This window comes from Methylobacterium sp. 092160098-2, assembly GCF_028920805.1.
In the GTDB taxonomy this organism is placed as follows: domain Bacteria; phylum Pseudomonadota; class Alphaproteobacteria; order Rhizobiales; family Beijerinckiaceae; genus Methylobacterium; species Methylobacterium fujisawaense.
On the sequence record NZ_JAQPZJ010000001.1, the window covers coordinates 4147501 to 4371888 of the forward strand.

Sequence of the window (224388 nt, forward strand, 5' to 3'; positions counted from 1 at the left end):
CCTTCATCTATGCCGAACCGGGCGACCCGTATTCGCCCCAGGCGGTGGCGGCGATCCGCCGGTCGGTGGCGCGGATCGAGGGCATCGGCGGCGTACGCGTCCGCGAGGGCACGGCGCTCGACGCCGACGGAAACCTGCCGCTGTTCGTCGAGGTCACCGAACGCGAGCGCAACCTCGTGGGTGTCTCGGCACGCTATTCCACCGTCGACGGGCCGGGCGTGCGGGCCTACTACGCCAATCGCAACCTGTTCGGTGGCGGCGAGTCCTTCCGGGTGGACGCCGACATCTACTATCTGGGCCTCGGCAACGACCCCTTCGCCAACCAGCGCAAGGTTGCGGGAATCGGCACGAACGGCCTCGGCGGACGGCTCTCGGCGACCTACGTCCAGCCGGCCCTGTGGGGCACACGCAACGATCTGCTGGCCAACGCCTTCGTCACGCGTGAGGTGCAGCAGAGCTATCTCGTGGATGGCGGCGGTGTCTCTGGGGCGATCCGCCACCGCTTCTCGGACACGTTCTCGGCGCAGATCGGGCTCGACGCCCAGGCGGGCCGGTCGAAGGATGCCCTCGGTACCGTCAATTACCGGCTGATCGGCGTCCCCGCCTCGGTGACCTACGATTCCACCGACAGCCTCCTCGACCCGACGCGGGGCATTCGGGCGATCGCGTCGCTGGCGGTCTATCCCGGCGCGATCTCGTCGCCCGGCATCGTCGTGGCCAAGGCGCAGGGCTCGACCTACTACGCCCTGGACGACGAAGCCCGCATGATCCTGGCCGGCCGCATCGGCTTCGGCTCGGTCTCCGGGGCGCCGCTGGGAGAAATCCCGGACAATTTCCGGTTCTTCGCCGGCGGAGGCGGCTCCGTGCGCGGCTATCCGTATCGGACCCTCGGGCCGATCGGCCCCTACAACCTCCCGATCGGCGGCCGCAGCCTGCTCGAGGCTTCCCTCGAGGCGCGCATCAAGGTCACGGACACGATCGGCGTGGTGCCGTTCTTCGACGCGGGCACCGCCTTCGCCTCCGCGACGCCGGATTTCGATGAGAAGATCCGCAAATCCGTGGGCATCGGCCTGCGCTACTACACCGGTATCGGCCCGATCCGCGCGGATCTCGCCTTTCCGCTCGATCCCTATAAGGGCGGGCACGTGCGGCCGGCCGTCCTGTATCTCAGCCTGGGACAGGCGTTCTGAATGGCTCTTCGGACCGGACTCACGCGACGCCGCGCCACGCCGAACCGCGGCGGCGGCCGGTGGCTTGGCCTCGTCCTGGTCTGCCTGATTCTGGCGCTGCCCTGGGCCGTCACGCTGACCTCCGCCGAAGAGGGGGACAAGTCCGTGCTCGGCGGACTCCTGTCGCGGGCGCTCTCGACGCCCTCGTCCCGGGTCGCGATCGGCGCCATCGACGGCGCCCTGTCCTCCGACGCCACCATCCGGGACGTGGCGATCAGCGACCGCGACGGCGTCTGGCTGAAACTCGACCGGGCCCGCATCGTCTGGCGCCGGCTCGCCCTTCTGTCGGGACGCCTGGAGGTCGACAGCCTCGAGATCGGGCATCTCGACGTGCTGCGGCGACCGATCCCCGGTCCACCGCCGCCTGAAGCGAAGCCCGATGGCCGGCTGCTCCCGGACCTGCCCGTCAAGGTCGAGATCAAGGGCTTCAAGCTGGCCGAGCTGACGCTGGGCGAGGCGGTGGCCGGGCAGCCGGCGCGGCTGTCCGCGGAGGGCCGGGCGAAGCTCGGCGCCGCCAGCGAAGGGCTCGACCTCCAGGCCAGGGCCCTGCGCCTCGACGCGCCGGGCCGCTTCCTGCTGTCGCTGCTGTTCGTGCCGAACGGCGAGCGGCTCGAGCTGAAGGCGAACCTCGTGGAGCCGGCGGGCGGCCTGCTCTCGAAGGCGGCCAACCTGCCCGGCACGCCGCCAATCGACTTCGAACTCGATGGAACCGGGACGTTGGACGCCTGGGGGGCCAAGCTCGACTTCACGGCCGGACCCGACATCGGTGCCAAGGGCGGTGCGAAGATCTCCCGGATCGGGGCCGAGCGGCGCCTCGCCCTGGATCTCGCGGCACGGATCGAGGGCCTGATGCCGGGCCCGGCGGCCGCGATCTTCGCCGGCACCACCAAGCTCGACGGCGGCATCGCCTTCGCGGATAGCGGCGCCTTCCGGATCGACCGGCTGGAACTGACCTCCCGCACGGCGCGTCTGGCCGCTGGCGGCAGCCTGACCCGCGACCGGGTCGCCGACCTGACGCTCCAGGCCCGCGCCCTGCCCACGGAGGGCGACGTCACCCGCGCCGGCGAGGCCGAGATCGGCAAGCTCGTCTTCGACGGCAGCCTGAAGGGACCGCTCGCGGCACCGACGGTCCGGGGCCGCCTCGACGCGGCTGCCCTGCGCGGCCGCGATTCCGGCCTGGACCGGATCGAGGCCAGCCTCGGGATCGACCCGCAGGGCGACCCATCGGCGCAGCGTTTCGCCATCACGGCGGACGGCCGGGTCGACGGATTGAAGCTCGCCGATCCGGCCCTGCGCCGGGCGATCGGCAGCCGGGCCAACGTGACGCTCCGCGCCTCGGCCGGCGCAGACGGCGTGGTCGATATCGCGGCGCTCCGGCTCGACTCCGACACGGCGCGGGCGGCCTATGTCGGTCGCGTCGGCCAGAACACCCTGACGGGCACCGTAGACGCGGCCCTGCCGGACCTCTCGGTGTTCTCGGGTCTCGCGGGCCAGGGCCTTGCGGGCAGCCTCGACGCCAAGGCGCGGCTGAGCGGCGATCCGGCGCGCAAGGCCATCGCGGCCGACCTCGCCGTGACCACGAGCGGCCTCGTCACCGGGATCCAGGCCGCCGACCGCACCCTCGGCCGCGCACCGACCCTTCAGGGGCGCGTCTCCCAGACCTTCGACGGCTACGGCTTCGACCATCTGCGCCTGGAGGGGGCCGGCGTCGCCGCGACCCTGCAGGGCGAGGCGACGGCGTCCCGGGCGGATGTCACCGGGCGGCTCGATCTCAGGAGCCTCGCGGATCTCGACGGACGCCTCACCGGCAAGGCCAGCATCGATGCGCGCCTGACCGGATCCCTGGAACATCCGGATGTGACCGCGGCTCTGACGGCGCCGTCCGCCACCGCGGCGGGAAAGCCGATCCGGGACCTGCGCGCCGAGGCGGTCCTGCGGGACGCGCTCCTCGCCCCGGACGGAACGGTCCGACTCAGCGGCGACGTCGCCGGCAAGGCGCTCACGGGCGGTGCCCACCTCGCGCGCGTCGGCGGCGATTGGGTCCTCGACCGGCTCGGTCTGGATCTCGGCTCTGTCGCCGTCGCGGGCCACGCCATGGTCGCGGCCGACACGTGGCTGTCGGCCGGCGCGCTCACCGTGCGGGCCAGCGATCTGGCGGACATCGCGCCCCTGGTCCCGGAGCCGGTCGCGGGCCGACTCGACGCCGCGCTGACCCTCGCCCGTGACGGCGGCCGCCAGGATGCAGCCATCCGCGCCACCGGGGCCGCGCTCCGATACGGGGAGACCAGCCTCGCGCGTCTCGATGCGGATCTCTCGGGCCGCGACCTGCGCGCGCATCCCGTTCTCGAAGGACGGCTCGAAGCCGACCGGCTTGTGGCCGCCGGCCAGCAGGTCGACACGATCCGGCTCCTCGCCAACGGCAGCCCCGCCTTCAGCGACGTGACCCTGACCGCCCGGTCGCGCGGCTTCAATCTCGATGGCGCCGCGCGGGTCGTTCCGGCCGAGGACACGCGGATCGAGATCCAGCGTCTGTCGGCCGCCCGGGGCGGCGATCGCTTCGCCCTCACCGGGCCGGCGGCGATCACGCTTCGGGACGGTGGCGCCGTGATCGACGGCCTGTCCATCGCGGCGGGCGCGGGTCGCATCACGGCCGCGGGCCGTGTCGGGCAGGCTCTCGACCTGCGGGTGGCGATCCGGTCGCTACCCCTGTCGCTCGCCCGGATCGCCGCGCCGAGCCTCGCCCTTTCGGGGACCCTGGACGGCGAAGCCGATCTCCACGGGCCTGTCACGCGCCCCGAGGGACGCTACGCGATCAGCGTCGCGAAGCTCGTCGCCCCGCAGACGCGGCAGGCCGGACTTCCGGCGATCGACGCCACCGCCAAGGGCACCCTGTCGGATGGGCAGGCGAGCCTGGACGGTCGAGTGACGGCAGGGCGCGGCGTCGCCCTGACGGTCTCGGGATCGCTGCCCGTGGAGGCAGGGGGGCCGTTGGACCTGCGCGCACGCGGGACCCTGGACGCATCCCTCGCCAATTCCCTGCTCAGCGTCGGCGGCCAGAGCGTCACCGGCAAGGTTGCCATCGACGGCGGCGTCACCGGTACGCTGGCGGCGCCGCGGGCGCAGGGCGCGGCGGTGCTGACCGGCGGCAGCTTCACCGATCCGCTGAACGGCCTCCGCTTCACCGGGATCGAGGGACGCGTCACCGGTCGCGGCGACAGCGTCGTGGTCGAGCGCCTGACCGCGAGCGCCCGCAACGGCGGCCGGGTCTCGGTCACCGGCCGCGTCTCCCTCGCGCCCGACTTCCCGGGCAGTTTCCATGTCGTTGCCGACAAGGCCGAACTCGTGTCGAGCCCCTTGATGACGGCCGTGTCGAGCGTCGACGTCACGCTGGCGGGTCCGCTGGCGCGGACACCGCGGATCGCCGGTCGCGTGGATGTCGTGTCGATCGATGTCGCGGTCCCGGATCGGCTCCCGGCCACCATCCGGCCGCTGCCGGGGGTCCGCCACGTCAACACGCCGCCGGAGCTGCGCGCGCGCCTGGCGCAGCGGGCAGAGAGGAAGGCCGCGGCACGTCCCGGGCGGCGGTCCGGAAAGCCGGCCGTGCCGTTCGACGCCACCCTCGACGTGACGATCGATGCGCCGAGCCGCATCTTCGTGCGCGGGCGGGGCATCGACGCGGAACTCGGCGGCGCGCTGCGTGTCACCGGAACCTCCGCGTCGCCCAACGCGAACGGCGCCTTCTCGCTGCGGCGCGGTCAGTTCGAACTTGTCGGCCAGCGCCTGGATTTCAGCCGCGGCCGGCTGACCTTCGCGGGCAGCCTGACCACGCCGGAACTCGATTTCGTCGCCGAGACCAAGGCCACCGACGTGACCGCCCGCATCGCGGTCTCCGGCTTCGCGGACGCACCGCAATTCTCCCTGACCTCGGATCCAGCCCTGCCGCAGGACGAGATCCTGTCGCGGATCCTGTTCAAGAAGGCGTCGGCCGGCCTGTCGCCGTTCCAGGCCCTGCAGCTCGCCCAGGCGGTCGCCCAGCTCTCCGGGGGCGCCGCGGGGCCCGACATGTTCGAGCAGGCCCGCAAGAGCCTCGGCCTCGACAGCCTCGACGTTTCCACCGGCGCGAGCGGCGGGCCGGCGATCGGCGCCTCGCGCTACATCTCGGATCGGGTCAGCGTCGGCGTGAAGGCCGGGGCGAAGCCTGCCGACACGGCCGTCGGCGTCGATTTCGACGTCACCCGCCGGATCAAGCTGAAGGGCGAGGCCGGGAGCGACGGCCGCACCAGCCTCGGCGTCGGCGCCGAGTACGAGTGGTAGCCGGCCCGATCCACAGGACCGGCTTGCGCGTCTTCAGCAAGGCTACGGGATCGACACGCCCGGTCAATGGTTTAGGTTCGGCACAGGCGGCCGCCAGGGCCGCCGATCGGGCGGGAAACACGACGGACGATGGACGAGCTTTTCGAGACGGATGACGATCCGCCGGTTCCGGAGGGCGGCCTTCTCCGCAAGCTCCCGATCATCAACAGGCGGGGCCTCCATGCCCGCGCATCCGCGAAGTTCGTCCAGACCGTTGAACGCTACGACGCCGCCGTGACGGTGACCCGGGCGGGGGAGACCGTGGGCGGACGCTCCATCATGGGCCTGCTGACGCTGGGGGCCGCCATGGGCACACGCATCGCCGTCACGGCCGTGGGCCCGGATGCGGAAGACTGTCTCGACGCCATCGAGGCCCTGCTCGCCAACCGCTTCGGCGAAGACGAGTAGCGGCTAGGCCGTCGATCGGCCCGGCCACGCGCAAAGGTCGGAGACGGGGCATCGGGGGCAGGCAGGCTTCCGGGCGGTGCAGATGTCGCGCCCGTGTCGGAACAGCCAGACATGGGCATTGTCCTTGAAGCCCTCCGGCACGCTCCGGGCGAGGCCGTCGGCCACCGCGTCGACCGTCGGGCCCGGGGCCAGAGGGATCCGGTTCGAGACCCGGAAGACATGGGTGTCGACCGCGATCACCGGCTCGTGGAAGGCGAAGTTCGCCGTCACCTCCGCGCTCTTGCGGCCGATCCCCGGGAGGCGGCACATCTCCGCGGCGCTGCGCGGGACGCCGCCGCCGTAATCCGCCACCAAGGCCGCCGACAGCTTGACGATGTTGCGCGCCTTGGATGGCCCGAGCCCGACCGGCCGGATGATCTCGACGATCCGGGCTTCCCCGAGCGCCACCATGCCGGCGGGATCGCGGACCTCGGCGAACAATGCCTCTGCGACCCGCGAAACGGTCGGTCCGGTGGACTGGGCCGAGAGCAGCACGGTCACGAGCAGGCGGAACGGGTCGGTGCGGTCGAATCCGGCCTTCGGATCCGGATCCCTGTCCGCGAGACGCGCGAGGACCGCGGCCACCGTGGCGGCGTCTCCCGCCTGACCGGCTTCAGACGCCGGTCCCGCGGCGGCCTTTCGGCGCGGAGCGGATCGAATGCCATGGGTCAGGTCGCGGGTCATGGGCGCCAGCTAGGGTTCGGACGCCTCCCGCGACAGGCTCCCTGCGCGCGGCGGATTGACCGCTCAGGCCCGGGCCCGCCGCCAGGGTACCGCATTGGAGCCGGCGCAGAGGTGGAGCGTTCCGGACACGACTGCGCCGGCCCGGCGCCGGAACTCGACCTGCAGCGCGCCGCGACGGGCGAACAGCCGGGTGACCACCCGGACCAGCGATGCCTCGGCCGGGTCGGCGATGATCGGCCGCGCAGCCGTCCGGGCGTCGAGGGCGAGGAAGGTCTCGACCGCATCGCGGACGGCGGCTGGTTCGGTCACGGCCAGCATCTCGGACTCCGCGGGCTCCCAGCCTGCCGGGCGGATGCCGATCAGGTTCCCGGCCGGAACCGAACGCGGTCGCGCCGGACGGCTCGCCGCCAGGATGGGACGCGGCGGTCCCGGATCCTGCACGGGCGCGGACTCACCGACCAGGCGGAGCGGGCGGCGCAGCGCCCCGAGCCGTTCCCGCAAGGCCCGGTCCACGGCCTCGGCGGCTGCGTGCTCCACCAGGGCTGCGGCGTCAGGCTCCGCGGGCTGCCAGGGCCGGGCCCGGCCGCCCCAGACCGAATGGGGCATCGCCAGCGGGACGACCCCGCGCAGCGTCTCGCGGCCGTCGCGCGCATCCCGGCTCCAGGCCAGGGCGACGGCGACGGAACGCGCCGCCGGACGATGCTGGGCCAGCGGCAGGAGATGATCCGGGTCGCGCAGCGGATCGCTGACGGCATTGCGCACCAGCATGGCCCGCCAGGCGGCGACCGCCGCCGCATCCACGGCACCGGGCCGCTGGAGATCGACCCGCCACGTCTCGGCCTGCGGACCGGCTCCGGCATCCGGAATTGCCGTGTCGTCCGCCCGCTCGGACAGGCCGCCCTGTATCACGGTGAAGCGTCGCACCATCGCGTGTCCTGCCTGTCGACGATCCGTCCCGATCCGGGACGATCCGGCGCCTCAGGGGCGCCATTCGGCTCGATGGCTTCAAGGATGGTGCCGCCCGCCGGCGTCAGGGGCCGGGGATCGCCAGGGGGTTGTTGGTGAGCGCCGCGGCGTCCGGCGCGTCGATCCGGGGACGGCCTAGGAAGGCGTCCCAGAGCTGGCGCACGAAGGCGGGATCGAGATCGCGCAGGATCAGCACGAGCCGCGAGGTGTGGTCTGGATCAGGCCAAGCCGGCAGCGTGATCGGCGCGTGGAACACGTGCTGGACGCCGTGGACGACGAGCGGGCGCTCGGGATCGTCGGCGAGGGCGACGATGCCCTTGAGCCGCAGCAGCTTCGGACCGTGGCCGGAGCGCAGGAGGTCCATGAACATCTCGAAGGCGGGGCGCGGCACGGGCGCCGGGCTGGTCAGGCAGATCGCCTGGATCGCGGCGTCGTGGCGGTTCACGTCGGCGTGGTGGCGATCCTGCGCCAGCGCCGCGTCGCCGAGCCAGGCACGCACGTCGGCCGCCTTGCCGTCGAGACCGAACAGACCCCCGAGGAGCGCCTCCGCGGGGGCGTCCGGCGCGACGATCGGGGCGGCCGGGTTGAGCGCCGCCAAGCGTGCGCGGATGCCCGACAGGTCGCCCGCGAGATCGGTCTTGGTCAGCACGATCCGATCGGCGACCGCGGCCTGCCGCAGGGCCTCCGGATGGGCGTCGAGGGTCTCGGCGCCGGTCAGCGCATCCACCAGGGTCACCACGGCCTGGAGGCGGTATCGGAGCACCAGATAGGGATGGTAGATCAAGGCGTGGAGGATCGGTGCCGGATCGGCGAGGCCCGTCGTCTCGATCACCACGCGCCGGAACGGCCGTATCCGGCCGTTGTCGCGCTTGCGCAGCAGATCCTCGAGGGTGGCGATCAGGTCGCCCCGCACCGTGCAGCACAGGCAGCCGGCGCCGAGAAGGATCATGTCCTCGTCGACGGTCTCGATGAGCAGGTGATCCAGGCCGATCTCGCCGAACTCGTTGACGATCACCACCGTGTCGGCGAGCGCGGGATCGCGCAGCAGCCGGTTCAGCAGGGTGGTCTTTCCGGCACCGAGGAAGCCGGTGAGCACGGTCAGCGGGATGGGCTCCGGGCGACGCGGGTCCGGAGCGGGCACGATGGTGTCTGACATAGGCGGCGAAGTGGGGTGCGTCGGGCTCCGCGGCAACGCGGCGCCACGCCGGACACCCGCGATGGCCTACTCGTCCGCCGCGGCCTTCTTGGCGGCCGGCTTCCTGGCCGGCGCCTTGGCCGCCGCCTTGGCATCGGGCTTGGCATCGGGCTTGGTCTCGCCCTTGGTCGACCCGGACCTGTGGGCGGCGGCCTTCGGCGCGGACTTGGTCAGGCCCTTGCCGGGCTTGGCCTCGGGCATCCCGGGCGTCTCGTCGGCCGTGTAGGCGCTCGCGTTCCGCGGCACGCCGTGACCCGGCTTCGCGGCGACCTTCGGGGCCGTCTTGGCGGCGGCCTTCGCGGCCTGGGCGCGTTCGAGCCGGGCCGCCTGGGCCTGCTTGGCTGCCTCAAGGGCCGCCGCGCGCTTGGCCTTGGCGGCCTCGAGCTTGGCGGCGCGGGTGTTGGCGGCGGCGGCCTTCTGCTCGGCCTCCTGCGCGTCGAGGATGTTCTGGCCTTCCGCCGGGTTGCGGCCGATCCAGACGGCGATCGGCTGAAGCGGCGCCCGCGGCGGCAGGGAGCGGGCCCGCAGGGCAGGATTGGAGAAGGCGGCCAGCGCCAGCGCCGGCGAATTCGCCGCCGAGCCGCCGATCAGTTGCGCGGCGGAACCGGGAGCGCTCAGTGCGCCGGCCCCGTCCTCGATGGCCGGCGGCTTCTTGCCGCCGCAGATGAAGGGGCGCATGTCCGGCGGCGCGGACAAGGCCGAGGCCGGGAGCGCGTCGAGGGTCGGGCTCGTCCAGCCGGCGCTCTGGCCGAAGGCGTAGTCGAACAGGTCGGCGGCCTTCACGTCGCGCTCGCGCGGGCTCGGCTGCCCCATCACGATGGTGACGATCCGCCGACCGTTGCGCGTGGCGGTCGCCACCACGTTGAAGCCGCCCGAGCAGATGAAGCCGGTCTTCATGCCATCCGTGCCGGGATAGCGTCCGAGCAGCCCGTTGTGGTTCGCCATCACGGCGCGGCCGAACTGGATCGCCGAGATCGAGAACAGGTCGTGGGAATCCGGGAAATCGCGGATCAGAGACCGGGCGAGAACCGCCATGTCGCGGGCGGAGGTCCATTGCCGCGGATCGGGCAAGCCGTTGGGATTGTACCAGCGGCTGTCATGCATGCCGATCCGCTGGGCAGTCTCGTTCATCAGTGCGGCGAAGTTGTCGACGGTGCCGCCGAGCGACTCGCCGATCGCGTAGGCGACGTCGTTCGCCGACTTGACCATGATGATCTTCAGGGCGTTGTCGAGGGTGAGCTGTGTCCCCGGCTTGAAGCCCATCTTCGAGGGCGGCTCGGCGGCGGCGGCGGCCGAGATGGTGATCATCGAGTCGAGCGAGACCTTGCCCTGCCGCACGAGATCCAGGGCGACGTAGGTGGTCATCAGCTTGGTGATCGAGGCCGGATACCAGGGATCGGTCGGCGCCTGCGCGTAGATCACCTTGCCGGAATCCACGTCCGCCACGAGGATCGGCACCGTCACGGCATTCGCGGCGCCGATCCCGATCAGGCCCGCCCCGAGCAGACCCGTCAGCGCCGCAAACCCGACGGTGACGCGTCGGTAGAGAGAAGAGGACATTCGAGCCCGACTCATCAGAGGATCGCCTGGTCGACGCCGCGGGGCGTCGGTTTTCCGGCCGGCCAGCCGGAGAGCGGCGCAACCCGGCCGGCCGAAAGCGGTCGCCGGACTGCATCTCGGCATGAACGAGTCCACCATGGCAAGAGCAAGGCGAGATCGCACCGCGCGTCTGCTCGGCGCGGTTGTCGGTGGCCCACCGGACAGGCACGGCTTATGTGCAGTCAGAGCGCGGAGCGGACCGCGCGCGGACGTGACTGGGACAGTTGTGGCTTACGCGGTCAAGGAGATTTTCCACACACTTCAGGGTGAGGGCGCCCAGGCCGGCCGCGCCGCCGTGTTCTGCCGCTTCGCCGGCTGCAACCTGTGGTCCGGTCGCGAAGCCGACCGCGCGTCAGCGGCCTGCCGATTCTGCGACACGGATTTCATCGGGATGGACGGGGAGGGCGGCGGCCGCTTCACGGATGCGGCGGCGCTCGCCGACGCGATCGCCGCCACCTGGGCGGGAGGCGCCGAGAACCGCTACGTCGTCTTCACCGGCGGCGAGCCGCTGCTCCAGCTCGACACGCCCCTGATCGAGGCCGTCCACGCGGCCGGGTTCGAGATCGCGATCGAAACCAATGGGACTTTGCCCGCGCCGCCCGGTATCGACTGGATCTGCGTCAGCCCCAAGGGAAGCAACGCCCTGGTGCAGACCTCCGGCCATGAACTGAAGCTTGTCTATCCGCAGGCGGACGCCGATCCGGCGGCTTTCGTCGGGCTCGCATTCCAGCACCGCTTCCTCCAGCCCATGGACGGGCCGGACCGCGCCGCCAGCACGGAGGCGGCGATCGCCTATTGCCGCCGCGATGCCCGCTGGCGGCTGTCGCTGCAAACCCACAAGATCATCGGCATTCCCTGACAAGATCAGCGCAAGACGGGGGACGCCGCTCGACAGTGCTCCTCCCATCGCGCGGAGAATCGGAAACGATCAGCCCTGTGTTTCAGCTGCGGAACAGGGCCGTTGAGCGCCGATGGATCTTTCTCACAGCCGCGGATCATCTCCGCGCCAGCGCGGAATGCGCACGCTTCCGAATGCCACGGGATCTGGCCGGTCGATCCCGATCCGCATGTGACGAACCTGTCCGGCCGTCAGCTTTGGCATTTCCGGGGCGGGGTACCGGTGGCGGCCGAGATAAACGGAATCCGCATCGCCGCGGATGACGCGCGGATCGCCCAGATCGGCATCCGGCGGGACACCCAAGCCCGCCCCTATCCAGCGCATTTCACCCACGCACCGGCAACCGGCGAGATCCTGCGCAACCCCGCAACCGCCGAGGAGCCGGCCACGCTCGAGATCGACCGCGGCAGCTTGACCGAGCTTCCTCTGCCGAGCGGCGTGCCAGTGCTGCTCCGGGCCGGGCGCCCGGCCGCGCTCCACCTGTTTCAGGAAAACCTGGGCGCCTTGGACACCTGGGACGGCCGGACGTTCCTGCCCCTCGGCCGTCTGCCCGCCGCTGCACCGCGAACCACGCCGACGGCGTCTCCCGCGGGGATCGCCTACACCACCGCCGACGCGCTGGTCTCGGCAGGACTTCCGCAACTCGGTCTCCGCCTCGCCTCCGGCGAAGTCGGCCTACCGCGCCTGCGCTTTCTCTCCGCTCCAGGCTGGGACGGGATCGACCTCCTCGCCCTGGCCGAACGGGACGGGCGGCTCATCCTGTGCCGCAGCACGGTCGGCTCGGATGCCCTCGCCCTGCTGGACCTCGACAGATCCGCGTCCGGAAGCCGGTTCTCAGGTCCCTGGAAAAACCGCCTGGGCGACATGTTCTGGACTGGACCCGACGGGTTCGTCGCGTTCCGGGCGGGCGGCGCAGGCGCGGCTTTCGTTGCTTGGCCGGACGGCTTCGCGCCGATCACCGCGCAAGCGCCGTGGCGCGATCGGGCCGACCAGCACCACCAGCTCGGCATCCTGGAGGGTCGCTACCACCTCGCCGCAGTGACGCCGGACCGGACGCTCCGCCCCCTCGACGGGCCGCGCCTCGCCGCCGGACCCGTCGCCTACTGGGGCGCGGACCGCTTCGACCTGCCCTGGCAGCCGCCGGCCGAGACGCTCACGCTCGGAGCGCACGCGGGCGCTCTCCTCGTTCCGCTGCTGGCCTTGCCCCGCGATACCGTGCTTCTCGCCCTGGACATCGACGCTCCGCGCGCCGGATTCCTCCAGAGCGCCGCTCTCCGCGAACCGGTGATCGGCCACGTCCTGCACCACGCCCACGGGGTTGGCCTTCACCGCCTTCCGATCACCCTGGAGGTGGCGTCACGCGGCGACGCCGACGCGCTCCTGCACGACAACGCGCTGTACCTCTGGACCCGGTCCGGGCGCAGCTGCCACGCGCTGCGGCTTCAGACGGCCTGAGGTCGCTTCTGACCCGCGCGGCGCTCGCGCTGCTCGTCCTCTGGTCGCCCCCGGTCCAGGCCGCCGCCCATCAGCTCGTGCTCATTCAGGATTCCGGATGGATGGAGCCGTTCCTGAGCGCCGAGGGCTCGCAATTCCGGCCCTTCGTTGAGGCACTGGCGGCCGCCATCCGCGTGCCGGAGGGCACGATCGCGATCGGGACCTTCGACCAGGACGGTCAGGTTCCCGGGCGCACGTCGCCGCGCATCCTGCACAAGATGCGCAAATAGGCGCCGCCGGGCTCGGGCCGCACCGCCGTGACGGCCCTGTTCTCGCTGAACTACTCGGCGCTGAGTCGAGCCGTGCTCGCCACACGCGGGAGTCTGGACTTCGAGGAAGCCGCCGCTCAGGCCGGCCTCGACAAGGTCGCGGCCTTCTTCGGGGTCGCCCGGGGCGAGGCCGAGCGCCACCTCCCGACCGTCGATCCGGCGGCCTTCGCGACCGACGCCCTGCTGCGCCTTCTGGATCGGACGCCGCCGGCCCCGCCGGAGGAGACGGCGATGCGGTTCTATCTCTATCGCGACGCGGTGACGGGGCCGTTCCCGCTCTCCGCGCTCGTCGGCATGGCGCGTTCGGGCGCCCTGCGGGCGGACACGCCGATCCATCCGCTCGGGGGAGCGTGGATGCCGGCCGGCGGCCAGCCCGAGCTGGCGCCGCTCTTCGTGCCGGCGCCGCCGGACCTGTGACGTCCCGCTCAGCCGGCCATGGCCCTCCGCTGGGCGCGCGCCGCTCGGACCGCCAGGCGGGCGAACCGTCCGTCGACGTGCGACGGGTCGGGATCCTGCCCGGCCAGGATCGTGCGGCGCAGGGCGACCAGCGCGGGATCGCCCCAGGCGTCGAGCACCAGCGCGAACGCCGCGTGGCGTCCGGCATCGAACGGGATCGGCCGACCGGGCCGGTCCCAGGCCGGATGCGCCGGATGGAGCGCGCCGCAGGGCACCCAGCCCTGCGGGATCGGCGCGGTGGCCGCATGGGTCCGTCCGAGCCGCAGCAGCTGCGGCAGGACGTGGCTCTGCGGTCCGGACCCCGCTTCGGCCGGATCGGGCCCCGGGGCGAAGACCTCGATGCGCCCGCAGCGCGTGATGAAGACCCGGTCCGGGTGCGCCGCGAGCGACCGCAGGATTCCCGCATCGCCGGACGCCAGGAGCGGCCGGCCCGCCAGCGCCTGAAGCCTACCGATGCCTTCGGGATCGGCCACCCGCAGGCACGCATCCACGGCGCGCAGGCCGAGGCCGAGGTCGAACAGGGACGCGGCGCGGTCCTGCGGCCGGATTGCCGCCGCATCGGGCCCCATCTCGGTCAGTACGGTGCGCCCACCCATGGCACAGGCCGCTTCGGGGAGGCAGAGCGCGATCGCTTGGCTCCAGCCGTCGTTGAAACCGGTCTCGTAGGCGAACGGCCTGAGCTCCGGCGGCACCACGAGGGCGAGGGCGCCCCGGGCCGTGACGATGCCGATCCCCCCATTCTCGAGGGGCCGGGCCGCCTCGTCAGGGTCCCGCGCGAAGACGGCGCCGGCTCCGTAGCTGCCGAGGCTCCACGTGCAGGCCGGATCGGCCATTTGGGCCCGCAGCAGGGTCTCCACCGCGGATGCCGGTCCGGTCGTCATCGGCTCCTCGCACGCACGCCACAGCAGCGGGCACGCCTTGACACGGACGGCGAATGACCGGAAGTCGCGGGGCATCACCGAGGTTGTGGTCGGCAAGGCGGGCGCGCGGCCCCGAACGACCGATGCGGAGACGTCCGCTGGACCTCGCGACGGGATCCGCAAGAAGGGCGCTGGCATGGACGTCATCGAGACCGAGATCCCGGACGTGAAGCGCATCGCGGTGAAGCGCTTCGGCGATACGCGGGGCTGGTTTTCCGAGACGCTCCGGGCCGACGCCCTGGCGCGGGTCGGCATCACGACGCCGTTCGTACAGGACAACCAGTCCTTCTCGGCGCCGCAGGGCACGATCCGCGGGCTGCACTTCCAGATCGCGCCCCGGGCCCAGGCCAAGCTGATCCGCGTGCTCCAGGGCGCGATCCTCGACGTCGCGGTCGACATCCGCAGCGGGTCGCCGACCTACGGAAAATACGTCGCCGTCACCCTCGACGCCGAGACGGGCGATCAGCTCTACATCCCGCACGGCTTCGCCCACGGCTTCTGCACCCTGACCCCCGACGTCATGGTCGCCTACAAGGTCGACGAATACTACAGCCCCGAGCACGACCGGGCGCTCGCCTGGAACGATCCCGAAGTCGGGATCCCGTGGCCGGTCTCGGGCGAGGCGGCCATCTTGTCCGACAAGGATCGCCGCGCCCCGCGCCTCGCCGATCTCGGACAAGTCTTCTGAGCCGCGCGGCCCGGCCGCAATTTCGTCACGCCGGCCAGTCTTACGCTGCCCGGCTATTCCGTTTCCGACCTATCCGAAGAGGTGACACGCCATGCGCATCCTGGTGACCGGAGGCTGCGGCTTCATCGGCTCGGCGCTGGTGCTGCACCTCGTCAACGATCTCGGCCACGACGTCTGCACCCTCGACGCGATGACCTATGCGGCCAACCCGGTCTCGCTGGCGCCGCTCGCCGACAACCCGCGCCATCGCCTGGTCGAGGCCGACATCTGCGACCGCGCCGCCGTGCAGAAGGCCTTCGCCGACTTCAAGCCGCAGGCGGTGATGCATCTGGCCGCCGAGAGCCACGTCGACCGCTCGATCACCGATCCGGGCGCCTTCGTGCGCACCAACGTCATCGGCACGCAGACCATGCTGGATGGGGCGCGGGGCTATTACGAAGCCCTGCCGGAGGCGGACAAAAAGAGCTTCCGGTTCCTCCACGTCTCCACCGACGAGGTCTACGGCTCGCTGCCGCCGGACGCGTTCTTCACCGAGGAGAGCCGCTACGATCCGCGCTCGCCCTACTCGGCCTCGAAGGCGGCCTCCGACCACCTCGCCCGCGCCTGGCACGAGACCTACGGCCTGCCGGTGCTGGTGACCAACTGCTCGAACAATTACGGGCCGCGGCACTTCCCCGAGAAGCTGATCCCGCTGATGATCCTGAACGCCCTGGAGGGGAAGAAGCTGCCGGTCTACGGCGACGGCCTGAACGAGCGCGACTGGATCCACGTGGAGGATCACGCCAAGGGCCTCGTCGCCGTGCTGGAGCGCGGCCGGATCGGCGAGACCTACCTGCTCGGCGGCCGGGCGGTGCGCAACAACCTCGCGGTGGTGAAGGCGCTGTGCGCGGCCTTCGACCGGCTGCGTCCGCAGAACGCCCCGCACGAGCAGCTGATCAGCTTCGTGGCCGACCGCCCGGGCCATGACCGGCGCTACGCCATCGACTGCACCAAGGCCGAGGCCGAACTCGGCTGGCGCCCGCAGAAGACCTTCGAGCAGGCGCTTGAGGAGACCGTCGCTTGGTACCTCGCCAACGAGGGCTGGTGGCGCCCGATCCGCGAGGGCCGGTACAAGGGCGAGCGCCTGGGACTGAACGGCTGATGGACATCCTCGTCCTCGGCGGCGCGGGCCAGGTCGGCACCGAGCTGCAGGCCCTGTCCTGGCCGGACGGCGTCCGCGTGCACGCACCGGGCCGCGCGGATCTCGACATCACCGACGCGGACGCCGTCGCGGCGGCGCTCGCCGCGCGCGACTACCGGGCGGTGATCAACACCGCCGCCTACACGGCCGTCGACAAGGCCGAGTCCGATGTGGTCGCGGCGTGGCGCCTCAACGCGCTCGCGCCGGCGATCCTGGCGGCCGCCACGACGTCGCGATCCATCCCGCTCGTCCACGTCTCGACCGACTACGTCTTCGCCGGCACGAAGCCCGACGGGACCTACGCGCCCGACGCACCGATCGACCCGCAGAGCGTCTACGGCGCCAGCAAGGCCGCCGGCGAGCTGGCGGTGCGCACCGGCAATCCGCGCCACGCCGTCGTCCGCACCGCCTGGGTGGTGAGCCCGCACAGGGGCAACTTCGTCAAGACGATGCTGCGACTCGCGGCCGAGCGCGATGCCCTGACCGTCGTCGACGACCAGCACGGCTGCCCGACCTCGGCCGCCGACCTCGCCGCCGCCCTCGCGACGATCGCGCAGCGCATGGCCGGGGATGCGGACGCTCCCACCGGCACATTCCACTGCGTGAACGCCGGCGACACCACATGGTGCGGCTTCGCCGAGGCGATCGTGGCGGGCTCGGCCCGCCGCGGCGGCCGCTCGGTGCCGGTCAAGGGCATCCCGACTTCCGCCTATCCGACACCGGCCCGGAGGCCGGCCAATTCGCGCCTGTCCACCGACAGCCTCACGGCCGCTTACGGCATCGCGCCGCGGGCCTGGCAGGCGGCACTCGACGATATCCTGGACCGGCTCGTCGGGCCGGTTTCAGAGGGAGTTTCCAAGCCATGAAGGGCATCGTTCTGGCCGGCGGATCCGGCACGCGCCTGCACCCGGCCACGCTGTCGATCAACAAGCAGCTCCTGCCGGTCTACGACAAGCCGATGATCTACTACCCGGTCTCGGTGCTGATGCTGGCCGGCATCCGCGAGATCCTGATCATCTCGTCGCCGGAGCACCTCGACAATTACAAGCGGCTGTTCGGCACCGGCGAACAGTTCGGGCTGAAATTCTCCTACGCGCTGCAGCCGCGGCCGGAAGGCCTCGCCCAGGCCTTCGTCATCGGGCGCGACTTCGTAGGCGACGACGACGTGGCGCTGATCCTCGGCGACAACCTGTTCTTCGGCGCCGGCATGGGCGAACTCCTGGATCGCGCCGCCGCGCGCAAGCAGGGCGCGACCGTCTTCGCCTACCACGTCGACAACCCGCAGGCTTACGGCGTGGTCAACCTCGACAAGGCGGGCCGCCCGACCAAGATCGTCGAGAAGCCGCAGAACCCGGAATCCACCTGGGCGGTGACCGGCCTGTACTTCTACGACAATCAGGTGCTCGACATCGCCGCCGACGTGAAGCCCTCGGCCCGCGGCGAGCTGGAGATCACCAGCGTCAACGAGGCCTACCTGCAACGCGGGCAACTGCACGTGGAGCGCATGTCGCGCGGCTATGCGTGGCTCGACACCGGGACCCACGACAGCCTGCTGGAGGCGAGCGAGTTCGTCCGCACCCTGCAGCACCGCCAGGGCCTGCAGGTCGCCTGCCTGGAAGAGATCGCCTACCTCCAGCACTTCATCTCCCGCGACCAGCTCGTGGCCCGGGGCGAGATGTTCGCCAAGACCGCCTACGGGCAGAACCTGCTGCGCCTCGCCCGCGAGAGCGAGGACGACCTGCGGCTGCGTCGCGGCAAGTAGCCGGAGTGCCCTCGGTCGGACGCGCCTCCTATTTCGGAGCGCATCCGATGCAGATGCCCCGCATGATCCGATCGTTCTGCGCCTCGTTCGGCGTGAGCGTGCGCCGGTCGTCGGGCGTCGCCGCGCCGGCCCCCCGGCTCGGCGGCATCACACGGCCGAGGGAGGAGGTGTTCGGCGCGGTCGCCGTCGAGGCGGGACCGCCGCCGGTGCCGGTCTGAGCCTGCGCCGCCGCGGCGCTGGCCGCCAGGATTGGCAGGAAGATCGCGAGGCCGAGGGTGGTGAGCGGTCGGGTCATCTGTCTGGAACTCCGTGCCGGGCCATAACGCGGGTGTGACCATCCGGTTCGACCCCACGGGCCGATCCCTACCTTTGTTCGCCTTTGCAGAACCGATGCGGCGCCGTATCAGGAGCCGCGTTCCCGCAGCCGACATTCTGAAGCGTCGAAACCCGGAGCCGCCGCGACGATGCGGGACCCCAACGCGATCGACTTCTGGCGCGGCTTCGCCCTGATCACGATCTTCATCAACCACATCCCCGGCAACACCTTCGAGCGCTACACCTTTTCGCAATACGGCATCTCGGACGCGGCCGAGCTGTTCGTGTTCCTCGCGGGCTGGTCGATCGGCATCGCCACACGGGGTCGCGACGGCAACCCCGAGCCGCCCGGACGGAGCGTGGTGCGGCTGCTGGCCCGCACCGTCGAGGTCTACCGGGCGCAGCTCACCGTCATGCTGCTGGCGCTGGCGATCATCGCGGGCGCGGCGCTGCTGCTCGACAACCCGCTCATCCTCGAATGGCACAATGCCGGCGGCTTCTTTGCGGACCCGATCCAATCGGTCTGCGGCATGGCGCTGCTGACCTACCAGCTCGGCTACTTCAACATCCTTCCGCTCTACGTGCTGCTGATCGGTATCGCGCCCGTCTTCGTGCTCGTCGGGCGCGTCAGCCTGCTCGCGGCCCTGGCGCTCTCCGTGGGCGTGTATCTCGCCAGCCTCATCTTCGGCTGGAACCTTCCGTCCTGGCCGGGGGAAGGGGACTGGTTCTTCGATCCGTTCTGCTGGCAGCTTCTGCTCGTACTCGGCTTCGTGCTTCAGGGCTGGAACCTGCGCTCCGATATCCTGCGCCGCTGGGCGCGACGCCTGTTTCCGATGGGCGTCGTCATCGTTCTCCTGGGGATCCTGCTCGCGGTGACGGAGATCCGCCCGGATCCGATGCTCGTTCCGGAGCCGCGCCTGCTCTTCACGTTCGAGAAGACCTACCTCACACCGGCCCGGCTGCTTCATTTCTTGGGGGTATTGTTAGCGTTTGCGCCCCTTTACAGGGTACTCGCCCCCCGAATCGGTCGCATTGTCGGTTATCTAACTCAGATGGGCCGGAACTCGCTGGCTGTCTTCTCGATGGGTTCGATCCTGAGCCTGATCGGGCAGCTCGTGCGTTTCCAGACTGGCGGCGGCGTGCCGATCGATATGCTGGTCGCCGGCTCGGGCCTCGTCGGGCTGGGGTTTACGGCATGGTTCGTCGAATGGCGCAGCCGCAGCAGATCGTCGCGACCGCGGGCATGATGCGGGCGGGGTATCCTGTGCGCCCATCCCGGGCCGTCCGGACCGGTGCCGCCGGCGGGCTCGCCCCGGCGCTGGCCACCTGGGTCCTGACGGCCAGCCTGTGGGGCATTCCGGTCGGATCGGCCGCGGCGGAGCAGCCCACCATTCCAGCGCCGGGTGATCCAACCCTCTCCCTGGAGTGCCGGGTTCCCGGCGCACAATTGTACACCGTGGCCCAGCTGGGCGCCGTCAAGGCGGCACTGGCGGAGAACCGCCCGCTCAAGATCCTGGCGATCGGCGGCAGCGCGGCGCCCGGGGCGTCCGCCTCCTATCCGGCCAAGCTCGAAGCCGCCCTGGAGCACGCTCTGCCGAAGGTCGACGTGACGATCGACCATCGCGGCCTTCCGGGCGAGATCGCCTCCGGGGCCGCCGAGCGCCTGAGGACCATGGTGGCCGAGGCCGAGCCCGACCTCGTGGTCTGGCAGGTCGGCACACACGATGCCATCGCCCGCGTCGACGTGGACGCCTTCGCGAGCGCGCTGGCCGAGGCCGTCGGCTGGATCCGCTCTCACGAAATCGACGTGGTGCTGGTCGACCCGATCTATACCGCAAGCATGGCGGCCGACGTCGACTACAACCGGATCGTCGAGGCGGTCCGCACCGTCGCGACCCAGCAGGGCGTGCCGCTCGTGCGACGCTACGAGGCGCTGCATTACCTGTCGAGCCGCACGGACAAGGGCGAGGGGCACATGCTCGGCCGCCAGTTTCGGCTTAACGATCTCGGGTTGCGGTGCATGGCCGAGCATGTCGCCCTGACGATCGCAACCTCCCTGATGCGGACCGAGACGCCGAAGGAACCCAAGGCGGCCCCGGCCCAGCCGCCCTTAACCGAGCCGCAACGCGCCCCGGGCTAGACCGGACGGCCAGAGATCGGCCTCCCGCCGAGTTCAGGACGGGCGCGGAGCGCGTAGTGTCAGCCACGGCTCTCCCTCTCCGCGCGTTCCGGCACCTCCGGGCTCTGAAGATCGGTCCCCAGCGGGCGGCCCTCACGGTCTTCGCGATCCGCGTGGGGGCAGCCGGCTTCGCCTACGGCGCGCAGGTGCTCGCGGCCCGGATGATGGGCTGGGACGCCTACGGGATCTTCGCCTCGGTCTGGGTCTGGACCGCGATGCTCGGCCATACCCTGACCCTTGGCCTGTCGCAGGGCGCCTGCCGCTTCGTGCCGGGCGATCAGGCGCAGGGCGATCTCGACCTCGCGCGGGGCTATATCCGGGCCGGCGCCCTGGTGACCGGCGGTGCGGCCCTCGCCATCGCGGGGCTCGGTGCGGCCCTGCTGATGCTCGAACCGGACCTGTTCGCCCCGGCCTACTGGGCCCCGATCGCGGTCGCGCTCGGCGTGATGCCGCTCTTCGCGCTCCAGGATTACCTCGAGGGCGTGGCCCGCAGCCAGAACTGGGTCGGGCTCGCCATCGCGCCGCCCTACCTCCTGCGCCAGACCCTGATGATGGGTTGCATGATCGCGGCGATCCTGCTCGGCGCGCCGCCCCGCGCCGAGGTGGCGATGGCCTGCATGCTGATCGCCGCCGCCGGCGCCACGGGCCTGCAGGCCGCCCTGCTCGCCGCGCGGCTTCGGCGGAGTCTGCCGGCCGGGCCGCACCGCTACCGGTGGCGGGCTTGGCTGGGGACGAGCCTGCCGATCGCCGCCATCGACCTCGCCAATGCCGGCTTCACCTTCGTCGACGTCATCGTGCTCGGCGCCCTGGTGGGCCCGGCGGAGGTCGGGGTCTACTTCGCGGCGACGCGGATCCAGCAATTCGTCGTGTTCGTCCACTACGCCGTCAGCGCGGCGACGCTCCAGCGCTACAGCGCCGCCCAGGCACAGGCCAACCGCTTCCTGCTCGCCGAGCTGGTCCGCCGCCAGGGCCGCATGACGGCAGCCGCGACGCTCGTGGTCGGCGGCGCGATCCTGGCCGTCAGCCCCCTGCTGCTCGCCATGTTCGGCCCGGGACTCGGCGCCAGCGTGCCGATCCTGTGCATCCTGATCGCCGGCAGCGTCGGAGCGAGCCTGTTCGGGCCGGGGGAGGATCTGCTCACCATGCTGGGCGGCGAGCGGCTCTGTGCCGGCATCACCGTGGGGAGCCTCGTCGTCGCCGCAGGTCTGTGCCTCGCCCTGGTCCCGGCCTTCGGGACGCTCGGCGCCGCCATGGCGGTGGCGCTCGCGACCATGGGCCGGGCCGCCCTTCTGGCCCGGGCCGCCGGGCGGATCCACGGGCTGCCGACCCCGGTCTGGGCCGCCGGGATGGCCCGATGACCGCGGCGCCCCCCCTCCGCGCGCCTTCCGACGTCGCGTTCGCGCTGACCGACGCACCGGATCCCGTCGCCTGGGATGCGCTGGTCGCAGCGAGCACCGCCCCGCATCCGCATTTCGCACGGCACGTGATCGATGCCCATCGGGCCGCAGGACTCCTGTCGGCCGCTCTGCGCTATGTCACGGTCCGCCAGGGAGACCGGCTCGTGGCGCTGCTGCCGTATGCGCCGACCCGCGACCTGTGCGGCCTCGGCAGCCGGATCCTGCGGCCGTTCCTCTCCCCCTACGTGACCGCCACCGCGCCGCTGATCGCCGACGGCCCGGACCGGACGGCCCATGCGCGGGCGCTGGTGGCCGGCCTCGAGGCGGCTTCCGGCGGCCGGGCGTGGCGCTGGCCTCTGCTGCCGACCGGAGAAGGCGCCGTGCCGGACATGCTGGCGGAAATGCGCCGGCGCGGCTGGGCGATCGGCACGGTGGCGGCCTTCGACCGGCCGGTCATGGACCGGCGCGCCGACCAAGCGGCGTTCCTCGCCGATCATCCCAACCGGGCGCGCTTCAAGGATCTGCGTCGCCGGGCGCGCCGTCTGGCGGAGACCGGCGCCGTCGCCCATGTGAGCGCCGCGGACGGACCGGACCTCGCCCGCCTCGTTGCGGCATTTCTCGACCTGGAGCGCGTCGGCTGGAAGGGAAAGGCCGGCACCGCCATGGCCTGCCGCCCGGAGAGCGCCGCGCTCGCCGGCGCCCTGTTCACGGCGACACCGGGCCCGGTCGGCGTCCGGGCCGATGCGCTGACCCTCGACGGGCGGCCGATTGCCGTCAGCCTGGCCCTCGTCACCGGCGGCACCGCGACCCTGCTGAAGACCGCCTACGACGAAGGCCTGCGCAGCCTCGCCCCGGGCCTCCTGCTGGAAGCCGAGATCGTGCGGGCCTGCCACGAGACCCGCTTCGCCGAACGCCTCGACTCGGCGACGTTGGACGGTTCGGCTCTGGAAAGCCTCTACCGCGACCGGACCCCGATCGCCGAGATCATCGCCGTCCCGCCCGGTCGGCAGGTGATTCCCCTGGAGCGGCGCCTCCGGCTCGCCCGATTCGAGCGGGACGCGCGCGCCGCCGCCAAGCGGGCGCTGCGGCGGCGCTAGATCGGCGCGGCGCAGGTCGCACCCACGGGCGCCCTGCGGAGATTTGCGAGCGCGATCTCCGGTCATCCGCCCCGGGAAGGCCGGTGACGGCGCCCGTGCTCCGCGCGCAGGCCGGCCCGGCGGCGTGTCCGAGCCAGGGCGCCAGGGCGAACTGCGCGTTGCCCGCGACCGCATCGCTCGTATTCTCCACGTCCGGTCCGCCGCACGGACCACCTGCCGGGCCACCACCGGACCGGCCCTGGGGTTTGGCGCCGGGTAGCCATGCCGCGGGAGGACCGGCAGCCGGGCCGCTCGGAACCGCGGCCCGGTCGCGTCGGGCGATCAGCGCAGAGGGGGCATCATGGACGACTGGAAAGCGGGGCTCCGGGCGGAACTGCGGGCGATCGACATCGCCACCGGCGACGCGGCTTCGGCGCAGCTGCCGGACCTGCTGCGACGCCTGAGCCGACATCAAGCCGGGCTGGGTCGCAACCCTGTCCTGTCCCTCTATCGCCAATGGCGCATCCGGAGCTTGGCGCGGGCCGTGGCGGATGCGCGCTGGCACGTGGAACAGGGGCGCCGCGCGCGCCTCGGCGGTCTCGATCCGCGGTCGTGAGAGGGTGCGGTCAGGCCGCGGCGGATCGGCCGGCCGCGCCGCGACCCGACCGCGGCGTCTCACTCAGGGTCTTCAACCCGGGGCCGGCCGCCGCGAGGGGGACCGGCGGATCCAAACGGTCGGCCGGCACGGCCGGCAGGCGCACGAGGACGATCGTGCCCACCGTTTCCTCGGAACGGATCCGAAGCGAACCGCCATGCAGCTCGACCATCGAGCGGGTGATGGCGAGGCCCAAACCCGATCCCTTGTGGCTGCGGGTCATCTGCGTCTCGACCTGGGTGAAGGGCCGGCCGAGCCGGTCGAGATCGGAGCGCGGAATGCCGATGCCGTTGTCCTCGATGTACAGATGCGTGCACGCCCCGGCACGGCGCGCGCGCACCGCGACGCGCCCGCCGGCGGGCGTGAACTTCACGGCGTTCTGCAGGAGGTTGGCGAGGATCTGCCGGATCGCCTGCGGATCGGCCAGCAGGTCCAGCCCGGACGTCACGTCGACGCTGACGGTGATCGCCTTCTCGCGGGCGGCCGGCTCGACCGGGGCGAGCGCAGCCGTGATGGCGGCCTCCGCCGAGATCGCCTTCGGGATCAGCCGCACCCGCCGGGCCTCGAGGCGGGCCATGTCGAGGATGTCGTCGATCATGGACAGCAGATGCGAGCCGCTCTCGCGGATGTCGCGGCAATATTCGGTGTAGCGCGGGGTGCCGAGCGGGCCGAGCACGGCATTCTCCATCACGTCGGCAAAGCCGATGATGGCGTTGAGCGGCGTGCGCAGTTCGTGGCTCATATTGGCCAGGAATTCTGCCTTGGCCTGGTTCGCGGCCTCGGCGACCGCCTTCTGGTCGAGATAGCGCTCGGCGAGGTCGGCGAGCTGCTGGGTCTGAAGCTCGAGGGTGCGGCGGGACCGCTTGAGGTCCTTCACGGTCTCGATCAGTTCGCGCTCGGACGCGAGGAGCTGCTCCTGATTGCGCTTCAGGCTGGTGATATCGGTCCCAACCGAGACGTAGCCCCCATCCTTGGTGCGCCGTTCGCTGATCTGCAGCCAGCGGCCATCGGTGAGTTCGGCCTCGAAGGTCCGGGCCGCCATGCTGGTCAACGCCATGCCCGCCTCGGGTGATTCCCGACGGACCTGAGGCAGCACGCCGCGACCCATCACGTCCGTGTAGCTTCGCCCGGCCTGCGCATCCTCCGGGCTCAGGGCGTGGAGGTGGCGGAACTTGGAATTGCACAGGACCAGCCGATTGCCGGTATCCCAGAGCACGAACGCCTCCGAGATCGCCTCGACGGCGTCGCGCAGGCGCATGTCGGCCGCCGCGTTGGTCTCTTCGAGGGCCCGCTGTTCGCTGATGTCGGTGGCGATGCCGACGAGGTGGCGGCCACCATCGGCGGCGTCGGCCACGACCTCGGCCCGGGCACGCAGCCAGACATAGGCCCCGTCGGCGCCGCGCATCCGGAAGGCGTGGTCGATATGCGTCTGGTTGGCGGCGAGCCCCCGGGCGAGGCTGTACAGGTCGCCATCATCGGGATGGACCAAGCCGTTGACGTCGCCGAACGAGAGATACTCGTTTTGTCTCCGGTAGCCGAGCAGCGTGTACATCGAGTCGGACCAGTAGATCCGGCCCCGGGCGATGTCCCAGTCCCACAGCCCACAGGCACCCCGGCGCAGGGCGGTCTCGAGGCGACCGCGGATCTGCTCGCGGGCGCGGTCGGCCCGGGCCGCCTGACGGGTCTGCAGCCCGTAGGCCAGTCCGACGCCGACGATCACGAGGGCGGCAGCGGCGATCAGGACGATCTGGTCGCGGGTGCGGGCGCTCCAGCCACGCAGCAGCGGCTCGATGGGCTGCAGCACCGCCACCTGGCCCGCGCCGCCCGGGAGGCTGTGCATGGCGGCGAGCACGCTCTCGCCCCCGGGGAGCTCGAGGGCCATGGCGCCGGCGCGCTCGCCGAGGCCGGAGAGCGGCTCGCTGTCGCCGAGGACGGCGGCGAGCGTCGTCCGGTCGGCGGGCAGCGGCGGATGGGCGGCGAGAATGCGGGTGTCGGGGCGGACCACCAGCAGGCGGCGGCCGGGATGCCGTTCGCTCTCCGGCATCAGCGCCCGCAGGTCCTCCGCGACGGTACCGGTCGGGTCCACCGCCCGGGCGGCCAGACGGGCGAAGCCTTCGACCTCGGCCCGGGCACCGGCCAGGATCTCGGCCCGCTGGCCCTGGATGTGAAGGGCCGCGAGCCCGACGAGGCAGGCCAGGAACACCGCCAGCGTCCCCGGCACGGCGTAGCGCAGCAAGCGTTCGGCTTGGCCGAGCCGCGGATCCCGGGTCCGCATCGGCCAGGAGATCGTGAGATTCGAATCCGCACGCGCGGAGAAGGAAGCGGAAGCCGCCTCCGGCATGGCCGAACCTCACCCGTGGGAACAGCGATCCGGTACGGGCGCCCGGCCCCCGAAGGCCCCCCGAATCTGAGTGAATACAATCACCTCGGGGGGCCGTTTGTCCACGGGTTTTTTACCATAACGACTTGACGCCCGTCGGGTGTTGCGCGGCCGCCAGAGAATCAATTTCTACCGCAGGTTCAGACGCTTAGCCGTCTCCAAGGGTGCGGGCGAGGATGTCGGCCGTGTCCCGGGAAAGGCCGGGGATCGCCTTGATCCCATTCAGCATTTCGACCGCTTTGGCGCCGCGTGATTTTTCCAGCCGACGCCATGATCCGAAGGCCGTGAGGAGCCGCGCGGCAACCTGTGGGTTGGTCGAATCAAGCGCCGCGACCGTATCGGCCACGCGGGCGAAGCCCGACCCGTCCGGCCGGGCGAACTGGGTCGGGTTGCCGAACGCGAAGCTTCCGATCAGCGCCCGGACGCGGTTCGGATTGGTCATGGTGAAGGCAGGGTGCTCCTGGAGCCGGGCGATCCGGTCGAGCGTGCCGGGTTCCGGGATCTGGGCCTGGATGGCAAACCACTTGTCGAGAACGAGGGGTTCGTCGGCGTAGCGCGTTGCGAACTCCGCGAGGGCAACCTCGCGGGTCTCGCCCGGAACCAGCGCCAGGGTGCCGAGGGCGGCGAGCCGGTCGGTCATGTTGGTCGCCTCGGCCAGGCGCTCGGCGGCGCGGGCCGCGCCGGTCCGGGGATCCCCGGCGGCGATCAGGTCGAGGGCGGCGTTGCGGAGCGACCGGCGCCCCGCCGAGGCGGCGTCGGGGCTGTAAGGGACACCCGCGTCCGGCACGAGCGCCGCGTCGATCGCTTCGAGCCGCGGCCGCAGGACCTGGCCGAGACGGGTCCGCAGATCGGAACGCCCCCGGTGGATGGCGTCGGGATCGACCTCGGCCGGGACGGCGTCGGCGGCCTCGCCTTCGCTCGGCAGTGCCAGGACCAGCGCCGCGAAGGCCGGGTCGGCCAGGGCCTCGCCGTCGAGGAAACGGCCGAGCGCCGCCGCGAAGGCCTCGGTCCGGTCAGGGTCCGGGTTGAGGATCAGCCGCAGCGCCACGTCCTGCGCGGCCTGCCAGCGATTGAAGGGGTCGCTGTCCTGCGCCAGGAGCCGCATCCGCTGCGCATCCGTCAGGCCGAGATCGAGCTTCACCGGCGCGGAGAAGTCGCGCAGGAGCGACGGGACCGGCTCCTCGGCGACGGCGTCGAACACGATCGCGGCCTCCGGGCGGTCGAGCACGTAGACGCCGTCCCGCACATCCGGGCAGGTGGCGGCGGTTAGTGGCCCCGTGGCCCCCACGAGGCCGAGGGCCACGGGGATGACCAGGGGTGTCTCGTCGGAGTCGGCCGTGCCGGGCAGGCTCTGAGCGAACCGGAGGGTGTAACGCGCGGCGGCCGGATCGTAGACGGCCGTGACGGCGAGGCGGGGCGTACCGGGGCGCTCGTACCAGCGGGCGAACGCATCGAGGTCGCGCCCCGTCACGGCCGCGAAGGCCGCGAGGAAATCCTCCACGGTGGCGGCGCGCCCGTCGTTGTCGGCGAAGTAGCGGTCCATGCCGGCCCGGAAGGCCTCGGGACCGATCAGGGTCCGCAGCATCCGGACGATCTCGGCGCCCTTGTCGTAGACGGTCGCCGTGTAGAAGTTGTTGATCTCGGCATAGGCCCGCGGCCGCACCGGATGCCGCAGCGGCCCGGCATCCTCGGGGAACTGACGCGCCCGCAGCGAGCGCACCTCGGCGATGCGATGCACCGGCCTGGAGCGCATGTCGGAGGAGAATTCCTGGTCGCGGAAGACCGTGAGACCCTCCTTCAGGCAGAGCTGGAACCAGTCCCGGCAGGTGACGCGGTTGCCGGACCAGTTGTGGAAGTACTCGTGGGCAATGATCGCCTCGATGGCGGCGTAATCGCCATCGGTGGCGGTCTCGGGGCTGGCCAGCACGTACTTATCGTTGAAGATGTTGAGGCCCTTGTTCTCCATGGCGCCCATGTTGAAGTCGGACACCGCGACGACGTTGAACACGTCGAGGTCGTAGGCGCGGCCGAAGGCCGTCTCGTCCCAGGCCATGGAGCGGATGACGGCGTCCAGGGCGTAGCCCGCCCGATCCTCCTTGCCGGGCTCGACGTAGACCGCGCAGCTGACGGTGCGGCCCTCCATCGTGGTGAAGGGGGTCTCGACCTTCCCGAGCCGGCCGCCCACGAGGGCGAACAGGTAGGCGGGCTTGGGGTGCGGATCGTGCCAGAGGGCGTAATGGCGGCCGGGCCCGGCATCGCCGGCCTCGGCGGGATTGCCGTTGCCGAGCAGGACGGGCGCCTCGGTCCGGTCGGCCTCGATGCGCGTGGTGTAGACCGCCAGCACGTCGGGACGATCGAGGAAGTAGGTGATCCGCCGGAAGCCGTCCGCCTCGCACTGGGTGCAGTAGACCCCGTTCGAGCGGTAGAGCCCCATCAGCTTGGTGTTGGCGGTCGGATCCACCTCCGTGACGAGGCGCAGCGCGAAGGGCCGCGGAGGCGGATCGCGGAGGATGAAGCCGGACGGCGTCGCCGCGTAGGCGTCGGGCGCCAGCGGCGCCCCGTCGAGTTCGGCCGAGACCAGCCGGAGATCGTCGCCGTCGAGGGTGAGCGGAGCCGCCGGCACACCGGCCGGGTTCGGCCGCAGCGTCAAGGTCGCGTCGATGCGGGTCGCGTGCGGGTCGAGACGGATGTCGAGGTCGACCCGATCGATCAGGTAGTCGCTGGGCCGGTATTCCTCGAGGCGGATCAGCGGCGGCGTCTCGGTGCGCATTCGGCTCACTCCGGGTGCGGGATGGGCCCGTTCTGGTCCCTCGGCGCGCGCGGCGCAACGATCGGAGCCGCCGAAACGGCCCCGGAGAGACGGCGCGCCGTCGGGACAGCCTTCGCGCGTCAAACCGATCCGATCACCGCGCCGCATCGCCCGGCGCTGGCGGCCGGCCGCGGCAACGGACGCGTCCGCGGTCGTCTTTTGGCGGTAGCCTCCCTCGCGCCGGACGCCGGATCGTCACGGGACGCAGGAGCGCCAGGGTCGATTTATGGCCCGTCCGGCGCGCGCGGCCTTCTCACCGCCGGGCCGGCCGCTAGCTAGCGGTGGCGATCAGCCGGAGGCGGGACGCGCGTCCCGAACAGGACGCACGATCGACCTCCGACCAGCCACAGGATAGGTCCGATGGAATACCTGCACACCATGGTCCGGGTCGCCGACCTCGACCGGGCCCTCGCCTTCTACGTCGACACGTTCGGCCTGAAGGAGGTCCGCCGCGTCGAGAACGAGAAGGGGCGCTTCACCCTCGTGTTCCTGGCCGCCCCCGGCGACGTCGAGCGGGCCACGGCCACACGATCCCCGCTCATCGAGCTGACCTACAATTGGGATCCGGAAACCTACTCAGGCGGGCGCAACTTCGGCCATCTCGCCTATCAGGTGGACGACATCTACGCCTTCTGCGCGCGGCTGCAGGAGAAGGGCGTGACCATCAACCGCCCGCCGCGCGACGGCTACATGGCCTTCGTGAAGTCGCCGGACGGCATCTCCATCGAGATCCTCCAGAAGGGCGGCGCCAAAGCGCCGCAGGAGCCGTGGACGTCCATGGAGAACACCGGCACCTGGTAGCGCGGGTCGACTCCCTTGACCCGGACGGCCCCGCGGGCGCATCTGCCCGCGGATCAGCCGGCCGGGCGGCCGCTCCGGACGCGCGAGCGTCCGGGGAGGAAAGTCCGGGCTCCATGGAGAGACGGTGCCGGATAACATCCGGCGGGGGCGACCCCAGGGACAGTGCCACAGAAAGCAGACCGCCCCGGATCCGTCCGGGGTCAGGGTGAAAGGGTGCGGTAAGAGCGCACCGCGGACGCGGCAACGCGGACGGCACGGCAAACCCCACCGGGAGCAAGACCGAATAGGGGCGGCGCGCCCTTCGCGAGAAGGGCAGGCCGGCTCTCCAGGCCAGTCGCCCGGGTTGGTTGCTCGAGGCGGTCGGCAACGACCGTCCCAGAGGAATGGCCGCCACGTCGGCGCGCGCGAGCGCTCCGGCCCTACAGAACCCGGCTTATAGGCCGGCTGATCCACATCCCGATAAGCCCTGCGTCCTCAACGCCTTATCGGCCCGGCGCCGCGCCCGCGCCGCAGCACGCCGCGCCGAAGATTCCGGTGCGGAAAAAACCTTCGGTTAACCTTGCCGGGTTCAGATCGTTCGGCGCGGCAGCGCCAAGCTTGTGCGTTGACGATCCTCCGAGGCCCATGATACCCGGCATCCTCCCGTCAACGGCGTGTATCGGATCGCCGGGCGCAACCTGCCTTCCTGCAGGTCCCGTCCGTGCGCGGCGTTTTGCGCGCTCCGCATCCGGTGCCGTTCCCGTCACGCGCGCCGCGCTCGCGCGGCCCGGCACAGGGCACCATGAGACGCACGAGCCGCTTCCGCGTCCGGATCTCCGGACCGCGCCGATCCTCCGCCGGTTCTCGCAACCCGCGTCGCGCCCCGTCGGCGAGGCGCCCGTGAGCCGGCGCCGTCCTTCTCCCGAGAGCTCGCCCCGCCACAGCGGCGCCGTCGCGCCGTCGGAACCGCACGTGCCGGTCCTCCTCGATGAAGTCGTCGAGGCGCTCGGCACCGCGGGCGGGATCGCGGTCGACGGCACGTTCGGTGCCGGCGGCTATACCCGCGCCCTCCTGGCGGCGGATCCGGACCTGCAGGTCGTCGCGATCGATCGGGACCCCACGGCGATCGCAGCCGGGCAGGCGCTCGTCGCGGAATCCGGGGGGCGCCTGCGCCTCCTGCCCGGCCGCTTCGGCGCGCTCGACACCCTCCTGGCGGAGACGGGTCTCGCGCAGGTCGACCGGGTGGTCCTCGATATCGGCGTCTCCTCGATGCAGCTCGACGTGCCGGAACGGGGCTTCTCGTTCCGGAGCGACGGGCCCCTCGACATGCGCATGGGCTGCGACGGGCCGAGCGCCGCGGACCTCGTGAACGAGGCCGACGAGACCGTGCTCGCCGACATCCTCTATCATTACGGCGAGGAGCGTCGCTCGCGCGCGGTGGCACGGACCATCTTCGAGGCGCGCCGCCGCGGCCGGATCGAGACCACGGCGCAGCTCGCGGAGCTGGTCGCCAGCGTCGTGCGCGTCGAGCCCGGCAGCCACATTCACCCGGCGACGCGGACGTTCCAGGGCCTGCGCATCGCCGTGAACGACGAACTCGGCGAATTGGTGCGGGCGCTGCACGCCGCCGAGCGCGTGCTCAGGCCGGGCGGCCGGCTCGCCGTCGTGACGTTCCATTCGCTCGAGGACCGGATCGTCAAGCAGTTCTTCGCCGCGCGGAGCGGCCGCTCCGCGCAGGGCTCTCGCCATCTCCCGGGAGCCCCGGTCGAGACCGTCCGCAGCTTCCGTCTCGTCACCAAGGGCCCGGTCCTGCCGGGCGAGGCCGAGACCGCCCGCAACCCGCGCGCCCGGTCCGCCAAGCTGCGGGCTGCGGAGCGTACCGAATCCGACATTCCCGAACCGCTGGCGGCCCTGACCGCCCTGGCGAGCCTGCCGGATGCGGCCCGCGGAGGCCATCGCCGATGATCCGCCTGCTGAACCTGCTGGCGGTGGCCGGCCTCGTCGCCTCGGCGATCTACGCCTACTCGATCAAGTACGACACGCTCTACCAGGGCGGTCAGGTCTCCAAGCTCCAGACGGCCCTGCACAAGGAACGGCAGGCGATCGCCGTGCTGCGTGCCGAGTGGCAGCTTCTGACCCGGCCCGACCGCCTCCAGGCGGCCGTCGACAAACATCTGGCTCTGGAGCCGATCGGCACCAGCCACTTGGCGCGCCTCTCGGACCTGCCCGCCCGACAGGAGCGCGGAGACGAGATCGGCCGCCTGCTCGCCGCCACGGCGACCCCCAAAGACAAGGGCACGATCGAGCCGCGAACGACCGGCGCGATCACCCGCACCGTCACCACGACCCGCACCCCGCCGACGGCTTCGAGGTAATCCCCCGTGTCCGATGACGCCGCCCAGACCCTAGAGCCGACGGTCGAGCCCGCCGTGTCGGACCACGAGGCCGCGCTTCTCGAGGCTGCCGCGCTGGCGCATGCCGCGGGCGCGCCGCGCCCTGTCGAGGAGGAGGCGCGCGAGCCGGTGCCGCCGTCGGAGCGCGCAAAGCTGCTCCTGCGGAGCATGTTCCGGCTGGCCATCGAGCGCTCGCACATGCGCGTCGCCCTGGTCGGCCTGGTCTTCGTGGGCGTGTTCGGGACGATCTCCGCCAAGCTCCTGATGATGGCGATCTTCGGGGATCCGCCCAGCCAGGAGCACCGGGTCGCGGCCGCATCCTCGACCGCCTTCCGGCCCGACATCATCGACCGGAACGGCGAGATCCTGGCCACCGACATCCGCACGGTCTCGGTCTTCGCCGAACCCGGGAACATCTACGACAAGGACGAGGCGGTGGAACTCCTCACCGCGGTCCTGCCGGAACTCAACGCCTCCGAGCTGCGCGCCAAGCTCACCCAGCGCAAGGACAAGAAGGGCGCCGGCTTCGTCTGGGTGAAGCGCGAGCTGACCCCGAAGCAGCAGGCCGAGGTCCACCGGCTCGGCATCCCGGGCATCGGCTTCCTGCCCGACCACAAGCGCGTCTACCCGAACGGCGTCGCGGCCGCCCACATCCTGGGCGCGACGAACCTCGACGGCATCGGCATCGCCGGCATGGAGAAGTACATCGACTCCACCGGCCTGCAGGCCCTCAACAGCTTCGGGCTGATCAACAAGCAGGCCGACCTGAAGCCGGTGCAGCTGTCGATCGACCTGCGCGCGCAGTTCGCCGTCCGCGACGAGCTGGCCTGGGGCATCGACCACTTCAAGGCCAAGGCCGGCGCCTCCATGATCCTCGACGTGAAGACCGGCGAGGTCATCGCGCTCGTGTCCATGCCCGATTTCGACCCGAACGATCCCAAGGATGCGCTCTCGCCGGATCGCATCAACCGCATGAATGTCGGCGTCTACGAGATGGGCTCGACCTTCAAGGCGATGACGCTCGCCATGGCGCTCGATTCCGGAAAGTACAACGTCAACTCGACCTTCGACACCCGGGGCGGCGTGCTGAACTGGGGCCGCCAGAAGATCCACGAGTACCACGGCACCAACCGCGTCATCACCATGCCGGAGGTGTTCACCCACTCCTCCAACATCGGCTCCGCCAAGATGGCGCTCGGCGTCGGCGTGCCCGGTCACAAGGCCTTCCTGAAGAAGATGGGCCTGCTCGACCGGCTGCGGACCGAGCTGCCCGAGAGCGCGGCGCCGATCGTTCCGTCCCGCTGGACCGAGATCAACACCATCACCATCGCGTTCGGCCACGGCATCGCGGTGGCGCCGATCCAGGCGGCGGCAGCGGTGGCGGCCATCGCCAACGGCGGCGACCTGATCACCCCGACCTTCCTCAAGGCGAACCCCGACGACAAGGCGCGATCCACCCACGTCCTGTCGGGCCAGACCTCCGAGGCGATGCGCTACATCATGCGGCTCAACGCCTCCGAGGGCTCGGCCAAGAAGGCCGCGGTCCCGTACTACTTCGTCGGCGGCAAGACCGGCACGGCCGAGAAGGTGATCGGCGGACGCTACATTCACAACCGCCTGTTCACGACCTTCATGGCGGCGGCGCCGATGAACGACCCGAAGTACCTGTTCGTCACGATCATGGACGAGCCGCAGGGCCTGCCGGAATCCGGCGGCTATGCCACCGCGGCCTGGAATTCCGGCGTGGTCACCGGCAAGGTGATCGAGCGCGTGGCGCCGATCCTCGGCCTGCCGCCGCAATTCGAGCCGCCGGTGAGGCCGTTCCCGCAGATGGTCAAGCTCAACGCCTACCACGTCAACCAGCTCGGCGGCCCATGAGGGTGGATTCATGAGTGCGCGGCTCGCCGACCTCTTCCCCGAGGCCACCGGCCCGGCCGCGGACCTGACCGTATCGGACCTCACGGCCGACAGCCGGCAGGTCGCCACCGGCACGGTGTTCGTGGCGGTGCCGGGCACGAAGGCCGATGGCCGGCGCTTCGCCGCGCAGGCCGCCCAGCGCCGCGCCGCCGCGGTGGCCGGGGAGGGGGCCCGCCCCGCCGACCTGCCGGACGCGGTCGCCTGGATCCCGGTCGCCGACGCGCGCCGGTCGCTCGCTCTCGCCGCGGCCCGCCTCGCCGGCGCGCAGCCCGGGACCGTGGTGGCCGTCACCGGCACCGCCGGCAAGAGCTCGGTGGCCGACTTCGTGCGCCAGATCCTGGCCCGCCTCGGACGCGACGCCGCGAGCCTCGGCACCGTCGGAATCGTCACGAACCGCGGCGCGCAGTACGGATCCCTGACCACCCCGGACCCGGTGACGCTGCACCGGACGCTGGCGCGTCTCGCCGCCGAGGGCGTCACCGACCTCGCCATGGAGGCCTCCTCCCACGGGATCGAGCAGCGCCGGCTCGACGGCGTGCGCCTCGACGCGGCGGGCTTCACCAATCTCGGGCGGGACCATCTCGACTACCACGCGAGCATCGAGGAATACCTCGCGGCCAAGCTGCGCCTGTTCACAGACCTGCTGCCGCCGGGCTGCCCGGCCATCGTCAATGCCGACGGCGCCTATGCCGAGCGGGTGATCGCCGCGGCCGAAGGCGCAGGACGTCCGGTCCGCACGGTCGGGCGGGGCGGCCGGGATCTGCACGTCGAATCCGTCCGGACCGAGGGGTTCGCGCAGGCCGCCCGGGTCCTGTTCGCCGGCCGGGCCCGGGATCTGCGCCTGCCGCTCGTCGGCGAGTTCCAGGTGGAGAACGCCCTGGTGGCGGCCGGCCTCGCCCTCGCCACACCGGCGGGCGCCGCCGATCCCGACGGCGTCTTCGCCGCGCTCGACCATCTCACCGGCGTCCCCGGCCGCATGGAGCGGATCGGCGAGGCGCGGGGCGGGCTCTGCCTCGTCGACTACGCCCACAAGCCGGAGGCCCTGGAGAGCGTGCTCGCCGCGCTCCGCCCGTTCGCGTCGGGCCGGCTGATCGTGGTCTTCGGCTGCGGCGGCGACCGCGACCGGGGCAAGCGGCCGCTGATGGGCGCCATCGCGAAGCGGCTCGCCGACGTCGTCATCGTCACGGACGACAACCCGCGCACCGAGGATCCCGCCACCATCCGCCGGGCGATCCTGGACGCCGCTCCGGGCGCAGAGGAGATCGGCGACCGCTCCGAGGCGATTCACAGCGCCGTCGGCCGGCTCGGACCGGGCGATGTCCTGGTCGTGGCCGGCAAGGGCCATGAAACCGGCCAGATCGTGGGGGATCGCACGCTGCCGTTCTCGGACCATGCGGTCCTGCGTGCCGCGATTGCCGCGGCGGCCTGAGGACGACGGGGGAATCGACGATGACCGCACTCTGGACGCGGGAGGAGCTGGAATCCGCGACGGGCGGCCGACTGATCGGCCCCGAGCGCGCCATCGGCGGCGCCTCGATCGACACCCGCACGCTCCAGCCCGGCGACCTGTTCTTCGCGATCCGCGGCGATGCACGCGACGGCCACGACTTCGTTCCCGACGCCCTGGACCGCGGGGCCGGCGCCGCGGTGGTGAGCGCGTCCCGCCTCGGGGACCTCGCGTCCCACGGTCCCGTCCTGACGGTGCCCGAAGCGGGCGCCGACCCGGTACTCACCGCGATGGTGCGTCTCGGCGCCGCCGCCCGCGCCCGGACAGGCGCGCAGGTCGTGGCCGTCACCGGCTCGGTCGGCAAGACCGGGACCAAGGAGGCGCTGCGCCACGTCCTGGCCGAGCAGGGGGAGACCCACGCCTCGGCGGCCTCCTACAACAATCATTGGGGCGTGCCCCTGACCCTGGCGCGGATGCCGCGCTCCACGCGCTACGGCGTGTTCGAGATCGGCATGAACCACGGCGGCGAGATCGTGCCGCTGACCGCCCAGGTCCGCCCCGACATCGCGCTCATCACCACCATCGCGCCCGCCCATATCGAACATTTCGCCTCGCTCGCCGCCATCGCGGACGCCAAGGGCGAGATCTTCTCCGGGCTCCAGCCCGGCGGCGTGGCGATCGTCAACCGCGACGTTCCGCATTTCGACCGGCTCGCGGCCCACGCGCAGGCCTCCCGGGCGGGACGGGTCGTCACCTTCGGCGAGCACCCGGATTCCGACGTGCGCGCCCTGAAGATCGTGCTCCGCCCCGACCTGTCGGTGATCGACGCGGCGGTGATGGGCCAGCCCGTCACCTACAAGCTCGGCACGGCCGGACGGCACGCGGCGCTGAATTCGCTCGGCGTCATGGCGGTGGTCCACAGCCTCGGGGCCGACCTCGCCCGCGCCGCCCTGTCTCTGGGCAGCCTGACGCCGCCGGCGGGCCGCGGCGAGCGCACCGCCCTCGAGATCGGTGGCGGCACCGCCTACCTCGTGGACGAGAGCTACAATGCCAACCCCGTCGCGGTCCGCGCGGCGTTGGCGACGCTCGCCGGGATCGAGACCGGACCCCGCGGACGCCGGATCGCGGTGCTGGGCGACATGCTGGAACTCGGCGCCGCCGCGGCCGACCTGCACCGCGGCCTCGCGGAGGCGATCGAGGCGGCACGGATCGACCTCGTCTTCACGGCCGGTCCGCTGATGCGCCACCTGTTCGAGGCCCTGCCGGTGAGCCGCCGCGGCGCCGTGACCGACACCGCCGCCGACCTGCTCGAGCCGCTCGCCCGGAATCTCAGATCCGGCGACGTCGTCATGGTAAAGGGATCGAACGGCAGCCGCATGGGCCGGATTGTCGAGGCGCTGAAAGCCCGCTACGCGGTCGATCCGACCCGGCGGACCCAGGCCGTCCCGTGACCGGCACGTCCGCGCGTTCGGCGCAGCCGGCGCCGCTCCCCGAAACCTGAGCCTGAACAAGGGGGCCGAGCGCCCGGATGCTGTACCTTCTCTCGGACCTGAGCAGCGCCTTCACGCCGCTCAACGTGTTCCGCTACATCACCTTCCGCACCGGCGGCGCGCTGTTCACCGCGGGCCTGTTCGTGTTCTGGTTCGGCCCCTGGATCATCTCGCTGCTGCGGATCCGCCAGGGCAAGGGTCAGCCGATCCGCGAGGACGGGCCGCAGACCCATCTGCTGACCAAGCGCGGCACGCCGACCATGGGCGGCCTGATGATCCTGGCCGGCGCCGTCGTGGCGATCCTGCTCTGGGCCAACCCGCGCAACCACTATGTCTGGGTGACGCTGACCGTCACGCTCGGCTTCGGTGCGATCGGCTTCTACGACGATTACCTCAAGGTCACGAAGCAGTCGCACAAGGGGTTCTCGGGCAAGTTCCGCCTCGCCCTGGAGGCCGTGATCGCCATGGCGGCCTGCTTCACCGTCGCGGTCTATTCCCCCGCCGCCCTCCAGAACCAGCTCGCCTTCCCGGTGTTCAAGGACGCCCTCCTCAATCTCGGCTGGTTCTACCCGCTGTTCGGCGCCTTCGTGATCGTCGGAGCGGGCAATTCCGTGAACATGACCGACGGCCTCGATGGCCTGGCGATCGTGCCGGTGATGATCGCCTGCGGCACCTTCGGGTTCATCGCCTATCTCGTCGGCAACTCGTTCACCGCCAGCTATCTGCAGGTGAACTACGTCCGCGACACGGGCGAACTGGCCGTGGTCTGCGGCGCGGTGATCGGTGCCGGTCTCGGCTTCCTCTGGTTCAACGCGCCGCCGGCCCAGATCTTCATGGGTGACACCGGCTCCCTGGCGCTGGGCGGCCTGCTGGGCTCCATCGCGGTGGCGACGAAGCACGAGATCGTCCTGGCCATCGTCGGCGGGCTGTTTGTCCTGGAGATGATGTCGGTGATCATCCAGGTTGCCTCGTTCAAGCTCACGGGCAAGCGCGTCTTCCGCATGGCGCCGATCCACCACCATTTCGAGCAAAAGGGCTGGAAGGAGCCGCAGGTGGTGATCCGCTTCTGGATCATCGCGGTGATCCTGGCGATGGCCGGTCTGGCGACGCTGAAGCTGCGCTGAAAAACTGTGCTAGAGGGGCGATGAAAGTGGGCGATCCCACGCTCGCCCTCATCCTGAGGTGCTGCGCAGCAGCCTCGAAGGAGCCCTCCAGCCGGCCACGCGATCCCTGGAGCCCTTCGAGACCTCCGCCGCGCGCCGGCACGACGGGATGAGACGGCGGGCGGGATCGGCCGGGTTCGGCTGCCGCATCCAGAGTTCCGCATGACCCCCGTCACCGTCTTCCAGGAAAAGACCGTCGCCCTGTTCGGACTCGGCGGCTCCGGACTTGCCACGGCCCTGGCGTTGAAGGCCGGCGGCGCGGGGGTGCAGGCCTGGGACGACAATGCCGACAGCCTCGCGCGGGCGCGGGAGGCCGGGATCGAGACGCGGGACCTGCGCGAGGCCGACTGGTCCGGCTTCGCCGCCCTCGTGCTCAGCCCGGGCGTGCCGCTGACCCATCCCGAGCCGCACTGGAGCGTCAGGCTCGCCCGGGACGCGGGCGTCGCGATCATCGGCGACATCGAGCTGTTCTGCCGGGAGCGGCGGGCCCAGGCGGCGGGGGCGCCGTTCGTGGCGATCACCGGGACCAACGGCAAGTCGACCACCACGGCGCTGATCGCCCATGTCCTCGCCCAGGCGGGCCGCGACGTTCAGATGGGCGGCAATATCGGCACCGCGATCCTGTCGCTGGAGCCCCCCGCGGCGGACCGCGTCCACGTGATCGAGATGTCGTCGTTCCAGATCGACCTGACGCCGAGCCTCGACCCGAGCGTCGGCGTGCTGATGAACATCACCCCCGACCATCTCGACCGCCACGGCACCATGGAGCAGTACGCGGCCATCAAGGAGCGTCTGATCCAGGGCGCCGGCCTCGCGGTGGTCGGCATCGACGACGCGCCGAGCCGGGCGATCGCCGACCGGCGCGGCGCCGACCTCGTGCGCGTCCACGTGCCCCACGGCGACGTGCTGTGCACCGACGCGCTGACGGTGCGCGAGGGGATCGTCCGCGACGTCGACGGCACGGCGCTCGCGGACGTCAACGGGATCGGCTCCCTCCGGGGGGCACATAACTGGCAGAATGCAGGCGTTGCGGTGGCGGTGGCGCGGGCCCTCGGCCTGTCGCCGGAGCAGATCCAGGCGGGTCTGACGTCCTTTCCGGGTCTGCCGCACCGGATGGAGGAGGTGGGACGGCGCGGCCACGTCCTGTTCGTCAACGATTCCAAGGCGACCAACGCCGATTCCACCGAGAAGGCGCTCACCGCCTTCCGGGACATCCACTGGATCCTCGGCGGCAAGGCCAAGGAGGGCGGCATCTTCCCGCTGGTGCCGTATTTCGAGCGGGTCGCCCACGCCTACCTGATTGGCGCCGCCTCGGATGCCTTCGCGGCGACCCTGGAGGGCGCAGTGCCCTACACCCGCTGCGAGACCCTCGAGAACGCCGTCCCGAAGGCTGCCGAGAACGCCGCCGCCTCGGGCGCGCCGGAGCCGGTGGTGCTGCTGTCGCCGGCCTGCGCGTCCTACGACCAGTTCCGGAACTTCGAGATCCGCGGCAACCGCTTCCGCGAGCTGGTCCAGGCGCTGCCCTGAGGGTGCGCCGCTCTCAGCGCGCGAGAACCTTGGCGGCGTCGCGGGTGGTGCCGACCGCCTGCGAGACGTTGGCCACGGACTGGACGATCGCCCCGATATTGCCGGTGATCGCCGTGACGGCGCCCGCGGCGCTCTGCATGTTCTCGGCGAGGTCCCGGGTCACGGTGCTCTGCTCCTCGATGGCGGCCGCGGTGGCCACCACGGTCTCGCGCATCACCGAGACCGAGGATCCGATCGAACTGAGCGCCTGCACGACCTCCTGCGAGACGCGCTGCACGCTGGCGATCTCGCCGTTGATCTGGCCGGTGGCGCGCGCCGCCTGATCGGCCAGCGCCTTGACCTCCGAGGCCACGACCGCGAAGCCGCGGCCCGCCGCCCCCGCCCGGGCGGCCTCGATGGTGGCGTTCAGCGCCAGCAGGTTGATCTGGCCGGCGATATCCCGGATCAGGCCGACGATGCCGGTCATCGCGGTGGCGGTCTCGGCGAGGCGCTTGGTGTGGCCATCCGCGTCCTGGACGCAGGCATAGGCGGTGTCGGTGGCGCCCTGGGAGCGCACGATGCTTTGGGACATCTCCGCCACCGACGCCGCGAGTTCCTCGGCCGCGGCCGCGACGGTCTGGACGTTGCCGGAGGTGGAATCCGCCGCCGACGAGGCCAGCGCGGCCGCCTTCGTCGAATGCGTCACCGCCTGCTCGATCTCGCCGAAATTCTGGTCGATGAGCGTCCGGAGATTGGCGAGCAGCCGGACCTGATCGCTGATGTCGGTGGCGAACTTCACCACCTTGTAGGGGCGTCCGGCGGCATCGAGGATCGGGTTGTAGGAGGCCTGGATCCAGACCTCGCGGCCGTCCTTGCCGATCCGCCGGAACTGGGCGGCCTGATAGGTTCCGTTCCGCAGGGCCGCCCAGAAGGCCCGGTACCCCTCGCTCTCGCGGTGGGCGGGGTCCACGAACAGGCTGTGATGCTGCCCGATCACCTCGTCGCGGGTGTAGCCCATCGCGGTCAGGAAATTGTCGTTGACCGCCGTCACCGTGCCGTCGAGATCGAAGGCGATGACCGCCTGCACCTTGTCGATCGCGGCGATCTGGCCGGCGCGGTCGGCCTCCTCGGTCCGCTGCTGCGTGATGTCGGTGGCGAACTTCACCACCTTGTAGGGGCGGCCGCGGACGTCGAGCATCGGATTGTACGAGGCCTGGATCCAGATCGGCCGGCCGCCGCGGCCGACCCGCTGAAATTGACCGGATTCGAATGCGCCGGACCGAAGGCGTTCCCAGAAGGCCCGGTAGTCCGGCGCGTCCCGCTGGGCCGGATCCATGAACAGGCTGTGGTGCTGCCCGACGATCTCGGGCAGCGTGTACCCGACGACGTCGAGGAAATTGCGGTTCGCCGAGAGGATCCGCCCGGCCAGATCGAACTCGATCACGCCCTGAACCCGGTCGAGGGCCGCGAGCTTGGCATGCGCTTCACGGACGTTCAGGGCAGAAAACATGGCGCGTCGGCTTCCTCTGGGCGGGCCAGGCGCGGCGCGCCTCGACCCGCCGGGGGTACACCTGAAAGTTGCAATGGGAAGATTAACATAGGGTGTCTTTATACCAGTATAAAACCGGTCGAATACAGCACTCCACCGCAGGCCGGTTTCGCGGCGGCCGAAAGCCCACGCGGCGACCATAAGGCTCCGTTTACCATTCCTGCACAGGATCAGGCCCGACCCGCGCGGATCGGCATCCGCGCGGCCTGGAGTCGTTGCCCGGCATGATGTCACGCGCGGAACGCACGCCCCTGACGGACTGGTGGTGGACCGTGGACCGCGGTCTGCTCGCGGCCCTGTTCGCGCTGATGATCGCGGGTCTGGTCTTCCTGATGGGCGGCGGCCCCCCGGTGGCCGAACGCATCGGCCTCCCGACCTTCTACTTCCTCAACCGGCAGGCGATGTACCTCGCGCCGACCATCCTGCTGATCTGCGCGGTGTCGTTCCTGTCGCTGCGCGGCATCCGGCGGCTCGCGCTGGTCACCTGGGTCTGCGGCGTCGTCCTGTGCCTGCTCGCCGGCAAGTTCGGGCCCGAGATCAAGGGCGCGCACCGCTGGATCCAGTTCGGCTCCTTCGGCCTGCAGCCCTCGGAATTCGTGAAGCCCGCCTTCGTGGTCGTCGCCGCCTGGGCCTTCTCGGAAGGCGCCCAGCGCCGCGACATGCCGGGCGGGATCCTCGCCCTGCTGCTGCTGCCGATCACCATCGTGCCGCTGCTGCTCCAGCCCGATTTCGGCCAGACCATGCTGATTACCATGGTGTGGTGCGCGCTGTTCTTCGTGGCCGGCCTCCACCTGATCTGGGTGGCCGTCCTCGGCGTGCTGGGCCTCGGAGGCGTGTTCGCTGCCTATCTGTTCTTCCATCACGTGCGTGAGCGCTTCAACAAGTTCCTCGACCGGGATTCCGGCGGCGGCTTCCAGGATTTCTGGTCGCGGGAATCCTTCCGCTCGGGCGGCTGGTTCGGCACCGGACCGGGGGAGGGCGTGGCCAAGCGCCACCTGCCCGACGCCCATACCGACTTCATCTTCTCGGTCACCGGCGAGGAGTTCGGCGTGATCGTCTGCCTGTGCCTCGTGGCCCTGTTCGCCTTCATCGTCCTGCGCGGCCTCAAGCTCGCCCGCCGCACCGACGACACCTTCTCGCGGCTGGCGATCACCGGCCTGACCACGCTGTTCGGCCTCCAGGCCTGCATCAACATGGCGGTGAACACCCAGCTGATGCCCGCCAAGGGCATGACGCTGCCCTTCGTCTCCTACGGCGGCTCCTCACTGATCTCGCTGGCGCTCGGCACCGGCTTCCTCGTCGCCCTGACCCGCAAGCGCCCCCGCACCGTGATGCTCAGCCAGAAGCCCCCCGGCACCGCGCCGGCCACCGTCGCAGGAGTGATGCGGTGACGGTCTTCACCCCCACGATCCTGCTCTGCGCGGGCGGCACCGGCGGACACCTGTTCCCGGCCGAGAGCCTCGCCCACGCGCTGCGCGCCCGCGGCATCCGGGTGGCCCTCGCCACCGACGCCCGGGTCGATTCTATCGCGTCCGAGTTCCCGGCCTCCGAGGTCGTCACCATCGCCTCGGCGACGCCGTCCGGCCGCTCGCCGCTGAAGCGGGCCGGCGCCGTGCTGACGCTCGGCCGCGGCTTCGGCGTGGCCGCCAAGGAGATCCGACGGATCAACCCGGCCGCCATCGTGGGCTTCGGGGGCTATCCGACCGTCCCGCCGGTGCTGGCCGGCCAGATCCTGCGCGTGCCGACGATCCTGCACGAGCAGAATGCCGTGATGGGCCGGGCCAACGCCTTCCTGGCGCGGGGCGCCCGCACCATCGCCACCGGCTTCAAGGACGTGCGCGGCGTGCCCGAGAAGGCCAAAGCTCCGCGGATCCACACCGGCAACCCGCTTCGCCCGGCGGTGATCGAGGCGGCGAAGATCCCGTATCCCCCCTTCGGTCCGGATGACGCCCTGCGACTCCTGGTGTTCGGCGGCAGCCAGGGCGCCCGCGTGATGGGCGAGGTCGTACCCGAGGCGATCGCCCGTCTGCCCGAAGCGCTGCGCGCCCGGCTGCACCTCGTCCAGCAGGTCCGGCCCGAGGACCTGACGGCGGTGCAGAACCGCTACCTCGCCATGGGTCTCGCGGGGATCGAGGCGGCGCCGTTCTTCAAGGACCTGCCGGCCCGCATGGCCGCGAGCCACCTCGTGGTCTCGCGCTCGGGGGCCTCGACGGTCTCCGAACTGGCGGCGATCGGCCGCCCGGCGATCCTAATCCCGCTGCCCGGCTCGCTGGATCAGGACCAGGCTGCCAACGCCGCGACCCTCGACGCGATCGGCGCGGCGCTGGCGGTGAAACAGTCGGATTTCACGCCCGAGCGCCTCGCCGCGGACCTCACGGCCTGCTTCGAGACGCCGGCAAAATTGACCGCAGCGGCCGATGCGGCCAGAAGCGCGGGCATCCATGACGCCGCCGAGAGGCTGGCCGAGGTCGTCGTCGAGACGGCCGCCCGCACCTGATCCTCCCGGGATTCCGCACCGGCGATCCCGACACCAGACGGTTCGACCCATGAAGCTGCCCGACAAGCTCGGACCCATCCACTTCATCGGCATCGGCGGTATCGGCATGTCCGGCATCGCCGAGGTGATGCACAACCTCGGCTACACGGTGCAGGGGTCGGACGCCTCGGACAACACCAATGTCCGCCGTCTCGCCGAGAAGGGCATGCGCACCTTCGTGGGCCACGACGCCCAGAACGTCGAGGAGGCGGCCCTGGTCGTCGTCTCCACGGCGATCCAGCGCGACAATCCCGAGCTGCAAGCCGCCCGGGAGCGCCGTCTGCCGGTGGTGCGCCGGGCCGAGATGCTGGCGGAGCTGATGCGCTTCAAGTCCTGCGTGGCCATCGCGGGCACGCACGGCAAGACCACGACCACGTCGCTGGTCGCGACGCTGCTGCTGGCCGGCAACCTCGACCCGACGGTGATCAACGGCGGCATCATCAACGCCTTCGGCACCAATGCCCGCATGGGCGAGGGCGACTGGATGGTGGTGGAGGCCGACGAGTCCGACGGCACCTTCCTGAAGCTGCCGGCGGACGTCGCCATCGTCACCAACATCGACCCCGAGCATCTCGATCATTTCGGCTCGTTCGATGCCGTGAAGGACGCGTTCCGGCGGTTCATCGACAACATCCCGTTCTACGGCTTCGCGGTGATGTGCATCGACCATCCGGTGGTGCAGGATCTCGTCGGCCATATCGAGGACCGGCGGATCATCACCTACGGCGAGAACCCGCAGGCGGACGTGCGCCTGATCGACGTGGACCTGCGCGGCGGCCAGAGCCGCTTCCGGGTGATGATCCGCGACCGCCGCCCCGGCTACCGGATGGAGATGGAGGACCTGGTCCTGCCGATGCCGGGCAAGCACAACGCGCTCAACGCCACCGCGGCGCTCGCCGTGGCGCACGAGCTCGGCGTGAAGCCCGACGCGATCCGCCAAGCGCTCGCCGGCTTCGGCGGCGTCAAGCGGCGCTTCACCCGCACCGGCGAGTGGAACGGCGCGACGATCTTCGACGATTACGGACACCATCCGGTGGAGATCAAGGCGGTGCTCAAGGCCGCGCGCGCCTCGACCGAGCACGGCGTGATCGCCGTGGTGCAGCCACACCGCTATACCCGGCTGCAATCGCTCTTCGACGATTTCTGCACCTGCTTCAACGATGCCGACACGGTGATCGTGGCGCCGGTCTACGCGGCCGGCGAGACGCCGATCGAGGGCTTCGACCGCGACAGCCTCGTAGCGGGCCTGCGCTCCCGCGGCCACCGCGACGCCCGGGCGCTGGAGCGGCCTGAGGAACTTTCGGGGATCATCGCAGAGCTCGCCAAGCCGGGCGACTACGTGGTGTGCCTCGGGGCCGGTACGATCACCCAATGGGCCTACGCGCTGCCGGGCGAATTGGCCGCGCGGGGACGGTAAGGGGATGCGCGGGGCCGATCCGGAACCGGCCCGTTTCCGGCGATGCCTGCGCGGATCACAGACCGAGGCCGAGCGCCGCCTCCGGTGTCGCTTGCGGGACCGGCGTCTCGGCGGGGCCGAGGTCGTCCGGCAGGAATCGATCAGGCGCTCTGTCGCGGAGTTCGACTGCCGAACGTCACGCCTGATTGGCGAGCGGAATGGCGACCACCACGCGGACAGCGACCATGGCGTTCGGGCCCCGTGGCTGACCGCACAGGGCTCTCGCGTCCTGGGGTTCTGGAACGTCGGGATCGTGAACACCGTCGCCGGCGTCCGAGACACGATCTTGTCCGTGCCGCCCCCCTCTCACCGCTTGCCGCGAGAGGGTCGCGACGACCCCGTCGTCGGCACGGAACGCCCGAAGGGCGAAGGTGAGGGGGCGGCTTCAGTCAAGCCACAGCTGGAGCCGCCCCCTCACCCTCGGCTGCCGCCCCGATGCGACGACACGGTCGTCGCATCCCTCTCCCCGCAGGCGGGGAGCGGGGAGATCCAAAGATGACCGCATCCCTCCACGACCGTATCCGCGCCGCCGCGCCCGATCTCCGCGGGCGTCTGCTCGCCGACCAGCCGCTGGCCGACCTCACCTGGTTCCGGGTCGGCGGCCCCGCCGAGGTCCTGTTCACCCCGGCCGACGAGGAGGATCTCGCGCGCCTCCTCGCCACCCTGGACCCCGACGTGCCGGTCACGGTTATCGGTCTCGGCTCGAACCTGATCGTCCGCGACGGCGGGGTGCCGGGCGTGGTGGTCCGGCTCGGCGGCAAGGCGTTCGGCAGCGTCGCGATCGACGGCGACACGCTGGCCGTGGGCACCGCGGTTCCCGACATGCGCCTCGCCAAGGCGGCCGCCGAGGCCGGTCTCGACGGGCTCGCCTTCTACCGCGGCATCCCGGGCTCGATCGGCGGCGCGCTGCGCATGAATGCCGGCGCGCATGGCGGCGAGACCACCGACGTGCTGGTGGAGGCGCGCGGAATCGACCGCCGGGGCGCATTGCGCACCTTCAGCCACGCCGACATGGGCTTCTCCTACCGGCATTCGGATGCCCCGGAGGACGTCATCTTCACGAGCGCCCTGTTCCGGGGCAAGCCCGGCGACCGGGCCGCCATCGAGGCGGAGATGGAGCGGGTCACGGCCGCCCGTGAGGCCGCCCAGCCGATCCGCGAGCGCACCGGCGGCTCGACCTTCGCCAATCCCGAGGGCGGCAAGGCGTGGCAGCTCATCGACGCCGCCGGTTGCCGGGGCCTGACCCGGGGGGGCGCCCAGGTCAGCGAGATGCACTGCAATTTCCTGATCAACACCGGCCATGCGACCGCCGCCGATATCGAGGGACTCGGCGAGGAAGTCCGTCGCCGGGTGCGCGAGACGAGCGGCGTCGAGCTGCGCTGGGAGATCCGGCGGATCGGCGCGGCGGCCGCCCCCCGGTGAGCGCGGTGTTCCCGCCTCGCCGATGCGGCCGGGATACGGTGCTCGTCTGCCACCGGTGACCGTCCGGTCCCTGCAGAGTCTGTTTGAAGCCGACCTATTCGAGGTGCCCTGATGTCCAAGCACGTCGCCGTCCTGCTGGGCGGCACCTCCGCCGAGCGCGAAGTCTCGCTCAGTTCCGGCAAGGCCTGCGCCGACGCGCTCGAGGGCGAGGGCTACCGGGTCACCCGGGTCGATGTCGGTCCCGATATCGCCTCCGTGCTGACGGCGCTCAAGCCGGACGTGGCCTTCAACGCGCTGCACGGCCCGGACGGGGAGGACGGCACGATCCAGGGTCTCCTGGAGATCCTCAGGATCCCCTACACCCATTCCGGCGTCCTCGCCTCGGCGCTCGCGATGAACAAGGAGCAGGCCAAGACCGTCATGCGCGCGGCCGGCGTCGACGTGCCGGAAGGCCGGATCGTTAACCGTCGTGAGGCCGCCAGGACACACCCCCTGCCGCCACCCTATGTGGTGAAACCCATCGCCGAGGGCTCCTCGGTGGGTGTGATCATCGTGCGCGACGGGCGCTCGCACCCCCCCCAGATCCTCGCCTCCGAGGAGTGGACGTTCGGCGAGCAAGTCCTTGTAGAACCTTACATAGCCGGCCGCGAGCTCACCTGCGGGGTGATGGGCGACAGGGCCCTCGGCGTGATCGAGGTGAAGGCCGCGACGGGGGATTGGTACGACTACGACGCTAAATACGCCCCGGGGGGGTCGGTGCACGTGCTCCCGGCCGAACTTAAACCAAATGTTTACCAGCGTGTCCAAGAACTGTCGTTAACGGCGCATCAAGCACTGGGCTGTCGGGGCGTCAGCCGTGCCGACCTTCGCTACGACGACACACCGGGTGGAACCGGTCTGCTCGTCGTGCTGGAGGTCAACACGCAACCCGGCATGACCCAGACGAGCCTTGTGCCGGAGATGGCGGCCCATGCGGGCCTGAGTTTCGGTGAGCTCGTCCGATGGATGGTGGAGGACGCTTCCCTGAATCGCTGAGCGGCGACGCCGCCGGCCGGACCGGTCCCGCGCGCCTCGCTGGCGCGATCCTGGGCCGGCTCGCCGGCCGCGTCTCGCCTCGGTCGCTCTCGGTCCGCCGGGCCCGCTCGGGTCAGCGCCTGAGCGAGCGCCTGCCGCGCGGCGTCGGCGTGGTAGCGGTCTCCGTGTCCGCCGCCGCCATGGCGCTCGCCGGTTTCGTGGCGAGTGGCCGCTACGACGCCTTCGTGGCGGAGCAAGGCCGTCCCCTCGACATCGCGGCGCGCGTCGCCGGCTTCGGCGTCGAGCGCGTCACCATCTCGGGCATCTCCCGGATGTACGAGCGCGAGGTGCTGGCCGCCGCCGGCATCGACTGGCGCTCCTCGGTTCCCTTCCTCGACGTCAACGAGGTCCGCGAGCGGCTGCTGCGCGTGCCGCTGATCGCCCAGGCCTCCGTCCGGAAGATCTATCCCAACGAGATCGCCATCACCCAGGTGGAGCGCGAGCCCGCGGCCCTCTGGCAGAAGAACGGCGAGATCAGCGTGATCGCCGCCGACGGCACCGTCATCGACGCCATGCGGGACGACCGCTATGCCAGCCTCCCCCTGGTGGTCGGCGACGACGCCAACACCAAGCTTCCGGAATATCTCGCCCTCATCGCCGCCGCCGGACCGCTCGCCGAGCGGATCAAGGCCGGCACCTACGTGTCCGGTCGGCGCTGGACCCTCAAGTTCGACGGCATCGACGTGCGCCTGCCCGAAGCCGATCCGGCCGCGGCGCTCGCCCGCCTCGTCCGGTTCGAGCGCGAGGCCGGCCTGCTTGAGAAGGACATCATCGCGGTGGACCTGCGCATGCCGGACCGCCTCGTGGTGCGCCTGACCGAGGAGGCCGCCGCCGCCCGTGCGGAAGCCCAGAAGGCGAAGAAGAAGGGCGCGGCCAGCTGATGCCCTTCCTGTCGATCTCCGCCCGTCCCGCCTCCCGCGTCCGGTAGCGTCAATGCACAGCCAACACGGCCTCACGCCGCGCTTGAAGCCGCTCTCCGCCCGGCGCTCGACCACCCTCTCGGTGCTCGATATCGGCACGAGCAAGGTGGTCTGCCTCATCGCCGAGCTGCAGCCCGCCGAGGCGCTCACCACGCTGCGCGGGCGCACCCACCTCGCGCGCATCATCGGCATCGGCCACCAGCGCTCGCTCGGCCTGAAGGGCGGCGCCATCGTCGACCTCGCCGCCGCCGAGGGCGCGATCCGTCAGGCGGTCCACGCCGCCGAGCGGATGGCCAAGGTCGAGGTCCAGTCGGTCATCGTCAACATGTCGGGCGGCCGGCTCGCCTCTCAGCATTTCCAGGCGCGGGTGAACGTCCGCTCCGGCACCGTCACGGGCAGCGACGTCGAGCGGGTGCTCGAGACCGCGAGCGCCCACGGCGTCAGCCCCGGCCGGGCCGTGCTGCACGCCCTGCCCACCGGCTACGCCCTGGACGGGCAGGGCGCCGTCATCGACCCGTCGGGCATGATCGGCGAGGCGCTCAGCGTCGACCTGCACGTGGTCACCAGCGAGCTGGCCGCCGCCCGCAACGTCATGCTGGCGGTGGAGCATTGCCACCTCGGCGTCGAGGCGGTGATCGCCACGCCCTACGCGGCCGGACTCTCCGCGCTCGTGGACGACGAGGCTGAGATGGGCGTCTGCGTCGTCGACATGGGCGGCGGCACCACCAGCGTCGGCGTGTTCTCCGGCGGGCACCTTGTCCACGTGGACGCCCTGGCGGTCGGCGGCCACCACGTCACCATGGACATCGCCCGCGGCCTCTCCACCCGGATGGCCGCGGCCGAGCGGCTGAAGACCCTCTACGGCTCGGCCCTGTCCACGCCTTCCGACGACCGCGACATGATCGCGGTGCACGGGGTCGGCGAGGACGAGGGCGAGGCCCCGGCCCACATCCCGCGCTCGCAGCTCGTGCGGATCATCAAGCCGCGGGTCGAGGAGGTGGTCGAGCTGGTCCGCGACCGCCTGCGGGACGCGGGCTTCGCGGCCCAGGCCGGACGGCGCGTGGTCCTCACCGGCGGCGCCAGCCAGCTCGTCGGCCTGCCCGAGGTCGCCCGCCGCGTCCTCCAGGGTCAGGTGCGAATCGGACGGCCCCTCGGGATCCGGGGTCTGCCGGAAGCCGCAAAGGGCCCGGCCTTCTCGGCGGCGGTCGGCCTGCTGGTCTACCCGCAGGTGGCGCATGCCGAGCATTTCGAGCCGCGCGGGCACGGCGCCTTCGCGGCGACCGGAACCGACAACTACCTGAACCGGGTCGGCCGCTGGCTCCGGGACAGCTTCTAGGGTTTCGCATCCGCCCCCGCGGACGGGCGGATCGAAGAGTATCCGGCGCCCAGGCGTCGCACGGAAAGCACAGTTAGCGAGAGGCTCGACACCATGGCCATCACCCTCCAGGCGCCGGACATCCGGGAACTCAAGCCCCGCATCACCGTCTTCGGCGTCGGCGGCGCCGGCGGCAACGCCGTCAACAACATGATCGAGTCGGGCCTGCTCGGCTGCGAATTCGTCGTGGCCAACACGGACGCCCAGGCGCTCACCTCCTCGAAGGCCGAGCGGGTGATCCAGATGGGCCTGGGTGTGACGCAGGGCCTCGGGGCCGGCTCGCACCCGGAGGTCGGCTCGGCCGCCGCCGACGAAGTGATCGACGAGATCCGTGACCAGCTCTCGGGCGCCCACATGTGCTTCATCACCGCCGGCATGGGCGGCGGCACCGGCACCGGCGCCGCTCCGGTCATCGCCCGTGCGGCCCGCGACATGGGCATCCTGACGGTCGGCGTCGTGACCAAGCCGTTCCAGTTCGAGGGCATGCGCCGCATGCGCACCGCCGAATCCGGCATCCAGGAGCTGCAGGCCGCGGTCGACACCCTGATCGTGATCCCGAACCAGAACCTGTTCCGGGTCGCCAACGAGAAGACCACCTTCGCGGACGCCTTCGCGATGGCCGACCAGGTGCTCTACTCCGGCGTCGCCTGCATCACCGACCTGATGGTGAAGGAAGGCCTCATCAACCTCGACTTCGCCGACGTCCGCGCGATCATGCGTGGCATGGGCAAGGCCATGATGGGCACCGGCGAGGCGTCCGGCGAGAAGCGCGCCAACCGCGCCGCCGAGGCGGCCATTGCCAATCCGCTCCTCGACGACGTCTCCATGAAGGGGGCCCGCGGCCTGCTGATCTCGATCACGGGCGGCTCGGACCTGACCCTGTACGAGCTCGACGAGGCCGCGACCCGCATCCGCGAGGAAGTCGACCAGGACGCCAACATCATCCTGGGCGCCACCTTCGACGAGAGCCTCGACGGCATCATCCGCGTGTCGGTGGTCGCCACCGGCATCGAGCCGCTGCTGATCTCGGCGAACTCGCCCAACAACCCGGCCATCGCCGAGACCGAGCAGCGCATCGCCGAGGTTGCCGAGCGCCTGCGGGCCGAGGCCCGCTCTCGCGCCGCCTCGCCGGTGCCGAGCATCCGCACCGAGTCGGCCGCGCCGGCCCCCGTGCCGCAGCCCAGCACGGAGATGCGGGCCGAGCCGCGGATCGAGAGCCGCATGGAGAGCGCCGCGCCGGTGACCCGCGACGACGTCGTGCTCGCCCCGGCCCAGGCGCGCGCCGCGGCACCGTTCGTCCCGGCTCCCGCACCGCAGCGGGCCGAGCCGGCACCGGCCATCGAGGCTGGCCCGTTCGTGCCGCCGCGTCCCGCCGCCCCGACGGGCACGCCGCTCGCCCGCGCTCCGCGCATGCCGCAGATCCACGAGCTGCCGCCGATCGCCCAGACCCAGATCATGGCGAACCGCGCGGCCGAGGAGGCCGCTCCGGAATCCAAGCGGACCTCGCTGCTGCGCCGGCTCGCCACCGTGGGCTTCGGCGGCCGCCGCGAGGACATGGAGGGCGCCCCGGCGGCCCGGCCGGCCTCTCCCGCCGCCCCGCAGCCGCATTTGGCCCAGCCGCACATGGCCCAGCCGCACATGGCCCAACCGCACATGGCCCAGTCCCACGTGCCGCCGGCCCCCCGTGCCCCGGCCGCGCCCGCGGTGCCGCAATACCGCCCGGCCCAGGGCAACCTCGACGCGCAGGGCCGGGTCTCCGCGCAGCCCCGGATGATGGACGACGATCAGCTCGAGATCCCCGCCTTCCTGCGCCGTCAGGCGAACTGACAGGCCGAGATCTCGGACACGGCAGGGGGCCGGCGGGAAACCGCCGGCCCCTTCGCGCTGCAACAAAGCAACTCGTGGTTGTTACGGCCTGAAACAGGCCCCATCGCGTGGGCATGCGGCGTCTCGCGAGGCCGGGACCGTGGTGCATCCGCGCCACAGAACGGCCGCCGGTTAGCCATGCGTTAACCAAGCTTTAAGCCTTTGGTGGACCAGCGTTTTGCGGCAACGAGCCGGTAAGCGTGTCTGTAACAGACCGTAAGAATCCGTGATTTGGCTGCCCTGTGCGGTGCAGCTATAGAAACCATGTGATCGAGACGACACGCATCGGGACACAACCTGATCGCGTGGGCTAGGGCATCAAGCAGCGGACGGATCAGTCGGTTTTCTCTTCACCCCCGGTCGGGGTGTCGGGATCTGGTCGCGCCCGGGGGCTAAGGAATGCGAACGCACAAACAGACGACCCTCAAAGGGCCGGCGACTCTCTCGGGCATCGGAGTTCACTCCGGCAATCCCGCCGAGATCACGATCCGGCCCGCTCCGGCCAATCATGGCATCGCCTTCCTCCGCACCGGCACCACTCACGGCAACGACCGCCTGATCAAGGCACACCACGCCCTCGTCTCTGCCACGGAACTCTGCACCGTTCTGGGTGACGTCGAGACGGGCGCAGTCGCCACCGTCGAGCACCTGATGTCCGCCCTGTTCGGCCTGGGCGTCGACAACGCCCTGATCGAGATCGACGGCCCGGAGATGCCGATCCTCGACGGATCCGCGCTCCCCTTCGTCCAGGCGATCGACCAAGTGGGGATCGCCACCTGCGACACCCCCCGGCGCTGGCTCAAGATCCTCCGCCACGTCCGCATCGAGACCGGCATGTCCTTCGCGGAGCTGCGTCCGATCGATCGCGGCTTCCGCCTCGATGTCGAGATCGATTTCGAGAGCCCGGTGATCGGCCGCTCCCGCAAGGCGATGGACCTCTCGCCCGCCACCTATCGCCGCGAGATCGCCGGCGCTCGCACCTTCGGGATGATGCGGGACGTGGAGCGCTACTGGAAAGCGGGCTTCGCCCTCGGCGCCTCGCTGGAGAACACCGTGGCGGTCGGCGAGACCGCGGTGGTCAACCCCGAGGGGCTGCGCTTCCAGGACGAATTCGTCCGCCACAAGATCCTCGACGCGATCGGCGACCTGGCGCTGGCCGGGCTGCCGATCCAGGGCGCGTACCGCTCCTATTGCGGCGGCCACCGGATGAATGTCGGCGTGCTCTCGGCCCTCTTCGCCGACCGGGCGAACTACGCCATCGTCGAGGCGCAGGGCTCGCGCCGCGAGACCGTTTTGTCCGAACTCGGCGTCGGCCTCGGCATCGCCGCCTTCGCGGGCGACCTCTAGAAAGCGCCTGTGGCCGGTGGGACACAGCCGGCAACCGATCCTGGCTGCCGCAGCCTTGCCGCTTTCGTGCCCGAATCGAACGGCACGGTTTAACGGTCCGTGAACGGCGGGCACGGCCCGGGGCGGGCCGGATCCACCCACGCGATGGCATGACGGCGCGAGACGGCGCCGGTTCCGGGAAAGAGCGCCAGATGCCTGTCACCATTCGTCATCGCCGGGGAGCGGCCTTCGCGGCGCCCCTCGTGGCCATCCTCGGCCTGGGCCTCGGCGGCTGCGACTTCGACCCGACCAGCATCTTCGCTGAGAAGTACAAACCCGAAGTCGTCCCGGACGTCCCGGCCGACAAGCTGTACAGCGATGGCTTGGCCAAGCTCGAGGACAGCGACTACGAGGGCGCAGTCAAGAAATTCGACAATCTGGACAAGCAGTATCAGTATTCCGAGTGGTCTCGGAAGGCACTGCTGATGACGGCCTACGCCAACTACGAAGGCCAGAAATACGACGACGCCATCAGCGCCTCGAAGCGTTACCTGCAGCGGCATCCGGCCAGCAAGGACGCCGCCTACGCGCAGTACCTGATGGCGATGTCGAACTATAAGCAGATCCCGGACGTCACCCGCGATCAGGACCGGTCCGAGAAGGCGCTCGTCGCCCTCCAGGAACTGGTACAGAAGTATCCGACATCGGAATACGCTGCCGACGCGAAGGCGAAGATCCAGATCACCCGCGATCAGCTCGCCGGCAAGGAGATGGAGATCGGCCGCTTCTACCTCGAGAAGCGGAATTTCCCGGCGGCGATCAACCGCTTCCGCGACGTGGTCGCCAAGTACCAGACCACCCGCCACGCCGAGGAGGCGCTCGAGCGCCTGACCGAGGCCTACTGGGCGCTGGGCATCACCCAGGAGGCGCAGAATGCCGCCGCGGTGCTCGGACACAACTTCCCGGAAAGCCCCTGGTACAAGGACGCCCACGCGCTCCTGGCTCAGGGCGGCCTCGAGCCCCGCGAGGAGAAGTCCTCGTTCCTCTCGAAGATCTACCGCACGGTCACCGGCAAGACCGCCTCGGCCGAGTAGGCATCGGAGCCCGCGACCGGGCCGTCCCGCGCACAGATCGAGGCCCGGAGCCGCCGCTCCGGGCCTTTCCCGTTGCGGCGCCCCCTTGCGTGGTGCGACGCATTTTTGGGGTGAATCCGCGCCGCAGCGGCCTTATGTGTGCGGTCCCGTCCTGAGGAATCCCCGTCGCCGCATGCTGGCGCAGCTCGCGATTCGCGACATCGTCCTGATCGACAGGCTCGAACTGAATTTTCGATCGGGACTCAGCGTCCTGACCGGAGAGACGGGCGCGGGCAAATCGATCCTGCTCGACGCCTTCGCCCTGGCCCTCGGCGGTCGTGGCGACGGCCGCCTGGTGCGTCACGGCGAGGCGCAGGGCGTGGTCACGGCGGTCTTCGACCTGCCCGTCGACCATCCCGCGCGCCGGATCGCGGAGGAGGCCGAGATCGACACCGAGGGCGACCTGATCCTGCGCCGGACCCAGATGGCGGACGGCCGGACCCGCGCCTTCGTCAACGACCAGCCGGTGGGCGTGCAGGTCCTGCGGGCGATCGGCGCGGCCCTTGTGGAGATCCACGGGCAGCACGACGACCGGGCGCTCGCCGACCCCGCCTCGCACCGTGCGATCCTGGACGCCTTCGGCGGGCTTCAGCCCCAGCTCGCCAAGGTCGGCACCGCCGCTCGGGCCGTCCGGACGGCTCGGACCGAACTCGCCGAGCACCGCGCCCGGGTCGAGACGGCCCGCAAGGAGGCCGACTTCCTGCGCCATTCCGTGGAGGAACTCGCCGAACTCGCGCCGCTTCCGGGGGAGGAGGCGCAGCTCGCCGAGCGCCGCACCATCATGCAGCAATCCGAGAAGGTGGCGCGCGAACTCAACGAGGCGCTGGAGGCGGTCGGCGGACCCCATTCCGGCGTGCCGCATCTCTCGGCCGCCCTGCGCAAGCTGGAGCGCCGCGCCGCGCAGCTGCCGGCCCTCGTCGACCCGTGCGTGAACGCCCTCGACGCCGCGATGGTCGCCCTCGACGAAGCCCGGGCGGTCCTCGATGCGGCGGTGGCCGAGACGGAGTTCGATCCCCGCGACCTGGAGCGCGTGGAGGAGCGGCTCTTCGCCCTGCGCGCCGCGTCGCGCAAGTACGACGTGCCCGCCGACGACCTCGCCGCCCTGGCGGAGCGCTACGCCAACGACGTCGCGGCCATCGATGCCGGCGAGGCGGCGCTGTCCGGCCTCGAGGAGGGGCTCGCGACGGCGGAGGCCGCCTACGCCGAGGCTGCCGAGAAGCTCAGCGCCGGGCGCCGCCGGGCGGCCAAGCAGCTCGACGCCGCCGTGAAGGCCGAGCTGCCGCCCCTCAAGCTGGAGCGGGCCCGGTTCATCACCGAGATCGTCACGGATCCGGATTCCCGCGATGCCGCCGGCACCGACCGCGTCGAGTTCTGGGCCCAGACAAACCCGGGGACCAAGCCCGGTCCGATGATGAAGGTCGCCTCGGGTGGCGAGCTGTCGCGCTTCATGCTGGCGCTCAAGGTGGTGCTGGCCGATAAGGGCTCCGCTCCGACCCTCATCTTCGACGAGATCGATACCGGGGTCGGCGGCGCGGTGGCGGACGCCATCGGGCTGCGCCTCGCCCGGCTGGCGGCCACCGTGCAGGTGGTCGCGGTGACCCATGCCCCCCAGGTTGCCGCGCGCGCCGAGACGCATTTCCTGATCGCCAAGGCGCCCGTGAAGGGGGCCGGCCGCGTCGCCACCCGCGTGTCGAGCCTGCCGGTCGCCGAGCGCCGGGAGGAGATCGCCCGGATGCTGGCGGGCGCCACCGTCACCGACGAAGCCCGGGCGGCAGCCGCGCGCCTGCTTCAGGGCGCCGAGGCGTAGCCCGGCGACAGCCTTAACCGTTGGTTGAGCTTAACGATGCGTTAACTATTCGACTTGAAAGTGCCGTCATCCCGGTACCGCGGAAGGCATGGGCGGTCGATGGGCGGGAGGGAGCCATGAAGCCGGCTATCGTCGAGTCCGATGGGCATCTGCCTGCGGGACAGTCGCTGAAGCGGGCGCTCGACACGCGCCAGCTCGGCCTCAACCTTCGCACGGTCTACGAAGGCAGCGTCGACACGCAGCCGATCACCGACACGCACGTCGAGCTGCTTCTGCGACTGCGCCAGAAGGAGCGGGAGCTGCGCCGGGCGATCTGATCCGGCCCCGCGCCGCTACCAGCGGCGCGCCCCCGGCCGTCGACGATACTCGGCGGCACGAATCAACGTCAGCACCCGGTCGAGGTTGACCAGCAGCTCGGCCTCCTCGCGCCGCGCTGCGGCCGCCAGCTCCGGATCGGTGGAGAATTTCTGGCGCGCCTGCGCCAGCGTGAGGGCACGCTCCACGGCCTCCCGCTCCGCATGCAGGGCCGACCAGACCGGGTCGGCATCCGCCCCCGTATCGACCTCCTCGCCGCCCACGATCCGACGTCCTCCCGCTGTAACTGCCGCTGCCACTACCGCTGCAGCTGGCATTGCCCCGGCATTGCCGCTGCCCATGCGGGTTATGAACGCGCGAGAACCACGAACCGTGCCGTCGGGCCCACGGCGCGATGTCATCCCGGTGTCATCTGCCTGTCGTATGCGCCCCTCCATCGGGCGGCCGGCGCTGGGTCTCTTCGGAAGATCGGCCGCAGAGCTCTGCCGCGGGCATGGGCTTGCCGGCAGGGCAGCGCAGGCTCTTGCCCGACGGCAACGGAGAATCCCTTGAGACCCTTCGCTTACGCGCTCGCCGTCGGCCTCGCGACGGTTCAGCTGGCGTCCGCGGCGCTCGCCGCCGATATCACCGGCGCCGGGGCTACGTTCCCCTTCCCGGTCTACTCCAAGTGGGCCGAGGCCTATCGCAAGGAGACCGGCTCGGGCCTCAACTACCAGTCGATCGGCTCCGGGGGCGGCATCAAGCAGATCCAGGCGAAGACGGTCGATTTCGGCGCCACCGACGCGCCCCTCAAGCCCGAGCAGCTCGCCAAGGACGGTCTCGTCCAGTTCCCGACCGTGATGGGCGGCGTCGTGCCGGTGGTGAACATCCCCGGGATCGAGCCGGGCAAGCTCAAGCTCACCGGCGACGTGCTGGCCGACATCTATGCCGGCAAGATCGCCAAGTGGAGCGATCCGCGGATCGCGAAACTCAATGACGGGCTGAAGCTCCCCGACTCCAACATCACCCCGGTCTACCGCTCCGACGCGTCGGGCACGACCAACATCTTCACCACCTACCTGTCCCAGGTCTCCGAGCCCTGGAAGAAGGAATACGGCGCCGCCACGACGATCTCCTGGCCGGTGGGGCAGGGTGGCAAGGGCAACGAGGGCGTGACCGCCACGGTGAAGCAGGTCCCGAACGCGATCGGCTACGTCGAGTCGGCCTACGCCAAGCAGAACAAGCTTTCCTACGCCCTGCTGCAGAACAAGGCCGGCAAGTATCCGCAGCCCGACGACAAGGCGTTCCAGGCCGCGGCGGCGAGCGCCGACTGGAAGGCGACCCCGGGCTTCGGCATCTCCCTGACCAACCAGCCGGGCGAGGCGGCGTGGCCGATCACGGCGGCGACCTTCATCCTGGTCCACAAGGACGCCGTCGATCCGGCCAAGTCCGCCGATGTGCTCAAGTTCTTCAACTGGGCCTACAAGAACGGCGACAAGCTTGCCGTCGACCTCGACTATGTCCCGCTGCCGGACAACGTCGTCGAGCTGATCCACCAGGAGTGGAAGGACGTGAAGGGCAAGGACGGTAAGCCCGTCTTCAACATGTGAGCGTGGCCGGGAGGAGGTGGGAACCTCCTCCCTCGCTTCTCGGAACGCCCCGCGCTACCACGCCCTCTTCGCAGAGAACAGCGGATGCCCGCTTTGACAGAATCGATCGCCCTCGGCCGAACCCGTTCCGCGACGGCGCGGAAGGCGCCGAGCCGGAGCCTCGACACCCTGTTCCGGACCTCCTCGTATGCCGCAGCGCTGCTGGTGCTGCTCGTCCTCGCCGGCATCCTGGGCTCGATCCTCTACGGCGGTTGGCCCGCCTTCCGCGAATTCGGCTTCGGATTCCTGACCTCCAGCGCCTGGAACGTCGGGACCGAGCAGTACGGCGCCCTGGTGGCGGTGATCGGGACCGTCGCCTCCGCCTTCCTGGCGCTCCTGATCGGCGTCCCCGTCTCCCTCGGGATCGCGGTCTACCTCACCCAGCTCTGCCCGGGCTGGGCCCGCAAGCCGGTCGCCATGACGATCGAGCTGCTCGCCGCCGTGCCCAGCATCATCTACGGCATGTGGGGCCTGTTCGTGTTCGCGCCGCTCTTCGCGCGCTACATCCAGATCCCGGTCTCGAACCTCGTCGAGGGCATGCCGATCGTCGGCACGCTGTTCTACGCCCGGGTGCCCTCGGGCGTCGGCGTCTTCACCGCCGGGATCATCCTGGCGATCATGATCGTGCCGTTCATCGCCTCGATCGCCCGCGACATGCTCGACCAGATCCCGACCGTGCTGCGCGAGAGCGCCTACGGCATCGGCTGCACCACCTGGGAGGTGGTGCGCCACGTGCTGGTGCCGCAGGCCTCGGTCTCGATCATCGGGGCGATCATGCTCGGCCTCGGCCGGGCGCTGGGCGAGACGATGGCGGTGACCTTCGTGGTCGGCAACGCCAACCGCCTCTCGGCCTCGATCTTCGATCCGAGCTCGACCATCGCGTCGCGCATTGCCAACGAGTTCAACGAAGCCGACGGCCTCCAGCTCAACGCCCTGATGGCTCTGGGCTGCATCCTGTTCGTGATCACCTTCGTGGTGCTCATCATCGCCCGGCTGCTGACGCGCCGCGTCCAGGCCGCCTGAGGAGCACGCGCGATGGACGCCTCCCCTACGATGACCGCGGCGCCCCGGCGCCGCTCCGGCCGGGTCCGTCAGGGCCGGCGCATCGCCGACCGCACGCTGCGGGTTGCCTGCACCGGGGCGACGCTGGTGGGTGCCCTGGTCCTGGGCTCGATCTTGGTGATGCTGATCGTTCAGGGCGTGCGCGGCTTCACGCCGACCCTGTTCACCAACCCGACGCCGGGCCCCGGATCCGAGGGCGGCGGCATCGCCAACGCCATTCTGGGCAGCCTCGTCCTGACCGGGATCGGCATCGTGATCGCGACGCCGGTCGGCGTCATGGCCGGGACCTTCCTGGCCGAGTACGGGCGCGGCTCGAAGCTCGCAGCCCTGATCCGCTTCCTCAACGACATCCTGCTCTCGGCGCCGTCGATCCTGATCGGCCTGTTCGTCTACACCCTGATGGTGCGGCCGATGGGCACCTATTCGGGCTGGGCCGGCGGCGTCGCGCTCGCGATCATCGCCGTTCCGGTGATCGTCCGCACCACCGAGGACATGCTGCGGCTCGTCCCCGGAACCCTGCGGGAGGCCGGCGCGGCGCTCGGGGCGCCGCCCTCGACGGTGATCATCAACGTCACGTGGCGGGCGGCCTCGGCCGGCATCGTCACCGGGATCATCCTGGCCCTGGCGCGCATCGCCGGCGAGACGGCGCCATTGCTGTTCACCGCCCTCAACAACAATTCCTGGTTCTCGGCCAACCTGATGGGCGGCGTCGCGAACCTGCCGGTGATGATCTACCAGTTCGCCCTGTCGCCCTATCCGAACTGGCAGGGCCTCGCCTGGGCAGGCGCGCTTCTGATCACCGCCACCATCCTGGTGCTGTCGATCATTGCCCGCCTTGTGATCAAGCCGCAGACCTCGCGCTGAGACCCTTCGAGGACACGACGATGAACGCCGCCTCCGCGATCCCCACGGTCGAGCTGAACCGCAACCGCGCCGACGAGGGCGGTCCCGTGCGGATCGCCGTGAAGCGCCTGAACTTCTACTACGGCAGCTTCCACGGGTTGAAGGACGTCAACCTCAACTTCCACGACCGGCAGGTCACGGCGCTGATCGGGCCCTCGGGCTGCGGCAAGTCCACCCTGCTGCGCTGCTTCAACCGGATCTACAGCCTCTATCCGGAGCAGCGGGCCGAGGGCGAGATCCTCCTGGACGGCGAGAACATCCTCAGCCCCTCCATCGACCTGAACGAGCTGCGCTCGCGCATCGGCATGGTGTTCCAGAAGCCGACGCCGTTCCCGATGTCGATCTATGACAACGTCGCCTTCGGCCTGCGCCTCTACGAGAAGCTGCCGAAATCCGAACTCGACGGCCGGATCGAGGCCTCCCTGCGCAAGGCCGCCCTCTGGGACGAGGTGAAGGACAAGCTCAAGCAGCAGGGCACGGGCCTGTCGGGCGGCCAGCAGCAGCGCCTGTGCATCGCCCGCACGGTGGCGCAGCGCCCGGAGGTGATCCTGTTCGACGAGCCGACCTCGGCCCTCGACCCGATCTCCACCGGCCGCATCGAGGAGCTGATCGAGCAGTTGCGCGACGAGTTCACCATCGTGATCGTCACCCACAACATGCAGCAGGCGGCGCGCATCTCGCAGTTCACCGCCTTCATGTATCTGGGCCAGCTGATCGAGTTCGGTCCGACCAACCGGATGTTCATGAACCCGACGGAACGCCGCACCCAGGACTACATCACCGGCCGGTTCGGCTAGTCTGCCTGGACGCTCCGGTCTCGGGGAAGGCCGTCCGGTCGCCGCATCCGCGGAGGGCCGGCGGGTCCCCGAGGGCCTCCCCGGAGCGCCGCCCCCGGGACCCATCGAAGGATTCGCCATGCCCGGCCATATCGTCACCTCCTACGACACCGACCTGGAGAACCTGCGTCGCTCGATCTCGGAGATGGGCGGCGTGGCCGAGAAGATGACCGCGGAGGCGACGGACGCCCTCGTGCGCCGGGACGACACGCTCGCCCAGGCGGTGATCGTCGCCGACAAGCGCCTCGACGCCCTGCAGCGGGACATCGAGGAGCGCGCCGTGCTGTTGATCGCCCGGCGTCAGCCCCTGGCGATCGATCTGCGTGAGACGATCTCGGCGATCCGCGTCTCCGGCGACCTCGAGCGGATCGGCGACCTCGCCAAGAACGTCGCCAAGCGGGTGGTGGCGATCTCCGATCAGGCGCCGGCCCAGAAGATCGTTCTCGGCGTGCGCCACATGAGCGACCTCGCGGAGGGCCAGCTCAAGGACGTTCTCGACGCCTATGCGAGCCGCGACGTCCAGGCAGCCCACGATGTCTGGGAGCGGGACGGCGAGATCGACGCCCTGTACAATTCGCTGTTCCGCGAGCTCCTGACCTACATGATGGAGGATCCGCGCAACATCTCGTTCTGCACGCATCTTCTGTTCTGCGCCAAGAACGTCGAGCGGATCGGCGACCACACCACCAACATCGCCGAGACGATCCATTATCTCGCCACGGGCGAGGCCCTGGCGGGCGACCGGCCGAAGAACGATGCGTCGAACTATGCGACCGTGGACGGGGTGCCGGCTCCGTAAGCGGGCCGCCCCCGGTCCAGGCGTCGGCCTGCGCGCGCTCCTGTGGGGCGCCGCCGGAGAATCGGAGCGTGCGGGTTGAGGCTGAGCGGCGCCTCCTGCACCCTCTGCCTGCCCGCCAACTCCAAGGAGAGTCGGCGCGCCTGCAGGCCGTATGGCGCCGCTTCGTGAACGGATCTTCGAACGTGAGCATGCAAGTCCTGATCGTCGAGGACGAGGAGGCGCTGACCACGCTGCTGCGCTACAATCTGGAAGCCGAGGGCTTTCTGGTGGATTCCGCGGCTCGGGGCGACGACGCGGAGCTGCTCCTGGCGGAGCGGATCCCCGATCTCGTCCTGCTCGACTGGATGCTGCCCGGCCTGTCGGGCATCGAGCTGTGCCGGCGGATCCGGGCGCGCCGGGAGACCGAGCGGCTGCCCGTGATCATGCTCACTGCCCGGGGCGAGGAGGGCGACCGGATCCGCGGTCTCGGGACGGGCGCCGACGACTACATCGTCAAGCCGTTCTCCGTCCCGGAACTGCTTGCCCGGATCCGCGCGCTGCTCCGCCGGGCCAAGCCCGCCCATGTCTCGGACCGGCTGGCGGCGGGCGACCTCGAACTCGACCGCACCGGCCATCGCGTCCGCCGCGGCGGCGAGGAGCTGCATCTCGGCCCCACAGAGTTCCGTCTGCTGGAATTCCTGATGCTGGCGCCGGGCCGTGTCTTCTCCCGCGAGCAGCTCCTCGACGGGGTCTGGGGACACGACGTCTACATCGACGAGCGCACGGTCGACGTCCATGTCGGGCGGCTGCGCAAGGCACTGAACGGCCCGCGCCAAGCCGACCCGATCCGTACGGTCCGCGGCTCGGGCTACGCCTTCGACGAGACGTTCTCGCTCGACGCTTGAGAGGGGCGCGAAGCGTTCCGGGACAAAGGGTTCCGGGCCGGAGGCCGGTCGGCCGCGCCGCCCGCCCGCTTGCAGCGAAGGGAGCCAGGGACGTTCGAGGCCGGCGGATGCTGCGAGGCCCGGCGGCCCCCCGGGCCTCGCGCAGATTCAGCGGGTCAGCGCCGCGCTCCGGCCGGACGCGACCGGCACGGCGTCGAGCGCCGCCAGAACCGTCCCCTCGGTGAGGATCTGCGGAAGCACCTGAGGCGCTCCGGTTCCGGTATAGAGGAGGTAGAGCGGCACGCCGCTGCGCCCGTGCTTCTCCAGCAGACGGGTGATCTCGGGATTCTGGTTGGTCCAGTCGCCCTTCATGTAGGTCACGCCGCGCTCGGCCATCGCGGCCCGCACGGCCTTGGTGTTGAGCGAGGTCGCCTCGTTCACCGCGCAGGTGATGCACCACGCGGCGGTCATGTCCACGAAGACGGGGCGGTGCGCGTCCACCAGGGCGTCGAGACGCGCTTGAGTGAAGGGCTCGACCCCGTCGGCGGCGGCCTGCGCCGACGGCGCGGCGCGGTCCCGCGGAAGGGTCACGGCGAGGGCCGACACGGCGATTAGCGCGAGGGCCGCAGCGACCCGCGCGACCCGGCCCGCCCCGGGCGCGGCGGCGCGGCCGTGTTCCCAGGCCCAGGCGGCGAAGCCCACCAGGACGAGGCCGATCAGCGCCGCCAGCAGCCCACGCGGATCGACCTGCTGCGCCAGAACCCAGATCAGCCAGGCCACGGTGGCGTAGACCGGGAAGGCCAGGACCTGTTTGAGGGTCTCCATCCAGGCGCCCGGCCGCGGCAGCGCCCGCAGGGCCGGCGGCCAGAGGGTCAGCACCAGGAAGGGCAGGGCGAGGCCGAGGCCGAGGCTCGCGAAGACGGCGAGCGCGACACCGGCACTCTGCGTCAGCGCGAAGCCCACCGCCGAGCCCATGAACGGCGCCGTGCAGGGGGTCGCCACCAGGGTCGCCAGCACACCCGTGAAGAACGAGCCGCTCAGGCCGGCACGCCGGGTCAGGCCGTCTCCGAGGCCGGCGAGCCGGCCGCCGACATGGACCACTCCGGACAGGCTCAGGCCCATAGCGAACAGCAGATAGGCGAGGGCTGCGACCATGGCGGGCGATTGCAGCTGGAAGCCCCAGCCGATCGCGGCCCCACCGCCCTTCAGGGCGATCAGCAGGGATGCGAGGCCGAGGAAGCTCGCCAGCACGCCGGCCGTGTAGGCGAGGCCGTGCAGCCGCAGCCGCGCCGGGCCCTCGCCGGCATGCCGCACGAGGCTCAGCACCTTGATGGACAGCACCGGGAAGACGCAGGGCATCAGGTTGAGGATCAGGCCGCCCAAAAAGGCGAAGGCCGCGGCGGTCGCGAGGGTCAGCGCGTCGAACTCGGCGGCGGCCGGCGGGGCTCCGGCCGGATTCGGCGCGCTCGACGCGGCCGCGACGGCAGGAAGCACCGGCTCGTCACCATACGCGAAGGCGAGGCGGCGGGTGCCGTCCGTACCGACCTCGTCGATCGTCAGGACGCCGGGCAGGGCGGCGGGCAAAGGATCGGTCGGGCTGCTGCGCGCGATGGTCAGATGCAGACCGGTCTCGTCGACGGTCATCACCTGCGCGGCGGCGTTGTCGATCGCCGTCTCGGCATAGGGGAAATAGGCGGCGTTCCGGATGGATTCGGGTTTCAGGCCGGTCGCGGCGAAATCGAGCTGCAGCGTGTCGCCCTGGCTCGACAGGCGCAGGGGCCAGAGCGCCGGCGCGGGCAGGGCAGCCCGGGCGCGCGCGAACAGCGCGGCGTTGGCCGGGTCCGGCTCGGCCTTGCCCACCGGCAGGGTGAGGGCGAGATCGGCCGAACCGGGGACGCACTCGGTCTCGCAGACGAGATAGGTCAGCTTCGCCTGAATCTGAACGGGATTGGCCGGGTCGAGGCTCGGCGGCGGCGTCACGGGCACGAGGAGCGTGACTTCACCCTCGTAGCCGTAATTCATGAGGGTCGCGATCGGGATGCGCTCCGGCGCCGGCCACCGGATCGCGCTGGCGTTGAAGCCGGCCGGCAGGGTCCAGGTCACCTCCGGAGGCAGTCCGGAATCGCCCGGGTTGCGCCAGTAGACGTGCCAGCCGGGCTTGATCTGCATCCGCACCGCCAGCGTGAACGGCTGTGCGCCGGCGACCGCGGCGGGCTCGGCCACGAGGCTCGCCCGCACGAGGTCGGCCGGCGTGCGGAAGCCCTGCGGGACCCCTTGGGCTGCGGCGGCCGAGAGGCTCGCGGCGAAGGCCAGGATCAGAATGGCGAGGCGGCGGATCATGCTGTCCCTTCGCGCGCAGGGCCGGCGCGGTTTCACGCACGGTATATCCGGGCCAGCGCGGTCGTTTCGATGGCGGTGGGTCTTACCACGGGCCGTGCCCGGGATCCCACGCCGATCGCTCAGTCCGCGAGCGGCACGGTCGCACGCTCCAGCCAGTCGCGCGTCCCGGCATCGACCCGGGGCGCCAGGGTCTCGCGCACCCGGGCGTGATAGGCATCGATCCAGGCGCGCTCTTCCGGTTCGAGCAGGTCCGGCTGGATCAGCCGCCGATCATAGGGGGCGAGCGTCAGGGTCTCGAAGCCCAACATCGGGCGCTCGCCGCCCGCGATCGTGCGGGGCTCGACCAGCACGAGGTTCTCGATCCGGATGCCGTAGGCGCCGCGGGCGTAATAGCCCGGCTCGTTCGACAGGATCATGCCGGGCTCCAGCGCCACCGTGCCGGTCTTGGCGATCCGCTGCGGTCCCTCGTGCACCGACAGGAAGGCGCCAACGCCGTGGCCGGTGCCGTGATCGAAGTCGAGCCCCGCCTGCCAGAGCGGCGCCCGGGCGAAGGCGTCGATCTGGGCGCCGGTCGTACCGACAGGAAACACCGCCCGGGCAATCGCGACATGGCCCTTCAGCACCCGGGTGTAACGGTCGCGCATCTCGGCGCTCGGCGTGCCCACCGCGACCGTGCGGGTGATGTCGGTGGTGCCGTCCGGATACTGCGCACCGGAATCGATCAGGAACAACTCGCCGGTCCGGACCGTCCGGTCGGTGGCGCGGCTCACCCGGTAATGGACGATCGCGCCGTTCGGCCCGGATCCCGAGATCGTCGGGAACGAGACCTCGCGCAGATCGCCGCCCGCCGCGCGGAAATCCTCAAGGGCCTCGACGGCGGCGATCTCGGTGAGGCCCCCGGCCGCGGCCGCACCGTCGAGCCAGGCAAGAAACCGCACGACACTCGCCCCGTCGCGGACATGGGCGGCACGCGCACCGGCAATCTCGGCGGCGTTCTTGACCGCCTTCATGCCGGTGATCGGATCCTTGCCGACATCGGCAGTGCCGCCGGCAGCCTCGATCTTTTCCTTCAGGGCGACGGCGCCGGTCGCCGCGTCGAGGCGGACACGCACGCCGGCGAGGGATCCCAGCCCGTCGTCCAGTTCCGCCCGGGGCAGGATCTCGGCGATCGGGGCCAGCACCGCGCGCAGCGCCGGATCGACCTCGGGCGAGACCAGGAACAGCCGCGCCAACCCCTCGCGCGGCAGGATGGCATAGCCGAGGGCCAGGGGCGTGTGACCGACATCGGAGCCACGCAGGTTGAAGGCCCAGGCGAGATTGTGCGGATCCGAGATGACCAGGGCATCGCAGCCGCCCTCGGCGAGGGCCGCCCGGATCCGGGCGATTTTGTCGGTGCAGGCCTCGCCGCACAGGGCATCCGGATGGAGCACCACCGGTCCGGCGGGGGCCCTCGGGCGGCCCGCCCAGACGGCGTCGACGAGGTTCGGCACGGCCCGCACGGTGCCGCCGGCCCGGGTGGCGGCCCGCTCCAGGCGTGCGAGACCGTCGGGTGTATGCAGCCAGGGATCGTAGCCCAGAACCTGATCCCTCTTGAGGTGGACGCCGATCCAGGCTTCCGGCGTCGACTCGGCCAGCGGCACCACAGTGAGGATGCCGGTATCGACCTGTTCGGGCGCCTGCAGGGTGTAGCGGCCGTCGACGACCAGCGCGGCGGATTCCATCAGGATCACGGCCGTCCCTGCAGAGCCGGTGAAGCCGGTGAGCCAAGCCAAGCGTTCGGCGTCGGCCGGAACGTATTCGGACTGGTGCTCGTCCGCCCGGGGCACGACGAAACCGTCGATCCCGTTCTCACGGAGAGCGGCCCGCAAGGCCTCGATCCGCTCGGCGCCCTTCCGGTGGCTCGGGTCGTCGAAGCTCTGGAAGCGCTGACGCGGCTGGGGCGGACGGGGCTCAGTCATGAGGCGAGCCTAGCGCCCGCCGCTCCCACGCCGCAACACCCCGTCCTCAGAGGAGGCGCCCGGGTGCGGTGCCTAAAAGATCGCTAACAATCTTATCACGCCGCCGGATTTGGCCTATTCCTCAGACATGCCACGCCGCGTCTACTACCGGATCAGCGACAGACCCGATGGCCGCTTCGACGCCATCGTGACGATCGAACCCGACACGGTGGTTCGCCGGGACGGATTCGATTCGCTCGCCGAACTCGAGGAATGGGTGGACGGTCTGCGCGTGCTGATGGCGGCGCTCGGCGCTCCCGTGTCGCGGGCAGACGGGGCGGAAACAGCAGCCGAAACCGCCCCCACGTCGGATCGTTCGACGCCGTCGGGCCGGCTCCGCACCGCGCGCTGATCAGCGCTTCGTGACCGGCAGGTCCGGCATGCGCTCGATGGGCGCGCCGTCATAACCTTCGAACCACGCAAGGCGTGCGGGCGAATTCGCCGGATAGGGGCAGGCGTCCTTGGGACGGCCCTGGGCCCGGGCGCGGGCGCCCTCGGCGATGGGGTCCGCGGGCGGATCATGGAGCGACGTCTGGCTCATGGCCAATCAACGCGCCGGCGCGCCGCCGGTTCGGGGCGCCTCAGGGCCGTGGGCGGCGGGCGGCGCCGCCGCGCATCAGGACCAGGGCGACCCATCCCTCGATCATGCCGCGGCGGACGAGGGAGAAGCCCTGGAGGCGGTAGGCCGAGAGGACGCCGGGCACGTCGCGCGCGATCAGGCCGGACAGGACCAGAACGCCCTCGGAGGCGACCACGCGCGTCAGCGTCGGCGCGAGGAGCCGCAGGGGCCGGGCCAGAATGTTGGCGAAGACGAGATCGAAATGGCGCGGCCGGTCGGCGAGGCGGTGGCGCACCCCCGGCCCCTCGTAGAGCTTGAGATAGGGCCCGAGCCCGTTGGCCCGGGCGTTCTCGCGGGCCGTGCGCACGGCCTCCGCGTCGAGGTCGCCGGCCACGACGGGTTGCCGCAGGGCCTTGGCGGCCGCGAAGGCGAGGATCCCGGTTCCCGTACCGACATCGAGGACATGGGCCGGGCGCCGGCGCTTCAGCTCCGAGACCAGCGCGCGCAGACAGCCCAGGGTGGTCCCATGGTGGCCGGTACCGAAGGCGAGGGCCGCCTCGATCTCGATGGGCAGATCGTTGCCCCGCACGGCGTCGCGGTCATGCGAGCCGTGGACGAGGAAGCGTCCCGCCCGGACCGGCTTCAGCCCCTCGAGCGACGCGCGAACCCAATCCTGCTGCTCGATGGTGCGAAACTCGGCCGCATCCGCCGCATCGCCGATGACGGGCCGGATCAGGTCCCGGACGTAATCCTCGTCGGGCGCGTCGGCGAAATAGGCTTCGAGGCGCCACGTGCGGCCGTCCTCGTCCTCGAAGGCGGCGACGGCCGTGTCCATGGGATCGAACATCTCACCCAGGAGGTCGGTCATCGCCCGGGCCGACCGTTCATCGGTCAGCAGGCGCAGGACGTGAGACGGGCGGTGGGGCGGCAGGCCTTCGAGCATGATGCCGGGCTGTAACGCCGGGGCGCGCCGCAGCCCAGGGGCTGGCGCGAAAAAATACGGTCCCCGCCGGCGCAGGGAGGCCCGGGAGACGCGGCCGACGCGCGGCCGACGCGCGGTCCCGCCCTTTGTTGCCGGACAGACACAAGGGTCAATACTTGTGATCTCAGCGATCTAAATCAGTGTCCAGGGGCATCGCGCGTGCTTAAACAATCTCGGCTTCCCCAAGGCCAGACCCTCGACTCAGGCGCGCCGCACTTCGTGGAGCGGCGCGCCGGTTTTGACAGACGATCGTGCTGCCATGACATCGCCTCTCCTTATCAGCGTCGCCTTCGCGGTTGTGACCACGGCCGCGGCCACGCTGTGGGCGCTGCTGGTTGCGGACGGCATGAGCGGCGCGCCGGAGAGTCAGCCGGTGGAAGGCCGCGACATCCGGACCTGGTGAGCCCCGCCTTTCGATTCGTGCGCGCGACTGCCCAGGGATGCGGCACGATGGTCGCGCGTTAATCACATGATCCACCGGGGCCGTGGAACCAGCCGCTTCGGGCGGCGTTTTTGCCGGCTTTTTACGTGAATCACGATTGAGCAGGGTGCGTACAGCGTGACCAAGTCCCGGCGTTCCGGCCCGCGTGGGCCCGTGGTCGTCACCGGCACGGCCGTGCAGTCCCGACCGCGTGAGCGGATCTTCGGGGGCCCCGCACCGGACGGGCCCCTCCCGGGCCACCTCCTGGTTCTGCTGAGCCGCCTGCACCGCGCCGAGGCCGAGCCCAAGGACCGCCGCGACGCCAATCTGGGGTGATCCGAGGAGGGCGTCCTTCCCGGCGTGACCGCCGGCCTTGGCCGGCGGCCGCCACGTCCCTATGATCCTCGTCGTTCCCCGCCGGATATAGCGGGTCGCGACCGGGGAGACCCCATCCATGCGCCTGACCCGACGGATCTTGGCCACGCTGGCCCTCGCAACGCTGGCGCTCGCCCCCGCGGATCGGGCGGCGCGGGCGGAGGAGCCCGTCGTGGTGTTCGCGGCCGCCAGCCTCAAGAACGCCCTCGACGACGCTTCGGCCGCCTGGACCAGGGCGACGGGCAAGACCGCGCGGGTCTCCTATGCGGGCTCGAACGCCCTCGCCAAGCAGATCGAGGCGGGGGCGCCGGCGGACCTGTTCATCTCGGCCGACCTCGCCTGGATGGACTACGTGGACCGGGCCGGGCTCCTGAAGACCGGATCGCGGATCGATTTCCTGCGCAATGCCCTGGTGCTGATCGCGCCGGGTCCGAAGAACGGCGCCGCGGCCCCGCAGATCGCCCTGGCGCCGGACCTCGGCACCACGCTGACGCGGATTCTCGGCGGCGGCCGGCTGGCCATGGCGACGATCGACGCCGTCCCGGCCGGCAAGTACGGCAAGGCGGCCCTGGAGAAGCTCGGCGCCTGGGACGCCGTGAAGGGGCAGGTGGCGCAGGCGGAGAACGTGCGCGCCGCCCTGCTGCTCGTCGCGCGGGGCGAGGCGCCCCTCGGCATCGTCTATGCCACCGACGCCGCCGCGGACCCGAGCGTCCACGTGCTGGCGACCTTCCCGGCCGACAGCCACCCGCCGATCATCTATCCGGCGGCCGTGACCAAGGTTTCGCGCAACCCGGATGCCGGAGCCCTGCTCGGCTACCTGCGCGGCCCGGAGGCCCGGGGCTTCTTCGAGCGCCAGGGCTTCACGGTGGTTGCGCAGCCCGGCGCCAGCCAGTAGCGGCGCGCCGGCCCCGTGTTCGGTCTGACCCCGGAGGAGTGGACCGCCGTCGGCCTGAGCCTTCGGGTGGCGACGGTGGCGACGCTTGCGAGCCTCGTGCCCGGCCTCGCCGTGGCGTGGCTGCTGGCGCGGCGCCGCTTTCCCGGCCGCGCCCTGCTCGACGGGCTGGTCCACCTGCCGCTGATCCTCCCCCCGGTGGTCACCGGCTACCTGCTGCTGCTGGCCTTCGGCCGGCGCGGTCTGCTCGGCGCCCCCCTCGCCGAGATCGGCGTGGTGCTGTCCTTCCGCTGGACCGGAGCGGCGCTCGCCTGCGCGGTGATGGGGTTCCCGCTCATGGTGCGGGCGATGCGGCTGTCGATCGAGGCGGTCGACCGGCGGCTGGAGCAGGCGGCCGGGACGCTGGGGGCGAATCCCTTCGCGGTGTTCCTGACCATCACGCTGCCGCTCAGCCTGCCCGGCTGCCTCGCGGGGGCCGTGCTGGCCTTCGCCAAGGCGATGGGCGAGTTCGGCGCGACCATCACGTTCGTGTCGAACATCCCCGGCGAGACCCAGACGCTGCCGTCGGCGATCTACACGCTGACGCAGGTGCCCGGCGGGGAGGGGCCTGCCCTGCGCCTCACCCTGATCTCGATCGCGCTGTCGGTCTCGGCCCTTCTGATCTCGGAAGTCCTCGCCACGCGGGCCGGTCGACGGCTGGGGGCGGGCTGAATGGCCGCCGCCGCCAAGGGGGAGACCCGCTCAGGCATAGGCGTAGGGGCCGCCCTGCTGCAGCGCCCTCTGATAGGCCGGGCGGGTATGGATGCGTGCGAGCCAATCCGTGACCTGCGGGCCCGTTCCCGTGCCGCGCGCCGCGAAAGCCTCCAGCGGGAAGCTCATCAGGATGTCGGCCGCGGAGAAATCGGTGCCGCAGAAATACGGCCGGTCCGCGAGCTCCGCCTCCCAGAAGGCTGCATGCCGGCGCAGATCCGGATCGACGAAGCCCCGCAGCACCGTGTCGGCGATCCGGCGCACGAGGGGCCGCAGCAGCCAAGGGCTGCTCGGCGCCAGCCGACCGAAGACCAGCTTCAGCAGCAGCGGCGGCATCGCCGACCCTTCGGCGTAATGCGACCAGTAGACGTAGCGCCGCCGCGCCTCCGTCCCCGGTTCGGGCACGAGCCTCGCGCCGGCCAGCTCCGTGAGATAAGCGACGATGGCGCCGGTCTCGGCGACCACCGTCTCGCCGTCGGTGATCACCGGCGCCTTGCCGAGCGGGTGCACGGCCACGAGCTCGGGGGGCGCGCGCAGGGTCCGGGGATCGCGGGCATAGCGCGTCACGCGATAGGGCAGGCCGAGTTCCTCCAGCAGCCAGAGCACGCGCTGCGACCGGCTGTTCTCGAGGTGATGGACCGTAATCATCGCGGGCGAGTCCGGGCCGGCGCCGGAACGCGCCGCGGCCCCTGTTACCCGAGTCCCGCCGCGTGAGCATCCAGGTCGACGTCCAGATCCGGCTCGGCGCCTTCGCGCTCGAGGCCGCCTTCGAGGCCGGGCCGGGGCTCACCGCCCTGTTCGGGCGCTCGGGCTCGGGGAAGACCACGTTGATCGACCTGATCGCCGGCCTCGCCCGCCCGGATCGGGGCCGGATCACGGTCGGGGGGGCCCCATGGGTCGATACCGCGGCGGGACTGATCCTGCCGCCGCATCGGCGACAGGTCGGCGTGGTGTTCCAGGATGCGCGGCTGTTCCCGCATCTCAGCGTCCGGACCAACCTCGGCTACGGCCGCATCTTCGCCCGGCACCGTGCCGACCCGGTGGCCTTCGCGGCGGTGACGGGCATGCTCGGGATCGACCATCTCCTCGACCGGCGGCCTGCCGGGCTCTCGGGGGGTGAGCGCCAGCGGGTGGCGATCGGCCGGGCCCTCCTGGCCAGACCGCGCCTCCTGCTGATGGACGAGCCCCTCGCGGCCCTGGACGAGGCCCGCAAGGCCGAGATCCTCCCCTATATCGAGCGCCTGCGCGACGAGGCCGGCATCCCGATCTTCTACGTCAGCCACGCAGTGTCCGAGGTGGCACGGCTCGCCACCACGGTGATCGTGCTGGAATCCGGGCGCGTGGCCGCCGCCGGCCCCGCGGAAACGATCCTGCGCCGGGCCGATCTCGTCCCGATCCACGAGTCCGAAGCCGGCGCGCTGCTCGACATGGTCGTCGAGGCCATCGATGACGCCACCGGGCTCACGCGTCTGACGGGCGCCGCCGGGCGCCTGCTGGTGCCGGGGCTGTCGCGCCCGCCCGGAACGCGGCTGCGCGTCCGGATTCCCGCCCGCGACGTGCTCGTCGCCACAGAGCGCCCTCGCGGGCTCAGCGCCCGCAACGTGCTGGCGGGCCGGATCTGCGGGCTCGCCCCGGCGGGAGCCGAGACGGCGGTGGAGATCGATTGCAACGGCGCGCGCCTCGTGGCGCGCGTCACCGCCGCTGCCGTCCGCGAACTCGGGCTGGTGCCGGGGCGCGACGTTCATGCCATTATCAAGAGCGCGGCCTTCGATCCCGCCGGCATCGGTCTGCTGCGGCCGCCGACGGCCATCTGAGGCCGCCCCGGCGCGACGGCGTCGGCGCCGCACGCGGTGGCGCAGCGCGGTCCCCCCTGCCGGCGCCGCACCGGAGCGGCTGTTTTCGCCCAAAGGTTGTATAATCGACGATTAAAACAACCATTGGTTAGAAGATCGGCGCCACCATAGGTCGTGCAGTCATCGGGCTGCGCGACCCGTGGAGGGCGATGCGATGGACTTGCGGCGCTTGCGCCGGCGTGGCGCGCCGAAGGGGTGGACCTGCCGGCGGGGCAGCTCCGCGGTGGAGTTCGCCCTCGTGGCGCCCATGCTGCTCCTGCTGTTCGCCGGGATCGCGGTGTTCGGGATCTGTCTCGGCGCGGCCCACAACCTCCGCCAGATCGCCGCGGAGGCGGCACGCGCCTCCGTGGCGGGCGTCACCGATTCCGAGCGCGCCAGCCTCGCCCAGAAAATGGTGAACCAGAGCCTGAACGCCGGCGCGATGTTCCGGCCGGGCAGCATCGTCGTGCAGGTCGGGCCGGATCCCAGCGACGCCACGGTGTACACGGTCACCGTCACCCTCGACGCCACGACGCTGGGCATCAACGTCTTTTCCCGCCTGCTGCCGATGCTGCCGAGCGTGCTGCGCAGCACCGTCAGCGTTCGAAAGGGCGGCCTGTGACCGGGCCGCGCGCAGGCCGGGCACGGCGCTTCCGGGCGGCCCGGGGCGGCAACGTCGCGATCCTGGTCGCCCTCGGCAGCGCGATGCTGATGGGAGCGGGCGCGGTCGGGATCGACCTCGGCATGGTCTTCCAGGCGCGGCGCAAGGCACAGGGGGCGGTGGACATCGCCGCCATGCTGGCGGCCGTCGATCCGGCCCAGGCGGACACGGCGGCGCGGCGCTCCCTCGGCGACAACGGCTACGCCACGGCGACCGCCACGGTCAGCCCGGGCAGCTACGACGCCAGCGCGCCGGGAACCGCGCCCGGCAGCCGGTTCAAGGCCGGCGGCAGCCCGGCCAACGCCGTGCGGGTCGGTCTCTCGACTTCGGTCCCTGTGACCTTCGGCCGGGCGATCGGCCTTCCGGCCGCGGTGCCGCTGCGGGTCACGGGCACCGCGGCGAGCGCGCAGTTCGCCGCCTTCACGATCGGTTCCGGCACCCTGCAACTCCAGGGCGGCATCGCCAACGCCCTGCTCGGCGCGCTTCTGGGCGCCAAGCTGTCGCTCAGCGTCAGCGACTACGACGCCCTGGCGAGCGCCCGCGTGGACGGCCTGCGGGTGCTCGACGCGCTCGGGGCGAGCCTCAACATGCAGGCGGCGAACTACACCGACATCGTCCAGGCGCAGGCCAGCGTCGGGCAGATGTTGATGGCGCTCCGGGTCGCCGCGCAGGACAATGGCAGCGTCGTCTCGGCCCTCTCGGGAATCCTCAACGCCCTGCCGAATGCCGGCAACCTCATCGCGATCGGCCAGGTGGACGGGCTGGGCGATGCCGCGGCGCTGGCGCCGCCCCGGGGCTTCGCCGGCCCCTCCCTCAACGTGCTGAACCTTCTGGGTGCCGCGGCCGCGCTGGCGAACGGCCAGAACCAGGTGGCGGTCGATCTCGGGGCGACCATTCCGGGCCTGCTCGCGACTCGCTTGACCCTGGCGATCGGCGAGCGCAAGCGCAGCTCGGGCTGGGTCCGCCCGGGCAGCCCGAACGCCACCGTGCAGACCGCGCAGACCCGGCTGCTGATCGAGGCCACGGTCACGGCGCCCCTCGGACTCGGGAGCCTCACCCTGCCGGTCTACGCCGAGGTGGCGCCCGCCCAGGCGACCCTGCGGTCGCTCACCTGCGCGGGGCCCAGCGGACGTCAGGTCACCCTCGACGCGCAGACCGGGCTGGCGACCCTCGCGATCGCCGGCGTGCCGCGCACGGCGATCAACGGCGGCAGCACAGGTCCGGACCTCTCGCAACCGGCCCCCCTGATCGCCCTGCCGCTGATCACCGTCTCCGGCCGCGCGCTGGTGACACTGGGTACGGGCGCGCAGACCCTGACCTTCTCGGAGGCGGACATCGCCAACCACACCGTGCGCTCGGTCGCGTCGGGCAACCTGACCCAGTCGCTGACTGGCAGCCTGCTGCGCAACCTCACGCTGAACATCAACGGGATCGGCGTGGCTCCGCTGCTCCAGTCGGCCCTGACGACGACCCTGGGCGCCGTGGCGCCCGCGATCGACCTCGTGCTCGACAACGTGCTGCGCAGCCTCGGCCTGCGCCTCGGCTACGCCGATCTCGATGTCGACGGCACCCTCTGCAGCCAGGCCGTTCTGGTGCAGTGAGCCGGGCCGGCCCGGCTCAGTGGCCGCGACCGCGCGCACCGGTCGTGGAAGCCTTGGCGATGTGCCGGCCCAGGTGCAGCAGCAGCATGTCGACGAGGAGCTGAAGCTCGGTATCCGCCACCCCTTCCAGGGCGTCGCGGCATTCGAGGGCCCGATCCACCGCCTGCGTGAGCGCGTCCGCGGGCTCCGCCGCCGCAGCCGCGGGCGGCGACGCATCGGTCACGTCGATGATGATACCGTGTCCGAGGCGCCGGCTCGACGCGCCCGCCGGAATGCGACCGCGATCGAGGATCCGGCGGACCTGGCCGGAGGGCGACAGCGTCCGGTACTCGGCCACGAACAGGCCGCCGCGCGCGCGCACCGCCTTGAACTGCCGCACCACGGCCGGCCGGTCCTCGGGATGAACGCAGGCCTTGGCGACCGAGAGCGGGAGCGGACGCCCGGCGAGCCCGGAATCCCCGGCCAGAACGTCGGCGGCGCCGGCATCGAGGATGCACCGCTCGTCCCGCGGCGACCAGGACCACGCACCGATGATCCCGGACGCGTTCAGCGCGGCCGCGAGATCGACGGGCCGAGGACGGGGATCTTGGATCGCGTCGGCAATCATGGGCGATCTCCGATTCCGGCGTGCCGCATGCACGCATTCGCCGGAGACATACAACCTTTGATAGAATTAATGAGCAGTTAACTCAACCCATAGCGAGGCATCTATCCCGGTACGCGACTGAGCCTCCATCACGATTCTCTTTTTCCGGCAGCGGGTCCACTTCGTTGCGCTCGCCTAACGACCCGCCCAAGTTGCAATCCCGGCAGCACGTCACCCGAGTTGCGTGAGCAGCGTGAACGCGCCGAAAATCAGAACCGCTCCCACCGAGGCGGCGAGCAGGATCAGCGCCGCGCGGGATTCCCGTATCTCCGGTGACATGGCGCCCTCCCATCACGGCCCGTGTTGGTTCGCGGGCTGGTTGCGTCAAGAATCGCACCGATCGGTCGGTCTGTCGACGGTCGCCTGCGCCCAGACCCATCATCGCCCGCCATCCGGACAGCTCCGGACGGCGGGGGCCGCCGGGCGTCAGGCGGCGGTGCGCCGCTCCACCATCCGGGCGAGGAAGGCGCTGCCGATCGGGATGATCGAGTCGTCGAAGTTGTAGCCGGCATTGTGCAGGCCGGGACCCGGATTGGCGCCGAGCCAGACATAGGCGCCGGGCACCGCCATGGTCATGTCGGCGAAGTCCTCGCTGCCCATCTTCGGCACGACATTCGCCTCGACCATGTCGGCGCCCAGCAGCTCGGTGGCGACCTCCGTGGCGGCGGCCGCCTGCTCGGGGGCGTTCTCCAACACGGAGAACACGTCCTGCAGGTCGACCGTGACCTCGGCGCCGTAGGCCGCGCCGAAGCCCGCCGCCAGCTCGCGCATGCGGGCGCCGGCGAGGGCCCGGATCTCCTTGTCGAAGGTGCGGATCGTGCCGGCGAGATGGGCCGTCTCCGGGATGACGTTGTAGGCGGAGCCCGCCTCGATCCGGGTGATCGACAGCACGATGGATTTCAGCGGATCGGCGTTGCGCGACACGATCGACTGCAAGGCCTGGGCGAGGCCGGTGGCGATGATGATCGGATCGACGCCCCGGTGCGGCTGGGCCGCGTGGATGCCCTTGCCGCGGATGTGGATGTCGAAGAAGTCCGCCGCCGCCATGATCGGCCCCGGCCGCAGCTTGATCATGCCGTGGCCGCCGCCCGGCTGGTTGTGCAGGCCGTAGATCTCGTCGCAGGGGAAGCGCTCGAACAGCCCGTCCTTCAGCATGGCCCGGGCGCCGCCGCGGCCCTCCTCGGCCGGTTGGAACACGAACACCGCGGTGCCGTCGAAGTCGCGGGTCTCGGCGAGGTAGCGCGCCGCGCCCAGCAGCATCGTGGTGTGGCCGTCATGGCCGCAGGCGTGCATCTTGCCGGCATAGGTCGAGCGATAGGGGAGGTTGGTCTCCTCCTCGATGGGCAGGGCGTCCATGTCGGCGCGCAGGCCGATCCGGCGGCCGTTGTCGGTGCGGCCCTTGAGCAGTCCCACCACGCCGGTGCCGCCAACGCCGCGATGCACCTCGCAGCCGAAGGTCTCGAGGAGGTCGGCGACGATGCCGGCGGTGCGCACCTCCTCGAAGCCGAGCTCCGGATGGGCGTGCAGGTCGCGGCGCAGGGCCGTCAGCTCGTCGGCATAGGTCTGGATGCGGTCGATCGGGCTCATGTCTTACGGACTCTCGGGGGCTGACGTCTTGGAGGGCGAGGTTTCGGAAGGCGCAGCGCCGTCGCAGGCACCGCCCTCGTCCGTGCGCCGGAACGGCGTCAACGTGTCGAGGACGTCCACCGCCTCGGCGACGTGGGCGCGCTCCCGCTGCAAGTAATCGGCCACCGCGCGGCGCAGGGCCGGGTCGGCGATGTCGTGGGCCGAATGCATCAGGACCGGCCGGTAGCCGCGGGCGAGCTTGTGCTCGCCCTGGGCGCCCGCCTCGACCCGCTTCAGGCCTCGGGCAATCGCGAAGTCGATCGCCTGATAGTAGCAGATCTCGAAATGCAGGAAGGGGTGGTCCTCGATGCAGCCCCAGTTGCGCCCGTAGAGCGCCGTGTCGCCGATGAGGTTGATGGCCCCGGCGATGTAGGTGCCCGCGCGCTTGGCCATCACGAGGAGCACCCGGTCGGCCATGCGCTCGGACAGGAGCGAGAAGAAGCGGCGGTTGAGGTAGGGCCGTCCCCATTTCCGGGAGCCCGTGTCCATGTAGAAGGCGTAGAACGCGTCCCAATGGGCCTCGGTGATGTCCGCGCCGGTGAGGTGCTCCACGGTGATCCCGGGCGCGAGGGCGTCGCGGCGCTCCTTGCGGATGGTCTTGCGCTTGCGCGAGGCGAGGGCGGCCAGGAAGTCGTCGAAGGTGGCGTAGCCGTCGTTCTGCCAGTGGAACTGCTGGTCGGTGCGCTGCAGGAAGCCGGCGGCGCCGGCCCGCTCCCACTCGGCCTCGCGCATGAAGGTGACGTGGATCGAGGAGGCCTTGGTCTCGCTCCGCAGCGCCCGCAGGCCCGCGACGAGGCCGGCGGTGGCCTCGTCGGGATCGGCGCCCGGCGCGATCAGGAAGCGGGGGCCGGTCACCGGCGTGAACGGCACGCTGACTTGCAGCTTCGGGTAGTAGGCGCCGCCGGCCCGCTCATAGGCGTCGGCCCAGCCGTGATCGAACACGTACTCGCCCTGGCTGTGGGATTTCAGGTAGCAGGGCGCCACGCCGAGGCGCTCGCCGTCGCGCTCGACCGAGATGTGGAGCGGCAGCCAGCCGGTCCTGCGGGAGACGCAGCCCGAATCCTCCAGCGCCGACAGGAAGGCGTGCGACAGGAAGGGATTGTGGGTCTCGTCGCCCGCCGCCAGCGTCTCGGCCGAGAAGGCGCAGGCATCCCAATCCGCGGCGCCGATCTCCTTCAATCCGGGAAGCGCCCGCACGGTGAGTGCGGCGGTCTCCGGCGTCGGCCCGGGTGCTTGCTTCATGGGCCGGAATCTAGCCTGTGCCCCGCAGGGAGCAAGCGGGCGGATGCGCACGGCAGCCATGGCTGCCTTGTCAGATGGCCGCCGCCGTCACCCGCTGCGCGCGCCGGACCCGCCGTCGCGCGCTTCCTCGACGGCTTGCTCGACGGCGTGCGCGACGGCGCGGAAACGGGCCTGAGACCCGAACGGGACGCCGCCGTCGCGGCCCGCGCTCACTCCCCGAGCCGGCCCACGCAGGACACGTCCTCCGGCTTGCAGTCGAGATATCCCTTCAGGATCTTGGTCCGCGCGTCGGTCAGGCCCTTCAGGCAGCCGTTGTATTCCATCGCGTAGGCCGAGCCCCCGTCGAAACCCATGGTCTCGAGGAAGCAGGTCGCGTCCCGGTACGACAGCCAGGCCTTCTGGGCGCCCCGCAGGGCGTCCTTCGTCTTCGGACCGACCTTCTTCATCAACTGCCCATAGACGGCGTTCAACGCCGTATCGGCGGTCCGGTAATCGGCACCCGCGCAGGCGTTGAGATCCGCCTGGGTCGTGCCCTCGCACGGGTCGGCCGCAGCGGCGGGCACCGGGGAGAGCAGGGTCGCGGCGAGGGCGAGCCCGCCGCAGAGCCGCACGAACCGTGTGCGCGATTCACTCGAAACGGTCATGGCGGTCTTCGTCGTGACGAATCGGACGGGCCTTAGGAAAATTTACGGGACGAATCCCTCGAACACCATCTGGTCCGCGTGTGCGGCGGCCCGGGCGCGCTGCTCCTCGGTCCGGACCGTCCAGGTCATCACCGGGACCCGTCCGAGCAGCCGGCAGAGATAGGTCGGCGCGCAGGGCAGGTCGTCCACCCGCCAGGACAGGAAGTCGGGCCGGGTCTCGGCGAAGTGCAGCAGGTCGGAGAGCGACCGGCGGAGCGAGGGCGTCAGCGCCGCGTAGACGGGATCGTCCTGCGTCGTCTCCGCCACGATGCCCCGCGGGATCGTGGCAGGGCAGAGATCGCGCAGGGCCGCGACCACCTGCGGGTCGAAGGATTTCAGCGCCACCGGCCCGGCATAGGCCGCGGCGACCTCGGCGGTGCGGGTCGCAAGCCGCAGGTCGCCGTCGTAGCGGGACTTCACCTCGATCACCACCGGCACGACCCCGGCCACCGCCGCCAGGAAGGCCGACAGCGTCGGGATCGTCTCCGCGGACCCGGCGACTTTGAGCGTCCCGAGTTCGGCGGCCGACCGTTCGGCCACCGCCTCGCGCGCCGTCGTGAGGCGGCCGAGGGCGGCGTCGTGGAACACCATCGCCTCGCCGTCGGCACTCAACTGGACGTCGCACTCGATGGCGAAGCCGCCCGCGACCGCCGCCCGGGCCGCCGCCAGCGTGTTCTCCGGCCGGCCCGCCGCCCGGTCGTGCAGGCCGCGATGGGCGATCGGCCGCACGGTGAGCCAGTCGGGGGCGCCCACCGTCAGCGGACCTCGAACATCGCCTCGACCTCGACGGCGGCGTCGAGGGGCAGTTCCGCGACGCCGACGGTGGAGCGGGCGTGGCGCCCGCGGTCGCCGAGCAGCTCGACCATCAGGTCGGAGGCGCCGTTCATCACCCCGGCCACCGCCGAGAAGCCCGGCGCCGCGTTGATGAAGCCGCCGAGCCGCACGCATTGCACCACCGCGTGGTCGAGGTCGCCGACCGCGGCCTCGAGCTGGGCGAGGACGTTGAGGGCGCACAGGCGGGCGGCCGCCTTGCCGGCCTCCGCCGAGACCCCGCCGCCGACCTTGCCCTTGTGCTCGGCCGCGATGGCGCCGTCCGCGCCGAAGCAGACCTGGCCGGAGATCACCACGAGGTTGCCGGTGCGCACGAACGGCACGTAGTTGGCGACGGGCGCGGCCGCCTTGGGCAGGGTCAGGCCCAGCGCCTCCAGGCGTTCCTTGATCGAGCTCATCGGGTTCTCCCTGGTTCCTGCGAATCCGCGGGAGCAGGAGCACGGCCGCGCCCCGCGGCGCAAGGGCCGCGCGCCGCGAAGGCTCGGATCGCGGCCTCGATGACCGGCCGCGGCGGCGGCCGTCCAGCCTCCTTTTCGCGGGCTCGCGATTCGCCGACGGCGCACGGCAAAGCCGCGGATTTGTCCCAGAGATCAGCTCTGTCCGTGCTCCGTGCAGGCCTGCCCGGCGGGCCCACCTGACATTGAAACGTTGACAGGAGCCGGCTCTTTCATAGTAATCGCGCGCGTGCCGCCCAGGACTGAGGCGGCACTTTCATTTGGAGCCGGCTCAACGCTGGCTCCCGGATCCTGCATGAAACGGAGATGGGACCCGTGACGTCAGCCCTTCTGCCGACCTACGTCCGCGCGCCGCTCGCCTTCGAGCGCGGCGAGGGCGCCTGGCTCGTGACGGAGGGCGGCGAGCGATACCTCGATTTCGGCGCCGGCATCGCGGTGAACGGCCTCGGCCACGCCCATCCGCACCTCGTCGGCGCGCTCACCGAGCAGGCGGGCAAGATCTGGCACACCTCGAACCTGTTCCAGATCCCCGGCGGCGAACGCCTCGGGCAGCGGCTCGTCGATGCGACCTTCGCGGACGTGGTGTTCTTCTGCAACTCGGGCGCGGAAGCCAACGAGGCGGCGATCAAGATCGCCCGCAAGTACCACGCGGCCGACGGCCATCCGGAGCGGTACCGGATCGTCACCTTCGCGGGCGCCTTCCACGGGCGGACGCTGGCGACCCTCGCGGCCGGCGGACAGCAGAAGTACATTGAGGGGTTCGGGCCGAAGGTCGAGGGGTTCGATCAGGTCCCGGCCGGCGACTGGGCGGCGCTGGAGGCGGTGATCGGGCTGGAGACGGCGGCACTGATGATCGAGCCGATCCAGGGCGAGGGCGGCGTGCGGGTGATTCCCCACGCGGACCTGCGCCGGCTGCGCGAGATCTGCGACGCGAAGGGCCTGCTTCTGATCATGGACGAGGTCCAGACCGGCGTCGGCCGCACCGGCCGGCTGTTCGCCCATGAATGGTCCGGCATCACGCCGGACATCATGAGCGCGGCCAAGGGCATCGGCGGCGGCTTTCCCCTCGGCGCCTGCCTCGCCACCCGCGAGGCGGCCCGCGGCATGACCGCCGGCACGCACGGCACCACCTTCGGCGGCAACCCCCTCGCCATGGCGGTGGGCAACGCCGTGCTGGACGTCGTGCTGGAGGAGGGCTTCCTCGATCGCGTCGCCCGCTCCGGCCTGCTGCTCAAGCAGAAGCTCGCGGCTTTGCGCGATCGCCATCCGCACGTCATCGAGGAGATCCGCGGCGAGGGGCTGATGCTCGGCCTCAAGCTCGGCGTGCCGAACACGGATTTCGCCGCCGCCGCGCGGGACGCGCACCTGCTGGTGATCCCGGCGGGCGACAACATCGTCCGCCTGCTGCCGCCGCTGACCATCGGCGAGACCGAGATCGACGAGGCGGTCCGGCGCCTGGACGCGGCGGCGTCCAGCTTCGAGGCCGTGCGCGGCGCGGCCGAGTAGGACCGATCCGAGAGTTTCAGAACACCGCCCTCCGGATGCCGGGGGGCGGCCCGAAGCATTTCCGGGCGCGGTCGATCCCGCCGCGCCTGACGGAGATGCCCCTGCCAGGAGGTAGAGTGCGGTTCATGATCAGGTGATCGTTGAGCAGACTCTAGTTATTGTGACGCGATGAAAGCCCAGATTGACGGCCGGGCACAGGCCCCGGCCAGGCACCTGAACGGTGCCGGCCCTCGTCATTTCCTCGATCTGAAGGACTTTTCCGGAGCAGAGCTGCGCCGGGTCCTCGATGCCAGCGCCGCCATCAAGGGGCGCCGTCGGAAGGGCGAACTGGCCGCGGAGCGCCCCCTCACGGGCAAGACCCTGGCAATGGTGTTCGACCGGCCCTCGACCCGCACCCGCGTGTCCTTCGACGTGGCGATGCGCGAGCTCGGCGGCGAGACCTTGATGCTCACCGGCTCGGAGATGCAGCTCGGGCGCGGCGAGACCATCGGCGACACCGCGCAGGTGCTGTCCCGCTTCGTCGACGCGATCATGATCCGCATCCTCGACCACGGTCAGATGCTGGAACTGGCCGAGTACGCCACCGTCCCGGTGATCAACGCCCTGACCAAGGTCTCGCACCCCTGCCAGATCATGGCCGACGTGCTGACCTTCGAGGAGCATTGCGGACCGATCAAGGGCCGCAAAGTGGCCTGGTCCGGCGATGCCAACAATGTGCTGGCGAGCTGGGTCCATGCGGCCGCGCGGTTCGACTTCACGCTCAACATCGCGAGCCCGCCCGAGCTGGCCCCGCCCCCCGCGCTCCTCGCCTGGGCGCAGCAGGAGGGCGCCGACATCCACGTCACCACCGACGCCTTCGCGGCGGTGGAGGGCGTCGATGCCGTGGTCACCGATTGCTGGGTGTCGATGGGCGACGACGACGAGGCCCACCGGCACAACCTGCTCAGCCCCTATCAGGTCAACGCCAAGCTGATGGCGGCGGCGAATCCGGACGCGATCTTCATGCACTGTCTCCCGGCCCATCGCGGCGAGGAAGTGACGGCCGACGTGATGGACGGCCCGCGCTCCGTGGTGTTCGACGAGGCCGAGAATCGCCTGCACGCGCAGAAGGGCATCCTGGCCTGGTGCCTGGGCGCGAACGGGCTCTGATCCGGTCGATGTCACCGGCCTCGCGCTGGCGGGGTCGGTGCACCATATGGGCGTGAGCGGTCGGCCGGTGCCGTCCGCCTCCCCATCATGGCTGCCGTCAGGCGGCATCCCGGCGACGGACGGCGCGCAGCGCGGCGGCTCCGACTCCGGGCCGGTCGGGGTGAGGGATCCGATCGCTCCGCCAAGGTCATCGCCTCACGCCGCCCGGTCCGCCGGGAGGACGGATCCACGCCTCGCCGGCACGACATGCCGGACGCATCGATCGGAGAGGGCATGACCTCAGGAACCCAGTCGCATTCCCCGTCTCATTCCCCGTCGCAGCCCGAGAATGCCGGCAACGGCCAGGCAGGGGCGGACGATGCCGTGCTGCCCTTCGCCGTCGAGGCGCTGGACGTGCGCGGACGCGTCGTGCGGCTCGGTCCCGCCGTGGATACGATCCTGCGCCGCCACGGCTATCCGGACCCGGTGGCACGCCTCCTCGGCGAGGCGGCGGCGCTGACGGTGCTGCTCGGCTCCTCCCTCAAGTTCGAGGGCCGGTTCCAGCTCCAGACCAAGACCGACGGTCCGGTCGCGATGATCGTGGTCGATTTCGAGGCCCCGGACCGGCTGCGCGCCACCGCGCGGTTCGACCCGGCGCGCGTGGCCGCCCTCGGCACCGGCCCGCTCGCGGATTCCGACCTGATCGGCACCGGCCATCTGGCCATGACCATCGACCAGGGCACGGCCGCCAGCCGCTACCAGGGCGTCGTGGCCCTCGAGGGCCAGAGCCTGGAGGAGGCCGCGTATCAGTACTTCCGGCAGTCGGAACAGATCCCCACGCAGGTGCGCCTTGCCGTGGCCGAGGTCGTGGAGGAGGGGGCCGGACGCTGGCGGGCCGGCGGGCTGCTCGTGCAGTTCCTGCCGCAGTCGGTGGACCGGGCGCGCCTCGCCGATCTGCCGCCGGGCGACATCCCGGAGGGGCACAGGCATCTCTCGGGCGAGGCACCGGAGGACGATGCCTGGGTCGAGGCCCGCTCGCTGGTCGCCACGATCGAGGATCACGAACTCGTCGATCCGCATGTCTCAAGCGAGCGGCTGCTCTACAGGCTGTTTCACCAGCGCGGGGTGCGGGTGTTCGACCGCCAGCCGGTCCGGGAGACCTGCCGCTGCTCGCGTGAGCGCGTGATGGGCATGATCCGCTCGTTCTCCCCGCAGGAGCGCCACGACATGGTGGCCGATGACGGACGCATCGTCATCACCTGCGAGTTCTGCTCCCGGCGCTACGATCTCGATCCCCAGGAGGTCGAGGCGGAGGTTGCCGGACAGCCGACCCAGTAGAGCGCCGATCGGCGCAAGCACGGGTCCGCAGACCCGTGCTTATGGCCAAGCTTTTCCGCGCGAAACGCACGAAGATCGGTATTCGTTGCGTGAATTTTTGGATCCTCCAGTCTGAACCGTTTCGCGACCTTCGACGTTGCGTGGCAGATTCAACATTGGAGGTTTCGCCATGCGGAAGATGTCGATTGGTTTGGCTGCGCTGCTGATCAGCACCTCGGCCTATGCCCAGCAGGGTGGCGCCGAGATGGGCGGGCGTGGCGGTCAGGGGGCTGCCGAGTCCAGCATGAAGGCCGGCGGCGGCGAGCGCGGCGGGATGCAGGGTGGCGCGCAGGGCGACATGAAGGCCGGCCGCCAGGCGGGCTCCGAGCGCGGGGCCGCCGAGACGGGCCGGTCCGCGCAGGGCCGTGAGGCCGGCGGCGAGGGTCGCATGGCCCAGGACAAGGATCGGGCCGGTGCCGAGCGTGGCGGTCGGGATGGCGACCGCGCCGAGCGGAATGAGCGCGGCGATCGCACCGGCGACCGCGCCGAGCGCGGCGACCGGCACGGTGATCGACATGGCGACCGTCATGGCGAGCGGCGTGGCGACCGTGCTGATTTCCGCGGTCGGACGGATGTGAGCCGTACCGATGTCCGGTCCGAGCGCTTCGAAGGCGGCTTCCGCCGTGAGGGGCGCTACGTGTTCATCGGTGGCCGCCGCGTCGTGTACGGCTCCCCCGAGTATCGGCGCCTGATCGTCACCGAGAACCGTGGCCCGCGCGTCCGCTATGTCGTCATTCGCGGCCAGCGCGTCCTCTACGGTTCGCCCGAGTACCGTCGTCTCGTCAGCATCCGCGAGACCGGACCCCGCGCGCGATACGTCGTCGTCCGCGGCCAGCGCGTCCTCTACGGTTCGCCCGAGTACCGTCGCCTCGTCTCGGTCCAGGAGGATCGCTTCGTGACAATCCGCGGTCAGCGGGTGCGCTACGGCTCCGCGGAATATCGCCGTCTCAGCGGCGGCGGCGCGGTCAGCGCGAGCTTCCGCTCCGAGCAGCGGGCCGGCGCGCGCTTCGACAACCGCGGCGGCCGGGACGGCATCCGCGACGTCTCGCGGACCGAGGGTCGCAACGACAACCGGACGGACCGCAACGACCGCGGCCAGGATCGCGGCATGGATCGGGCCGCCGGTCGGGACGGCAAGATGGACGGCAAGACGGGCGGCAAGACGGACGGCATGCGCAACAGCGACATGCGCGGCGGCCAGCAGGACGGCATCCGCAACGCGTCGGATCGCGGCGGCCAGGCGGGCGGCATGAAGTCCGGCGCCGAAGGCGGCCGGATGGGCGGCGCCGAGCGTGGCGGCATGAACGGCGGCAAGGCCGGCATGGACGGCGCGCAGGGTGCGGGCCGGTCGGGCGGTCAGGCGGGTGCCGGCCGCAACTGACGGCGACGATCAGGGGGAGGAGCCGTGGCGCTCCTCCCCCCTTCTGTCTCGGTCGAGGGCCTGATGCCCCGTCTCAGGACGCGGAGCGAGGCCGGTCGGTGAACATCCGCCGTCCGGCCTCGCGAGCCCGGACGTGCGGGATTGACTCGGCGACAATGCTCGACGGCGTCGCGGCTGATGCGAGGGGCTGCCTCGTCCCCGGCCCTCCGGCCGAACGGTCTCACGCCTTCAGGACGGGCTCCGCGATGTCGCCGCCCCCGCCGCGGGCCCTGAGATATTCGGGCTGGAACAGGCACATCCGCACGGCGTCGCGGTAGCGCCCGTTCACGAAGAACTCGTCCTTGAGCACGCCCTCGGGATGGAAGCCGCAGCGCTCGTAGATCCGCACGGCCCGGGCATTGTCCCGGTCGACGTGCAGGTAGAGCTTGTGGATGTTGAGCACGCTGAAGGCGTAATCCATGGCGATCCGGGTGGCCTGCCACGCGTAGCCGCGCCCCTGGAAGCTCGGATGGATCGCGATCTGGAACTCGCAGCGCCGGTGCAGGTGGTTGATCTCGACCAGCTCGATCAGTCCGGCCGGTTCTCCGCTCGGATCGGCGACGATGAAACGGCGCTCGGTCTGATTGTGGATGTTGCGCTCGTAGAGCTGCTGGAGTTCGGCGAAGGACTCGTAGGCCTCCTCGAACCAGTAGCGCATGATGCTGTCGTTGTTGTTGAGCTGGTGGACGAAACGCAGGTCCTCCCGCTCCAGCGGTCGCAGCTTGATGGTGATTCCGCTCATCGCGTTCATGACGCACACGCCTCGATCAGGTTGCGCAGGAACCGCTCACCCTGGCCGAGGGCGTCGAGGGTGATGAACTCGTCGGGCTGGTGCGCCTGGGCGATGTCGCCGGGGCCGCAGACCACCGTCGGGAGGCCCGCCGCCTGGAACCGTCCGGCCTCGGTGGCGTAGGGGACGGCGACGGTATGGTTGCGTCCGGCGAGACGCAGGCAGAGCCGCTCGGCCTCCGAGCCCGGCTCGGGGGCCAAGCCCGGGATGTCCACCTCCTCAAGGGTCTCGATCCGCCCATACGCGCCGTAGCGGTTCAGGCGCTCGCGGGTGACCCGATCGACCTCCTGGGCGAAGAGGCGCGGAATTTCGGCCGGGTCGAGATCCGGGAGGCCGCGATACTCCCAGAGGAAGCGGCACTCCTTGGCCAGGATGTTCCGGGCGGTCCCGCCTTGGATCGTCCCCACATGGACCGTGGTCGAGGCCGGGTCGAACCGCCCGGACGGGTCGCCGCGCTCGATCATCAGATCGGCGATCCGGTTGAGGCCGGCCACGAGATCGCAGGCGGCCGAGACGGCGTTCGCCCCGAGGGCGGGACGGGCCGAATGGGCCTCATGGCCGTGAACCGTGGTGAGGCAGGTGACGATGCTCTTGTGGGCGTCTGCCACCTCCATGCCGGTGGGCTCGCCGACGATCACCGCGGCGGGCCGCGGCAGGTCGGCGCCGAACCGCGCGATCCCGTCCATGGATCCGAGACAGGTCGTCTCCTCATCGTAGGAGAGCAGGATGTGGATCGGCCGCTTCAGGCCGGCGGCGAGCATGTCGGGCACCAGGGCCAGGGCCAGCGCGTCGAAACCCTTCATGTCGACCGCGCCCCGCCCGTAGGCCCGGCCGTCGGCAAGGCGCAGCGTGAACGGGTCGCTGGTCCAGGCCTGCCCCGTCACCGGCACCACGTCGGTATGTCCGGACAGGACGACGCCGCCATCGACCATCGGCCCGATCGTGGCGAGGACGGCCGCCTTGTCGCCCCCAGGGTTCGGCAGATGCAGATACGGGACGTTCCAGCCGCCCAGATAATCGCAGACGGCCTCGATCAGCGGGAGGTTGGACTTGTCGCTCTCCGTGTCGAAGGACACGAGGCGGGCGAGCATGTCGAGCGGGCTGAGCCGCTCGCCGGTCGCGGACATGGATTCCTCCGGGGCGAGGCCCCGGGCCGGGACCTCAGTGCAGGCTGCGGCGGACGTGCGGGCTGTCGAGGGAGAAGGCGGGGATCTCGGCCTCGAAGCTCTCGCCGGCCACCGTCGCCATGGTGTAGCTGCCGGCCATCAACCCGTCGGGCGTGTTGAGGGGACAGCCGCTGGTGTAGCAGAAGGACTCGCCCGGCTCCAGCACGGGCTGCTTCCCGACCACGCCGGTGCCGCGCACCTCCTGGCAGGCGCCGTGGCCGTCGATGATGCGCCAATGCCGCGAGCGCAGCTGAACCTGCTCGCTGCCGTTGTTCACGATCTCGACCGTGTAGGCGAAGAAGTAACGGCTCTCATTCGGCGAGGATTCCTCCTCGACGAAGCGAGATTGCACGGTCACACTAATTCCCCGCGTCTCGGCCTTGTACATCGCCCTATTTGGCCCTTCTTCGGACTGTGCGATTCGCAGAAGCCGAAAGGAACGCGCTTCCTGGCCGGTCGTAGTAGGCGGCGGAATCGCCGTCAATTGCGGCGGACTACCTCGCGTCGTCCCGATCCCGGCCCCGGGCCGGGCGCCGCGACCGGCCGGGTCGCGGCGCCGACATGACGCGGCCCTCGGAAGCGGTTAAGCCCGCGTTAGCGGGTCCCGGCCGACAACGCTCGCCGACGCGGACCTGCCGGGCGCGCGAAGGAGTCATGGGCGCGATGAACGCGGGCGCAGCCACGGGAGCCGCCGATTCGGGCGCGGATGGCCGGTCCGGCATTCTGCCGGCCCAGGCGATCGCCGCCCTGGCCAGGGCGGGCGGGATCCGCGCCGCGACGCCCTTCGCGCCCGACCAGATCCAGCCCGCGAGCCTCGACCTGCGCCTGGGTGCCAAGGCCTACCGGGTGCGGACGAGCTTCCTGCCGGGCTCCGGCCGGACGGTCCAGGCCTGCGTCGACCGGCTGTCGCTGCACGCCGTCGACCTGCGACCGGGTGCCGTCCTGGAGACGGGCTGCGTCTACATCGCCGAGCTGCAGGAGAGCCTCGCCTTGCCGGGCGATCTCGCGGCGGCGGCCAACCCCAAAAGTTCGACCGGGCGCATCGACGTCTTCACCCGGGTCATCACCGACCGGGGCGAGGCCTTCGATCAGGTGGAGCCCGGCTATGACGGGCCGCTCTACGCGGAGATCTCGCCGCGCACCTTCCCGGTCCTCGTGCGGACCGGCTCGCGCCTGTCGCAGATCCGCTTCCGCCGCGGGGCGCCACGGCTGACCGAGGCCGAGCTCGGCCTGCTCCATGCCCGCTCGGCGCTGGTCGACGTGGGCAGTCCGTCCCTTCAGGGCGGTGTGGCGGTCTCGGTGGACCTCTCCGGCTTCGACGGCCTCGTCGGCTATCGGGCGAAGCGCCATACCGGCCTCGTGGACGTGGACGCCCCCGGCCGTCATCGCGCCGCGGATTTCTGGGAGCCCCTGGCGGCCGACGGATCGGGCAGCCTGATCCTCGATCCCGGGCAATTCTACATCCTGGCCTCCAAGGAAGCGGTCCAGGTGCCGCCGGACCATGCCGCCGAGATGGTGCCGTTCGATCCGCTGGTGGGCGAGTTCCGGGTCCACTACGCCGGCTTCTTCGATCCGGGCTTCGGCTATGCCGGAGCCGGCGGGGAGGGGGCGCGGGCCGTCCTGGAAGTCCGCTCCCGCGACGTGCCGTTCCTGCTGGAGGACGGGCAGATCGTCGGCCGCCTCGTCTACGAGCGCATGCTCGACCTCCCGGAGACGCTCTACGGGGCGGGGGCGGGGTCGAACTACCAGGCCCAGGGCCTCAAGCTCTCGAAGCACTTCGCGTTGTAATCCGGCCCGGAGCCGTCGACGGGAGCATCGTTGGCATGGACGCGGTGGACCGGAAGATCCTGGACCTCCTCCAGCAGGACGCGACCCTCCCGGTGGCCGAACTCGCCGAGCAGGTCGGGATCAGCGCGGCCCCCTGCTGGCGCCGGGTGAAGAAGCTGGAGGCCTCCGGCGTGATCCGGCGCCGGGTCGCCCTGGTGGATCGCCGCAAGGTCAACGTCCCCACCACGGTGTTCGTGGCCGTGAAGGCGCCCCGTCACGCCGCCGACTGGTCCGACGCGTTCCGGCGGGTCGTCGCCGGCTTCCCGGAGATCGTCGAGGCGTGGCGCCTGACCGGCGAGATCGACTACCTTTTGCGGATCGTGGTGCCGGACATCGAGGCCTACGACGCGGTCTACCAGCGCCTCATCGCCAAGCTCGACTTCTCGAACCTGTCCTCCTCCATCGCCATGGAGGAGATGAAGTACACGACCGCGGTCCCGACGATCTACGTGGCGTGACGCGGTCGCTCCGCGGCGCGACTCAGCCCGCCGCGACCGCGTAGGTCCGGTGGATCGACGAATCCTGCGCCCGGTGGTCGTAGCCGTAGACGTGGATCGAGACGGCCGCGTCCGGCCCGTCATTGGCGATCCGGTGCAGGTTCGGTCCCGACGGCATCATGCAGGCGACGAAGCCGGGCTCGCGGACGACGTCCTGCGTCGCCACCGCGTGGGTCTCGCTGATCGGGCGGTACCACGTTTCCCGCAGCCGGCCGCGCAGCAGGCCGAAGCAGCACGAGCAGTGATGGTCGTGGACCGGCGTCGCCGCGCCCGGCGCCCACACCATCGCCCAGACGCTGATCGCCTCGGTGCCGAACAGCAGATTGCGGCTCAGGCCCGGACCGCGGCCGACCAGCCGCGACGGGTCGAGGAGATCCGGCTGGGTCAGGATGCGGACCAGCGTGGCCCGGGCCGCGGCCAGATAGGCCTCCGGCGAGCGGCCCGCGGAACGGGCGAGGCTCGCCATCATCGCCTCGACATCGGTCGGGATGGTCGTCTGCGGCATCGGCGGGTCTCCTTCGGCGCCCTTCACGCGGCGCCCTTCACGCGGCGCCCTTCACGAGGCTGCGCGAAGCGTACCGCAGGCCTGACGGCGCGGGGTTGCGTTCTTGACCGCGATGTCGCCCGAGCGAGCAATGGGATTGCGCCACGCGGCGATCGGACGAAATCCCGTTGCGCGCCCTCCGCTATCCCGGCGAAGCCGATGCCGTCGTGACGGAACTGGGCGTGCCGTCGGCGAACGTCCGGCCGTCCCGACGCCATAGCTGTCCGGGGATCGGTTCCTGCCGGGAAAAGGCGGCGGATGAGCCCGCGATGCCGCCGGCGAGAACCTCCGAGGGTGTCAGCCGGCCGCGGCCTCGTCGAGCAGCCACGCCACGGCGCCCGTGCTGGTCACACGGCCGGCGGGCAGGCTCTCGCCCGCGGCGAGCCGGGCGAGGGGCGCCCGCTTGCCGGCGCCGGTGACCAGAAACAGCACGTGCCGCGAGGAGGCGAGCGCCGGCAGCGTCAGGCTGATCCGCGGGACGAACGGCTCCAGGCCGGCCTCGGGCACGGGGACGACGAGCCGCCGGGCCTCGTCGGCGGCAGGCGTGCCGGGAAACAGCGAGGCGGTGTGCCCGTCCTCGCCGAGGCCGAGCAGAACGAGATCGAACAGCGGCCGCGCCGGATCGAGGCGCTCGGCGCCGTAGAAGTCGAGAAGCGTCCGCTCATAGGCGCGGGCGCCCGCGTCCGGGCCTGCGTCGGACGGGATGAAGTGGAGGTGCGTCGGCGGGATCGGGGCACCGTGCCCGAACGCCTCCCGGACCATCCGGACATTGCTGCGCGGATCGTCCCACGGCACCGCGCGATCATCCCCGAAGAACCAGTGGATTCGCGCCCAGGGGAGTCGGGTCGCGTAGTCCGGCCCCGAGAGCAGGCCGTACAGCACCTTGGGCGTCGAACCGCCCGAGAGGCAGATCGCGATCCGCTCGGACCGGCTCTCGCCGCAGGCCTCGATGAGCCGCTCGGCCGCCGCGCGGGCGACCGCCTCCGGATCCTTCAGGATGTGGCTTCCGACGGGAAGGCTCATGGGTGACGGCCCTGCGGCTCCGGGGGTCGGACGGGTCGGTCTGCGGGCGGCCTGAGGCGGCCGGCTCAGCCCTTCGGCTCCTGGTGGCCGCCGAAGCCCTTGCGCATCGCCGAGAGCAGCTTGTCGGCGTAGCTCGCGTGCTCCCGGGAGCGGAAGCGGCGGTAGAGGGCGGCGGAGAGCACCGTCGCCGGGACGCCTTCCTCGACGGCGGCGTTGATGGTCCAGCGGCCCTCGCCCGAATCCTCCACGTAGCCGGAGAAGTCGGTGAGCTGCTCGTCGCCCGCCAGCGCCTGGGCGGTCAGGTCGAGGAGCCACGACGAGACGACGCTGCCGCGCCGCCAGACCTCGGCGATGTCGCCCATGTTCAGGTCGAAGCGGCGCTCGGCCGGCAGCTCCTGGGCATTGGCGTGGCGGAGGATGTCGAACCCCTCGGCATAGGCCTGCATCAGCCCGTACTCGATGCCGTTATGGACCATCTTGACGAAGTGGCCGGCACCGGTCGGCCCGGCATGGATGTAGCCCTGCTCGGCACGCGAGTCGCGCCCCTCGCGGTTCGGCGTCTTGGGGATGTCACCGACGCCCGGCGCCAGGGTCTTGAAGATCGGGTCGAGGCGGTCGACGGTCTCCGTGTCGCCGCCGATCATCATGCAGTAGCCGCGCTCCAGGCCCCAGACGCCGCCCGAGGTGCCGACATCCACGTAGTGCAGGCCCTTCTCCTTCAGAGCGAGCCCACGGCGGACATCGTCACCGTAGAAGGAATTGCCGCCGTCGATGACGCAGTCGCCCGCCTGCATCAGGCCCGACAGCGTCTGGACCGCCTGCTCGGTGATCGCGCCGGCCGGCAACATCACCCAGGCCGCGCGCGGCACCTCCAGCTTGGAGACCAGATCCTCCAGGCTCGATGCGCCGACCGCGCCGGCCTCCACCAGCGCCGCGACGGCCTCCGGGTTCTGGTCGAACACCACGGCCGTGTGTCCGTCGCGCAGGAGACGCCGGACGATGTTGCCGCCCATCCGGCCGAGGCCGATCATGCCGAGTTGCATTGCCGTCATCTCCTCGGGGGTTTTCCTCCCCCGTGCGGGGAGGGGTCAGGGGTGGGGGTGGTGCAGACGGGACCGCTGAGCCTCATCGGGAATCGCCCCCACCTCCGGCGCCTACGCCACGGCAGCCTTGAGGGCCGCCGCGATGCGCTTCAGCCCGGCCTCGAGGTCGCCCTTGATGTGGACCCGCAGCGCCCGCCGGCCCCGCTCGGCCAGCACGGCGAAATCACCCCGCGCCTGCGCGGCCACGACGGTGGCGAAGCCGAGGGAGCGGCCCGGGATCGGCAGGTCCTGCGACGGATCCGCGGTGATCTGCAGGAACACGCCGGTATCCGGGCCGCCCTTGTAGGCCTGACCGGTGGAGTGCAGGAACCGGGGCCCGAACTCCAGGCAGGTCGCCACCTTGCGGGTGTCGCGCACGGCGATCCGTGCCTCCTGGAGGATACCGGCGGCCTCGGCGTTGCGCGGCACGTAGGCGAGCAGCCCGAGGTAATCGCCGTCCTTCAGCCGGGCGATCTGCGCCTTGAGCGCAGGCTCCAGGCCGTCGGTCGCCTGCTTCAACCCGTCCGCGTTCTGCGGGTCGGCGTAGAGGGCGATCGCATCATCCGAGAAGAGCGGCGTCTCCGCGGGGAGGGCGCCGCTCGCCTCGGCTTCGGCGAACAGCTTCTTGGTCTCGACCTTGCTGGCCTCGACGTCGGGCTGGTCGAACGGGTTGATGCCGATCACCGCGCCGGCCACGGCGGTGGCCATCTCCAGCCGGTAGAATTCCTGCGGCAGCTGCTCGACCGAATCGAGGGTGATGCGGGCGATCGGGTGGCCGTCCCGCTCCAGCGCCCGCAGGGCCTCGTCCTGCGCCGCCTCGGCGTTGCCGTCGAGGCGGAGATAGATGAAGAATCGGTCGTGCCCGTAGACCGCCGGAACGCCCACCGGCTCGCCGTCCACGGGAACCAAGCCCTTGCCCTGCTTGCCGGTCGATTCCGCGATCAGCTGTTCGGCCCAGGCGCCGAAGCTCGCGATCGCCGGGGAGGCGACGATCGTCACCTTGTCGCGGCCGGCCAGCGCCGCCGCGCCCATGGCGGTCCCGAGCAGCACGCCCGGGTTCTGGGCCGGAGGCACCGCCGGGCCGCAGGAACGGACCATGATGCGCGCCGTCTCCAGAAGCGCCTTGACGTCGAGGCCCATGGCGGCCGCCGGCACGAGGCCGAAGGCCGAGAGCACCGAGTAGCGCCCGCCGATCTGCTTCACGCCGTAGAAGATGCGCTTGAACCCGTCCGCCTTCGCGGCCCGCTCCATGTCGGAGCCGGGGTCGGTGACGGCCACGAAGTGGTCGCCGGCCCGGTCGCCGAGCACGTCCTTGGCGCGGGCCAGGAAGTAGTCGCGGAAGACGTTGGGCTCCAGCGTCGAGCCGGATTTCGACGCGACGATGAACAGCGTCTTCGCCAGATCGATGCTCGCCTCCAGGGCGCGCACCTGATCCGGGTGGGTCGAGTCGAGGATCTGAAGCTTCGGGAAGCCTTCGCGCTGACCGTAGGTCAGGCTCAGAACCTCCGGGCCGAGGCTCGATCCGCCCATGCCCAACACGACGACGTCGGTGAAGCCTTCCGCCTTCACCCAGTCCGAGAAAGCCGCGTAGTCGGCGGCCTTCTCCAGTTCCTCCTCGACGATGTGCAGCCAGCCGAGCCAGTTCGCCTCGTCATGGCCGGACCAGACCGAGGCGTCACCCGCCCAGAGCCGACGGATCGAGCCGCTCGCGCGCCAGGATTCGACGGTCTTCTTGGCCTCGGCCGCGAGGGTGTCGTCCATGACGAGGCTCTGGCCGTCCAGCCGATGCCCCAGGAGCGCGGTGCGCTTGCCCGCCACGGCGCCGAGCAGGTTGTCGGCGGCGTCGATGAAGAGCTGCACGCCCTCCTTCACCAGCTGCTCGGCGACGGCCTCGATGTCGATGCCGGACCGCGCGAGCTTGGCCATCACGGCCTCGGCGCCGGGCACGTCCTCCTCGATCGTCGCCCGCACCACGCCGTGGTCGCGGAACGCGTCCATGGTGGCGGGCGGCATGGTGTTGACGGTGTTCGGCCCGATCAGCTCCTCGACGTAGAGGACGTCCGAATAGGCCTTGTTCTTCGTGCCGGTGGAGGCCCAGAGCAGGCGCTGCGCCTTGGCGCCCTTCTCGGCCAGGGCCGTCCACTTGGACTCCGCGAAGATCCGCTTGTAGCGCTGGTAGGCGAGCTTGGCGTTGGCGATCGCCACCTTCCCCTTCAGCTGCTCCAGGGCGAATTTCTCGTCGGGATCGTTGGCCTCGGCGATCTTCTCGTCGAGGCGCTTGTCGACCAGGACGTCGATGCGGCTGATGAAGAAGCTCGCCACGCTGGCGACCTTCGAGACGTCGTGGCCGGCCTTCGCGCGCTCGTCCAGCCCGTCGATGAAGGCGCGGGCCACGGCCTCGTAGGCCTCCTGCGAGAACAGGAGGGTGACGTTGATCGAGATGCCCTCGCTGGTGAGCTGCCGGATCGCCGGGATACCCTCCGGTGTGGCCGGCACCTTCACCATCAGGTTGTCGCGGGCGACCGCTTTGTGCAGGCGCCGGGCTTCGGCCAGCGTCTCCTCGGTGTCGAGGGCGAGGTAGGGCGAGACCTCCAGGCTGACATAGCCGTCGGCCCCGTCGCTCGCCTCGTAGACCGGGCGGAGCACGTCGGCGGCCGCCTGGATGTCGGCGATGGCGAGACCCTCGTAGAGGTCGATGACGCGGCTGTCCCCGGTCACCTGAACGGCCTTCAGGCTGTCGTCGTACTCGTCCGAGTGCCCGATCGCCTTCTCGAAGATCGACGGGTTGGAGGTGACGCCGCGCAGGCCGTCGCGCTCGACGAGCTGCTTCAGTTCGCCTTTCTGGATGAAGCCGCGGGCCACGAAGTCGAGCCAGACCGCCTGATCCTGTTCGTCGTGCAGGGCCTTGAGCGCGTTCATGTCGGTTCCTCGTCTCGCGTGCCGCTACTTGCCGGGCGCTCTCCCTCCCCCCTCTGCGGGGGAGGGTGGCCCTCGCGTCAGCGAGGGTCGGGAGAGGGGGACCCGGGTTCAGGGAAGGACGCGGCCTTCATATAAGGACGGCACCGTCCTGTGCACCGTCGCTCCCCTCTCCCGACCCCCTTCGGGGCCTCCCTCCCCCCGCAGAGGGGGGAGGGAGGCGTCGCGCATCAGCTGTTACCGCTTATGCTTGGCCATCTGCGCCTTCGCGGCCTCCAGGACCTTGTCGGGGGTGAAGCCGAATTTGGTCTGGAGATCCTTGATCGGCGCCGAGGCGCCGAAGGTGTGCATGCCGATGATCGCGCCCTCGGAGCCGGCGTAGCGGTCCCAGCCGATGACACTGCCCTGCTCGACGGCCACCCGTGCCTTGACGGCGGGCGGCAGCACCGAGTCGCGGTAGGCCTGATCCTGCCGCTCGAACAGGTCCCAGGACGGCATCGACACCACCCGGGCCTTCACGCCCTCGGCCTTCAGCGCCTCGTAGGCGCCGACGCAGAGCTGCACCTCGGAACCCGAGCCCAGCAGGATGACGTCGGGCGTGCCGTCGCAATCGGCGAGCACGTAGCCGCCCTTGGCGGTGCCGGAGGCCGCGCCGTACCGGGTCCGGTCGAGGGTCGGCAGCGGCTGGCGGGAGAGCGCGAGCACGGCCGGCTGGTTCCTCAGCGAGAAGATCACCCGGTAGGCCTCGGCCACTTCGTTGGCATCGGCCGGGCGCAGGGTCACGAGGCCCGGGATGCAGCGCAGCGACAGCAGCTGCTCGACGGGCTGGTGGGTCGGCCCGTCCTCGCCCACGCCGATCGAATCGTGCGTGAAGATGTGGAAGACCGGCAGCTCCATCAGGGCGGCGAGACGGATCGGCGGGCGCATGTAGTCGGCGAAGACCAGGAAGGTCGCGCCGTAGGCCCGCAGACCCGACAGGCCGAGGCCGTTCACGATCGAGCCCATGGCGTGTTCGCGGACGCCGAAATGCAGGTTGCGGCCGCCCGGCGAGAACGGGCCGAACGAGCCCGCGCCCTCGAAGGTCAGGTTCGACTTGTTGGACGGCGCCAGATCCGCCGAGCCGCCGAGCAGGAACGGCACGTGCTGGGCGATGGCGTTCAGCACCTTGCCGGAGGATTCCCGGGTGGCGAGGCCCTTGGCGTCGGCCTCGAAGACCGGAATGTCCTTGTCCCAGCCGTGCGGCAGGCGGCCTTCCAGGAAGGCGTTCAGGTCCTCGGCGTGGGCGGCATCCGCCGCCTTGGCCTGGCTCAGCAGGCCCTGCCACGCGTCGTAGAGGCCGGCGCCGCGCTTGCCGATCCCATCGCGGAAATTCTCGCGGACGCCGTCCGGGACGAGAAACTGCGCGTCCTCCGGCCAGCCGTAGGCGCGCTTGGCCCCCTTGACCTCGTCTTCGCCCAGCGCGTCCGAGTGGGCCTTGGACGTGCCCTGCTTCTTCGGCGCCCCGTAGCCGATCACCGACTTGACGATGATCAGGGTCGGCCGGTCGTTGGTGGCGAGGAAAGTCTCGATCGAGCCGGCGAGCGCGTGCACGTCGTTGGCGTCCGCAACGCGCAGAACCTGCCAGCCGTAAGCGAGGAACCGGGTGGCCACCTCCTCGCCGAAGGCCAGCTCGGTGTGGCCCTCGATGGTGATGGTGTTGTCGTCGTAGATCCAGCAGAGGTTCGCGAGCCGGAGGTGGCCGGCGAGGGACGCAGCCTCCGAGGCCACGCCCTCCATCAGGTCGCCGTCCGAGCACATCGCGTAGACGTTGTAGTCGAAGAGCGGCAGGTTCGGCCTGTTCAGGTGCTGGCCGAGGAAGCGGCTGCCCATGGCCATGCCGACCGAGTTGGCCACACCCTGGCCGAGCGGGCCGGTGGTGGTCTCGACGCCGGTGGTGAAGTGGTACTCGGGATGGCCCGGGGTCCGGCTGTCCAGCTGGCGGAACTTCTTGATGTCGTCCAGCGACACCGCCGGCGCGTTGCCGCCGTCGCTCTGCGCGACGCCCGCGAGATGCAGCAGCCCGTAGAGCAGCATCGAGGCGTGGCCGCAGGACAGCACGAAGCGGTCGCGGTTCGGCCAGTGCGGATGGGCCGGATCGTAGCGCAGGTAGCGGTTCCACAGGGTGTAGGCGACCGGCGCCAGCGCCATGGGCGCACCGGCATGGCCGGAATTGGCCTTCTGCACCGCGTCGATCGCGAGCGTCCGGATCGTGTTGATGCTGAGCGTATCGATCTCAGCGAGGTCCGCCTTGGCGGGAGTGTCAGCACCGCTCATGATGTCGCGTCTTCCAGTTCGCCTCGCGCGGTCCGTTTCGCGGCTTCGCGCTGCCGTAGGACGGCGGGAGGGGCTCCGTTGGCCTTACCACCCTGCCGATCCGCCGGCCCTTCGCCGCGCGTATAGCTGAGCAGCGTGTTGACGAGCGCGACGTGCGTGAACGCCTGAGGGAAGTTACCCACAAGACGCTTGGCTTGCACGTCGTATTCCTCGCTGACCAGGCCGAGATCGGTGCAGATGCCGATCAGGCGCTCGATCAGCACCCCCGCTTCGTCGCGGCGCCCCAGGCCGATGAGGTTGTCGGCGTACCAGAAGGTGCAGGGCAGGAAAGCCCCCTCGCTGCCCGTCAGGCCGTCGGTCGTATGGCCCTCGGTCTCGTAGCGGAGGATGAACCCGTCCCGCATCAGCCCCTTGCCGATCGCCTCGACGGTGCCGATCACCCGGGGGTCGTCCTGCGGCAGGAAGCCGGTATGGGCGATGAGCAGCAGGCTCGCGTCCAGTGCCTTCGAGCCATAGGACTGGACGAAGCTGTTGAGCGCGGGGTCGAAGCCCTTGGCGCAGACCTCGGCGTGGATCTCGTCCTTGATGGCGCGCCAGCGCTTGGCATGTTCCTCGGTGGCGCCCGATTCGTGCATCTCGTGCATGCGCAGGGCCCGGTCGAACGCCACCCAGGCCATGACCTTGGAATGGGTGAAGTGGCGCCGCCCGCCGCGCACCTCCCAGATCCCCTCGTCGGGCTCGCGCCATGCCTGTTCCAGGTGGCCGAGGATCGCGAGGCCGACCCGCAGGCCGTCCTGGCTCACCGGCAATCCGCGGGCGTGAGCCTGATAGAGCGCGTCGAACAGCTCGCCGTAGACGTCGATCTGGAACTGGCTGGCGGCGGCGTTGCCGATTCGCACGGGCCTCGAATTCTCGTAGCCCGGCAGCCAGTCGAGCTCGATCTCGGGCAAAAGCCGCTCGCCGCCGATCCCGTAGAGGATGTGCGCCTGCTCGGGATTGCCGGCCACGGCCCGAAGCAGCCAGCCCAGCCAGTCCCGGGCCTCGTCGATATAGCCCGCATCCATCAGGGCGATCAGGGTCAGGGTCGAGTCGCGCAGCCAGCAGAACCGGTAATCCCAGTTGCGGATCCCGCCGAGCCCCTCCGGTAGGGACGCCGTGGGCGCCGCCACGATGCCGCCGGTGGGTTCGTAGATCAGCGCCTTGAGGGTCAGCAGGGAGCGCTGGAGCATCCGGTCCCAGGGGGCACCGCCCGCGCAGCGGCACGCCCAATCCCGCCAGTGCTGATCCGTGGCTTCGAGAACCTTGCGAGGCTCGATCGGAGGCGGATCGTCCTCGTGCGAGGCCCCGTAGCTCAGGACGAACCGGTGCTGGTCGCCGGCATGGACCGTGAACTCGGCCACGGTGGTCTGCGCCTCCGATCCCTTGAGATGGACGTCGGAGCGCAGCACGACTTTGTGCGGTCCCGAGACGGCGCGCAGGTCGCCCAGCTCGGAGCGCGACACCCAGGGCACGGCCGAGCCGTAATCGAACCGGACCGCCATCTCCATCCGCATGGCGACCCGCCCGTGCACGCCCTCGACGAGGCGCACGAGATGCGATCCGTCGCCGACGGGCATGAAGTCCGTGACCAGGACCTCGCCGAGCCGCGTGGTGTGCCGCGTCTCCAGGACGAGGCTGCCCGGGCGGTAGGACCACCGGGTCTCGACGTGCTCCGCCTCGGGGAAGATCTTCCAGAAGCCGTGCGCCTCGGTGCCCAGCAGGCTGGTGAACAGGGCGGCCGCGTCGAAGCGCGGCCAGCACAACCAATCGACGCTGCCCTGCCGGCTGATCAGCGCGGCGCTGCGGCAATCCCCGACGAGCGCGTAATCCTCGATGCGTGCAGCCATCCGGCCCCGGCTCCGGTCCGCGGACGGAAGCTCGGTCCATCCGCTGCGACGCACCTAGGACGTCCGTCCACGAGATCCAGAGGTTTGGGGCCGGCCCGCGGATGCGGTCAGCGCAGGCAGTCGGCCACCGCCAGGGCCACCGAGCCCTGAACCGACGCCGCACCTTTGCGCACGAAGTCCGCGGCATCGCCGACCGCCCGGGCCGCAGGGACCAGCGTCTCGACCACCGAGGTGGCGAAGGGCAGGGCCCGCCCAGGGAGCAGCGCATCCTCGGCCGGTTCGGCGGCTTCCGCGCGTCCGGGCGCCATGGGATCGATCGGGCTGCGGGGCGGCTCGGGGCAGCGCCGGCCCGGGCAGGGACGCCGACCCGCCACCGCCACATGGGACGTCGCCCGCGCCGTCGTCGCCGGACGGACGGGCAGGGCCCCCGTCCGCGAGATCGCAGCGTCCAGAGGGTACAGCTCGGCGAACGCGATCGCGGCCGGCGGCCGGATCGGCGACGCCACCGCGGCGACCGGTGCGAAATCCGTGGGTCCGAGAGCGGGGGATCCGCCCGCTCGGGCACCGGGGGGCACCGGATTGGACGACGGGCAGTAGAGCGAGGCCACACCCAGGAGCGCCACGACGGCCAGCGTCGGCAGGAAGGGCATGGACACGCGGCCATTCGCGGCGTCCGTCAGGGCGGGCTGATCTGGCCTGCGCATCCGAATCACCGATCTCCCTGACCACCGTGAGGCGAAGAGAATGCGGCCAGCATTGCGGCGGAAGCTGGACCGTTTCTTTGCGCGGCGGTTACCGGCATCGTACATTGGGATTGCGCGGATGCGTCCGCGGCGGGCCCCGACGCGGGCACGGGCCTTGCTTAGGTCGCGGCGGCCCGAGCCGGGCCGTCCTCCAGAAGAAGACCCGCCCCGTCCCGGGCCAAGATGACCGAATCCAATCTCACCGTCGCCGTGATCGATCCGAGCCGCGCCCGCGCGGCCATTCTGGAGGAGGGCCTGCGCGCCGCCGGAATCGGGCGTGTGGTGGTGATTCCCGATACCGCCGACCTCATGGAACGCGTGGCCGCGCTGAAGCCCGACGTGGTGGTGATCCATCTGGAGAGCCCGAGCCGGGACATCCTGGAGCAGATGTCGGGCGTTTCCCGGCAGGTCGAGCGGCCGGTGGCGATGTTCGTCGACCGCTCGGATTCGACCATGATGCAGGCCGCCGTCGATGCCGGGATCTCCGCCTACGTGGTGGACGGGCTGCGGGCGGAACGGATCAAGTCGATCCTCGACATCGCGATCCTGCGCTTCAACGCCTTCGCGCGCCTCCAGCGCGAGCTGACGGAGGCGCGCAGCGAACTCGCCGACCGCAAGCTGATCGAGCGGGCGAAGGGCATCCTGATGACCATGAAGGGCCTGTCCGAGGACGAGGCGTACAAGCAGCTGCGCCGCAAGGCCATGAACGAGAAGCGCAAGATCGTCGACATCGCCCGGGCGATCGTCACCACCGCGGACCTGCTCGGATGAGGCTCCAGCTCGGCTACGTCCCGCTCTGCGATGCGGCCCCCCTGATCGCGGCCCATGAACTGGGCTTCGCCCGGGCCGAGGGGCTCGACCTCGACCTCACCGCCGAGCCCTCCTGGGCGACCCTGCGCGACCGGCTGGCGCTGGGGCACCTCGACGGCGCGCACATGCTGGCGCCGCTGGCGTTGGCGAGCCGGCTCGCCTTGTCCGGGCCGCCCTCCGACCTGATCGTGCCGCTCCAGCTCAGCACCGACGGCAATGCCCTCACGCTGTCCCGCACCCTCTGGGCGGCGATGGCCCCCGACAGCGAGGCCCTGCCGAATGTCGCCCGCGCCTTCGCGGGCGTCGCGGAGATGCGGCACCGCGCCGGAGACCCGCTCACCCTCGGCACCGTGCATCCCTTCTCGTGCCACAGCTACCAGCTACGGCTGTTCGCCGAAGCCGGGAGCCTCGACCCTGCCGCGTTCCGGACGGTCGTGGTCCCCCCGCAACATTGCGTGGAGGCCCTGGCCCGCGGCCTGGTCGACGGATTCTGCGCCGGCGCACCCTGGAACGACGTGGCGGCCGAGGCCGGGCATGGGCGCATCGCCGTCCACGGCAGCGCCCTCGCGCCGAACGCGACCGAGAAGGTCCTGGCCGTCTCCGCACGGCTCGACGGCGCGATCCTGCCGCTGGTGCGGGCGGTCGCCCGGGCGGGACGCTGGTGCGCGGATCCGGAGAACCGGACCGAGCTGATCCATCGCCTCGCACGCCGGACCTATCTGAATCTCGATCCGGCGTTGGTCGCGCGGACCTTTTCCGACGGTCCGGACGTCATGGCCGGGACGGGTGCGCGTCTCCGCTTCGGCGCGGCGATCGAGGAGCCGCGCGCGGCGCAGGCCCGCTGGGTGCTGGAGCAGATGCGCGCCGCGCAGCAGATCCCCGGGCCTTTCGACATCCCGGCGGCGATCACGACCGTCTACAGACCCGACCTTTACCGGCAAGCGGTCGCCGACATCTGAGGCCCGCGACACTTCGCGCCATTCGTCATCGACCCGCAACGCCGGCGCGAACGGCCGCGGAACGTCGGGCGGGCTCGCCCGTTGTGCCTACGCCATGCCTGGATGTCGCAAACTCGAAACTGGATCGTTGATGTCGCATCCGCGCGGGCGGGTCGAACTTCGACGCTACGTATGCCGGGGCGGCCGTGTCCCCCGCGCCTGCAACGACAACCGGCGGGCCGGTGCGCGCCACGCTTGGTATTGGGTGTTGGCGGCCGGCGCGATGCCGACTCTGGGCCTCCTGGCGATGCTGTCGCAGCTCCTTTAGCCTCCACATCAATTGGACTGGTTATCGTCCAGCGAGAGTGGGAGCCGAGTGCCCGCGCTGTCCGAAAGGACAGAATTCGACATTCGTTACAGGTAGAATGTCGTTCAAATACGGAAGTTGTTCACATATAAGTTCGGTATTTCGTCGTCGAAGTATTCTCGACCGACTTTTGCTCGCTCTCCAATTTGCCCGTGTCGTGATCTCGCGACGGTAAGCGCCGAGCCGACCCTCCGTCAGTCCGGAAGTCATCCTTAACCCTCCGCAGCTTGCCCCACCGCGCCGCTGGCGCGTGATCGCTTTTGCGACGGGCCGCACAGATTTTGTGCAGCGCCGATGGGCCGCCCCTGGGGCACCTCCGATCTGCAGGCCTCGCCCCGGCGGCAGCGTCCACGCGCGCCGTGCGGCGCATTTCGATTGGCACGGAACCTGCGAGGCGAGCCGCGTCCGTCAACGGCGACGGACAGCGCCGTCAGCGAGGCCGCTGATCCGGTTCTCCTGAGGCTGAAGCCTGCCGGGAGACGACCGGCAGCGGCTTTTTCGTGGGCGGTCCGCCAACGACCCTGCAATCGAGGTTCCAGACACGATCGAGCGATGGCGACATCCCCTAAGGACACACGCGGACACGACGCGCGCGCCGAGAGCGGCCTGCCGCGCGAGAGATTGGTCGTCGTCGGCAACGGCATGGCCTCCCTGCGCTTCCTGGAGCGGCTCACGGAGATCGCACCCGGCCGTTACGACATCACCTGCATCGGCGCCGAGCCGACGGTCGCCTACAACCGGGTCCTGCTCTCCTCGCTGCTCGGCGGCGAGGTCGACGAGGCGGCCTGCGCCTTCCGCGGCCTCGCCTGGTACGCGGATCACGGCATCCGCCTGATCACCGGCGCGCCGGCGACCCGGATCGACCGGGAGAACGGGTGCGTCCGCGTGGGCGAGACCCACGTCCTGCCCTTCGACAGGCTGGTCCTCGCGGTCGGCTCCCTGCCGATCCGCCTGCCGAAGCCAGGCATGGATCTCCCCGGCGTCATCACCTTCCGCGACCTCGCCGACGTGGCGGCGATCCGGAAGGCCGCCGTGCAGCACGCCCGGGCGATCGTCATCGGCGGCGGCCTTCTCGGCCTGGAGGCGGCGGTCGGGCTCGCGCGCCTCGGCGTCGAGACCACGCTGCTCCACGTCATGGACCGGCTGATGGAGCGCCAGCTCGACCACCATGCCGCCGCGCTCGTGAAGCGTGCCATGGAGGCGCGGGGGGTTCGGGTGATCCTCAAGGCGGATACCGCCCGTCTCGGAGGAGACGGCCGCGTCGAGCGCCTCGTCCTGGCGGACGGCACCGCGCTCCCGGCCGACCTCGTGGTGATGTCGGTGGGCGTGCGCCCCTCGGTGGCGCTGGCGCAGGACGCGGGACTGGCGGTCGGCCGGGGCATCACGGTCGACGACCGGATGACCACCTCGGACCCGCGGATTTTCGCGCTCGGCGAGTGCGCCGAGCACCGCGGCCAGATCTACGGCCTGGTCGAGCCCGCCTACGAGCACGCCGAGACGCTCGCCCGCCACCTCGTCGGTGAGCCGGCCGAGTACCGGGGCACGGCCCTGTCCACGAGCCTGAAGGTGTCGGGCCTGCCGGTCTTCTCGGCCGGGATCGTGGACACGCCCGACGATGCGGAGGCGATCGTGCTCTCCGACCCCGGCGCCGGCCTCTACCGCAAGCTTCTGGTGCGCGATGGAAAGCTGATCGGCGCGGTGTTCGTCGGCGACATCGCCGAACAGGGCGCCTGCAAGGGCCTGATCCGCTCCGGCGACCCGATCGAGAACGTGGACGACTTGATGTTCGGGCGCCCCGTGCCCGAGCCGCTGGCTGCTTGAGGAGGCGCGGATGTCCGAGACCACCACCCAGAGCGCCGCAGGCGCGTTCGAGGCCGAGCAGAAGCGCTATCTCGAGGGCTTCGCCTCCGGCATCGCCGCCGTCCGCATGACCGGCGGCCTCGCCGCGGGCGGGGCCGGGGCGGCCGCGCCGCCCGCCGAGCCCACGGGCCCGGACGCGATCCACATCAAGGCGCAGGACAAGACCGTCAAGGCGGGCGGCAAGCTCTGCGACCAGGAGAAGTGGAAGCGCGCCGAGAACCCGTTCGACGGCCACAACCGCCTGATCCAGGAGGCCGCCGCCGGCAAGCAGCCGAAGCCCGAGGACAATTTCCGCTGGCGCTACCACGGCCTGTTCTGGGTCGCGCCGAACCAGGTCTCGTACATGTGCCGGCTGCGGATCCCCAACGGGATCCTGCACCATTGGCAGTTCGCGGGCGTCGCCGACCTCGCCGACGAGCATGGCGGCGGCTACGTCCACGTCACCACCCGGGCGAACCTCCAGGTGCGGGAGATCGGCCCCGAGCATGCCCAGCCCTTCCTCGACGGGCTCACCGATATCGGCCTCACGGCCCGGGGGGCGGGCGCCGACAACATCCGCAACGTCACCGGTTCGTCGACCGCCGGCATCGACGCCCAGGAGCTGCTGGACACGCGCCCGCTCGCCAAGTCCTGGCACAACTGGATCCTGAACGACCGCTCCCTCTACGGCCTGCCGCGCAAGTTCAACGTCGCCTTCGACGGCAGCGGCGTGATGCCGACCCTGGAGGAGACCAACGACATCGGCTTCCAGGCGGTGGAGGTTCTCGACGGCGCTTCGGTGCCTCCGGGGATCTACATGCGCCTCGTGCTCGGCGGCATCTCGGGCCACCGCGACCTCGCCCGCGACACCGGCATCGTCCTGAAGCCGGAAGACTGCAACGCGGTCGCCGACGCGATCATCCGGGTGTTCATCGAGAACGGCGACCGGACGAACCGCAACAAGAGCCGGATGAAGTACGTCCTCGACGCCTGGGGCTTCGACAAGTACCTCGCCGCCGTCGAGGACAAGCTCGGCCGCAAGCTCGACCGGGTCGCGCCCGAGCACGTGGCGCCGCGTAAAGCCACCGACCGCTACGCCCATGTGGGCGTCCACGCCCAGAAGCAGCCCGGCCTCAACTGGGTCGGCGTGGTCCTGCCGGTCGGCAAGATGACGAGCGATCAGGTGCGGGCGCTCGCCAAGATCGCCGCGGAGTGCGGGGACGGCCAGATCCGCCTCACCGTCTGGCAGAACTTCATTTTTTCCGGTGTTCCGGACGCGAAGGTCGCCGAGGTGGAAGCCCGCGTGGACGCGCTCGGCCTCACCACCAAGGCCGCCGGCATCCGCTCCGGCCTCGTGGCCTGCACGGGCGCCAAAGGCTGCAAGTTCGCGGCCTCCGACACCAAGGGCCACGCGCTGATCATCGCCGACCATGTCGAGAAGGCCGTGCCGAACCTCGACGTGCCGGTGAACGTCCACCTCACCGGCTGCCACCACAGCTGCGCCCAGCACTACATCGGCGATATCGGGCTGATCGGCGCCAAGGTCGTCGTCTCGGAGGAGGGCGACACCGTCGAAGGTTACGACGTCGTGGTCGGCGGCGGCTTCGCCGAGAACCCGAAGATCGGCACCGAGATCTGGCAGGCCGTGAAGGCCGAGGATGCGCCCTCCCGCGTCGAGGCGCTGCTGCGCGCCTACCTCGCCCTCCGCCAGGGCCCCGAGGAGAGCTTCCAGGCCTTCACCAGCCGCACCGGCGCGGAGGCGCTCCGCGACGCCGCCGAGGACCAGCCCGCCCTGAAGGCCGCCGCATGACCCAGCACGTCTCGCCCCCCCTCGTCCTGATCCCCGAGACCGCGCCCTTCAACGAGGACCAGCGCGCTTGGCTCTCGGGCTACTTCGCGGCCCTGCTCGGCCCCGCCGTCGCGGGCGCCACGGCGCTCGCGCCCGGCGAAGGCCCCGCGACCGGGCCGAAACTGGCCGACAACGACGACGCCCCCTGGCACGACCCGTCGATGCCGCTCGGCGACCGGATGGAGATGGCCAAGGATCGGCCCGAGCCGCAGAAGCTGATGGCCGCCATGGCCCAGCAGGATTGCGGCCAGTGCGGCTACAACTGCGCCGACTACGCCAACGCGATCTTCCTGAAGAACGAGGCGCGCCTGAACCTTTGCCAGCCCGGCGGCAAAGAGACCCTGCGCATGCTCAAGAAGCTGGACGAGGAGTTCGGCGCCGCCGGGGGCGCCCCGGCCGCGCCGAAGGCGGACGATGACGCCCCGAAGGCCGCCGCCGACCTCGGGCCGCTCGGCTTCTGCCGCGAGAACCCGGTCGAGGCGCTGTTTCTGTCCCGCCGCCGCCTCAACGATCCGGGCGGCGAGAAGGAGACGTGGCACATCGAGATCGGGCTGGACGGTACGCCGATCCAGTACGAGGTCGGCGATTCGCTGGGCCTGTTCCCCGCCAACGCCCCGGCGCTGGTCGACGCGGTGATCGCGGAGCTCGGCGCCCGGCCCGAGCGGGTGATCGGCGAGAAAACCCTGCGTGAGCACCTGCTGATCAACTACGCACTGGGTGCCGCGCCGGACAACCTCTACCAGCTCCTGTCGCTCCTCACCTCGGGGCCAGCCCGCAAGAAGGCGCAGGCGCTGGCCTCCGGCGAGGATCCGGACGGCGATGCCGCCTATCTCGACGTCCTCGGCGCCCTGCACAAGTTCCCGGGCGCGCGGCCCGACGCCGAGGTCTTCCTGGAGGCCTTGGACGAGCTGCAGCCGCGGCTCTATTCGATCTCGTCCTCGCCCAAGATGGATGTCGGCCGCGTGTCTCTGACGGTGGACGCGGTGCGCTACAACCACCGCTCGCGGCTGCGGCTCGGCGTCGCCTCGACCCATCTCGGCGAGCGCCTGCCCGAGCAGACCAAGGTGAAGGTCTATCTTCAGAAGGCGCATGGCTTCGGGCTGCCGGCCGATCTGTCGAAGGACGTGATCATGTGCGGCCCCGGCACCGGCATCGCGCCGTTCCGGGCGTTCCTGCGGGAACGCGCCGCCACGCAGGCGCCGGGCCGCAACTGGCTGTTCTACGGTCACCAGCGCCAAGCCAGCGACTTCTTCTACAAGGACGAGCTGACCCAGCTGAAGGACGACAAGGTGCTCACCCGCCTGTCCCTGGCTTGGTCCCGGGACGGCAAGGAGAAGACCTACGTCCAGGACCGGATGCGCGAGAACGGCTCCGAGCTGTGGAAGTGGCTCGAGGGCGGCGCGCATTTCTACGTCTGCGGCGACGCCAAGCGCATGGCCAAGGACGTCGAGCGGGCGATCATCGACGTGGCCGCGCAGCACGGAGGCAAGAGCCCCGAGGATGCGGTGGCGTATCTCGCGGCGCTCAAGAAGGCCGGGCGCTATCAGGCCGACGTGTACTGAGCAGCCCAACCCTCCACCCCCCTCTGCGGGGGAGGGTGCCCCGCGGATGCGGGGCGGGAGAGGGGAGCGACGGTGCAGAAGAGGGCTGTGGCCTTCATGAAGGCTGCACCCCTTCCGGACGCGTCGCTCCCCTCTCCCGACCCCCTTCGGGGGCCACCCTCCCCCGCAGAGGGGGGAGGGAGACGCGGCGCGAACCTTCGAGGACTTCAGCCATGACCCAGCCCGTGGCGGCGCCGACGGTGCGGACCACCTGCCCCTATTGCGGGGTCGGGTGCGGCGTGCTCGCGAGTCCGGACGGGCAGGGCGGCGCCACGATCGCGGGCGACACCGACCACCCGGCCAATTTCGGGCGCCTGTGCTCGAAGGGCTCGGCGCTGGGCGAGACCCTGTCGCTGGAGAACCGCCTGCTTCACCCGCAGGTCGACGGCGCGCAGGTCTCGTGGGATGCGGCCCTCGACACGGTCGCGGGCAAGCTCCGCGCGGTGGCCGAGGAGCACGGCCCGGACGCGATCGCCTTCTACCTGTCGGGCCAGCTGCTCACCGAAGATTATTACGTCGCCAACAAGCTCGCGAAGGGCTTCATCGGCACGCCGCACGTGGACACCAATTCCCGGCTGTGCATGTCGAGCGCGGTGGCGGCCCATCGCAGGGCCTTCGGCTCCGACACGGTGCCGGGCTGCTACGAGGATCTCGACGAGGCCGACCTGATCGTGCTGGTCGGCTCCAACACCGCGTGGTGCCACCCGATCCTGTTCCGCCGCATGGCCGACGCCAAGGCGCGCCGCGGGACCAAGTTCGTGGTCATCGACCCCCGCCGGACCCAGACCGCGGAGGAATCCGACCTGTTCCTCGGCATCCGGCCGGGCACCGACACCGCGCTGTTCTCGGGCCTGCTGGTCTACCTGTCCGACAACGGCTTCCGCGATCGCGCTTTCATCGATTCCCATACGGCCGGCCTCGACGGCGCCCTCGACCGCGCCCGCCAGATCGCGCCGGACGTCGCGGCGGTCGCCGCCGTCACCGGCGCGCCGGAGGCCGACATCGCGGCCTTCTACGCCCTGTTCGCCGGCACCCGCCGGGTGGTCACGGCCTTCTCGCAGGGGGTGAACCAGTCGGCGCAGGGCACCGACAAGGGCAACAGCATCATCAACTGCCACCTCGTCACCGGCCGCATCGGCGAGACCGGGATGGGGCCGTTCTCCCTGACCGGCCAGCCCAACGCCATGGGCGGGCGCGAGGTCGGGGGGCTGGCCAACATGCTGGCGGCCCACATGCACTTCACCCCCGAGGAGGTGGACCGGGTGCGCCGCTACTGGGGCGCCCCGCGGATCATCACCGGCGAGGGCATGAAGGCGGTGGCGCTGTTCGAGGCGATCGCCCGGGGCAAGATCAAGGCGCTGTGGGTGATGGGCACCAACCCGCTGGTCTCGATGCCGCGGGCCGACGCCATCCGCGAGTCTCTCGCCGGCCTCGACCTCTACGTGGTGTCCGAGGCGGTGGCGGATTCCGACACCGCCCGGGGCTGCGGCAGGACCACGGTGCTGCTGCCCGCCCAGGCCTGGGGCGAGAAGGACGGCACGGTCACCAATTCCGAGCGGCGGATCTCCCGCCAGCGCCGCTTCCTCGCGAGCCCCGGCGAGGCGCGGCCGGACTGGGCGGCGCTGGCCGATGTCGGCCGCCGCCTCGGGCACGGAAAGGCCTTCGCGTTCGACTCCGCCGCCGCGATCTTCCGCGAGCATGCCGGGCTCTCGGCCTACGAGAACAACGGCACCCGCGACTTCGACCTCGGCGCGCTCGCGGACATCAGCGACGCCGCCTACGACGTGACCCTGCCGGTGCAGTGGCCCATCCCGAAGCGCTCCGGCTTCCGGGGCGCCCCGCAGGGCAAGGCCAGGCTGTTCGGCGACGGCCGGTTCTACACCTTCGACCGGCGCGCCCGCTTCGTCGCGGTGCAGCCGCCGGCCCTCGCGCTCGCGGCCTCGCCGACGTTCCCGCTCATGCTCAACACCGGCCGGGTCCGCGACCACTGGCACACGATGACGCGCACCGGGAAGAGCCAGCGCCTCTCGGCGCACCGGGCCGTCCCGTTCGTCGAAATCCACCCGGACGACGCGGCGGCCCACGGCCTCGCGGAGGGCGACATCGCCCGGCTCACGACCGAGCACGGCGCGGCCGAGCTGGAGGTGACAGTCACCGACACGGTGGTGCCGGGCAATCTGTTCATGCCGATGCACTGGGGCGGCGCCTTCGCGTCGCAGGCCCGGGTCGGCGCGCTGGTGCGCGGCATGACCGACCCGGTCTCGGGCCAGCCCGAACTCAAGGCGACCCCGGCGGCCATCGCGTCCGTCGGCTACCGCGCCCGCGGCTTCCTGCTGACGCGCCGGCAGGTGGCGATGCCCGAGGGCTGGTGGTGGGCGCGCGCCGCGATCACCGGCGGCTGGGGCGCGCAGTTCGCCACCGCCGACAGCTCCCGGGCGGTGGCGCTGATGGTGCGCGGCCTGATCCAGAGCGAGGCCCTGTCGGGCTGCGAACTGGCGGAATATGCCGATCACACCCGCAACCGCTACCGCTGCGCGGTCTATGACGGCGACCGCCTCGTCGCCTGCCTCGCCTACGCGCCCGCGGGGGAGCGGCCGGACTGGGAGGCCGCCAAGGCCCTGTTCGCCACCGAGGTGCCCGACGCCGCCGAGCGACGGGCGCTGCTCTCGGGCCGCGCGGCCACGGCCTCGGCGGGGCCCGTGGTCTGCGCCTGCCACGGCGTCGGCGCCGACGTCATCGCCACCACCATCGCCGGGGGCGCCGCCTCGGTGGAGGCGGTGGGCGCCGCCTGCAAGGCCGGCACGAATTGCGGCTCGTGCATACCGGAGATCCGCAAGATGCTGGCCGGGCAGACCGCATGCGCCGCGTGATTTTCTGATACACTTGCCGGCGAGGACAGACCGACCCGTCCAACCGGACCCCCTCATCCTGGGGGGGTGGACAGGAGAGGCCGGTTCGAGACGATTCAGGACAGGCCCGTGACCGAGACCCCCCTGCGCGCAGCCCGCGCCCCCCGCGAGACCAAGGCCGCCGGCCTGGAGCCGCTGGCGGTGCTGCCCGTCTTCGTGCCCCTGCGCGGCAAGCGGGTGGTTCTGGCCGGATCCTCCGGCGGGGCGCCGTGGAAGGTGAAGGTCCTGGCGGCGGCCGGCGCCCATGTGGACGTCTACGCCCCCGATCCCGGCGAGGAGCTGCGCGCGGTCCCGGGCGAGATCGTCGATGGGCACGTCACGCTGCACGAGCGCGCCTGGACGCCGGACGACCTCTGGGGCGCGGCCTTCTGCATCGGCGCCCTGGAGGACGAGGCCGAGTGCGTCGCCTTCGTGGTGGCGGCCCGCGGAGCCGGGGCGATCGTCAACGCGGTCGACCGCCCGCATCTCTGCGACGTGAAGTTCGGCGCCATCGTCAACCGCTCGCCGCTGGTCGTGGGCATCTCGACGGAGGGCGCCGCCCCGGTCTTCGGCCAGACCGTGCGCGCCCGGATCGAGGCGATGCTGCCCCGGGGCTTCGCCCGCTGGGTCGGCGCCGCCCGCGACTGGCGGGACGGCGTCACGGCGCGCTTCCACGGCTTCGCGGAGCGCCGTGCCTTCTGGGAGCGCTTCACCGACCGGGCCTTCGCGGAGCCGGACCGCGCCCCCTCCGACACGGATCTCGCGGAGTTGCTCGGCGAGACGGAAGCCGCCCCGAAGGGCGGAGCGGTGACCCTGGTCGGGGCCGGCCCCGGCGACGCGGAGCTTCTGACCCTCAAGGCGCTGCGGGCGCTCCGCAACGCCGACGTGATCCTCTACGACGACCTCGTCGCCCCGGAGATCCTCGACTATGCCCGCCGCGAGGCGCGCACCATGCTGGTGGGCAAGACCGGCCACGGCCCGTCCTGCCGCCAGGACGACATCAACGCGCTGATGGTCCAGCTCGCCCGCTCGGGCAAGCAGGTGGTGCGGCTGAAATCCGGCGACCCGCTGGTCTTCGGCCGGGCCGGCGAGGAGATCGAGGCCTGCCGGGCCGCCGGCATCCCGGTCACCGTGGTCCCCGGGGTCTCTGCCGCGCAGGGTGCAGCGGCGGCGCTCGGCGTGTCCCTGACCCATCGGGACGCCGCGCGCCGGCTCCAGTTCGTCACCGGCCACGACCGCCGCGGGGCGCTGCCGGACGACCTGAACTGGGGGGCGCTCGCGGATCCGAGCGTCACCACGGTGATTTACATGCCCAAGCGGACCCTGCGGGCGCTGCTGGCGCGCGCGGTGGAGGAAGGTCTGGCGCCGTCGACGCCGGCGCTGCTCGTGTTCAACGCGACGCGCCCGAACCAGCAGGCCCTGCGGGGCACGGCCGCCGACCTCGCCGACCGGGTGGAGGCGGCGGGGCTCGAAGGGCCGGCGCTGCTGATGGTCGGTACGGCCTTCTCGGAGATGCGGAGCGCCGTGACGGAAGACGGGGCGCAGAGCCGGATGGTCGTCTGACCGCACGGATCCCGCGTGCCCCGCGCGGCTTGCGACGATCTGAAACGGTTGCCCTGCCTGGGAAACGGCCCGCCCGGACCCAGAACTGCCCGTGGGCCCAGGCCTTGGGCAGAAACGGAGGGTGGAATGACACGGTCATGGATCAGCGCCGCGGCGGCGCTGGCGATGCTCGGCGGTTTCGGGCCGGCTTCGGCGGCCGACCACGCCGGGCTGGTGGTGGTTCCGGATGGCGCCTCCGCCACCTACGAGCCCGGCCCGCCCAACCTGCCCAGAGGGACCCAGATCAGCCGGATCGCGGGCGATCCGTCGAAGCCCGGCGCCTTCGTGCTGCGGGTGAAGGTGCCGGCCAATACGGTGATCGCGCCGCACACCCATTCCAAGCCCGAGACGCTGACGATCCTCTCGGGTTCGATCCATCACGCGCACGGGCGGACCCTGGACAAGACCAAGGGTTCGGTGCTGAAGGCCGGCGGCTTCGTCTACCTGCCGGAGGACATGCCGCATTCGTTGTGGACCACCGACGAGCCGGTCGAACTGCAGGTCAACGGCTCCGGGCCGTTCGGGCTGAACTACATCAACCCCGCCGACGATCCGAGCCGGGACGCCGGCAAGCCCGGCTAGAAACGGGCGGGGGGCTCAGGTCTCGCCCGCCACGAACGCGCGCATCAGGTAGTGCGCGATCGCCATGGGCGGCGGGGCCTGGATCCCCTCGGGATGCGTCCCGTCGAGCATCGCCGCGACCGCGTCCCGGTCGAACCAGCGGGCATCCTCCAGCTCGTTCGGATCGGTCACGATGGCCGCGTCGAGGGCCTCGGCGGCGCAGCCAAGCATCAGTGAGGACGGGAACGGCCAGGGCTGCGACGTCCGGTAGGTAACGGCGCCGACGCGGATCCGCGTCTCCTCGAACACCTCGCGGCGGACCGCGTCCTCGATCGTCTCGCCGGGCTCCAGGAAGCCCGCGAGGCACGAGAACATGCCCGGCTTGAAATGCGGTCCCCGGCCGAGCAGGCAGGTGTCGCCCCGGCGCACGAGCATGATCACCACCGGATCGACCCGGGGGAAGTGGTGGGCGTCGCAACCCGGGCATTCGCGCCGGAAGCCGCCGGCCTTCGCCACCGTGGCGGTGCCGCACTTGGCGCAGAAGCCGTGGCGGGCGTGCCAGTCGAGCATCGACTTGGCCACGGCCAGCAGGCCGAGCTCCTCGGCCTCCACGGCGGATTCGGTGGCGATCGACCGCAGGTCGAGGGTGCGGACCGGCGCCTCGGCGAACCGCTCGGCCGCCTCGGCGGGGGCTGCGGCGGCGAAGACGGGCTGCCCGTCCCGGTGCCCGAGGAAGATGCGCGTCCCGCCGTCGAGGCCCGCCGCCTCCGCGGGGGCGATCAGCGCGGTCGATCCGCGCAGCACGATCCGGTCGCCGCAGATCAGGACGAGGCGCGCGTCCGGCGCGTCGAAGGCGGGCACCGCCTCCTCGGGCTGCTCGGACGAGTGGCGGTCGAGGCGGTTGCGGACGAATCCGAGGGTGTCGCGGGGATCGGTCATGCCAGGGTCAGGCCGCGGAGAACAGGGCGCCGGCGCGCTCGATGAGCTGGGCGCGGGCGTGGGGTGGATAGGGCTTGCGGGTCTCGAACCCCCAGACCGGACCCGGCCAGGCCGGATCCGACCGGAATCGGCCGATGACGTGGACGTGGAGCTGCGCCACCACGTTGCCGAGGGCGCCGACATTCACCTTGTCGGGCTTCGACAGGGCCTGCATCACCCCCGTGGCGAGACGGATCTCCTGCCAGAGCGCGGCGGCATCGGCCTCGGAGAGATCGGTGATCTCGCAGAGGTCCGGGCGGCGCGGCACCAGGATCAGCCATGGGAACCGGGCATCGTCCATCAGCAGCACGCGGCACAGGGCGAGGTCGCCCACCTCCGCCGTGTCGGCGGAGAGGCGCGGGTCGAGGGTGAAGGCGGGCTCGGTCATCGGGACACGATGTAGCGCAGCTTCCGCATCGGCGCGCGGGTTTGGTGCGCCGCCGATGATGCGGCGCGGGTCTCGTCCGCCTCAGAGCCCCGGCACGACGCCCTGGCGGCCGACCGCGATCGTGCCGGCCACGAGGCCGCCCTCCGGGTGGGAGCGGGCGAAGATCGTCACGGCGGCGCCGGGCTGGAGCATGGCTTTCTCGCCCGGGGCGAACTGCGTCACCGGCGCACCGTCTGGGATCGCGAAGGACGCCTGCCCGTCCTTGTAGGCGAGCGTCACGCGCATCGGCGGCCCCCTCTGCAGGTCGGCGACCCAGCCGGCCGTCAGGCTCGCGCCCTGCGCCGTGTCCCAGGGCTGGCTGCCCGCCTCGAAGCCGCGCTCGGAGGGCGAGTACAGGGTCACCGCGGTCGCCTGCCGCGGCTCGGGGCCGGCCTCGCCGATGACGCTGACGTAGCTCTCGGGTTTGATGTTGCGGAGGCTCGCGGCATTGACCGCGTAGATCCGGGTGCGCGGGACCATCCGCACGGTGAGGGTGCCGCCGCTGGCGCGGCGGATCTCCAGGCGCTCCGAGTCGGCCCGAACCACCGTGCCGCGGAACCGGACCGTCGTCGGCTCCGCCCGGGCGGCGCCGACGGCTGAGATCGCCAGAAGGCCGGCGAGGAAGAGGCGTCTCACGGGGCTCGTCACGGGACTCCTTTCGCGGCGTCGCACCATCCGGACGCGGGAGCCGAACGCCACGGGCCGGCGCCGGTTCCCGGCGCGGTCCCGGTTGCCGCCGGCCCGGTCCGCGCAGCGGTCAATGGGCCATCAGCACCGGCATGTCGGCATGGGCCAGGACATGGCTGGTGACGCCGCCGAAGATCATCTGGCGCAGGCGGCTCTGGGTGTAGGCGCCCTTGATCAGCAGGTCGCAACCGAAGGCCTTGGACTCCGCCAGGAAGGTCTCGCCGGGCACCCGCCGGCCGGCCGGCAGCGCCCGGTGCGACGCGTCCACGCCCTCGCAGGCCAGTGCCTGGGCGAGATCCTGGGCGGTCGGGCCCGGCACCATGCCGCCCTCGACGCTGAGCACCAGCACCCGCTCGGCCCGCCGCAGGAACGGCATCGCGAAGGCCACCGCCCGGGCGGTCTCGGTGGAGCCGTTCCAGGCGATGACCACCGCGTCGCCGAGGCTCGCCGGGGCGCTGGGTGGGGCCAGAAGGATCGGCCGGCCGCTCTCGAACAGGGCCGTCTCGAAGGTGGTCATGCGCGGGGCATTGTCGGTCGTGCCCGGACGCCCGACCACGGTGGCCGAGAAGAGCCGTGCATACTGGCCGAGGAACGCGTCGCCGGTGGGGACGTCCTGCCGCCAGCGGTAGCGCGGGCCGGCATCCGGCACGCGATCCGGAATGCACAGGCCGTCGCGGGCATGCCGCGGGATGCCGGCACCGTCCATGAAGGCGATGAAACGGCTGCCCGCCTCTTCGGCCTCGGCCCGGTCGGCCTCCTCGTCGCGCAGCCACGTCATGCCGCCGACCATGTCGACGGGGACGTACTCGGCGAGGGCCGGGCGCAGGGACACGCCCTCGATCAGGCTGCCGAAGCGCGTCGCCGCCAGCCGGGTGGTCTCGAAGACGGAGGGCAGGGCGTCGTGCATCGCGACGGGTACGAGCAGGGTCTTCATGGTGGCAATCTCCCCGGTCTCGAGAGGCTAATCCGCCCGGCCGCCCGGTGGAACCGGGGCCAGCGCGGCGCGCACACGGTTTTGCGGCCCGCGCGGATCGAGGCGCGCCCGCAGGATCCGGGTCAGCGGCGCCTCGACGAGGCGGTGGACCACGAGCGCGGCCGCCACGCTGCCGGCGAGCATCAGGACCATGCTGCCCCAGGGCTGCACGGCCGGCGCCAGCCCGAGCCGGAGCAGCCCCTCGCGCACGAGGCGCAGCGCGAAGGGATGCACGAGATAAAGGGCGTAGGAGGCGTCGCCCAGCCCGGCGAGCCCGCGCACCGGGACGGGAAGGCGCGCGACCTGGGCGGCATCGCGCGTCGGTCCGAGGGCGGCCGCCACCAGCAGGGCGGCCGGGCCGCCGACGAGGAGGGGCCGCAGAAATCCGTCGGCCCCGCCTTGGCCGGCGAGCACGCGCGCGGCCAGGACGAGCCCGACGCCGCCCAGAACCGTGAGACCGACCCGCAGGGGCAGGCCCGGCCGGTAACCCCCGCGGTAGGCGAGGGCGAGACCGGCGCCGGCGACGAATTCGAGCACGATCGGATCCGTCCAGAAGCGGAGCGGCACCGGAAGATCGGGCACGAGGGCTCCGACAGCCACGAGGAGCACAAGGCCCCCGCACAGCCAGGCGACGGCGCCGCGCCGGCCGAAGCCGAGCCCTGCCGCGAAGACTGCGTAGAAGAAGGCCTCGTAGTTCAGGGTCCAGCCGAGGCCATAGAGCGGTTGGACGGTGCCGTCGGGCCGGGCCACCGGCCAGAACAGGAAGCTCGCCACGAGGGCTGCGGGATCGCCGAGGAGGGCCGCCGCGTCGCCGAGCAGATCCGGCCGGGCCAGCGCGAGGGCGAGGAAGACGAGGCTCACCAGCCAGTAGAGCGGGACCACCCGGGCGATCCGATGGGCGAGGAAGCGGGCCCGCCCCCCCGGCCTGCCGGCCAGCCGGATCCCGGTATGGACGATGACGAATCCGGAGATCACGAAGAACAGATCGACCCCGCCCCACCAGGGCAGGAGCGTTTCCGGGGCGGGCGCGTGGCCGAAGCCGCGCTCCGCCAGCAGCCCCGCCTCGTGCCGCGCATGATGCCAGACGACCATCAGGGCGGCGGCGGCGCGCAGGACCTGGAGCAGGACGAAGATCACCGGGCGACCATGCCTCGCCCCGCGCCCCGCCAGCAGGGCGCGCATGCGGTTCCGCCGCGGCTGCAGCCGAGGTCGGAGGCGGGCCGGACGGCGATCGGTCCGGCGGCCGAGTCTGCGGACCGGCGGCTCACCCCGCGGACCGCCGCCCTTCGGCCACCGCCCCATCCGGGGCGAAAACGGCAGGAACCATAAGCCCATAACCTCGTTGACCGACCAATTCGCGAACCCGCCTGCGCCCGATCCTTCGTGCTGCGCATGCGACCTGCCAGAGTTCGCGTATCCATTTCGAACAGAGGTCCCGATGCTGAAGAACTATGCTGCCGCGTCCGCGCTTGTCCTGGCGCTGTCGACCCCGGCCCTGGCTCAGAGCGCCAACGACTTCCGCCTCCAGTCGATGCAGGCGAACGCCTTCGAAATCCAGTCCTCGCAGATCGCCCTGTCCAAGTCGCGCAACCCGAAGGTCCGCTCCTACGCCCAGGAGGTCCTCCGCGACCACCGGGCCGCCAACGTCGCCCTGGCGGGCGGCCAGATGAACGGCGTGGCCGGCGATCCGGGCGTCGGCGGCCTGATCACGGCGCCGATCGCGGTGGCGGGCAGCGCCGTGGGCGCCGGCGTCGGCGCGGCGACCGGCGTGGTCGGCGGCACCCTCGCGGGCGGACCGGTCGGCGGCCTCGAGGGCGCCGGCGCCGGTGCGGCGCGCGGCGCCGCCGCGGGCGGTCAGATCGGGCGCGGCGACATGATGGCCACGGGCGCCTCGACGATGGTGGCGCCGAGCCCCGAGCAGCAGGCGATGCTGGCCGAGCTGTCGTCGACCCCGGCCGGCCCGCGCTTCGACCGCGTCTATGCCAGCCAGCAGCTCCAGGCGCATCAGATGACCATCGCGATGACGCAGGCCTACGCCCAGAGCGGCCCGAACCCGGCCCTACGCAACTACGCCCAGCAGGCCCTTCCGGCCCTGCAGATGCACTACAACCAGGCTCAGCGCCTCCCCGGCGCGATGTAAGGGTCATCGTCAGGGACGGCCCGGCTTCCGCCGGGCCAGACCTCCGGCGGCGGGTGCGAGCCCGCCGCCGTTTTCATGTCCGGCCCCTCTGCCCCGACCACCGGCTAACCCGCGGGCGCGCCGCGTTCACGGGCCGGCACGTTGCGCCATTCGTTTCCGCCACGGACGGGCCGCGCAGAGGCAATGCCGAGATCCGCGCGCCGACCGGAGCCCCAAACGAAAACGGCCGGTGCGCGATGCGCAGCCGGCCGTTGCCGCAAAGTTACCGATCGGAGCCGGTCAGCCGACCCCGTTCTTCGGCGCGCGTCGCGCTCAATCGCACGCGATGGCGGCGACCGAGCGAACGGTCTGGCCCGTCGTGTCGATCGGCGGCTTGAACACGCCGGTCTCCGGGTCGCGCACCAGCAGGGAGCCGCTCGCCACGCCGAAATGCGCGCCGTGGATCTCCAGACGGCCGTCGTCGACCCGCTCCTTCACGAACGGGAAGGTCAGCAGGTTCTCCATGCTCTGGACGACCACCGCATGCTCCAGCTTGGTCAGGTAGTCCGGCGCGCCGGGATCGCCGGCCTTGTCTTCGGCCTGACCCACGAGCGAGACCCACTTGCCGATGAAGTCGCCGGGAGAGAGCGGCTTGGCCTTGTTGGCGTAGGCCTTGATGCCGCCGCAGGTGGCGTGGCCGAGAATGACGATGTGCTTCACCTCCAGAGCCTGGACGGCGAATTCCAGCGCCGCCGAGGTGCCGTGGTACTGACCGTCCGGCTGGTAGACCGGCACGAGGTTCGCGACGTTGCGGATCGTGAACAGCTCGCCCGGCCCGGCGTTGAAGATCGCGCTGGGCGACACCCGGCTGTCACAGCAGCTGATGACCAGGATCTCCGGGTTCTGTGTGGAGGCGAGCTGCGCGAAGCGCCGGCGCTCGGTCGGGAAGCGGTCGAGGAGGAAGGACCGGTAGCCTTCGGTCAGGTAGACGGGGAACATAAAGGCGTCTCCAGTTAGACAATCCCGCGACGGCAGGAAGTGAACTCAAAGTTCTCGCCAGGCAAGAACGCGTGGGTGGGCCGGAATAGTCCCGTTCGCGAGATCCGCGGCGAGATCGGCGAGACCGGCCGGCTCGAAGTGCTCGCCGCTGGCGCGCAATTCGTCGATCGGCCACCAGCGTGTCCCGATCAGCGGGTTGTCCTCGGTCTCGGCGAGGCGGCTCGTATCGACCCGGTCGTCGGGCAGGCGGACGAGGAAGTAGCGCTCGCGGGCGTCCCGCGCCTGCCGGAACAGGTGGAACGGGCCGTCGCAGGCGGCGACCTGCGGGCCGATGGCGACATCGCCGCGGCCGATCTCCTCCTCGAGCTCCCGGCGACAGGCGGTGACGTGGTCCTCGCCGGGCTCCAGGCCGCCCCCCGGCATGAACCAGAACCGCAGGGGCGCGCCGTCCGGCCCTTTGGCATGGACCGACGTGTAGGCGATGAGCAGGATCCGATCCTGCGGATCGAGCACGATCGCGCGGGCGATGTGGCGGACGGGCAGGGGGTTCGCGGCGCTCATGCAGCGAGAGCTAGAGCGGGCGCGGTGAACGGACACCGCCTGTGCGCGAGGCTGCGTGCAAAACAGCACGTTGGGTCGCGCACGGCGCCGGTTGCGATCCCTGGCGGACGGCCGCTCAGGACGGCGCGCGCAAAGCCGGGGCCCAGATCACCACGGGAAGCCCGAACGCGTCCCGCTCCGGCGGATCCGGCAGCGGCACGGCGCATCCGAGGCGGATGTCGCGGGCGACCACCAGGGCGGCCAGCGCATCCAGATGGTCGTCCTCCGGAATGCCCTTCGCCCGGGCCTCGATCAGCGCGCCCGGCAGGCCCGCCGCCGCGAGGAGCGCCCGGCGCAGGTCGAGCCCCTCCCGGGCGCGCCGGCCCTTCTTGGGCAGGCCGAGCGGCCGGCCGCCGTTGAGGGTGTGGAAGGCCACCTCGGGATGGACCTCGTGGACCCGCGCCCGCACCTCCGGCCGCTCCCGCAGGAGCGTGTCGACCGCGCGGACGGCGCGGAAGATGTTGTAACCCTGGATCGAGGGCGCGAAGGGCGGGTCGCTCGCCTCGCGCGAGGCGGCCTTCGCGGCTTCATAGTCGGGGGCGTAGACCGCGCTCCGCGGCGGCATCGGAAACACCGATGCCCGCGCCGGCCCGAGCCGGGCGCGGGCCGCCCGGTCGGCGGCACGTCCGCCGCCGATGATCCGGTCCGGCAGGCCGATCGGCACGTCGATCCCGACGATGCAGGGCCGCTCCGGGGCGTCGAGCAGCGCGGCGACGTCGGGGAACAGGGCAGAGCGGTGCCGGTCGGGATCGTCGAGGTCGAGGAGCGCGCCCGCCCAGGCTCCGCGGCAGCCGTCCAAACCCGCGATCCAGCGTGCCATGCCGTTCCTTCCTCGCGCGACGCGCGGCGGGCGTTCTTGCCGGGATGCGCAGGGAAAGCTATCCGCGTCGCCGAGGGCGCCGCCGGCCCGGGAGAAGCGTGATGAGCGAGATCCGTCCCCGTCGCAGCGTGCTGGCGATGCCGGGCTCCAACGCCCGGGCGCTGGAAAAGGCGCGGTCGCTCCCCGCCGACGTCATCCTGATCGACCTTGAGGACGGCACGGCCCCGGAGGTCAAGGCGGCCGCCCGTGCCCAGGTCGCCGCAGCGGTCACGGCGCGCGGCTTCGGCGCCCGCGAGGTGGTGGTGCGCATCAACGCGCCCGAGACCGAGGACGGCGAGGCCGATCTCGTGGCGCTCGCTGCGGCCGCACCGGATGCCATTCTGGTGCCCAAGGTGCGCACCTCCGACACGCTGATCGCGGTCGGATCCCGGCTGCGCCGGCTCGGCGCGCCCCTGGCGACGCGGGTCTGGGCGATGATCGAGACGCCGATGGCGGTGGTGAACGCCGCCGAGATCGCGGGCGCGGCCCGGGACGTGGACGGGCGGCTCGCCGCCCTGGTGATCGGCCCGAACGACCTGCTGAAGGCGTCCCGGATCCGGCCCCCGGGGCGGGCCGCCCTGATGCCCTGGCTGATGACCGTGCTGGCCGCCGCCCGGGCCTACGAGATCGAGGCGATCGACGGCGTCTTCACCGACCTCGCCGACGCGGCCGGATTCGAGGCGGAGTGCGTCCAGGGGCGCGACCTCGGCTTCGACGGCAAGATGCTGATCCATCCGAGCCAGATCGGCCCGGCCAACGCGGCCTTCGGCCCGGATGCCGCGGAGATCGCGCAGGCGCGGTCGTTGATGGACGTCTTCGACGCGCCGGAGAACCGGGCGCGCGGGGTCATCGCGGTGGATGGGAAGATGGTCGAGCGCCTCCATGTCGAGGCCGCCCGGCGGACCCTCGCCATGGCCGAGGCGATCGCGCGTCTCGGCGCGTGAGCGACCGGCCGGAGATCGGCCTGCGGCTGCTCGATCCGCGGCTGCCGGGCTGGGGCTTCCCGCGCTGGGGCTCGCCGGCCGCGGCCGGCCTCGACCTGCACGCCTGCCTCGACGCGCCGCTGGTGCTCCCGCCCCAGGGCAAGCCGGCGCTGATCCCGGCGGGGTTCAGCGTCCTGATCCGCAATCCCGATTGGTGCGGCCTGATCTTCCCGCGCTCGGGGCGCGGGCACCGCGAGGGTCTGGTGCTGGGCAACGGCACCGGCGTCATCGACGCGGATTACGAGGGGCCGCTGATGGTTTCCGCCTGGAACCGCGACGAATCCGAGCCGGTCCGGATCGAGCCGGGCGAGCGGATCGCCCAGCTGGTCTTCACGCGGATCACCCGGCCGGTCCTGACCGTGCTGGGTGGCGAGCCCGGCCCCGGCTCCGAGCGGGGGTCGGGCGGGTTCGGGTCGAGCGGGCGGTAGGCGCCCTCAGTCGAGCGTCTTGCCGAGTCGCCCCGCCAGATCCTGGATGAACTGGAAGGCGGTCCGGCCCGAGCGGGAGCCGCGGGTGGTGGCCCATTCAAGGCATTCGGCGCGCAGCTGCTCCGGCGGCACGGCGAGGCCATAGCGCTCGGCATAGGCGCGGATCATCGCCAGGTACTCGTCCTGGCTGCACTTGTGGAAGCCGAGCCAGAGGCCGAACCGGTCCGAGAGCGAGACCTTCTCCTCGACCGCCTCGCCGGGGTTGATCGCCGTGGAGCGCTCGTTCTCCACCATGTCGCGGGCGAGCAGGTGCCGGCGGTTCGAGGTGGCGTAGAACAGCACGTTGTTCGGCCGCCCCTCGATGCCGCCATCGAGCGCGGTCTTGAGCGACTTGTACGAAGTGTCGTCGGCGTCGAAGGAGAGGTCGTCGCAATAGACCAGCCAGCGATGCGGGTCCGGCCGAAGCAGGGCCATCAGGTCCGGCAGGGCCTCGATGTCCTCGCGGTGGATCTCCACGAGCTTCATCGGCCGGCTGCCGGCGGGCCTGCGGGCGTTGATCTCGGCATGGGCCGCCTTGACCAGCGACGACTTGCCCATGCCGCGGGCGCCCCACAGCAGGGCATTGTTGGCCGGCAGGCCGCGGGCGAAGCGCTCGGTGTTCTCCACCAGGGTGTCGCGCGCCCGGTCGATGCCGGTGAGCAGGCCCATCTCCACCCGCGCCACCTGCGCCACCGGGGTCAGCCGGCGCTCGGGGCCCCACAGGAAGGCGTCCGCGGCATCGGGATCGAAGGCCGGCGGGGCGGCGGGCGCGGCCCGCTCCAGCGCGGTGGCGATGCGCTCCAGGAGCGGCATCAGGGTATCCAGGGTCGCGGGGCTCGTCATCGGATCGGGGGGTTCGCGTACGGGTCGGTCAGGCGGCCGGTTCTACGGGGAAGATCCGGGGAAATCATCCGTATCCGGATGCATGGCCCGGGCCTTCCGAACGGGAACCCGGATCGGGCGTTGATCATCGCGGCAGCACGGGTGCCGTAACGGCCGGGGGGCATGATGGACGCGGGACCGACGATCCGGATCACCCAGGTCGCCGATTACGTCTTCACGGTGGATTTCGGCGCGGCCCTGCCGGCGCTTCTCACCGACGAGGCGCCTCCGATCGGCGGCGGGACCGGGCCGTTCCCCGAGCAGCTGCTGATCTCCGGCGTCGCGAACTGCCTCTGCGCCAGCCTGGTCTTCGCCCTGGGGAAATTCCGCCAGGAGGCGCGGGGCGTGGCCGCCGAGGCGTCCTGCCGGCTGGAGCGCAACCCTGCCGGGCGGCTCCGCGTCACCGCGATCGACGTGCGGATCCGCCTCGGCGCGGCGGCGGCCGACATGCCGCGGATCGACCGGGTGCTGGAGCAATTCGAGCGGTTCTGCACCGTCTCGGAGAGCGTGAAGGCCGGGATCCCGGTCGCCGTGTCGGTGGCCGATTGCGACGGCACGCGCCTGAAATGACCGGCGCCTCGGGGAAAGATCGGCCGCCCGGCGCATTGCCTAGCACCAACCGGCCGCCGGAGCCGGACGAGGAGACGCCATGTCGGATCAGACGCGAGAACCCGCCCGCGCCCCCGAGGACCTTGCCGCCCTGTTCAACCAGCGCGCCAATGCCGGCGATGTCGAGGGCCTCGTCGCCCTCTACGAGCCCGAGGCGGTGCTGGCCGCCGGCCGGGTCGTCGCCACGGGCCATGCCGAGATCCGGAGCTTCTACGCCGACCTGCTGGCGCGCAAATCCGACTTCCCGGCCCCGGAGACGCTGCCGCCCCTGCGCAACGGCCCCCTCGCCCTGACCTTCGCGCGGCTGCCGAACGGCGCCCTGTCGGTGGAGGCCGCCCGGGAGCAGGCGGACGGGACGTGGCTCTGGGCGATCGACCAGCTCAAGATCGCGCCGCCGAAGAGCTGACCGTCGGCCCGGACGCGCCCCCGCGCTTGTCCCACCGGACGCGATGCGGCAAAGCGGAGCCCGCGCGCTCGACGCTGCGCAGAAGACCCGAGCCGACTCGATGCACGACATCCGCGCCATCCGGGAGAACCCGGACGCCTTCGACAGCGACCTCGCCCGCCGGGGCCTCGCGCCGCTCTCGGCCGCGCTGATCGCGCTGGACGAGGCGCGGAAGGCGTCGGTCTCGGCCGCGCAGGCCAACCAGGAGCGGCGCAACGCCCTGGCCAAGGAGATCGGCGGCGCCAAGAAGGCCAAGGACGAGGACCGCGCCGCCGCCCTGATGGCGGAGGTCGCGGCCCTGAAGGGCGCCGAGCCGGAACTGAAGGCCGCGCAGGACGCGGCCGACAAGGCGCTGGCGGACAAGCTCGCCGCGATCCCGAACCGGCCGAAACCCGACGTGCCCGAGGGTGCCGACGAGCACGGCAACGTCCTCTACCGCAGCCACGCCGCGACCCGCGAGCGGCTTACCGAGGGCCGCGAGCATTTCGAACTCGGCGAGGCCGCCGGCCTGATGGATTTCGAGGCGGCGGCCAAGCTGTCCGGCGCGCGCTTCGTGGTGCTGAAAGGTCAGCTCGCCCGGCTGGAGCGGGCGCTCGGCCAGTTCATGCTCGACCTGCACACCCAGGAGCACGGCTACCTGGAGGTGGCGCCGCCGGTTCTGGTGCGCGACGCCGCCATGTTCGGCACCGCGCAGCTGCCGAAGTTCGAGGACGATCAGTTCTCGGTGTTCAAGGGGCTGGACGCCGTGAAGACGCTGGACTCCGCGGCGGACCCGGCCTCCGGCAACACCGAGAAGTTCTGGCTCGTCCCCACCGCCGAGGTGCCGCTGACGAACCTCGTCCGCGAGTCGATCCTCCGCGAGGAGGAGCTGCCCCTGCGCTTCACCGCGCTGACGCCCTGTTTCCGGGCCGAGGCCGGGTCGGCGGGGCGCGACACCCGCGGCATGCTGCGCCAGCACCAGTTCAACAAGGTCGAGCTGGTCTCGATCACCACGCCGGAGGAATCCGCCACCGAGCACGAACGGATGCTCACCTGCGCCGAGGCGGTTCTGAAGAAGCTGGATCTGCCCTACCGGGTCATGACCCTCTGCACCGGCGACATGGGCTTCGCCTCCCAGAAGACCTACGACATCGAGGTCTGGGTGCCGGGCCAGCGCACCCACCGCGAGATCTCGTCGTGCTCGGTCTGCGGCGACTTCCAGGCCCGGCGGATGAACGCCCGCTACCGGGGCAAGGACGGCAAGCCGGCCTACGTCCACACCCTCAACGGCTCGGGCGTGGCGGTCGGCCGCGCGCTCATCGCCGTGATGGAGAATTACCAGAACCCGGACGGGAGCATCACGATCCCGTCGGTGCTCCACCCCTACATGGGCGGGCTCAACCGGATCGAGGGCACCCGCTGATGCGCATCCTGGTCACCAACGACGACGGCATCCACGCGCCGGGGCTCAGTACCCTGGAGGAGATCGCCCGCGAGCTGTCGGACGACGTCTGGGTGGTGGCGCCGGAGAGCGACCAGTCCGGCGTGTCGCACTCGCTGTCGCTCAACGACCCGCTGCGCCTGCGGCAAGTCTCGGAGCAGCGTTTCGCCGTGAAGGGGACGCCGTCGGACTGCGTGATCCTGGGCGTGCGCCACATCCTGGGCGACCACGGGCCGGACCTCGTCCTGTCGGGGGTCAACCGCGGCCAGAACGTCGCCGAGGACGTGACCTATTCGGGCACGATCGCGGCCGCCATGGAGGGGACGATCCTCGGCATCCGCTCGATCGCGCTCAGCCAAGCCTACGGGGTGGGCGGACGCGGCGCCCTCAAGTGGGACTGTGCCCGGACGCACGGGGCGAAGGTCGTCCGGAAGATCCTGGAGACCGGGATCGAGCCCGGCATCCTGGTCAACGTGAATTTTCCGGATTGCGAGCCGGCCGACGTGCAGGGCATCGCGGTGGCCGCGCAGGGCTTCCGCAATCAGGCGCTGCTGTCCATCGACGCCCGGGTCGACGGGCGCGGCAACCCGTATTTCTGGCTGGCCTTCGCCAAGGCCCGGTTCGAGCCGGGCCACGGTTCGGATCTGAAAGCCATCGCCGAGAAGCGGATCTCGGTGACGCCCCTGCGCCTCGATCTCACGGACGAGCCGACGCTGACGCGCTTCGCGCAGGCCTTCGCCGAGTGATCGATCTGGGCAGCCTGGAAGAGGCTGCCGGCAACGCGGCCTTCGTCATGGCGCTCCGGGGCCGGGGCCTGCGGGACACCGCGGTGCTGCGGGCCATGGAACAGGTGCCCCGGGACACCTTCGCGCCGCCGCAGCATCGGGAGCATGCGCGGCGGGACATCGCCCTGCCGCTGTCCTGCGGCGCGTCGATGACGGCCCCCTCCACCGTGGCCCTGATGCTGGCGCTGCTTCGGCTCGAGCCGGGCCAGCGCGTCCTGGAGATCGGCACGGGCTCGGGCTACGTGACCGCCCTGCTCGCCCAGCTCGGGGCCGGGGCGGTGCTCAGCCTGGAACGCTACACCTCCCTGGCCGGGGCGGCGACGCGGCGGCTCGCGGCCCTGTCCGAGGTGCATGTCGTCCGGGCGGACGGGCTGGCCCCGGACCTGCCGGACGGGGGGTTCGACCGGATCCTGGTCCACGGCAGCGTCGCGGCGATCCCGCAGCACTGGCGCGCGGCCCTCGAACCCGGCGGACGGCTGGTGACGGGCCTCAGGGGCGAGGGCGGCTGCCGGGTCGCGGTGCTGCCGACGCCGGAGGCCGAGCCGGAACCGGGGGCGCCGGTGCGGCTGACGGCGCTGATGCCGGGACTGGCGCGGGTTCTCTGACGCCGAGCCGACGGGGCACGCGCCGCGAAGCGACCGAGGGCCGGGCGACATTTGCGAGCGCAGCGCCGCTGGATTGCCCCCTCGCGAGGACGGTGGAGCGACCCTCAGCCCACCCGCCGCGCCGCCCGCCACAGGCGCCACAGCCGGCGCCAGCGCGGCAGTTCGACGGGCGTGTTGAGCGGGTCGTAGGAGGCCCGCTCCATGGCGGCGAGGTAGGGTTCCACCAGGGCCGTGGGCAGGAAGGCGGCGCCCGCCGAGGGCGCGATGGTCGGACGCGCCGCCTCGAAGGCCTTGAGGTGCTGCCGGGCGAGGTCGCGCAGGTCGGCACAGGCCCGGCGCAGGCCCGGACCGCCGCGGCCCGTGACGATGTCCTCGCGGGTGACGCCGTAGCGGCCGAGGATGTCCGCCGGCAGGTAGACCTGCCCCGAGCGGGCGTGCCAGGGCAGGGCACGCAGGAGTCCGGTGATCCCGTAGGCAACCCCGGCATGGCCGGCCGCCCCCGCGCCGCCCGGCTCTGTGCCGTTGCCGATCACGAGGCTCGCCAGCCGGAACAGGGCCGAGGCGGTCTCGCCGCAATAGCCCTCCAGGTCGTTCACCCGAGGCATCGGGTCCTCGTAGAGATCGAACACCCGTGCGTCGATCAGGTCGACGAAGGGCTGGCGACCGAGGCGGTTGACCCGGATCGCCTCCTCCAGGGCCGCCGCCACCGGATTGGCGCGCACGTCGCCCCGGGCCTCCCCTTGGAGGGCGTCGCGCCACCATTGCAGGCGGATCTCGCCGGCCAGGGGGTTCGAGGCCGCCTCGCGCACCCGCGCGATGGTCAGGCTGAAGGCGTAGAGGGCGAAGAGGTGCGGACGGGCGGCGGCCGGGGCGAACAGGGTGGCGTAGTAGCGGTCCGGATCGCCGGTCCGCACGAGATCCTCGCAATGGGATTGCGCGAAGGCGAGCCCGGTCTCGGTGGTCCTGCCCTCGACCTCCGGCATCAGGCCACCGCGATCAGCGCGGCCGCGACCTTGCGGTTCTCGGCCACCAGGATGTTGTAGGTCCGGGCCGCGGCCCCGGTCTGCATCACGTCGAGGCCGACGCCGAAATCCTTGAGCCAGCCCCGCAAGGCGGGGTCGATGGCGGCGATGTCGAGGCCAGTGCCGACGAGCAGCAACTCGATCCCCTCCGATTCCGCCTGGACCGGTCGCAGGGCCGTCCGGTCGATCGCCCTCGGCTCCGTCACCTCCCAGGCCCGAACCCCCGAGGGCAGCAGCAGGATCGAGCCGCGATGCGACATCCCGGCGAAGCGGAAGCCGCCATTGCCGTAGGTGTCGATGATGTGGCGACCCGGCACGAAGCCGGAGTCGAAGGTCTTCGGACTTGGCTGATCGGCCATCTCGGAAAAAGGACTACTCCGCCGGTTGCGGGACGCCGGACCGCTCGGACGCGGCGCGGGCGCCCGAGAGCATCAGGCCCAGATAGATCAACACCGGAGTCGAGATGAAGATCGCCGAGTAGGTGCAGATCAGGACGCCGCAGAGCATCACCACGGCGAAGCCCTTGATCGCCTCGCCGCCGAACAGGACCAGCGCCAGCAGCGACAGGGAGGACGAGATCGACGTCATCACCGTGCGCGACATGGTCGAGTTGATCGACAGGTTCAGCAGGTCGACGGTGGGGATGGTCTTGTACCGCCGCATCAGCTCGCGGGTCCGGTCGAACACCACGACCGTCTCGTTGAGCGAGTAGCCCACGATGGTCAGGATCGCCGCGATCGAGGTCATGTTGAACTCGATCCGGGTGATGATGAACACGCCCACCGTCAGCACGATGTCGTGGAGCGTGCCGACGATGGCGCCGAGCGCCAGCTCCCGCTCGAACCGGAACCAGAGGTAGAGCAGCACCGCCACGACGGAGAGCACGACGCCCAGCGTGCCGGACTGCACGAGTTCGCCGGAGACGCGCGGGCCGACGGTCTCGGTGCGGCGGAACTCGTAATCCTTGTCGAAGGCGGCGTGCGCCTTGTTCATCACCGCGGTCTGGCCCTGCTCGCCGGGCTGGAGCGGCAGGCGGACCAGCACGGTACCCTGGTTGCCCAGTTCCTGCACCTCCGGCTCGCCGAAGCCGAAGCCCGCCGCCGTATGGCGGATCGCCGCGACGTCGGCGGTGCCGGATTTCGCCTGCAATTCGACCAGGGTCCCGCCCTTGAAGTCGATGCCGAAGTTCAGCCCGATCGTCAGGAACAGCGCCACCGTGACGAGCGACAGCACCGCCGAGAGCGGGAAGGTGAAGCGCCGGAATCGCATGAAGTCGAAATGCGATTCATCGGGCCAGAGGCGGAGCAGGCGCATGGAAACGGACCTAACGTTTGGGAGATCTCAGCACCGGTCCGCTCGTCCCACCCTCACCCTCGACCTGAGGCGCCGGAGCGAAGCGGAGGCCTCGAAGGAGGGCTCCAGGGATCGCAGCGCCGTCTGCAGGGCCCCTTCGAGGCCCGCTGACGCGGGCACCTCAGGATGAGGTGATGGTCTGGAGCGGCCTTCTTCCGCCGGTGATGCGTCTCCCGAAAGTGAACTCGTTCAGAACGGCAGGGTCTTCGGCCGGAAGGTCTTGTACCACACCGCGATCATCATCCGGGTCAGCGTCACCGCGGTGATGACCGTCGTCAGGATGCCGAGGATGAAGACCACGGCGAAGCCCTTCACCGGGCCCGAGCCGAGGAAGAACAGGATCAGGGCGGCGATCGCCATGGTCGAGTTCGAGTCGATGATGGTGGCGAAGGCCCGGTCGAAGCCCGCCTGCAGCGCCGAGATCAGCGAGCGGCCGGCATGGCTCTCCTCGCGCATGCGCTCGTAGATCAGGACGTTCGAATCCACCGCGGTGCCGATGGTGAGCACGATGCCGGCGATGCCCGGCAGCGTCATGGTCGCCTCCAGCACCGACATCAGGCCCAGGATCAGCCCGACGTGGACGATCAGCGCGATGTTGGCGATGAAGCCGAACGTCCCGTAGGTCGCGAACATGAAGGCCACAACGAGGCCCGCCGCCACCAGGGTCGCGAGCTTGCCGGCCTCGATGGAGTCGCGGCCGAGGCCCGGGCCGACGACGCGGCGCTCGACCACGGTGAACTTGGCCGGCAGCGCGCCGGCCCGGAGCAGGACCGCCAGGTCGTTGGCCTGCTGGACGGTGAAGTTGCCGGTGATCTGGCCCGAACCGCCGGTGATCGCCGAGCGGATCACGGGGGCGGAGACGACCTCGTTGTCGAGCACGATCGCCATGCGCCGACCGATATTCTCCGAGGTCGCCTGCCCGAACCGCTGCGCGCCGCGCAGGTTGAACTTGAAGCTCACCATCGGCTCGTGGGACTGCTGGTCGAAGGCGGGCTGCGCGTCGGTCAGCTCGCCGCCATCGGCCATGACCCGGCGCTCCACCGGGACCTTGGCGCCCTTCTCGTCCTTGGAGGGCAGCATGTCGACGTCGCCCGAGGGACTGTCGGCGAGCATGCGGAACTCGAGCTTGGCGGTCGAGCCGAGGAGCTTTTCCAGCCGCTCGGGATTCTGCTCGCCCGGCACCTGGATCAGAATGCGGTCGGCGCCCTGCTGCTGGATCGACGGCTCGGTGGTGCCGGTGGAGTCGAGGCGGCGCCGGATGACCTCGATGCCCTGGCTCACGGCCCGGCGGGTCCGGTCGGTGATGCCGGCATCGGTCAGCATGAGGCGGATCACGCCGCCCGGCTGCTCGGAGATGTCGAGGGTGCGGGCCGCCGTCTGGCCTATCGAGGTGGTGATCGGCTGCGACAGTTCCTGAAGCTTCGGCAGGACCTTGGCCCGGGCGGCGGCGTCGTCGATCTTCACCTGGACGCCGCGCGGCAGGAGGCCGATGCCGCCGTCGGCGCGGACATTCTCCTGCTGGAGCACGCGGCGCACGTCGTCGCGCAGGGCCTTGGCCTGGGAGGCGACCAGCTCGTTCTGGTCGACCTCAAGCAGGAGCTGCGAGCCGCCCTGCAGGTCGAGGCCGAGCACGATGGCGCGGGTCGGCACGATCCAGCTCGGGAACCACGTGGGCAGGCTGGCGACGAAGCCCTTGCGCTGCTCGGGCGAGAAGAAGCTCGGCACGGCGAGCATCAGCCCCACCAGGATCAAGCCCAGTGTCGCGATGATCTTCGCACGGGAGAAGCGCAGCATCGGCCGTCTTTTTCTCTTTTGGGCCGGCGCACGACGCCGGCCGGTTCAACCGGGAACTCAGGCGGCTTTCACCGTGCCCTTGGCGCGGACCTCGGAGATCATCGACCGGACCACCCGAACGCGCACGTTCGGGGCGATCTCGACCTCGATCTCGGGCTGGTCGTCCGACGCCTTGGTCACGCGTCCGACGAGGCCGCCGTTGGTGACGACCGTATCGTCCCGGCGCACGGACTTCAGCAGCGCCTGGTGGTCCTTGACCCGCTTCTGCTGCGGCCGCAGGATCAGGAAGTACATGATCACGAAGATCAGAACGAACGGGACCACCTGAAAGGCGATCTCCGCTCCGCCAGCGGCCGCACCGGCCCCTTGCGCGAAGGCGGGGGTGATCAACGAGCGTCTCCTGCGAATGGCATGCAGGTCTGCCGCCGGATGAGGCGCCCGCAGACCTGTCGAAAAGCGCGCGGACTATAGCCAGGGGCTACCCGAAAGCAACGCCGAAGCGACAGGCCGATGCGGCGCGCTCACAGCAGGGCGCGGATCGCCGCCGCGAACGCCTCCGGCGCCTCCTGGGGAAAGTTGTGCCCGACCCCCGCGACGATCTCACGCCGGTACGGTCCCGTGAAGTGGCGGGCGTCCGTGTCGGTGGCGGGCGGCGGCCCGACGCCGTCATCGGCCCCGAGCAGCACGATCGTCGGCACGGCGATCGCCGGCTGGGCGGCGAGCCGCGCCTCGATCTCCACCAGCGCCGGATCGCTCGGCACGAGCCCGAAGCGGTGGCGGTAGGAATGCACCACCACGTCGACGAAGTCGGGATTGTCGAAGGCGCGGGCGGTCTGCGCGAAGGTCTCCGCGTCGAACGCCCAGGTCGGCGACCAGAGCCGCCAGAGCAGGCGGCAGAAGGCGTCCCGGTTCTCGGCGAGGCCGGCGCGGCCGCGCTCGCCGTGGAGGTAGTACTGGTACCAGAGACGGTGCTCGGTCTCCGGCGCGACCGGCCGCCCGGCGACCGGGATGTTCTGGATGTTGTAGCCGACGCCGCAGCTCACGAGGCCCCGGACCCGGTCCGGCCAGAGCGCCGCCACCACGCAGGCGGCCCGGCCGCCCCAATCGTAGCCGGCGAGCACGGCGCGTCCGATGCCGAGGGCGTCGAGGAAGGCGAGCAGGTCGGCTCCGAGGGCCGCCTGCTCGCCCGAGCGCGGCGTGGCGGGGTCCAGGAACCGGGTCGGGCCGTAGCCGCGCAGGTACGGGACGAGGCAGCGCACCCCGTCGGCGGCGAGCCGCAGGGCCGCCGCCTCGCAGGCCTGGATATCGTAGGGGAAGCCGTGGAGCAGCACGGCGGGCGGCCCGTCCGGCGGACCGAACTCCCGATAGGCGATGTCCAGCACGCCGGCCCGCACGCGTTCCATGAACGACTCCCCCTCGCCACGGGGCGATCCTAACGGGTTCGTCGCGCAATTGCCGCACGCGCTTGCCGCCGCCGCGTCGCGCCCGACTTCTCCTGCGACGAAGAAGCGCGACGGTGGAGAACGATGGGACTGCTCGACGGTGCGAAGAACCTGATCGGCGACGTGGTCGCGGCGGCCGACCGGGCCTTTGAGGAGACCGGTAGCGGCAAGCTCGCCCTGGCGCTCGCGAAATTCTATCCCGGCGGCCTCGCGGCCTTCCTCGACCGCCTGAGGGAGACCGGACACGGCGCGGCCGTCGATTCGTGGCTCTCGCCGGGCACGCGGCAGCCGGTTCCGGCCTCCGCGCTGGCGGCCTGCCTGCCGGAGGCGGTGACCGAGCGGCTCGCCTACGATCTCGGCGTGCCGGACGCGCGCGTTCCCACCGTGCTCGCGGAGTTCCTGCCCGCCGCCGTCGCCGATCAGAGCGAGAACGGGAGCCTGAAGCCCCAGCCGAATTTCAGCACGCAGGTCCGCTGATCATCGGGGCCTCATGGGGCCGCGCATTTCATCAGAGGCGGGGCGGTCGCGCAGCTCAGATGGCAGCTCTGCTTCGCGAAGCAGAACCACGAGAGCGCGCCGCTCTTCAGGCAGGATCCGCCGCAATGCCGGTACGTGCCGTAGAGCGGCCGAACGAAGACGGCATCGGCGAGGGGGCGCGCCTCCGACGACCGCGCCGTCTCCGCGGCCGGCAGCGCCACCGCCGCACCGGCCGCGACCACGAGCACGAAAGACGGTGCCAGGACTCTCATTCGCGTCGACCGTGGAACCGTGTCCGGGCCAACATACCGGGCCAAAGTCCGGGTCCTGTCGACTAAATTGCGGTTCACGCGGGCCGGGGGCAGCCGCCGGCCTCTCCCGCTTTCCGGACGACGCCCTAGACTCCCGTCGACCGATCCTTCGACGCGAGGCCCACATGAGTCTGCTCAATTCCCTCGGCGGCTCGCTGGGGCAGATCGCCCTCAAGGCGTTGCCGGGCGTGATCCAGCAGGTCCTGCCCGGCGGGCTCAACGCCCTGCTCGATCAGCTCCGGCGATCCGGCTACGAGAGCCAGGTCAATTCCTGGCTCGGCCGCGGGCCCAACGAGCCGATCACCGCCGACGACCTGCGCAAGGTCCTCGACAACGATCAGGTGCGCCAGATGGCGGGAAAGCTCGGAATCCCGATGGACGAGCTGTTCCCGACCCTCGCGCAGGCCCTTCCCGAGACCGTGGACCACCACAGCCCCGACGGGACCCTGCAGGTGCCCAAGGCCTAGGCGGCCACGGCGCGGGCGCGGGGAAGGCCGGCGCGGCGCGGCCGGACCGGCGGTCCGCAACGCGAAACGGCGGCCCCGTCCGGGACCGCCGCCGCGTGCCGCCGTCTTGCCGGTCGGCTCAGTTGCTGGCGAGCTGTGACATGGGATCCACGGGCGCGCCGCCCTTGCGGATCTCGAAATGGAGCTGCGGCGAGGTCACGTTGCCCGACGCGCCGGACTTCGCGATGGTCTGACCGCGCTTGACCTTCTCGCCGGGCTTCACGTCGATCTCGCCGTTATGGGCGTAGGCCGAGACGTAGCCGTTGGCGTGACGCACGAGGACCAGCTTGCCGTAGCCCTTCACGTCGGAGCCGGCATAGGCCACCGTGCCCTCTTCGGCGGCCTTGACGGGGGTGCCCTCCGGGACGGCGATGTTGATGCCCTCGTTGCCGGAGCTGCCATAGCCGGAGATCACCCGGCCCTTGGCGGGCCAGCGGAAGTTCTCCGTCGCCTCGGCCACGGAGCCGGTGGCGGCGGGCTCGGACTTGGCCTGAGCAGGAGCCGCGGCGGCCACCGGCTTCGGCGTCTCCTTGGCGGCGACCTTCTCGGCGGCGGCGGGCTTCTGCGCCGCCTCCTTGGCGGCCTCCTTGGTGGCCTGCTTGGCCGCCTCCTTGGAGGCTTCCTTGGCGGCCTTCGCCTCGGCGAGCTTCTGGGCGGCCTCCGCCTTCGCGGCGGCCTTCGCCTCGGCGCGGGCTTCCTGGGCCTTAGCTTCGGCCTTCGCCTTCGCCTCGAGCTTCGGATCCGCCTTCTTGTCGTCGGCCTTCTTCTCCTCGGCCTTGGCGACCTGTCCGGGACGCACGTGCTTCGGCTTCTCGCCGTCCTTCGCGGTGGCGTCCTTGCGGGTCTTGGCGTCGGCGACCTTGCGGGCGGCGGCGTCGCGGGCGAGCGCCTCCTTGCGCTCCGCCTCCTTCTCGGCGGCGGCGGCCTTCTGCGCCGCCTCCTTGGCGGCCTTCGCCTCGGCGAGCTTCTGGGCGGCCTCCTTGGCCTCCTCGCGCTTCGCGGCGATCTTGTTCTCGACCTGCTTGGCGTCCTCGCGCTTCTCCTCGGCAGCCCGGGCGGGCCGGGCGGACATCGGGGCCGCGGCGGGGTTCAGCCCGGAGGCGTTGTAGACCGGGATCACGATCTGACGACCGGGCGTGATCTGGCTCGCGTTGCTCAGGCCATTGGCGGCCAGGATCGCCGAAGCGGGCACGCCGAAGCGGGTGGACATCTGGTTCAGGCTGTCGTTGCGCGAGACGGTGATCTGCGTGCCGCCCTCGGCGCTCCAGCCGACGCCGCCGGTGGAGGCGACTCGGGTCGCGGGGGCGGCAGCAGGGGTCTGGGCCGGACTCGCGGCGGCGGCCGGACGCGCGGCGCCGGGCGCGCTCAGCGCCTCCGATTGGATGCGGCCGGTCCGGACCGGCGGCACCGACTTCAGGGATCCGTCCGGCAGGCTGCCGGTGGCGGAAGGCTCCGACTCGAACGGATTCGAGAATGGGTTGCCCAGCCGCGATGCGTCCGAGGAACAGGCGGCGGCCGCCCCGCCGATCATGCCGATGAGCGCGACGCGCGACAGCGTCCGCAACATCTGACCCGTACCGCGCACCCGCATCGACACACCCGTTTGCCTGACGCAACCTGATGCCCCAATGAAGACGGATTCAGGTTAAGCAACCGTTCCCGTTCCGCATACCTGCGACCCAGAAGCGAAGGAGCGCACAGGGTTTCGCGCAGGGTTTCGCGCCGTGCCGGGGATGAAACCCAGGGGCGAGACCGTCCCTTTTCCTACCTGGGCGGCTCCCCACATCGTGGACATGTTTACCATCCGCGGCGCGCGCGACAGCTTGGCCGATCTGCCGGCGATCGAGACCGCGCGCCTCTCGGTCGCCGCCCTTCAGCCCGCGGACGCAGCGGCCCTGCGCCGGCTCACCGACGATCCGGCGATCACCGCCGCGGTGGACTTCCTGCCGACCCCGTTCACGCTCCAGGATGCCGAGGATCTGATTCGCAGCGGTCGGCGGGGCCGGGACTGCTTCCTCGGGGCCTGGACCCGCGGCGGCGCCGATCCCGGTGTCGCCCCCGATCCGGCGGGACGCGACCTGGTGGGGGTGGTCGGGACGCATCTGCGCGGCACCGGCACGATCGAGATCGGATACTGGATCGGGGGCGCCGCCCGCGGGCGCGGCTTCGCCTACGAGGCCGTATCGGCGATCCTCGGCCTTCTTGGCGCGCGCTTCCCGGCGCGCCTCGTGGTGGCGGAATGCCGCCCGGCCAACGTCGCGTCCTGGGGCCTGCTGCAGAAGCTGGGTTTTCGCGACACCGGCGAGGAGGGGCACCGCCCGGGCCGCCGCCTGCTCAGACGGGATTGAGCCCCATGGCCGGCGGGCGGACCCCGACCGCTGGTCTCAGGTCTCAGGCTCCACGCCGCCGCACCTTCGTGCGCCGCGGGCCGAGCGCGAAGGACGCCTCGTCGTCCGGCGAGCGCTCCGCCAGGGCGAAGCTGTGCAGTTCGTTCAGCCCGCCCCCGTCCCGGGGCTGCACCGCGACCAGGGCGTAGAAGGCTGCCCGCACCACATCCTTCCTGGACGCGTCGGGATGCGTCTCGCGGACGGCGACGCGCAGCGCCTTCGGCGTCATGCCCAGTGCGGCCAGGCTCCAGAGCGTCGCCGCGAGCGCCTCGATCGAAGCCATCCGAAACGCCCCCGTCGGTCGAGTCCCAGGGTCTTTATACGGATCGGCCCAGCACCGGCGCAAGTCTCGTTCAGACGACCGCAAGATCTACGGCTCATCGAGCACATATCGTCACAACAATACGTCGATACACGAAGTCGATTACTACAAATGTCGAAATCGATTTGCCAGAACACCTTCAATTTCAGCAGACAACAAAAAGCCCCCGGACCTGAGGCCGGGGGCTTGCTGGCGACCGGTTCCGTGAACCGGTCCGGGTCATCCGATCAGAAGGTGATGCCGGTCTCGACCATGTAGCGGTCCTGGGAGGTTTTGTTGCCGGTGCGGCCGAAGCCGGTGCCGAGCGTCCCCTCCGCGAGGTTGCCACGGGTGATCCCGCCGAGTTCGACGTGGGCGTATTCCACCCGGAAGAAGTACCGGTCGAAGGTGAAGGTCGGCGTGACGGTGACCGAGAAGGCGTTGCTGCCCGCACCGAAGCCCAGCAGGTTGGTCCCGCCGGATCCGCGGACGCCGGTCTGCTCGGTGTACTCGACGCGGCCGGCCAGGGAGAAATTATCGGTGAACGAGTAGGCCGCCAGCAGCGCGCCGCCGTAGGTCGACGCCGAGTTGGCGATGCCGACGCGCAGGTCCCGCTCGACATTGGTGAACTGGAAGTACGGCGAGATGATCCACGGGCCGTTCGCGTAGGTGTAGTTGATGTTGAAGATGCCGCTGTTCTGCTGGAGGTTCGGCGTCGCGAACTGGTAGCGCGGGCTGCGGTCGAGGGCGTTGGTCCGGCCGACGTTCAGGCCGCCGTTGACGCCGATCGTGTTGTAGTCGTCGAGCTTGTAGGCGACGTTGCCGGTGAACCACGTGATCTCGTTGGAGAAGAAGCCGTCCGTGCCCGCGAGGGACACCGAGAGCGGAGGGTTTTAGGTCAGCATAGATAGCAGGTCGCTGATCCTGCTGTTCCCGGCAAAGCGGGCAAACAGGGCGAGGCTGACGTCCACCATGCGTTTGCTCTTCGAGACCACGATGGAGCGGCGTCGAAAGCGGGCGAGCCAGTGCCGCTGCCGGGCGTTGTCCCGCTCGATGCCGTGGGTCTCGTCCTTGCCGGTATAGTGCTGCCCGAGCGGCAGGAGGACGGTGTAGGCGGCGTAGGCGTCCGTGCAGTAGAGCCGGGTGCGCCAGCGCGCGAGCCGCTGGATCAGACGCTCGCAGGTGGCCTTGTCACGACCGCCGCACTCCCAGTCCACCAGTTGCCCTGAAGCACGATCCCAAGCCTTCCAGATCCAGAGCGGCTCGGACTTTTTTTGAGGTAGTGCCACATCTCGTCGAGCTCGATCACCACCGCCCGGCCTTCCGGCTCGGGCTTCTGCGCGTAGGCGGCGGCGAACTGCTCCAGCCAGGCCTGGATCGTGGGTGTCGAGACACCCAGCAACTTGGCGGTGCGGTTCATCGACAAGCCGCTGACATACAGCAGAACCGCGGTGGCCTTCATGGCCAGCGGCTTGCCGCGTGCGGGCGTGTCGGTGAAGTTCAGGCCGCAGGCCTTGCACCGATACCGCTGCTTGGAGCGCATCAGCCCGTTCTTGACCTGCTCCTCACTCCCACAGCGCTTGCACCGCAGCCCCATGATCGACCTCCTGAGGGACCCATAAGGATCCAGAAGGTAGGGCATCTATGCAGACCTAAAACCCTCCGAGAGCGGGCCGCTGCTGTAATTGACCTGCACGCCCTGGTTGATGAAGTTCTCCTGCACGAAGAGGAGGCCGCGGTTGATGTTCAGGTTCTGGTAGGTGAACAGCAGCTCGGTGCCGATCAGGGTGAACATCCGGCCGCCCTGGACCGACCATTCATCGTTGATCTGGATCTTGCCGAAGGCGACCGGGACCGGGCCGAACAGGAGATCGGTCTGGGTGAAGGTGCCGAGCGTGGGGAAGCCGAGCTGCGGGATCGAGTAGCCGCCGGCCTGGATGTAGAACTGGAACGCGCCCTCGGGCTTCTGGATGATGCCCTGCACGTTCGAGAAGTCGAACCGGGCCGACCGGTCGCGGTCGTTGGGCGCCGCCGGGGTCGAGAACGAGGCGAACGGGTTCGACTGCGTGTAGCCGTAGCCGGTGATGGCGCCGCCCACGTAGAGGTCCCCGAGCGGACCCGCGGAGAAGCAGCTCGGATTCGGGTTGGCCTTGATCACGCCGCTATAGGCCGGGCCGATCAGCGTGGCCTTGCACGGCTCGGCGGGGGGCGCGACGGGAACCGGCGCCGGGGCCGACAGATCGGCCGCGAGGATGCTGGTCGAGGACAGCAGCACGGTGGCCAGGCCGGCCAGGGCGGATCGCTTCAGCATGGTTCGGAGCTCGTTCGGATTCGTCTACGGCCAAGCTGACATCGCGCTGCGAATGACACAAAATCAAACATAGAGCAGTTGCATATTTTTTGGGCAGATCCCTATCGCTGAACACGTTCGACGCGGAAATGTGACTTTGCCGCCACAATCGTCCGGGCGGACCGGCGTTTTCCTTTGAGGGCGTCCGGAACAGCTTTCCCGGCACGGCCCAAGTCTACCGTGTCAGGCCGCGGGACCGATCGGATCGCAGCGAAATCCTCCGAACTCATGCCGGGCCAGCCGTTCGGCCAGGGCCGGCAGGAACAGCATCGCCTCCTCGGCGAGGCGCCACGGCGGGTTGACCACGATCAGGCCGCTCCCGGTGAGCCGCGTCGGGTCGCCCGGCCGCTCGATCAGGAGATCGAGCCGCAGGGCCGGGCGGGGCAGGGCGGCATCGAGGTCGCGGACCATCCGGTCGAGGGCCTCGGTGTCCTTGATCGGATACCAGGCCAGGAACACCCCGGTGGGCCATTTCGCCACCGCCCGGGCGAGGTGGGCGCCGAGGCGCTCGATCTCGCCGGGCACCTCGTAGGGGGGATCGATCAGCACGAGGCCGCGCCGCTCCGGCGGCGGGATCTGGGCGTTGATCGCGGTCCAGCCGTCGAGGCTCATCACCTTGGTGCGGGGATCGCGGGCGTAGCGGTCCTGCAGCGTGGCGGCATCCGCCGGATGGAGTTCCACGAACACGCCCTTGTCGCCGGGGCGCAGCGCCTCGCGGATCAGGGCGGGCGAGCCGGGATAGGCGGTGGCGCCGTCGCGCGCCTGCACCGCGGCCACCGCGGCCCGGTAGGGCGCAAGCAGCGCCTCGACATCCGGCGCGAAGGGCGCGGCCATCCGGCCCCACCCCTCCCGCCACTCGCCGGTGCGGGCCGCCTCGTCGGCCTCGAGATCGTAGACGCCGAGTCCCGCGAAGGCGTCCAGCGCCCGGAACGGCTTGTCCTTGAGCCGGAGGTGGTCGAGCACCCGCGCCAGAACGAGGTGCTTGAGGACGTCGGCGTGGTTGCCGGCGTGGAAGGCGTGCCGATAGTTCATGGCCGCGCGCTCAAGCCGATCCGGCGCCCCAGGTCCAGCACCCGGCGCGCAAAACGCCGAAAAAACCTAGCGGGCGGCGTCGAGACGCACCTCGGGCGTCCGGCAATTGCCGCGGGCGACCTCGGGGCAGGGGGCGAAGCCGCGCAGGTCCTTGCCGAAGCAGATCCGGACCTCCTGGAGCTGCCCGCGGGTGCAGGTGACCGCCATCATGTCGGGGCGCAGGCCGCGATTGGCCGCCACGAATTGCCGCGCGATCTCGATGGGGGCGAGGGATTGCGGCGGGGAGCCGCCCGTCAGGCCGTCGGGGATCGTCACCGCCTGCCGCGCCGTGCGGGCGGCCGCGAAATAGGCGGCGGGATCGAGGCCCGAGCAGGTGCCGTGCTTGCGCCACTCGTACCGCGCGAGCCCCTCGCTCGGATAGACCTGCCCGGCCACCTCCATGGCCTGCCGGGTGGGCGCACGGTTCACCGCCGAGCAGTTCTCCGGATAGCCGCGGGCATATTGCGGCCACAGGCCGTGGACGACGAAGCCGAGGCCGCGACCGGGGGCGCACTGGACGTCGTCCCGGCGTGCGCCCGGCCCCGCGCAGTAGGTCGGCGACCACGACAGGGCGAGGACGTAGAAGTCGAACGCGCCGGGCGTGCCACCACGGGCGAAGCCGCCGTAATCCTGGGCGGCGGCCGGCCCGGCGAGGAGCAGGCCCACGAGGCCGGCGGCGAGCCTGCGCATGGTCAGGGACGCGCCATCCGGCAGGCGGTGGCGTAGGCGTAGGCGAGGTCCCGGTCGAGCCCGTGGACGCAGAACTCGACGCCCCAGGTCGCCCCGATGATCCCCAGGCTCTCGCGCACCGAGTAGTCGACCTTGCGGCGGACGCCGTCCGACGTGGTGATGGTCGCGGTGCAGAAGCGGCGGGGATAGGTGTCGAGGCCCCAGGGCCGCCAGGCGGTGCGCTCGATCGTGTCGAAGGACAGGATCGTCATCGACGAATTCCAGAACTTCGCCTCCTTCTCGGCGAAGTTGGTCGAGACCCGCTCCAGCACCGACGGGTCCTGGCAGCCGGGAATCTGCGCGTCGAAGGGGAAGATCCGCTCCTCGGCGGGCTCGATGTCCTCCCGGGCCGAGCGGGCCAGCGCCGGCTGGGCCAGGGCGAGAAGGGCCAGCCCGAGGGCGAAGCCGTGAAAGAGCGGGCGCATGGCGCGTGCCTCGACGGATGTGCGATCCTGCATCCGCGAACGATGGCCCGGCCGCGCCGCCAGTCAAGCTCCGGCGGCCCCGCGCCGGTGCTTTGGCGGCCTGTGCGGCGCGGCCGCTACACTCGCCGGCCGATGCCCCCGGAGCGGGACCGGCCCGCGGCCCGATCCCGTCAACCCGCGTTCCGGCGTCGCCCGGTCAGTAGATCGGCCCCGTGCTCGGCGGCGCGCCGAGCTGCAGCGGCTCGTCGTAGTCCTGCGCGGGCTCCTCAGGGGCGGCCGCGGCGATCCGTGGCGCCGGCCGCACCGGCGGCGCGGCGGTGTAGGCCGATGCCGCGGTCGGGCGGGCCGGCGCCCGGGCGACCTGCGTCGCGCCGCCGGCCTTCGACATCGGCGACACGCCGTAGGGATCGTCCTGCTCCACATCCACCGGCGCCTGCGGGGCGGCGGGCTGGCGCTGCGGCGGGACCGGACGGCTCAGCGGCCGCTCGACGCCGGTGCCGAGCTGCGGCGTGAACTTGATCATCGGCTGGCAGATCCGCCTCAGACCGCGCGGGTCGTGCCGGGCGAGATCGACGTGGATGTGGTCGTAGTGGAACACGTTCGAGCCGGGGGCCAGCACCGTGGTGAAGCGCTGGCAGGCGCCGAGGAAGATCTCGCGCAGGAAGCCCTGCTCGGCCTCCGTGCCGCGCCAGCCGCCCTTCACGGTGATCACGTGGCCGTCGGCGAGCTTGATCGACATGACGTCGATGGCGTTGCCGAAACCGTGCTCGGAGAGCTTGGCGCCGGGCTGGTTGTTGCGGCCGCGGCAGGAATAGGAACCCGCGTTGATCTCGGCCACCGGCACGCCGAAATAGAGGTTGGCGGCCGGCTGGATCGTGTCGGCGAGCCACGCCTCGGCCTCGGCCAGCGCCGGGCAGCCCAGGGTCATCCGCTGCTTCAGCAGGACGGAGCCGCCGCCGAGCCGCGTCACCCGGAAGGGCTGCTGCATGCCGCACGGCCCGGGGCCGTCCATGGCCGCGATCGGCGTGACGAACTCCGAGGGCTCGACGAGCTTCTTGGCCAGGCAGACCTGCTCCGCCTGATCGCGCCACGGTTCGCGCCGCTCGAAATGATTGATCGAGCACGCGGTGAGGCCCGCGCCGAACAGCGCCAGAGCCGAGAACAGGGATACGCCACGCCACATGACCCGGACGATGCGCACGGTCGCGTAAAGCGTTCGTCAACGGCGTTTCGGGAATGACGCGACCTGTGGCGTCTCGGTTGACAGCGCCGCGGACCGCAGACTGAATGCATTATGCTTTCACTTCTCGACCTCCGCGCCCGCATCGCCGCCGGCACCCTGACCCCCGCGGGGGCGATCGATCTGTGCCGCGCCGCGATCGCCGCGCGGGAGCCGGACCTGCACGCGCTGGTCACCCTCGACCCGGCGCCGGCGATCCCGGAGACCGGGCCGCTCGCCGGCATCGCGGTGGGCGTGAAGGACATCATCGACAGCGCCGGCCTGCCGAGCCAGATGGGCTCGTCGATCTACGCGGGCTGGACGCCCCGGGGTGACGCCGCCGTGGTGAGCCGGCTGAAGCAGCTCGGCGCCGTCGCCCTCGCCAAGACCACCACCACGGCCTTCGCCAGCAGCGACCCGACCGAGACGGTCAATCCGCACGATCCCGGCCACACGCCGGGCGGCTCATCGGCGGGCTCGGCCGCCGCCGTGGGCGCCGGGATGCTGCCCCTGGCCCTCGGCACGCAGACGGCGGGGTCGGTGATCCGGCCCGCGAGCTATTGCGGCTGCGCGGCGGTGAAGCCGTCGTTCCGGCTGATCCCCACGGTCGGCGTGAAGACCTATTCCTGGGCCCTCGACACGGTCGGGCTGTTCGCCGCCGGGGTCGCGGACGTCGCCCATGCCCTCGCCCTGGTCACCGGACGCCCGGAGATCGACGGCGCGGATTCGGGCTCGGCCCCCCGCATCGCCGTGGTGCGGCAGGACTTCGCCGAGGCCCCAGAACCGGAGGCCGAAGCCGCATTGATGCGCGCCCGGCAGGCGGCCGAGCGGGCCGGGGCGCGGGTGAGCGACCTCGCCCTGCCGCCGGAGCTGGCGCAGGCCTGGGAGCGCCACCGCATCATCCAGAACTACGAGGGGCGGCTGGCGCTCGCCTGGGAGTACGACACGCAGGCCGACGCGCTCCCGCCCCGCGTCCGCGAGCATCTCGACGCTGGCGCGGCGATCGAGCCGGCCCAGTACGACGATGCCCGCCGCCACGGCCATCACGCCCGGCGGGTGCTGAAGGGCCTCTTCGCCGATTACGACGCGATCCTGACCTTCTCGGCGCCGGGATCCGCACCCGCGACCCTGGATTCGACGGGCGACCCGCGCTTCAACCAGCTGTGGACGCTGATGGGCGTGCCCTGCGTGAACGTGCCGGTGCCCGGCCAGAGCCTGCCGGTGGGCGTCCAGGTGATCGGCCGCTTCGGCGACGACGGCCGGACCCTGGCGGTGGCCCGGATGATCGAGACCGCGCTGCGCGGCTGACCGGCCGTCAGGGCGACCCGCACCGGCACGCTCTCGGGCGACGCCGCCGGGTGCCCATCCCGTCCGCCGTTCCGGGGCCGCGCAGCGCCCGGGATCCAGAGCCGCCGACTCGCCCGATCCCGGCGCCAGCGGCGTTCAGGGCGTGCGGGTTCGCCGGCGGCGCGCAGGACAAGCAGCGCGGGCGGCCGCTCGGGAGGGAGGCCCTTCACTGGCCGCCATGATGACGGCCGCGCAAAATGTCGCGTTGTGTTTCCTAGCGTACATTTGTGATTGTGAGCTCACCGACGCGACACTAGACACGGCTCATCGCTGGCAACGTTCTCCGGGCGCTAGCGGCCGGAAGACGCGCGCTCCCGCCCAAATGGTGAAGCGTCTTTTGGCACGCTACTTCATCAGCACGACCAACCACGTCACGGTCATGGACGAGGAGGGCGTCGAGCTCCCGAGCCACGGCGCGCTCCGCGAGCTCTTGCGCAGAGTCCTGACGGAACTCCTGCGCGACGAAGGCGACCTGACCGGGGTCAATGAGTATTCCGCTCACGCCTATGACGAGGCGGGCAGACTGGTCATGGTCGCGCGGGCCAGCTTCTCCGTCACGGACCAATAGGCCGGCTCCCTCAAGGACCCGGAGGTCGCGCTCCGCTTCGGCACGGAAGCGGACTCGGCTTCGTCCTCACTTGCCCCTGCCGCGCGCGGCGTCGATGAACCGGCGACGCTCTTCCTCGAGGCGCGCTTATCGGCGCCGCACCTGACGGGTTTCGGCTTGGCGGGTTTCGTCTTGGCGGGTTTCGTCTTGGCGGGTTTCGGCTCGGCGCATGTGTCGGCCGGCATCGTCGCGGCCCTCGGATCACCCGCGGTGTCGGCCTTCGCGCCGGCGACAGTCGGACATCGCCGGAGGACACCGCGGCGGCCGGAGCCTGATCGGCGCTCTCCTTCGGGACGCCGGGCAGGCCGTCGATGCCGCCCCTGGAGACCGGCGCGCCGTCGCCCCCGACCTCGCGCGGGCGGCAAGCCCTCGAACCGCGCCGTCCTTCGGTCAGGCCCGGCATGCGCGGTGCGGCGGCCCCTCCCGGGGAAGGCTCGGGGATCGGGCCGACTCCCCGACGCGGAAGCTCGGCCGGCAGGCCCTCTGCGGCGGCGATCCGATCGCCCGCCGCCCTGAAGGAAGTCCCTCCGCTCAGCTGCTCGGCTGCTCGTGGAGCGTATCCTCCACGTAGAGCTGCTCCAGCAGGACCTTGATGACCGCCATCAAGGGCAGGGCGAGGGCGATGCCCCACAGCCCGAAGATCACGCCGAGGATCAGCTGGCCGGCGAAGATCGTGGCCGGGGGGATGTCCAGCGCCCGCTTCTGGATGAACGGCGTCAGACCGTAGCTCTCCAGGCACTGGACCGCCAGATACACGCCGATCGCGCCGATCACCGCCTTCGTGCCCGAGGCGAGCGCGGCGAGGATGATGACGAGGCCCGCGACCAGCGGCCCGACCGTCGGCACGAAGGCGAGCACGCCCGCCTGGAGCCCCAGGATCAGCGCACCGCCGATCCCCAGGAAGGCGAGGCCGGCCCAGGTGCACAGGAAGATCACCGCCATGATGATCAGCTGGCCGAACAGCCAGTGGCGCAGGGTCTCGCCGGCCCCGTCGAGGACCTGGCTGGCGCGCCAGCGCTTCGCCGGAGGCACGAACCGGACGACCCCGTCCCGGTAGGCCTTCGGGTCGGCCGCGAAGGCGAGGCCCAGAAAGGCGATCACGAGGACGTTGCCGAGGGCATCGAACAGGCCCAGGACCACCGCCGCGGCCGGTCCGAGGACGCTGCCGGCATCCGACACGAAGGAGCCGCTGCCCTTCATCAGGCCGGAGGCGAGGCCGGCGAGGCCGCCCTCCTTCTGGCCCGAATCCGTCGAGCCGTCCTTGCCGCTGCCCTGCGGGGCGAGGCTCGGCACGTCGATGCCGCGCTCCGAGAGCCAGCCCGACACCGTGGCCGCCTGATCCTTGATCGTGGTGCCGAGTTCGCGGCCCTGCTGGACGATGGTGGCGCCGCCGTAGCTCGCGAAGCCGACCACCGCGATCGCCACCACGAGGCTGACGACGGACAATCGCAGGGCCCGCGGCAGGGGCAGGACGCGGCCGAGCCCGCGGGTCAGGCCGTCGAGGAACACGCCGAGGAGGACGCCCGCGAAGATCAGCAGGAGCGTGCCGGCGGACATCCAGGCCAGGGCCAGTGCCGCCACGAAGCACACCACGGCGATCCCGGAGGCTGCGAGCGGCGCCGTTCCGCGCCAGGGCCCGACCGGGCCGTCCAAGTCCTGTAGCTTGCTGTCCGACATCATCACTCCTGCACCGCGGGTTCACGAACGCCCTGGGCCCTCAGGGGTCAAGGGCGAGACCGCGGGTTCTCAGGGTGAAGCGACCCCGAACCGATGGTCCGGGTTCGCCGGCGACGTCCCCGGCTTGTTCGACTCTCCGACTGCGACGGATGCCCCGATCGGCCTTCCCGTCAGTCCGGGCACCGAAGGCGGGACCGGGATGACAGGGGGGACACGCAGGCGTCCGCCCGATGGCGGCGGGCGTTCGGGACGGCGATGTCCTGAACCGCCGGCTCTCTCCGGCCTTCGCGGGCGGCTGCGGGGCGGGGATGCCCGTCCGCCGGTTGTCCGCGCGCGCCGCCGGACCGCAGGCTTCGGCCCATCGGGCGCCCCCGCAGGAGCACCGGCGGCGCCAGCCGGATCCGCGCCCTCGGCCCGGGCCGGACATCGATACCGGCGATCAACCCAGCCGCCTCGTCCTCTTCGGGACGCGGATCGTGTCGCGCGGCGCGGGACTCGACCCTCAGCGCCAGCGCCCGGCCGCGGCGTCATCCTGAGCCGTCGCCTCGACCCAACCGCCGGTGGTGCCGTCGGCGAGGTGCTCGCGCTTCCAGAACGGGGCGCGGGTCTTGAGGTAATCCATCAGGAAATCCGCGGCCGCGAAGGCCGCGACCCGGTGGCTCGCGGCGGTCACCACCAGCACGATGCCGTCGCCCGGGCGCACCAGCCCATGGCGGTGGATCACCCGCAGGGCCTGGAGCGGCCAGCGGGCCATCGCCTCGTCGGCGACCCGCCGGATCTCGGCCTCGGCCATGCCGGGGTAGTGCTCCAGCTCCAGGGCGGTCAACCGCCCGCCCTCGTCGCGGCACAGCCCGGTGAAGGTGACGACGGCGCCCGCCCGGCCGCCCAGCGCCGCGCTCACGCTGGCGATCTCGGCCGCGGTGTCGAAGGGCTCGGCCTGGATGGCGATGCTCGGAACGGGGGCGCTCATGGCCCGATCCATAGGAGTCCGCGGCTTTGCGGGCCAGTCCCGTCCCTGTCACACCCGGCCCCGCCTCTATATGAGACGGTCCGTCGCGCCCTGCCGGCCCGGCGCGCGGTCCTCGGATGAGCCCGCGTGCTCCGGACGGCGCTGGAGAAGGATACCCGCGTGACCCCCGACCTGATCCTGCCCTACGACGGCGTGCAGCCGGATTTCGTCAGCCGCCCGGTCTGGTGCGGCCGCGGCAGCACGGTGATCGGCGCCGCGCGGATCGGCGCGCAGGCCTGGATCGGCGACGAGGCGGTGATTCGCGCTGACGGCCAGACCGTCATCCTCGGCGACCGCTTCTGGCTCGGCCACCGCTCGACGGTGCACATCGCCACCCGGACGCACGGCACCCGGGTCGGCGACCGCGTCACGGTCGGGCGCAACAGCGTCGTGCACGCCTGCACGCTCGGCTCCGACGTGGTCGTCGAGGACGACGTGGTGATCCTCGACGGCGCCGAGGTCGGCGACGGTGCGGTGATCGAGGCGGGCTCGACCGTATTCCCTCGGGCGACGCTGCCCGGCGGCTACGCCTATGCCGGCAGTCCCGCCCGTCCGAGCCGTGCGATCGGAGCCGATGAGATCGCCGAGCGCGCCGAGCGGCTGCGTGAGCGCATGGGCGACGGATCCGCTCTCCCGCCCGGGGAAGTATCGGAGGTCGACGACAGCGTGTTCGTGGCGCGCAACGCCCGTCTGCGCGGGCGGGTGAGCCTCGGAGCCGGGGCGAGCGTGCTGTTCTGCTGCGACCTCAACGCCGAGGTCGGCCCGATCGTCGTCGGCGCCGATACCAATATTCAGGACAACACGGTCATCCGCACCCGGGCGGACGGCGTGGTGATCGGGCGGGACACCACCATCGCCCACAACGTCCGGATCTCGGATTGCCGGATCGGGGCACGTTCGTTGATCGGCATCGGCGCGACGATTGCGTCAGGAACCCTGATCGCCGACGACGTCATGCTGGCGGCGGGCGCCACCACGGATCCCGGCCAGATCCTGGAGGCCGGTTATCTGTGGGGCGGCCGCCCGGCCAGGATCCTGGGCCCCCTCGACGCCGAGAAACGCGCCATGATGATCCGCATCGTCGAGGGCTATTGCCAGCACGGGCGGGAATATCGGGCCGCGCAGGAAGCGTCGGAGTAGAGCGCTCCAACTCAGTGTTGCAGGATCTTCGACAGGAAGGTCTGGGCCCGCTCTGAGCGGGGGCTGCCGAAGAACTCCTCCTTCTTGGCGTCCTCGACGATCTCGCCGCGATCCATGAAGATCACCCGGTCGGCGACCTTGCGGGCGAAGCCCATCTCGTGGGTCACGACCATCATGGTCATGCCTTCCTTGGCAAGTTCGACCATCACGTCGAGCACCTCGCCGACCATCTCGGGGTCGAGGGCCGAGGTCGGCTCGTCGAACAGCATCACCACCGGGTTCATGGCGAGCGCCCGCGCGATGGCCACGCGCTGCTGCTGGCCGCCTGAGAGCTGGCCGGGGAACTTGTTCGCGTGGGCGCCGAGGCCGACCCGGGCGAGAAGGTCGAGCCCGCGCTTCTTGGCATCCTCGGCGCTGCGGCCGAGCACCTTGCGCTGGGCGATGGTGAGGTTGTCGGTGATCGACAGGTGCGGGAACAGCTCGAAATGCTGGAACACCATGCCGACCCGCGAGCGGAGCTTGGGCAGATTGGTCGCCTTATCGGCGACCTTGGTGCCGGCCACCGTGATCTGGCCCTTCTGGAAGGGCTCCAGGGCGTTGACGCATTTGATCAGGGTCGACTTGCCCGAGCCCGAAGGACCGCAGACGACCACCACCTCGCCCTTGGCGACTTTGGTGGTGCAGTTCGTCAGCACCTGGAAGTCGCCGTACCATTTGCTGATGTTGTCGATGGCGATCATCGTCTCGCCGGGCGCCACGGCGGGCGCGCCGGCGATGAGGCCGCCCGACTGCAGGCCGGCATCCTTGGGCGCGTGGCTGGCATCGGCGACGGGTTCGGCGGCGGTGGGAGCCGGCATCGGGGACGAGGTCATGGCACGGTCTCCAGTGTCGGTCAGCGGATGATGGCCACGCGGCGCTGCAGGCGGCGCACCAGGAACGAGGCCGAGAAGCAGATCACGAAATAAACCACCGCCGCGAAGATATACATCTCGACGAGGCGTCCGTCGCGCTGGGCGACCTTCGAGGCGGCGCCCATGAAGTCGGTGAGCGACAGCACGTAGACCAGCGACGTGTCCTGGAAGAGGATGATGGTCTGGGTCAGCAGCAGCGGCAGCATGTTGCGGAAGGCCTGGGGCAGGATCACGTTGCCCATGGTCTGCCAGTAATTCATCCCGAGGGCCTGGGCGGCCGCCGTTTGGCCCTTCGGGATCGACTGGATGCCGGCCCGCATGATCTCCGAGAAGTAGGCCGCCTCGAAGGCCATGAAGGTGATCAGGGCGGACGGGAAGGCGCCCACCTGGATCGGCGTCGAGGCCCCCGTCACGTAGGCGCCGATATACGGCACCAGGAAGTAGAACCAGAAGATCACCAGCACCAGCGGGAGCGAGCGGCACAGCTCGACATAACCCTTGGCGAGGTGCCACAGGCCGGGAATGCCCGACAGGCGCGCCATCGCCAGCAGCGTGCCGATGATCACCCCGCCCACGGCGGCCATGGCGGTGAGCGTCACGGTGAAGACCATGCCCTGACCGAACAGGTAGGGCAGGGACGAGACGATGACGGAAAAGTCGAAATTCGAGAGCATCGGGGCCTGTTACCGGTGGCCGTCGGGCGGGGTGGCGGAACGGAAGCGGGCGGCCCTCAGCGCTGGCCGGGGATGGCGACCGCCTTCTCCAGGAAGGTCGCCGCCGTGACCACCACGAGGTTGATGATCACGTAGAGGATCGTCGCCGCCGTGAACGCCTCGAACACCTGGAACGAGAATTCCTGCATCGAGCGGGCCCGGGCGGTCAGTTCCAGCAGGCCGATGGTCAGCGCCACCGACGTGTTCTTGAGATTGTTGAGGAATTCCGAGGTCATCGGCGGCAGGATGATCCGGTAGGCGTTGGGCAGCAGCACGTAGCGGTAGGTCTGATAGGTCGTGAAGCCCATGGCGGTGCCGGCCATGCGCTGGCCCCGCGGCAGCGCCTGGATGCCGGCGCGGACCTGCTCGGCGACGCGCGAAGCGGTGAAGAAGCCGAGGCACACCACCGCCGTGTAGAACGGCGCGTCGGGCAATTGCTTGATCGCGTCGCCGATCCGGGTCGGGACCACTTCGGGCAGCACGAAGTACCAGAGGAACATCTGCACCAGCAGCGGCACGTTGCGGAACAATTCCACGTAGGCGGTACCGACGGTGTTCGCGGTCTTCGACGGCAGGGTCCGCAGCACGCCGATCAGGGAGCCCAGGAAGAAGGCGATCACCCAGGAGCAGAGCGCGGTCGTGATCGTCCACATGAGCCCCGAGAGCAGCATGTCGAGATACGTGCCGGTGCCCTCCGGCGAGGCGTCGAAGAAGATCCGCCAGTTCCAGTTGTAGTTCATCGCGCCGCTTCTACTGTGAACTTACAGAGACGCACCGCGGGCGGGAGCCCGCGGTGCGCATCATGGCATGAAAGCGTACCGAACGGATCTCAGTAGGCCGCCGGGTCGGGGCTCGAGATCGGGGTCGTGAACTGCTTCTTCATCTCCGCGCTCATCGGCAGGTTGAGGTTGATGTTGCGCGGCGGGATCGGCTTCGTGAACCACTTGTCGTAGAGCGCCTTGCCCTCGGGGCTCGTGTAGAGCTTGGCGGTGGCGTCGTCCGCGACCTTCTTGAACTCCGTGTCGTCCTTGCGGAGCATGATGCCGTAGGGCTCAGGCTTCGACAGGGCCTCGGTGGAGATCTCGTAGGCGGACGGATCCTTCGAGGAGGCGGCGAGCGAGGCGAGCAGCACGTCGTCCATCACGAAGGCGGCGGCGCGGCCGGTCTCGACCATCAGGAACGCCTCGGCGTGGTCCTTGGCCGGCAGGATCGTCAGGCCGAGCTTCCGCTCCGTGTTGGCCTCGTTGATCTGCTTGATGTTCGTGGTGCCCGAGGTCGACACGACGGTCTTGCCCTTCAGGTCCTCGATCGTGTGCAGGTTGGCCGACTTCTTCGAGACGTAGCGGGTCGCGGTCAGGAAGTGCGAGTTGGTGAACCACACCTGCTTCTCGCGCTCGGCGTTGTTGGTCGTCGAGCCGCACTCGAGATCGATCGTGCCGTTCGCCATCAGCGGGATGCGGGTGGCGGAGGTCACCGGGTTGAGCTTCACCTCGAGGTTCGGGAGGTTGAGCTTGGCCTTCACGGCGTCGGCGATCTTGTAGCAGATGTCCATCGCGTAGCCGACCGGCTTCTGGTCGCCGCCGAGATAGGAGAACGGGACGGAGGCATCGCGATAGCCGATGACGATGGCGTTGGCGTCCTTCACCTTCTTGAGGGTGCCGGTCAGCTCCTCCGCCCGCAGGCTCATCGGAGCAAGGGCGAGGGTCAGGCCCAGCGCCGCGGCAAGGCCGCGGCGAGCGATATCAGACTGCATCGGTACGGAACTCCTGGATCGGGCCTAATCGTGTCGGCCGGCGGCGGGGTACGCGGGCCCGCCCGCTCGGGCGACGCCTTTGCAATGATGGTGCCGGGAGAAGGGTTGTCGTGCCGCGCAGGCCTGCGGCTGAGTACGGACACGTCGCGGCCAAGCTGCTGCGCACGTCTGCAGACGCGGTCCCTGCCGTCCCCATGGCCTCCTCCCAAGCGCTGAGCCGGCCTCACGCTCGCGCCGGCGGCATCATGCACACTTCTTAGGCGTACGCACGCGGTGCGGAGGACGGATCCGCCCGGAAAGCTGACGAATCCACGGCATAGAAAACGACGACGCCGCCCCCCGCGGTATCGGGAGACGGCGTCGGACTGGAAACCCGGTTCGTGGCCGCGGCTTACTTCGTCAGCTCATTGCCGCTGTAGTCGATCTTGCCGTCCGGCCCCTTCTTCCATTCGTACATGACGTAGTCGGGCCGGGTGATGTCGCCCTTCTTGTCGTAGGCGATCGGCCCGACCACCGTGTCCACCGGCTTGCCCTGGTGCAGCCAGTCGGCCAGCTTCTTGCCGTCGCTGGAGCCGGTCTCGGCCATCGCCTTGGCCAGGACCTGCACGGCCGCGTACGAGTAGAGCGTGTAGCCCTCCGGATCGATGTTCTTGGCCTTGAACGCGGCCAGCGCCGCCTTGGCGTTCGGGTTCTTGCGGGCGTCCGGCGGGAAGGTGGTCAGCGTGCCCTCGGCCGCGGGACCGGCGATCGCCACGAGCTCGCGATCGACCATGCCGTCGCCGCCCATCATCGGCGCCTTCAGGCCCTGATCGCGCATCTGGCGCAGGATCAGGCCGGCCTCGGTGTAGTAGCCGCCGAAATAGACCACGTCGACATTGGCCGACTTCAGCTTGGAGACGAGCGCAGAGTAGTCCTTCTCGCCCGGGTTGATGCCCTCGTACATGACCTCCTTGCCGCCCTTGGCCTTGAGCGCCTTCAGGGTCTCGTCGGCCAGCCCCTTGCCGTAGGGCGTCTTGTCGTGGACGAAGGCGATCTTCTTGCCCTTGAACTTCTCGGCCAGGTAATTGCCCGCCACCGCGCCCTGCTGATCGTCGCGGCCGCAGGTGCGGAACGTGTTCCACATGCCGCGCTCGGTGAACTTCACGTTCGTGGAGGCCGGCGTGACCTGGATGATGCCGGCGTCGAGGTAGACGTCGGAGGCCGGGATCGACACGCCGGAATTGTAGTCGCCGACGACCATCTTCACGCCTTCACTGGCGAACTTGTTGGCCACCGAGACGCCCTGCTTCGGGTCGGAGGCGTCGTCGCCCACCGTGACGGTGAGCGTCGTGCCCTTGAGGGTACCGGCCTTGTTCAGGTCCTCGACCGCCTGGCTCGCGCCGTTCTTGAGCTGCGCGCCGATGGCGGCGCTGTTGCCGGTGATCGGCGCGGCGACGCCGAGCTTGACCTCGGCGGCCTGGGCGGCCGCCACCATCGCGCCGAGGGCGAGCCCGGCCAGCAGAATCGATCTCATCGCGTACTTCCCCTAAGTGTCAGGACCGCACGTGCGGATCCGGCCGCACTCATCGGACCTCGTCCGCTTCGGGCGCCCGTGCGCGCCATGTCAGCGGTGAGGTCTTCTCGTAGAGCCAGCGGTACTGGCTCGTCATCTGGCGCGTCCGCGTGTAGCGGAAGCCCGCCGCGCCGATGATAATGACGACGACCGCGTCGACCGCATAGTAGTGCAGCGAGAGCAGCGTGCCCGAAAACAGGGCGTAGTGGATGAAGCGCACGGCAGCCGCCACCAGAAGCAGCGCCAGGGCGCAGTGCCAGAACGGCCGCCAACCCCGGGCGATGCCGCGGGCCGCCATCCAGCCGGCCCAGCCGCCCATCACCACGGTGACGAGCAGGAACAGCCAGGCCGACGGCTCCTCGTAGAGGATTCCCTGCAGCGCGCTCATGCCCCGACCGGGCCGGCATGGCCCCCTTCCAGATAGGCGGCCTTGACGTTCGGGTCGTCGAGCAGCGCGCGGCCGGTGCCGCTCATGGTGACCCGACCGTTGACCAGCACGTAGCCGCGATGGGCGAGCTTGAGGGCGTGGTAGGCATTCTGCTCGACGAGGAAGATCGTCATGCCCTCGGTCCGGTTGAGTTCCCGGATCGCGTCGAAGATGCCCTTCACCACCAGCGGCGCGAGGCCCAGCGACGGCTCGTCGAGGAGCAGCAGGCGCGGGCGGCTCATCAGCGCCCGGGCGATGGCCAGCATCTGCTGCTCGCCGCCCGACATGGTGCCGGCACGCTGGTTCAGGCGCTCCTTGACCCGCGGGAACAGGGTGCAGACCTTCTCCAGATCCTCGGCGAAGAAGCGCCCGTCATGGAGGGCGGCGCCCATCTGGAGATTCTCGTAGACCGTCATGCGCGGGAAGACCCGGCGGCCCTCCGGCGACTGGGCGATGCCGAGCCGGGCGATGGCGTGCGTCGGCATCCGGGTGATGTCGCGCCCGTCATAGGTGATCGTCCCCGAGCGCGCCTGGGGGCTGCCGAAGATCGTCATCATCAGGGTCGACTTGCCGGCGCCGTTGGCGCCGATCAGCGTGACGATCTCGCCCTCGGCGACGTCGAGATCGACGCCGCGCAGGGCGGCGACGCTGCCGTAATAGGTCGAGACGTCGCGCACCGCGAGGAGCGGCGGCTTGCGGCCCGCCTGGATCGCCCGCGTCTCCTCGACCAGGACGTTGATGCCGGCGACGCTCATGCCGAGGCTCCCGTATGGGTCTCGTCCGCGTGCGGCACGGTGATCCCGACCTCGGCCTCCACGGCCTCCACCTCTTCGTCCTCCACACCCAGATAGGCGGCGATCACCTTCGGGTCGGCCCGCACCTCGGCGGGAGAGCCATCGGCGATCTTCACGCCGTAATCCAGCACGACCACGTGGTCGGAGATCTCCATCACCACCGACATGTCGTGCTCGATCAGCAGCACCGAGGTGTCGTGCTCGTCCCGGATGTGGCGCAGGAGGCCGTTCAGCTCGGCCGATTCCCGGGGGTTGAGGCCGGCGGCCGGCTCGTCGAGGCAGAGCAGGACCGGGTCCGTACACATCGCCCGGGCGATCTCCAGGCGCCGCTGCGCGCCATAAGGCAGGGCGCCCGCCGGATCGTCGGCCCGCGCCATCAGGTCGATGCGCGTCAGCCACGCCTTGGCGCGCTCGATCGCGGCCTCCTGCGCGTCCCGGTAGGTCTTGAGGCCGAGCAAGCCCAGGATGGTGTAGCCCGAGGCGCGCATCAGGGGGGCGTGCTGGGCGACCAGAAGGTTCTCCAGCACCGTCATGCCCTGGAACAGGCGGATGTTCTGGAAGGTGCGGGCCACCCGGGCGGTGCGGTTGACCTTGTGGTTGGGCAGCCGCTCCAGCAGGTGCGCGGTGCCGTCGACATGCGCCAGCGTCAGCATGCCCTCGGTGGGCTTGTAGAAGCCGGTGATGCAGTTGAACACCGTGGTCTTGCCGGCTCCGTTCGGGCCGATCAAGGCGGTGATGTCGCCGCGCCGCGCCGCGAAGGACAGGTCGGAGACGGCGGTCAGCCCGCCGAACCGCATGGTCAGGTGCTCGACCGTGAGCACCGGGGGGGCGAGGGGTGAGGCCGCCATCAGCCGTGCCCCTCGCTCACATGGGCGCCCGAGACCGCGCGGCGCTCGCCGAGCGACACCGACGGCATGCGCTCCGAGATCAGGCCGCGCGGGCGCCAGACCATCATGGCCACCATGGCCAGCCCGAACAGGAGCAGGCGGTACTCGCTGGGATCGAACCCCTCGCCGAACACGGCCTTCAGGAAGCCGAGGTTGCGCAGCATCTCCGGCCCGCCGACCATCGCCACCGCGGCGATCGCGACGCCGACCTGACTGCCCATGCCGCCCAGCACCACGATCGCCAGGATGATGGCGCTCTCGAGGAAGTTGAAGCTCTCCGGGCTGATGAAGCCCTGGCGCACGGCGAAGAACGAGCCGGCGACGCCCCCGAAGGCCGCCCCCAGCGCGAAGGCCGTGAGCTTCGTGGCGGTGGTGTCGATGCCGAGGGAGCGGCAGGCGATCTCGTCCTCGCGCAGCGCCTCCCAGGCCCTCCCGATCGGCAGGCGGCGCAGGCGCAGGGTGACGAAGTTCGTGATCAGGGCGAGGCCGAGGATCAGGTAGTACAGGAAGACCAGCCGGTGCATCGAATCGTACGGGATGCCGAAGGTCGCCGCGAACCCGTCGTCGCCCGCCGTGAACGGGATCCCGAAGAAGGTCGCCCGCGGGATCGACGAGATGCCCGCCCCGCCGCCGGTCACGTCGGTCCAGTTGATCAGGACGAGGCGGATGATCTCGCCGAAGGCCAGGGTGACGATGGCCAGATAGTCGCCGCGCAGGCGCAGCACGGGAAAGCCGAGGATCATCCCCCACAGGCCGGCGAACAGGCCCGCCAGCGGCAGACAGACCCAGAACGACAGGCCGAAGGTGGTCGAGAGCAGGGCGTAGGAATAGGCACCGACCGCGTAGAAGGCGACGTAGCCGAGATCGAGGAGACCGGCGAGGCCGACCACGATGTTCAGGCCCCAGCCGAGCATCACGTAGGTGAGGATCAGGATGCCGAGGTCGATCCAGTAGCGCGCCGAGGACAGGCCGCCGGTGGCCGCCGCCGCGATCATCGGCAGCGTCAGGGCGATGCCGATGAACAGATAGAGCCCGACCTTCGAGGTCTTCTGGCCCGCATCCGGCTCGCCGTGGACCGCCTCGGTGGCCTGGGACGGGGAGGGGGTCAGCGCCCGCCGGGCGTCACGGCGCAGCAGCACGAGGCGCTGGACGAGCCGCGCCACGAAGATCGCCGCGCAGAGCGCCGCCACCAGTCCCCAGCGCGGAACGAGCACCAGCTCGGTCCCGGGCCCGGGATCGGTGCGGTAGGCGATGATCGGCACGCAGAGGCCGAAGGTGACGAGGGCGTACAGGGCGGCGTCGCGCAGGATGCCGGCCATCGCGGAGTCGGGAAGCGCAGCCTGAGAACGGGCCATCAGACTTTCTCGACCTCGGGCCGGCCCAGGATGCCCGAGGGCATGAAGATCAGGACGATCGCCAGGATCGAGAAGGCGGCGACGTCCTTGTACTCGATGGAGAAATAGGCGGACCAGAAGGTCTCGATCAGGCCGATGATCAGGCCGCCGAGAACCGCGCCGGGCAGGGAGCCGATGCCGCCGAGCACCGCCGCCGTGAAGGCTTTCACGCCGGGCACGAACCCGTCCGAGAACGACACGACGCCGTAATACATGAGGTAGAGGACGCCGGCGACGGCCGCCAGCGCGGCGCCGAGCACGAAGGTCAGGGAGATCGTGCGGTCGACGTCGATGCCCAGCAACGCCGCCATCTTGCGGTCCTGCTCACAGGCGCGCTGCGCCCGGCCGAAGGGGGTGCGCTGGACGAGATACCAGAAGCCCGTGAGCAGCACGGCGGTGACCGCCATGATCAGAACCTGCTTCCAGGCCAGGAACACCGCGTAGCCGTCCCGCTCGAACAGGGTGATGCCCCCCGACAGCATCGGCGGCGTCGGCTTGTTGCGCGCGCCCTGCACCACCTGGACGAAGTTCGACAGGAAGATCGAGACGCCGATCGCCGAGATCAGCGGCGCCAGCCGGAACGAGCCGCGCAACGGCCGGTAGGCGACGCGCTCGATCGCCCAGCCCCACAGGGCGGTGAGCACCATGGCGACCACCAGCACCACCAGGAAGGCCAGGGCGATGGAGCTGACCCCGAGCCACACGGTCAACAGCAGGAAGGTGATCAGCGCGATGAAGCAGGAGACCATGAAGACGTCGCCGTGAGCGAAGTTCACCATGCCGATGATGCCGAACACCATCGTGTAGCCGATGGCGATCAGGCCATAGATCGAGCCGAGCGTCAGCCCGTTGATCAACTGCTGTACGAAGACGTCCATGAACTCTCGCGCGCGCAGGTTTCTCGTGCCGCCTACGGGAACCGCAGGTGGCGCGGCGGGGCAAGTCTCGTACCGCAGCCGTAGCACACCGGCCACAGGTTTCATCGCCGCCCGAGCGTCGCGCGAAAACAGTCGACCACGCCAGTAACGCGCCCCGGCCGGGCTTGCGTGCGGCGCAGTTCCTGCGACACGTTAACGAATTGAAATGCTCGATCATCCCGGGCTCAGGCGAGGAGCAGTACCGATGGCAGGGTCGAGACTCACGACGATGATCTTCGTCGGCATGCTCCTCGGAATCGCCGTCGGCTACGCCTGCAGCATCACTTGGCCCGATCCGCAGACCGCCAAGGAGATCGCCGGCTACATCGCGCTGGTCTCCGACGTGTTCCTGCGGCTGATCAAGATGATCATCGCGCCGCTGGTCTTCTCCACGCTCGTGGTCGGCATCGCGCATCTCGGGGACACCGCTGCGGTCGGCCGGGTCGGCGGCAAGGCGCTGCTCTGGTTCGTGGGCGCCTCATTCTGCTCGCTGATGCTCGGCCTGATCATGGTCAACCTGATGCAGCCCGGCCAGAACCTGAACCTGCCGCTGCCCGATGCCGGCGCCGGGACGGGGCTCAAGGCGGCCTCGCTGTCGCTCAAGGAATTCGTGACGCACCTCGTGCCGAAGAGCGCCGTCGAGGCGATGGCCAACAACGAGATCCTGCAGATCGTGGTCTTCTCGATCTTCTTCGGCGTCGGCCTGGCATCCCTCGGCGAGAAGGGGCGCCTCCTCGCGCAGGGCATCGAGGGCCTGGCCGACGTGATGCTCAAGGTCACGGGCTACGTGATGATGTTCGCCCCCGTGGCGGTGTTCGCCGCCATCGCGGCGACGATCACCACGCAGGGCATCGGCGTGCTCGTGACCTACGGCAAGTTCCTCGTGGAGTTTTACATCGGGCTCGCCGTGCTCTGGGCGTTGCTCATGGGCGTCGGCTTCCTGATGCTCGGGGGCGGCGGCATCATGCGGCTGTTCAACCTGATCAAGGAGCCCTTCGTGCTCGCCTTCTCGACCGCGTCGAGCGAGGCGGCCTACCCGAAGATGCTGACGAACCTCGAGAAGTTCGGGGTGCCGAACCGCATCACGTCGTTCGTGCTGCCCATGGGCTACTCGTTCAACCTCGACGGCTCGATGATGTACTGTACCTTCGCGGTGATGTTCATCGCGCAGGCCTACAACATCCCGTTGAGCTGGGGTCAGCAGCTCACGATGCTGCTGCTGCTGATGGTGACGTCGAAGGGCATGGCCGGCGTGCCGCGCGCCTCGCTGGTGGTCATCTCGGCGACGCTGGCGCACTTCAACATCCCGGAGGCCGGGCTGCTGCTGATCATCGGCATCGACCAGTTCCTGGACATGGGGCGCTCGGCCACCAACGTGCTGGGCAACAGCGTCGCCACCGTGGCGGTCGCCAAGTGGGAGGGGCAGCTCACCACCACCGACCAGCGCCTCGACCATGTCGGCACCGTGGCCTCGCCGGCAGAGTAGGGGCCGGTTTTACGGGATCTGCGCCCGCCGGGATGTCGGGTGCAGGGCGGCTGTCGAACCCATCCTCCTCATCCTGAGGTGACCGCGTCTGCGGGCCTCGGAGGAGGACGCCAGGGATCGCGGCGCTGACCGGAAGGCTGCTTCGAGGCTTCAGCTGCGCTTCGGCACCTCTGGATGGGGGATGGATGGGAGGGGCCGGGCGCTGGCACTCTCCCGTGCGGTGTGGCTTGTGCGGTGCGCCTGGGAGGCTCTGTGATGACGATGCGGCTCATCGCGGTTCTGGCGCTGGCGCTGGCGGGCGTGTCGCCCGCAGCCGCCGTCGAGGTGCTCACCGGCACGCTCAGGAGCGTCGCCGAGCGCGGGGAGATCGTGCTCGGCTACCGCGAGAGTTCGGTGCCGTTCTCCTTCGTGGAAGGCAAGCGGCCGGACGGCAGCCCCCGGGCGATCGGCTACGCCATCGACCTCTGCGGCGAGATCGCCGACGACGTCCAGGCGGCGATCGGCCGGCCGGTGAGGATCCGCTACGAGCCCGTCACCGCCGAGACGCGCATCCCGGCGCTCACCTCCGGCAAGATCGACCTCGAATGCGGCTCGACCACCGCCAATGCCGAGCGCCGCAGGCAGGTCGCCTTCTCGCCGGTGGATTACATCAGCGCGACGCAGCTGCTGGTGAAGCGGGGCTCGGGCGTCGCCTCCTATCGGGATCTCGGCGGCAAGACCGTGGTGGTGACGGCCGGCACAACCAACGAGAAGGCCGTGCGCGACCTGCTCGCCCGGCTGAAGATCGACGCGCAGGTGGTGACGGCGCCCGACCATGCCGCGTCCTACGCCTTGGTGAAGGCCGGAAAGGCCGACGCCTTCGCCACCGACGACGTGCTGCTCTACGGGCTGATCGCCACGGACGCGCGGGACGGGGCGAACTACACGGTGCTCCCCGACAAGCTCTCCTACGAGCCCTACGGCATCATGTTCCGCAAGGACGACCCGGAGTTCGCCGGTATCGTGCAGCAGACCTTCACGCGCCTCGCCGAAAGCCGGGCGCTGCGCTGGACCTACGAGCGCTGGTTCCTCAAGCGCCTGCCCAACGGCGAGCGCCTCGACATCCCGATGTCGAACGACCTGCGGGTGAGCTTCCAATCGATGGGGCTCGACGGGGGCGAGTGAGCGGCGCACGCGACGGGGCGGCGCCTCGCTTTCGCCCAACCGGCACGCGAGGAAGATCCGGCCTGACCGTGTTCCTCCCGCCGCGAGCGTGCCTCCTTCCATGCTGATCGCCGCGCACTGCCCGAAACCGCTCGCCCTGGTGCTGGCCGCCGCCCTCGGTTGCGCCGCCTCGGCGGCCTGCGCCCACCCCCACGTCTGGGTCACCGCCAAGGCGCAGCTCGTCTACGAGGGCGGAAAGCTCGTGGGCGTCCGCGACACGTGGAGCTTCGACCCCGAATACACGGCCTTCGTGACGCAGGGCCTCGACACCAACAAGGACGGCAAGCTCAGCCCGGAGGAGCTTGCCGGGCTCGCAGCCGAGAACACCGCCAACCTCGCCGAGTTCGGCTACTTCACGAAGCTGAAGGTCGGCGGCAAGGAGCAGGCCTTCAGCGATCCGAAGGAGCCGGCAGCCCATATGGAGGACAAGGCGCTGGTCATGACCTTCCTGCTGCCCCTGAAGACGCCAATCCAGCAGGGGCGGGGGGTGGCTGCGCTGGAGGTCTACGACCCGACCTATTTCGTCGCCTTCTCGTTCGCCGAGGGGACCGACGCCGCGACCCTCGCGGGAGCGCCGCAGGGCTGCGCCGCCACGGTGACCCGCCCGAAGACCGAGCAGCCGAAGACGGCCGATGCCGGATCCCCGGGGATGACCGAGGCCTTCTTCGAGGCGCTCACCGCCGCCTCGACCTACGGGGTGCAGTTCGCCAGCCGGGTTCTCGTGGCATGTCCGTAGGGATCGGGATCGTCGCCCCCGCCGGGGCGGGACGGCTGGGGCTGAGGCTCGGCCTCATGGCCCTGGCCATCGGGCTGGCCGCGCTCCTGGCGGCCGGGATCGCGTGGCTCGTCGCGCCCGGCCTCTCCGCGCCGCCGCCGCGCTCGCCCTTCGGGATCGGCTTCCGGGAGGCTGCCCCGTCCGCCACGGGGATCGGCGGGGTGATCCTGGCGCTGCAGGCGAGCTTTTCCCGCAGCCTGAACGCGGCGGTCGGCGCGCTGCGGGGCGGCGGCAGCTGGGACCCGCTGGTCGGCCTCGCCTTCGCGTACGGGGTGTTCCATGCCGCCGGTCCCGGCCACGGCAAGGCGGTGATCGCCGGCTACATCCTGGCGGGGGAGCGGGCGCTCCGGCGCGGCGCCGCGCTGAGCCTCTGCGCCGCGCTGCTCCAGGCCTGCATGGCCGGGGCGATCGTCGGCCTCGGCACCCTGGTCCTCAACGCCACGGCGGCGAGCATCACCCGGGCCGGCACCCTGATCGAGACCGTGAGCTTCGCCCTCGTCGCCCTGATCGGGCTGGTGCTGACGTGGCGCAAGGCCGGACGCCTCGCGACCCTCGGTGCGGGCTGCGGCCCGGGCTGCAACCACCTGCCCGGGCCGCAGGCCCTCGACACCCTCGACACGTGGCGCGAGCGGGCCGGGGTGGTGCTGGCGGCGGGCACGCGCCCCTGCGCCGGCGCGGTTCTGGTCCTGGTCTTCGCGGTGTCGCAGGGCGTGCCCGGGGCGGGCGTGCTGGCGGTTCTGGCGATGGCCCTCGGCACCGCCCTGACCACGACGGCGCTGGCCTGCCTCGCGGTCTTCGCCAAGCGCGCGGCCCTGCGCCTCGCCGGCGGCCGGGGACAGGCGGGCCTCCTGGCGCTCGGCGGCCTCGAACTCGTCGCCGCCGCCTTCGTGCTGGTTCTGGGAGCCGCCATGCTCTCCGGCCTTGCGCCCGGGCTCGGCGGCTGAAGGGCCTCGCCATCCGGGGCGCGGCGTGCCACGCTGCGCACCCGAGACGGAGCGCGCGCTGATGCATCCCGATTTCGAGACGATCCTGAACTGGCGTCTGCTCGCCGGATCGCATCCCTTCCCCGGCCCGGACGGCGGGACCTGCATCAACGAGGCCGCGATCGTGGCCGCGGGCCTGCCCTACCGGGCGATCCGCTCCAGCGCCGATTGCCCGCCCTGCTTCTCCAGGCCGGTCGCCGCCTACGCCCTCGGGCTCAACGACACCATGCCGGACGAGGCGCGCCCCCAGCTGATGGCCTTCGTGCTGCGGCTGTCGGGCAGCGCCGACGCTCCGGAGATCGAGGCCGCCCGCACCCGGACGCTGGCGCTGGAGAGTGTCCGCCGCATCCTGGCGCCGCTCTGCGCCGTCGCCGGCATGGTCGAGGACGCGAAGGCCTGCATCGGCGCGCCGGACTGGCCCGCGGCCCTGGCGGCGGCGAACGCGGCCGCGTGGCGGGGCGGGGCGCGTTCGCAGGCGGCGGCCGAGGCGCGGCGCTGGCGCGAGGGCGCGCTCACCGCGGCGGTGTCCCGCACCGCGACGGCGGCACAACGCGCGGGCACGGATGCACGCTGCGCCGCGGAGGTGGCCGAAGGCGCCGCGCCCTTCGTGGCCGGGACCTGGAGCCAGGCCTGCGCGATCCTCGACGAGGCGCTCGCCATCGGCCGACAGGCTCCGGAGATCGCGCTCGTCGGCGCCCGTCAGCGCATGGACGCCGCGCGGACCGGGGCGCTGGCCTGATCAGGCCGCCGCGGGCGCCGCCTCGAGATCCAGCTCGATGGAGCCGCAATTCTCCAGGAACGTGCCGGTGAGGTGGTAGAAGAACGTGCCGTGCCCGACCACCGCGATGGTGGCTTCCGGCCGGGCCCGCAGCCAGTCGCGGAACGCCGCGACCCGGGCGTCGAACAGGGGGCGCGGCTCCACCGGGTAGCCGCCGACCTCGCAGCCCGGCTCCGCATGCCACCAGACCTCGGGCAGGTGCCCGACATCGAGGTGCGGGAACTCCGCGGCGATCTCCGAGGCCGCCCGGCCGACGTCGCAGCTGCTCTCCTGGCATTCCCGGTGCAGCACCTCGACGAGGACGCGCGGCCGGCGCGGATGGTCGCCGAACAGGATCGCGGCGGTCTCGATCGCCCGGGTCAGGGGCGAGACCACCACCAGATCGAAGGGGACCGACCGGAGCCGGTCCCGCGCGGCCCGGGCCTGGGCGTGGCCCAGCTCGGTCAGGCGCGCGTCGAGGAGGCCGGGATCGCCGCCCCCATGCCTGTGCGCGGCGTTGAACGTGGATTGCCCGTGGCGGATGCAGACGATGCGGGTCTTGTCCTGCATGGATCTCGGATGCGTGTCGGGGAGGGCGGGGTGCACGGGACCGGTCAGAGGAAGCGGCCGCCGCGCTGGATGACCTCGATCTTGTAGCCGTCCGGATCGGTGGCGAAGAAGAACCGCGCCAGCACGTCATCCCCGTGTTTGAGCGTCTTGACGTCGGTGGCCGTGAAGCCTTCGCGCCGGTGCCGGGCGTGCTCGGCCTCCACGTCGTCGACCACGAAGGCGATGTGCCCGTAGCCGTCGCCGAGATCGTAGGGCTTGTCGCGGCCCTTGTTCACCGTGAGCTCCAGTTCGAACGGCGAGGCCGGATCCCGCATGTAGACGAGGGTGAAGTCCGGGAAGTCGAACCGGTCGGAGACCTCCAGGCCGAAGGCGCGGGCATAGTAGTCGCGCGCGCGCTCCTCCTCGAGGACGCGGATCATGGCGTGGACGGGCTTGGACATATGCTGTGGGTTCCGTGAGCGGGCGGGCGGCGCGCCGGGCCTCCTATGTGGCGCCCGACCCACGTGCCGAAAAGGGCCGGCCCCGACTGCAGATCCGCGGCCCCGATGGTGTCCGGCGCCGCACCCTCGGAGGGTCGGCGTCACCGGACGCGGGGAAACCGGCAGGACATCGTCCGGGCTTTTCAACCGCCAATTCGCGCGATTGGCCAGCCAATTCGCTTTGGATTTGTCTTTCTCGATGTCCTATTCGAGAAAAGATTAGTGATATTCGACAACATCGCCATCTATAAAGTTTCAATCTCAAATCTGCCGATGTTTGTATCTTGATAACACCATCGTATTAATAGATTTTTTACGTATGATGCTTACAAATGCTCCGGGATCGATTATTTCACAGACCAACCAGTCCGATCGGGTGCACGACCGCCATGTTACGCTTGTCCAACATTAAGGTTCTGCCGAAACTGGTGGCCGTGATTACCCTGATCATCACGATCGTCGGCGGATGCATCTGGTATGCACAGGCACAGATGACCAAGATCGACGACGGGTACAGCCACTTCATCGTCAACGAGGCGGCCGCCGTCGCCGAGGCGCGCCGGCTCAACCGCCTGATGATCGAGCTCAATTACTACGTGTACCGGGTCATAGCGGAGACCGAGCCGTCCCAGATGCAGAATGCCAACAAGGGCTTCGAGGCCGTCCTGCCTGAGGTGAAGGCACTGCTGCCGGTCTTCCGGTCGCACGCACCGAGCTTCGCGGCGCGCATCGACGAGCAGGCGGCACGCATGGAGCGCTACATCCGGGACGTCAGCGAGGTTCGCCGGCTCGGCACTTCCAACCAGAACGACCAAGCCATCGCGCTGGTCCACTCGGCGATCGACCCGGTCTTTTCCGGCATGCTCGCGGACGGCAACAGGCTCGCCGAAGACATCAGCGCTTACATGGCGAAGGGCTCGGACGACCTGACCGACCAGACCAACGACACCCGCCGCGCCCTGATGACCGTCAGCGCCCTCGGGCTGCTCGCCGGACTGATCGCGGCCGTGTTCGTCGCGACGGTCGGCATCACTCGCCCGCTCGATCGTTTGGTCATGGTCCTGCAGCGCATGGCGCAGGGCGAGATCGATGCCGAGATCAAGGAGGCGGCGCGCAAGGACGAGGTCGGCGCCGTCGGCAAGGCGGTGGAGGGCATCAAGGCCATGGTCGCCCGCAAGGCCGCCGAGGAGGCCGAGGTCAAGCGGCTTGCCGACGAGGCCGCGGCCGCCGAGCGCAGGCGCACCATGCTGGAGCTGGCGGACGGGTTCGAGCGGGCGATCGGCAGCATCGTCGGGATGGTCTCGTCCTCGGCCACCGAACTCCAGGCCACCGCCCAGACCATGACGGCCAGCGCCACCGAGACGGCCAGCCAGTCCACCACCGTGGCCGCCGCCGCCGAGGAAGCTTCCGCCAATGTCCAGACCGTGGCGGCCGCCGCGGAGGAACTGGGCTCGTCGGTGCAGGAGATCGGCCGGCAGGTTTCCGGCTCGGCCCAGCTCGCCCAGTCGGCGGTGGGCGAGGCCGATCAGACGCAGCATCTCGTCCAGGCGCTGAGCCAAGCCTCGGCCCGCATCGGCGACATGGTCGGGCTGATCTCGACCATCGCCGGGCAGACCAACCTGCTCGCGCTCAACGCGACGATCGAGGCGGCCCGCGCGGGGGATGCCGGCCGCGGCTTTGCGGTGGTCGCCGCCGAGGTCAAGGAACTCGCCGCCCAGACCGCACGGGCCACCGAGGAGATCAGCCAGCAGATCGGACAGATCCAGGGCGTCACCGGCCAGGCGGTCACGGCCATCGAGACGATCGCCAGCCGCATCCGCGAGATCGACGGGGTGGCCACCACCATCGCGGCGGCCGTCGAGGAGCAGGGTGCGGCGACGCAGGAGATCGTCCGCAACGTCTCCCAGGCCGCGGCCGGAACCGACGAGGTGACCAGCAACATCACCGGCGTCGCCAGAGCCTCCGAGGAAACCGGCGCGGCCGCCGCCCAGGTGCTGGGCGCGGCGGGCGAGCTGTCGCGCCAGTCCGAGCATCTCGGGGCGGAGGTCGCCCGCTTCCTGAGCACGGTGCGGGCGGCCTGAGGCCGCCTCAGGCCCCGATCCGCAACACCTCGGTCCGTGCGCCGGCCTGGGCGAAGGCGTCCGGGTCGGCACCGGTCATCCAGACCTGCCCCGGGAGTGCCTCCAGGGCCTCGAACAGGCCGGCCCGGCGGCGGGGATCGAGATGGGCCGCCACCTCGTCGAGGAGGATCAGCGGGGCGATGCCGCTCATGGCGCGCACGAGTCGCGCATGGGCGAGGACGAGCCCGATCAGGAGCGCCTTCTGCTCCCCCGTGGACGCCGTGCCCGCGGGCACGTCCTTGGGACCGTGGCGGACCACGAGGTCGCTGCTCTGCGGCCCGATCAGGGTGCGCCCGGCGGCCCGGTCCCGGTGGCGACCGTTGCGCAGGGCGAGGCGGTAGCGGTCCTCCGCCTCGATGGCCGGCCAGACCGCGACGAGATCGTCCAGATCGCCTTCGAGCCGGATGGAGGCCCAGGGGAAGGGCTGCGCGTCGTCCCGGGTCTCGGCGATCAGCCGGTCGAGGCGCTCGGCGGTCTCGCGCCGGGCAAGGGCCACGGCGACGCCCAGCTCGGCGACCTCCCGCTCCACCGCGTCGAGCCAGCGGTCGTCGTCGGGGCGCTCGTCCAGCAGGCGGTTGCGCGAGCGCAGGGCCCGCTCCATCGCGGAGACCCGGGCGCCGTGCGCGGCATCGACGGCCAGCACGAGACGGTCGAGGAACCGCCGCCGGTCCCCGGCCGCGCCGCGGAACAGCCCGTCGAGGTCGGGGGTCAGCCAGACCACCCGCAGGAACTCGCTGAACGCCACCGGCGAGGCGGCGGTGGCGCCGTCGATCCGGCAGAGCCGGCTCGTCCGCCCGTCGGGGCCCGGCGGCTCCAGCCCCGTGCCAAGCCGGTGCTCGGAGCCCTCTCGATCGAGGGTGAGGGACACGGCGAAGCCCCCCGGACCGCCGTTGCGCGCCATCGCGGCGAATTCCGCCCGGCGCAGGCCCCTTCCCGGCACGAACAGCGAGATCGCCTCGAGCAGGTTGGTCTTGCCCGCGCCGTTCTCCCCGACCAGCGCCACGAACCGCGCCCCGGGGGTGAGCTCGAGATCGGCGTGGTTGCGGAAATCACGGGCGATCAGGCGTGTGACGCGCAGATCCGACCCGTTGGGCTCGACCCGCGGATCGAGGACATCGCTCATCGGGGAACCCGGAGGTCGAGCCGCACCGCGCTCAACCGTCCCTTCTTGTCTGACATCCCATCCAACTACCGCATCCCGAGGTGCCCGCGTCGGCGGGCCTCGAAGGAGTGCTCCAGAACCCATGTCGCCATCTGGAGACCTCCTGCGAGGCCTCCGCTACGCTCCGGCACCTCAGGACGAGGGCAGGACCAAGACGTGCCGCGTCAGACTCACACCCGCATCGGCATCAGCACGTACAGCGCCGGCGCGCCCTCGCGATCCTGGATCAGGGTCGGGGAGCCCGGGTCGGCGAGCTTGAACAGGGCGGTGTCGCCCTCGAGCTGTGCGGTGATGTCGAGCAGGTAGCGGGCGTTGAAGCCGATATCGAGGTTGGCGGCCTCGTAGTCGACATCGAGCTCCTCGGTGGCGCTGCCCGAATCCGGGTTGTTCACCGAGAGCGCGAGGCGCCCCTCGGCGAGCCCGAGCTTCACCGCGCGCCCGCGCTCCGACGAGATCGTCGAGACCCGGTCCACCGCCTTGGCGAAGGCGTCGCGCTCCACGGTCAGCCGCTTGTCGTTGTTGGCCGGGATCACCCGCTGGTAATCCGGGAAGGTGCCGTCGATCAGCTTGGAGATGAGGGTCAGGCCACCCGCGAATCGCAGGCGGATCTTGGCGGGCGACAGGTCGACCGCGACGGTCTCGCCGCCGTCGTCGAGGAGCTTCTGGATCTCGGCGACCGCCTTGCGGGGCACGATCACGCCCGGCATGCCGACACTGCCCTGCGGGGCCGGGATCTCGACGCGGGCGAGCCGGTGGCCGTCGGTGGCCACGGCCCGCATCACGGGTCCGCCCTCGGTCTCCAGCGTGTGCAGGTAGATGCCGTTGAGGTAGTAGCGGGTCTCCTCGGTGGAGATCGCGAACTGGGTCTTCTCGATCAGCCGCTTCAGGTCGGCGGCGGCGATCTCGAAGCCGTGCGGCATCTCGCCGGCGGCAAGATCCGGGAAGTCGCCCTCCGGCAGGGCGCCGAGGGCGAAGCGCGAGCGTCCGGACCGGATCGTCATCTGGCCGGACTCGCCGCCGGTCTCCAGGGAGACCTGCGCGCCGTCGGGGAGCTTGCGCACGATGTCGTAGATCACGTGCGCCGGCACCGTGGTGGCGCCGGCATCCGCCACGTCGGCCGGCACGCTTTCGGTCACCTCGATGTCGAGATCCGTCGCCCGCAGCTGGAGCCCCGAGCCTTCCGCCCGCAGGAGCACGTTCGACAGGATCGGGATCGTGTTGCGGCGCTCGACGACCCGGTGCACGTGGCCGAGCGACCTGAGTAGGGCCGCGCGCTCGACAGTGACTCTCATCGCAATACTCAAGTGATGTGGACGGCGCCGCGGCCGGCAGCCGTCGCGGAATATGGCCGTTCAGCTTGGCGAACGGGATCGGGGAACGCAAGGCCGCCGCTGGTGCGCCGCACAGCGACCTCCGCGCCCATGTCGGGTGCCCATGCCGAAACCGGGGTATCCGCTCGCGCCGCCCCGTGCGAAAGCGCCGCAACCGACCCGGATTCCTCCTCTCCCATCCCGATCATGTTGCAGACCATCGACACCGCGGGCTCGACGCACGCCACGCCGAGCGCCGGCCGGATTCTCGCCGCGAGTTTCGTCGGCACCGCCATCGAGTTCTTCGACTTCTACATCTACGCCACCGCCACCGCCCTCGTGATCGGGCCGGTCTTCTTCCCCGCCGGCGCCCCGGGCGTGCAGCAGCTCAGCGCCTTCGCGACCTTCGCGATCGCGTTCCTCGCGCGGCCGGTGGGCGCGGCCCTGTTCGGGCATTTCGGCGACCGCGTCGGCCGCAAGGCGACCCTGGTGGCCTCCCTGTTGATCATGGGCCTCTCCACGGTCCTGATCGGCTGCCTGCCGACCTATGCGGTCGCGGGCTGGTGGGCGCCGGCGGCGCTCTGCATCCTGCGCTGCGGCCAGGGCATCGGGTTCGGCGGCGAGTGGGGCGGCGCCGCCCTGCTGGCGGTCGAGAACGCGCCGCCGGGCCGGCGCGCGTGGTACGGCATCTTTCCGCAGCTCGGCGCGCCGGTCGGCTTCATCCTGGCCAATCTCGGCTTCCTCGCCCTCAGCTTCGGCCTGTCCCCCGAAAGCTTCCAGGCCTGGGGCTGGCGTCTGCCGTTCCTGGCCTCGGCCGTCCTGGTCGGAGTGGGTCTCTACGTCCGTCTGAAGCTGACCGAGACGCCGGCCTTCAAGGCGGCGCTCAGCGAGGCGCGGCCGGAGCGCGTACCCTTCGCCACCATGCTGACCCAGCATGGGCGCGCCGTCCTGGTCGGCACCTTCGCGATGGTGGCGGTCTACGCGGTGTTCTACCTCTCCACCGTATTCGCCCTCGGCTTCGGCACCGGCACCCTCGGGTACAGCCGGCCGACCTTCCTGCTGTTCGAGTGCATCGCGGTCTGCTTCATGGCGCTCGGCACCGTGGTGTCGGGTGCCGCGGCCGACCGCTTCGGACGCAGGCCGGTGCTGCTCTCCGGCATGGCCGTGACGTTCCTGCTGGGCTTCCTCATGGGGCCGATGCTGGGCCACGCCGCCGGCAGCGGCACGTGGCCGCCCGTCCTGGGCTTCCTCTGCCTCAGCCTCCTGACGATGGGCTGGGTGTTCGGGCCGATGGGCGCCGTGCTGCCCGAACTGTTCCCGACGCGGGTGCGCTACACCGGCGCCTCGGTCACCTACAATCTCGCGGGGATCCTGGGCGCCTCGGGCGCGCCCTACATCGCGCAGGAACTCGCGGCCTATGGCGGGATCGGATTCGTCGGGTTCTATCTGTCGGGCGCCGCGATCCTCAGCTTCCTGGCCGTCCTCGCGATGCCGGAAACCGCCGATCGCTGACCGGTCACGCCGCCGCGGAGACTGCGCCGCGCGGTCCGGCCGAGGCCGGCCTCAGGGCGCCGGACGATCGACGCCCCCCTGCACGACCGGCTCGAAGCGCCCGAGAAACCGGGTCCGCTCCCACAGCTCGATCGGGTCGCGCTGAACCATCGCCCGGGCGCGGCGGCGCGCCTGCGTGTCGTCCTCGGCGGACAGGATCTCGGCCGCGCGGACGCGCCCGGCCCGGTCGAGCCTGAATGTCCGGTACGCGCGGCTCCGGTGAGCCGTTTCAGCATCCAGCGCGAGCATTGCGATCTCCTCGGAGGCCGAACGTCCGGGAAGACGGTTAACCAAACTTCAATCGCCGCGTCTGCCGCCCTCGAAAACCGGCTGGGAAAGTTCGGTCGGAACCGTGCCGGGCGGCGCCGAGACCGACGGATCGTTACGTCGACCTGCGACCTGCGACCCCGGCCGCGCGACGGCTCGGCCGAAACGGGTACGTTCAGCTCCTTTTGTCGAGGGGACGACCCAGGAGGCGCGCGAACTCGGCCTCGATCTCCTCCACGGAGAACGGATTGCCGGCGGACTTCGCTTCGGGCGGCGCGGAAGAAGGCGGCGGCGGGACGGGGGCGGCCTTGGGCATCGCCGGCGGCAGCACGGGTTTGGGCGGGACCGGCGCCGGCGGCGGCGGGGCCTCCTGCGGAACAACCGGCGGCGGCACCGGCGGCGACACCGAAGGCGACACCGGCGGCGACACTGGATCGAGCGGCGCGCTCGCCATCGCGGCGGCGAGCGGATCGACGCCCTCCGGCACGGCGGGCGATGGCACGGGCGGCGGCGGCGTCACGGCCGAAGACGACCGAGACAGGGCGGCCTGGAGCTGCCGCGCCATGTCGGACAGGACCCCCGGATCGACGGACTTGCGCTCGGACGGGACCGCGAGGCTCGGCGCCGGACGGGCGGCCTCCGCCTCGACCGCGGACCCGTCGGGTTTGCGCTCGGAGGCCGGACCGGGCCGCGGCTCGACCAGCGGCGGCGCGGTCCGGCTGAGGATCCGCCGCGGCGTCGTCGGCTCGCGCGCCGGCGGCGCGGGCAGTTCCACTGGCGGCGGCACCAGCATGTCGGGTGAGGGCGGGGGCGGAACGGCCGTCAGCGGGGCGGAAACATCCTGACCGGGCTCGTCGCCGCCGAGCAACGCCGCATCGAGGGGCAGCGTGATGGGCGGGGCGGCGGCGGAGCGCGGGACCGGCGGCGGCACGACCACCGGCATCTCGAAGCCCGGATCGAACAGCGGTTCCGCGCGGCGCCCGCCGGATTCGGGCAGGACCCGGGGCGGTTCGGGCAGGCGACCGCCCTGGACGAGGGGATCCGGGAGCGGCTCGTCCAGCGGCTCGGAGGCCGACTCCGGCCGGATGGACGCTTCGGGCAACGGCCGCTGGCCGCGCTGGATGTTGCGCTCGACCACGACGTCGTTGGGGCCGCCCACGAGCAGCAGGTGCTCGACATTGTCCCGGCGCAGCAGGATCAGCTGCCGGGCGCGGTCGAGTTCGTACACGTCGACGATCCCCAGCCGCGGCTGGCGCCCACGGCCTCCGGAACGCCCCGGCAGCGCCAGGCTCCGGCCGGTGAGCCGACGCACCGTGAACACGATGGCCGCGAGCGCCGTGAAGATGACGGCGAAGATCACGATGTACTGGATGATAGGGGAGCCGTCAGAGCCGAACACGGATTGTAGCCATCGCAAGGTTACGCACTCGCAGGTTCCGACCGCCGCGGGTGCGCGCCGGCACGGACTTGTCCATACCACGCCGGGGGGGCGGCAAGGCAAACGACGTTAAGAGTTCGTTAACAGACCTTTTAATTGAGCGCGATCAAGACAGTAGGTCGGGGATAAGCCGCCGGGTCAGCGGATCCGAGGCCGGACGGTCCTTCGTCCGCGGTAAAGGCTGCCGCCGCTTCGGGCCCGGCGGCCCGCGCCGGCGCGACAGCCGCGATCCCGCGGCCGATCCGCAGACCGACCGTCCCTGATCGCGGGCTTAACGCGCCGTTAACCATGCGCACGGCAGATTTTGCCGAGCCCGCTCGTTCCGGCGCGGCCACGCCATCCCGGAGGCGACCTTGGCTCTCACCGATCTGCCCGTGCTGAGCATGCTGCGCACGCGGATGCAATGGGCACAGGCGCGCCAGGGCGTGATCGCCGAGAACGTGGCCAATGCCGACATGCCGGGGTTCAAGCCCCGCGACCTCGTGGAGCCGCGCTTCGACCGGGCGACCGGTACGCTGGCCGCCACCGCGACCGGCCTGACGCTGACGAGCCCGGGCCACATGGCGCCCGCCGGTCAGACGGTCGGGGCCGATTCAAAGCGCGCCAAGGGCTTCGAGGTCCGCCCGAGCGGCAACGGCGTCAACCTCGAGGACGAGATGATGAAGGCCGGCGAGAACCAGTCGGACTACCAACTCGCCGCCTCGCTCTATCAGCACAGCCTGACCACCCTGAAGATCGCGATCGGCAAGAGCTGATGCGCGACGACCGAGGGGGGAGCGCCGACGGCCGCACGGTCACGGCAGCAGGAGGGGCCTGAGCCATGGAATTCACCAAGTCACTGGCGGTGGCGGCGGCGGGCCTCAAGGCCCAGTCCGGCCGGATGCGCATCATCGCCGAGAACATCGCCAACGCCGATTCCGCGCCGGCCTCTGCCGGGGCGCAGCCCTACCGGCGCAAGATCCCGACCTTCAACAGCCATCTCGACGACGAGACCGGCGCGCGGCTCGTCGAGGCCGGGCGCGTCAGGCGCGACCCGTCGGCCTTCCGGACGAAGTACGAGCCGGGCAATCCCGCGGCCGACGCCCAGGGCGTGGTGCAGATGCCCAACGTCAATGCGCAGATCGAGAACATGGACCTGCGCGAGGCCCAGCGCTCCTACGAGGCGAACCTCAACATGATCAGCGCCACCCGCAAGATGCTGGCACAGACCCTCGGCATCCTGAAGTGAGCCTGAAGGACGCATAGCAAGGACGCATGGCGATGGCTTCGAGCAACTTCGCGGCGGGTGCCTACGCGGCCGTTCAGGGCCTCGCCGGCGGCCGGCCCGCGCCCCGGGTCCAGCCGACGACCGGGACCGGCAGCGACTTCATGCAACTCCTCGGGCAGACCCTGGACAGCGTCGGCGATGCCGGCCGGCGGGCCGACACGCAGGCCGTCTCGGCCGCCGCCGGCAAGGCCAATGTCGTGGACGTGGTCACCGCGGTGGCCGAGAGCGAGACCGCCCTGCAGACCATGGTGGCAGTGCGCGACCGCATGATCTCCGCCTACGAGGAGATCATGCGCATGCAGATCTGAACGGCGGCCCGGTCCCTCGCCGATTCCGCCGCCCGCGCCCTCCGTACAGATCGCATCCCCATGACCGGCCTCGCCATCCTCGACGTCGCCCGCGACGGCATCTTCGTGTTCCTCAAGGTGGCCGGGCCCCTGATGCTGGTCGCCCTGGCGGTCGGGCTCGCGGTCTCCCTGGTCCAGGCCCTGACCCAGATCCAGGAACAGACGCTGATCTACGTGCCCAAGATCGTGGCGGTGTTCGCCGCGCTCCTGCTGATGCTGCCCTTCATCGGCGATGCCATGGCCGGCTACATGACCCGCATCGCCGCCCGCATCGCGGCCGGCGGCTGATGCCCGCCCCGGCCGGGACAGGCGCGGCCCACGCGTGCCATAGAGGCCGCGATGAACCTGCTCCTGCCCGGCATCGCCTCGGCCTACCTGATCACCTTCGCGCGCATCGGCACGCTGATCATGCTGATGCCGGGGATCGGCGAGCAGACGGTGCCGCCGCGCCTGCGCCTCGCCTTCGCGCTGCTCACCGCCCTGGTGCTGTTCCCGACCGTGCGTCCGCTGCTGGGCGGGACCGAGGGCGTGGCCGGCCCGCGGCTGATCGGGCTCCTGTTCGGGGAGACGATCATCGGGCTGGTGCTCGGCCTGACGGTGCGCATGATCCTTGCGGCCCTTCAGACCGCCGGTGTGATCATCGCGGCACAGGTCGGCCTGTCCTACGCCATGACGGTGGATCCGAACCAGGGCGGCCAGCAGGTGGCGATCGGCAACTTCCTGTCGCTGCTCGGGATCACGCTGATCTTCGCCGCGGATCTGCATCATCTCGCCATCGAGGGCGTGGCCCGCAGCTACGAGGTTCTGCCCCCCGACGGCGTGCCGTCCTTCTCGGACGCGCTGATGCTGGCCACGAAGGCGCTGGCCCGGGGCTTCACCCTGGCGGTCCAGATCTCCGGCCCGTTCATCGCCTTCGGGATCCTGTTCAACCTGGGTCTCGGGGTGCTGTCGCGGCTGATGCCGCAATTGCAGGTGTTCTTCCTGGCGGTCCCGGCCTCGGTGCTGATCGGCATGCTGCTGCTGATGGGCTGCCTCGGCGTCATGATGGGCGTCTTCCTGGACGATCTGGGCCGGTATCTCGGGGATTACGTCGGCCGCTGAGCGGCCGGACCGCCCGCGCCCCGATCACCCGTCCGCGCTGAGAGCGAAGCGAGATGGCCGACGATACCGACGACGAGGACAAGACCGAGGAGCCGTCCCAACGGCGGCTCGATCAGGCCATCGAGCGCGGCGACGTCGCGACCAGCACCGAGATCAACACCTTCGCGATGCTGGGGGCGTTCACCCTGACCCTGCTGGTCGCGGCCCCGAGCATCGCCACGAACCTCCTGCACGGCCTCAAGGCCTACCTCGCCAACGCCCATGCCCTGCCGGACGACGCCACGGCGATGAAGGCGGCCATGACGCGCGGCCTGTGGCTGTGGCTCCAGGCGGTGGCCGTGCCGGTGGGTCTGGCCGTCGTGGCCGGACTGGCCGCGGGACTCCTGCAGCACCCGCTGGTCTTCTCCACCGAGACGCTGATGCCGAAATTCTCGCGCCTGTCGCCGATGGCGGGCGTGAAGCGGCTCCTCGGCGTCGAGGCCCTGTTCCAGTTCGGCAAGGGCTTGGCCAAGATCGGCGCCGTGGGCGTCGTCGGCGCGGTGCTGCTGTGGAACGACCGCGACCGGCTGGAGGTGTTCGCCCGCCTGGACCCGGCCGCCTCCCTGCCGGCGATCCTGACCCTCAGCCTGAAGCTGCTCGCCGGCATGCTGTGCATGCATCTCGCGATCACCCTGGGTGATGCCCTCTACGCGCGGTTCCGCTGGCGCAAGCGTCACCGGATGTCGAAGGAAGAGCTCAAGCAGGAGATGAAGGAGTCCGAGGGCAACCCGGAGGTCAAGGGCCGCCTGAGGCAGTTGCGGATGGCCCGCGTGAAGAAGCGCATGATGGCCGCGGTGCCGACCGCCACCGTGGTGGTGACGAACCCGACCCACTACGCGGTGGCGCTGCGCTACGAGACCGGTATGGCGGCGCCGATCTGCGTCGCCAAGGGCGTCGACGCCCTGGCCCTGCGCATCCGCGCGGTGGCGGCCGAGCACGGCGTCGCGGTGATCGAGAATCCGCCCCTCGCCCGGGCGCTCCACGCCACTGTAGAGATCGACGGGGAGATCCCGGCCGAGCACTACCGCGCGGTGGCGGAGGTCATCGGGTTCGTGCTGCGCCTGCGGAGGCGGGCGGCCTAGCAACGGCGCCATGCCGCGGGCCGGAGCCGACGGAAAGCCACGCTTCCTCCACCTTTTTTCGCGAGGCTGTATCAAGGCTTGGCGCGACGAGAGTGGTGCCGCGCCCCGCATGTCCTGATATGGCCGGCTGACCAACCGGGTGACTGTTCTGGAATGAAGCCGATGGCCGACGTCACTGGACCTCCGGCGCCTGCCGCGGGCCCGCAGAATTCGGGGCCTCCGGTCTCGCAGGCGTCCGCCCTGCTGGGCACCGGCTCGATCGACCGGTCGGAGCAGCCGGGCCGGGTCGGCCTGCTCCTCGTGCTCGCCGGGCTGCTGGTCGGCGCCGCCATCGGCCTGTCCTTCGTGGCCAACGAGCAGGCCCAGTCGCTGATCGTCTGGCTGCTGGCCCTGCTGGCCATGGCGGGCGTGTTCTTCCTGTTCGCCCTCGCCATCGGGGCGCTCCAGCTCAGCGGCAGCGCGGCCCGGGACGACATCACCAAGGGGATCGTCGACGCCTCGCCGGACGGCAAGCTGGTCGTCGAGGAGGGGGGCCGGCTGATCTACGCCAACGAGGCCTATCTGCGGATCGCCAGCGGCGACACGTTCTCGAACCTCGTGCCGGTGGAGCGCATCCTCGTCGGCTCTCCGGAGGTCTCCGAGGCGGTCTACCGCCTGTCGCAGGCCTCGCGCGATGCCAGGGCCCATACCGAGGAAGTCCGGATGTCGCCGCCCCTCGGGCCGACGGTCGGCGAGCGCGGCTTCGGGTGGTACCGCGTCTCGGTGCGGCCCCTCGCGCGTCCGCGCCGGGCGGCCTCGCTCTGGACGGTGGCCGACATCACCGCCGAGCGCGAGCGGCAGGAGAACGTCTTCCAGGAACTTCAGCACGCCATCGACTACCTCGACCACGCCCCGGCGGGCTTCCTGTCGATCGATCCGGCCGGCGCCATCGTCTACATGAACGCGACGCTCGCCGCCTGGCTGGGCTACGATCTCGCCAGCGTCGGCCCCGGCGGGCCGCATCTCACCGAGATCGCCCCGGAGGCGGATGTTCTCGTGCGCACCGCCGGCCTGCCGGGCGAGGTCCGCACCGACCGCTTCGACCTCGACCTGCGCCGCCGCAACGGCCACACCCTGCCGGTGCGGCTCTACCACCGGGTCGCCTTCGGCAAGGACGGCAAGCCCGGCTCGTCGCGGACCTTCGTGATCAACCGCTCGGCCGGGGCCGAGACCGACGAGCCGCAGCGCGCCGCCGAGGTGCGCCTCGCCCGCTTCCTCAACAACTCGCCGATCGCGATCGCGACCCTCGACCGGACCGGCTGCATCGCCCGGGCCAACGCCTCGTTCACCCGGCTGTTCGGCACGGTGCCGCGCCAGGCCGATGACGGCGCCTTCGACGGTGACGGCGCGACCCGGGTCGAGCCGAACGTCGCCGATTCCGTGGCCGACCGGACCGCCCTGGAAGCCGGGCTCGCCCGGGCGGCGAGCGGTCGGACCGATCCGGAACCCATCGAGGTCCAGCTGACCGGGCCCGGCGGCCGCTCGGCCCGGGTCTGGCTCAGCCCCGCCGACGGCGGCGATCCGGGGCAGCAGACCGACGAGGCCGAGCGGGTGATCCTGTACGCCCTCGACACGACGGCGCAGCGGCAACTGGAGCAGCAGGTCGCCCAGGCCCAGAAGATGAACGCGGTCGGCCAGCTCGCGGGCGGCATCGCGCACGACTTCAACAACGTGCTGCAGGCGATCATCGGGTACTCGGACCTGCTGCTGGCGAGCCATCGGCCGACCGACCCGGCCTTCCAGGACATCATGCAGATCAAGCAGAACGCCAACCGGGCGGCGGGCCTCGTCCGCCAGCTCCTGGCGTTCTCCCGGAGGCAGACCCTGCGTCCGGAGGTGATGAATGTCGGAGAAGCGCTCTCCGAACTCACCCTCCTGCTCAAGCGCCTGCTCGGCGAGCGGGTCGCCCTGGAGCTGAAGCACGGCCGCGAGGTCTGGCCCGTGAAGGCCGACGTCAACCAGTTCGAGCAGGTGATCGTCAATCTCGCGGTCAACGCCCGCGACGCCATGCCGGAGGGCGGCAAGCTGATGATCCGGACGGAGAACGTCTTGGATCCGGGGGCGGCCTCCGATGCGGAGGGACGCGGCGGGGCGCCGGCCGGCGACCACGTGCTGATCGAGGTGCGCGACACCGGCCAGGGCATCCCCCCCGAGCTGATGGAGAAGATCTTCGAGCCGTTCTTCACCACCAAGGAGATCGGCAAGGGCACCGGACTCGGCCTGTCGACGGTGTTCGGCATCGTCAAGCAATCGGGCGGCACCATCGACGTGCAGTCGACGATCGGGGAGGGGACCGCCTTCCGCATCTACCTGCCGCGGCATGTGCCCGTGGCCGAACCGGAGGAGGTTCCGGCCCCGACTGCGGTGCCGGCGCTCCCGCGCGCGGAGCCGCTCGCGCCGGTCTCCGGGTCGCCGCGGCCGGCTGCCGAGCCGGGCGATGCCGGCGCGCCGCGGAGTGCACCGGCTCCGGCCACGGCCGACAAGCCGGCGCCGCGCAAGCCCGCCGCGGATCATACGGGGCAGGGCACCATCCTGCTCGTGGAGGACGAGGATCCCGTCCGGGCGGTCAACAGTCGCGCCCTCTCGGCCCGCGGCTACACGGTCCTGGAGGCGGCCTCCGGCCTCGAGGCCCTGGCGATCGTCCGCGAGGGCACCCAGCCGATCGACCTCGTCGTCTCCGACGTCGTCATGCCCGAGATGGACGGCCCGACCCTGCTGCGAGAGGTGCGCAAGCATCAGCCCGACCTGAAGGTGATCTTCGTCTCCGGCTACGCCGAGGACGCCTTCCGCAAGAACCTGCCGGAGGGGGAGACCTTCAACTTCCTGCCGAAGCCCTTCAGTCTGAAGCAGCTCGTCGAGACCGTGAAGAAGACGATGGCCGATTGAACGGCGTCGATGGCGTCGTCGATGGCAGCGTCCCGGCCCTTCCCTGCGAAATCCGGCATCCGGTGCCGCCCACCGTGTTCAGACCCTGAACGGAGTGCGGCACCGGATCCCGGGCATGCCCCCGACGGATCGGTGCGCCGGAGGCCGCGGTTCGCCCTGAACCGCATCGGTGGCGCCGGCAGGCTATGCACAACCCACGGTACCGCCCTTGTCGAAATAGAACAAAACAGGTACATGAAGGCGGTGGGGACGCGCGTTGTGAACTGCGTCCAACCCCTTCATAAGGAGCCCGCCAGATGGCCCAGCCCGCATTGAAAGTGGTCGACATGCCCCCCGTGGACAAGGACAAGTCCAAGGCCATTGACGCCGCCCTGGCTCAGATCGAGCGCGCCTTCGGCAAGGGCTCGATCATGCGGCTCGGCAAGAACGACAAGGTTCAGGAGGTCGAGACCGTCTCGACCGGATCGCTGGGCCTCGACATCGCCCTCGGCGTCGGCGGCCTCCCGCGCGGCCGGGTGATCGAGATCTACGGCCCCGAATCGTCCGGCAAGACGACGCTGGCGCTCCACACCATCGCCGAGGCCCAGAAGAAGGGCGGCGTCTGCGCCTTCGTGGATGCCGAGCACGCCCTCGATCCGGTCTATGCCCGCAAGCTCGGCGTCAACCTCGACGACCTGCTGATCTCGCAGCCCGATACGGGCGAGCAGGCCCTGGAGATCACCGACACGCTGGTGCGCTCCGGCGCCATCGACGTGCTGGTGGTCGACTCGGTGGCCGCGCTGACCCCGCGCGCCGAGATCGAGGGCGAGATGGGCGAGAGCCAGCCGGGCCTTCAGGCCCGTTTGATGAGCCAGGCCCTGCGCAAGTTGACCGGCTCGATCTCACGCTCGAACTGCATGGTCATCTTCATCAACCAGATCCGGATGAAGATCGGCGTGATGTACGGCAGCCCCGAGACCACCACGGGCGGCAACGCCCTGAAGTTCTACGCCTCGGTGCGCCTCGACATCCGCCGCATCTCGACCCTGAAGGATCGCGACGAGGCGATCGGCAACCAGGTCCGCGTCAAGGTGGTGAAGAACAAGGTCGCGCCGCCGTTCAAGCAGGTCGAGTTCGACATCATGTTCGGCGAGGGCGTGTCGAAGGTCGGCGAGCTGATCGACCTCGGCGTGAAGGCCGGCATCGTCGAGAAGTCAGGCGCGTGGTTCTCGTATAACAGCCAGCGCCTCGGCCAGGGCCGCGAGAACGCGAAGGGCTTCCTGCGCGACAACCCGAAGATCGCCGCCGAGATCGAGGGCTCAATCCGGCAGAATTCCGGCTTGGTCGCCGAGAAGATCCTGGAAAACGCGACCCCGACCGCCGACGATCTCGACGAGGGCGAAGCCTGATCCGAAGACCGGGCGGTGGACCAAGTCCGGCGCCCGATCCCTTGAGACCGAGCCCCATGGCGATCGCAGGATCGCCATGGGGTTTTGTTTTGGGCCCAAGGCACCGATCGATAGCGGAATACGAAAGAAGCGGACGTCCAGACTCGGCCGCGGCCTCAGAGATCCTCGACGCAGAGTTGGGGCACCACCAAACAGGCACGCCCCCAACCCGTATGCGACGCCACCGCGGCGAGTGGCGGTCCCGACAGAGACCTCCGCGCTTCACGTCGGCGCCTGCACACGCATTCAGATCGCAGGATGCCGAAACGACGAAGCCCGGCACGAATCCGGCTCTTACGAGTCGAATTGCGTCCGGGCGTTCGTCGAACCGGTCATGCCGCGACCCAGGAATGGACCCGTCTCGGGGGCCATCCCGCAGCGTCGCGGGCCGGGATCAGGCGGATGCGGAGACCGCAGCCGCCGGGATCCCAGGATCAGGCGGCCTCGCCGGCCTCGGCCTGGGCGGCGTCGCCCTCGACCAGCTTCCAGGTCTTGGTCTTCGAGAAGGGACGGCACTCCTCGATGAACACCGTCTGCCCGACCTTGGCGACATTCGCCTCGTCGTGCGCGTGGTAGTTCTTCGAGCGGCGGACGGTCTTCTTCATCACCGGGTGGGTGAAGCGGCGCTCCACCTTGACCACGATGGTCTTCTCACCCTTGTCGCTAACGACGGTGCCCTGCAGGATGCGCTTCGGCATGGTGTTCTCCTAGCGGCCCGTATCAGCTCTTGGCCGCCTGCAGCGTCTTCGCGCGCTGCAGCGTCCGGACACGGGCGATGTCGCGACGGACCTCACGGACGCGGGCGACGTTCTCGAGCTGGCCGGTGGCCCCCTGGAAGCGCAGGTTGAACTGCTCCTTCTTGAGGTTGATCAACTCGTCATTCAGCTGATCCGGCGACAGGGCCTTGAGATCAGACACTCTCTGGGTCGACTTCACGATATCCTCCGTTCAGTCGGCGATGCGCTGGACGACCCGCGTGCGGATCGGAAGCTTCGCGGCGCCGAGGCGGAGCGCCTCCTTGGCGATGTTCTCGGCAACGCCGTCGACCTCGAACATGATCCGGCCGGGATGGACCCGGGCCGCCCAATAGTCCGGGGCGCCCTTACCGGAGCCCATGCGGACCTCGGTCGGCTTCGACGAGACCGGCACGTCCGGGAACACCCGGATCCAGACGCGGCCCTGGCGCTTCATCTCGCGGGTGATCGCGCGGCGGGCCGCCTCGATCTGGCGGGCGGTGATGCGCTCGGGCTCCACCGCCTTCAGGCCGAACTGGCCGAAGTTCAGCTCGAAGCCGCCCTTGGCCGCACCGTGGATGCGGCCCTTGAACTGCTTGCGGAAGCGGGTCTTTTTCGGTTGCAGCATGGCTTCCTACCTTACGCGTGCTCGCGCTCGCGGCGTCCGCGCTCGCGGCCGCCCTCGCCATCGCGCTCACGGCGTCCGCCGGAGCGGCCGCCCTCTTCCTGGGCCTTCTTATCCTGAGCCATCGGATCGTGCTCAAGGATCTCGCCCTTGAACACCCACACCTTGATGCCGCAGGTGCCGTAGGTCGTGAACGCCGTGGCCGTGCCATAATCCACGTCCGCACGCAGCGTGTGCAGCGGGACCCGGCCCTCGCGGTACCATTCCTGGCGGGCGATCTCGGCGCCGCCGAGACGACCCGAGCAGTTGATCCGGATGCCCTCGGCGCCCAGACGCATGGCCGACTGAACGGCCCGCTTCATGGCGCGCCGGAAGGCGACGCGGCGCTCGAGCTGCTGGGCGATCGAGTCGGCCACCAGGGTGGCGTCGATCTCGGGCTTGCGCACCTCGACGATGTTGATGGTCACGTCGGCCTTGGTCATCGTGCCGACGAGCTTGCGCAGCTTCTCGATATCCGCGCCCTTCTTGCCGATCACCACGCCCGGACGGCCCGAGTGGATAGTGACGCGGCACTTCCGGTGCGGACGCTCGATGACGATCTTGGAGACCGCCGCCTGCTTGAGCTGCTTCATGAGGGCGGCGCGGATCGCGACGTCCTCGTGCATGAGCTTCGCATAGTCGCCCTTGTTGGCGAACCAGCGGGAGTCCCAGGTCCGGTTGATGCCGAGCCGGAGACCGATCGGATTGACTTTCTGGCCCATCAGATCCTCCTCAGGCCGCTTCGGCCTGGCGGACTTCGCGAACCACGATGGTGAGGTTCGAGAAGGGCTTCAGGATGCGCGCACCGCGGCCGCGGGCGCGGGCGTGGAAACGCTTGAGAACCAGCGCCTTGCCCACGAAGGCCTGGGAGACGACGAGGTCGTCCACGTCCAGGTCGTGGTTGTTCTCGGCGTTGGCGATGGCGCTCTCGAGGCACTTCTTGACCTCGGTGGAGATCCGCTTGCGCGAGAACTGCAGCTCGGCGAGCGCCGTGTCGACCTTCTTGCCGCGGATCATCTGCGCCACGAGGTTGAGCTTCTGCGGGCTGACGCGCAGCATGCGCGCGACGGCCTTCGCCTCGTTCTCGGGGAGCGCGCGGGGGGTGGCTTGCTTGCCCATCTCAGCGCCTCTTCGCCTTCTTGTCGGCCGCGTGGCCCGGGAAGGTGCGGGTCGGCGAGAACTCGCCGAACTTGTGACCGACCATCTCCTCGGTGACGTAGACCGGGATGTGCTTCTGCCCGTTGTGCACACCGAAGGTGAGCCCGACGAACTGCGGAAGGATCGTGGAGCGGCGGCTCCAGATCTTGATGACCTCGGAACGCGAGGAGCCCCGCGCCGCCTCGGCCTTCTTGAAGAGGTAGCCGTCGACGAACGGCCCCTTCCAGAGAGAGCGTGCCATAGCGATTACTTCTTGCGGTTGTGGCGGCTGGACAGGATGAACACGTCGGTCCGCTTGTTGGACCGGGTCTTCTTCCCCTTGGTGGGCACGCCCCAGGGCGTGACCGGGTTGCGGCCGCCCGAGGTGCGACCCTCGCCGCCGCCGTGCGGATGGTCGACCGGGTTCATCGCCACACCGCGGTTGTGCGGGCGCTTGCCGAGCCAACGGTTGCGCCCGGCCTTGCCGAGCGAGATGTTCATGTGGTCCGGGTTCGAGACCGCGCCGACGCTGGCGAAGCACTGGCCATGGACCAGGCGCTGCTCGCCGGAGTTCAGGCGCAGGGTCACGTAGCCCTGGTCGCGGCCCACGATCTGCGCGTAGTTGCCGGCCGAGCGGGCGATCGCGCCGCCCTTGCCGATCTTCAGCTCGACATTGTGGACGATCGTGCCCACCGGCATCGAGCCGACCGGAGCAGCGTTGCCCGGCTTGATGTCGACGCTCTCGCCAGCCACCACCTTGTCGCCCGGCTGCAGACGCTGCGGGGCCAGAATGTAGCTCTGCTTCCCGTCGGGGAAGTTGATCAGCGCGATGAACGCCGTGCGGTTCGGATCGTACTCGATCCGCTCCACGGTTGCAGCGACGCCGAGCTGCTCGCGCCGCTTGAAGTCGACGTTGCGCAGCACGCGCTTGTGGCCGCCGCCGCGGAAGCGGACGGTGATGCGGCCGAGGTTGTTCCGGCCGCCGGAGGACGACTTGCCCTCCGTCAGCGCCTTCACCGGCTTGCCCTTGTAGAGCTCACGGCGGTCGACAAGCACGAGCTGGCGCAGGCTCGGCGTGACCGGTTTGAATGTCTTCAAGGCCATCGGCTTGGATCCCTAAAACCCGTCCTCAGAGCCCGGTCGTGACGTCGATCGTGTGGCCCTCGGCCAGGGTCACGATCGCCTTCTTCACGTCGGAGCGCTGTCCGCGGAGGCCGCGGAAAATCTTCTTCTTTCCCTTGGTGACAAGGGTGTTCACGGCCGTGACCTTGACGTCGAACAGCTTCTCCACGGCCTCCTTGATCTGAGGCTTGGTCGCCTTGGGGGCGACCCGGAACACGACCTTGTTCTGCTCGGTCAGGTTCGTCGCCTTCTCGGTGATGACCGGGGAGACGACGATGTCGTAGTGGCGCGGATCGGCACTCATTTGAAACGCTCCTCCAGCGCGTCGACGGCGGCCTTCGTCAGGACGAGCGTGTCGCGGCGCAGGATGTCGTAGACGTTGATGCCCTGCACGGGCAGCACGTCGATCTGCGGGATGGCGCGGGCGGCCCGGCCGAAATTCACGTCGACCTCGGCCCCGCCGATGATCAGCGCGTTCGAGAGGCCCATCTTGCCGAAGCGCTCGACGAGACCCTTGGTCTTGTGATCCTCGATCTTGATGTCGTCGACGACGATCAGGGTCGAGGCCTTGGCCTTGGCCGACAGGGCATGACGCAGAGCCAGCGCACGGACCTTCTTGGGCAGGTCGTGGCTGTGGTCACGCGGCACGGGGCCGAAGGCCCGGCCGCCGCCGCGGAACTGCGGCGCCGAGGCCGCGCCGTGACGGGCGTTGCCGGTGCCCTTCTGCTTGTACAGCTTCTTGCGGGTCCGGTTCACGTCCGAGCGGTTCTGCACGGCATGGGTGCCGGCGCGCCGCTTGGCGAGCTGCCAGCGGACCATGCGCTGCAGCAGGTCGGCGCGCGGCTCGAGCCCGAAGATCTCTTCGTTGAGCTCGACCGAGCCGGCACCGGCACCGTCGAGGGTTTTGATATCGAGCTTCATCACGCGGTCTCCTCAGCCGCAGCGGCCTCGGGAGCCGGGGCGGACGCGCCGTTCTCACGGAACTTGCCCGGCAGCGGAACGTCGGCGGGGAGCTTGCGCTTCACCGCGTCGCGGATCTGGATCCAGCCGCCGGCCACGCCCGGAACCGCACCCTCGACGAGGATGAGGCCACGCTCGGGATCGGTGCGCACGACGCGCAGGTTCTGGGTCGTGACCCGCTCGACGCCGAGGTGACCCGGCATCTTCTTGTTCTTGAAGGTCTTGCCGGGATCCTGACGACCACCGGTCGAACCGATCGAGCGGTGCGAGATCGACACGCCGTGGGTGGCGCGCAGACCGCCGAAGTTCCAGCGCTTGATACCGCCGGCGAAGCCCTTACCGGTCGTGGTGCCGGTGACATCCACGAACTGGCCGGGGATGAAGTGGTCCGCGGTGATCTCGGCGCCGACCGGGATCAGCGCGTCCTCGGACACGCGGAACTCGGCGAGCTTCTTCTTCGGCTCGACCTTCGCGACCGCGAAGCGGCCCCGCTCGGCGGCCGAGACGTTCTTGACCTTGGCCTTGCCGACGCCGACCTGCAGCGCAACGTAGCCGTTCTTCTCGACGGTGCGGTGGGCAACCACCTGGCACTGATCGATCTTGAGCACCGTGACGGGGACATGCTCCCCCGCGTCCGTAAAGACGCGGGTCATGCCGACCTTCTGTGCGATGACGCCTGAGCGCATAGGTTCTCTCCCTCGCGCGATGAAACGGTAAGCTCTAAGTCCTCAGCGGACTCAGAGCTTGATCTCCACGTCCACGCCAGCGGCGAGGTCGAGCTTCATCAGCGCGTCCACGGTCTGCGGCGTCGGATCGACGATATCGAGCACACGCTTGTGCGTGCGCATCTCGAACTGCTCGCGCGACTTCTTGTCGATGTGCGGCGAGCGGTTCACGGTGAACTTCTCGATATGCGTCGGGAGCGGGATCGGACCCCGGATGGTCGCGCCGGTGCGCCGGGCCGTGGAGACGATCTCCTTGGTCGACGCATCGAGGATGCGGTGATCGAACGCCTTCAGGCGAATACGGATGTTCTGACCGTTCATGATCCTGGAACCTTGAGAGGGACGGCGGGGTGTGCGGGGCCTTGACCCCGCCGCGCCCTGCTAAGGATGCTTGCTCGAGCTCAATCGTTGATGGCGGCGACGACGCCGGCACCGACGGTGCGGCCGCCCTCGCGGATGGCGAAGCGCAGCTTCTCTTCCATGGCCACCGGCACGATCAGCGCCACGTCCATGGTCACGTTGTCGCCCGGCATCACCATCTCGGTGCCCTCGGGCAGCGTCACGATCCCGGTCACGTCGGTGGTGCGGAAGTAGAACTGCGGCCGGTAGTTGGTGAAGAACGGCGTGTGGCGGCCGCCCTCTTCCTTGGTCAGGATGTAGGCCTCGGCCTTGAACTTGGCGTGCGGCTTCACCGAACCCGGCTTGCACACGACCTGGCCGCGCTCCACGTCCTCGCGCTTCGTGCCGCGCAGCAGCACGCCGACGTTGTCGCCCGCCTGGCCCTGGTCGAGCAGCTTGCGGAACATCTCCACGCCCGTGACCGTCGTGGTCTGCGTGTCGCGGATGCCGACGATCTCCACCGTCTCGCCGACCTTGACGATGCCGCGCTCGACGCGACCCGTCACCACCGTGCCGCGGCCCGAGATCGAGAACACGTCCTCGATCGGCATCAGGAACGGCAGGTCGATCGGACGCTCCGGCTGCGGGATGTAGGCATCCACCGTCGCCATCAGCGCCAGCACCGCCTCCTTGCCGATCTTCGGCTCCTTGTCCTCAAGCGCCATCAGCGCCGAGCCCTTGGTGATCGGGATGTCGTCGCCGGGGAAGTCGTACTTCGACAGGAGCTCGCGCACCTCCAGCTCGACCAGCTCCAGGAGCTCCTCGTCGTCGACCATGTCGACCTTGTTGAGGAACACCACCAGCGCCGGAACGCCGACCTGGCGCGCCAGAAGGATGTGCTCGCGGGTCTGCGGCATCGGGCCGTCGGCCGCCGAAACCACCAGGATCGCGCCGTCCATCTGCGCCGCGCCCGTGATCATGTTCTTCACGTAGTCGGCGTGCCCGGGGCAATCCACGTGCGCGTAGTGACGGTTCTGCGTCTCGTACTCCACGTGCGCCGTCGAGATCGTGATCCCGCGCGCCTTCTCCTCCGGAGCCTTGTCGATCTGGTCGTAGGCCGTGAACGTCGCCCCGCCCGTCTCCGCCAGAACCTTCGTGATCGCCGCCGTCAACGACGTCTTGCCGTGGTCAACGTGACCAATCGTGCCAATGTTGCAGTGCGGCTTGGTGCGGGAGAACTTTTCCTTGCCCATCAGAGCCTCCTAGATTCGAATTCGCGTTGCGGAAGAAGAGATGCCTCAGGCCGAAGCCTCAGGCGTACTTGGCGATGACCTTGTCGGCCTCGCCGCGCGGCACCTCTTCGTAGTGGTCGAACTGCATGGTGAAGTTCGCCCGGCCCTGCGACATGGAGCGCAGGTTGTTCACGTAGCCGAACATGTTGGCCAGCGGCACCATCGCGTTGATGACGTTGGCGTTGCCGCGCATGTCCTGACCCTGGATCTGGCCGCGGCGGGAGTTCAGGTCGCCGATGACCGAGCCGGTGTACTCTTCCGGCGAGACGACCTCGACCTTCATCACCGGCTCGAGCAGGACCGAGCCGCCCTTCTGCAGGGCCTCACGGAGGGCTGCGCGGGACGCGATCTCGAAGGCCAGCGCCGAGGAGTCGACGTCGTGGTAGGCGCCGTCGATCAGCTCGACCTTCACGTCGACCACCGGGAAGCCGGCGAGGACGCCCGCGCCCAGGACCGAGTTCAGGCCCTTCTCGACGCCGGGGATGTACTCCTTCGGCACCGCGCCGCCGACGATCTTCGACTCGAACTGGAAGCCGGCGCCCGGCTCGTTCGGCTCGACCACGAACTTCACGCGGGCAAACTGGCCGGTACCGCCGGTCTGCTTCTTGTGCGTGTAGTCGATCTCCTGACGGCGGGTCAGCTTCTCGCGGTAGGCCACCTGCGGCTGGCCGATATTCGCGTCGACCTTGTAGGTGCGGCGCAGGATGTCGACCTTGATGTCCAGGTGGAGCTCGCCCATCCCCCGGAGGATGGTCTGGCCGGATTCCTGGTCCGTGGACACGCGGAAGGACGGATCCTCGGCGGCGAGCTTCGAGAGCGCGATGCCGAGCTTCTCCTGATCGGCCTTCGACTTCGGCTCGACGGCGATCTCGATGACGGGCTCGGGGAACTCCATCTTCTCGAGGATGACGGCCTTCTGCGGATCGCAGAGGGTGTCGCCCGTGCGGGTATCCTTGAGGCCGGCCAGGGCGACGATGTCGCCCGCGAAGGCCTCCTTGATGTCCTCACGGTTGTTGGCGTGCATCAGGAGCATGCGGCCGACGCGCTCCTTCTTGTCGCGCGACGAGTTCAGCACGTTGGCGCTGGTCTCGACCTTGCCCGAGTACACGCGGCAGAAGGTGATCGTGCCGACGTGGGGATCGTCCATGATCTTGAAGGCGAGCATGGAGAAGGGATCCGAATCCGTCGGGTGACGGACGGTCTCTTCCTCGGTCTTGAAGTCGATGCCCTTGATCTCGCCGCGATCGGCCGGGGAGGGCAGGTAGTCCACGACGGCGTCGAGGAGCGGCTGCACGCCCTTGTTCTTGAAGGCCGAGCCGCACAGCACCGGGTGGAAGGCGCGCAGCTGCACGGCCTTGCGCACCAGGCGGCGCATGGTCGCCTCGTCGGGCTCGCTGCCGTCGAGGTAGGCGGACATCGCCTCGTCGTCGAGCTCGACGCAGGCCTCGACCAGCTTGGTGCGGTACTCGACAGCCTGATCCTTCAGGTCGGCCGGGATCTCGGTCTCGTCGAAGTTGGCGCCGAGCGCCTCTCCCGTCCAGACGATCGCCTTCATCTTGATGAGGTCGATCACGCCCTGGAAGCTGGACTCGGCACCGATCGGTAGCTGCAGGCAGACGGGCTTGCCGGCGACGCGGTCGATGATGTCGGCGACGCACTTGAAGAAGTCGGCGCCGATCTTGTCCATCTTGTTGACGAACACGACGCGCGGCACGTCGTACTTGTCGGCCTGACGCCACACGGTCTCGGTCTGCGGCTCGACGCCCTGGTTGCCGTCGAGCACGCACACGGCGCCGTCGAGCACGCGCAGGGAGCGCTCGACCTCGATGGTGAAGTCGACGTGGCCGGGGGTGTCGATGATGTTCAGGCGCTTGTCGCGCCAGAAGCAGGTCGTCGCAGCCGAGGTGATCGTGATGCCACGCTCCTGCTCCTGCGCCATCCAGTCCATGGTGGCGGCGCCCTCATGGACCTCGCCGATCTTATGGGACTTTCCGGTGTAGTAGAGGATCCGCTCGGTCGTCGTGGTCTTGCCGGCATCAATGTGGGCCATGATGCCGAAGTTGCGGTAGTCCTCGATCGCGTGCGTGCGGGGCATCGAATTGCTCCTGAGAGACGGCGGAACCGCTTACCAGCGGTAGTGCGAGAAGGCGCGGTTGGCTTCCGCCATCCGGTGCGTGTCTTCCCGCTTCTTGACGGCGTTGCCGCGGTTGTTGGCGGCGTCGAGCAGCTCGGCGGAGAGCCGCTCGATCATGGTCCGGTCGTTGCGCGAACGGGCCGCCTGGATCAGCCAACGGATGGCGAGGGCCTGGCGACGCTCGGTGCGCACCTCGACGGGGACCTGGTAGGTCGCGCCGCCGACGCGGCGGGAGCGGACCTCGATCATCGGGGCGACGTTGTCGAGGGCGGCGCGGAACACCTCGATCGGGTTGGCGCGGGCGCGGTTCTCGACGATGTCGAAGGCACCGTAGACGATCCGCTCGGCGGTCGACTTCTTGCCCTCGTACATGATGGAGTTCATGAACTTCGTCAGCACCACGTCCCCGTACTTCGGGTCCGGGATGATCTCACGCTTCTCGGCAGAGTGACGACGGGACATCTTCTGGAACTCTCGAACGAAAAGATCTTAAGCACCCCGCGCAGGCCGCCTGAGCCGTAAGGCCGGCGACATCCTTGCGAGGCCGTGGAAACGCAGACCGGCGCCCGGGAAAAATCCGGGCGTCCGACTTACTTCGGACGCTTGGCGCCGTACTTCGACCGGCGCTGCTTGCGGTTCTTCACGCCCTGCGTGTCGAGCACGCCGCGCAGGATATGGTAGCGCACGCCCGGAAGATCCTTCACGCGGCCGCCGCGGATCATCACCACGGAGTGCTCCTGAAGGTTGTGACCCTCACCCGGGATGTAGCCGATCACCTCGAAGCCGTTGGTGAGGCGCACCTTGGCGACCTTACGGAGCGCCGAGTTCGGCTTCTTCGGGGTCGTCGTGTAGACGCGGGTGCAGACGCCGCGCTTCTGCGGGCAAGCGTCGAGCGCCGGAACCTTGTTGCGGCTCCGCTGGATCTTCCGCGGCTGGGCGATCAGCTGGTTGATCGTCGGCATCCTGTGCCCTCTTCCTCGGTCACCTAGGCCGGACTGCACAGGGCAGTCCGCAAAACGAATATGCGCCGGAGGGCCTGTCACGGACCCTCGGCGCGGTGTGGGCAGAGGAGCACGCCCGAAACGAACGCGCTCATACCTACGGATCTGACTTAAGCGTCAGGCGATTTGAACCCTCGGAGCGCGCGGGGCGATGGCGGCGGCGTCAAGGGGGTATGCCCAAGGGCCGTCGGCAGCCGATGGCCGTCCGAAGTGGCGCGCTTCTAGCCGCGGTTGTCCCGCAGGTCAATGCGGTGGCGGCAGAAAACTGCACCGCGCCGGAGGTTAAGGATCGGTCAAGGCGCGGAATCCCCGTCCGCGCGTACACGACCCTCACCGCATCACCGGACCGTCAACCACGGCCGCCCCCGCGCTCGATCCGGGATGGCATCAACCCGCGGCAGAACCCGGGGAAGATCACGCGAATCGTCCTGCCGGTGCAAGAAGAACATCCACCGCCTTTCTCCACGCTTCCCCAGCACGCTGTGCTGATGTTCCGGTGAAAAACGGAAATCCGGTCCGTTGATCGGATTGCGGCTTTCAGAGAATAATGCGGAGGCTCGGGACAGACCGCTCCGATCGTCTTCTCCGGACCGGAGATCGTCTTGCGTCCGGCACCGAAGATCTTCCGTCGTCCGTGAACGGCCCGAGTTTTTGTCACCGCTCCGTCCAATGGAGATTCGCGTGCGCCGCCTCTTCGCTCTCGCCCTGGCAATCCTTTGTTCGGTGGGTGCAGCTCAGGCCGACAGGCTCGACGACATCCGGAAGGCCGGCGTTCTCCGGGTGGCCGTCTTCGACAGCAATCCGCCCTTCGGCTTCGTTGATCGCGGGACCCTGCAGATTGCCGGGCTCGATGTCGATTACGCCCAGGCCATCGCCGACAAGCTCGGCATAAAGGTCGAACTGCGTCCCACCAACCCGGCGAATCGGATCCCGCTGCTGATCTCCGGCAAAGTCGATCTGGTCCTGGCGAACTTCACGATCACGGAGGAGCGGGGCAAGCAACTCGACTTCAGCATCCCCTACTTCGCGTCCGGCCAGCAGTTCCTGACCAAGAAGGGCACCCTGTCGTCCCCCGATCAGCTCAACGGCCTGCGCATCGGCGTCGACAGGGGCACCACCAACGAGATCGTGCTACGCCGGGACTTCCCGAAGGCGACGGTGGTCGCCTTCGATGACACGCCCTTCGCCTTCACGGCCCTGCGCAACGGCAACGTCCAGGCGATCACGCAGGACGGGCCGAAGCTCGTCGGGCTGCTGGCGAAGGTGCCGGACCGCCAGAATTACGAGATCCCGCCCTTCAGCATCTCCAACGACTATATCGGCGTCGGCATCCCGAAGGGGGAGGGCCGGCTTCGGGATCTCGTGAACGAGGCGCTGCGCGAGTTGGAGGCGCGCGGCAAGGCGGCACAGATCTACGATCGCTGGTTCGGCCCGAACACCGAGCAGCCGCTGCCGCGCCTGTTCCGAATCGGCGACCGCAACTAGCCGAGGCCGGGCGACGGCGATGGGCCAGCTCTTCGGCGACCTGTTGGCGCCTCGCTACCTCGTCTGGCTGATCCAAGGCTTCGAACTCACCCTGGCCCTCTCGGCGGCCGTGTGTCTCGCCGGCACCGGGGTGGGTCTCGCGGCGTGCTGCCTGCGGGAAGCGGGCGGCGCCGCGGCCGGGCGGGCCGTGGCCGGCTTCGTCGGGATCGTCCGGAACACGCCGCTGCTGGTGCAGCTCTTCGTCTGGTACTTCGTGGGCGCAGCCCTGTTGCCGAGCGGCGCGACAACCTGGCTGAACACGCCGCACGCCCTCGATCTGGGATTCGGCGCCGTGCATTGGCCGGCCTACGAGACCCTGGCCGGGTTCTTCGGCCTCACCGTCTATGCGGGCGCCTACATCGCCGAGGAGGGCCGGGCAGGCGTCAACGGTGTTCGCCCCGGCCAGCGGGAGGCGGCCATCGCCCTTGGCCTGACGCCGGTCCAGGCCTTCCGCCACATCGTCCTGCCACAGGCCCTGCGCGTCGCCTGGCTGCCGATCGTCGGCCAGTACCTCAACACGATCAAGAACACCGCCCTCACCATGACGATCGGCCTCGCGGAGCTGTCCTACGCGTCGCGGCAGGTGGAGACCGAGACGTTCAAGACCTTCCAGGCCTTCGGCATCGCGACGCTGCTCTATGTGGGCGCGGTCGCCCTGGTCGAGGCGGCGGGGCAGACGGCGGCCCGCCGCGCCGCGGCTCCGGGACCGCGCCGATGAACCCTGCGATCATCACCGACAATCTCGGCTACCTGCTGCTCGGCGCCTGGCCCAGGGGCCCGGTCGGCGGGCTGGCGCTGACGCTGATCCTCTCCGGCCTGTCCGGCCTCGCCTCGGCCCTGCTGGGTCTCGTCCTGGGCATCGCCCTGGCGATGAGCGCGGGGCCGTCCCGCGTCGCTCTGACCATCGGGCTCGGCGTCTTCCGCGCCGTGCCGATCGTGATGCTGATCTTCTGGAGCTACTTCCTGCTGCCGATCCTGTTCGGCGTATCGGTTCCGGAGATCGGCACCGTGGCGGCGACCCTGGCGCTCGTCGGCGGGGCCTATCTCTCGTACGGGGTGGCGGCCGGGATCGAGAGCATCGGCCACGGCCAGTGGGAGGCCGGCCTCGCCCTCGGTTTCGGCCGCTGGCCGGTGCTGCGCTTCATCATCCTGCCACAGGCGCTCAGGGCCATGGCGCCGTCCTTCGTCAATCAATTGACCACGCTCATCAAGGACACCTCGCTCGCCTACGTGATCGGCGTGCCCGAGCTGTCCTTCGTGGCCACCCAGGTGAACAACCGCACCATGGTCTACCCGGCCGAGATCTTCCTGTTCGTCGGCGCCCTCTACGCGGGCCTGTGCGTCGCTCTCGACAGGCTCGCCGCGCGACTCGTGCGGCGCCGCTCGCGACCGAAGGCGCATCTCGGCTGAGGCCATCCTGACCGGAGCAGGCCCCTGGGTCGCCCGTCGTGCCGGATCGAACGATGGCCGCGACCTCGGATTCGGCCGGCGATGAAACGGTCTCCCGCCGAAACCGTCACGCGATGCGTCCCACTCCGCTGTCGGGGGGAGGAGGCAGCCCAGAGGGGCCGAAGCCATCCGGCGGAGATGAGAGGAGGCCCGTTGACGGCCGGTGCGGCCGCCGTGAGGACCCCGCCCCGGACGCGGGCAAGCCGGCAAATCCTGCCGGGTTGCCGGAGGGGACGTACCGGATCGGGGCAGGGGGGCGCCGGCAGGGTCTACGGAGAATTAAAGCGATCCGTCGAATTGTCGCGATCAACGGGCGGCCCGTGTGCCGCCGCGGGTCTGCGTCAAGGGTTTTGCGTATGGGTTGCGTCGCGGTCAGCAACGTCGTTCCGTTCCGGCGGGCCATTCCCGCCCAGGCACCGGGCGAGTGGGAGGCACGCAGCCGCCGGCGCAGCGAGCAGCGGTCCCTGCTCGATGCCGTCTACGCCACCGGCAGCATGGTCGTCGCCGCCGAGGATCGCGGGACGAAACTGACGGCCTCCCGGCTTCAGGTCTACGGATTCCTGGCGATCGAGGAGGTCGGCGAGGACGGTCTCATGCGGCGGCTCCGCCCCTCCGAAGCGATCCGCGCCCGCTCGGAGCGGCCCTGGCGCCTGTCGAAGCCCGCGAGCGGCGCGTCGGTGACGATCCCGAGCCTCGACGGCTTCCTGTTCGAATCAGGCGGCCAGCCCGCCTGAGTCCCGCCCGAGCGCTCAGCGACCGGTGCGCCGAGAGGCGCGCCGGTCGTCGCGTTTTGAGAGGCACGCCGGCCCGCACGACAGATCCGCAGCGAGTCGTGCGCGCGAGGCCGAATCGGGGCGCGCCGACGATCCCCACGCGACGCGGCCTCCTGACGGGCGCCGACTGGAACCAGGCCGTGCATCGGGTCAATCCAGCCATGCGCCGCCGACGATTTCGCGCCGCTCCGCTTGCCATCCGGGGCGGCCCGTAGTATCCGCCCGGCCTTCGCGACATTCCGATGGGTGCTCGCACCCTGTGAACGCGGTGACCGCGCCGGTGTCCTTGCGACACCGCCAGCGCGGTCGAACACATGAGCCGGGGACATCAGGTCCCCATCAGGCGTCGTCCGCCGGGCAATACCGTCCGTGTGCGGAAACCCGCCTGAAACAAGGAGTCACGCACGTGATCCAGATGCAGACGAATCTGGACGTCGCCGACAACTCGGGTGCACGCCGTGTGATGTGCATCAAGGTACTCGGCGGGTCGAAGCGCAAGTATGCCGGCGTGGGCGACGTGATCGTCGTCTCCGTCAAGGAGGCGATCCCGCGCGGTCGCGTCAAGAAGGGCGACGTCATGAAGGCGGTCGTCGTCCGCACCGCCAAGGACGTGAAGCGTGCCGACGGTTCGGTCATCCGCTTCGACAAGAACGCCGCGGTCCTGATCAACAATCAGAAGGAGCCGATCGGCACCCGTATCTTCGGACCGGTTCCGCGCGAGCTCCGCGCCCGCAACCACATGAAGATCATCTCCCTGGCTCCGGAGGTGCTGTAATGGCTGCCAAGATCAAGAAGGGCGACAAGGTCGTCGTGCTCACCGGCCGCGATTCGGGCCGGTCGGGTGAGGTGATCCAGGTTCTGCCGAAGGAAGGCCGGGCCTTCGTGCGCGGCATCAACCTGGTCAAGAAGCACCAGAAGCAGACCCAGAACCAGGAAGGCGGCATCATCTCCAAGGAGGCCGCCATCCAGCTCTCGAACATCGCGGTCGCGGATGCCAACGGCAAGCCGACCCGCGTGGGTTTCCGCATCCTCGAAGACGGGCGCAAGGTCCGGTTCGCCAAGACCACGGGGGATCAGATCGATGGCTGAGGCCGACAAGAACGCCTACACCCCGCGCCTGCGCAAGCACTACGACGAGGTGGTTCGCCAGAAGCTGATCGAAGAGTTCGGCTACAAGAACCCGATGGAAGTGCCGCAGATCACCAAGATCGTGATCAACATGGGCGTCGGCGAGTCCACCGCGGACTCGAAGAAGGCCTCGGTGGCGGCGGGCGACCTCGCCCTGATCGCCGGCCAGAAGCCGGTCATCACCCGGGCCCGCAAGGCCATCGCGACCTTCAAGGTCCGCGAGGGCATGCCGATCGGCTGCAAGGTGACCCTGCGCAAGCAGCGCATGTACGAGTTCATGGACCGGCTGATCACCATCGCGCTGCCGCGCGTGCGTGACTTCCGCGGCCTGAACCCGCGCTCGTTCGACGGCCGCGGCAACTACGCCCTCGGTCTCAAGGAGCACCTCGTGTTCCCGGAGATCTCCTACGACAAGGCCGAGCAGACCTGGGGCATGGACATCGTTGTGGCGACCACCGCCAAGACCGATGCCGAGGCCAAGGCCCTGCTCGCCGCCTTCAAGTTCCCGTTCCGGCAGTGAAGCTCTCGGGCTTCAGACGCGGACACCGGAGATAGACCACATGTCGAAGAAAAGCTCAGTCGAGAAGAATGAGGCTCGCAAGGCGCTGGTGAAGCGCTTCGCGGCCAAGCGGAAGGCGCTCCTCGAGATCGCCAACAACGAAGCCCTCGAGATGGAGGAGCGCTTCGAGGCGCGCCTCAAGCTCGCGGAACTGCCGCGCAACTCGTCGGCCACCCGCATCCGCAATCGCTGCGGCATGACCGGCCGCCCGCGCGCCTATTACCGCAAGATGGGCATCTCCCGCGTGGCGCTGCGCGAGCTTGGCAACCGGGGCCTGATCCCCGGCCTGGTCAAGTCGAGCTGGTAAGGAGGTCCCCATGGTCAACGATCCCGTGGGCGACATGCTCACCCGCATCCGCAACGGCCAGCTGCGCCGTCGCAACGTCGTCCAGACGCCCGGCTCGCGCCTGCGTGCCAGCGTTCTCGACGTCCTGAAGGCCGAGGGCTACATCCGCGATTACGCGGCGACGGACCTCGGCAACGGCCGCACCGAGTTCGCCATCGAGCTCAAGTACTACGACGGGCGCCCGGTGATCCGCGAGATCAAGCGCGTCTCGAAGCCCGGCCGCCGGGTCTACTCGTCCGTCGGCGAGCTGCCGCACGTGGCCGACGGCCTCGGCGTCACCATCGTCTCCACCCCGCAGGGCGTCATGGCCGATCACGAGGCGCGCGAGCGCAACGTCGGCGGTGAAGTGCTCTGCACCGTGTTCTGATCGGGACATAAGGAGGTTATCCCATGTCTCGCGTAGGCAAGAAGCCGGTCCCCGTGCCGGCGGGCGTTACCGCCACGGTCACCGGTCAGACGGTGAAGATGAAGGGTTCGAAGGGCGAACTGTCCTACGAAGTCCCGTCGCTCGTCGCCGTGGCGATGAAGGACGGCGCCATCGAGGTGCAGCCCGTCAACCAGTCCAAGCCGGCGCGCTCCCTGTGGGGCACGTCGCGGGCGCAGATCGCCAACATCGCCGAGGGCGTGTCGAAGGGCTTCGAGAAGAAGCTCGAGATCACCGGCGTCGGCTATCGCGCCGCGATGGCCGGCAAGGCCCTCAAGCTGTCGCTCGGCTACAGCCACGACATCGAATACGCGATCCCCACCGGGATCACGATCGCTACCCCGAAGCCCACCGAGATCACGATCTCCGGGATCAACCGCCAGCAGGTCGGTCAGGTCGCCGCCGAGATCCGCGATTACCGCGGACCCGAGCCCTACAAGGGCAAGGGCGTGAAGTACGCGGGCGAGTTCATCTTCCGCAAGGAAGGCAAGAAGAAGTAAGGAGGGCATCATGTCTCGCAAGCTCGAAGCCCTCGATCGCCGCAAGGCGCGCGTCCGCCGCGCGCTGCGGGCCGCCGCCAACGGCCGCCCGCGGCTCTCGGTGTTCCGCTCGTCGAAGCAGATCTACGTGCAGGTCATCGACGACGTCGCCGGCAAGACGCTGGCCGCGGCCTCGTCGATCGACAAGGCCCTCAAGGGCGAACTCAAGACCGGCGCCGACGTCGCCGCCGCCAAGGCGGTGGGCAAGCTGGTCGCCGAGCGCGCCAAGGCCGCGGGCGTCACGAAGGTGATCTTCGATCGCTCCGGCTACATCTACCATGGCCGTGTCGCGGCCGTGGCCGAGGCCGCCCGCGAGGGTGGCCTGGAGTTCTGATCTTAGGGACCTTGCCGGCGGCGCATCCGCCGCCGGCGGCCCCGATCGGGATCGTTGAACGACGGCGGGCCGGACGTGCCGTGCATGTCCGGCATTCGAAGCAATCGAGCGAGCAGGCCCGCCGCCTGCGCCAGTGAGATGAACGGGTAAAGCAATGGCACGTGAACGGGAAGGCGGGGGCCGCGGCCGCCGCGATGATCGCGAGGAGCGCGACAGCGAGTTCGTGGACAAGCTCGTCCACATCAACCGCGTCGCCAAGGTGGTGAAGGGCGGCCGTCGCTTCGGCTTCGCAGCCCTCGTCGTCGTCGGCGACCAGAAGGGCCGCGTCGGCTTCGGCCACGGCAAGGCCCGTGAGGTGCCGGAGGCCATCCGCAAGGCGACCGAGGCCGCCAAGCGCGGCCTGATCCGCGTCTCGCTCCGCGAAGGCCGGACCCTGCACCACGACGTCAACGGCCGCCACGGCGCCGGCAAGGTGATCCTCCGCGCGGCTCCGCAGGGTACCGGCATCATCGCCGGCGGCCCGATGCGCGCCGTATTCGAGACCCTCGGCATGCAGGACGTCGTCGCCAAGTCGCTGGGGTCCTCGAACCCCTACAACCTCGTGCGCGCCACCTTCGAGGCGCTCAAGAACGAGGACAGCCCGCGCTCCGTGGCGGCACGCCGCGGCATCAAGGTGTCGACCCTCCAGTCGCGCCGCCGCGATGCCGACCCGGCCGACCAGTCCGAAGCCGCGGTCGCGTAAGGGGAGGGTCCGATGGCACAGAAGACTCTCCGCATCGAGCAGATCGGCTCGCCGATCCGCCGCGAGGCCAGCCAGCGCGCGACGCTGATCGGCCTGAAGCTCAACAAGCTCCACCGCGTGTCCGAGCTGGAGGATACCCCCTCCGTGCGCGGCATGATCCGCAAGGTTGCGCACCTCGTGCGCGTCCACGGCGACGTGGCGTGAGGAGGTCCCGATGAAGCTCAACCAGATCAGCGACAATCCCGGCGCCACCAAGGACCGGATGCGCGTCGGCCGGGGCATCGGCTCCGGCAAGGGCAAGACCGCGGGCCGCGGCGTGAAGGGTCAGAAGGCCCGGACCGGCGTGTCCATCAAGGGCTTCGAGGGCGGTCAGATGCCGCTGCATCGGCGCCTGCCGAAGCGCGGCTTCAACAACCTCTACGCCCAGGACCTGAACGAGGTGAACCTCGGCCGGATCCAGGAGGCTGTCGACGCGGGCAAGCTCGACAAGGCCGCCACCGTGACGGTGGAGAGCCTGGTCGCCGCCGGCCTCATCGCCCGTCCCCGCGACGGCGTGAAGCTGCTCGGCGTCGGCGAGCTCACCGCGAAGCTCAGCTTCGAGGTCACCCGCGCCTCCAAGTCCGCCGTCGAGGCGGTCGAGAAGGCCGGCGGCTCGGTCACCGTCGTCTACGCCCAGGGTGCTTCCACCCGTGGCGGCAGCGAGGCGGCGACGGCCTGACGGGAGCGACGCCGGGACCCGTTGCACGGTTTCCGCGCACCCTTTAAGCCGAACCTTCGAGCGGCGGCCCTGCGACCACGCGGGCCGCCGTTTTTCGTTTCATCCGGGCTCCACCGCCCGGCGACATGTCCAGGACGCGACGCTTATGGCCTCAGCCGCCGAGCAGCTTGCCGCCAACCTCAATTTCGGTGCGATCGCCAAGGCCGATGAGCTGAAGAAGCGCATCTGGTTCACGCTCGGCGCCCTCGTGGTGTTCCGGCTGGGCACGTACATCCCGATCCCCGGCATCGACCCGGAGCAGTTCGCCCGGAACTTCCAGCAGCAATCGGGCGGCGTGCTGGGCCTGTTCAACATGTTCTCGGGCGGCGCGGTCGAGCGCATGGCGATCTTCGCCCTGAACATCATGCCCTACATCTCGGCCTCGATCATCGTGCAGCTCCTGACCTCGGTGATCCCGAGCCTGGAGGCGCTGAAGAAGGAGGGTGAGTCCGGCCGCAAGGTCATCAACCAGTACACCCGCTACCTGACGGTGGTGCTGGCGCTGGTGCAGTCCTGGGGCATCGCCATCGGCCTGCAGGGCTCCTCGGCCGCGATCGATCCGGGACCGTTCTTCCTGGCCTCGACGGTGATCACGCTCACCGGCGGCACCCTGTTCCTGATGTGGCTCGGCGAGCAGATCACCTCGCGCGGCATCGGCAACGGCTCGTCGCTGATCATCTTCGCGGGCATCGTCGCCCACCTGCCGGTGGCGATCGCGGGCGCACTGGAACTCGGACGCACCGGTGCCCTGTCCCCGGCGATCATCCTGGGCGTCGGCGTCGCCGCCGTGGCGCTCGTCTACTTCATCGTGTTCATGGAGCGCGCCCAGCGCCGCCTCCTGATCAACTACCCGAAGCGCCAGGTCGGCAACCGCATGTACGAGGGCCAGACCTCGTTCCTGCCGCTCAAGCTCAACACCTCGGGCGTGATCCCGCCGATCTTCGCCTCGTCGCTTCTGCTCCTGCCGGCGACCGCCGCGAGCTTCTCGGCCAATGGCGGCGCCACCGGCTGGCTCGGCACGGTGACGGCCTATCTCGGCCACGGCACCCCGCTGTTCATGGTGCTCTACGCGGCGCTGATCATCTTCTTCACGTTCTTCTACACCGCGGTGGTCTTCAACCCGCAGGAGACGGCCGACAACCTGAAGAAGCATGGCGGCTTCATCCCGGGCATCCGGCCGGGCGAGCGCACCGCGGCGTTCATCGACAAGGTGCTGACCCGCATCACGGTGATCGGCGCCCTGTACCTGACGCTGGTGTGCCTGTGCCCCGAGATCCTGTCGTCCTACGCGGCGGCGAGCCTCGGTTTCGGCGGCACGTCGCTGCTGATCGTGGTCTCGGTCACGATGGACACCGTGGCGCAGATCCACGGGCACCTGATGGCCCATCAGTACGAGGGCCTCGTGAAGAAGGCCAAGCTGCGTGGCGCCTCAACCACGCAACGCCGGCGCTGAGCCTGCTACAGAGGCGGGCCGTCACCAAGGACACGCCCGCCTCTGGCCCAAAGGTCTGGATGCCTGTCGGGCCCTGACCGGCTAGAAGACCCCGAACCCGGCGATGCCAGGGAGGCTTCGCCACCACGGCTTGTGCCCACAGAGAGAGTGGGCCGAACGAGGACAACGCCATGCGTATCATTCTGCTCGGGCCGCCCGGTGCGGGGAAGGGGACGCAATCCGAGCGGATCGTACAGCGCTTCGGCATCCCGCAGCTTTCCACCGGCGACATGCTTCGGGCGGCCGTAGCCGCCGGGACGCCGATCGGCCTCGAGGCCAAAGCCGTGATGGAATCCGGCGGTCTCGTCTCGGATCGGATCGTGGTCGGCATCGTCGCCGAGCGGATCGAGGAGGCGGATGCCCGCCGCGGCTTCATCCTGGACGGCTTCCCGCGCACGGTGGCGCAGGCCGAGGCCCTCGGCACGATGCTGGCCGGCAAGGGGATGGGCCTCTCCGCGGTGGTCGAGCTGAAGGTCGACGAGAACGCCCTGGTCGGCCGCATCGAGAAGCGGGCCGCCGAGACCTTGGCCCGCGGCCAGGCGGTGCGGAAGGACGACACCCCGGAGGTGTTCAAGCAGCGTCTCGAGGCCTATCGCGCCCAGACGGCCCCGCTGTCGGCCTATTACGCCAAGCAGGGCATGCTGGAGACCATCGACGGCATGCAGCCGATCGACAAGGTCACGGCCGACCTGATGGCGGTGCTGGAGCCGCACGAGGAGCGCGTCGCCTCCTGAGTCGATCGCCGCGCGCCGACCGCTCGGTGGCGCGCGGACGTGAACCCGAGGCGTGGTCAGTGGGTTGAGAGGCGCATCCCGGATCGGAATCGCCATGACCCTCCGCCTCTTCGCCACCGCGACGCTCCTCCTCGCGGTCGCATTCCCCCCTCTGCCGGCCTTCGCGCAGAGCCCCGCCCAGTCCTTCGTGTACGGGCAGAAGCGCTTCCGCCATGCCTGCCGGCCGCCGCTCAAGTATGTGGCGGGGACCTGCGCCCGCCGCTGCCCCGCGGGCTATCAGGATATGGGCGGCTATTGCCGGCTGCGGAACCAGGGCTTCCGCTGAGACGCGGCTGCCGACTCGCAGCGCCCGGGACGATGCATCAGATCCGCCCTTCGCGACGCAGGCTCCCGAAGAAGTTGGCGATGTCCATCTGAAGCGAGCGGTGGCCGAACAGGCGGAACGGGTAGCCCTCGTCGGTGCCGATGCGCAGCTCGATCATCGCCGTCATCGGGTTGTAGCGGAAGACCATGCGGTGCCCGGCGAAGGTCGCCCAGAGCAGGGGCGGCCCGTCATCCGCGCTCTGGAGCGCCACGGAGCCGGGCTCCGCTTCGGCGAGGATGCCGCCGATGACCGCGAGCGTCACCGGCAGGACCTCGTCCAGGGTTTCCTCGGCGGCCCGCAACACCGAATCGGCGAAGGCCCGGAGCGTTGCGCCGTCGCTGGTCAGAACCGCCATCTTGGCTCCTCGATCATCTCGACCCGGGTCCCGCACGCGGCGCATGACGGGACGCGGCCATGCCTGACGGTCGTTGACATCGGGCCGCCCGCGCGCTAGCAGGCCCTCCTTCGTCCAACCGAACGATGGTCCGAGGTGCCCTGTCCAGGGCCGCCCGCGGGCCGCGTCGTCGTTTCACGTGCGCATGGGCCGGCCTCCACCGGACGCGCGCGACACCTGCCCGGATCCCCGGGCCTGACATGGAGAGTGATCGTGGCCCGTATCGCAGGCGTCAACATCCCGACCAACAAGCGCGTCGTCATCGCGCTTCAGTACATCCACGGCATCGGCGCAAAGAAGGCCGAGGAGATCACCCAGAAGGTGAACATCCCCGCCGAACGTCGGGTCAACCAGCTGACCGACGCCGAGGTTCTCTCGATCCGCGAGACGATCGACCGCGACTACCTGGTCGAAGGCGATCTGCGCCGCGAAGTGTCGATGAACATCAAGCGCCTGATGGATCTCGGCGCCTATCGCGGCCTGCGTCACCGCAAGCAGCTGCCGGTCCGCGGCCAGCGCACCCACACCAACGCCCGCACCCGCAAGGGCAAGGCGAAGCCGATCGCCGGCAAGAAGAAGTAATCTTTTGGGATCGGGAGGTCGGGCTTCGCTCGGCCTCCATTCCGTCCCGCTGGGCGTCCCATGAGGCGCCCGGCCCTGGCTCGCCAGCCCTGCACGGGCCAAGCGGCCAAGTCCCAAGAAGAATCCCGAGCGCCTGGTGTTACGGGCGTGCCTGAAGGAAGAGTGAGAACAGATGGCTAAGGAACCGCAACGCGTCCGCCGCCGCGAGCGCAAGAACATCGTGTCGGGCGTCGCCCACGTGAACGCCTCGTTCAACAACACGATGATCACCATCACGGACGCGCAGGGCAACACGATCTCGTGGTCGTCCGCCGGCGCCATGGGCTTCAAGGGCTCGCGGAAGTCGACCCCGTACGCCGCCCAGGTTGCCGCCGAGGATGCCGGCCGCAAGGCCGCAGAGCACGGCATGCGCACCCTCGAGGTCGAGGTGTCGGGTCCCGGTTCGGGCCGCGAGTCGGCGCTGCGCGCCCTCCAGGCCGCGGGCTTCACGGTGACGTCGATCCGCGACGTCACCTCGATCCCGCACAACGGCTGCCGGCCGCGCAAGCGTCGCCGCGTCTGATCCGCGCCGGAGAAGCCTTTTGACGGAGAAGCTCATGACGGGATCGAAGCCGCTTCCGGGCGTGCTGCGTTGGAACCTCGGCGACCTTACGGTCACCGCGCTCAACGACGGCTGGTTTCAGGCCAGCCTCGATCTCGTCACGGGGATCTCCCAGGAGGAGGCCGGGCGGCTACAGGTGGCGGGCTTCCGCACCGAGCAGCCCAAGATCACGCTGAACGCCTTCCTGATCACCGGTGCCGGCCGCAAGCCGGTGCTGATCGATACGGGCTATGGCGATCTGGCTCCGGCCGAGACTCTCGGCCGGGCCGGCGCGGCACTGGCGCTCACGGGCGTCAAGCCGGAGGAGATCGAAACCGTTCTCGTCACCCACCTGCATCCCGACCATGTGGGCGGGCTCGTGAAGGACGGTGCGGCCCGATACCCGAACGCCGAGATCGTGGTTCACGCCGACGAGGCGGCCCACTGGCTGCCGGACGAGGCCCTGTCGCGGGCGCCGGATGAGGCCAAGCCGTATTTCGAGGGCGCCCGGAAGGCCGTGGCGCCCTATGCCAAGCGGATGCGGGAGCATCGGGGTGGCGAGGTTCTGCCCGGCATCACCGCACTCCATCTGCCCGGCCATACGCCGGGCCATTGCGGTTTCCGCATCGTCTCCGGTGGACAGTCGCTGCTGATGTGGACGGATGTGGTGCACCTGCCGGCAATCCAGTTCAAGAACCCGCAGGCGGGTGTGGGCTTCGACGTCGACGGAGATCAGGCGCGGGAGACGCGCAAGAAGATCATGGACGCGGTGGCGAGCGAGCGGACCTTCATCGCCGGCTCGCATCTCGAATTCCCGGCGCTCGGCTACGTGGATCGGGACGGGGCGGGATACAGCTTCGTTCCGGCACTCTGGGTCGGCGGCGAGTAACGGCAAACACGGATTCAGGGACCGTTCGGGGCGCCAAGGGGCGGCGCCGAACGGCCGAAGCGCGGGAACGGGCGTCGCGGATCCCGGGCATGGACGAGAGGTAGGATCGTGGTCATTCAGAAGAATTGGCAGGAACTGATCAAGCCGAACAAGCTGCAGGTCACGACCGGCGACGACCCCAAGCGGGTCGCCACCGTCGTCGCCGAGCCGCTCGAGCGCGGCTTCGGCACGACGCTGGGCAACGCCCTGCGCCGGGTGCTCCTGTCGTCGCTCCAGGGCGCGGCCGTGACCTCGGTGCAGATCGACGGCGTGCTGCACGAGTTCTCGTCGATCCCCGGCGTGCGCGAGGACGTGACCGACATCGTCCTCAACATCAAGACCATCGCCATCCGCTCGCAGACGGACGCGCCCAAGCGCATGACCCTGCGCAAGACCGGCCCGGGCCTCGTCACGGCCGGCGACATCGGCACGGTCGGCGACATCCAGATCCTGAACCCCGACCTCGTGATCTGCACGCTGGACGACGGCGCCGAGATCCGGATGGAGTTCACGGTCGCCACCGGCAAGGGCTACGTCCCGGCCGAGCGCAACCGCCCCGAGGACGCCCCGATCGGCCTGATCCCGGTCGACTCGCTGTTCTCGCCGGTCACCAAGGTCAGCTACCGCGTCGAGACGACCCGCGAGGGCCAGGATCTCGACAAGGACAAGCTCACCATGACGGTGGAGACCAACGGCGCGGTCTCGCCGGAGGATGCGCTGGCCTATGCCGCCCGCATCATCCAGGACCAGCTGCAGGTCTTCGTGAACTTCGAGGATCCGCGCAAGGAAGAGGCCGCGCCGCTCGCGCCGCAGCTGCCCTTCAACCCGGCGCTGCTCAAGAAGGTGGACGAGCTCGAGCTGTCGGTCCGTTCGGCGAACTGCCTGAAGAACGACAACATCGTCTATATCGGCGACCTGATCCAGAAGTCCGAGGGCGAGATGCTGCGGACCCCGAACTTCGGCCGCAAGTCGCTCAACGAGATCAAGGAAGTGCTCGCCGGCATGGGCCTGCACCTCGGCATGGACATCCCCGGCTGGCCGCCGGAGAACATCGAGGACCTCGCCAAGCGCTTCGAGGAGCACTACTGAGAGGCGAAGCCGCCTCGGGCTGAACGGGGCGGCGCTGTACGGCGCCGTCGGTTCGGCCGGTCCAGACCCGGGACTTCGCCGAGCCGACGCGAGGTCCCGAAAGAATCCCGCCGCAGGGTCATGCGGAATCAACCGCCCCGATTTCGGGGCACCCGGCCGTACCGTGGCACGGCGGCCGAGACGAAAAGGAAGCCAGCACCATGCGTCACGGTTATCGCGGCCGTCGTTTCAACCGCACCGCCGAGCATCGCAAGGCGATGTTCGCCAACATGTCGGTCGCTCTGCTCAAGCACGAGCAGATCATCACGACCCTGCCGAAGGCCAAGGATCTGCGCCCGGTGGTGGAGAAGCTGATCACGCTCGGCCGCATCGACAGCGTTCACACCCGGCGTCTCGCCATGGCGCAGCTGCGCGATGCCGACATGGTCAAGAAGCTCTTCACCGTGCTCGGCCCGCGCTACAAGGGCCGTCCGGGCGGCTATTGCCGCATCATGAAGGCCGGCTTCCGCCAGGGTGACAACGCCCCGATGGCCGTGATCGAGTTCGTCGATCGCGACGTCGAGGCCCGCGGCAAGGATTCCGGTCCGAGCCGGGTCGCCGAGGCCGCCTGATCCCTCGAAGGGCGTTCCGACGCTCCCGATGTCTGAGAAGCCGTCCCGGCTCATCCGGGGCGGCTTCTTGCGTTTCGCGTCCTGGCGAGCGGAGCGAAGCAATCCAAGGCAGCGCGCGGTCTCAAGCTGTCGCGTGTCCCTGGGTCGCTCCGCTCGCGATGACGATGCGCGAGTCATAAAAAAAACCCGCCGGCTCGCGCCGACGGGTCTGTAGCAGGGTCCACGTCTCGGATGGTCGCGGGAGCTCGCCCTGGCGGCCCGTATCGGACGGGCCGGGAACTCGACCGCGCCGCGTTCCGAAAACCCCTATCCCTGCCGGAACTCGTCCGGTGGACCGTCCTGGTCCAGATCGTTGTCACGCCTGCGGCGCGGGAAGATGCCGTGATTGCTCATGGTCCACCTCCTCTTCGTAACCCGGAGCCATCGGGCTCCACGGAGAGAGAATGAGCCGGCAACCGGTTGGTTGCAAGCCCCCCTCAGACGGAGGTCCCGACCGCACCCTCCAGCAGCGTGGCGACCCGGGCCGCGAGATCGGCCGAGCGGAACGGCTTGGCGAGCACCGGCAGGTCATCGGGGATCTGCATCGCATCGGCGTGGCCCGTGAGGATCAGGACCGGCATGTGCGGATCCCGGTCGCGGATCTCGGCGGCCAGCTCGATGCCGCTCATGCCGGGCATGGCCAGATCGGCCACGACGATGTCGTAGCGGTCCCCCTGGAGAAGCCGGAGCGCAGCCTCGCCATCGCCGGCCTCCGTGGTGCTGTGGCCGAATCCGGTCAGGAAGGAGGCCGTCACGTGCCGCACCTGCGGGTCGTCGTCGACGATGAGGACGCGGGCGCGCCGGCCGGCGACCGGGGCGGCACCGGACGCCTCGGCGGCCTGCTCGGGGGCCTGGTCGGCGAAGGGCAGAGCCAGCTCGACACGGGTACCGCGCCCGACCACGCTGTCGATCACCAGCCGGCCCTTGGATTGCTGTGCGAGGCCGAACACCATGGCGAGCCCGAGCCCCGTCCCCTGGCCGACCGCCTTGGTTGTGAAGAACGGCTCGCAGACCCGGCGCAGGATCTCCTCCGGTATGCCGGTGCCCTCGTCGGTGACGCTGATGCCCAGATAGGTCCCGTCGGCGATCTCGGGATCGCCGCCGATGCTGAGTTGCCGGGTCGCCACCGTGATGGCGCCCCCGTCCGGCATGGCGTCCCGGGCGTTGATGCAGAGGTTGAGCACGGCGAGTTCGAGCTGGTCCGGATCGACCTGGACCGCCGCAAGACCCTCCTCGAGGTCGGTCCGGACCGTGACGAGGCCGCCGAGGCTGCGCCCGAATAGGTCGCTCATCCCGGTGATCAGGGTGTTCACGTCGACGGCCCGTGCCTGGAGGTCGTGGGCACGGCTGAAGCTGAGGAGGCGCTTCGTCAGGGACGCGCCGCGTTCGGCGGCTCCGCGGGCGTTCTCGATCAGCCGCTGGACCCGCGGTTGGTCGGCAACCTTCGGGGCGGCGAGTTCGAGGCTGCCGAGGATCGCGGTCAGGAGATTGTTGAAATCGTGCGCGATGCCCCCCGCGAGGGTGCCCAGCGCCTGCATCTTGTCCGATTGCCGCAGCCGGGCCTCCAGGGTCCGCTGCTCTGTCACGTCGCGCTCGATCATCGCGAGGTGGCTGATCGAGCCGCCGGCGTCGCGGATCGGCACGCGCGTCACGTGGCTCCACTGCTCGGCCCCCGTCGGGCCATCGCTGATGAGGCTCTCGGCCACCGCCCCGGAGCGGATCGCCGCCTCGTCCGCCGCCGTCACCGGGGCCGCCTTCGGGCCGAGGAGCTCGCCCTCGCGCCGCCCGAGGCAGGCGGCGATGTCGTGGCCGAGGAGGGCGGCCTTGCGGGCGTTCAGCCGCACGAACCGGCCCTGGGCGTCCTTGAAGCTGATCGCGTCCTGGGCGTGGTCGAGGAGGCCGCGCAGGAGCGCCCGCTCGGTGGCGAGGTCCCGGCCGAGGCTATGGCGCTCGAAGGCCTGCCGGACGGTGGAGCGCAGCAGGCCGGCATCCCAGGGCTTGGTGACGTAACCGACGATGCCGCCGCGGTTGAGGGCGGCGATCACCGCGGTGATGTCGGCGTAGCCGGTCAGCAGGATCGCCTGCGCGTCGTGAAAGGTGCGGGCCTCGGCGAGGAGCGCGTCGCCGGTCAGGCCGGGCATGCGCTGGTCGGAGAGCACGACGGCGATGTCGGGCTCGGCGCGCAGGATCTCCAGCGCCTCCGCCGGGCGCGAGGTTGTCAGCACCCGGTAGGACTCCTCGAACAGGTCCTCCAGGGCGATCAGGATATCCGGCTCGTCGTCGACGGCCAGGATCGTCCCTACACCTGCCGTACCGTCACTCATGCACTGGCGCCTGCCGCGGGATCCCGATCACGAAGCAGGCTCCCCCACCCGGGGCCGTCTCCACGGTGAGCGAGCCGCTATGCGCTTGAACGACGCTGTATGCAATCGCAAGACCCAGACCGGTACCGGAGCCCACCGGTTTCGTCGTGAAGAACGGCTCGAAGATCTTCTCCCGCAACGTATCCGGGATTCCGGGACCGGTATCGCTGATACGGATCTCGTCGAACTCTGGGCTCGACTGGGTCGTGATCCGGATCGTGCCGCCCTCCGGCATCGCGTCGGCGGCGTTACCCAGGATGTTCATCACCACCTGATTGAGCAGCGCCGGGGTGCAGTGGATCTCGGCGCGCCCCGCGAAGCTGCGCTCCACGGCGATCCGGTCGCCGAGCTTGTGCTGGATCAGGGCCAGCACCGTCTCGATGGCCTCCGGGACGTTGACCAGGGCACGTTCGCCCTCGTCGAGGCGCGAGAACTTCCGCAGGTTCAGCACGAGATCCTGGATCCGGGTCAGACCCATCCGCATCGAGCCGACCCGTTGCCGGGCCTTGTCGACGGCGCGGGCGGCCGCGTCCGGCGCGGCATCCGGCAATTCGCCGAGCAGGCGTTCGACCGTGCCTTGATGGGCCAGGATGAAGGCCAGCGGGTTGTTGATCTCGTGCGCGATGCCGGCCACCAGTTCGCCCAGCGAAGCCATCTTGGCGGCCTGGACGAGCTTGGACTGCGCCTCGGTGAGTTGGCGATTGGCGTCGGCGAGGTCGCGGTTGGCGCGCTCCAGGGCGTCGGCGAGCCCGGCCCGCGCCTCGGCCGCCTCGGCCTCGGCGCGGGCGCGCTCCACCGCCCGCTCGCGCTCGCCGAACTGACCGGCGATGCGCCGGTCATCCTCCTCCAGCAGGCGACGTCGCACGAAGCCGCGCACCCGCAGCGCCAGGACCTCGGCATCGGTCTTCGAGACCACGTCGTCGGCCCCGGCCGCGTAGGCTTCGACGAGGAAAGTCTTGGCCGGATCGCTGCCGGCGATCCCGACGAGGTGGAAGCCCGCACCCGCCGCCTGGCCGGAGCGCCGCTCGCTGATCACCTGGCACAGGGCGAGGCCGTCATAGGCGTGGCCCAGGAGATCGACCGTCACGCAGTCGAAGGCCTCGGCGCCGGCCGCCGCGTCCAGGGCCGCCAGCGCCGCGTCCGGCCCGTCGGCGCTGACCACGTGATGGCCGTCCTGGCCCATCAGGCCGGCGAGGAAGGTCCGGTACGTCGCGCTCCCGTCGATCACCAGGATCCGCCCGCGCCGGAACGCGGCCGCACCCGGGCCCTCGCCCTCGCTCGCGGGGCGACGCTCGCGCAGCAGGGCGCGGATCCGCAGGATCATCAGGTCGCGATCGGCGGATTTCGGCAGGTAGGCGTCGGCGCCGCTCTCGAGGCCCTGACGCTCGCCCCCGCTGCCGCCGGTCAGCATCAGGACGGGGAGGGCCCGGGTGCGCAGGGACAGGCGCATCTGCCGGATCAGCTCGTCGCCGTTCATGCCCGGCAGGTGATAGTCGGCCACCACGAGATCGGGCTGGCTGCGGTTGAGGTGGTCGAGGGCGGTCTCGGCGGAGGCGCAGCGCTCCACGGCGAATCCGTGCGCCTCCAGGAGCAGACGCAGCTCCAGGGCCTGCGTCTCCGAATCCTCGACGAGCAGGATCCGGGCCGGCACCTCAACCGTGCCGGCCTCGATCACGGCCGAGCCCCCCCGTCCACGAGGCGCAGGACGTGGTCGGCGATGCGGTCGAGGGGGAGAACGGCCCGGGCGGCCCCGAGCCTTACGGCCGCCGCCGGCATGCCGTAGACGACCGCGGTGCTCTCATGCTCGGCGACGGTCTGGGCGCCGGCCTTCTGCATGTCGGCGAGACCGATGGCTCCGTCCTCGCCCATGCCGGTGAGCAGCACGCCGATGCCGGAGGCTCCGGATTGCCGGGCCATGGACCGGAACAGCACGGTCGCGGCGGGGCGCTGGCCCGAGACCGGCGCGGAGTCGATCACCCGCAGGATCCGGCCGGAGCCGATCTCCAGGTGGCGGTCGCCCGGGGCCACGTAGACGCGGCCGGCTTCGGCCCGCTCCCCGTCCCGGGCCAGCGCCACCGGCAGGGTCACGACGCTGTCGAGCCAGCTGGCGAACCCGTCCATGAAGGCCGCCCCCATATGCTGGACCACCAGCACCGGCAGCGGGAAATCCTGGGGCAGGGCGCCGATCACCCGCGCCAGCGCCGGGGGGCCGCCCGTCGAGGCGGCGATGCCCAGGAGGCTCGGGGCCTGCCCGGTCAGCTCGGCCGGCGGCGCGTGGGGCGCAGCGACGGCACGGCCCGCCCATTCGGTGCCGATCGGGCGGCGGCGGATGACCGGAACCTGGGCCATGATCCGCAGTTGCGTGCAGATCTCGCCGGCCACACCCTCATAGCCGGCATGGGTCGTGGCCACCGGCTTCTCGACCACCGATAGGGCCCCGGCCCGCAGCGCGTTCATGGAGATGCGCAGCGAGGAATCCTCGACCGAATCCGCCACGACGACGATCGGTGTCGGGTGCTCGGCCATGATCCGGCGGGTCGTCTCGAGGCCGTCGATGCCCGGAAGGCGGATATCCATCGAGATCACGTCCGGCCGCACGGTCCGGAGCTTGTCGAGGGCCTCCTCGCCGGAGGCGACCGCGGCCACGAGTTCGAGGCGGGGATCGCGGGAGACGATGTGGCGCAGCAGCTCGCGCACCACGAGGCTGTCCTCCACGAGCATCACACGGACGGGGGTCATAGGAGCTGCCCGATCGTATCCAGCAACTGGCGCTGGTCGAACTTCTGCTTGGTGAGGTAGGCGTCGGCGCCGAGATCCAGGCCCCGGGCGACGTCGGCGGCATCCCCGCGGGAGGTCATCAGGATCGTCGGAAGCCGGGCGAAGCGCTCGTCGGCCCGGAGGGCCTTGAGCAGGCCGAACCCGTCGAGCCGTGGCATCTCCACGTCGGCGAGAACCAGGTCCACGGGCTCGATCTCGGCGCGCAGCCGTTCGAGGGCATCCTGCCCGTCGACGCAAACGACCACACGGTAGCCGGCGGCTTCCAAGATGCCCTTCTCCAAGGTCCGGGTGGTGATCGAATCGTCGACGACCAGAATCGTCGCGCGGGCGGATGCGCGCGGCGACACGGGAGTCGTCGAACGTTGAGCCGGCCCCATCGTTCCGAACGACCCGCCCGGCGCCCCGGCCAGGGCGCGCACCGCGATCCCCTCGGGATCGAGGACCAGGACCGGCACGTCCCCGTGCAGGACCGCCGTGCCGGCGATCAGGCCCGGATCGGCCCCGAAGGCGGGCGCGGGCAGGACCAGGAACGGACGGACGTCGTGCAGACGATCGACCGAAAGGGCCAGACGGCCGCCGCGGGTCCGCAGCACCACGGCGGTCAGCATGCCGGGATCGGCGGGATCGGCCGACTGTCCGAGGATCGCGGCGAGGTCCGTGACCGGGTGGCTCGTCGCCGCATCCCCCTCACCGAGCCGCAGGATCGTCCGTCCCATCGCGACCGGGAGTTCGCCGCGCTTGAGGCGCAAGAGGCGCTCCACGGCGCCCCCCGGCAGCGCGTAGCTGCGCCCGGCCGCCTCGACCAGCAGCAGGCTGCGCCGGGCCGCCGAGAGCGGCAGGCTGAAGATCAGGGCGGTGCCGGCCGGATCGCGCGGCTCCAGGCGGACGCTGCCCATGAGCTGGCGGGCGGCGTCCGCGGCGACCGAGAGGCCGTAGCCGCGCCCCGACAGGGTATCGACCGCCTCGGCGGTGGAGAAGCCGGGCTCGAAGACGAGGCGCAGCAGGGTCTCCGGGTCGGCGGCGGCCGCGGGGCCGAGGAGGCCGCGGGCCCGGGCCGCCGCCTCGATCCGGGCGAGGTCCGGCCCGGGCCCATCGTCGAAGACGGTGACCTGAAGGCGGGAGCCCTGCACTGCGACCGCGAGCCCGAGGCCCAGGGCCTCCGGCTTGCCGGCCGCGCGCCGCACCTCCGGCGCCTCCCAGCCGTGACTGAGGGCGTTGCGGAGGGCGTGGAGCAGCGGATCCTTCAGGGCCTGCAGCGTGCCGCGCTCCACCGGCAGGTCGAGGCCCCGCAGGTCGATATCGACCTCGCGGCCCTGCTCCCGGGCCGTCTCGCGCAGCGACCGGGCCAGCGGCGCCAGCACGGTCTCGGCCGGCACTAGGGCGAGGCGCTCGGCGGCGGCCCGGACGCGGGTCGCCGCCCCCTCGACCGCGCTGGTCGCGGAAGCTTGGCGCCGCGACAGATCCGCGGCCTCCCGGGCGAAGGCGTCGGCGCGGGTCGCGAAGGCGCGCCATTCGGGCCGCTCCGCGCCGGCCCCGGCGGCGAGGGTCTCCGCGCCGAGGCGCAGGTCGCGGGCGAGGCGGGCGAGGCGGGCGAGGCCGTCGGCTGCGGGCGCTTGGCCCGCCAGGGTGCTGGCCAGATCGTGGCTCGCCCGGGCCAGCGCCTCGACGGCGTCCGCCGGCACCCGCAGGATGGCGGCGGAGGCTTCGGCCGGCTCGGGGGCCGGCTTCGGCGCAGGCGCGGCCGGTGACGGGGTCGGTGACGGGGCCGCCGGCATGTCGGGCGGGCTCGGGGCCGGAGCCGAGGCCGGGCCGGGCGGCGGCGTTTCCCGGGCAGATCGAGGAGGCGCCCGAGCGCCGCCAGGGCGTCGGGCGGCATCTCCGGGCCGGCCCCGTCCGTGAGGCCGGCGACGTAGGACTCGATCCGGTCGAGGACGAGGTGGACGGCGTTGGCCGCCTCGCGGTCGAGGGCGGTGGCGCCGGTGCGCACGCCCTCGAACAGGGTCTCGAGGCGGTGGGCGACCGCCTCGACCGCGGGGAGGTCGACGGCGCGCGCCGCCCCCTTCAGGCTGTGGGCCCGGCGGAAGACGTCGTTCCAATCCGGCGTGGCGCTGCCGAGCGCCCCGCGGATCGCCGTGACGTGCTCCCGATGCTCCACATCGAAGGCGGCGAGCAGGAGCTTGCGGATGTCCTCGGCCAAGGGGCGCGCCGCCTCAGTTCCGGTAGCGTTCGGCGAGGGCCATGAGGGCCTGGGCGAGTTCGGTGAGGTTGGCGGAGGCGGCCTCGACCTGCCGGGTGCCGGCCGCGGTCTGCTGGCTGGCCTGGCGGATGTTCTGGAGCGCGCCCATCACCTGCTCGATGCCGAGCTGCTGCTGGTTGGTCGAGGCGACGATCTGCTGGAAGGTCTGGACGTTCTCCTCCACCCGGGCGGTGATCTCCTCGATGGTCCGCTGCGTCGTGTCCGAGCGCGTCTTGCCGGCGGCGGCGCGCTTGACCGCCTCCTCGGTGAGCATCACCGAGGTGTTGATGCCCCGCTGGATCTCGCCCAGGATCCCCCGCACCTGGCCGGTGGCCGCCTTGGCCTGATCGGCCAGGAGCTTCATCTCGGAGGCGACCACCGCGAAGCTGCGCCCGCTCTCGCCGGCCGCCGCCGCCTCGATGGCGGCGTTGAGCGCCAGCAGGTGCGTGCGCTCCGAGATGTCGTTGACCGTCTCGATGATGTCGCCGATCGTCTGGGTCTTCTCCGACAGGCTGACGATGTTGCCGGCCACCGCCTCCGCCTGCTCGCGGATCGCCTCCATGGCCTTGGCGGTGTCGGACACGGCGCGCAGGCCCTGGCGGGAGGTCTGCGCGGTCGCCTGGGCGGTGGCGATCACCTCGGTGGCCCGCTTGCTGATCTGCGCGCCCGAATGGGTGATCTCGTCGACCGTGGCCGCCGTCTCCTGCACGGCCGCGAATTGCTGCTCCACCGAGGCCGCCTGCTCCTGCGCCGAGGCGCGGATCTCCGCCGCCGCCGCGTTCAGGTCCGCCGTCGCCGCCCGGTTGGTCCGCGCCAGATCCGACAGACCCGCAACCATCGTGTTGAGACGCGCGGAGAGCTGACCGATCTCGTCGCGGCCGCCCGCCGTCAGCTGGCCGGACAGGTCGCCCTCGCCGACGCGGGCGACGAAGGCCATGACCGACTCCAGGGGGCGCACCACCGCACGGCTGATCAGCCACGTGATCAGGAGCGCCAGCAGCACCGAGGCGGCCAGGGTCAGGTAGATCGAGAGGCGCGAGCGCTCGTAGACCGCCTGCGCGGCGCGCTGGCCCAGGGCCATGCTGCCGTCGAGTTGCGACCGGAGGTTCTTGATCCCGTCGAGGAAGGGCGCCTGCAGGCGGCTGATCTCCGCGTTGCGGGCCTCGACCGCCGCGACATCCTGCTGGGCGATGGCGGCGAACTGCGCTTCGCCCTGGGCCTTGACCTCGCGGAAGAAGCCCTGGACCGTGTTCGCCGCGGCGGCGATGCGGTCCCAGGCCGCGATGCGCTCGGCGGAAATGCCCTGCGCCCGGTACTCGCCGGCGAGCTGGATCGTCGTGGCGAGCCGGTTCTCCACCTGGGCCGCGGTCTGGCGCCAGGCCGTGAGGGTCTCGCCGGTCTGGGCCGGGCGGCCCTGAGCCTGCATCAGCATCCCGATCACGGCGGTGCGGCGCAGGAGACCGAGATCGCGCGCCTCGTTCCCGAGATCGTCGAGCTGGCGCAGGACCGTCATGTCCCGCCGGACGATCGCGTCGGTCGTGTCGCGCACCGCTCCGATCTGCTCAAGGGCGTAGAGCCCGAGCGCCACCACCACGGCGGTGATGGCGAAGAAGCCGAGAAGGATGCGTTTTCCGATCGAGAGCGACACGGGCGGGGAGGGCTCCGGTTGGGGCAGGCGGCCCGTTTCAGGGCAGGGCGCGGCGCAGGAGACGGGGAGGTCGATGACGACGAAGTCGGGGCGGCCGTCGCCGACCGCTCCGGAGGCGGAGCCCGGCGCATAGACCGAAGCGGCCTCGTTGCCCAAGCCGTCGGGATCGACGGCGGCCTCGCCGGAGGCGGCGACCCAGGCGATGCCGAGCACGCGGTCCACCGCGAGGCGAGGGGCTGCGGATGGGGCCCGCGCAGCACGATCAGATGACCCTCCGACCCCGCATCCGATGCCGCGTCGGGCCGGCCGAGAGCCCGGGCGAGGCTGAGGACCCCGACGATCCGCCCGGACAGGGCGATGAGGCCGTCCAGCGCCGGCACCGCGCCGGGCATCGGCGTGCAGGGGCGTGACGGGAGGACCTGCGCGACGGCTGCCAGGGGCAGGCCATAACGCTCGCTGCCGCAGGCGCAGACGAGCTGGTCGATGGCCAGGCCGGCGGCCGCCGCGACCGCGCCGCGGCGGGCGAGGGCGACCGCGCGCTCGGCGCGCAGATCCCGCTCCGGCCGCGTCCGCGGCCGGGCCTCCTGCGCACTCGGGCGTGCCCCCATCAGGACCTCCTGCTGTCGGTGACGCCGAGCGCGGCGCGGGCCGCGGCCGCACTGGCCGCGATCTCGCCGGCGGAAGCGCCGTCGCCCTCGGGCAGCGCCGTGTCCGGGCCGAGGGCTTGACTCAAGGCGACGGCATTGTCGAGGGCGCGAACGGCCTCGTGCGGGCGCTGCAGCGCGATCAGCAGCAGGCCGAGGTGATAGTGCGCCATCACGAAGCCCCGGTCGAGGTAGAGCGCGGCCCGAAGCGCCCGCTCGGCCTCGGCGTCGCGCCCGAGGGTATGGGCCAGCAGCCCCTCGTAGAAGCGCAGGGCCGTGTCGGTGGGATCTCGATCCAGCGCGGTCCGCAGGGCCCGCCAGGCCGCGCCGGTCTCCCCGGCATCGGCGAGCGTGCGGATGCGGTCGAGCCCTCCCGCCTCCTCCTCGGCCGACCAAGCGTCCGGGGGGGCCGTCTCGGCGGAGATCGTATCGGCGGAGATCGTCCCGGCTGCGGCATCGGCAGCCGGGTTCGGGGCGGGATCGGCAGCGGCGTCGACGGCCGCGTCGCCGGCGGCGGCGGACGGGGTCGGAATCCGGCTGGGCTTCTGGCCGCACGGCTCCGCCCCCTGTGGCGCCGGACGGGGCGGATCCGCCGCCGGCACGGCGGCCAGGGCGAGCGGCGGCGCCTCGGGGCGAGGGCGGTAGGCCACGGTGCCGGGCAGGCTGACGGCGTCGAGGAAGCTCGCGAAGGCGGGACTCGGCTCGGCGTGGCCGAGCAGCAGCCACCCGTCCGGCCGCAGCCTGCGGCCCAGACCGCGCACCACGGCGGCCACCGTCCGGGCCTCGAAGTAGATCAGCACGTTCCGGCAGAGGATCAGGTCGAACGGCTCGCCCTGCGACGGGACGGGGGCGGCAAGGGTGAGCAGGTTGCCCCGCTCGAACCGGACCGGTCCGCGGAATTCCGGCCGCAGGGCGTAGCCGCCCTCGCGCCGGATGCCCGGAGCGGCCGGCAGACGGGTGAAGTAGCGCAGCCGGTCCTCCGGCGGCATCGTCCGCAGGGCCCATCGGCCGTACTCGGCGGCGCGGGCGGTGGCCAGCGCCTCGGTGCTGATGTCGGTTCCGAGGATCGAGACCCGCCAGTCGGGCAGGGCATCGCCGAGCAGTTCGTGCACCAGGATCGCCAGGGAATAGGGCTCGGCCCCCGTGGAGCAGCCCGCACTCCAGATGCGCAGGACGCGTTCGGAGGCCCGGGCGGCGATCAGCGCCGGCAGGATCGTCTCGCGCAGCGCCTGGAACTGCTCGGCGTAGCGGAAGAAGAACGTCTCGCCGACGGTGATCTCGGCCTCGAGCCGGGCCCATTCCGCCTCTCCCGACGCGCCGTCAGACAGGAGACCCGCGTAAGCGGCGCAGTCGGCCACGGCCGCGGCGCGGAAGCGGCGGTGCAGCCGCTCGATCAGCAATTCGTCCTTGTCGATGTAGTAATGATGGCCGGTGCGCGCGATGATCCGCGCCTTGAGGGGCGCGTAGGCGGGATCGGCACCCAGATCGGGACGGGGACTACCCGGACGGGCCATCGCGCGGTCAGACGGAGTGCGGCAGCGCGGCGAGACGTTCGGCGGCGGCCCGCGTCAGGGCGTCGACGCGGATGCGTTCCTGCGCGGTCAGGAGACGCTCCGGCGCCAGCGCGTGGACGAGGCGCTCGCCGAGGACCAGCTCGGCGGCGACGCAGCCGTTGAGGGTATCGGCCTCCTCGGCCTGCCGGATCGCGGAGTCCGGGACGGTCATGAGATCCGCGACGCGTTCGACGAGATAGGCGACGGCCTCGCCCTGCATCAGCGCGAGGTGGGCGTAGAGGCCGGGCGCCGCGACCGCCGGGCGCAGGCCCAGCAGGGTCGCCAGATCGATCACCGGAACCGGCGCGCCGCCGAGATTGAGGAAGCCGAGGAGCCAGCCTCCGGCCGCGGGGGGCGTGTGGAGATCCGGGAGCGGCAGGATCTCGGCGACCGCGCTGCGGGGCAGGGCGCAGGCCGTGCCGGCGACATCCAGCAGGAGATAGGCCGAACCGCTGCTGGCCACCGCCACCCGCTCCCCTCGTGCTCGGTCGCGGCCGGGCCGGGACGGGACGCGACATAGGCCGAGTTAACGCTCCCGGCAATTGTGCGCTGCAAGGGCGGGGACTGCGGAACCAAGTCTCGTCTGGGCCGCTTATTTTCCGACGCAGCGGCAACGCGCCTGACGAGGTGCGACGCTTTGCCTGCGCCGGTCTACGCCAGGGATTGATGATGAGGAAACTTCTGTTGGCCGCCGCGTCGCTGACGCTCCTCGCGGGCTCCGCCTACGCCCAGGGTAACTCGCCCTACAACGCCTCTGGCGCGCAGGCCGGTGGCCCGCGCGGCGGCATGGAGCGCGCCGGCGAGGCCGCCGCGATGGAGCAGGGCGCCGCTCCGGCCCAGCGTCCGATGATGCGCAAGCGCATGAAGCACAAGAAGATGATGAAGCATCACCGCCGGATGCGCCACAACATGTGATCGAAGGGCCCCAGGGCGTGCCGAAGACGGCACCGCCCGGGTGGCTCGGCCTGTCGCATGCGCGGCAGGCCTTTTTTGTGCCCGCCCGCCGGCGGGCCGGGCGTCCGCGCACCCTTGAATCATAGTTCGAATCGCCGGCGGTTGCAGGCCGGCCGCGGGCGGTCCAAGCTTGCGCGGCGGCCTTCGACAACGAAAAATGTTCGCAAACGAACATCGGCCGAACACCGTTACAGCGGTGCGGCGGCGGGAGGCAACACGAGGGAGTATCGATGTCACGACCGCTCGACCGGAGATCCGACGACAGGGTCGAGGCGACCGGCGTCGAGGGGCGACGCAGCGCCATCGTCACGGCGGTGCGGCAGCGCGGCTTCGTCACCATCGAGGCCCTGGCGACGCAGTTCGGCGTCACCGTCCAGACGATCCGCCGCGACCTCAACGAATTGAGCGCCGAGGGCCGCCTGGAGCGCTACCGCGGCGGCGGCGGCCTGCCGTCGAGCGTCGAGAACATCGACTACGCCGACCGCCGCGTCACCCTGCTGCCGGAGAAGAGCCGGATCGGCCGCCTCGCGGCGAGCCGCATCCCGTCGCATTGCTCGGTCTTCATCAACATCGGCACGACCCCGGAGGCCGTCGCCCGGGAGCTGACCCGGCACGACGATCTCAGCATCATCACCAACAACCTCAACGTCGCGATCTCCTTGGCCGAGGCCACCGAGTTCCGCATCGTCGTGGCCGGCGGGACCGTGCGCAACCGCGACGGCGCCGTGCTGGGCCAGCTCACCTGCGACACGCTCAGCCAGTTCCGCGTCGACGTGGCGGTGATCGGCATCAGCGGCATCGACGCCGACGGGGCGCTCCTCGACTACGATTACGAGGAAGTCCGGGCGACGCAGACCATCCTGGCCCATGCCCGCAAGACCTTCCTGGTGGCCGACCACACCAAATTCGGTCGTCGGCCGATGGTCCAGGTCGGGCGTCTGGAGCAGGTGGACACCTTCTTCACGGACCGGATGCCGCCGGCCGAGGTGGTCGCGCTCATGGAGCGCCAGGGTGTCACCCTCGCGGTGGCCGACAGCGCGGACGAACCGTAACGAACATTCATTTTTTCGCTTGCGAAAACACGCGGCCGTGTCAATATTATGCCAACCCGCCATCAGGGCGGCCTTGGAGGAACCATGGCGGCAGCAACGCGCCAGCGCGAGCCGTCCGACGCCTACGATCTCCTGATCGTCGGCGGCGGCATCAACGGCACCGGCATCGCCCGGGACGCAGCCGGCCGGGGCCTGTCGGTCCTGCTGGCCGAGCGCGGGGATCTCGCGGGATTCACGTCGTCCTCCTCGACGAAGCTGATCCATGGCGGCCTGCGCTACCTCGAATATTACGAGTTCCGCCTCGTCCGGGAGGCGCTGGCGGAGCGCGAACGGCTGCTGCGGCTCGCGCCGCACGTGATCTGGCCGCTGCGCTTCGTGCTGCCCCACGACGAGGGCCTGCGCCCGGCCTGGATGCTGCGGCTCGGCCTGTTCCTCTACGATCATCTGGCGCGGCTGCGGACGCTGCCGGGCTCCCACGGCGTCGACCTGCACAGCTCCGATTACGGCGCGCCGCTGCAGAAGCGCCTCAAGCGCGGCTTCGTCTATTCCGACTGCTGGGTCGAGGACAGCCGCCTGGTCGTGCTCAACGCCATGGATGCCCGCGAGCGCGGCGCCACGGTGCTGACCCGCACCGGCGTCGTCTCAGCCCGGCGCGAGGGCGACGGCTGGGTCGCGACGCTGCGCGACGAGCGCGGCGGGACCGAGCGCACCGTCCGGGCCAGGGCGGTGGTGAATGCCGCCGGCCCCTGGGTCAGCGAGACGCTCGGCGGCACGCTGGGCATCAACAGCCGCGCGGCGGTCCGCCTGATCAAGGGCAGCCACATCGTGGTCAAGCGCCTGTTCGCGGGCGATCAGGCCTACATCCTGCAGCAGCCCGACAAGCGCATCATCTTCGCGATTCCCTACGAACGGGACTTCACGCTGATCGGCACCACCGACGTCCCCTACGAGGGCGAGCCCGGCCCGGTCTCGATCTCGCCGGAAGAGACCGACTACCTGTGCGGCTGCATCAACCGCTCCTTCGACACCAAGATCACCCCGGCCGATGTGGTCTGGAGCTATTCGGGCGTGCGCCCGCTCTACGACGACGCGGCCGAGAACGCCTCGGCGGTGACCCGCGACTACGTCCTCGACGTCGAGGACCAGGGCGGACGGGCGGCGGTACTCTCGGTCTTCGGCGGCAAGATCACCACCTACCGGCGGCTCGCCGAGCACGCGCTGGAGAAGCTGAAGCCGTACTTCCCGGCGCTCAAGAAGGCCTGGACCGGCGACGCGGTCCTGCCCGGGGGCGCCATGAAGGATGCCGATTTCGACCAGTTCCTCGCCAAGCTGAGGGCCGAGAAGCCGTTCCTGCCCGACGAGACCGCCCGGCGCCTCGCCCGCGCCTACGGCACCCGGGCCCGGGACATCGTCGGGACCGCGCAATCCATGGCCGATCTCGGCGAGGTCTTCGACGGCGGGCTCACGGCGGCCGAGGTCGATTACCTGCGCACCGAGGAATGGGCCGTGACCGCCGAGGATATCCTCTGGCGGCGCTCCAAGCTCGGCCTGCGCACCAGCGCGGACAGCGCGGCGCGCCTGACCGCCTACCTCGACCGCAAGGCCGAGGCAGCCTGATCTTTTCGGCCCCGATCCGGCGCCAGACCGGTCGGGCATCACAGGGGAGGGAACGATGAGCCGTTACGTCGGGGCCATCGACCAGGGCACCACGAGCAGCCGCTTCATCGTGTTCGACCGCGAGGGCAGCGTGATCGCGCTGGCCCAGGCCGAGCATGCGCAGATCTACCCGGCGCCGGGCCACGTCGAGCATGACGCCGGCGAGATCTGGACCAAGACGCAGGCGGTGATGCGCGAGGCGCTGGAGAAAGGCGGGCTCCAGCCCTCCGATCTGGCGGCCGTGGGCATCACCAACCAGCGCGAGACCACGCTGATCTGGGACCGGACGACCGGCAAGCCCCTGCACAATGCCCTGGTCTGGCAGGACACCCGCAACGACCGGCTGGTGGGCGAGTTTGCCCGCGACGGCGGCCGCGACCGGTTCCGGGATCTCACCGGCCTGCCGCTGGCGAGCTATTTCTCCGGACTCAAACTCCGCTGGCTCCTCGACCACGTCGCGGGGGCCCGGGAGAAGGCCGAAGCCGGCGACGTGCTGTTCGGCAACATCGACACCTGGCTCGTCTGGAACCTGACCGGCGGGACGGAGGGCGGCCTTCACGTCACCGACGTGACCAATGCCAGCCGCACGCAGCTCATGTCGCTCAAGACCCTCGACTGGGACGACGGCATGCTTGAGACCTTCGGCATCCCGCGGGCGATGCTGCCGAAGATCGTCTCGTCGAGCGAGGTCTACGGGGAGACCAAGGCGCCCTTCGCCGGCGTGCCGATCGCCGGCATCCTGGGCGACCAGCAGGCGGCGCTGTTCGGCCAGACCTGCTTCGCGCCGGGCGAGGCCAAGAACACCTACGGCACCGGCTGCTTCGCGCTGATGAACACCGGCACCGAGCCGGTCCCGTCGAAGGCCGGCCTCGTCACCACGCTGGCCTACCGCCTCGACGGGCAGAAGCCGGCCTACGCCCTCGAAGGCTCGATCGCCATCACGGGTGCCCTGGTGCAGTGGCTGCGCGACAACCTGCACATGATCAAGGATTCCGCCGAGGTCGAGACGCTCGCCACGACGGTCGAGGACAATGGCGGCGTCTACTTCGTGCCGGCCTTCTCGGGGCTCTACGCCCCGCACTGGAACGAGGGCGCCCGCGGCCTGATCATCGGGCTCACCCGCTACGTCAACCGGGGCCACATCGCCCGCTCGGTGCTGGAGGCGACCGCCTTCCAGACCCGCGAGGTGCTGCAGGCCATGGCCAAGGATTCCGGCATCCCGGTGAAGGAGCTGCGGGCCGATGGCGGCATGGTCGCCAACAACACGCTGATGCAGTTCCAGTCCGACCTGCTCGACGTGCCGGTCGTGCGCCCGAAGGTGGCCGAGACCACCGCGCTCGGCGCCGCCTACGCGGCGGGCCTCGCGGTCGGCTACTGGAAGGGGCTCGACGATCTCAAGCGCAACTGGGGCGTCGACAAGCGCTGGACGCCGAAGATGGATGCCGGCCAGCGCGAGAAGATCGCCGCGGCCTGGGGCCGGGCGGTGCAGCGCTCCTTCGACTGGAAGACCGACGAGGATTGACGAACGGCTCTCGGGCCCGTGCGCGGGCTCGGGGTCCGTCGTGATCCGATCCCGCCCACCGCGACCTCATCCTGAGGTGGGGCGCAGCCGCCTCGAAGGAGGCCTCCACAGATCGCGCGGCCGGCTGGAGGCTCTTTCCAGGCGGCCGCTCCGCGCCCGCATCTCAGGATGCGGGTGAAGACCGGAAACGGTCGGACATTCGGTGACCGCCTTCGGCGGCCACACGCTCGCACAAGCTTTTAACTCTTACAAAAAAGCAGCGAACGGGGGAGACAAGACTATGACATCACAATTCCTGGGCGAATTCCTGGGTACGATGACCTTGATCGTGCTCGGCGACGGCGTGGTCGCGGGCGCCCTGCTCAAGCATTCCAAGGGCGAGAATGCCGGCTGGATCGCCATCACGGCGGGCTGGGCCTTCGCGGTCCTCGCCGGGGTCTTCGTGGCCAACGCCACCGGCAGCGCCGACGCCCACATCAACCCCGCGGTCACGGTGGCGGGCGCCGTCAGTTCAGGCGATTTCAGCAAGCTTGCCACCTACATTCCCGCCCAGATGCTCGGCGCCTTCGTGGGCGCCGTGATCGTCTGGCTCCACTATCTGCCGCATTGGGGCGCGACCCAGGATACCGGCCTCAAGCTCGCCTGCTTCTGCACCGGTCCGGCGATCCGCGACGCCAAGGCCAACTGGCTCTCCGAGATCATCGCGACCTTCTTCCTGATCCTGACGATCTCCGCCCTCGTGACCACCACGCTGGGTTCCGCGGGGGCGATCCCGCGGGGCGTCGCGCCCTACATGGTCGGCATGCTGGTCTGGGGCATCGGCCTGTCGCTCGGCGGCACCACCGGCTACGCCATCAACCCGGCCCGCGACCTCGGGCCGCGCATCGCCCACGCGGTCCTGCCCATCGCCGGCAAGGGCTCCTCCGACTGGGGCTACGCGCTGATTCCCGTGGCCGGCCCCGTGGTCGGGGCCGTGCTGGCCGGGCTGTTCGTACGCCTGCTCGGGATCTGACGGAAATCCCGCACCCTCAACCGCCGCGGGGCGGCCCGGCGTCGCGGCGGTTTGCGGCGCGACGCCTTGGGCCTTAAGTCAGGGCGATCCCGACCGCGCCCACGGGCGCCTCCCCGCGGTGTGGCAGCCCCCGACCCATGGCCGTCGTCCTCGACATCCTGAAGAACGATCCGCGCACCGCGCGCCTGCGCCATCCCGAGAAGGCGCACCGGCCTGACCAGCCCGTCCAGGCCAAGAAGCCGGACTGGATCCGCGTGAAGGCGCCCGGCTCCAAGGCCTGGACCGAGACGCAGAAGATCGTGCGCGAGCACGGCCTCGTCACGGTCTGCGAGGAGGCCGGCTGCCCCAATATCGGCGAGTGCTGGGAGAAGCGGCACGCCACCTTCATGATCATGGGCGACACCTGCACGCGGGCCTGCGCCTTCTGCAACGTCCGCACCGGCCTGCCCGACGCCCTCGACGCCGCGGAGCCCGAGAAGATCGCCGATTCGGTGGCGAAGCTCGGCCTGCACCACGTGGTGATCACCTCGGTGGACCGGGACGACCTGAAGGACGGCGGCGCCGAGCACTTCGCCCGCACCATCGCGGCGATCCGCCGGGCGAGCCCCGGCACGACCGTCGAGATCCTGACCCCCGACTTCCTGCGCAAGGACGGGGCTCTGGAGGTCGTCGTCGCCGCCAAGCCCGACGTGTTCAACCACAACCTCGAGACGGTCCCGGCCAAGTATCTGACGGTGCGGCCCGGCGCCCGCTACTTCCACTCGGTGCGCCTGCTCCAGCGGGTGAAGGAGCTCGACCCGACGATCTTCACCAAGTCCGGCATCATGGTCGGGCTCGGCGAGGAGCGGAACGAGGTGCTCCAGCTGATGGACGACCTGCGCTCGGCCGACGTCGACTTCCTGACCATCGGCCAGTATCTGCAGCCGTCGAAGAAGCACCACGAGGTCGTGCGCTTCGTGCCGCCCGACGAATTCAAGGCCTACGAGACCACCGCTTACGCCAAGGGCTTCCTGCTGGTCTCGGCCACACCGCTCACCCGCTCGTCGCACCACGCCGGCGAGGACTTTTCGCGCCTTCAGGCGGCCCGCCTCGCGAAACTGTCGCCCGCGCTCTCGGCCTGAGGAAATCCCAACACCATGCCGTCCTTCCGGGTCACCCGCGCGGTGAAGCACACGCCGCAGCAGATGTACGACCTCGTCGCCGACGTGGAGCGCTATCCAGAGTTCCTGCCGCTCTGCGAATCCCTGCGGATCATCCGCCGCCAGGACATGCCCGACGGCGGCCAAGTGCTGATCGCCGAGATGGGCGTGGGCTACAAGGCGATCCGCGAGCGCTTCACCACCCGGGTCACCCTCGATCCCGCGAACCTCAAGATCGTGGCCGAGTATATCGACGGTCCGTTCCGGCATCTGGAAAACCGCTGGCTCTTCAAGGATGCGCCGAACGGGGGGTGCAACGTCGACTTCTTCATCACCTACGAGTTCAAGAGCCGCACCCTGGGGCTCCTCATGGGCACCATGTTCGACCGGGCCTTCCGCAAGTTCACCGACGCCTTCGAGGGGCGCGCCAACCGGATGTACGGCGCCGGAGCATAGGCCGCACCGTCACCGCGCGCCGCGAAGCCCGCAGGGCCGGCCCTGGATGGCTCCGCCGCGTTCGGGGAAGGGGCGTCAGGCGCGCAGCGGCGCACGCACGTGCTCCGGCCGCACGCCCATGCCGATCATCCGCGCCGGCAGGACCTGCAGTCGC

219 protein-coding genes, 1 other RNA gene and 3 pseudogenes (2 of these 223 cut by a window edge) are annotated in these 224388 nt (G+C 70.6%); 124 read left to right on the plus strand and 99 right to left on the minus strand.

Translation table 11 applies throughout. The features are described 5' to 3' along the window. From PQI07_RS19550 to PQI07_RS19560, 3 genes are all read left to right on the plus strand, one after another. Positions 1-1190: the 3' portion of an autotransporter assembly complex protein TamA gene (locus PQI07_RS19550; RefSeq protein WP_274927241.1), read on the plus strand. 769 nt of this gene lie to the left of the window's left edge; 1190 of the gene's 1959 nt are visible here — the last part of the coding sequence; its start codon lies off the left edge, out of view; its stop codon occupies positions 1188-1190. After that, the gene (locus PQI07_RS19555) at positions 1191-5543 is read left to right on the plus strand and encodes a translocation/assembly module TamB domain-containing protein (protein ID WP_274927242.1); all 4353 of its coding nucleotides are present in this window, start codon (positions 1191-1193) and stop codon (positions 5541-5543) included. A gap of 129 nt (positions 5544-5672) precedes the next feature. Continuing rightward, positions 5673-5990, plus strand: a complete 318-nt coding sequence (locus tag PQI07_RS19560) for an HPr family phosphocarrier protein (protein ID WP_043349643.1) — start codon at positions 5673-5675, stop codon at positions 5988-5990. Positions 5991-5993: 3 nt separating this feature from the next. Here the strand turns inward: PQI07_RS19560 and PQI07_RS19565 are convergent, their stop codons facing one another. From PQI07_RS19565 to PQI07_RS19580, 4 genes are all read right to left on the minus strand, one after another. Further along, positions 5994-6614, minus strand: coding sequence for an endonuclease III domain-containing protein (locus PQI07_RS19565; protein WP_236961385.1), 621 nt, complete (start codon positions 6612-6614; stop codon positions 5994-5996). A gap of 162 nt (positions 6615-6776) precedes the next feature. Further along, entirely contained in the window at positions 6777-7640 is an 864-nt protein-coding gene (locus PQI07_RS19570) for a hypothetical protein (protein WP_043349638.1), read from the minus strand. 103 nt (positions 7641-7743) lie between these two features. Then, positions 7744-8835 (minus strand): CobW family GTP-binding protein, encoded by a 1092-nt coding sequence (locus PQI07_RS19575; protein WP_043384296.1) that lies wholly within the window; start codon positions 8833-8835, stop codon positions 7744-7746. A 66-nt stretch (positions 8836-8901) separates the two neighbouring features. Continuing rightward, entirely contained in the window at positions 8902-10434 is a 1533-nt protein-coding gene (locus tag PQI07_RS19580; protein WP_051044599.1) for a D-alanyl-D-alanine carboxypeptidase family protein, read from the minus strand. A 265-nt stretch (positions 10435-10699) separates the two neighbouring features. On the opposite strand from PQI07_RS19580, the gene queE reads away from it, so the two are divergent. From queE to PQI07_RS19600, 4 genes are all read left to right on the plus strand, one after another. Beyond that, positions 10700-11332: a 7-carboxy-7-deazaguanine synthase gene (queE, locus tag PQI07_RS19585; RefSeq protein ID WP_274927750.1), complete on the plus strand. Its 633-nt coding sequence runs from the start codon at positions 10700-10702 to the stop codon at positions 11330-11332. Between the two features lie 210 nt (positions 11333-11542). Beyond that, the gene (locus tag PQI07_RS19590) at positions 11543-12826 is read left to right on the plus strand and encodes a hypothetical protein (RefSeq protein WP_274927243.1); all 1284 of its coding nucleotides are present in this window, start codon (positions 11543-11545) and stop codon (positions 12824-12826) included. Positions 12827-12927: 101 nt separating this feature from the next. Further along, entirely contained in the window at positions 12928-13095 is a 168-nt protein-coding gene (locus PQI07_RS19595; protein ID WP_158498453.1) for a hypothetical protein, read from the plus strand. Between the two features lie 27 nt (positions 13096-13122). Further along, entirely contained in the window at positions 13123-13551 is a 429-nt protein-coding gene (locus PQI07_RS19600) for a DUF4339 domain-containing protein (RefSeq protein ID WP_182593116.1), read from the plus strand. 8 nt (positions 13552-13559) lie between these two features. Here the strand turns inward: PQI07_RS19600 and PQI07_RS19605 are convergent, their stop codons facing one another. Then, positions 13560-14471 (minus strand): DUF6925 family protein, encoded by a 912-nt coding sequence (locus tag PQI07_RS19605; protein WP_274927244.1) that lies wholly within the window; start codon positions 14469-14471, stop codon positions 13560-13562. A 175-nt stretch (positions 14472-14646) separates the two neighbouring features. Between PQI07_RS19605 and rfbC the strand changes: the two genes are divergently transcribed. The 4 genes from rfbC to rfbA all read left to right on the plus strand — a co-directional run bounded on the left by rfbC (position 14647) and on the right by rfbA (position 18140). Then, entirely contained in the window at positions 14647-15198 is a 552-nt protein-coding gene (gene rfbC / locus PQI07_RS19610; protein ID WP_274927245.1) for a dTDP-4-dehydrorhamnose 3,5-epimerase, read from the plus strand. Positions 15199-15289: 91 nt separating this feature from the next. Beyond that, positions 15290-16339, plus strand: coding sequence for a dTDP-glucose 4,6-dehydratase (rfbB, locus tag PQI07_RS19615; RefSeq protein WP_043757626.1), 1050 nt, complete (start codon positions 15290-15292; stop codon positions 16337-16339). Further along, positions 16339-17244, plus strand: a complete 906-nt coding sequence (gene rfbD / locus PQI07_RS19620; protein ID WP_274927246.1) for a dTDP-4-dehydrorhamnose reductase — start codon at positions 16339-16341, stop codon at positions 17242-17244. Before rfbB ends, rfbD begins: the two co-directional genes overlap by 1 nt. After that, positions 17241-18140 carry a glucose-1-phosphate thymidylyltransferase RfbA gene (gene rfbA / locus PQI07_RS19625; protein ID WP_043384277.1) on the plus strand — a complete coding sequence of 300 codons (900 nt, stop codon included), beginning with the start codon at positions 17241-17243 and terminating at the stop codon, positions 18138-18140. Before rfbD ends, rfbA begins: the two co-directional genes overlap by 4 nt. A 28-nt stretch (positions 18141-18168) precedes the next feature. Here the strand turns inward: rfbA and PQI07_RS19630 are convergent, their stop codons facing one another. Further along, a complete protein-coding gene (locus PQI07_RS19630; protein WP_051044598.1) occupies positions 18169-18435 on the minus strand; it encodes a hypothetical protein in 267 nt (88 codons plus the stop codon). 169 nt (positions 18436-18604) lie between these two features. Between PQI07_RS19630 and PQI07_RS19635 the strand changes: the two genes are divergently transcribed. From PQI07_RS19635 to PQI07_RS19655, 5 genes are all read left to right on the plus strand, one after another. Beyond that, positions 18605-19702, plus strand: a complete 1098-nt coding sequence (locus PQI07_RS19635) for an OpgC family protein (RefSeq protein ID WP_043757619.1) — start codon at positions 18605-18607, stop codon at positions 19700-19702. Continuing rightward, positions 19663-20595 carry an SGNH/GDSL hydrolase family protein gene (locus PQI07_RS19640; protein ID WP_043757616.1) on the plus strand — a complete coding sequence of 311 codons (933 nt, stop codon included), beginning with the start codon at positions 19663-19665 and terminating at the stop codon, positions 20593-20595. Before PQI07_RS19635 ends, PQI07_RS19640 begins: the two co-directional genes overlap by 40 nt. Positions 20596-20651: 56 nt before the next feature. After that, positions 20652-21992, plus strand: a complete 1341-nt coding sequence (locus PQI07_RS19645; RefSeq protein WP_274927247.1) for a lipopolysaccharide biosynthesis protein — start codon at positions 20652-20654, stop codon at positions 21990-21992. Beyond that, complete coding sequence (locus PQI07_RS19650; RefSeq protein WP_274927248.1) at positions 21989-23128, plus strand: GNAT family N-acetyltransferase; 1140 nt, start codon at positions 21989-21991, stop codon at positions 23126-23128. The genes PQI07_RS19645 and PQI07_RS19650 overlap by 4 nt, the downstream gene beginning before the upstream one ends. A gap of 340 nt (positions 23129-23468) precedes the next feature. Then, a complete protein-coding gene (locus tag PQI07_RS19655; protein WP_043757611.1) occupies positions 23469-23723 on the plus strand; it encodes a hypothetical protein in 255 nt (84 codons plus the stop codon). 10 nt (positions 23724-23733) lie between these two features. Here the strand turns inward: PQI07_RS19655 and PQI07_RS19660 are convergent, their stop codons facing one another. Both PQI07_RS19660 and pepN read right to left on the minus strand, forming a co-directional pair. Then, entirely contained in the window at positions 23734-26103 is a 2370-nt protein-coding gene (locus tag PQI07_RS19660; RefSeq protein ID WP_274927249.1) for a PAS domain-containing sensor histidine kinase, read from the minus strand. 187 nt (positions 26104-26290) lie between these two features. Beyond that, entirely contained in the window at positions 26291-28912 is a 2622-nt protein-coding gene (gene pepN / locus PQI07_RS19665) for an aminopeptidase N (protein ID WP_274927250.1), read from the minus strand. 399 nt (positions 28913-29311) lie between these two features. Here pepN and PQI07_RS19670 point away from each other — a divergent pair, with 399 nt between their 5' ends. From PQI07_RS19670 to murD, 9 genes are all read left to right on the plus strand, one after another. Further along, on the plus strand, positions 29312-29752 hold the full coding sequence (locus tag PQI07_RS19670) for a VOC family protein (RefSeq protein ID WP_043350719.1): 441 nt from the start codon (positions 29312-29314) through the stop codon (positions 29750-29752). Positions 29753-29805: 53 nt separating this feature from the next. Next, an RNA gene (rnpB, locus tag PQI07_RS19675) (RNase P RNA component class A) lies at positions 29806-30204 on the plus strand. A 499-nt stretch (positions 30205-30703) separates the two neighbouring features. Further along, complete coding sequence (gene rsmH, locus PQI07_RS19680; protein ID WP_043757603.1) at positions 30704-31696, plus strand: 16S rRNA (cytosine(1402)-N(4))-methyltransferase RsmH; 993 nt, start codon at positions 30704-30706, stop codon at positions 31694-31696. Further along, positions 31693-32106 (plus strand): cell division protein FtsL, encoded by a 414-nt coding sequence (ftsL, locus tag PQI07_RS19685; RefSeq protein ID WP_043384256.1) that lies wholly within the window; start codon positions 31693-31695, stop codon positions 32104-32106. Before rsmH ends, ftsL begins: the two co-directional genes overlap by 4 nt. Positions 32107-32160: 54 nt before the next feature. Further along, positions 32161-34002 carry a peptidoglycan D,D-transpeptidase FtsI family protein gene (locus PQI07_RS19690; RefSeq protein WP_420845385.1) on the plus strand — a complete coding sequence of 614 codons (1842 nt, stop codon included), beginning with the start codon at positions 32161-32163 and terminating at the stop codon, positions 34000-34002. 10 nt (positions 34003-34012) lie between these two features. Further along, complete coding sequence (locus PQI07_RS19695) at positions 34013-35470, plus strand: UDP-N-acetylmuramoyl-L-alanyl-D-glutamate--2,6-diaminopimelate ligase (RefSeq protein ID WP_274927251.1); 1458 nt, start codon at positions 34013-34015, stop codon at positions 35468-35470. A gap of 20 nt (positions 35471-35490) precedes the next feature. Beyond that, positions 35491-36939, plus strand: coding sequence for a UDP-N-acetylmuramoylalanyl-D-glutamyl-2,6-diaminopimelate--D-alanyl-D-alanine ligase (locus PQI07_RS19700; RefSeq protein ID WP_274927252.1), 1449 nt, complete (start codon positions 35491-35493; stop codon positions 36937-36939). Positions 36940-37016: 77 nt separating this feature from the next. Then, complete coding sequence (gene mraY / locus PQI07_RS19705; protein WP_043356717.1) at positions 37017-38102, plus strand: phospho-N-acetylmuramoyl-pentapeptide-transferase; 1086 nt, start codon at positions 37017-37019, stop codon at positions 38100-38102. 201 nt (positions 38103-38303) lie between these two features. Then, complete coding sequence (gene murD, locus PQI07_RS19710; RefSeq protein WP_043384245.1) at positions 38304-39668, plus strand: UDP-N-acetylmuramoyl-L-alanine--D-glutamate ligase; 1365 nt, start codon at positions 38304-38306, stop codon at positions 39666-39668. Between the two features lie 13 nt (positions 39669-39681). Here the strand turns inward: murD and PQI07_RS19715 are convergent, their stop codons facing one another. Next, the gene (locus PQI07_RS19715; protein ID WP_274927253.1) at positions 39682-41157 is read right to left on the minus strand and encodes a methyl-accepting chemotaxis protein; all 1476 of its coding nucleotides are present in this window, start codon (positions 41155-41157) and stop codon (positions 39682-39684) included. A gap of 263 nt (positions 41158-41420) precedes the next feature. On the opposite strand from PQI07_RS19715, the gene PQI07_RS19720 reads away from it, so the two are divergent. From PQI07_RS19720 to PQI07_RS19780, 13 genes are all read left to right on the plus strand, one after another. After that, entirely contained in the window at positions 41421-42587 is a 1167-nt protein-coding gene (locus PQI07_RS19720; protein WP_043356321.1) for an FtsW/RodA/SpoVE family cell cycle protein, read from the plus strand. Next, a complete protein-coding gene (gene murG, locus PQI07_RS19725) occupies positions 42584-43693 on the plus strand; it encodes an undecaprenyldiphospho-muramoylpentapeptide beta-N-acetylglucosaminyltransferase (RefSeq protein ID WP_274927254.1) in 1110 nt (369 codons plus the stop codon). The genes PQI07_RS19720 and murG overlap by 4 nt, the downstream gene beginning before the upstream one ends. Before the next feature lie 49 nt (positions 43694-43742). Further along, a complete protein-coding gene (gene murC, locus PQI07_RS19730) occupies positions 43743-45149 on the plus strand; it encodes a UDP-N-acetylmuramate--L-alanine ligase (protein WP_043356325.1) in 1407 nt (468 codons plus the stop codon). A 4-nt stretch (positions 45150-45153) separates the two neighbouring features. Then, positions 45154-45687, plus strand: a complete 534-nt coding sequence (locus PQI07_RS19735) for a DUF559 domain-containing protein (protein WP_274927255.1) — start codon at positions 45154-45156, stop codon at positions 45685-45687. Continuing rightward, positions 45684-46610: a UDP-N-acetylmuramate dehydrogenase gene (gene murB, locus PQI07_RS19740; protein ID WP_053608386.1), complete on the plus strand. Its 927-nt coding sequence runs from the start codon at positions 45684-45686 to the stop codon at positions 46608-46610. Before PQI07_RS19735 ends, murB begins: the two co-directional genes overlap by 4 nt. Positions 46611-46721: 111 nt before the next feature. Further along, entirely contained in the window at positions 46722-47645 is a 924-nt protein-coding gene (locus PQI07_RS19745; RefSeq protein WP_043356331.1) for a D-alanine--D-alanine ligase, read from the plus strand. Beyond that, positions 47612-48565, plus strand: a complete 954-nt coding sequence (locus tag PQI07_RS19750; RefSeq protein WP_043356333.1) for a cell division protein FtsQ/DivIB — start codon at positions 47612-47614, stop codon at positions 48563-48565. The genes PQI07_RS19745 and PQI07_RS19750 overlap by 34 nt, the downstream gene beginning before the upstream one ends. A gap of 52 nt (positions 48566-48617) precedes the next feature. After that, the gene (ftsA, locus tag PQI07_RS19755) at positions 48618-49940 is read left to right on the plus strand and encodes a cell division protein FtsA (protein WP_043384227.1); all 1323 of its coding nucleotides are present in this window, start codon (positions 48618-48620) and stop codon (positions 49938-49940) included. A gap of 93 nt (positions 49941-50033) precedes the next feature. Continuing rightward, the gene (ftsZ, locus tag PQI07_RS19760) at positions 50034-51806 is read left to right on the plus strand and encodes a cell division protein FtsZ (protein ID WP_043757589.1); all 1773 of its coding nucleotides are present in this window, start codon (positions 50034-50036) and stop codon (positions 51804-51806) included. A 438-nt stretch (positions 51807-52244) separates the two neighbouring features. Then, positions 52245-53192, plus strand: a complete 948-nt coding sequence (gene lpxC / locus PQI07_RS19765; protein ID WP_274927256.1) for a UDP-3-O-acyl-N-acetylglucosamine deacetylase — start codon at positions 52245-52247, stop codon at positions 53190-53192. Positions 53193-53383: 191 nt separating this feature from the next. Beyond that, entirely contained in the window at positions 53384-54265 is an 882-nt protein-coding gene (locus tag PQI07_RS19770) for an outer membrane protein assembly factor BamD (protein ID WP_043345570.1), read from the plus strand. A gap of 172 nt (positions 54266-54437) precedes the next feature. Continuing rightward, a complete protein-coding gene (recN, locus tag PQI07_RS19775) occupies positions 54438-56111 on the plus strand; it encodes a DNA repair protein RecN (protein ID WP_043384223.1) in 1674 nt (557 codons plus the stop codon). Positions 56112-56227: 116 nt separating this feature from the next. Continuing rightward, a complete protein-coding gene (locus tag PQI07_RS19780; RefSeq protein ID WP_043345537.1) occupies positions 56228-56428 on the plus strand; it encodes a hypothetical protein in 201 nt (66 codons plus the stop codon). A gap of 15 nt (positions 56429-56443) precedes the next feature. Here the strand turns inward: PQI07_RS19780 and PQI07_RS19785 are convergent, their stop codons facing one another. Beyond that, complete coding sequence (locus PQI07_RS19785; protein ID WP_043345535.1) at positions 56444-56689, minus strand: hypothetical protein; 246 nt, start codon at positions 56687-56689, stop codon at positions 56444-56446. Between the two features lie 285 nt (positions 56690-56974). Between PQI07_RS19785 and pstS the strand changes: the two genes are divergently transcribed. From pstS to phoB, 6 genes are all read left to right on the plus strand, one after another. After that, positions 56975-58015, plus strand: coding sequence for a phosphate ABC transporter substrate-binding protein PstS (gene pstS, locus PQI07_RS19790; protein ID WP_043345532.1), 1041 nt, complete (start codon positions 56975-56977; stop codon positions 58013-58015). An 84-nt stretch (positions 58016-58099) separates the two neighbouring features. After that, the gene (gene pstC, locus PQI07_RS19795) at positions 58100-59077 is read left to right on the plus strand and encodes a phosphate ABC transporter permease subunit PstC (protein ID WP_043345529.1); all 978 of its coding nucleotides are present in this window, start codon (positions 58100-58102) and stop codon (positions 59075-59077) included. Positions 59078-59089: 12 nt separating this feature from the next. Continuing rightward, on the plus strand, positions 59090-59980 hold the full coding sequence (gene pstA, locus PQI07_RS19800) for a phosphate ABC transporter permease PstA (RefSeq protein WP_075380270.1): 891 nt from the start codon (positions 59090-59092) through the stop codon (positions 59978-59980). 20 nt (positions 59981-60000) lie between these two features. After that, positions 60001-60816, plus strand: coding sequence for a phosphate ABC transporter ATP-binding protein PstB (pstB, locus tag PQI07_RS19805; RefSeq protein ID WP_043345526.1), 816 nt, complete (start codon positions 60001-60003; stop codon positions 60814-60816). 118 nt (positions 60817-60934) lie between these two features. Next, entirely contained in the window at positions 60935-61654 is a 720-nt protein-coding gene (phoU, locus tag PQI07_RS19810; protein ID WP_043345524.1) for a phosphate signaling complex protein PhoU, read from the plus strand. 188 nt (positions 61655-61842) lie between these two features. After that, entirely contained in the window at positions 61843-62538 is a 696-nt protein-coding gene (phoB, locus tag PQI07_RS19815; protein ID WP_043345521.1) for a phosphate regulon transcriptional regulator PhoB, read from the plus strand. Positions 62539-62685: 147 nt separating this feature from the next. On the opposite strand, the gene PQI07_RS19820 is transcribed toward phoB, so the two are convergent. After that, positions 62686-64857, minus strand: coding sequence for a protein-disulfide reductase DsbD family protein (locus tag PQI07_RS19820; protein WP_274927257.1), 2172 nt, complete (start codon positions 64855-64857; stop codon positions 62686-62688). 119 nt (positions 64858-64976) lie between these two features. Next, the gene (locus PQI07_RS19825; RefSeq protein ID WP_274927258.1) at positions 64977-66815 is read right to left on the minus strand and encodes an aminopeptidase P family protein; all 1839 of its coding nucleotides are present in this window, start codon (positions 66813-66815) and stop codon (positions 64977-64979) included. A 127-nt stretch (positions 66816-66942) separates the two neighbouring features. On the opposite strand from PQI07_RS19825, the gene PQI07_RS19830 reads away from it, so the two are divergent. Then, positions 66943-67206, plus strand: a complete 264-nt coding sequence (locus PQI07_RS19830) for a hypothetical protein (RefSeq protein ID WP_179696677.1) — start codon at positions 66943-66945, stop codon at positions 67204-67206. Here PQI07_RS19830 and PQI07_RS19835 read toward each other — a convergent pair whose 3' ends face one another. Both PQI07_RS19835 and PQI07_RS19840 read right to left on the minus strand, forming a co-directional pair. After that, on the minus strand, positions 67207-67395 hold the full coding sequence (locus PQI07_RS19835) for a ribosome modulation factor (protein WP_043345517.1): 189 nt from the start codon (positions 67393-67395) through the stop codon (positions 67207-67209). A 40-nt stretch (positions 67396-67435) separates the two neighbouring features. Beyond that, positions 67436-68356, minus strand: coding sequence for a 50S ribosomal protein L11 methyltransferase (locus tag PQI07_RS19840; protein ID WP_043384208.1), 921 nt, complete (start codon positions 68354-68356; stop codon positions 67436-67438). Between the two features lie 298 nt (positions 68357-68654). Between PQI07_RS19840 and PQI07_RS19845 the strand changes: the two genes are divergently transcribed. The 4 genes from PQI07_RS19845 to modB all read left to right on the plus strand — a co-directional run bounded on the left by PQI07_RS19845 (position 68655) and on the right by modB (position 70794). Beyond that, a complete protein-coding gene (locus PQI07_RS19845; RefSeq protein WP_167380412.1) occupies positions 68655-68798 on the plus strand; it encodes a hypothetical protein in 144 nt (47 codons plus the stop codon). A 156-nt stretch (positions 68799-68954) separates the two neighbouring features. Then, positions 68955-69152 (plus strand): hypothetical protein, encoded by a 198-nt coding sequence (locus PQI07_RS19850; RefSeq protein WP_043345513.1) that lies wholly within the window; start codon positions 68955-68957, stop codon positions 69150-69152. 118 nt (positions 69153-69270) lie between these two features. Next, positions 69271-70086, plus strand: a complete 816-nt coding sequence (gene modA, locus PQI07_RS19855) for a molybdate ABC transporter substrate-binding protein (RefSeq protein WP_274927259.1) — start codon at positions 69271-69273, stop codon at positions 70084-70086. Positions 70087-70101: 15 nt separating this feature from the next. Beyond that, the gene (gene modB / locus PQI07_RS19860) at positions 70102-70794 is read left to right on the plus strand and encodes a molybdate ABC transporter permease subunit (RefSeq protein ID WP_043345507.1); all 693 of its coding nucleotides are present in this window, start codon (positions 70102-70104) and stop codon (positions 70792-70794) included. Positions 70795-70824: 30 nt separating this feature from the next. Here the strand turns inward: modB and PQI07_RS19865 are convergent, their stop codons facing one another. After that, positions 70825-71481: a glutathione S-transferase gene (locus tag PQI07_RS19865; RefSeq protein ID WP_043384205.1), complete on the minus strand. Its 657-nt coding sequence runs from the start codon at positions 71479-71481 to the stop codon at positions 70825-70827. Positions 71482-71543: 62 nt separating this feature from the next. Between PQI07_RS19865 and modC the strand changes: the two genes are divergently transcribed. The 3 genes from modC to PQI07_RS19880 all read left to right on the plus strand — a co-directional run bounded on the left by modC (position 71544) and on the right by PQI07_RS19880 (position 74927). Next, a complete protein-coding gene (gene modC / locus PQI07_RS19870) occupies positions 71544-72647 on the plus strand; it encodes a molybdenum ABC transporter ATP-binding protein (RefSeq protein WP_274927260.1) in 1104 nt (367 codons plus the stop codon). 193 nt (positions 72648-72840) lie between these two features. Continuing rightward, positions 72841-73287, plus strand: coding sequence for a TadE/TadG family type IV pilus assembly protein (locus PQI07_RS19875; protein WP_043345500.1), 447 nt, complete (start codon positions 72841-72843; stop codon positions 73285-73287). Beyond that, entirely contained in the window at positions 73284-74927 is a 1644-nt protein-coding gene (locus PQI07_RS19880) for a TadG family pilus assembly protein (RefSeq protein ID WP_274927261.1), read from the plus strand. The genes PQI07_RS19875 and PQI07_RS19880 overlap by 4 nt, the downstream gene beginning before the upstream one ends. 16 nt (positions 74928-74943) lie before the next feature. On the opposite strand, the gene PQI07_RS19885 is transcribed toward PQI07_RS19880, so the two are convergent. From PQI07_RS19885 to PQI07_RS19910, 6 genes are all read right to left on the minus strand, one after another. After that, positions 74944-75534, minus strand: coding sequence for a PAS domain-containing protein (locus PQI07_RS19885; RefSeq protein WP_043355134.1), 591 nt, complete (start codon positions 75532-75534; stop codon positions 74944-74946). Between the two features lie 465 nt (positions 75535-75999). Continuing rightward, positions 76000-77160 (minus strand): M20 aminoacylase family protein, encoded by a 1161-nt coding sequence (locus PQI07_RS19890; protein WP_043355132.1) that lies wholly within the window; start codon positions 77158-77160, stop codon positions 76000-76002. 3 nt (positions 77161-77163) lie between these two features. Continuing rightward, on the minus strand, positions 77164-78441 hold the full coding sequence (locus tag PQI07_RS19895; RefSeq protein WP_043355130.1) for a GNAT family N-acetyltransferase: 1278 nt from the start codon (positions 78439-78441) through the stop codon (positions 77164-77166). A gap of 209 nt (positions 78442-78650) precedes the next feature. Next, positions 78651-79085, minus strand: coding sequence for a lysozyme inhibitor LprI family protein (locus PQI07_RS19900; RefSeq protein ID WP_051045005.1), 435 nt, complete (start codon positions 79083-79085; stop codon positions 78651-78653). Positions 79086-79127: 42 nt separating this feature from the next. After that, positions 79128-79877, minus strand: a complete 750-nt coding sequence (locus PQI07_RS19905) for a glycerophosphodiester phosphodiesterase family protein (RefSeq protein ID WP_274927262.1) — start codon at positions 79875-79877, stop codon at positions 79128-79130. A 2-nt stretch (positions 79878-79879) separates the two neighbouring features. Then, positions 79880-80353: a RidA family protein gene (locus tag PQI07_RS19910; protein ID WP_179696670.1), complete on the minus strand. Its 474-nt coding sequence runs from the start codon at positions 80351-80353 to the stop codon at positions 79880-79882. Positions 80354-80725: 372 nt separating this feature from the next. On the opposite strand from PQI07_RS19910, the gene PQI07_RS19915 reads away from it, so the two are divergent. The 4 genes from PQI07_RS19915 (at position 80726) to PQI07_RS19930 (ending at position 85802) form a co-directional block, all read left to right on the plus strand. Next, complete coding sequence (locus PQI07_RS19915; RefSeq protein ID WP_274927263.1) at positions 80726-81916, plus strand: aspartate aminotransferase family protein; 1191 nt, start codon at positions 80726-80728, stop codon at positions 81914-81916. A 168-nt stretch (positions 81917-82084) separates the two neighbouring features. Beyond that, a complete protein-coding gene (gene argF, locus PQI07_RS19920) occupies positions 82085-83065 on the plus strand; it encodes an ornithine carbamoyltransferase (RefSeq protein WP_051045020.1) in 981 nt (326 codons plus the stop codon). Positions 83066-83338: 273 nt separating this feature from the next. Beyond that, complete coding sequence (locus PQI07_RS19925; RefSeq protein WP_274927264.1) at positions 83339-84382, plus strand: Hsp33 family molecular chaperone; 1044 nt, start codon at positions 83339-83341, stop codon at positions 84380-84382. 169 nt (positions 84383-84551) lie between these two features. Further along, positions 84552-85802 carry a hypothetical protein gene (locus PQI07_RS19930; protein ID WP_274927265.1) on the plus strand — a complete coding sequence of 417 codons (1251 nt, stop codon included), beginning with the start codon at positions 84552-84554 and terminating at the stop codon, positions 85800-85802. Positions 85803-86022: 220 nt separating this feature from the next. Here PQI07_RS19930 and speG read toward each other — a convergent pair whose 3' ends face one another. From speG to apaG, 3 genes are read right to left on the minus strand one after another with little or no spacing between them, the layout of a single operon-like run. After that, a complete protein-coding gene (gene speG, locus PQI07_RS19935; protein ID WP_078946951.1) occupies positions 86023-86592 on the minus strand; it encodes a spermidine N1-acetyltransferase in 570 nt (189 codons plus the stop codon). Then, positions 86589-87758 carry an acetylornithine deacetylase gene (gene argE, locus PQI07_RS19940; RefSeq protein ID WP_043384180.1) on the minus strand — a complete coding sequence of 390 codons (1170 nt, stop codon included), beginning with the start codon at positions 87756-87758 and terminating at the stop codon, positions 86589-86591. The genes speG and argE overlap by 4 nt, the downstream gene beginning before the upstream one ends. Positions 87759-87792: 34 nt before the next feature. Further along, positions 87793-88185: a Co2+/Mg2+ efflux protein ApaG gene (gene apaG, locus PQI07_RS19945; RefSeq protein ID WP_043355208.1), complete on the minus strand. Its 393-nt coding sequence runs from the start codon at positions 88183-88185 to the stop codon at positions 87793-87795. A 275-nt stretch (positions 88186-88460) separates the two neighbouring features. Here apaG and PQI07_RS19950 point away from each other — a divergent pair, with 275 nt between their 5' ends. Both PQI07_RS19950 and PQI07_RS19955 read left to right on the plus strand, forming a co-directional pair. After that, positions 88461-89585, plus strand: coding sequence for a 2'-deoxycytidine 5'-triphosphate deaminase (locus PQI07_RS19950; protein WP_043355214.1), 1125 nt, complete (start codon positions 88461-88463; stop codon positions 89583-89585). A gap of 35 nt (positions 89586-89620) precedes the next feature. Continuing rightward, on the plus strand, positions 89621-90082 hold the full coding sequence (locus tag PQI07_RS19955; RefSeq protein ID WP_012319278.1) for an Lrp/AsnC family transcriptional regulator: 462 nt from the start codon (positions 89621-89623) through the stop codon (positions 90080-90082). A gap of 22 nt (positions 90083-90104) precedes the next feature. On the opposite strand, the gene PQI07_RS19960 is transcribed toward PQI07_RS19955, so the two are convergent. The 7 genes from PQI07_RS19960 to PQI07_RS19990 form a co-directional block, all read right to left on the minus strand. After that, positions 90105-90626, minus strand: coding sequence for a cysteine dioxygenase (locus PQI07_RS19960; protein WP_274927266.1), 522 nt, complete (start codon positions 90624-90626; stop codon positions 90105-90107). Positions 90627-90962: 336 nt separating this feature from the next. Beyond that, positions 90963-91688 carry a 6-phosphogluconolactonase gene (pgl, locus tag PQI07_RS19965; RefSeq protein ID WP_075380258.1) on the minus strand — a complete coding sequence of 242 codons (726 nt, stop codon included), beginning with the start codon at positions 91686-91688 and terminating at the stop codon, positions 90963-90965. A gap of 65 nt (positions 91689-91753) precedes the next feature. Then, the gene (gene gnd / locus PQI07_RS19970; RefSeq protein WP_182593141.1) at positions 91754-92731 is read right to left on the minus strand and encodes a phosphogluconate dehydrogenase (NAD(+)-dependent, decarboxylating); all 978 of its coding nucleotides are present in this window, start codon (positions 92729-92731) and stop codon (positions 91754-91756) included. 111 nt (positions 92732-92842) lie between these two features. Next, positions 92843-95689, minus strand: coding sequence for a bifunctional transaldolase/phosoglucose isomerase (locus PQI07_RS19975; RefSeq protein ID WP_043384165.1), 2847 nt, complete (start codon positions 95687-95689; stop codon positions 92843-92845). A 234-nt stretch (positions 95690-95923) separates the two neighbouring features. Then, positions 95924-97999: a transketolase gene (gene tkt, locus PQI07_RS19980; protein WP_274927267.1), complete on the minus strand. Its 2076-nt coding sequence runs from the start codon at positions 97997-97999 to the stop codon at positions 95924-95926. After that, positions 97996-99885 (minus strand): glycoside hydrolase family 15 protein, encoded by a 1890-nt coding sequence (locus PQI07_RS19985; protein WP_274927268.1) that lies wholly within the window; start codon positions 99883-99885, stop codon positions 97996-97998. Before PQI07_RS19985 ends, tkt begins: the two co-directional genes overlap by 4 nt. Positions 99886-99992: 107 nt before the next feature. Continuing rightward, a complete protein-coding gene (locus tag PQI07_RS19990; RefSeq protein ID WP_274927269.1) occupies positions 99993-100589 on the minus strand; it encodes a hypothetical protein in 597 nt (198 codons plus the stop codon). A 222-nt stretch (positions 100590-100811) separates the two neighbouring features. Here PQI07_RS19990 and PQI07_RS19995 point away from each other — a divergent pair, with 222 nt between their 5' ends. The 8 genes from PQI07_RS19995 to PQI07_RS20030 all read left to right on the plus strand — a co-directional run bounded on the left by PQI07_RS19995 (position 100812) and on the right by PQI07_RS20030 (position 113104). Next, positions 100812-101399 carry an ANTAR domain-containing response regulator gene (locus PQI07_RS19995; protein WP_043353887.1) on the plus strand — a complete coding sequence of 196 codons (588 nt, stop codon included), beginning with the start codon at positions 100812-100814 and terminating at the stop codon, positions 101397-101399. After that, a complete protein-coding gene (locus PQI07_RS20000) occupies positions 101396-102397 on the plus strand; it encodes a CmpA/NrtA family ABC transporter substrate-binding protein (RefSeq protein WP_274927270.1) in 1002 nt (333 codons plus the stop codon). The genes PQI07_RS19995 and PQI07_RS20000 overlap by 4 nt, the downstream gene beginning before the upstream one ends. An 898-nt stretch (positions 102398-103295) precedes the next feature. Next, positions 103296-104564, plus strand: coding sequence for an NAD(P)/FAD-dependent oxidoreductase (locus tag PQI07_RS20005; protein WP_274927271.1), 1269 nt, complete (start codon positions 103296-103298; stop codon positions 104562-104564). A 10-nt stretch (positions 104565-104574) separates the two neighbouring features. Next, positions 104575-106392 carry a NirA family protein gene (locus PQI07_RS20010; protein ID WP_075380250.1) on the plus strand — a complete coding sequence of 606 codons (1818 nt, stop codon included), beginning with the start codon at positions 104575-104577 and terminating at the stop codon, positions 106390-106392. Then, positions 106389-107993 carry a sulfite reductase subunit alpha gene (locus PQI07_RS20015; protein WP_274927272.1) on the plus strand — a complete coding sequence of 535 codons (1605 nt, stop codon included), beginning with the start codon at positions 106389-106391 and terminating at the stop codon, positions 107991-107993. The genes PQI07_RS20010 and PQI07_RS20015 overlap by 4 nt, the downstream gene beginning before the upstream one ends. 212 nt (positions 107994-108205) lie before the next feature. Next, positions 108206-110902 carry a nitrate reductase gene (locus PQI07_RS20020; protein ID WP_274927273.1) on the plus strand — a complete coding sequence of 899 codons (2697 nt, stop codon included), beginning with the start codon at positions 108206-108208 and terminating at the stop codon, positions 110900-110902. Positions 110903-111010: 108 nt separating this feature from the next. Then, on the plus strand, positions 111011-112483 hold the full coding sequence (gene cysG / locus PQI07_RS20025) for a siroheme synthase CysG (protein ID WP_043384998.1): 1473 nt from the start codon (positions 111011-111013) through the stop codon (positions 112481-112483). 126 nt (positions 112484-112609) lie between these two features. Continuing rightward, positions 112610-113104: a cupin domain-containing protein gene (locus PQI07_RS20030; RefSeq protein ID WP_043757527.1), complete on the plus strand. Its 495-nt coding sequence runs from the start codon at positions 112610-112612 to the stop codon at positions 113102-113104. A 15-nt stretch (positions 113105-113119) separates the two neighbouring features. Here PQI07_RS20030 and nudC read toward each other — a convergent pair whose 3' ends face one another. From nudC to PQI07_RS20055, 5 genes are all read right to left on the minus strand, one after another. Beyond that, on the minus strand, positions 113120-114022 hold the full coding sequence (gene nudC, locus PQI07_RS20035) for an NAD(+) diphosphatase (protein WP_043351766.1): 903 nt from the start codon (positions 114020-114022) through the stop codon (positions 113120-113122). A gap of 7 nt (positions 114023-114029) precedes the next feature. Next, the gene (locus PQI07_RS20040) at positions 114030-114449 is read right to left on the minus strand and encodes an HIT domain-containing protein (protein WP_274927274.1); all 420 of its coding nucleotides are present in this window, start codon (positions 114447-114449) and stop codon (positions 114030-114032) included. 81 nt (positions 114450-114530) lie between these two features. Then, positions 114531-115124 carry a hypothetical protein gene (locus PQI07_RS20045; protein ID WP_236952938.1) on the minus strand — a complete coding sequence of 198 codons (594 nt, stop codon included), beginning with the start codon at positions 115122-115124 and terminating at the stop codon, positions 114531-114533. 121 nt (positions 115125-115245) lie between these two features. Continuing rightward, the gene (locus tag PQI07_RS20050; RefSeq protein WP_043351769.1) at positions 115246-116109 is read right to left on the minus strand and encodes a universal stress protein; all 864 of its coding nucleotides are present in this window, start codon (positions 116107-116109) and stop codon (positions 115246-115248) included. A gap of 27 nt (positions 116110-116136) precedes the next feature. After that, complete coding sequence (locus PQI07_RS20055; RefSeq protein WP_274927275.1) at positions 116137-117330, minus strand: acyltransferase family protein; 1194 nt, start codon at positions 117328-117330, stop codon at positions 116137-116139. Positions 117331-117586: 256 nt separating this feature from the next. Here PQI07_RS20055 and PQI07_RS20060 point away from each other — a divergent pair, with 256 nt between their 5' ends. After that, on the plus strand, positions 117587-118288 hold the full coding sequence (locus tag PQI07_RS20060; RefSeq protein WP_274927276.1) for a DUF4142 domain-containing protein: 702 nt from the start codon (positions 117587-117589) through the stop codon (positions 118286-118288). Positions 118289-118600: 312 nt separating this feature from the next. Here the strand turns inward: PQI07_RS20060 and PQI07_RS20065 are convergent, their stop codons facing one another. From PQI07_RS20065 to PQI07_RS20075, 3 genes are all read right to left on the minus strand, one after another. Further along, the gene (locus PQI07_RS20065; RefSeq protein WP_043351772.1) at positions 118601-119266 is read right to left on the minus strand and encodes a carbonic anhydrase; all 666 of its coding nucleotides are present in this window, start codon (positions 119264-119266) and stop codon (positions 118601-118603) included. Between the two features lie 45 nt (positions 119267-119311). After that, complete coding sequence (locus tag PQI07_RS20070; protein WP_043351773.1) at positions 119312-119827, minus strand: NUDIX hydrolase; 516 nt, start codon at positions 119825-119827, stop codon at positions 119312-119314. Between the two features lie 115 nt (positions 119828-119942). Then, positions 119943-120686, minus strand: a complete 744-nt coding sequence (locus tag PQI07_RS20075) for a DUF429 domain-containing protein (RefSeq protein ID WP_274927277.1) — start codon at positions 120684-120686, stop codon at positions 119943-119945. Between the two features lie 101 nt (positions 120687-120787). Here PQI07_RS20075 and PQI07_RS20080 point away from each other — a divergent pair, with 101 nt between their 5' ends. Together PQI07_RS20080 and dut are read left to right on the plus strand one after the other, a co-directional pair. After that, positions 120788-121669 carry an HpcH/HpaI aldolase/citrate lyase family protein gene (locus PQI07_RS20080; protein ID WP_053608356.1) on the plus strand — a complete coding sequence of 294 codons (882 nt, stop codon included), beginning with the start codon at positions 120788-120790 and terminating at the stop codon, positions 121667-121669. Further along, the gene (dut, locus tag PQI07_RS20085) at positions 121666-122136 is read left to right on the plus strand and encodes a dUTP diphosphatase (protein WP_274927278.1); all 471 of its coding nucleotides are present in this window, start codon (positions 121666-121668) and stop codon (positions 122134-122136) included. The genes PQI07_RS20080 and dut overlap by 4 nt, the downstream gene beginning before the upstream one ends. A 6-nt stretch (positions 122137-122142) precedes the next feature. Here dut and PQI07_RS20090 read toward each other — a convergent pair whose 3' ends face one another. Next, positions 122143-123018, minus strand: a complete 876-nt coding sequence (locus PQI07_RS20090; RefSeq protein WP_043351780.1) for an ATP-binding protein — start codon at positions 123016-123018, stop codon at positions 122143-122145. A 165-nt stretch (positions 123019-123183) separates the two neighbouring features. Between PQI07_RS20090 and PQI07_RS20095 the strand changes: the two genes are divergently transcribed. From PQI07_RS20095 to PQI07_RS20115, 5 genes are all read left to right on the plus strand, one after another. After that, a complete protein-coding gene (locus PQI07_RS20095; protein WP_043351783.1) occupies positions 123184-123627 on the plus strand; it encodes an OsmC family protein in 444 nt (147 codons plus the stop codon). Positions 123628-123706: 79 nt separating this feature from the next. Next, positions 123707-124072: a YybH family protein gene (locus PQI07_RS20100; RefSeq protein ID WP_043351782.1), complete on the plus strand. Its 366-nt coding sequence runs from the start codon at positions 123707-123709 to the stop codon at positions 124070-124072. Positions 124073-124172: 100 nt separating this feature from the next. Continuing rightward, on the plus strand, positions 124173-125513 hold the full coding sequence (gene serS, locus PQI07_RS20105) for a serine--tRNA ligase (RefSeq protein ID WP_043385037.1): 1341 nt from the start codon (positions 124173-124175) through the stop codon (positions 125511-125513). Next, positions 125513-126277, plus strand: a complete 765-nt coding sequence (gene surE / locus PQI07_RS20110; protein WP_043346675.1) for a 5'/3'-nucleotidase SurE — start codon at positions 125513-125515, stop codon at positions 126275-126277. Before serS ends, surE begins: the two co-directional genes overlap by 1 nt. Beyond that, positions 126274-126921 (plus strand): protein-L-isoaspartate O-methyltransferase family protein, encoded by a 648-nt coding sequence (locus PQI07_RS20115; RefSeq protein WP_053608353.1) that lies wholly within the window; start codon positions 126274-126276, stop codon positions 126919-126921. The genes surE and PQI07_RS20115 overlap by 4 nt, the downstream gene beginning before the upstream one ends. 104 nt (positions 126922-127025) lie before the next feature. Here the strand turns inward: PQI07_RS20115 and PQI07_RS20120 are convergent, their stop codons facing one another. From PQI07_RS20120 to PQI07_RS20145, 6 genes are all read right to left on the minus strand, one after another. Beyond that, on the minus strand, positions 127026-127904 hold the full coding sequence (locus PQI07_RS20120) for a phytoene/squalene synthase family protein (protein WP_043757506.1): 879 nt from the start codon (positions 127902-127904) through the stop codon (positions 127026-127028). Then, positions 127904-128302, minus strand: coding sequence for an Mth938-like domain-containing protein (locus PQI07_RS20125; protein ID WP_043384961.1), 399 nt, complete (start codon positions 128300-128302; stop codon positions 127904-127906). The genes PQI07_RS20120 and PQI07_RS20125 overlap by 1 nt, the downstream gene beginning before the upstream one ends. A gap of 13 nt (positions 128303-128315) precedes the next feature. Beyond that, positions 128316-129257, minus strand: a complete 942-nt coding sequence (gene secF / locus PQI07_RS20130; protein WP_043757501.1) for a protein translocase subunit SecF — start codon at positions 129255-129257, stop codon at positions 128316-128318. 228 nt (positions 129258-129485) lie between these two features. Next, on the minus strand, positions 129486-131090 hold the full coding sequence (gene secD, locus PQI07_RS20135) for a protein translocase subunit SecD (protein ID WP_043350919.1): 1605 nt from the start codon (positions 131088-131090) through the stop codon (positions 129486-129488). A 57-nt stretch (positions 131091-131147) separates the two neighbouring features. Then, entirely contained in the window at positions 131148-131480 is a 333-nt protein-coding gene (gene yajC, locus PQI07_RS20140) for a preprotein translocase subunit YajC (RefSeq protein ID WP_012319243.1), read from the minus strand. 131 nt (positions 131481-131611) lie between these two features. Next, positions 131612-132493, minus strand: coding sequence for an alpha/beta fold hydrolase (locus PQI07_RS20145; RefSeq protein WP_274927279.1), 882 nt, complete (start codon positions 132491-132493; stop codon positions 131612-131614). Positions 132494-132616: 123 nt separating this feature from the next. Between PQI07_RS20145 and PQI07_RS20150 the strand changes: the two genes are divergently transcribed. Further along, positions 132617-133009: a YidB family protein gene (locus tag PQI07_RS20150; RefSeq protein ID WP_053608351.1), complete on the plus strand. Its 393-nt coding sequence runs from the start codon at positions 132617-132619 to the stop codon at positions 133007-133009. 11 nt (positions 133010-133020) lie between these two features. Here PQI07_RS20150 and PQI07_RS20155 read toward each other — a convergent pair whose 3' ends face one another. Next, on the minus strand, positions 133021-133281 hold the full coding sequence (locus tag PQI07_RS20155; protein ID WP_043757495.1) for a hypothetical protein: 261 nt from the start codon (positions 133279-133281) through the stop codon (positions 133021-133023). Positions 133282-133445: 164 nt separating this feature from the next. Here PQI07_RS20155 and PQI07_RS20160 point away from each other — a divergent pair, with 164 nt between their 5' ends. After that, a complete protein-coding gene (locus tag PQI07_RS20160; protein WP_053608349.1) occupies positions 133446-133787 on the plus strand; it encodes a YidB family protein in 342 nt (113 codons plus the stop codon). A gap of 118 nt (positions 133788-133905) precedes the next feature. Here the strand turns inward: PQI07_RS20160 and PQI07_RS20165 are convergent, their stop codons facing one another. Further along, positions 133906-135417, minus strand: coding sequence for a peptidoglycan DD-metalloendopeptidase family protein (locus tag PQI07_RS20165; RefSeq protein ID WP_043761159.1), 1512 nt, complete (start codon positions 135415-135417; stop codon positions 133906-133908). A 202-nt stretch (positions 135418-135619) separates the two neighbouring features. Between PQI07_RS20165 and PQI07_RS20170 the strand changes: the two genes are divergently transcribed. Then, a complete protein-coding gene (locus PQI07_RS20170; RefSeq protein WP_043384948.1) occupies positions 135620-136174 on the plus strand; it encodes a GNAT family N-acetyltransferase in 555 nt (184 codons plus the stop codon). Positions 136175-136217: 43 nt separating this feature from the next. Here the strand turns inward: PQI07_RS20170 and PQI07_RS20175 are convergent, their stop codons facing one another. The 8 genes and pseudogenes from PQI07_RS20175 to PQI07_RS20210 form a co-directional block, all read right to left on the minus strand. Further along, positions 136218-136496 carry a hypothetical protein gene (locus PQI07_RS20175; protein ID WP_043350907.1) on the minus strand — a complete coding sequence of 93 codons (279 nt, stop codon included), beginning with the start codon at positions 136494-136496 and terminating at the stop codon, positions 136218-136220. A gap of 266 nt (positions 136497-136762) precedes the next feature. Then, positions 136763-137401: pseudogene (locus PQI07_RS20180) on the minus strand (outer membrane beta-barrel protein); the annotation flags it as partial. Positions 137402-137407: 6 nt separating this feature from the next. Further along, positions 137408-138111 (minus strand): IS1 family transposase gene (locus PQI07_RS20185; RefSeq protein WP_274926436.1). Its coding sequence is split into 2 segments (ribosomal slippage): positions 137408-137787 and positions 137787-138111, totalling 705 coding nucleotides; the frame shifts between segments, so codons are not numbered across the junction. Between the two features lie 66 nt (positions 138112-138177). After that, positions 138178-138825, minus strand: a pseudogene (locus PQI07_RS20190) (outer membrane beta-barrel protein); the annotation flags it as partial. Between the two features lie 222 nt (positions 138826-139047). Beyond that, a complete protein-coding gene (locus tag PQI07_RS20195; RefSeq protein WP_043350901.1) occupies positions 139048-139896 on the minus strand; it encodes a 23S rRNA (adenine(2030)-N(6))-methyltransferase RlmJ in 849 nt (282 codons plus the stop codon). A gap of 66 nt (positions 139897-139962) precedes the next feature. Then, on the minus strand, positions 139963-140625 hold the full coding sequence (locus PQI07_RS20200; protein WP_274927281.1) for a ribonuclease T2 family protein: 663 nt from the start codon (positions 140623-140625) through the stop codon (positions 139963-139965). Between the two features lie 2 nt (positions 140626-140627). Continuing rightward, positions 140628-141089, minus strand: a complete 462-nt coding sequence (locus tag PQI07_RS20205) for a hypothetical protein (RefSeq protein WP_043350928.1) — start codon at positions 141087-141089, stop codon at positions 140628-140630. Between the two features lie 196 nt (positions 141090-141285). Then, positions 141286-142272 (minus strand): extensin-like domain-containing protein, encoded by a 987-nt coding sequence (locus PQI07_RS20210; RefSeq protein WP_043384942.1) that lies wholly within the window; start codon positions 142270-142272, stop codon positions 141286-141288. A 111-nt stretch (positions 142273-142383) separates the two neighbouring features. On the opposite strand from PQI07_RS20210, the gene PQI07_RS20215 reads away from it, so the two are divergent. Both PQI07_RS20215 and PQI07_RS20220 read left to right on the plus strand, forming a co-directional pair. Further along, a complete protein-coding gene (locus PQI07_RS20215; RefSeq protein WP_043350895.1) occupies positions 142384-143616 on the plus strand; it encodes an amidase in 1233 nt (410 codons plus the stop codon). Between the two features lie 361 nt (positions 143617-143977). Further along, positions 143978-144223, plus strand: coding sequence for a DUF6894 family protein (locus PQI07_RS20220; RefSeq protein WP_274927282.1), 246 nt, complete (start codon positions 143978-143980; stop codon positions 144221-144223). A 570-nt stretch (positions 144224-144793) separates the two neighbouring features. On the opposite strand, the gene PQI07_RS20225 is transcribed toward PQI07_RS20220, so the two are convergent. Further along, positions 144794-145939 (minus strand): AI-2E family transporter, encoded by a 1146-nt coding sequence (locus tag PQI07_RS20225; RefSeq protein ID WP_179698840.1) that lies wholly within the window; start codon positions 145937-145939, stop codon positions 144794-144796. 502 nt (positions 145940-146441) lie between these two features. Beyond that, entirely contained in the window at positions 146442-146909 is a 468-nt protein-coding gene (locus PQI07_RS20230; RefSeq protein ID WP_043757480.1) for a molybdenum cofactor biosynthesis protein MoaE, read from the minus strand. Positions 146910-147068: 159 nt separating this feature from the next. Between PQI07_RS20230 and PQI07_RS20235 the strand changes: the two genes are divergently transcribed. Next, positions 147069-148088 (plus strand): gamma carbonic anhydrase family protein, encoded by a 1020-nt coding sequence (locus PQI07_RS20235; RefSeq protein ID WP_053608400.1) that lies wholly within the window; start codon positions 147069-147071, stop codon positions 148086-148088. A gap of 11 nt (positions 148089-148099) precedes the next feature. On the opposite strand, the gene PQI07_RS20240 is transcribed toward PQI07_RS20235, so the two are convergent. The 10 genes from PQI07_RS20240 to PQI07_RS20285 all read right to left on the minus strand — a co-directional run bounded on the left by PQI07_RS20240 (position 148100) and on the right by PQI07_RS20285 (position 157397). After that, positions 148100-148828: an amino acid ABC transporter ATP-binding protein gene (locus tag PQI07_RS20240; protein WP_043385028.1), complete on the minus strand. Its 729-nt coding sequence runs from the start codon at positions 148826-148828 to the stop codon at positions 148100-148102. Positions 148829-148980: 152 nt separating this feature from the next. Beyond that, positions 148981-149673 carry an amino acid ABC transporter permease gene (locus PQI07_RS20245; RefSeq protein ID WP_043384934.1) on the minus strand — a complete coding sequence of 231 codons (693 nt, stop codon included), beginning with the start codon at positions 149671-149673 and terminating at the stop codon, positions 148981-148983. A 56-nt stretch (positions 149674-149729) separates the two neighbouring features. Continuing rightward, positions 149730-150452 (minus strand): amino acid ABC transporter permease, encoded by a 723-nt coding sequence (locus tag PQI07_RS20250; protein ID WP_043348617.1) that lies wholly within the window; start codon positions 150450-150452, stop codon positions 149730-149732. Between the two features lie 89 nt (positions 150453-150541). Beyond that, positions 150542-151465, minus strand: coding sequence for an amino acid ABC transporter substrate-binding protein (locus PQI07_RS20255; protein ID WP_043384931.1), 924 nt, complete (start codon positions 151463-151465; stop codon positions 150542-150544). 391 nt (positions 151466-151856) lie between these two features. After that, positions 151857-152978, minus strand: a complete 1122-nt coding sequence (locus tag PQI07_RS20260) for a branched-chain amino acid ABC transporter substrate-binding protein (protein WP_043348612.1) — start codon at positions 152976-152978, stop codon at positions 151857-151859. A gap of 49 nt (positions 152979-153027) precedes the next feature. Further along, on the minus strand, positions 153028-153396 hold the full coding sequence (locus tag PQI07_RS20265; RefSeq protein ID WP_274927751.1) for a DUF6867 family protein: 369 nt from the start codon (positions 153394-153396) through the stop codon (positions 153028-153030). A gap of 5 nt (positions 153397-153401) precedes the next feature. Beyond that, positions 153402-154199, minus strand: a complete 798-nt coding sequence (locus PQI07_RS20270; RefSeq protein WP_043348611.1) for an ABC transporter ATP-binding protein — start codon at positions 154197-154199, stop codon at positions 153402-153404. Continuing rightward, positions 154196-155086: an ABC transporter ATP-binding protein gene (locus PQI07_RS20275; RefSeq protein ID WP_053608343.1), complete on the minus strand. Its 891-nt coding sequence runs from the start codon at positions 155084-155086 to the stop codon at positions 154196-154198. Before PQI07_RS20275 ends, PQI07_RS20270 begins: the two co-directional genes overlap by 4 nt. Then, a complete protein-coding gene (livM, locus tag PQI07_RS20280; RefSeq protein WP_043384925.1) occupies positions 155086-156480 on the minus strand; it encodes a high-affinity branched-chain amino acid ABC transporter permease LivM in 1395 nt (464 codons plus the stop codon). The genes PQI07_RS20275 and livM overlap by 1 nt, the downstream gene beginning before the upstream one ends. Further along, complete coding sequence (locus tag PQI07_RS20285; protein ID WP_020094234.1) at positions 156480-157397, minus strand: branched-chain amino acid ABC transporter permease; 918 nt, start codon at positions 157395-157397, stop codon at positions 156480-156482. Before PQI07_RS20285 ends, livM begins: the two co-directional genes overlap by 1 nt. A gap of 244 nt (positions 157398-157641) precedes the next feature. Between PQI07_RS20285 and PQI07_RS20290 the strand changes: the two genes are divergently transcribed. The 5 genes from PQI07_RS20290 (at position 157642) to PQI07_RS20310 (ending at position 162622) form a co-directional block, all read left to right on the plus strand. Further along, positions 157642-158922, plus strand: a complete 1281-nt coding sequence (locus PQI07_RS20290) for a dicarboxylate/amino acid:cation symporter (protein WP_043356732.1) — start codon at positions 157642-157644, stop codon at positions 158920-158922. A 255-nt stretch (positions 158923-159177) separates the two neighbouring features. Next, entirely contained in the window at positions 159178-160086 is a 909-nt protein-coding gene (locus PQI07_RS20295; RefSeq protein ID WP_274927283.1) for an amino acid ABC transporter substrate-binding protein, read from the plus strand. Positions 160087-160186: 100 nt separating this feature from the next. Then, entirely contained in the window at positions 160187-160861 is a 675-nt protein-coding gene (locus PQI07_RS20300) for a DUF1007 family protein (protein WP_274927284.1), read from the plus strand. After that, positions 160852-161844, plus strand: a complete 993-nt coding sequence (locus tag PQI07_RS20305; RefSeq protein ID WP_274927285.1) for a nickel/cobalt transporter — start codon at positions 160852-160854, stop codon at positions 161842-161844. The genes PQI07_RS20300 and PQI07_RS20305 overlap by 10 nt, the downstream gene beginning before the upstream one ends. Positions 161845-161905: 61 nt before the next feature. Continuing rightward, positions 161906-162622 carry a hypothetical protein gene (locus tag PQI07_RS20310; RefSeq protein WP_043757468.1) on the plus strand — a complete coding sequence of 239 codons (717 nt, stop codon included), beginning with the start codon at positions 161906-161908 and terminating at the stop codon, positions 162620-162622. Here PQI07_RS20310 and PQI07_RS20315 read toward each other — a convergent pair whose 3' ends face one another. Further along, positions 162623-163210 (minus strand): histidine phosphatase family protein, encoded by a 588-nt coding sequence (locus PQI07_RS20315; protein ID WP_043384910.1) that lies wholly within the window; start codon positions 163208-163210, stop codon positions 162623-162625. Positions 163211-163254: 44 nt separating this feature from the next. After that, on the minus strand, positions 163255-163650 hold the full coding sequence (locus PQI07_RS20320) for a VOC family protein (protein ID WP_043384907.1): 396 nt from the start codon (positions 163648-163650) through the stop codon (positions 163255-163257). A gap of 428 nt (positions 163651-164078) precedes the next feature. Between PQI07_RS20320 and PQI07_RS20325 the strand changes: the two genes are divergently transcribed. Beyond that, a complete protein-coding gene (locus PQI07_RS20325) occupies positions 164079-165770 on the plus strand; it encodes a methyl-accepting chemotaxis protein (RefSeq protein WP_274927752.1) in 1692 nt (563 codons plus the stop codon). A gap of 7 nt (positions 165771-165777) precedes the next feature. Here PQI07_RS20325 and recF read toward each other — a convergent pair whose 3' ends face one another. Together recF and dnaN are read right to left on the minus strand one after the other, a co-directional pair. Further along, entirely contained in the window at positions 165778-166932 is a 1155-nt protein-coding gene (gene recF, locus PQI07_RS20330; RefSeq protein ID WP_051045120.1) for a DNA replication/repair protein RecF, read from the minus strand. A gap of 209 nt (positions 166933-167141) precedes the next feature. Next, positions 167142-168263, minus strand: coding sequence for a DNA polymerase III subunit beta (dnaN, locus tag PQI07_RS20335; RefSeq protein ID WP_043384901.1), 1122 nt, complete (start codon positions 168261-168263; stop codon positions 167142-167144). Between the two features lie 225 nt (positions 168264-168488). On the opposite strand from dnaN, the gene PQI07_RS20340 reads away from it, so the two are divergent. Continuing rightward, a complete protein-coding gene (locus tag PQI07_RS20340; RefSeq protein ID WP_051044800.1) occupies positions 168489-169793 on the plus strand; it encodes an MFS transporter in 1305 nt (434 codons plus the stop codon). A 51-nt stretch (positions 169794-169844) separates the two neighbouring features. Here PQI07_RS20340 and PQI07_RS20345 read toward each other — a convergent pair whose 3' ends face one another. After that, positions 169845-170081: a hypothetical protein gene (locus tag PQI07_RS20345; protein WP_274927286.1), complete on the minus strand. Its 237-nt coding sequence runs from the start codon at positions 170079-170081 to the stop codon at positions 169845-169847. Positions 170082-170274: 193 nt separating this feature from the next. Next, a complete protein-coding gene (locus PQI07_RS20350) occupies positions 170275-171498 on the minus strand; it encodes a hypothetical protein (protein WP_274927287.1) in 1224 nt (407 codons plus the stop codon). Between the two features lie 392 nt (positions 171499-171890). On the opposite strand from PQI07_RS20350, the gene flgB reads away from it, so the two are divergent. The 8 genes from flgB to recA all read left to right on the plus strand — a co-directional run bounded on the left by flgB (position 171891) and on the right by recA (position 179686). After that, positions 171891-172292: a flagellar basal body rod protein FlgB gene (gene flgB, locus PQI07_RS20355; RefSeq protein WP_043351493.1), complete on the plus strand. Its 402-nt coding sequence runs from the start codon at positions 171891-171893 to the stop codon at positions 172290-172292. Between the two features lie 65 nt (positions 172293-172357). Next, complete coding sequence (flgC, locus tag PQI07_RS20360; RefSeq protein WP_274927288.1) at positions 172358-172765, plus strand: flagellar basal body rod protein FlgC; 408 nt, start codon at positions 172358-172360, stop codon at positions 172763-172765. Between the two features lie 32 nt (positions 172766-172797). Then, positions 172798-173112, plus strand: coding sequence for a flagellar hook-basal body complex protein FliE (gene fliE, locus PQI07_RS20365; protein WP_043351496.1), 315 nt, complete (start codon positions 172798-172800; stop codon positions 173110-173112). Positions 173113-173172: 60 nt separating this feature from the next. Next, complete coding sequence (fliQ, locus tag PQI07_RS20370) at positions 173173-173439, plus strand: flagellar biosynthesis protein FliQ (protein ID WP_043351489.1); 267 nt, start codon at positions 173173-173175, stop codon at positions 173437-173439. A gap of 51 nt (positions 173440-173490) precedes the next feature. Then, positions 173491-174252, plus strand: a complete 762-nt coding sequence (gene fliR, locus PQI07_RS20375) for a flagellar biosynthetic protein FliR (protein WP_043351488.1) — start codon at positions 173491-173493, stop codon at positions 174250-174252. A gap of 53 nt (positions 174253-174305) precedes the next feature. Continuing rightward, complete coding sequence (gene flhB, locus PQI07_RS20380; protein ID WP_043384892.1) at positions 174306-175373, plus strand: flagellar biosynthesis protein FlhB; 1068 nt, start codon at positions 174306-174308, stop codon at positions 175371-175373. A 162-nt stretch (positions 175374-175535) separates the two neighbouring features. Then, positions 175536-178298, plus strand: a complete 2763-nt coding sequence (gene cckA / locus PQI07_RS20385; protein ID WP_081948714.1) for a cell cycle histidine kinase CckA — start codon at positions 175536-175538, stop codon at positions 178296-178298. A 326-nt stretch (positions 178299-178624) separates the two neighbouring features. Beyond that, a complete protein-coding gene (gene recA / locus PQI07_RS20390) occupies positions 178625-179686 on the plus strand; it encodes a recombinase RecA (RefSeq protein WP_391526775.1) in 1062 nt (353 codons plus the stop codon). 473 nt (positions 179687-180159) lie between these two features. On the opposite strand, the gene rpsQ is transcribed toward recA, so the two are convergent. From rpsQ to rpsL, 15 genes are all read right to left on the minus strand, one after another. Beyond that, positions 180160-180423, minus strand: coding sequence for a 30S ribosomal protein S17 (rpsQ, locus tag PQI07_RS20395; protein ID WP_043346666.1), 264 nt, complete (start codon positions 180421-180423; stop codon positions 180160-180162). 22 nt (positions 180424-180445) lie between these two features. Then, complete coding sequence (gene rpmC, locus PQI07_RS20400) at positions 180446-180661, minus strand: 50S ribosomal protein L29 (RefSeq protein ID WP_043346669.1); 216 nt, start codon at positions 180659-180661, stop codon at positions 180446-180448. A 12-nt stretch (positions 180662-180673) separates the two neighbouring features. Continuing rightward, the gene (gene rplP, locus PQI07_RS20405; protein ID WP_043384884.1) at positions 180674-181087 is read right to left on the minus strand and encodes a 50S ribosomal protein L16; all 414 of its coding nucleotides are present in this window, start codon (positions 181085-181087) and stop codon (positions 180674-180676) included. A gap of 11 nt (positions 181088-181098) precedes the next feature. Continuing rightward, positions 181099-181845 carry a 30S ribosomal protein S3 gene (gene rpsC / locus PQI07_RS20410; protein ID WP_012319192.1) on the minus strand — a complete coding sequence of 249 codons (747 nt, stop codon included), beginning with the start codon at positions 181843-181845 and terminating at the stop codon, positions 181099-181101. A 10-nt stretch (positions 181846-181855) separates the two neighbouring features. Then, positions 181856-182242 (minus strand): 50S ribosomal protein L22, encoded by a 387-nt coding sequence (rplV, locus tag PQI07_RS20415; protein ID WP_012319191.1) that lies wholly within the window; start codon positions 182240-182242, stop codon positions 181856-181858. A 1-nt stretch (position 182243) separates the two neighbouring features. Then, a complete protein-coding gene (gene rpsS / locus PQI07_RS20420; RefSeq protein WP_012319190.1) occupies positions 182244-182522 on the minus strand; it encodes a 30S ribosomal protein S19 in 279 nt (92 codons plus the stop codon). 5 nt (positions 182523-182527) lie between these two features. Continuing rightward, positions 182528-183364: a 50S ribosomal protein L2 gene (rplB, locus tag PQI07_RS20425; RefSeq protein WP_020094256.1), complete on the minus strand. Its 837-nt coding sequence runs from the start codon at positions 183362-183364 to the stop codon at positions 182528-182530. Between the two features lie 25 nt (positions 183365-183389). After that, positions 183390-183686, minus strand: a complete 297-nt coding sequence (locus tag PQI07_RS20430; protein WP_012319188.1) for a 50S ribosomal protein L23 — start codon at positions 183684-183686, stop codon at positions 183390-183392. Then, complete coding sequence (gene rplD / locus PQI07_RS20435; protein WP_043351248.1) at positions 183683-184303, minus strand: 50S ribosomal protein L4; 621 nt, start codon at positions 184301-184303, stop codon at positions 183683-183685. The genes PQI07_RS20430 and rplD overlap by 4 nt, the downstream gene beginning before the upstream one ends. After that, the gene (gene rplC / locus PQI07_RS20440) at positions 184303-185028 is read right to left on the minus strand and encodes a 50S ribosomal protein L3 (protein WP_043351246.1); all 726 of its coding nucleotides are present in this window, start codon (positions 185026-185028) and stop codon (positions 184303-184305) included. Before rplC ends, rplD begins: the two co-directional genes overlap by 1 nt. 51 nt (positions 185029-185079) lie before the next feature. Beyond that, positions 185080-185388: a 30S ribosomal protein S10 gene (rpsJ, locus tag PQI07_RS20445; RefSeq protein WP_043351245.1), complete on the minus strand. Its 309-nt coding sequence runs from the start codon at positions 185386-185388 to the stop codon at positions 185080-185082. An 80-nt stretch (positions 185389-185468) separates the two neighbouring features. After that, complete coding sequence (gene tuf, locus PQI07_RS20450) at positions 185469-186659, minus strand: elongation factor Tu (protein ID WP_043348276.1); 1191 nt, start codon at positions 186657-186659, stop codon at positions 185469-185471. Between the two features lie 58 nt (positions 186660-186717). After that, a complete protein-coding gene (gene fusA, locus PQI07_RS20455) occupies positions 186718-188793 on the minus strand; it encodes an elongation factor G (protein ID WP_043348274.1) in 2076 nt (691 codons plus the stop codon). A gap of 30 nt (positions 188794-188823) precedes the next feature. After that, positions 188824-189294: a 30S ribosomal protein S7 gene (rpsG, locus tag PQI07_RS20460; RefSeq protein ID WP_007557567.1), complete on the minus strand. Its 471-nt coding sequence runs from the start codon at positions 189292-189294 to the stop codon at positions 188824-188826. Positions 189295-189422: 128 nt separating this feature from the next. After that, positions 189423-189794, minus strand: coding sequence for a 30S ribosomal protein S12 (gene rpsL, locus PQI07_RS20465; RefSeq protein WP_007557568.1), 372 nt, complete (start codon positions 189792-189794; stop codon positions 189423-189425). 720 nt (positions 189795-190514) lie between these two features. Between rpsL and PQI07_RS20470 the strand changes: the two genes are divergently transcribed. The 17 genes from PQI07_RS20470 to PQI07_RS20550 all read left to right on the plus strand — a co-directional run bounded on the left by PQI07_RS20470 (position 190515) and on the right by PQI07_RS20550 (position 200959). After that, positions 190515-191318: an ABC transporter substrate-binding protein gene (locus PQI07_RS20470; protein WP_205782297.1), complete on the plus strand. Its 804-nt coding sequence runs from the start codon at positions 190515-190517 to the stop codon at positions 191316-191318. A 19-nt stretch (positions 191319-191337) separates the two neighbouring features. Then, positions 191338-192075, plus strand: a complete 738-nt coding sequence (locus PQI07_RS20475) for an amino acid ABC transporter permease (RefSeq protein ID WP_274927289.1) — start codon at positions 191338-191340, stop codon at positions 192073-192075. Continuing rightward, a complete protein-coding gene (locus PQI07_RS20480; protein ID WP_111473917.1) occupies positions 192072-192767 on the plus strand; it encodes an amino acid ABC transporter permease in 696 nt (231 codons plus the stop codon). The genes PQI07_RS20475 and PQI07_RS20480 overlap by 4 nt, the downstream gene beginning before the upstream one ends. Before the next feature lie 395 nt (positions 192768-193162). Beyond that, the gene (locus PQI07_RS20485; RefSeq protein WP_043348264.1) at positions 193163-193540 is read left to right on the plus strand and encodes a hypothetical protein; all 378 of its coding nucleotides are present in this window, start codon (positions 193163-193165) and stop codon (positions 193538-193540) included. A gap of 445 nt (positions 193541-193985) precedes the next feature. Beyond that, positions 193986-194354, plus strand: a complete 369-nt coding sequence (gene rplN / locus PQI07_RS20490) for a 50S ribosomal protein L14 (protein ID WP_010686182.1) — start codon at positions 193986-193988, stop codon at positions 194352-194354. Next, positions 194354-194668 (plus strand): 50S ribosomal protein L24, encoded by a 315-nt coding sequence (rplX, locus tag PQI07_RS20495; RefSeq protein ID WP_012319178.1) that lies wholly within the window; start codon positions 194354-194356, stop codon positions 194666-194668. Before rplN ends, rplX begins: the two co-directional genes overlap by 1 nt. Continuing rightward, positions 194661-195227, plus strand: coding sequence for a 50S ribosomal protein L5 (rplE, locus tag PQI07_RS20500; protein ID WP_043348261.1), 567 nt, complete (start codon positions 194661-194663; stop codon positions 195225-195227). The genes rplX and rplE overlap by 8 nt, the downstream gene beginning before the upstream one ends. A gap of 40 nt (positions 195228-195267) precedes the next feature. Then, on the plus strand, positions 195268-195573 hold the full coding sequence (gene rpsN / locus PQI07_RS20505) for a 30S ribosomal protein S14 (protein ID WP_043387382.1): 306 nt from the start codon (positions 195268-195270) through the stop codon (positions 195571-195573). Between the two features lie 10 nt (positions 195574-195583). After that, positions 195584-195979, plus strand: a complete 396-nt coding sequence (rpsH, locus tag PQI07_RS20510) for a 30S ribosomal protein S8 (RefSeq protein WP_012319176.1) — start codon at positions 195584-195586, stop codon at positions 195977-195979. A gap of 23 nt (positions 195980-196002) precedes the next feature. Next, positions 196003-196536 carry a 50S ribosomal protein L6 gene (gene rplF, locus PQI07_RS20515; protein ID WP_274927290.1) on the plus strand — a complete coding sequence of 178 codons (534 nt, stop codon included), beginning with the start codon at positions 196003-196005 and terminating at the stop codon, positions 196534-196536. Positions 196537-196546: 10 nt separating this feature from the next. Continuing rightward, positions 196547-196909 carry a 50S ribosomal protein L18 gene (rplR, locus tag PQI07_RS20520; protein WP_010686176.1) on the plus strand — a complete coding sequence of 121 codons (363 nt, stop codon included), beginning with the start codon at positions 196547-196549 and terminating at the stop codon, positions 196907-196909. Between the two features lie 154 nt (positions 196910-197063). Continuing rightward, positions 197064-197651 (plus strand): 30S ribosomal protein S5, encoded by a 588-nt coding sequence (gene rpsE / locus PQI07_RS20525; protein WP_043355033.1) that lies wholly within the window; start codon positions 197064-197066, stop codon positions 197649-197651. Positions 197652-197663: 12 nt separating this feature from the next. Further along, on the plus strand, positions 197664-197855 hold the full coding sequence (gene rpmD / locus PQI07_RS20530; protein WP_043355035.1) for a 50S ribosomal protein L30: 192 nt from the start codon (positions 197664-197666) through the stop codon (positions 197853-197855). 10 nt (positions 197856-197865) lie between these two features. Beyond that, positions 197866-198369: a 50S ribosomal protein L15 gene (rplO, locus tag PQI07_RS20535; RefSeq protein ID WP_043355037.1), complete on the plus strand. Its 504-nt coding sequence runs from the start codon at positions 197866-197868 to the stop codon at positions 198367-198369. Between the two features lie 145 nt (positions 198370-198514). Continuing rightward, on the plus strand, positions 198515-199861 hold the full coding sequence (gene secY, locus PQI07_RS20540) for a preprotein translocase subunit SecY (RefSeq protein WP_043387379.1): 1347 nt from the start codon (positions 198515-198517) through the stop codon (positions 199859-199861). Positions 199862-200031: 170 nt separating this feature from the next. Beyond that, on the plus strand, positions 200032-200634 hold the full coding sequence (locus PQI07_RS20545) for an adenylate kinase (RefSeq protein ID WP_043355040.1): 603 nt from the start codon (positions 200032-200034) through the stop codon (positions 200632-200634). A 94-nt stretch (positions 200635-200728) separates the two neighbouring features. Next, entirely contained in the window at positions 200729-200959 is a 231-nt protein-coding gene (locus PQI07_RS20550) for a hypothetical protein (protein WP_043387377.1), read from the plus strand. Between the two features lie 37 nt (positions 200960-200996). Here the strand turns inward: PQI07_RS20550 and PQI07_RS20555 are convergent, their stop codons facing one another. Further along, on the minus strand, positions 200997-201353 hold the full coding sequence (locus PQI07_RS20555) for a hypothetical protein (protein ID WP_043355044.1): 357 nt from the start codon (positions 201351-201353) through the stop codon (positions 200997-200999). A 252-nt stretch (positions 201354-201605) separates the two neighbouring features. On the opposite strand from PQI07_RS20555, the gene rpsM reads away from it, so the two are divergent. The 5 genes from rpsM (at position 201606) to rplQ (ending at position 205182) form a co-directional block, all read left to right on the plus strand. Further along, a complete protein-coding gene (gene rpsM, locus PQI07_RS20560) occupies positions 201606-201974 on the plus strand; it encodes a 30S ribosomal protein S13 (protein WP_010686168.1) in 369 nt (122 codons plus the stop codon). A gap of 172 nt (positions 201975-202146) precedes the next feature. Continuing rightward, on the plus strand, positions 202147-202536 hold the full coding sequence (gene rpsK, locus PQI07_RS20565) for a 30S ribosomal protein S11 (protein ID WP_010686167.1): 390 nt from the start codon (positions 202147-202149) through the stop codon (positions 202534-202536). Between the two features lie 34 nt (positions 202537-202570). Beyond that, positions 202571-203443: an MBL fold metallo-hydrolase gene (locus PQI07_RS20570; RefSeq protein WP_274927291.1), complete on the plus strand. Its 873-nt coding sequence runs from the start codon at positions 202571-202573 to the stop codon at positions 203441-203443. 108 nt (positions 203444-203551) lie between these two features. Further along, complete coding sequence (locus PQI07_RS20575) at positions 203552-204571, plus strand: DNA-directed RNA polymerase subunit alpha (protein WP_010686165.1); 1020 nt, start codon at positions 203552-203554, stop codon at positions 204569-204571. 200 nt (positions 204572-204771) lie between these two features. After that, positions 204772-205182, plus strand: coding sequence for a 50S ribosomal protein L17 (rplQ, locus tag PQI07_RS20580; RefSeq protein WP_274927292.1), 411 nt, complete (start codon positions 204772-204774; stop codon positions 205180-205182). Between the two features lie 476 nt (positions 205183-205658). Here the strand turns inward: rplQ and PQI07_RS20585 are convergent, their stop codons facing one another. The 8 genes and pseudogenes from PQI07_RS20585 to PQI07_RS20620 form a co-directional block, all read right to left on the minus strand. After that, the gene (locus PQI07_RS20585; protein ID WP_274927293.1) at positions 205659-207545 is read right to left on the minus strand and encodes a response regulator; all 1887 of its coding nucleotides are present in this window, start codon (positions 207543-207545) and stop codon (positions 205659-205661) included. Further along, a complete protein-coding gene (locus tag PQI07_RS20590; RefSeq protein ID WP_043387375.1) occupies positions 207538-209259 on the minus strand; it encodes a response regulator in 1722 nt (573 codons plus the stop codon). The genes PQI07_RS20585 and PQI07_RS20590 overlap by 8 nt, the downstream gene beginning before the upstream one ends. Then, positions 209256-210323 (minus strand): chemotaxis-specific protein-glutamate methyltransferase CheB, encoded by a 1068-nt coding sequence (cheB, locus tag PQI07_RS20595; RefSeq protein WP_043387373.1) that lies wholly within the window; start codon positions 210321-210323, stop codon positions 209256-209258. Before cheB ends, PQI07_RS20590 begins: the two co-directional genes overlap by 4 nt. Beyond that, a pseudogene (locus tag PQI07_RS20600) lies at positions 210320-212559 on the minus strand (hybrid sensor histidine kinase/response regulator). The gene cheB and the pseudogene PQI07_RS20600 overlap by 4 nt, the downstream one beginning before the upstream one ends. Before the next feature lie 13 nt (positions 212560-212572). Further along, entirely contained in the window at positions 212573-214222 is a 1650-nt protein-coding gene (locus tag PQI07_RS20605; RefSeq protein WP_274927753.1) for a methyl-accepting chemotaxis protein, read from the minus strand. Beyond that, positions 214108-214854, minus strand: a complete 747-nt coding sequence (locus PQI07_RS20610; RefSeq protein ID WP_274927294.1) for a chemotaxis protein CheW — start codon at positions 214852-214854, stop codon at positions 214108-214110. Before PQI07_RS20610 ends, PQI07_RS20605 begins: the two co-directional genes overlap by 115 nt. Then, on the minus strand, positions 214854-216404 hold the full coding sequence (locus tag PQI07_RS20615; protein WP_053609780.1) for a CheR family methyltransferase: 1551 nt from the start codon (positions 216402-216404) through the stop codon (positions 214854-214856). The genes PQI07_RS20610 and PQI07_RS20615 overlap by 1 nt, the downstream gene beginning before the upstream one ends. A 7-nt stretch (positions 216405-216411) precedes the next feature. After that, positions 216412-216906, minus strand: a complete 495-nt coding sequence (locus PQI07_RS20620) for a chemotaxis protein CheW (protein WP_274927295.1) — start codon at positions 216904-216906, stop codon at positions 216412-216414. 206 nt (positions 216907-217112) lie between these two features. On the opposite strand from PQI07_RS20620, the gene PQI07_RS20625 reads away from it, so the two are divergent. From PQI07_RS20625 to PQI07_RS20655, 7 genes are all read left to right on the plus strand, one after another. Continuing rightward, a complete protein-coding gene (locus PQI07_RS20625) occupies positions 217113-217358 on the plus strand; it encodes a hypothetical protein (protein WP_051044842.1) in 246 nt (81 codons plus the stop codon). A gap of 269 nt (positions 217359-217627) precedes the next feature. After that, positions 217628-218449 (plus strand): DeoR/GlpR family DNA-binding transcription regulator, encoded by an 822-nt coding sequence (locus PQI07_RS20630; protein ID WP_043352536.1) that lies wholly within the window; start codon positions 217628-217630, stop codon positions 218447-218449. Positions 218450-218533: 84 nt separating this feature from the next. Next, positions 218534-220066: a glycerol-3-phosphate dehydrogenase gene (glpD, locus tag PQI07_RS20635; protein WP_075380229.1), complete on the plus strand. Its 1533-nt coding sequence runs from the start codon at positions 218534-218536 to the stop codon at positions 220064-220066. Positions 220067-220121: 55 nt separating this feature from the next. Beyond that, on the plus strand, positions 220122-221627 hold the full coding sequence (gene glpK, locus PQI07_RS20640) for a glycerol kinase GlpK (RefSeq protein WP_043757431.1): 1506 nt from the start codon (positions 220122-220124) through the stop codon (positions 221625-221627). A gap of 280 nt (positions 221628-221907) precedes the next feature. Further along, a complete protein-coding gene (locus PQI07_RS20645) occupies positions 221908-222639 on the plus strand; it encodes an MIP/aquaporin family protein (RefSeq protein ID WP_274927296.1) in 732 nt (243 codons plus the stop codon). Positions 222640-222776: 137 nt separating this feature from the next. After that, a complete protein-coding gene (gene lipA, locus PQI07_RS20650; protein WP_043352529.1) occupies positions 222777-223760 on the plus strand; it encodes a lipoyl synthase in 984 nt (327 codons plus the stop codon). Positions 223761-223775: 15 nt separating this feature from the next. Continuing rightward, positions 223776-224234 carry a type II toxin-antitoxin system RatA family toxin gene (locus tag PQI07_RS20655; RefSeq protein WP_043352527.1) on the plus strand — a complete coding sequence of 153 codons (459 nt, stop codon included), beginning with the start codon at positions 223776-223778 and terminating at the stop codon, positions 224232-224234. Between the two features lie 75 nt (positions 224235-224309). On the opposite strand, the gene PQI07_RS20660 is transcribed toward PQI07_RS20655, so the two are convergent. Then, a protein-coding gene (locus tag PQI07_RS20660) for an FAD-dependent oxidoreductase (RefSeq protein ID WP_274927297.1) crosses the window boundary here: on the minus strand, positions 224310-224388 show its 3' portion. It continues 1139 nt past the right edge of the window; 79 of the gene's 1218 nt are visible here — the last part of the coding sequence; its start codon lies beyond the right edge, outside the window; the stop codon is at positions 224310-224312.

Coding starts and splice junctions, on each gene's coding strand:
- PQI07_RS20430 (WP_012319188.1), bottom strand. CDS start 183,686: ATGAGTGCCGATCCGCGCCACTACGACATCGTCGTCTCCCCGGTCATC.
- PQI07_RS20010 (WP_075380250.1), top strand. CDS start 104,575: ATGTCCGAGACCACCACCCAGAGCGCCGCAGGCGCGTTCGAGGCCGAG.
- rplD (WP_043351248.1), bottom strand. CDS start 184,303: ATGAAGCTCGATATCAAAACCCTCGACGGTGCCGGTGCCGGCTCGGTC.
- rpsN (WP_043387382.1), top strand. CDS start 195,268: ATGTCGAAGAAAAGCTCAGTCGAGAAGAATGAGGCTCGCAAGGCGCTG.
- nudC (WP_043351766.1), bottom strand. CDS start 114,022: ATGACCGATCCCCGCGACACCCTCGGATTCGTCCGCAACCGCCTCGAC.
- PQI07_RS20225 (WP_179698840.1), bottom strand. CDS start 145,939: ATGTCGGACAGCAAGCTACAGGACTTGGACGGCCCGGTCGGGCCCTGG.
- PQI07_RS19830 (WP_179696677.1), top strand. CDS start 66,943: ATGCCACGCCGCGTCTACTACCGGATCAGCGACAGACCCGATGGCCGC.
- PQI07_RS19780 (WP_043345537.1), top strand. CDS start 56,228: ATGAAGCCGGCTATCGTCGAGTCCGATGGGCATCTGCCTGCGGGACAG.
- dnaN (WP_043384901.1), bottom strand. CDS start 168,263: ATGAGAGTCACTGTCGAGCGCGCGGCCCTACTCAGGTCGCTCGGCCAC.
- PQI07_RS19700 (WP_274927252.1), top strand. CDS start 35,491: ATGACCGCACTCTGGACGCGGGAGGAGCTGGAATCCGCGACGGGCGGC.
- rplE (WP_043348261.1), top strand. CDS start 194,661: ATGGCTGAGGCCGACAAGAACGCCTACACCCCGCGCCTGCGCAAGCAC.
- PQI07_RS19875 (WP_043345500.1), top strand. CDS start 72,841: ATGGACTTGCGGCGCTTGCGCCGGCGTGGCGCGCCGAAGGGGTGGACC.
- PQI07_RS20075 (WP_274927277.1), bottom strand. CDS start 120,686: ATGGCACGCTGGATCGCGGGTTTGGACGGCTGCCGCGGAGCCTGGGCG.
- PQI07_RS19580 (WP_051044599.1), bottom strand. CDS start 10,434: ATGTCCTCTTCTCTCTACCGACGCGTCACCGTCGGGTTTGCGGCGCTG.
- ftsA (WP_043384227.1), top strand. CDS start 48,618: ATGCACAGCCAACACGGCCTCACGCCGCGCTTGAAGCCGCTCTCCGCC.
- PQI07_RS20030 (WP_043757527.1), top strand. CDS start 112,610: ATGACACGGTCATGGATCAGCGCCGCGGCGGCGCTGGCGATGCTCGGC.
- tkt (WP_274927267.1), bottom strand. CDS start 97,999: ATGAGCGGTGCTGACACTCCCGCCAAGGCGGACCTCGCTGAGATCGAT.
- PQI07_RS19835 (WP_043345517.1), bottom strand. CDS start 67,395: ATGAGCCAGACGTCGCTCCATGATCCGCCCGCGGACCCCATCGCCGAG.
- PQI07_RS20325 (WP_274927752.1), top strand. CDS start 164,079: ATGTTACGCTTGTCCAACATTAAGGTTCTGCCGAAACTGGTGGCCGTG.
- surE (WP_043346675.1), top strand. CDS start 125,513: ATGCGCATCCTGGTCACCAACGACGACGGCATCCACGCGCCGGGGCTC.
- rpsS (WP_012319190.1), bottom strand. CDS start 182,522: ATGGCACGCTCTCTCTGGAAGGGGCCGTTCGTCGACGGCTACCTCTTC.
- PQI07_RS20020 (WP_274927273.1), top strand. CDS start 108,206: ATGACCCAGCCCGTGGCGGCGCCGACGGTGCGGACCACCTGCCCCTAT.
- recA (WP_391526775.1), top strand. CDS start 178,625: ATGCCCCCCGTGGACAAGGACAAGTCCAAGGCCATTGACGCCGCCCTG.
- recN (WP_043384223.1), top strand. CDS start 54,438: ATGCTGGCGCAGCTCGCGATTCGCGACATCGTCCTGATCGACAGGCTC.
- PQI07_RS19820 (WP_274927257.1), bottom strand. CDS start 64,857: ATGATCCGCCGCCTCGCCATTCTGATCCTGGCCTTCGCCGCGAGCCTC.
- PQI07_RS19560 (WP_043349643.1), top strand. CDS start 5,673: ATGGACGAGCTTTTCGAGACGGATGACGATCCGCCGGTTCCGGAGGGC.
- PQI07_RS20095 (WP_043351783.1), top strand. CDS start 123,184: ATGGACGCGGGACCGACGATCCGGATCACCCAGGTCGCCGATTACGTC.
- PQI07_RS19770 (WP_043345570.1), top strand. CDS start 53,384: ATGCCTGTCACCATTCGTCATCGCCGGGGAGCGGCCTTCGCGGCGCCC.
- PQI07_RS20000 (WP_274927270.1), top strand. CDS start 101,396: ATGAGGCTCCAGCTCGGCTACGTCCCGCTCTGCGATGCGGCCCCCCTG.
- PQI07_RS20480 (WP_111473917.1), top strand. CDS start 192,072: ATGAACCCTGCGATCATCACCGACAATCTCGGCTACCTGCTGCTCGGC.
- PQI07_RS19635 (WP_043757619.1), top strand. CDS start 18,605: ATGCGGGACCCCAACGCGATCGACTTCTGGCGCGGCTTCGCCCTGATC.
- rfbC (WP_274927245.1), top strand. CDS start 14,647: ATGGACGTCATCGAGACCGAGATCCCGGACGTGAAGCGCATCGCGGTG.
- cckA (WP_081948714.1), top strand. CDS start 175,536: ATGGCCGACGTCACTGGACCTCCGGCGCCTGCCGCGGGCCCGCAGAAT.
- PQI07_RS20295 (WP_274927283.1), top strand. CDS start 159,178: ATGACGATGCGGCTCATCGCGGTTCTGGCGCTGGCGCTGGCGGGCGTG.
- serS (WP_043385037.1), top strand. CDS start 124,173: ATGCACGACATCCGCGCCATCCGGGAGAACCCGGACGCCTTCGACAGC.
- PQI07_RS19575 (WP_043384296.1), bottom strand. CDS start 8,835: ATGTCAGACACCATCGTGCCCGCTCCGGACCCGCGTCGCCCGGAGCCC.
- lipA (WP_043352529.1), top strand. CDS start 222,777: ATGGCCGTCGTCCTCGACATCCTGAAGAACGATCCGCGCACCGCGCGC.
- PQI07_RS20250 (WP_043348617.1), bottom strand. CDS start 150,452: ATGAACTACAACTGGAACTGGCGGATCTTCTTCGACGCCTCGCCGGAG.
- PQI07_RS20125 (WP_043384961.1), bottom strand. CDS start 128,302: ATGGCCGATCAGCCAAGTCCGAAGACCTTCGACTCCGGCTTCGTGCCG.
- PQI07_RS20175 (WP_043350907.1), bottom strand. CDS start 136,496: ATGGCTTCGATCGAGGCGCTCGCGGCGACGCTCTGGAGCCTGGCCGCA.
- PQI07_RS20315 (WP_043384910.1), bottom strand. CDS start 163,210: ATGCAGGACAAGACCCGCATCGTCTGCATCCGCCACGGGCAATCCACG.
- PQI07_RS20170 (WP_043384948.1), top strand. CDS start 135,620: ATGTTTACCATCCGCGGCGCGCGCGACAGCTTGGCCGATCTGCCGGCG.
- rpsE (WP_043355033.1), top strand. CDS start 197,064: ATGGCACGTGAACGGGAAGGCGGGGGCCGCGGCCGCCGCGATGATCGC.
- PQI07_RS20005 (WP_274927271.1), top strand. CDS start 103,296: ATGGCGACATCCCCTAAGGACACACGCGGACACGACGCGCGCGCCGAG.
- fliR (WP_043351488.1), top strand. CDS start 173,491: ATGAACCTGCTCCTGCCCGGCATCGCCTCGGCCTACCTGATCACCTTC.
- rpsK (WP_010686167.1), top strand. CDS start 202,147: ATGGCTAAGGAACCGCAACGCGTCCGCCGCCGCGAGCGCAAGAACATC.
- argE (WP_043384180.1), bottom strand. CDS start 87,758: ATGTCCGCGACCGGCGAGCGGCTCAGCCCGCTCGACATGCTCGCCCGC.
- PQI07_RS20040 (WP_274927274.1), bottom strand. CDS start 114,449: ATGACCGAGCCCGCCTTCACCCTCGACCCGCGCCTCTCCGCCGACACG.
- PQI07_RS20150 (WP_053608351.1), top strand. CDS start 132,617: ATGGGACTGCTCGACGGTGCGAAGAACCTGATCGGCGACGTGGTCGCG.
- ftsL (WP_043384256.1), top strand. CDS start 31,693: ATGATCCGCCTGCTGAACCTGCTGGCGGTGGCCGGCCTCGTCGCCTCG.
- glpK (WP_043757431.1), top strand. CDS start 220,122: ATGAGCCGTTACGTCGGGGCCATCGACCAGGGCACCACGAGCAGCCGC.
- PQI07_RS20305 (WP_274927285.1), top strand. CDS start 160,852: ATGTCCGTAGGGATCGGGATCGTCGCCCCCGCCGGGGCGGGACGGCTG.
- PQI07_RS20090 (WP_043351780.1), bottom strand. CDS start 123,018: ATGACGAGCCCCGCGACCCTGGATACCCTGATGCCGCTCCTGGAGCGC.
- PQI07_RS20015 (WP_274927272.1), top strand. CDS start 106,389: ATGACCCAGCACGTCTCGCCCCCCCTCGTCCTGATCCCCGAGACCGCG.
- PQI07_RS20230 (WP_043757480.1), bottom strand. CDS start 146,909: ATGAGCGCCCCCGTTCCGAGCATCGCCATCCAGGCCGAGCCCTTCGAC.
- flhB (WP_043384892.1), top strand. CDS start 174,306: ATGGCCGACGATACCGACGACGAGGACAAGACCGAGGAGCCGTCCCAA.
- phoU (WP_043345524.1), top strand. CDS start 60,935: ATGCCCGGCCATATCGTCACCTCCTACGACACCGACCTGGAGAACCTG.
- PQI07_RS20210 (WP_043384942.1), bottom strand. CDS start 142,272: ATGTGGCGTGGCGTATCCCTGTTCTCGGCTCTGGCGCTGTTCGGCGCG.
- glpD (WP_075380229.1), top strand. CDS start 218,534: ATGGCGGCAGCAACGCGCCAGCGCGAGCCGTCCGACGCCTACGATCTC.
- PQI07_RS19925 (WP_274927264.1), top strand. CDS start 83,339: ATGACCTCAGGAACCCAGTCGCATTCCCCGTCTCATTCCCCGTCGCAG.
- PQI07_RS20615 (WP_053609780.1), bottom strand. CDS start 216,404: ATGGCCCGTCCGGGTAGTCCCCGTCCCGATCTGGGTGCCGATCCCGCC.
- PQI07_RS20260 (WP_043348612.1), bottom strand. CDS start 152,978: ATGAGATCGATTCTGCTGGCCGGGCTCGCCCTCGGCGCGATGGTGGCG.
- rplF (WP_274927290.1), top strand. CDS start 196,003: ATGTCTCGCGTAGGCAAGAAGCCGGTCCCCGTGCCGGCGGGCGTTACC.
- PQI07_RS19845 (WP_167380412.1), top strand. CDS start 68,655: ATGACATCGCCTCTCCTTATCAGCGTCGCCTTCGCGGTTGTGACCACG.
- PQI07_RS20320 (WP_043384907.1), bottom strand. CDS start 163,650: ATGTCCAAGCCCGTCCACGCCATGATCCGCGTCCTCGAGGAGGAGCGC.
- PQI07_RS20625 (WP_051044842.1), top strand. CDS start 217,113: ATGAGGAAACTTCTGTTGGCCGCCGCGTCGCTGACGCTCCTCGCGGGC.
- PQI07_RS19650 (WP_274927248.1), top strand. CDS start 21,989: ATGACCGCGGCGCCCCCCCTCCGCGCGCCTTCCGACGTCGCGTTCGCG.
- cheB (WP_043387373.1), bottom strand. CDS start 210,323: ATGACCCCCGTCCGTGTGATGCTCGTGGAGGACAGCCTCGTGGTGCGC.
- PQI07_RS19885 (WP_043355134.1), bottom strand. CDS start 75,534: ATGATTGCCGACGCGATCCAAGATCCCCGTCCTCGGCCCGTCGATCTC.
- PQI07_RS20220 (WP_274927282.1), top strand. CDS start 143,978: ATGGTGAAGCGTCTTTTGGCACGCTACTTCATCAGCACGACCAACCAC.
- lpxC (WP_274927256.1), top strand. CDS start 52,245: ATGCGAACGCACAAACAGACGACCCTCAAAGGGCCGGCGACTCTCTCG.
- PQI07_RS20585 (WP_274927293.1), bottom strand. CDS start 207,545: ATGAGTGACGGTACGGCAGGTGTAGGGACGATCCTGGCCGTCGACGAC.
- PQI07_RS19840 (WP_043384208.1), bottom strand. CDS start 68,356: ATGCTCGAAGGCCTGCCGCCCCACCGCCCGTCTCACGTCCTGCGCCTG.
- PQI07_RS20240 (WP_043385028.1), bottom strand. CDS start 148,828: ATGATCGCCATCGACAACATCAGCAAATGGTACGGCGACTTCCAGGTG.
- PQI07_RS20340 (WP_051044800.1), top strand. CDS start 168,489: ATGTTGCAGACCATCGACACCGCGGGCTCGACGCACGCCACGCCGAGC.
- PQI07_RS20120 (WP_043757506.1), bottom strand. CDS start 127,904: ATGCCGGAGGTCGAGGGCAGGACCACCGAGACCGGGCTCGCCTTCGCG.
- PQI07_RS20155 (WP_043757495.1), bottom strand. CDS start 133,281: ATGAGAGTCCTGGCACCGTCTTTCGTGCTCGTGGTCGCGGCCGGTGCG.
- secY (WP_043387379.1), top strand. CDS start 198,515: ATGGCCTCAGCCGCCGAGCAGCTTGCCGCCAACCTCAATTTCGGTGCG.
- pstC (WP_043345529.1), top strand. CDS start 58,100: ATGCCCGCTTTGACAGAATCGATCGCCCTCGGCCGAACCCGTTCCGCG.
- rplV (WP_012319191.1), bottom strand. CDS start 182,242: ATGGGCAAGCAAGCCACCCCCCGCGCGCTCCCCGAGAACGAGGCGAAG.
- PQI07_RS19950 (WP_043355214.1), top strand. CDS start 88,461: ATGAACGCGGGCGCAGCCACGGGAGCCGCCGATTCGGGCGCGGATGGC.
- PQI07_RS20055 (WP_274927275.1), bottom strand. CDS start 117,330: ATGCGCGCCCTGCTGGCGGGGCGCGGGGCGAGGCATGGTCGCCCGGTG.
- rplP (WP_043384884.1), bottom strand. CDS start 181,087: ATGCTGCAACCGAAAAAGACCCGCTTCCGCAAGCAGTTCAAGGGCCGC.
- rpsG (WP_007557567.1), bottom strand. CDS start 189,294: ATGTCCCGTCGTCACTCTGCCGAGAAGCGTGAGATCATCCCGGACCCG.
- PQI07_RS20485 (WP_043348264.1), top strand. CDS start 193,163: ATGGGTTGCGTCGCGGTCAGCAACGTCGTTCCGTTCCGGCGGGCCATT.
- fliE (WP_043351496.1), top strand. CDS start 172,798: ATGGCTTCGAGCAACTTCGCGGCGGGTGCCTACGCGGCCGTTCAGGGC.
- PQI07_RS20550 (WP_043387377.1), top strand. CDS start 200,729: ATGACCCTCCGCCTCTTCGCCACCGCGACGCTCCTCCTCGCGGTCGCA.
- pepN (WP_274927250.1), bottom strand. CDS start 28,912: ATGCGCACCGAGACGCCGCCGCTGATCCGCCTCGAGGAATACCGGCCC.
- gnd (WP_182593141.1), bottom strand. CDS start 92,731: ATGCAACTCGGCATGATCGGCCTCGGCCGGATGGGCGGCAACATCGTC.
- PQI07_RS20555 (WP_043355044.1), bottom strand. CDS start 201,353: ATGGCGGTTCTGACCAGCGACGGCGCAACGCTCCGGGCCTTCGCCGAT.
- PQI07_RS19715 (WP_274927253.1), bottom strand. CDS start 41,157: ATGTTTTCTGCCCTGAACGTCCGTGAAGCGCATGCCAAGCTCGCGGCC.
- secD (WP_043350919.1), bottom strand. CDS start 131,090: ATGCTGCGCTTCTCCCGTGCGAAGATCATCGCGACACTGGGCTTGATC.
- PQI07_RS20100 (WP_043351782.1), top strand. CDS start 123,707: ATGTCGGATCAGACGCGAGAACCCGCCCGCGCCCCCGAGGACCTTGCC.
- PQI07_RS19960 (WP_274927266.1), bottom strand. CDS start 90,626: ATGCCGCAGACGACCATCCCGACCGATGTCGAGGCGATGATGGCGAGC.
- PQI07_RS19655 (WP_043757611.1), top strand. CDS start 23,469: ATGGACGACTGGAAAGCGGGGCTCCGGGCGGAACTGCGGGCGATCGAC.
- rplC (WP_043351246.1), bottom strand. CDS start 185,028: ATGCGCTCAGGCGTCATCGCACAGAAGGTCGGCATGACCCGCGTCTTT.
- rfbB (WP_043757626.1), top strand. CDS start 15,290: ATGCGCATCCTGGTGACCGGAGGCTGCGGCTTCATCGGCTCGGCGCTG.
- rpmD (WP_043355035.1), top strand. CDS start 197,664: ATGGCACAGAAGACTCTCCGCATCGAGCAGATCGGCTCGCCGATCCGC.
- PQI07_RS19955 (WP_012319278.1), top strand. CDS start 89,621: ATGGACGCGGTGGACCGGAAGATCCTGGACCTCCTCCAGCAGGACGCG.
- murC (WP_043356325.1), top strand. CDS start 43,743: ATGAAGCTGCCCGACAAGCTCGGACCCATCCACTTCATCGGCATCGGC.
- tuf (WP_043348276.1), bottom strand. CDS start 186,659: ATGGGCAAGGAAAAGTTCTCCCGCACCAAGCCGCACTGCAACATTGGC.
- PQI07_RS20215 (WP_043350895.1), top strand. CDS start 142,384: ATGCTTTCACTTCTCGACCTCCGCGCCCGCATCGCCGCCGGCACCCTG.
- PQI07_RS19865 (WP_043384205.1), bottom strand. CDS start 71,481: ATGATTACGGTCCATCACCTCGAGAACAGCCGGTCGCAGCGCGTGCTC.
- PQI07_RS20160 (WP_053608349.1), top strand. CDS start 133,446: ATGAGTCTGCTCAATTCCCTCGGCGGCTCGCTGGGGCAGATCGCCCTC.
- PQI07_RS20195 (WP_043350901.1), bottom strand. CDS start 139,896: ATGAACTATCGGCACGCCTTCCACGCCGGCAACCACGCCGACGTCCTC.
- PQI07_RS19745 (WP_043356331.1), top strand. CDS start 46,722: ATGTCCAAGCACGTCGCCGTCCTGCTGGGCGGCACCTCCGCCGAGCGC.
- PQI07_RS20145 (WP_274927279.1), bottom strand. CDS start 132,493: ATGGAACGCGTGCGGGCCGGCGTGCTGGACATCGCCTATCGGGAGTTC.
- PQI07_RS19975 (WP_043384165.1), bottom strand. CDS start 95,689: ATGAACGCGCTCAAGGCCCTGCACGACGAACAGGATCAGGCGGTCTGG.
- recF (WP_051045120.1), bottom strand. CDS start 166,932: ATGAGCGATGTCCTCGATCCGCGGGTCGAGCCCAACGGGTCGGATCTG.
- PQI07_RS20065 (WP_043351772.1), bottom strand. CDS start 119,266: ATGTTCCCCGTCTACCTGACCGAAGGCTACCGGTCCTTCCTCCTCGAC.
- PQI07_RS19910 (WP_179696670.1), bottom strand. CDS start 80,353: ATGAGCTCGATCAAGGAACGCCTGGAGGCGCTGGGCCTGACCCTGCCC.
- PQI07_RS20345 (WP_274927286.1), bottom strand. CDS start 170,081: ATGCTCGCGCTGGATGCTGAAACGGCTCACCGGAGCCGCGCGTACCGG.
- PQI07_RS19735 (WP_274927255.1), top strand. CDS start 45,154: ATGCGCGGGGCCGATCCGGAACCGGCCCGTTTCCGGCGATGCCTGCGC.
- PQI07_RS20255 (WP_043384931.1), bottom strand. CDS start 151,465: ATGCAGTCTGATATCGCTCGCCGCGGCCTTGCCGCGGCGCTGGGCCTG.
- rplB (WP_020094256.1), bottom strand. CDS start 183,364: ATGGCCTTGAAGACATTCAAACCGGTCACGCCGAGCCTGCGCCAGCTC.
- PQI07_RS19570 (WP_043349638.1), bottom strand. CDS start 7,640: ATGGTGCGACGCTTCACCGTGATACAGGGCGGCCTGTCCGAGCGGGCG.
- PQI07_RS20630 (WP_043352536.1), top strand. CDS start 217,628: ATGTCACGACCGCTCGACCGGAGATCCGACGACAGGGTCGAGGCGACC.
- PQI07_RS19660 (WP_274927249.1), bottom strand. CDS start 26,103: ATGCCGGAGGCGGCTTCCGCTTCCTTCTCCGCGCGTGCGGATTCGAAT.
- phoB (WP_043345521.1), top strand. CDS start 61,843: ATGCAAGTCCTGATCGTCGAGGACGAGGAGGCGCTGACCACGCTGCTG.
- modA (WP_274927259.1), top strand. CDS start 69,271: ATGCGCCTGACCCGACGGATCTTGGCCACGCTGGCCCTCGCAACGCTG.
- rfbD (WP_274927246.1), top strand. CDS start 16,339: ATGGACATCCTCGTCCTCGGCGGCGCGGGCCAGGTCGGCACCGAGCTG.
- PQI07_RS19720 (WP_043356321.1), top strand. CDS start 41,421: ATGATGTCACGCGCGGAACGCACGCCCCTGACGGACTGGTGGTGGACC.
- argF (WP_051045020.1), top strand. CDS start 82,085: ATGAAAGCCCAGATTGACGGCCGGGCACAGGCCCCGGCCAGGCACCTG.
- PQI07_RS19595 (WP_158498453.1), top strand. CDS start 12,928: ATGGAGCCGTTCCTGAGCGCCGAGGGCTCGCAATTCCGGCCCTTCGTT.
- PQI07_RS20050 (WP_043351769.1), bottom strand. CDS start 116,109: ATGAAGACCCTGCTCGTACCCGTCGCGATGCACGACGCCCTGCCCTCC.
- PQI07_RS20200 (WP_274927281.1), bottom strand. CDS start 140,625: ATGCGCAGGCTCGCCGCCGGCCTCGTGGGCCTGCTCCTCGCCGGGCCG.
- PQI07_RS20270 (WP_043348611.1), bottom strand. CDS start 154,199: ATGAGCGTCGCCGGCATCAACGTCCTGGTCGAGGAGACGCGGGCGATC.
- PQI07_RS20205 (WP_043350928.1), bottom strand. CDS start 141,089: ATGCGCCCGCTCTTTCACGGCTTCGCCCTCGGGCTGGCCCTTCTCGCC.
- PQI07_RS19825 (WP_274927258.1), bottom strand. CDS start 66,815: ATGACTGAGCCCCGTCCGCCCCAGCCGCGTCAGCGCTTCCAGAGCTTC.
- speG (WP_078946951.1), bottom strand. CDS start 86,592: ATGAACGCGATGAGCGGAATCACCATCAAGCTGCGACCGCTGGAGCGG.
- mraY (WP_043356717.1), top strand. CDS start 37,017: ATGCTGTACCTTCTCTCGGACCTGAGCAGCGCCTTCACGCCGCTCAAC.
- apaG (WP_043355208.1), bottom strand. CDS start 88,185: ATGTACAAGGCCGAGACGCGGGGAATTAGTGTGACCGTGCAATCTCGC.
- murD (WP_043384245.1), top strand. CDS start 38,304: ATGACCCCCGTCACCGTCTTCCAGGAAAAGACCGTCGCCCTGTTCGGA.
- fliQ (WP_043351489.1), top strand. CDS start 173,173: ATGACCGGCCTCGCCATCCTCGACGTCGCCCGCGACGGCATCTTCGTG.
- rplO (WP_043355037.1), top strand. CDS start 197,866: ATGAAGCTCAACCAGATCAGCGACAATCCCGGCGCCACCAAGGACCGG.
- PQI07_RS20290 (WP_043356732.1), top strand. CDS start 157,642: ATGGCAGGGTCGAGACTCACGACGATGATCTTCGTCGGCATGCTCCTC.
- ftsZ (WP_043757589.1), top strand. CDS start 50,034: ATGGCCATCACCCTCCAGGCGCCGGACATCCGGGAACTCAAGCCCCGC.
- rpsL (WP_007557568.1), bottom strand. CDS start 189,794: ATGCCGACGATCAACCAGCTGATCGCCCAGCCGCGGAAGATCCAGCGG.
- rplR (WP_010686176.1), top strand. CDS start 196,547: ATGTCTCGCAAGCTCGAAGCCCTCGATCGCCGCAAGGCGCGCGTCCGC.
- PQI07_RS20080 (WP_053608356.1), top strand. CDS start 120,788: ATGAGCGAGATCCGTCCCCGTCGCAGCGTGCTGGCGATGCCGGGCTCC.
- pstA (WP_075380270.1), top strand. CDS start 59,090: ATGGACGCCTCCCCTACGATGACCGCGGCGCCCCGGCGCCGCTCCGGC.
- PQI07_RS20275 (WP_053608343.1), bottom strand. CDS start 155,086: ATGGCGGCCTCACCCCTCGCCCCCCCGGTGCTCACGGTCGAGCACCTG.
- PQI07_RS20655 (WP_043352527.1), top strand. CDS start 223,776: ATGCCGTCCTTCCGGGTCACCCGCGCGGTGAAGCACACGCCGCAGCAG.
- PQI07_RS19640 (WP_043757616.1), top strand. CDS start 19,663: ATGGCGCAGCCGCAGCAGATCGTCGCGACCGCGGGCATGATGCGGGCG.
- PQI07_RS19990 (WP_274927269.1), bottom strand. CDS start 100,589: ATGCGCAGGCCAGATCAGCCCGCCCTGACGGACGCCGCGAATGGCCGC.
- PQI07_RS19930 (WP_274927265.1), top strand. CDS start 84,552: ATGCGGAAGATGTCGATTGGTTTGGCTGCGCTGCTGATCAGCACCTCG.
- PQI07_RS19895 (WP_043355130.1), bottom strand. CDS start 78,441: ATGAAGCAAGCACCCGGGCCGACGCCGGAGACCGCCGCACTCACCGTG.
- rpsC (WP_012319192.1), bottom strand. CDS start 181,845: ATGGGCCAGAAAGTCAATCCGATCGGTCTCCGGCTCGGCATCAACCGG.
- secF (WP_043757501.1), bottom strand. CDS start 129,257: ATGCGCCTGCTCCGCCTCTGGCCCGATGAATCGCATTTCGACTTCATG.
- PQI07_RS20165 (WP_043761159.1), bottom strand. CDS start 135,417: ATGCGGGTGCGCGGTACGGGTCAGATGTTGCGGACGCTGTCGCGCGTC.
- PQI07_RS20060 (WP_274927276.1), top strand. CDS start 117,587: ATGCTGAAGAACTATGCTGCCGCGTCCGCGCTTGTCCTGGCGCTGTCG.
- PQI07_RS19890 (WP_043355132.1), bottom strand. CDS start 77,160: ATGAGCCCGATCGACCGCATCCAGACCTATGCCGACGAGCTGACGGCC.
- PQI07_RS20570 (WP_274927291.1), top strand. CDS start 202,571: ATGACGGGATCGAAGCCGCTTCCGGGCGTGCTGCGTTGGAACCTCGGC.
- rfbA (WP_043384277.1), top strand. CDS start 17,241: ATGAAGGGCATCGTTCTGGCCGGCGGATCCGGCACGCGCCTGCACCCG.
- PQI07_RS20310 (WP_043757468.1), top strand. CDS start 161,906: ATGCATCCCGATTTCGAGACGATCCTGAACTGGCGTCTGCTCGCCGGA.
- pstB (WP_043345526.1), top strand. CDS start 60,001: ATGAACGCCGCCTCCGCGATCCCCACGGTCGAGCTGAACCGCAACCGC.
- fusA (WP_043348274.1), bottom strand. CDS start 188,793: ATGCCCCGCACGCACGCGATCGAGGACTACCGCAACTTCGGCATCATG.
- PQI07_RS20300 (WP_274927284.1), top strand. CDS start 160,187: ATGCTGATCGCCGCGCACTGCCCGAAACCGCTCGCCCTGGTGCTGGCC.
- PQI07_RS20645 (WP_274927296.1), top strand. CDS start 221,908: ATGACATCACAATTCCTGGGCGAATTCCTGGGTACGATGACCTTGATC.
- PQI07_RS20245 (WP_043384934.1), bottom strand. CDS start 149,673: ATGCTCTCGAATTTCGACTTTTCCGTCATCGTCTCGTCCCTGCCCTAC.
- PQI07_RS19555 (WP_274927242.1), top strand. CDS start 1,191: ATGGCTCTTCGGACCGGACTCACGCGACGCCGCGCCACGCCGAACCGC.
- PQI07_RS19670 (WP_043350719.1), top strand. CDS start 29,312: ATGGAATACCTGCACACCATGGTCCGGGTCGCCGACCTCGACCGGGCC.
- PQI07_RS20070 (WP_043351773.1), bottom strand. CDS start 119,827: ATGAGCGCCGCGAACCCCCTGCCCGTCCGCCACATCGCCCGCGCGATC.
- PQI07_RS19750 (WP_043356333.1), top strand. CDS start 47,612: ATGGATGGTGGAGGACGCTTCCCTGAATCGCTGAGCGGCGACGCCGCC.
- PQI07_RS19995 (WP_043353887.1), top strand. CDS start 100,812: ATGACCGAATCCAATCTCACCGTCGCCGTGATCGATCCGAGCCGCGCC.
- PQI07_RS20610 (WP_274927294.1), bottom strand. CDS start 214,854: ATGGGGGCACGCCCGAGTGCGCAGGAGGCCCGGCCGCGGACGCGGCCG.
- PQI07_RS20545 (WP_043355040.1), top strand. CDS start 200,032: ATGCGTATCATTCTGCTCGGGCCGCCCGGTGCGGGGAAGGGGACGCAA.
- PQI07_RS19900 (WP_051045005.1), bottom strand. CDS start 79,085: ATGACCGTTTCGAGTGAATCGCGCACACGGTTCGTGCGGCTCTGCGGC.
- PQI07_RS19630 (WP_051044598.1), bottom strand. CDS start 18,435: ATGACCCGACCGCTCACCACCCTCGGCCTCGCGATCTTCCTGCCAATC.
- PQI07_RS20285 (WP_020094234.1), bottom strand. CDS start 157,397: ATGGACGTCTTCGTACAGCAGTTGATCAACGGGCTGACGCTCGGCTCG.
- rplQ (WP_274927292.1), top strand. CDS start 204,772: ATGCGTCACGGTTATCGCGGCCGTCGTTTCAACCGCACCGCCGAGCAT.
- PQI07_RS20475 (WP_274927289.1), top strand. CDS start 191,338: ATGGGCCAGCTCTTCGGCGACCTGTTGGCGCCTCGCTACCTCGTCTGG.
- PQI07_RS19695 (WP_274927251.1), top strand. CDS start 34,013: ATGAGTGCGCGGCTCGCCGACCTCTTCCCCGAGGCCACCGGCCCGGCC.
- murB (WP_053608386.1), top strand. CDS start 45,684: ATGACCGCATCCCTCCACGACCGTATCCGCGCCGCCGCGCCCGATCTC.
- rplX (WP_012319178.1), top strand. CDS start 194,354: ATGGCTGCCAAGATCAAGAAGGGCGACAAGGTCGTCGTGCTCACCGGC.
- pgl (WP_075380258.1), bottom strand. CDS start 91,688: ATGAGCCTTCCCGTCGGAAGCCACATCCTGAAGGATCCGGAGGCGGTC.
- rpsH (WP_012319176.1), top strand. CDS start 195,584: ATGGTCAACGATCCCGTGGGCGACATGCTCACCCGCATCCGCAACGGC.
- livM (WP_043384925.1), bottom strand. CDS start 156,480: ATGGCCCGTTCTCAGGCTGCGCTTCCCGACTCCGCGATGGCCGGCATC.
- PQI07_RS19605 (WP_274927244.1), bottom strand. CDS start 14,471: ATGACGACCGGACCGGCATCCGCGGTGGAGACCCTGCTGCGGGCCCAA.
- rpsJ (WP_043351245.1), bottom strand. CDS start 185,388: ATGAACGGTCAGAACATCCGTATTCGCCTGAAGGCGTTCGATCACCGC.
- flgC (WP_274927288.1), top strand. CDS start 172,358: ATGGAATTCACCAAGTCACTGGCGGTGGCGGCGGCGGGCCTCAAGGCC.
- rpsQ (WP_043346666.1), bottom strand. CDS start 180,423: ATGCCGAAGCGCATCCTGCAGGGCACCGTCGTTAGCGACAAGGGTGAG.
- PQI07_RS19985 (WP_274927268.1), bottom strand. CDS start 99,885: ATGGCTGCACGCATCGAGGATTACGCGCTCGTCGGGGATTGCCGCAGC.